Source organism: Bacillus sp. TH30, assembly GCF_016650875.1.
GTDB classification, from domain to species: Bacteria; Bacillota; Bacilli; order Bacillales; family Bacillaceae_G; genus Bacillus_A; species Bacillus_A mycoides.
The window spans coordinates 115,343-346,028 of record NZ_JAEKEY010000001.1 but is presented as its reverse complement, the minus strand read 5'-3'; the positions used below and the strand labels follow the sequence as shown (position 1 = coordinate 346,028).

Below are 230,686 nucleotides of genomic sequence, written 5' to 3'. Positions count from 1 at the left end.
TTTAAAATTTCTATGTATTGTCGTACCTTCTTTGCATTACGATTCAATTTATCCTTTAAAAAAGCCATTCTTCTTGTAATCTCGAACTCTTGAATCTGGTGCTTATAATGCTCCATACCAATTTTTCTCGAAAAAGTATTTATTAATTCTAATAGGAACATAATCCCTCTGTTATCACGAGCCTTTACAAGACTACTAAGTATAGTTGTTTGAATAAGATGAAATGGAATTCGGAAATATGATAGTGATATATCTGTAGTTTTTGCAGCAGTATGGTTATACAAGGCATAATCTACAACCTCATATACAGTACGATTTCCAACAGGTGTCTCTTTTACGAGCCTATGCTCCAAGCAAACTTGAAACCCCGTATAAATTGTTGTGTAGGGAATCCCACTTTTCTTAGCAAGATCCATGATTTGAAATTCACGTGGTAGCATACCAATATCATTACATTCAAAGTGAAGCAAGATATAAGTAGCTAAAGCTGAAGATGGTAATTCTTTTCGTTCATTTTCTAGTTTCACGATGTTTAATAATCCATCGAAAAACTTAACCCCATGAACCTTAAAGTTCTGTTGGGAAAAAGCCATTTGCGCATTCATAGTCTTCTTTTACTCCCCTCCCCAAAAACACAAAAAAGACACACCGCTGGCAGGTAATGCGCCTTCGGTGTGTCCGTTTAGCATTTTTTTATTTATTTATTTGTATATAACCATTAAACAATTGATATTCATGTATAGATTATCTTTATAAAATTAAAATGTCAATACATTTTCTCATTTAAATTTTATAAGAAATAAAACCTATAATTGATTTAATTAGAAGTTGTACCGTAGATATCTTCTTACTGTTAATAATATGCGTTCGACTTCCTATCATTTCCATTTGAATAGACTTTCCCCATAACAACCACACTTTTTTTAGCGTAACACTATCAGTATGTCCAAGTTTAGAAGATTACTTGCAAAAACTTTAGAGTTTTTGCACCAAAACCTTTCAACCTTTATATACAGCCGGATTTTCAAAACTACTTAGTACATAATTAACTCACATATTAATGTTATGTAAACAATTAAAATTTATTCCAGAGAATGCATTCACATTAACATATCAACTGACATTAACATGTAATCAAATTCCCGCTGTTAAATGTTGATTTCATATCAATATTTAACAGCGGAGAACAAGTATACACACACATTCATTTGAAATCATTAACAACCTTATAAGAAACATTTCTAAATGACTAGAATTATAAATACCTATAGAAACTGCCCAGGCTTGCACCATAGTTAAAAGCTAACAAAATATAATAAAACTTATAAACCAATACATACTTCAGTGTATTAATAACCTCTATAACAAATCTCAATTATTTTTTTGATATATTCCACCTAAATAAACACTACTTCGATGGAGCTTCAAAATTCACTCTTAACTCTATGAAACTAAACCCTTAACAAGTTGTCCTTTTAGTTGATACAAAATTAACAACAAGTATAGCATCGTATTCAAATATCAATCTCTTGTTAATAGCATTATAGTTTCATGTTAATGATAATAATATAGATATTCTTAACAATATCACTCAATAACCAATCAACATGTTAATTTCATTCTCTTTATTCACTTTGTTATTTGCATACATAATTAATCAATTAACACCGAAAAGGTATTGATCGACTTATTTAGATGATCAAAAGGAAACTTTAGCATATTTAACCTTCATATCAAAGTGTTCTATAAAATCCATCACTATATATTTATTTTATTTATATATTAATCAAAGCGATTATTGAACATTCTATGTTGAAAGCGCCCCTTTATGGAAGACCACCATAGATACAGCAGGCGCCTATGGTTATTTTAGTTGATAAGACATTAACATTGATAGGAGGCTGTTCTTGTGTAATTTTTTTTCATATCAATGTCACATTCTATGTTAATGTCAATACAAACCCAAGATTCGCCCCTGGATCGGATGATTTTCACCTTTATTAAAAAACAAGGCGTTTTATGTTAGATAAATAACGTCTTTAAGTTGTTTAAAAGCTACCAGTATTAAATTAACTATGCAAATCCAACCAAGTATCCTATACCATATTAAAATACTCGTACATTTCACATTAATGGCAGCGTAGAGTAGGAATTAACTCTTACAGTTTATTTATCTTGATTCTGCTCCTATATCGCTAAGTACATTTAAATTCACCAAATAATACTAATGTAGTAGTATTATTACCTTTTTCTCTAGTTTTTATACATTTTAATTTAAATTCCTTAGTTTAGTATGTTTGTTTTTCCATAGTATACTTTAATTATATCCTTATAACTTATTTACAAAACACCTATATTTCCTTATCATTAATATTAAGTGACATGATTTGTTAATCTCATGGCAACTATCATTAATCTTACTAACATAAAAGATAGGTATTTTCATCGATAGAACATTACCATTTAGACACTTAGAGTTAACAGTAATATCAACAAATCAAGCATATTACGTGTTAACAGTTAATGTTTTGTTAACAAACATTCGGTTACATGTTAATTTTATATTTCATGTCAATTACTGAACAGGTAGGGATTTACATGATTATTATCGAATTAATGCCTAACATGTCAATTTCGGTTTACATGTTAATTACAAATAGGGTGTTTATGAGTTGATTTTTAAGGAGGTAGTTACAGTGATTGACCAAAAAAACGAATCACAAGACCATCAAACTAATGATGATGACATATTAAATGATACTGTTTTTGAAAAAGCATGGCGAATAACTGAATTTTCTAAACTAGTCGGGCGTCATCATAATACTGTTTATAATTGGTTCAACATTCTAGAGGAAAAAGGGCTTCACGAAACTTTAAGAACCCAAAACACAAACGAAAAACTCTATAATACGTTAGATCTTGAAATTGCTCTATTTATAAAACAAAAAAGAGATGAAAAATGGTCTTTAGATGCCATTATTGACCTTTTACCACACCAGTTTGATTTAAGACCAGTTTCACCAGAGAATCAAACAAATGAAGTATCTACCGAATTAAACCTTCAAGCCGCTGCAGAAATTATCGAAAAAATGGTAACTAAGCAGTTAGAAGAAAAAATAAAACATATTGAATCTCATTATGAAGAAAGGGTTGAAAATATACTAAAACAGTTACCACAACCAGAAGATGTAGAAACCATAAAATTACGCCAACGCCAAGATAGACTGGATAATTTCATTATTGAGCATAGAGCACGTCAGGAATTAAGAAAACAAGCAGAAAGCCTGTGGAATAGTAAACCTGAAGAAGAGCGTACTAGAAAAGTAGGGTGGTTTAAAAAAGAGGAAGATTTGGGTAGAAAACAACTCTTCATTGAGCAGTACATACAGGATAATATTATTGATTATATAAAATCTCTTATGAATACTGTGGAATAACAAAAAAGTCTGGATCTTTATCCAGACTTTTTCTTTATTTTGTAGTACCGAACATCTTATCTGGATCTAGGAAATCCGCAAATTCATCATCTTCATTTGCTCCAGCATCTTTATTTTCTTCATCACTACCCATATCAATAAAATCTCCAAATGCAAAGCCTAAGTCGTCATCATCATCTACATTCTCTATTGTACTAATTTGAGACTTTGTGTACTGAATTTGGCTTTGTCTTTCTTTAAACTCATTAAATTCTTCAACTAAACCTTTAGATAACCTTGATGGTAATGCATCAGTTTTATAGAACGTATATACACTTCCTAAGAAATCATTCTTACTTACTAAATACCCGTTAAAAACGGTACCATTTATAGGTAGATTATTTGAAACTTCTACTTTAGCATCATCCATAAAGGAATCATCAATGTTTTTTTGCTCATCTAAGATAGCCAGCATGCCAAAATGATGTACTCTTGACGCTTCAACAGAACCATCGTTATTTTTCTTCATCAAATCAATTGGAGGATGGAATGAGCTTCCTCTTAATGACTCTTGGAACATCTCTATAATTGCATGGCTATTTTCTATCTGGTTCATATTGCGTGAAACCTTATTAATAACTAAACAGCCCGTTTTCTCAAGTAAAATACGTTTAAAGTCTTGAGAATCAAGTATTACAGATGTACCAGATCCATTGGCAGCAGTATTTAACTCATGAATAATCTCACTAATGCGTTGATTTGCATAGTCTCGTGAATTGGCAATACCTTTTTTCTCATTTTCATTTAATTTCTTAAATTCATCATAAAAGTGCTGGTTATCAGCAAATACTACAAATGCTACACCTTTTGATTTATCATTTGCTAATTTCCAAATCTCCTGTGAAAATTTATTTACTTGTCGTAATACATCTGGCCCATCTGCTCGGACAGGCAGTGTTACAACAATCCCCATTTTTATAAAGTCTTTGCGTTCAATAGCATTTTCAAAGGCGATTCTCGTAAACTTCGCTTGATTTGCTTTTATTTCAGCCATTGGGTATTGCTGTGCAACTTTTTGTAATTCTTGTCTAATTACTGGCTTATTATGAAAAGCCGAAAACTCTTCAATGGCCTTAATGATTGTAGAGGTTCCTGTGCCTCCACCAAGTCCTGCAAAAAACAAAACAAGTTCATCAGATGGTCTTACACGTTCAGTTATAAATTCTTTTAATTTTTCTTTTGCGTCATCATTTGAATCAAGAACCTTTACCGCACGCTCAGGGTTTTTACCTAAACCACCTAATTTAAGTGAAACTTGATTGCTTTTTGGTACATTTTTTAGTTCGGCTAGATCCCCATCATTACTATTTAGCGCTAAGCAGTTATATACTGCTGTTCCGTCTGTATGTTTATATTCCGCAAATTTATCTACCATTCTAGTACCAGCTTGACCAAAACCAATCATCGTCATTTTAACTGCTACTTCATTCTTCAAAAAGTTCTTTGCCATTATTTTATCTCTCCTTATTCACTTTTTTTTCTTTTTCCTAATTCAATAAGTACTTGTTGTCCTCTATAAGTTAAGATTAAAAATTTATATGGGTGCATAGTCTTTTCATAAATTAAAGACATTGATGATAATGTACTCACACTTATTTCAGCCGAACGCCTTGATATATTTGTACGTTCAACTTCTAATGAATAAGATTTTCCTTTTGTTTTCTTTACTCTCCTGTCTATAACTACATTTTCCACTATTTCATTAATGGATATGCCCCTCATATATGTTGTCTCTTGAAATTGTTTGTTTACTACGTTTCCTATGTATAGAAATACACTGTATAGTATCTCATCTTGTTCAAGAATATCAGCAAACATGTTTACTACTTCATCTGCAAACTTGATTGTTTGATATTTTTCACTTAAAACCTCGTTCAAGTTGTCCCCCCCTTAAAGCATTGGTTAATTATTCCTAGAAACATAGTACATCATTATACGTCGTATATCAAGTCATTCTATATAAAACTTATATATAGAACTTATAAGTCTCTTAATAAAAGAAATCCGTATTTTACATAGGTTCTTATATACGATGTATATATAAAGCGTATATATGATATATCAATCTCACACTTCATGTAATTCACATTTTAACAAGGATTGATTTACTATCATGACTACATGAAATGAACATATCAAAAAATAGCTCTATTTTATTAATATAAAACTTATAAATTATCAATCCAAAACCTTGTGCATTTTATATATACACTTTGTATATACAGCGTACATTAAACACTATATATATCAATAAATTCCATTCTTATATATATCAATTTCACATCAACACTACATAGTAAGCGGTACATGTAAGTTGTGTGTATAAGAATTATATGTACCGCTTATATAATAATGAGGGAAAAGTTCTGTATTTTAATAATTAACATTGCACTCATCTATTTATATTGATTAAAAGCTTCCATTAAGTTTCTATAAAAATTCATACTTCATTTTCCCTTCATTAACAATTTGCTTTTACATGATTCATCTCTTGTTAGAAAAGGGATTGTTAATGTTATGTTAATGCATTTCTTCACTTAACTTAACTCTTTTATTAATTCGCACAACTGTGTATGCAGTAAAAACAAGGGTGCTGCATGTGAATCCAATTTCTTATCAATTTCAGTCATTCCTAAAAATCTATTAGGGAAGATTGTTAATTTCATATCCACAAAATTACTCAATCATTTTAAACACTTTGTAGTTTAAAATGATTGAGTAGTTTACTTCGATCGTTCTGACATTTTCACTCCATTATTTTCATATGAACAAAAGACGGTATCTCAAAATTTATTATGTAGTTTTATGGTTTAGTGAATGGGGATCTAAATTAAGGTAAAGAGCCCATGGACGTATTTATACCATGCCGTTGATTCAGAAAGAAATAACATTAATTTTCATCTAAGTAAATTGATGATTCAACACAAAAGGAAAAGCCTACAAAAAATTGAATCTCGCACTGAACCAGTAATAGAAGTAGACACTCAATCACAAAAAAGAAATTAATAATCTAATAACGAGGAAAGAAAATCACTCTTTGTTATCAAAATCCTTTTTATAATTCTTGAATAATTTCAATCCATAAAAATCTTAATATTCCTATCTACGTCTTGTTAGGGCGGTATAACATCACTTTATTAGTAATTTTTCTTTTGAATGCTTGTTAGGTATCTAGCAGTACCCCGTCCTAACAATCAGAACAATCTCGTAAATCCCATTAAATCAATAATTTTCTACAGATTTATAAAGCAAGTTATCATCCCAACTTTGGAGTACAAGAGTAGGTATCTCTAGAAGGCAAATCCTCTCATTCATTTTTTCTTGTTTTACAACCAATATTTAGATGTACTAGTATATATAAAATGATACTTATTTAGTTTTAGTTTAATTTAAGATACGAGGTGTATATAATGTTCAAAAAACTGTATAAATATAAACGACCAGGTACCCAAAAATATTTTCATCTAAAAGAAGCAGACATATTTGTTTTTACAGTTTTATATTACAAAAGAGCCCTTACAACACGTCAAATCACTACGTTATATAGTGCATTTGAGGGGAGGGAATGTTCAGAAGCAAGCGTATTTACAAAACTCGACCGATACTCCCAATATGGTGCTATCCTAACTAAAAAAATAGATAAAAGGGATGACAGTATAACAAAACGCGCTTTATTTTCCTTGAAAGAGAAAATAATTGAATTCTTAAAAGAGATAGGGAAGCTCCCACCTGGCGCTTCAAAAAAAAGATATTCACGTATAAATTCACTTCACACTTTATGTTCACGTGAGGTTCTTGTTCGTACTCTACTAGCTACTACAGAGAAGACACAAAATAATGAGATTTTATATAAATTAGATATCCGCTCTTATTACCTGAAGAAAAATATGAAAATTGAGGATGGCCAGTTACCGGTGATACCTGATGAACACATTTCATATCAAGATAAAAATATCTATATTGAAATGGATATGTGTAAAGAAACCAATTCTACCTTAGTTGAAAAAGTAGGCAAGTATGTAGAATATGCTCAAAAAACGAAGGACAATGTTTCAGTTATTTTTGTCATGTACGACAAATCAATGTTCCTTGCAGAAGAAGCAGAACCACCATACGTACGTATGAAGAATCTATTATTTTCTATGAGGGAGTATCACGAACTTTTAATGACAATACCTAATCTAAATATGTACGTCTGCTCACTTAAAGATGCTGGAGACGTTATTTCAGATATCATTCTTGGAAAAGATGACAACCAAAATTTCGAACAAGATATTCTTGTGCCTTTATCTCAACGTACAGTAGGAGATGCTGAATGGCGTTATGCATTTGTTGAGAACGTACAAATATTTAAGGAGCCAATAGATGGCGGTCTACGTCGAACTTATAGGCGAGACAAAGACGTTATACAAGATTTCTTCTTTATTTTTGGGAACGAAAATGATTATCGAATGATCGCTAGATTAGATGACGTCGTGTTTTCAAGAAGAGAAGGGGATGACGGTGTTCCACTTGTAGTTATCTATCCTAAACGTGAAAAGCCCAGAGATATTCTTCTGATGGACACTTATGAAAATGTACGACTGCTATCAATCCAAAATAAAAGTATCCATATAGACATGGATGAACAGATCATGGTACGTACTGCAAATAACGTTCATCCGAAAAGACGTAAACTTGTTGAGTTATATTAATCTATTATTTTTTATATAACACTATATAATTTTATTGATTTTCATTATTTAAGGTGGTAGAATAACGTTTGAACATATAATTAAAACTACAATCAAATCAGAACATATGAATTAAGGCAAGCGACACACGCTGTTTTTACAGTGGGTGTCGCTTGCCTTTTTTTATTTGGAGAAAGGTGGAAAATGAAAATGAATTTGCAATTTACAACTGCATCAACAGCCAATGGGGGAGTGCTTTCTGTGAGAGAGGCATTAGCAAATCCAGAACTAGTACTTGAACATATTACAGAAGAAGGTGCGGAGTTCAGCGTTTCACTACAAGATATTCAAATACCTGGTAAGCCTAATTGTTATTGGTACGACGTATTGATTGAAACTGCAACTGCTAAGAAAATAGAAGTGAATATTGCTGTACTTTCTCAAGAAGAATATGACAAGCTTTGTGAAAAAGCTAGTATCGACCTATATTTAAAACAGACTGAAGATGCAGCAAAGTTCTTTCTAGAAAAGTCAAAAGAGCGATTTAATCCAGAGTTACAAGAACGTTTTACATTCCGCCATAAAGCTCAGCTGTTTCTGTAAGGAATAGGTGAGCCTTTATGAATACGTTTAAGCAAAGGTTGCCTTTATTTACAACTATTACACTAATTAGCGCATTTATTATTTCTTTTGGAGTCGGTTTAATAAACTATATAAAGTTACTATACTATGCATTTGAACTACCGTCTTATCCTATAGAAATTACATATGTACCACTTATCTTAATGTTCTTCTCTTTATTTCTAGGAGAATTTAGTTTTCGTTTCTACAGCCGTATTCCAGCTTTACATGTGAAAAATGGGAAACTTTTCATTCTAATTGCTTCACACATCGCAGTTGATATCCAATTCTTATGGTTTGCAACTGCTCCTATCCATGAAAAGGTTATCCCTTATTTCACGGATAAAGCAACGCATGTTAATTTTGGTGAATATCAGGCAGTAGGCCATGTATTAACGGGGAATTTCCACACATTAACCATGATATTTGTGTTTTTACCTACTGTATTTATGATCTTGTTTACTCTTTGGTATAGCGGGCATATTGTTCGTTACCGGGAAGAAATTTTAAAATGGGTACAAAAATATGAGTACAAAAACCACAAGTTACAAAAATGGTTTAATAGTCAGGAACAACAAATATATCCTGATGTAGAAATTGGTCCTCATATTGAGCATAAAGAAATGGTTCGTATCAAAGGGAAAGATAGAACATTAAATGGAATCATTATTGGTCCAATTGGTTCTGGTAAAACATCTAGTTTAATCATTCCAATGATTAATCAAGATTTACACTGGATGGTACGTTTCATTAATAAGTTCGAGAATGCTTATAAAAAAAATGATTATGATACGGAAGAAGTAAAAGGGACGTTTTTAAATGGTGTCACTGTTATTGAACCGAGTAATGATTTATGTCAAAAAGTATTTAAGTTAGTACAAGCACACAAAATTCCTGAAAGCTCTGTTTACTATATTGATCCAACTAACCCTGATACAAAAAACATAAACATTCTGCGTGGACCAGTTGATAAAGTAGCAGAGGTTTTCGCAATGGTTATTCAAGGTTTATCTGAATCCAATAATGCATTCTTTGAACAAGCACAGCGTAACCATCTTAAGCAACATATCTATTTATTAAAGCTGCACAACCCGCAAAAAGATGTAACCTTCGACGACTTGATAGAGATGTATGTGCGCCCATAAGGGTAGATTTAGAATTGATTAAATAGCACTAATCTAGGTTAGCTCACGAAAGACCTATTACCAATCACCTCACCTAGAAGGGAAACCTAAAGGGGAAAACAGCATGGTGATAAAGTCATAAGTTGGTCAACTACTAAGATCACGACTGAATGGCAAGGTAAAACTCATAAATAAGGATGAAGGCTACACTGCTTGAATGATAGACCAAGGGTGGTCAGCGATACGAGTAATGAAAGGTAGTTGATACATTACTAGGGAACAAGGTTATAAAGAGGATAGTTTAGGTCGTACATATAAGCTATCAGTGAGTCTCTCCCTCCCAGCCACAGTAAGTGGAAAAAGGTCGAACGTCACATCCGACATTATGAAAGCTATTCTTTATCTATCTAAATGGGGATTGCCTAAGTTGGGATGCCACCGGCATACATGCGAATTTGGCTATGAAGAATGACACCAAGTTACTAACAAGGTGTGTGACTTCTGAATACCCAATAAGGCAACGGAGCCTTCATAGTAGTCCGAGCTAGGGAAAGCCTAGTACATGGCGAAGGAGGGCAACTTATCCGGTCTAAAACAAAATTGGAAGGTGTGTGAGACACAATGAGAAATCCAAATGCAGTATTAGACAATCTGAATAAAAAAACAATTAACCCAGCTTATAAATTTGAACGTCTGTATCGAAATCTATATAACCAGGAGTTCTACTTTGCAGCATATCAAAAAATATATGCAAAAGAAGGGAACATGACTAGAGGAACAGATGGGCATACCATTGATGGTATGAGTTTGGAACGTATCGATAAAATTATTGAAAGAATTAAAAACCAAAGTTATCAACCAGCTCCATCTCGCAGAGTATATATCAGTAAGGGGCAAAATAGGGGAAAGAGGCCTTTAGGGATACCCTCTATAGATGATAAATTAGTTCAAGAAATCGTAAGAAACATCCTAGAAGCTGTTTTCGAACCGACCTTTTCTAACAATTCTCATGGATTTAGACGTAATCGCAGTTGTCATACAGCACTAACACAAGCAACTAAAATCTTCAAAGGAGTTAAGTGGTGGGTAGAAGGTGATATCAAAGGCTTCTTTGACAATATTGACCATCACATTTTGATTAAACTGCTAAAAAGAAAAATTAAAGATGAAAAATTCATTAATTTAATCTGGAAATTTCTTAGAGCGGGTTATTTAGAGGATTGGAAATTCAATAATACTTATAGTGGCACTCCACAGGGAGGAATAATCAGCCCAATTCTATCAAATATTTATCTAAATGAACTTGATAAGTATATCGAAGAGTATAAAACACTATTTGATAAAGGCACACGCCGACAAAACAACATAGTATATACCCAAAAATATAAGCGACTTTGGTATTTAAAAAAGAAATTCGCAGATAGAAAAGTACTGGTTCCACACAATGAATTAACTGAGATTACAAGTGAAGTGAAAAGGCTTCAAAAAGATATACGTACAATGAGTTCAGTAGAATTAATGGATTCTAGCTTTAAGAGAATTCAATATGTACGATATGCCGATGATTTCCTAATAGGGATAATTGGTTCAAAACAGGATGCAGAAGAAGTAAAGAAAGACCTTACGGCTTTTCTAAAGAATAAACTAAATCTTGAACTATCATCAGAGAAAACACTCATTACACACGGCAAAATGAAAGCGAGATTCCTTGGATACGATGTAACTATAAGTAACCTTCAGGCTGTATACAAAGGCTCAAACAGTAGAATAGCCAAAAGGTATGCATCAAACAAGTGCGAAATTTACATGCCTAAGGAAAAATGGATTGGAAAACTTAAGGAGCTCAAAGTTCTTAAAATCGAAAAAGATAGTAGTTGGAAGTCTATTCATAGGGCCGAATTAATAAACTCCGACAATTTAGAAATTCTAAGTATATACAATAGTGAAATTAGAGGTTTATATAATTATTATAAACTAGCAAAAAATGTACACAGCCTACAGAAGTTTCGCTACATTATGAAATTCAGCATGGTAAAAACTTTTGCAAACAAATACAAACTATCAGTCAGCAAAATAATAAAAAAGTTTAATCATGAAGGCAATTTTAGAATTTCTTACACGACTAAAACTGGTCAGAAGCATAGATATTTCTATAATGAACCTTTGAAAAGGGTTTATGAAAATCCAACTACTAATAAAGAAATAGATATCGTTCCAAATACTATGATATATGCAGGACGCAATAGTCTAATCAGACGCCTTCAGGCTAGTAAATGTGAGTGGTGTCAAACTGAAAACACCGCTATCGAAATGCATCATGTTAAAAAACTCAAAGAACTAAAAGGAAAACAACTTTGGGAAAGAATCATGATAGCTCGCAACCGCAAGACACTAGCATTGTGTAAAAAGTGTCATGTTGACCTGCACGCTGGAAGGTTAGATTGAAATTCAGAGGATAAGTGGAGAGCCGTATACATGGAAACATGTACGTACGGTTCGGAGGGGAGCGTTTGAAAACCTATCACAGTAATGTGAAAAGGCGTTGGGCGCTTACCCTACGATGATGTAGAACGTGTCCATCGTATGCATAAACTGTTAAAAGTACAGGTGGAAAGGTTATACGATTTTGTTCAAACTGGCACTGCTTCGCGGGACCAGAACAACGAATATAAAATTATAAAAGGGATAGATGAGTGGTTTGATAATACAATTCGAGAAAAAACAGATTCTCAAGGCGAACCTGCGGTTTATAAAAAAGGGAAATACCGCGGGCACCCCATGCATTATGATAGAGAAGAAGAATATGTAAAAGGATTACGTAATATTTTAAAAGACCTTGCTTCGAACGTACTAATACGACGAGTTTTATTTGGTAAATCCGATTTCGATTTTGATGTACATTTAGAACAAGGTGGAATTTTATTAGTAAATACGGCAAAAGGGGAATTGGCAGACCTTTCTAATGTATTAGGAAAATTCGTCTTACTTAGTATGCAGAATGCTGTATTCCGTAGAGAACCAAACGTTTCACCATACCACCATATAATTGTCGATGAATTCCCAGATTACGTTGTCCGCCCGTTTAAAGAATTCCCTGCACAATCTCGTAAATATAAAGTAATCCTGACAATTGCAAGCCAAACACTATCTCAATTAGCTCTCGATTTCACAGAGCAGTACATGTTTACCTTGCTGGGCTCATTCCGTAACAAAATGATATTTGGAGATGTTACGCCATATGATGCAAAGATTTTCTCTGACATGTTTGGCGAAAAAGAGGAATTTAAAGAATCTAAATCTGAACAAGGCATTTCTCCTATGCAAGAGAATCCCGTTAGTCGTTTAGGATCAACCTATCAAAAAACAAAAGAAGTGGTTATGTCGCCAGGGGATATTATGGCACAAGGTGCATTTATTTGTGCTGCTCGTATCGTACAAGATAATCATGTGCAGCCTGTACAACAAATCACAAGTAATTTTGTACCCAAAGAAGAGTTTGCTAAAGCAATTATTCAAGTTGACGAAAAACTAGGGCAATATTGGGGAAATGAGCGTCTCATTCTAATTAAGGAATCTATTACTAAAGCAAATCCAATGAAGCACGTAGATGCGGAGAATATGAAAACAAAAGAACCATTACCACCTATACAGATTGATACGATGGAGCAGAACAATTCTATAGGAACAGACGAGGGACAACAGCAAATTGTCTCATTGGATAATTATAAGGAGAATAAATCTGAACCTGAAACAAAAGAAGTCGAAGATATAGTTGTATCAAATACATCCATTGCTAATGAACAACAGACAAGCCACAACGAGAAAGATGAAGAGGACACTTCTCTATATGAAGAGATTAAAAGCTTCGTAATTGAATCACAGCAAGTCTCGCCATCCCTGCTGCAAAGAAAATTTAGGATTGGCTATATGAAGACAGCGCGATTAATTGAGAAGTTAGAACAAAATCTAGTTGTCAGCTCCTATACAGGAAAAGAACCTCGTAAAGTTCTAATTTCAAAAGACAATAGTAGTCCACTATCGCCAGAGGCGTCTGATATAAATTCTACCGTCTTGTACGAAACAAATTCCGATAAAAGTATTCCTCAAGAAGTAGCCATTCCAAGCGAAGACAAGGAGGCCGCGCTTGAAGAGACAAGCTTTTTTAAAGATATCTTATATGATGATGTTGTAATTTTTGTGAAGCAATCCAGGGCGGCTTCCCTATCGGCATTGCAGGATAAATTTAATATTGGTTCTACACGTGCCTCACGCTTACTAGATGCCTTACAACGTCATGGAGTCTTAAATGACATAGACACGCAACAAAAGTTGGAATGTGTAACACCTGAAATACATGAAGAGGTAGTTGAAGAAATAATCAAGGAAGTAATTGAGCTAAAGCCAGAGGATATAGTAGATTCCTATGAAATAGATATGGATGTGGCCGAACTTAACAAAGGTTTATCCATTTCTATAATGGAACAAGAGTGGAACACAGATGCTTCAATTGAGACGGCGCTTTCAATTAAAACCGAACCATTCCAAGAGGAGTTACAAGAAGAAATAAATACACTGCAAATAGCGGAAGAATCAGAAACAGATATTGGTGAAAAGCTCATTCCAGTTATAGAAGCAGTAGATTTTACAGAAGAAAACAAACTAGATGACGAAGTTGCAAAAGTTTACGAATCAATTAGTGCTACTGTTCATAAAAACTTAGAAAAAAACATGGTAGAAAACACAAAAAACACTGAAGAGCAACAAGAGTATAGCCGTATGACCTATAAAGAACGTCAAGAACGCCTCAAGGCTCAACAGAAAAATAAGTATAGTGGTGCACAGCCACTGTCATATAGAAATGAACAACCTAAGAAAAATACATCTAACGTGATGAGTAAGGAATTAAACGATATATTTGATTAATATAGCCTTTCAATTAGAACAATACTTTGAAATTAATGAGAGATGTTGACTTGTAATAAAATCACGATGTTATTAAAAAAGCTTTATTGCCGATTAATAAAAGAGTTGTTGCTAAAGATGGTGTGAATTGGAATTTCACTCCATCTTTTTTATCTTGTTATAATGAATATAATGATATTTATATTTCACAATCAAATAGGAGGAATAAATGATATGTTAGATAAATTAAAAAATCATTTTAAAGATGTAAATTTAGTGTGTTCACAATGTGATAAAACAATCGAACATGGTGAACGATTTGCAGTTTCTTTAGTATTACCTGAAGAAAAAATATGCCTGTTGGACAATTAGATAAAGTATTAGCTAAGAGAGCAAACGAAATTTTATGTAGTAAATGTAGATAATTTTATAAAAACACTATATGTAATAGAAGTTATTTTAATCAAATTTTTTACTGTAAAATAAGATTTTGGGTACATTATTTAATCAAACTTTAATTCAAAGCTACAAGAGATTTGCCAGAAAACATTTGAAGTTGAACCAAATAACACTTGCATAAATTTCTGAATACCATTATATTGAAATTAATAATTATATAAATAAAACATAACTTACGTGAAGGACACACCTTACGTACCATTCCAACGGTACAGGTGTGTCCTTTTTTACGTTCTAGGAGGAAAAATAGGATGACAGTAGAGAAAGAAACAACACACGTTGCAGAAGAACTAGGGATGGCTTTTGGACAAGAAATCACAGTAGGAGACACACAAGTAGAAACAAACTTTAATCAATTTGAGCGAGTACGTGAGCATGAATTAGAAGAGTTAGCTCGTATGAAACGTGAACGTATTATAGGTAAAGGCTTAATTACAGTAGTCTCTGAAAAGTTGTTCCCAACTAAAAATGGTAAATCAGAACGCATACCCGTACTTACGATGCAAATTGGTACCCATACAACTGCATACTGCCCAATTACAGAGGCAGGGATAACAATTCCTAAGAATCCTCAATGGCTAGTTGGTAGAACAAAACCTGTTATCATTGAGCATTTCCAAAAGACAGAGGAAGGGAACTTTGACGTTGTATCAATCACAGCAGGAGAGCTCGCATTACAAAAAAGATTATATGATGAAGTAACCTCACAAGGTGGGAATAAAGTATACACAGGAACAGTTTCAGGTCATATTCCAACTGCACAAACCGTTCTGGTTGAAGTCCATGGTGTAACTATAGGGGTAAGGTACTCACATTGGTCACATTCATTTGTACGTCCGGAGGATATTATTATTGGTGATGTTGTAGAGCTCATTATCGATAAAGTAGTAGAAAAGAACGGCCGCTATGAATTTAGAGGAAATAAAAAGAAACTAGAAACAGATCCAATGGAAAAGCTATTAGAGCTTAAGAAACGACGTGATCGTTTTGTAGGTAAAATTGTAGGTGTAGATGCCATTGCTAGTATTTTCGTAGAAGTTGCACCTGGTATTCAATTTAAAGGATTAAAGAGCCGTAATCTTGCTAATCCAACTCCAGAAGATGCAATTAACCAAACAATCGTTACATGTGAGCTGCTTAATATTGATCCAAAAAATCGCAGAGGAACTGTACGTATTTTAAATTATCCTCAAGGCCAAAGTAAAAAATCTAGTTCTGCAATCTTTCAATTTTAATGAATGACTATGCGTACAATAGAGAATCAAATGTCTCCATATCTCCCTTCCGTCCCACATTTATCAAATGAGGACGCACAGGGACTTCAGGTATATCGGATACATAGTCTGGATAAAACCTATGTATTCCATTCCTATGACGAATTAGTTACGTTTAAGCAGCGTTTAACAGAAGAACAGCATGCAATACTAACTTTCATCGGTATTCATACATCTGTTCGTTTTAATCATTTATTATATCTATTCAAAGATAAGTTTTCGCGTAAGAGAATTAATGATGCACTTCAAGGACTACTTTACTATCGTCTCATTGAAAAATGGCAAGTAGAGAATTTTGATATGGAAATTCTTGAGGAGGCTTATACGTTATCCGATAATGGGTTTAAGCTCTTAAAGTACTGGCAAGGAAATATGTTTTACTTTGCTCCGGAGCGCCTTGATAATCACGGCAAATACGTTCACCTACGTTATTGGCATGATATAGACTTACTCTGCCATCTACGCTATGATCCGTCCTTTGTGGGGCATATTATGCATCCATCTATAAGTAAAGGGGTTTTTACCCCTCCTTTAAGTTTTGTAGTAAGCGGTGGAGAAGATCGTAAATTTAATTTTGTTGTATACTCCACCTTATTATCAGATACAAAGGATCGATTAAAGCGGATTATCGCTAGATGGAAGACTTTTGTAGAGTCAGGGAAAGATGTTATTATGCAAGACTTAGGGAATAATCCTACAATCTTAGTTGTTTATGTTTCTACTGAAAAACAGGCAAAGCAAATTAATAATGATCTACTACTTGATTTAATTCCTGGTAAAGTATTGCTATGTATAGGAGAAACCTTACATTCTCAAGGATTACAACATGCTTTTTATCAGCCTCTTGCAGAAGGGGAGATTAAACAATTAAATACAAAGCTATTCGCAACAAACTAAGCCATCCTTACAAGCTATTGCTTTCTTTTAAAGGGTGGCTTGTTTACTTTTACAAATAGAGATGATTTGCGTGTTTTATCATTTGAAATCATCAAAAACCACGATGTTATCGGTATAGAAGATTTGCAAGTATCGAATATGCTAAAGAATCATAAGTTAGCAAAAGCAATTAGTGAGGTATCATGGTCACAGTTTTGAACCATGTTGGAATATAAAGCAAAATGGTATAGCAAACAAGTCATTGTCGTATCGAAAACATTTGCTTCAAGCCAATTATGCTCTTGTTGTGGATATCAAAACAAAGACGTTAAAAACCTAAACCTACGTAAATGGGACTGCCCTTCTTGTCGTAAACACCATGATAGGGATATTAACGCAAGTATCAATCTAAAGAATGAAGCAATACAGCTTCTAACCGCAAGGACTGCGGGGATAGCCTAATAAATTAGAGTTCGATAGAACTCTTTACTTAGGAATCCTCCACTTCTAAACGAAGTGAAAGTGGGGGTAGTTCAATGCTTTGTATTCGCTGCTTAAACTCTTTCGGTAAACAGTTATTTTCTTTTTTAAACAACTTATAAAACTGTGACATGTTTGCAATTCCAACTTCGCATCCGACATCTGTAATACTAAGGTCACTTGTTATTAATAAACTTTCAGCTTGTTTGATGCGCTTATAATTCACATAATCTAAAAAGGAAATACCCATAATTCTTTTAAAGTATTTGATGAAATAATGATAGCTTAAATTTATTAATGCACATGCTTTGGTTACAGTTATCTTTTCTCCTAAATGATCTTCTACATAATCAAGTACTGGTTTTAAACGAGCGAAGTCGTCTTGTTCACTATAATTTAATATGTTATGTGTGTCGTTTCTTACTAGTAATAAAAGTAATTTCTTAATGGCAGCACTAATTGCGATTTCATATCCGTTCATTTTCATTTTTGATTCTGTAAAGATTTCTGTAATAAGAACATAAGCCTCATGTTTCACCACTTCATTTTGTTCAAAAATATAGTTTAACTCATTTAAGGATTTTGTTTGTTCTGAAAAGCAATGTAAATATTGTATAATGCTTCGGTCAAAGTGTTGTTTTAAATTTACTTGAAACACAACGTAGTGTAACGAACCTGCAGAAGGTTTATGTGACCGATGCAACTCAGATTTCCCAAAAATAAAAACATCTCCAGGGCCAAGAACAATATACTTATCTTTATTTTGTATACCTAAATATCCTTCTATAATTGCTAGAAACTCAATCTCTTCATGATAATGCCAAGGGGCACTCTCAATTTGATTATTATAAGAGGTTTCCATAACAATGTCCCATACTTTTAAAAATAGTAATGGATTTTGATAAATAACCTTTTCTTCAATTGCTTCAGCAAGCTTATTACAAATTCCTTCTGACATAGACGTTTACACCTCCTTATTAGCAATATAACACCTTTATCAAAATGCGATAAGTAAGTTGCCTTATTTCTTATAGAAAAAGGCAACTTTTGATAAAAACATAACGATATATAGCATATTTTTTCAGTAAAAAAATTTCTATAATAATTTCAAATCAAGCAAAAGGAGGATATGATAGTGAATATTTTAAAAGTAGGTGTTATTGGCTGCGGAAGCATCGCGCAGTATCGTCATTTACCAGAATATGAAGCAAACCCATATGTACAGATTGTGGCTGTTTGTGACAGTAATAAAAAGCGCGCAAAAGAAGTTGCCAATAAGTATGGTGTAAATATGTACACTGACTATAACGAGCTTATCAATTGTGAAGAATTAGATGCAGTGAGTGTATGTACACCAAATGATTTACATGCATCAATTTCTATCGTTGCTTTACAATCAGGTATCCATGTACTATGTGAAAAGCCAATGGCGACGTCAAAAAAAGATGCGGAAATGATGATTGAAGCTGCTGAAAAAAACGGTAAAAAGTTAATGATTGGTCATAACCAGCGATTTGTTACTTCTCACCAAAAGGCAAAACAATTGATTGAAAATGGAGAAATCGGAAAAATATATAGCTTCCGTACAGCATTTGGTCATAGTGGTCCTGAAAATTGGAGTGTAGATGGAAAAGAGAGCTGGTTCTTTAAAAAAGATGAAGCGTTTCTTGGTGCAATGGGTGATTTAGGTGTACATAAAGCGGATTTAATTCGGTATATTCTTAATGAAGAAATTACAGAAGTTGGTGCCTTTGTTGAGACGAGCGCAAAAACATTTTCGAATGTAGATGATTGTGCTGTATGTATGTTGAAAAGCGAAAGTGGCATTATCGGAACACTTGCAGCAAGTTGGTCTTACGTTAGCAAAGAAGATAATTCAACAATTATTTATGGTGAAAAGGCCACTCTTCGACTAGAAGATGATCCGACTTACTCACTCATTCTTCAATATAAAAATGGTGAAGTTGTAAAATATGAGCTTGATAAAATTCAATCGAATGCTGCAGTTGGTCAAAGTAATTCACATGTAATTGAGCAGTTTGTAGAGTCTATCCTTTCTGATAAAGAGCCGTTAATTAATGGTGTAGAAGGAATGAAATCGTTAGAAGTCATTTTAGCAGCCATACAATCCAGTGAAACAAAACAAATTGTTACAATTCCATTATGAGAAAAGGTGAAGACATGAAGAAACTACGCATTGGAATAATAGGGGCCGGAGGAATTGCACAAGGTCGCCATATCCCTGCATTTGTAAAGTTACATCAATATTGTACGATTACGGCTATACATGATAGAAACATAGAACACGCAAAACAAATCGCTGAAACATATAACATTCCTTATGTATTTGAAACGTATGAAGAAGTCTTTAAAGAAGTTGATGCTGTTTGTATTTGTACACCTAATAAGTTTCATGCTGAGATTTCTATCGCAGCATTACAAGCAGGGAAACATGTATTATGCGAAAAACCGATGGCTTTAGCAGCGGCAGAATGCGAAAAAATGATAGAATCTGCAAAAAACAACGGTAAAAAACTTGCTATCGCTTATCATTATCGTTACATGAAAGAGTCGCAAGTTGCAAAACAAATGATGATAGGTGAGATTGGCACACCTCTTGTTGTTCGTGTAAAAGCACTCCGTCGCCGAAAAGTACCAGGCTGGGGCGTTTTCACAAATAAAGAATTACAAGGCGGAGGAAGTTTAATAGATTACGGTTGTCATCTTCTTGATTTAGCACTTTGGTTAATTGGAAATCCAAAACAAACAGAAGTCATTGGTAGTGTCTATAATGCCGTTAGTAAGCAACCAAATCAAGTAAATATGTGGGGAGAATATGATTATAAAACGTTTCAAGTTGATGATCATGTTACCGCATATATAAAGTTTGAAAATGGGGCATCATTGTTATTTGAAACTTCTTGGGCAGCAAATATTAAAAATGATGAAGAACATGTGAGTATTTCCGGAGTAAACGGTGGAATAAATGTTTTTCCAATTGAATTATATACAATAAAACATAATATGATATTAAATAGTGAACCAGTCTGGATAGCAAATAACGGCGATCCTGGAATTTTGCAAGCAGAAAACTTTGTAAAAGCTTGCTTATACGATGAAGAATTAATTGTAAAGCCTGAGGAATCGCTGCAAGTATCGCAAATTATTGATGCAATTTACGAAAGTAGTAACACACATGAAGAAGGGACGGGAAGATAAATGAAATTAGGAGTATTTACAACACTTTTCTCTCACATGGAATTTGAAGAAATGCTTGATTATGTACAAGCAGCCGGTTTGCATGCAGTAGAAATTGGTACAGGTTGTTATCCTGGAGGTTCGCACTGTAACTTAGATGTATTATTAGAAAGTGAACAAGCCAGAAGCGTATATATAGAACATGTACAAAAAAGAGACTTAATCATTAGCGCTTTTAGTTGTCACGGAAATCCATTATCCCCAGATGCTGCTTTTGCAACAGAATCTCATGAAACATTGTTAAAAACCATTCAACTAGCTTCACTACTAGACGTACCTGTTGTGAATTGTTTTTCAGGCGTAGCAGGTGACCATGAAAGCGCAAAATACCCGAATTGGCCTGTTGCACCATGGCCAAATGAATACAATGATATTTTAAAATGGCAATGGGAAGAAAAGCTCATTCCTTATTGGAAACAAGTTGGTGAATTTGCAAAAGAACATGGTGTAAAAATTGGTTTAGAACTTCACGGTGGTTTCTTAGTACATACGCCATATACATTACTAAAACTACGTGAAGAAACATGCAATGCGATAGGTGCTAACTTAGACCCTAGTCATTTATGGTGGCAAGGAATTGACCCTGTCGCTGCTATTAAGTTATTAATGAAAGAAAATGCAATTTATCACTTTCATGCAAAAGACACTTACATCGATCAAGATAATGTAAATATGTATGGTTTAACAGACATGCAGCCCTACGGTGAACTGAAAACAAGAGCTTGGACATTCCGTTCTGTTGGCTGTGGTCATAGCTTAGAAGAATGGTCGCAAATGATGAGTGCACTTCGTACATATGGATATGATTATGTTGTAAGTATCGAACACGAAGATCCACTCATGTCTATTCAAGAGGGATTTAAACGTGCCACAAAAAATCTTCAATCTATTTTAATTGAAGAAAACCCTTCACAGATGTGGTGGGTGTAACTTCGTTTAAAAAAGAAATAAGTAACATTTTTTTCAGAGAAGCCATTCGTAAAAGAATATTAGCTTCTCTTTTTTTAAAAGAAACGTTTAAAAAAGGACGAAATATTCAAAAATAAATTACGAAAACTAATTATCCTGTATCTACCTCTATACAAAGTATGGATTTTACGAAATAATATTGTTTGATGCCTGTTTCAACAATAATGATATATGCAGATGTAATTATTGTTGAAATAGAATATGTAAGAAAGGAGTAATACATTGCTACGTATACAAAGAGGGTACATGTACAATCCAGATGATAATAAGGTAATTGTTAATGAAATTTTCTACGATGCTACATCAGAACAAAAGCTAGGAAGCAAAATGGGTGTGTTCGATGCGGTTAAACTACCTACTGCTATTTTTCAAAAGGTCCAAGAAACTGAAAGTATGTCCTACATGGAGACTGTTGAAGTTGAAGCAGAAACCATTAAAGAAATACTTTGTTATTTAGACCAACATCAAAAGCCAGAAAAACTATATTTTGAAATGCAGTATATGAAGTAACACCAAGAAATGAAAATAAGAGGGGATTTATAGCAGGGGAAACAGGGGTATTATTATACAATACATATAACATCTGCATAATAAATTCCTTCTTATCTTCATTTCATTAAAAACAATTGAATATAATATAAAAATAGTTTAATATAAATTTATATTTATTGTTTAATTGATTCCGTTTATTCCCACACCTTATGTGTTGTGGTTGAGTTGTAGAAGCAAGTTGTGTTCTTGTTTCAATTATGAAAGGGCTTCTTTGAGCCGATTAGTGTATATATAGCTTATTTTGCTATGCACATTTTAATCGACTTGAAGAAGCCCTTTTTGTGTTGTCTTTAAGTTAGGAAGCACATGTAAATAGACCTTCGGGGCTAATAATATGCTAAATGAAAAAGCACTTATTTTGTAATTTTTTTGTTTAATTAAGAGGAGAGATAAAATGAAATTTTACAAGATAGGAAGTTCGAAAGAGTTTATGAGAGTAATTTATGCTCGAAATTCATATGAGGCAGCTGGGTACTATTTATTAGAAATAAATCACAATTGTACAGACTTAAATGAGTTATTCATTCAAATAACGGGCCTCTCAGAGCATATTCAGGTTCTGTACAATGGTTATCCTGTTACTAAATTTTTACAAGAAATCTCTAAAGAGAAGCGCTTTACAACATGTCCTTGTACTGTAAGAGATACTAAACTAAGCAAGAATGAGAAGGCTAGATATTTAGGTATTATAACTAAAAAATACTGTGAAGAAATAGCACATGATTTGTGCTTTTTTTATTTGGAAAAGGAGATATTTATGATGAAACATGAACATGCAATTACATTAGATGAACTAGCATTATCACTAGGGGAACTTATATTAACCTTTCAAAATAAAGAAATCACCGAACCCATTAAAAGTCGTTTCCTGCACACTTAGGTGTACAATTTTCTTATAAAAAAGAATCGCAGGAATTCTATTTCTATTATGGAGAAAAACACTTACCAGGTCTTTATCGTCTCTTACTATTGTTAAAGATTTTTGAATTTGACAGCAAAGAAAGAGATTAATTTCTAATTTATAGTAAACTAGATAAAGAATGGAATATAAAAATTAAGAACTAGAGTATTTATATACGTAAGATACTTGTTGCAATGCTAAAAGCACAAGGGATTAGAATGTGAAACTTGAGAGGAGTACTTTAATATGATTACAGTTAACCGAGGATATATGTATGATCCAGATGATAATGAGGTCTTAATTACCGAAATTTATTATGAGGCTGCTACAGATACTAAATTAGGAAGTAAAATGGATAGCTTATCTTACGCAGTTATTCCTAATGAAATTAAAGAAAAAATAGAAGCAGCTGCTTCTTTATCCTATATGGAAAGCATTGAGATGTCTCAGCAATTAGCTGTCGTATATCAAAATGAAATTAACATGTATGGAAAACCTGGAAAATTGTACTTTGAGTTAAAGAATATATAAGAGGGAAAAAGACATTGGACGAATTTGTTCAATGTCTTTTTTATTAATCTGCAGAGGAGCATATATAATGAATGTTGTAACTGAAATTGAAACGAGTCTTTGGACAATTTGTGTAGGGGATGTTTTTAGCAATGGCCGTATGCCGTACCATCTAAAAGTTGTAAACATTGAAGTAGAAATTCCATGTAATCAAGTAGAGGCATTTACATTGGCTTGTAATGTGGAATATCTGCTGCAAGCACTACAAACGATATCTTCTGAAAAAATCGCGATAAAAATGATTAGTAATCAGAGACCTATTGTGGTAGTGGGAGCAGAGGATACAATTCATTCTAATTTGCAGTTAATCCTACCGGTTCGTGTGTAAGGGCGCATTCAAATGATTATTAGGAAGGACTTCTTTGACTTATTACAGTCAAAAGAAGTCCTTCCTAATAATCAAGAACTTCTTTGACTTATTACAGTCAAAAGAAGTCCTTCCTAATAATCAAGAACTTCGTCAATCCTTTGAATTGCTTATCAACGGATTTATTGCAAACGAAATGCCTGATTTAGAAAACAGTGGTTATAACGGACAAGCAGTATGTGGAGGTGAACTACCCGCCACTTAACGTCCTAACGGACTGTTTGAAGTGGGGGTACTAAAAAATTTTAGCTTGATGGCTATGTGGTACCACCAGCATTTCGGAAAACCCCTATGCTAAGCAACAAATACAATAAGCCGCCCATATGGACAGCTCATTTACATAATTCCTGTTATCGAAATTCAATGTATCTAGAAATTCATAAAAATGCTTTCCAGATCACTTAGCTGGAGGGCATTTTTTGTTCACATGATTCTCGATATAGGAAATGAATAAATATGATCTACTTAACATTAGCTCCCGTTATCAGTAATTGGATAACTACTTAAAACCGAAAAGGAATTTGCCAATTTTTTTGCAAAACTCAATGGTGGTTCAACAGATTGGATATGAATATACATAATCAATGGTTTCATATATAACCAATGATTATGTAAGGCGCTAACAATAATCCCTTGTTGAACAATTGATTGCATAAATAAAGGGATTTCTTCTTGTAAAATAGCGATTTCTCCAAAGTTCAACGCATTGCCATTTTGATCTAACGATTCAAAAGATATCCCAACCGGTATCACTGAGGTGCTTGGTCGTCCTTGAACAAACACTTTAATATTACGACGCAAGGAGACAGAACAAACACCCTGATTTATGTTGCTTTTCCCATTAAGAATTTTAGCAAATTGTTCACAAAGGAAATTAAGGTTGTTCATAAATCTGATGCCCCTTTCTTATCAGATAAAAGTTACTTCATAAGTATTAATACTCGTCCATTAGCTTTTATATAAGTAATTTAAGAAACCCTTATTTAGATAATAAGAAAAAAATGCACATCATATTCACTTCTCATTTAATTTAAAAACACCAAAAATATATTTTAGGGACGTTCTTAAAATATTAATACCTGTCGGTACATGATTGTTTTTCCTCAAAGAAATCACCAGTTTAAAAAGTTATGATTTTCTGGATAGGTGAGAGTGATACATGATTTTGTAGGTAGAAAACATATCCCGGTAATTCAAATCAGTTCATATTTATCTAGTTAATACTCTTTAAGGGAATCCAATCTCTTTTTGATAATTATTATTTTATTTGATTTCAAAAAATGTACTCCTTATTAAAACATTCAACATCATTATATTTCCTCTTACATTCATGTCTCTTTTTATCTCTTGAGAAACTTGGCAACAGAACCGAGATTAATTCATCTACATGAACTATTTAATGCTATTGAACATAATAAATTCTTTTACAATGATACATACTATCCTTATATAAATTATTATAATACGAACATGCAATCCCAAAAGGAGGCGCTACTTGTGTCTGAACATATAGAGATTATTTTGAGAACACTGTTATCTTTCTCGATTTTATTTATCGGAGCTAAAATATTAGGAAAGCAAATTATCGCTGAAATGAATACCTTTGATTTTATTGGTGCTATCTCTATCGGAAGTATTATTGCAAATTTGGCATTTAATTTAAATGTAAAAACTCATCATGCAGTCATCGCTTTTCTTATTTTAGTATTTATCATTCTAATGGTTAGTTATATATCCATGAAAAGTCGGATAGGCAGAAAAATATTTGCTGGAAATCCGACAGTCATTATTGAAAATGGGAAAATTTTAGAAAATAATATGCGGAAAATGCGCTATTCTCTAGATTATTTAAACCAACAATTAAGAGAGAATGGTATTTTCAACATTGAAGAAGTTCTTTATGTCATAGTTGAAACAAATGGTAAGATATCTGTTTTGAAAAAACCTGAATATCGTAATGTTACAAAACAAGATTTAAATATACCGATAAAAAAAGAGTCTAAACTCCCCATCGAGCTAATTATGGATGGAGAAATTATGACAGAAAACCTAAGGCAAAACAATCAGACAGAGTTAGGGTTACAATGTGAACTAAAAAAACGTAACCTTCGCTACAAAGATGTTACGTATGCTGTACTTGCTGCAAATGGAAATATTTATATTGATACATATAAAGATAACATTACTTCTCCAATGGACCAAGAATAGGCTATTTCTTCTGAAAACACAGGTGCACATATCGTTGTAATCCTTCCGCAAATGGTTGTAGTTCATCTTGAATGATTCATAAGAAAACGTCATCCTTTCTAATCTAGCTTGTTAGAAAAAATAACATCTTTTGATGCTTGGGGGTATTAGAATCTCTTGAGTTGATGGACATGGGGGACCGCCACATGCCCATCAAGCTAACCAAGTAACTTACTAGATATGAAACGATCCTCGGTTCAAAACTAGCAATTGATAGAAAAGTAGGCATACTAAAGAAGCCTATTAAAACGTGATTTTTTCGCTAGGCAGCTTGTCTATGCTTCACCGTCGTTTTATACACAATCCCTAGAATATCAAAGACGGTCATCTTCTTATAACGATGACATTTACGACCGTAAAAATATATGGAGAAGTAACTCACTATGAGGGCAAAAATCGAAAATGGATGTAAAAACACTTTTGTCACAACAATGGGCAAGCTGCTTAGATGAAGAAGACTGGTTTCCGCCACTTGAAAAAGTGCTAAAGAATATTACTTTTGAAAAGGCAATTTGGAAACCGGAGGGGGAAATGAATTCCATTTGGGAATTAGTTTGTCATTTATTTTTCTATAAAAAGAGACTTCTGATGCGATTTCTTGGTAAAACAGCGAATGAACCCCAAGCAGAAGATAATGAATCTACATTTCGAAGACTATTTAACATCTTTTTATTGTAGTAAATGAACAAGAAAGAGGTTATTTACTACAGATTATCTAAACCATCAAATCAAAATGAGAGTTGTAAAGTGTTTAATTTACATGTAGAAAAATAAAAAACCACTTAGAGTGGTTTTTTAATCGCGCATTGCTCCTGCCTCACGGGAGGTCATTGCTCCTTGCCCTTGGCTAACATCTTTTTGAATTTCTTGTTTTACTTTTTGTGCATCAGTTCCCGCAAATTTTTGTTTCATATTAGAACCCAAATTTTCTTTGTCTTGTTGATTCTGTAGCATAAAAGTCCTCCTTTATTTATTGATTTAACAATCCTATTATTTACAAAAACACTTAGTATATTCCAAGGATTCGATTGAAATTCACTTAAAATAAAGGGACTTTCGTTTGAATAATAAACATATATTCGTTGTTCAACTAACGTATGCGTTAGTTGAATATGACAAATGCTTTAAAAGATAGCCTGTATCAATAATTACTTGGTAATCATCGATACAGGCTTTATATTTCAATAACTAATCGTCTTTCTATATATTTAATTTAATATCCTTACTATCTTTACTGTTAATATTCATGTGTCTTTAATCTATTGTATTGTTTTGAACGTGCTTGAGTGGAACTTGTTGTAAATATCGGAAATATCTTTTTAGAGATATCTTAGTTTTGAACCCCATTCTACTTACCAATTCATCTTCATTTATTCCTTGCTTAATAAGACGGAGAATAAATGTATTCCTCATCTGCTGTGCAGAAATACGCCTATTTCCCCCCGCACGTTTTACTTCAAGTCGTATCATTTTTTGCACAGCAACCTCAGACAAGGCCTTTGGCGCATCATTTTCGTACACCCAACGATAAGTACCCCGGTTAAAATCAAATACAACAAATAGGGGATTATCAGTATGTTTTCGAGGTCTTACGGGTTCTGGAATGATCGTATAATATTTATAAAGTTGCTTTGTATCTTCATCAGTTAAGAATACAGATCTAGTTACTCCATCCTCTCCTGGAACAATTAAACTATTTCTAGCAAACTGTATATGGCTCATATTAAGCGATACAAGCTCTTGCAAGGATAACCCATAGTTTACTACTAAATTTATTATACAAGCGTTTCTATCCATAATAAGAGGGCGATATTTAGCTTGTCTTTCTGTTAATCCCTTTGTTGAAAGTATCGTTTGTTTTAAATGCTTTTCTTCCGTTGCAGTAATAAAATCCTTATCACTTAGTGATTGATCAGGAATTAAGGAGAGGTGAAACTCATCTAATGGACTATCTATCCCTAAAAACATGTTCAATTTCTTTAAAACCACCCATATTCTGTGCCTTATTTTCTGGGAATATTTGCGCTTGCTTTCTAACTCAGAGAAATACCCCTGATAATCTTTTGGAGATAATTCACTCCACGATTTGATATGAAAAAGTATCTCATTTACTTCTAACCATTTAAAAAAATCCTTAATATCGTAAGAATAACGTTGTATCGTAGAATGTTTTCGACCTTTTTCAATTAAGTAATTAGAAAAAGCTTCTAATGTTTCTTCTAACCTAATTGTCTCGTTCATTATAATCACCTAATTTCTTTGGGTATATTATAACAAAAAATAGGTGAAAGACCTGCTACCGCCCTCTGCTATGCACGGTTGCTGGCATATCAAAAACGCAAACGGACAAACAACCCTTTGCATTTTTGATATGTTGATTATTATTTACAAAGCCAAATGAATAAGGCTATCATAATACTCCAAAAAGGGAGTACAAGTAATAATCCCCAAAAAACCCCTTTAAAAAATCTAATTTCGTTATATTCATTCATTGCTATATTAGTTGTATTATTTAGTACGACCATGTTTAATCCTCCAATTATTAATTGATTATAAAATGAAAAAAGGACAAACCTCGTCCTGGTAGGGATACGTAGGTTTGTCCTTTTGTATGTGGGTAATGATATGTTTAATTACCATTATTATAACTGAATTAACAAATATTTTCAATTAGGTCAGACTTCTTATTAACAATCATACTAGTAATAATAAAATCTATTATAAATATATATCTTATATATTAAAAAGAAATAAAGATAAAACTTTTATAGGTTATCAAAAATAGGGAAAAGACCTACTCCCACAAGGAAAAATTTGATGTTAGAACATAAAAAATCATAAATAGTAGAAAATGTATCCGTAGATTCAATGATTATTAGACTTTCAATTCTACAAAAAAGCAGAAAGAAAATCATATATTTCTACATGAAATCGGAAAGAAATTGATACAAATCACATTATATTTATTCAGCCATGGAAATAGGGTGTATTTTCTTTATTTTGTTAAATGGAGCAGTATGTAGCGTCCAATTATCCACATTTTGTTCAGATAATGTAGCTATTTGTTAACATTACTCAGTATTTACACATAACTCACATTATTATTGATGATTTTTATTAGATGAAATTAACGACAGTAGTATTATCAAGGATATTGGGAAAATATTATTCACATTTGATCATAATTGTCCTCATATCCACTGTTTTTATAAATATCCTTCTGATTTTTTGTAGATATAAAATCGGATGTTTTACTATACGTGAAGAATATTCAATATGTAGTGTGGAGATTCTTCTGTAGGTAGAAGAGGATTTGTATAGAATTGTATAAAAAAAGACTCCATTTTACATGAAGTCCTTCTGATTTGGTATTTATAAATAAAGTAGTGGAAAGGGGATCTTAATGAAACAAATACGAATAGCCCTCTACTTTCGATGTTTTCAAAAATAGAGAGCTTGTTGCTATTATTTTATTTCCATTGCGGTTAGCACCTGATCTGGAGCTGTTATTGTTACACCAGCACGTACTAAACGTTCGAAGGTACGCATAAACTCTAGTAAATTAAACTGCTTTGGCAGCTCAATAACACGAAGTTTTTCTTGTGGCAGCTTATCAATTGCCTCGATAAACCATTCACGTACATCACTTGGAATCGTGCGTTCTTTATGGCCACGAACTTTTAATTTTTCACGCATTTCAATTTCTAAAGCGATATATGCATGGAGATTCACTCCCTGATCATATGCATATTTTCTAAATAACGTTTCTTCCTGGTATTTTAGATAATTACGGTGATAAGATTCTTCCGTCACTGGTACCGCAAACTTCTGCTTCAGTAGTGCATGCACATTTTTAAACATCTTCTTAATGTTGCGAAGAGAGTACATGGAATAATGTAGACCGAAATTAAAGACAGCTTGTTCACGGTCACTATTTCTCTCTTTTGGTATATGTTGCGCAATAAGAGGGTAGATGCCTTCTTTCGCCGCAGTATCAAGAATTTGATATTGAGATGTTTGATGCAATAATTTTTTCAATGTATATACAATTTTCGTTGGGTATCCTTCTTTTCGATCAACCATGTCACGAAGTCCACGAATTACACCACGAATTTGACGATGACAAGTATGCTTTAAAACATGAATGAATTTATTCATGTCTGAAGACAGTTCACCGATATTCATTTCTTGTAGGACTGATTCAATAAATTTCGCTTTACGAGCATAGGTAGCTTTTGGTGTAAATGGATCCCTGTGTTGCTCTTCTCCAGATTCTTTCGTACATAAGAAGTCCGAATGGATAGATAGATATAAGGTTGTATATCGTTTTGTATGCCTTACACCTTTTTGCATTTTGCAAATTTTGAATAGGGGATTACCCGTACATGGTAAAGCAGTTGTTAATTCTTCGATAACCGCACGAATTTGGTGCGGATATTTTTTATGTAAGAAACGATACATCCCACCAAAGTGAGTTTTGTTGCCCCTTTCGTCCTGCTTGTCTAAAGAACGCTTTAACGTTGTTTCGGTATGTTGTTGCATAGCAATGTCTAAGAATAGTTTCTTAGCTGCTACAGATAGCTTAAAGAAAGCCTTTGTAAATACAACAGGACTAATATATACGTATGGATTAGCCTTTTCTTTTTCTTCATTCATAAAATGAGTCAATTTGATTGTATATCGACCATCTACGCCATTTTCGATAGAGATTATGTTATGTATACTTAATTTCTTTAGAGCAATATAGAACTGAGAATGCTGGATGTATGCAAATTCTTCTTTATATTGCTTGTAATCTTCCCACATCATATGTATCGTTACATTTGGAATGACACCATTAGTAAAGCATTTTTTATGTAGATATAAGAACACTTCAAGATCTGCATTCGTAATACCATATAACTTATGTTTTCTTCCTGTTTTTTCTGCAAGTGCAGACATTGCTCGACGTGAAAAAGATGGTTTCGCTTGTTCGACAAAGCCTTCTACATCCGCAATACGTTCTTCGTATGTCATGTGCTGCAGAATATCTTCTAAATATGTATCTTTATAGCTGTAGTACTTCTCCTCAAATGTTGCAACAAACTTCTGCCAAGATTTTAGTGTAACTAAAACAGCATTTGTTGTTTTTCCATTTAAGCTACGCTGATTTTGAATAATAAATGATTTCCCCATCTTTTTCACCTCCGTTCTGCAAATTCAGAAATATATGTCAAAATACTATAAAATGTACCAATTTTGATTATAGCAAATCGAAAATTGGCGAAAGGTGCTCCTTTAAGAAGAAAGATAGCAACTTGCAACAGCTTATAAAGCTAGGTGTATCAAGGGATATGAGAATTCTATTAATTTTTTTTGTGTTAAGGATACCGCAAACGTGTTGCAAGTTGAATTATATGTATAAGAATAAGTAAAAAGTCATCTCCCCACTTGATATATAAGGGATTAGATTGAAAATGACAAAAAAGTTAGGGTAAGGATACCGCAAACGTGTTGCAAGTTAAGAAGTACGCTTATTAATCATGAAATATAACGATTATCGTTGATGTGATAGGTTTAATTAGATTTGTATGGATTACGATAGGGTGAGGATACCGCAAACGGTGTTGCATCTTATGCGAAAAATAAGGGTAAGGATACCGCAAACGTGTTGCAAGTTGAATTATATGTATAAGAATAAGTAAAAGCACCTAATTCCTTGATATATAAGGGATTAGATTAAAAAAGACAAAAAAGTTAGGGTAAGGATACCGCAAACATGTTGCATTTTATTTGAGTAACTTGTTGTAAGTATAAAAAAATCACTCAAAAATTTAAAAATAGAACGATTTTTTGTGTAATCTATTAGGTTGAGAGAAAAATATACTGTTGCAAGTTAGACGAAATAGGGTAAGGATACCGCAAACATGTTGCAAGTTGAAGAGTAAAGGAAAGAAAAGCGCAAAAGGAATGCAAGTAAAGAGGAATAGGGAAAAGCAAGAGCAAACGTGTTGCAAGTTGAAGAGTAAAGGAAAGAAAAGCGCAAAAGGAATGCAAGTAAAGAGGAATAGGGAAAAGAAAGAGCAAACATGTTGCAAGTTGAAGAGTAAAGGAAAGAAAAGCGCAAAAGGAATGCAAGCAAAGAGGAATAGGGAAAAGCAAGAGCAAACGTGTTGCAAGTTGAAGAGTAAAGGAAAGAAAAGCGCAAAAGGAATGCAAGTAAAGAGGAATAGGGAAAAGAAAGAGCAAACGTGTTGCAAGTTGAAGAGTAAAGGAAAGAAAAGCGCAAAAGGAATCAAGCAAAGCGGAATAGGGAAAAGCAAGAGCAAACATGTTGCAAGTTGAAGAGTAAAGGAAAGAAAAGCGCAAAAGGAATGCAAGTAAAGAGGAATAGGGAAAAGCAAGAGCAAACATGTTGCAAGTTAAGGAATTAAGGAGAAGAAACCGCAAAATCTTGTAAATATCTGTTACAATAAATTAAATATAATAGTAGTAAAGATTTTTATGATGAAAACTACTTTGTTGTGATCCATGGTTTAGGGAGGAATATAAAGTGGATAACTTATTACAAATGTTCCGAGATGCATTGCTAATCTCTGAGCCAATTTATAAAACGAACGAGCTATTATGGAACAAGTGGAATGCGTACTTTAAAGATGTTGAAAATAATAATAACAAAGTACTAACCTCACACTATGCTTCTCCATCATTTACTGCATTAGTATCTTGGTTAGAGAAAAAGCAAGAATCCGGAATTACATTAGTACAAATTTATGCGAAGATTGATTCTTATAAGGAAGAAATATATAAGGAAATTGAAGAGTATATAGAAAAAGAATTTCAGAATGTAGCGCATTCAAATTCCATAATATTAGAAAATGATCAAAATATAGATAAGACAAATATAGTGAACCATGAGGATTATTACGAAGTAAATAATTCTGCTGTTTATTATAAACTAAGAGATGGAATTGCAAAGAATCAATTTGAAGAAGATGAAAAAAGTAAAGTCCTACAGTATCCCATTGAAACGAAGTCTTCTAATGGTGTAGCTCAACTTTCTTCACACAAAGACGAGGATTTAAGACTTACAAACAATGAAGAATCAGCTCGATGGAATACCCTTGTTGATGATGTAATGAGTAATATGGATGATTTGACGGCAGACTGTTTAGATGCAATTACAATACAGTGGATAAATGAGGCGAAATCTCCAGATGAATTCATTGATTTTTCATACGAGCAAGTTTTAGAGATGTGCAATATTCCAAAGACAGTCGTTAAAAATAAAGAATATTATCGAGCGGAAGATAAAATTAAAATAGCGAAGAGGATTGCGGCTTTAGCAAGCATTTTTATCTATTTAAATGATGATAATGAGGTCGTAGTACTAAACGATCGTGATGACGAAGGAGAACGAGTAGAATTAAAGCGTGAGGTTATTAAAAGGTTATTTGTTTTAGATTCGGTTGTATTGTGGAGACATAGTGTTACAAACGAATATATGGGGATTGAATCTTGTCGTATTAAGCCAGGTAGTTTTTTAACGAATTATTTATACGGATCAAATAATACAACAGCATTATTGTCTAAAAAGGCCCTTGAATACAATAGTTATAGACATAAATATCATAAAAGGTTAATTCGATACTTAACATGGCAATGGAGAATTAGACAAATGTATTCATCATTGAAAAAGCCCTATTCCATAGGAGGGGATAAGGGGCTACTAGCAGTAATGGATATTCCAAAAGATTGGAAGCCGAATCGTATTAGAGAACAGCTAGAGAATGTTTTAATGGATTTAGAAAATGAAAAAGTAATCTCTCATTGGGAGTATAGTGACCCGCTTGATGAACAACAAATTGGGAAACGTAACTGGTTTAAAAATTATTACGCTAACTTAGGGATAACTATTTTACCACCTGAGGAAATGCTACAGTCAATGGATAGTGGAATAGGAAAGAAATTTATAGAGGAACCACAAGAGCAATTACCTGTAGTAACAGTTGTTGAAGAGGTTAGGGAGACTGTGGAACCAGTCGAACAAAGAGAGAAGAAAATTCGGGATCAAATACTGAAAGTGCATAATGAAAAAAATGTAAGTATTCGTGAAATAGCAGATGAAGTTAGTATTTCGCCATCTACGCTGTCTAGATTTTGTAATTATAAAACAAAACGCTTGTCTAAAAAAGCATTAGAAAAGTTAACAAAATGGTGTGAAAGACAAGAAATATTAGAGAAGATGTAACGTAGCCTAAAAACTACTTTTTTATTAAGAAATAGCGAAAATGAAAATACACATACATTATGTATGTGTATTTTATTTAGAATAATAGATGATAGGAACCAACTACTGCATTTTAAAATAACTGTTGATATTGTTTTGTGAGAATGAATTCATTTAATATATTAGTTAAAAGGGGGAGTATTGAAAATGAAATTAAATAATTGGGATGAAATTAGTATTGAAAAAAGTACAAGCATTGGTAAAGAAGAAATGGAGTTATTATTACTAGCTGATCCTTCATCAGAAGTAGTTAATGGATACCTTAAACAAGGGGACTGTTTTGTTTTAAAAAAGGATACTATTACTGTGGGGATTATGATTTTAATTCCTACTCGTCCTGAAACAATTGAGATTATAAATATAGCAGTTTCTGAAAAAGAACAGGGAAAAGGATATGGGAAATATTTGCTTGGGTTTGCTATAGACTATGCTAAAAAAGAGAAATATAAAACCATAGAAATAGGGACGGGAAATTCTAGCTTAATGCAATTAGGCCTTTATCAAAAATGTGGGTTTAGAATAACAAATGTGGATAGGAATTTTTTCTTACGCAATTATGAAGATGAAATATATGAAAATGGTATTCAGTGTATAGATATGATTAGGTTAACGCAATATTTATAAAAAAATTAAAAAGTAATCATATATCAAAAATCGTAACTCTCAGTTGATTGATGAGATGTTACGATTTTTTTTTGAATAATGTAAACCTTAACGCTTCATTAAAAAATGAAGTATGTGAGAAGGCCTGAATTGAATTGTAAATTCTTTTATTGCAAAGTTATTTTTAGAAAAGGTATATCATTTATGGTTTGAATTTGAAAATATTTCAAAATGTTTTTTATTATTCAGATAGATGTTTCTCTATTAATTTCAATAAAAAGTAAAAACAGTAAAAAATATTACAGTTAATAATAATTGAATACTCTTATTAACAAATTGATGAGTTATATCTTTCGAATTAAAAGAAGGAAAATTCTTTCTTTTTTTCGGGGGGATTAAAAAAATGCAGCTATAACAAGTATCACGTCATTTTTATAATATAAAAATATAAGGTTTTATAGATTATTATTTTTATGATAACAAATTTTTTTCTATATTGAGAAAGTGAAAAAAAGAAAAAAATTGATTGAATCCCATAAAATAACATGTGAACATTATAGATATAAAAAAATACCTCGAAATTCTAGGGGTTTTTTTGTGAATTTAAATATGTATCTTATTAGGAGGAATGATAGTGTTAATAATTTAGTTTGTTCCATTGTTTAATAATTTACGTGCATCTATGGGCTTTCATAACGCGCAATTATCAATTACTGGTAAAAATTTTGATATTAAATTTCTGGGGAAGTGATAAGTAATGGTCACTGCATTAAATAATGAAATTAAAAAATCATTAGTTGAAAAAATTGTGAATAAAAGTGCGTGTATTGGATATATTGGTCTGGGATATGTTGGACTACCATCGGCTCTTAAATGTTTAGAAGCAGGTTATGAGGTAAGAGGATTCGATAAAAGCACAGCTAAAATAGAAAAATTAGAATGTGGAACAAGTTATATCAGTGATATACAGGATACCGAAATCCAAGATGCTTTACATACAAATAGGTTTTTTATTAGTACAGAAATGAAATATATAAATGGATGTGATGTTGTCGTTATATGTGTTCCTACTCCTTTAGAAAAAGATAGTAAACAACCAGATTTAACATATATTCATTCAGCAGCTAATGAAATAGTCAAGTACATTAGAAAGGGTACATTAGTCATTCTAGAAAGTACTACTTATCCAGGTACAACAAGAGAAGAGATTTTATATAAATTAGAACATGAAACCAATTTTGAAATTGGTACAGATATTTTTGTAGCGTACTCTCCAGAGAGGATTGACCCTGCGAATAAATCATTTTCAATCCAAGATATTATTAAAATTGTAGGTGGAGTTACGTCTAATTGTACAGATTGTGCTGCAGCCTTTTACAGTAACCTAATTAATGGGATCCATAAGGTCAGTAGTCCAGAAGTGGCAGAGACAGCGAAGTTATTAGAAAACACTTACCGTTTTATAAATATTGCATTTATTAATGAAATGACACAAATATGTAATGAATTAAACATTAATATTTGGGAAGTAATTGATGCCTCTGGGACTAAGCCGTTTGGATTTCAAAAATTCTATCCAGGTCCTGGTGTAGGAGGACATTGTATTCCAATTGATCCTATATATTTTAAGTGGATTGCAAATAATAAAGATTTGGCAACAAGAATGATTGATGTAGCACAAGAAATTAACGAAAACATGCCAAATTATATTATTAAAAGGGCATTACAGTTACTACAAGATGAAGATGGAAAGAATGTTCTTATGATTGGCGTAGCATATAAGAAAAATGTTAATGATGCTAGAGAATCGTCAGCTTTGGATATTATGAATGGTTTAATGCTAGAAGGGTATAACGTCGATTACCATGATCCATTTATTGAGGATCTAATTGTGGACAATCATAATTTAAAAAAATCTATCGATTTAACTATGAATGCATTAAATAAATACCATTTAATTATTGTTCATACGGATCATGATTGTATTAATTTTAATTTGTTCAATGAGGCAAATTGCTTAATTTTAGATACAAGAAACATATTTAAAGATGAATCAATATATAAAAAAATATTATATGTTTGTAGGTGATTATATGGTAGAATTTATTCCTTTTTATCGACCAGAAATAAATGATGAAGATGTTGAGGGAGTTATTCGTGCTCTTAAGTCTGGATGGCTTTCAAAGGGGCCAAAAGTGATAGAGTTTGAAGAGAATTTAAAAGAATATCTAAATACTGAACATGTAGTAAGTTGCAATTCAGGGACTGCGGCGTTACATTTAGCGTTATTGTCTTTGGGGGTTGGATTAGAAGATGAAGTAATAGTTCCAAGTTTTACTTTTTGTTCAAGTGTAAACGTTATTATGCATGTAGGTGCAAAACCAGTATTTGTAGACATAGATGAAGAGGATTTATGTCTTGACCTCCATGATGTTAAAAGAAAAATCACTAAAAAAACTAAAGCCATTATTGCAGTTCATTTTGCTGGATACCCAGCCAAATTAAAAGAACTTCAAAAGATATGTAAAGAACACGGGTTATTTCTGATAGAGGATGCGGCTCATGCATTAGGAACTAAGTATGATGATACTTTGATTGGTACACATGGAGATATTATTTGTTTTAGTTTTTATGCTACTAAAAATATAACAACAGGTGAAGGTGGAGCGTTAGTCACTAAAAATGAGGAGATTGCTGAAAAAGCTAGATTATATGGTTGGCATGGCATCACCAAGAATGCATGGAATCGTTATGGCGAAAAAGGAAGTTGGCGTTATGATGTTCTATTACCTGGATTTAAGTATAACATGATGGATCTACAAGCTAGCTTAGGTATTAGTCAGTTAAAAAGAGCTGATGAAATGATTGAAAAACGAAAGAGAATAGCGGAAATATACCAGGAAGAATTAAAAGAAATCCAAGAGTATATAACATTACCTAACTATGTAAACAATCCAAGTATAAAACATGCATGGCATTTATTTGTTATAAAGATTAATCCTAATTCTCCTATCAGTAGAGATCAGATGATTCAAGAAATGAAAAAGAGAAATATTGGGCTGAGTGTTCACTTTATTCCCGTTCATATGCATCCATATTATCAAGAGAGATTTAATGTACATTTACCCAAAACAGAAGAAGTATTTGATCAAATTATTTCATTACCATTGTATAGTGCACTTACAGAAAATGAGGTTGAACATATCGTTACATCTTTAAAAAGTTTATACCAATTAAAGGTAGGGAGGTAAATATTTATGAAGATAGGAGTTATTGGTGGCGGTGGATTTATTGGTAAACATGTTACAAAGGAGTTAATAGCAAGAGGTTATGAAGTAATTATATTTGATAAATTTAAACCAAGTATTGATGTTCCTTTTGAAGAAATTGATATCTTAGATATTGCGACATTAAGAGAAAAGCTTATTAATGTGGATGGGGTCATACATTTAGCTGCATTAGTAGGTGTTGATAATTGCCGTTCAAATGAAGAAGATGTAGTCAGGGTGAATTTTGAAGGCACGAAAAATATTGTAGAAGTTTGTATAGAAAATGGAATAGATAAGTTATTATTTTCTTCTAGTTCCGAGGTGTATGGGGATGGTGTGAGTGTTCCGTTTAAAGAAAATGATGTCAAAATTCCCAAATCAGCTTATGGAAAAGCCAAATTAATGTCAGAAGATTTTTTGAAAGAATATGCTAATAATAGTTTTAAAGTCAGAGTGGTACGTTATTTTAATGTATACGGTTCACAACAAAATGATAACTTTGTGATTTCTAAGTTTTTAAAACAAACTCATAACGGCGAAAATATTACTATTTATGGGGACGGACAGCAAATTAGATGCTTTAGTTATATTAGCGATATTGTTAACGGAACTATATTAGCATTTGAATATGAAGGAGAGAATTTTGCTGATTTTAATATAGGAAATAACAAGCCTATATCTATGGAGGAATTAGCGGGAAAAATCAATGAGTTAATGGGAAACAAAAGTGAAATTGAATTTCTTAATTTAGGAGATGAGGGAGTAAGAGATTCTAACATAGAAATATTCAGAAGAATCCCTTCGATAGAAAAAGCTCAATTATTATTAAACTATCAACCAGTTATTTCATTAAATAAAGGGTTAGAGATAATAATAGAGGAGAAATATGGAAACACAGTATCTATATCCTAAAAACCCAAAAAAATTAAGTATCCAATATATCCTTCTTTTTGGAGTATATTTGATCATATATATTTTTTGAAAAGTATATATAGATCCAATCATTCTAATCTAAAAGAGAGTTTACAAACTCTCTACCCTAATTCCGAAATTATATTAACTAATAGTGGTTCGTCGGCATTAGTAGCAGGGTTAAAGTATCTAAAGATAAAAAAAGAGGATGAAGTAATTTTATCAAATTTTAATTGTCCTAATGTAATAGAGGCTGTATTAACAGTAGGAGCAAAACCTGTATTAATTGATTTGACTACTGATTACTCACTTTCTCTTAATAAAATAAAAAAATACTCAAATGAAAATACAAGAGCAATTATTCTTACACATGTGTATGGATGTCATGAAGATTTAGAGGTTATTAATTGGGCCAGAGACAATGATATTTATATAATTGATGATGCAGCACAAGCAATGTTCTCTTATCAAAACGAAAAATTAATTGGTAGTTTAGGTGACATTGGAATTTTAAGTTTTGGGGGAACTAAACCCATCCCAAGTATAGGGGGAGGAGCATTACTTCTTAATCGTACGGTAAATGACTCGTGTGATATGGATGAAGAAAAGAAAGAAGAAGTGCTTTTAGATTATAAAAACCACCTGAAAACGCAATTAGCTTTAAGAATTAAGAAGAGTAGGCTACTGAGTTTATTTACTGATTATTGGGAAAAGTCAGGGATTCTTCCTTCTTATAATGATAGCAAATTGGATTCTTTGCCAGAGGAAACGGAAGTTATATATCCAAAAACAATGTCCACATTACGCTCATTGTTAATTGATAAACACTTAAAGAGAACGAAAAAGATTTTAGAAATTAATATATGTAATGCCAGTTTGTGTTATACGATGCTGCAATCAATTGAAGAAAAGTACGGGGTAAAGATTATATTTTCAGCTCAGAATGTTTATTTGAACTATTTCACTATTATTTTCAAAGAACCCTCTGATAGGTATGAGTGTTCCGTATATTTGGCGGAAAAAGGAATACAAACTTGTTGGAACTATCTACCTTTGAGTGAAATTCCTATTTTTTCGAAGTACGCTACCGAGTCAGAAAATATAGATTTTTTATGGCCAAGAGTATTATCAATACCTTTTAAATATCCTTTAGGGAATAAAGACCTTAAGTATATATGTAGTCAAATTCTAATATATTTAGAGAAAAAGAAATAAAAGGTGATTATATGGAAATTGAAATATGTACTGATGCCCAATATTGGGATGCCTGTATGGAAGAATACAATGGTTCTGTATTTCATTGTTATGAATGGGGAAAATTAATGGAATTATTACCTGGTGTTCAATTTTTTCCAGTACTAATAGAAACAAGAGATACAGTAGTTTTATCTCCTATGTATGTACAGGATGGTAGACTGCTAGGAAGTTTAATTGGTTATGGAGGCCCAATAATAATTGGCCAAGATAAAATAGATTTTTCATTTTATGAATCAATAATAAATAGAAAGTTTGAAAATAAAATTCAAAAACTTTTATTACCTATAACGATAAATCCTTTTCAAAGTTATAGTAATGAAAAGTGGGATTATAAAGAAACTTATATGTTAGACCTACCAAATAGGTTTGAGGATTTATGGACGTCGTGTTCTGGAAAAGCTAGGACAAGTGTAAGATATGCACGTAAACAAAATGTTGAAATTCGGCCTATAGCTTCTGAGGAATTAGATGAATTTTACAATTTATATCAGGAACATAATAACAGTATAGGGGCGAGTTACTCATTTAGTAGAGAGTTTTTTAATCATTTATTTCTTAACTTACAAGAAAAAATACTTTTCTTAGGGGCATTCTTAGAAGAAGAACTAATTAGTTCCAGCATTTTTATAATGGATAAACAAGTTTTATATTACTGGATCAATATTAATAATACCATAGGGAAAAATTCACAATCTTCATATTTGCTACTAAATGATGCGTTTGAATTAGCAATTCATAATAAATTAAAGTATGCGGATTTAGGATATTCGCATAATAAAGGAATTGCTAGACCAAAGATATACTGGGGAGCAGTTTTGAAAAAATGTTTTTGTTTAAAAGAGAGGATTTAAACTATGATTATTAGTGGCCACCAACCAAGTTATTTACCTTGGTATGGTTTTTTTGAAAAAATTCATAAATCGGATGTGTTTGTATTTCATGATATAGCACAATTTGAAAAGAAAGGTTTTTTAAATAGAAATCGTATTAAAACTTCCCAAGGAGTATCCTGGTTAACGGTTCCGATGCAAATGAAAAATTATAAAGAAATCCCATTGAATAAGTTAAAGATAGACAATACACAAGATTGGGAGCGAAAGCATTGGAAGACAATAAGAATTAATTACTCTAATGCGCCCTATTTCAATGTATACAAGGATTATCTAGAAAATTTTTATTCAGAAAAATGGGATAATCTAAATAGTATGAATATGAACTTTATTCATTTTATTATTCAAGAATTAAATATTGATACGGAATTATATTATGCATCAGAGCTAGAGGGGATTACAGGGAAAAAAAGTGATTTTGTATTAGAGCTTTGTCAAAAGTTTAATGCCAATACTTATTATTCTGGAAGTTTAGGTCAAGATTATTTAATAGAAAGTGATTTTGAGCATGAAAATATAGAAATCATATACCAAAGGATAAGAGAGTATTCTTACCCACAGTTATTTGGAGAGTTTATACCGCATTTATCTATGCTAGATGTTTTATTAAATTGTGGTCCAGAGGAAACAGAAAAATTTATTAAAGGAGTTTAAAATCATATGAATGTACTTGTATTTGCTGCACACCCGGATGATGAAATTATTGGTGTTGGTGGAACAATAGCAAAACACGTGAAACAAGGTGATGATGTACATGTTGTAATCCTTGCAGAGGGGAAATCTTCGAGATCTAAAGAATACAGAGAACTAGATTTAGAGGTTAAGAGCCTGTCTTATAAAGAAACGGAGGGGGCATGTACTACACTTGGTGTAACAAGTTTTGCGAGATTAGATTTTCCTGATAATCGTCTTGATACATTGCCATTACTCGATGTTGTAAAAGAAATTGAAGAGCACATTAATAAAATAAATCCTACGATTATTTATACTCAATATGGTGGAGATATAAATATCGATCATACTGTTGTTTATAGAGCAGTGATGACAGCTACACGACCTCTACCAAATAGTAATATTAAATGGGTGTTTGCATATGAAACCTTATCTTCTACTGAGTGGAATTATAATGAGAAAGATAAGTTTCTTCCTAATTATTTCGTAAATATTGAAGAACATTTGGAGGCAAAATTAAATGCAATGAAACATTATGAATCGGAGTTAAGGGAATTTCCTCACCCACGTTCAATAGAAGCAATGAAGCACAATGCTTTTGTATGGGGAGCAAAGTCAGGATATAAAGCGGCTGAAGCATTTATGTTAGTAAGAGGAACATGGTAGGTGAAGAGAATATGTTAATACCGCAGGTACCATTCTTTGGATTAGATAGCAAACAAATTGATTTAAAATGGGTTGAACAAGGTTATGGATTAGAAGCAAATATTTTTGATGGAGAATCTTTACATGATAAGTCATATACAACAAAGTTTTCAGATGTACTTTCTTTTGTTCAAACACTTAATCCATCTTTATTAACCTTGCATTTTCCAACTGATAATGCAGACTATTTAAATAGTGAATTTATAAAAAAACAGTTATATGAGTTTATTAATCTTGCTATAAAATATAACGCAGCAGGTATAACAGTTCATGCTAATCAATTTATGAACATAGCAGAATTTCAAAAGTATAATCTTATTGATAATAGAAAAAGAATTATAGAGTTCTTTAAAATGATAGATGAGGAAATAAAAGGAACCAATATATGGATAGGTGTTGAAAACTTACCCATCATTGGAAACTTAGGTGATGACTTTGATCCTATATTTGTATACCCAGAAGATTTTAATGACTTGGTAAATTTAGATTTATCTAATGTTGGAATAACGTGGGATATATGCCATTGGTCTATCACTTATCTTACACGTCTAGGTATTTCTAAATTATTAAGACAAGAGGAAATTGAGTATAAAGACTTTCATAAGTATATAAATTTAATGAATCATATCAAACATTTACATTTTAGTTCTTTTAAACATTTGACGATTCCTTATAGTGAGGTACGCTGCTTTGAGGGAGAAAGTCCGACTAATGGTTCTATTAATGAACATTTATTACATGAAACTTTATTAAAAGTAAAGAATCAAGTTTCACGTAGAAATATAGGAATTGTATTCGAAGTACAGGAGACTGATTATACAAATAGAGTGAAATCATGGGAGACTCTTAATTGGTTCCAAAAGAATATTACTGGCATACAAGCAAACTCGAATTTTCTAAAGATATAAAAAGAGTTACTGGTTTAATATCATATCAAGTAATTTAAGTTAGAGATGATTTTAGTAAACCTTTTCTTCTAAATAAGTATGTTAGAAGGGAAGGTTTTACTATTAATGTTTTCTAATAAAAGGGAGGACAAATGAAAAAATTAGCTATTACAAAAAAAATCATTGTAAGTTTTGGAATTCTATTGCTTTTCTTTTTTAGTAATCCATATGGAGAACCAGTAAAAGTAAATGCTATGGTTAATAATAATCTGTATTCTCCTGTGACAGAACAAGTTCGTGCAAGTCGTGCCATTGAACATATACGTTTTCTTTCTGAAAAAATTGGTCCACGGCCAAGTGGGACTATGCAAGAACATAGAGCAGCTAAATACATTGGAGATACATTGCAGAAATTAGGGTATGAGGTTGAATATCAAGCACTTCCTGTACCTGATCAATATATTGGAAGTATTTCTTTTAGTATGTATGGGGAAAAAGATTGGCAGGTTGGGGCAGCATCTAATGCATTTATATCTACAAATCCAGTGGTTGGCTCGGTAGTTTTTATAGGAAAAGAAACCAATATTAATAGTTTATCTGAGTCAATCCATGGGAAGATAGTATTATTAGAACAAGCCGATACTATTGAAAAATATAATGAACAGGTTGAGCATGTAGCGATAAAGGGAGCAAAGGGTGTGTTGTTATATAGTACGATTGGGGATAGAGGGAACTATGGAGAAGCTTTTAATCCAATTTTAAAAAAGGAACAATCGATACCTGTATTTGGACTTGCCTATAATCAGGGGATTAGAATGAAAGAAAAGTTATTACATAATCAAAATGTAGTCAGTTTAAAGGCAAAGCAAGAAGTAAATTTGCGCTCATTAAATGTTATTGCGAAAAAAAAGCCTAAACATACGACAGGTGATGAGGAAGTAACAATAATGAGTGCTCATTATGATAGTGTTATTGGGGCACCTGGAGCAAACGATAATGCTTCTGGAGTAGGGCTTTTATTAGAGTTGGCTTACAATTTTAAGGATATAGAGACTAATAAAGAAATTCAATTTATTGCTTTTGGAGCGGAAGAAAATGAATCTTTAGGAGCTTATCATTATGTTAATCAGTTATCAGCTAAAGACAAAACACGTATTCGAGGAGTGTTTAATGCAGATATGATTGCAACAAGTTATCATCAGGCTAAGAATTTATATGCAATGACGTTAGATGGCTCTCAAAATGAAGTAACAAATACTGCTGTAGCTACTAGTAAAGAATTGAGGAAATCGGTTGTGTTAACTGGAAAGTTTGATTCTAGTGATCATGTACCATTTAATCAAGCTGGAATTCCCTCTGCTTTATTTATATGGATGGATGTAGAGAGTTGGGATCCTCTTATTTATCATGTTGAAAGGGTTTTCCATACACCTCAAGATACCGTTTTAGAGAACATCTCGGCTCAACGTATGCAAGATGCACTGGAGATTATTGGTACGAGTTTATATTATTTTATCAAAAGATAAGTATTTTTATGAATTGGTAGCTTATTTTGCTAAATTTAGATTTTGGTAAAAGTGTTATAAAGCTCTTTACGTAATAAAAAATATACAGTGAGCATAGGTGAGATATATATGAGAAGTACATGGAAAGAGTTCAAGGGGATGGACCTTAATGTATGGATTCGCTTTATTGGAGAAGCTTTAAATGGTATTGCAATGATGATGTTAATGCCATTTTTCGCATTATATTTAAAGGATAAAGTAGATTCTTTGCTTGAGGTAGGTGTGATCATAGCTTTATCTCCAATTGCAGCAAGTATAGGCTCGTTAATTGGAGGACATATAGCAGATACTTATGGCCGGAAACCAACTATGGTACTCTCTATGGCTAGTAATGGGTTATTAATGCTGTTTTTTTTGTTCATAGATGGTTTTATAGCATATGCAATCTTATCTATCGGTTTAGGGTTATGTAACTCTTTTTTTGAACCAGCCGCATCTGCAATGGTTACGGATGTAACAGAACCAGAAAAAAGAACTGAGGCATATGGATTACTTAGAATGGCTCATAATATAGGAGCAGCGATAGGTCCTATAATTGGCGCAGCAGTTGTAGTTGTATCAAAAGATGTCATCTTTTTGATTACTTCTGGAACCATGCTGTTTTATACAATATTAATGGTACTGTTTTTAAAGGAAACAAAACCTAAAAATGTCATGATACATGAAGAAACACCTGGAAATTCAATAAGATCCACATTAAGAGTTGTTATAAGGGATAGGATATTACTTTTCTATATAGTTACAGGAATCATTATATTTATGGGATTCTCGCAATCGGAAGGTATGTTACCGCTTCATTTTAGTAATGAGAAGACAATGATTTTTGGAAATAGTAATCCATTCCCATATTTAATGACGTTAAATGGCCTATTAGTTGTTTTTTTTCAATTTCCCATTTCAAAATGGTTAACTCACAAATCGATTGGGAAATCAATGCTATATGGCGCAATTCTTTTTGGTATTGGTCTTTTGGCAATAGGATGGTTACCAAAGTGGTTTCAAGTAATAAACACAAACGATTTAGTTATTTTAGTTTCATTATTAATAGCTTATACAGTTTATACTTTAGGAGAAATGATTATGTCACCTGTCCAAATGACTTTCGTTGCTAATTTAGCTCCAGAACATTTGAGGGGTACTTATATGGGAGCCGCTAATCTGCAGTGGATTACAGGTAATATATTAGGGCCTCTTTTAGGCGGTTTATTACTGGAGCATCTTCTAGGGCATATATTATTTACAATCTTAGGTGTGGGATGTGTTATGTCTGGATTTGTTTACTTATTATTAGATAAACTTGTTGAGAATAGAAGTAAACAGATACCTATAAAACAAACATCTTAATTTTAAAAGTGTTATCAAGTTGAAAAAATTTCTATTTTATGAATTAAGTAAAGCGCACGTTTATTAACAATAAACGTGCGCTTTGCTTATTATCATTTATAATGTATTGAAATTAATTCATACATAGTAACTTTGACAGGCTACGGTTTTAATACGATAAAAATTAATTTGATTCTTCTTAGTCGACTACAATCAGATTTCTTGTCTTATCAATATGATTAAGTAGCATATGATACTCTTCTTCATACATAGTTAAACGTTGTAAAAGGGTTTGATTCTCTGCTTCTAAATATTCAATTTGCTTTTGTAAATTTGTCAATTCATTCACTTCTTTATAATTTTGTAGAAAGATAATAATGTCATCTAATGTAATAGATAAAGAGCTTGTTTCTTTTGTTTGTTGGATGGGGGACTTGTTATTTCCAGTTTTTTGATTTTGTTTAGCCTGTTGTATTTCTTCTTCGTATTGTTTTCGTACGCATGAGTTCCAACGAAATCCGCAAGCAGCAGGTGTCCTAGCTAATTGCTTAGCTACCTCTTTAAATGCAGCTAATTGTGTTCCACCGTCACGAATATTTTGAAGTACTATTGTTGCGAGAAGTGAATCGTTATCGTTAGTCCAGGAATCTTGTCTTGAAATTACCATTTTTCAATCCCCCTTATATGCCTTTAATTACATATATGCAATTACTTAAAATGATAGAAGCCCAACTTCTCTTAAAATGTAAAGGTTTTATACTTAAATAAGAGATCGGTTTAATATGAGGAGAATAAGACTCATATTAAAATAATTAGGAGTAAGTTGATAGAAGTATACACTCTGTGAACTACCCGCCACTTAACGTCCTAACGGACTGTTTGAAGTGGGGGATTCTCGGTTAGTCGTTACTTTTGATAGCTAACGAATTCGTCCTAAGACAGCCGAGCTAACTCCCTTGTTCCAAAGGTTATTTTATTGCTATTTACGCTAACACTAATAGACGTATTGCTTCATTTTTGATATTGATAGCTGCGTTATAATCTCTATCGAGATTATAACGCATATACAAGAATATACTCGTTCAGACAATGACATATTTTTTACATTTCCACAACTGCTACATGTTTTTGTGGAAGGAAACCATTTGTCTATTTTCATAAGTTGTTTTCCTTGTTCGTATAGTTTATAAGCTAAAAAAGAAGTGAACATTCTCCAACTATTGTCAGCGACACTTTTTCCAAAATGAAGTGCTTGCGACATTCCTTTCATGTTTAGGTCTTCAATAGCTACAACATCAAAATGAGTAGCCAACTCTTTAGACTCATGATGAAGGAAATTCTTACGTTGGTTAGCTACTTTCTCATGTAACTTAGCTACACGAATACGTTGTTTATTCCAACGCTCAGAACCTTTATTGCGTCTTGCTAATACTCGTTGTGCCTTTGCTAATCGGTCTAACATGTTACGATAGAACTTAGGATAATTGGCTTTCTCACCCTCAGAACTAACATATAATCCATCCATCGCAAAGTCTAATCCAACAACTGTTTTTACTTCTTTTTGTACAATCTCTTTTTCGTATTCAGTCAAGATGGACACATAGTATTTACCAGTAGGTGTCATAGAAATCGTACATGACTTGATCATATAATCTTGTGGTATCTCTCTATGCTGTTTGATACGTACCATTTTCAGTTTTGGCAATTTGATATGACCATTAAGCAACATAATATTTCCGTTTACTACATTCGTTGTATAAGACTTTCTGTCTTTTTTACTTTTGAATGTTGGGAAGTCATTTTGACCACTAAAGAAATTCTTATAGGCAGTTTGCAAGTTTAGTTGAGCATTTGCCAAAGCTAATGAATCAACTTCTTTTAACCACTCAAATTCTGCTTTATATTTCGCAGGAGTTGGAAGCTTTTGTTTCTTTAGTTGTTCCTTATCATCTTTGTATTTTTCGTACGCTTCTTTCCGTTCAGCTAACATTCTGTTATACACGAAACGTACACAACCGAAGGTTTTACGCATTAGATATGCTTGTTCTTCTGTTGGATACAAACGGAATTTATATGCCTTATTATGCTTTGTCATACCATTTCACCTCACTTTTCACCTTGATTTTCAATATATTTCTTTACTACGTCTATTGGCGAACCACCAGTAGTTAGTAAGCAAAAACTTTTTGACCAAAACATCTCTTTCCAAAGTTTCTTTTTCACTTGTGGAAAGTCTCTCTTGATTAGTCGAGAACTTGCACTTTTATAAGCATTAATAAATTTTGTCATTTCTGTATTCGGATGTGCCTTGAACAAAATATGAACATGGTCTACATCATGATTCCACTCTACCAGTGTTATGTTGTAATTCTCGGATAACCTGACAAACATGTCTTTTGCATAGTTTGACATATCATCATCAAACACATTTCTTCTGAATTTTACGACCAACACAAGATGGTAATACAACAAGAATACTGAATGGTTATTGCTGTCTAATTTCATTGATATACCAACCTTTGCGATTTATAAGACTGATTATATCAGAGGCAAAATAAAAAGCAAAGCCTTTTGGCTACGCCAAACCGAAATTCATCTCCCACCTACCGCTGGGCTACGCCCTTCATACGCTTGAGGAAGGAGAATTCTTTCGAGGAATTCGTTAAAATGCGAAATTGCATAAAAAATAAGGTTGACTATTTATCAAGGTTGTAACTATACTGGTTACATCTATGCGACTAAAGTAATAGATTTGATGGCATGAACTAGTTGTATTAATGATATATAAGTGAATATAAAAAAATGAATGGAGTTGAAAATATAACCCTAAATATAAGACGCTTGTATAAAAAAGAAGTTAGGTAATCTATAGTTTTTTATAATCATATATAAATTAAAAGAGGTGCACGATTTGAAAATTTTTAAGGGAATTCTAGTTTCTTCAATTGCATTAACAGCATTTAATGGGGTGGGCGGACTACTCCCAAGTGAAAAATCAGAAGTTGCCTACGCAGCTAGTTACGATTATTCAAATAAGCAATTGAATTCTATTGTACATAAGCAAGTTACTAAACAATTAATTTTGAAATTTAAAAATGAAGCAAATTTGCCATATCAGGATGGGATAGAAAAATTCATTAAAGAAGAAAAACAAGACCCTGAATTAAATGGAATTTTAGCCAAATATCAAAATGTAACTATAAATCGACTTTTTAGGTCTTTAAATCCTAAAGAAATTAAAAATCTAGGTAAAGAAATAAAAGACTCTGATCATATTTCTTCTAATTTGCTAAACTATTATATTGTAGAAACCCAAGGTGATATTGATGTACAAGCATTGCTTGTACAATTTGAGAAATCATCTCTTGTTGAAACGGCATATTTACAGGAAGAAGAAGCTCCACCTGAAGAGCGTTTATCCAATTTATCAGTTAATCCATATGATGAACCTAGACTTACAAGGCAAGGTTACCTTGAACCAGCACCATTAGGAATCAATGCACCTTATGCCTGGAGTATAAAAGGTGGAGATGGAAAAGGAACAACTTTTGTAGATATGGAGTATGGCTGGTTATTTAGTCATGAAGATTTAGTGAATCAGAAGATCGAATTGATGTCCGGACAGAACAAGAGTGAACACCATGATCATGGTACCTCAGTCTTAGGAATTGTTTCTGCAGAAGATAATAACATAGGTGGAATTGGGATTGCACCAAAAGCTAAGGTAAAGGTTGTATCTCAGATTAGAGACAACGGTATGTATAATACAGCTGATGCTATATTAAGTGCGGTTAACAATATGCAAGCTGGAGATATTCTTTTATTAGAAGCTCAAGCAACTTATGAAGGATATGGAGATAAGAACTATCTTCCTGTAGAAGTAAAACCGGATATATTTGATGCAATTCGTATGGGAGCAAATAAGGGAATTATTATTATTGAAGCAGGTGCAAACGGCGGAAATGACTTGGATCAATTTAGAGACCGTAATGGTAAACAAGTTTTAAATCGTAATAGTCCTGATTTCAAAGATTCAGGGGCGATTATGGTTGGAGCAGCTTCTGCAAGGGTCCCTCATAAACGTTCATATTTCTCTAATTATGGTAGTAGGGTAGATGTATATGGATGGGGGAATGCAGTGGATACAACAGATGCTAAACCACGTGAATTTATGATAAATCTATATACTTCTAGCTTTAGCGGAACATCTAGTGCATCACCTATCATTGCTGGTGCTGCTGCATCAATTCAAGGAATTACAAAAACTAATCTGGGAAAAGTATATACACCAAGCCAGCTTAGAGATATTTTAAGTGATCCTAGTACAGGAACGAAATCCAATGATCCAGCCTCTGATAAAATTGGTGTTTTACCTGATTTAAAAGCCATTGTATCTAAACTTGGCTTTTCACCAAACTTAAGCAATGATTCTTCCATTGTATTCCCAGAGGAACAAGAAATAAATAAAGGGAATGAAGGAACTACTATTACATTCCCGAAAGAGGATTCCGCTAATAGTGAAGGGAACTCTAACTTCATTTTCCCAGAATAATTGTAGAAATACCTTTTATTTAGTATGAAAGAATCTTATATAAGTAGTTGTTTATAATACTAGTGAGACAGGCTCTTATGTGTAATAGCATAAGAGCCTATCTGTTGTACTTTTAACTATATGAGGAAGGTACTTCTGGGGATATTTTAATTGCTTTAACAAATAAAGCGTTAAATTGAATTTATTTACAAAATATACAAGCCGTTTAAGAAGATTTAAGAAGGAGGGCAATTTAATATTCTTAATGTATTATACTGCGTAGCTGAAAAGGTTATATAATGGTTATGATATAATAAAATTCAAGTACAATAAGGAGGGGAAAATTAAATGATTTTTCAAAGCATGATTACAGCTATTATAGAAAAATTACAAGAGACTGTGAATCCCTATTGGATAATTGTATTTGGATCCATAGCAGAGGACAGAGAACGAGATGATAGTGACATTGATATAGCTTATTTAAGTGACATAAAATTAGGGAATTATGAACGTTTTTTATTAGCACAGGAGTTAGCGGATATTGTTCATAGAGATGTTGATTTAGTTGATTTATCAGAAGCTTCTACAGTTTTCCAAGCTCAAATTATACATACAGGAAAGACAATATTTTGTTCGGATGAAGAGCGAAAAACAATTTTTGAAATAAAAACTTTAAAAATGTATTCAAAATTGAATGAGGAACGCAAAATCGTATTTGAGGATATAAAGAAAAGAGGTTCTATATATGAAGAATGAAGTTATTTTGAATAAAATTTCTACAATAGAGCGTTGTATAAAAAGAATTCAAGAGGTATATGGAAATAACCCTGATAATTTAGAGGATTATACAAAGCAAGATTCTATAATATTAAATATTCAAAGAGCATGCGAAGCAAGTATTGATTTAGCAATGCATATTGTTGCAGGAAAGAAGTTGGGACTACCTCAATCTAGTAGAGAGGCATTTGATTTTTTGGTTGATGCAGATCTACTTAGTACCGAACTGGCAAGTAAGTTAAAAGCAATGGTTGGGTTTCGAAATATTGCTGTTCATGATTATCAAAGTGTAAACTTAGATATTGTTCGCCAAATTATTGAAAAACATCTAAAGGACTTTAAACTATTTACGAAAGAAGTTATGGGAATTCTAGAACTATAAAAGTACAAATCTTAGAACTATGATTAAAGTGGAGAACACTGTAGTAACTGTATATCATGAGGAGGAAAGTACTTCAGTGGGTTCTTTACTTGCTTTAACAAGTAAAAATAAATTAAGCGTTACATGGACATATTGAAAAAAGGCATCTTAAGGTGTCTTTTTTTGTTTTGGAAATTATTCGTATATTTTATTATAAACGGAACATAATATTACTAAAATCAGTGGAGGTGTGTATGAAATGCAAATTCGCGAAAATAATAATTCGAACGAAATCTTGATAGCAGCTGCAGCAAGTGCTATTGAGCAAATGAAATATGAAATTGCTCAGGAGTTTGGTGTTACACTTGGACCGGATTCAACAGCAAGAGCAAATGGTTCAGTAGGTGGGGAAATTACAAAACGCTTAGTGCGTATGGCGCAAGAACAGTTATCAGGACAATATAAAATTCACTAAGAGAAAATATGTGTTTGAGCCAAAAGATAGGGAAGGAGTGTGAAAGTATTATTCACACTCCTGTTTTATCGTGTATAGGTAAAGTGTTTAAATTAACTAAATGGCTAACGTTGCTCAGTTGATGGCAGTTAACTTTTTAGATGTATTCCCACAGTACAGCAGTTAATTCATTTAATGTTTTATATGGAGATAAATTAGCATTCATATGCTAATTTTCATGGAAAATAGAAAAACCACCCTTATAAAAGTGGTTTCTAATAATTATTTTGGATTATACATTTACAATTAGGCGATAAGATAATTGGGCAAAGTTAAATTAATAAGAGATACTTTATACATTTCTATTATTTTGGTTCTGGATAATGATTGTAGTACGAGATTCTAATAAATTCTTGGTAGACATTTGTTAATTTAGCATCTCTAAGAGCATCGTTGAATCTTTGCATACGTACACTACCTTGAGCGTATCCTCCACCAGGAGTATAAGGATTTCTAGCTTCAAAGTCATCCATAAATACTTTTAATTTTTTATAGTCTTGAGATTGATAGAAAGCAGCGGCTTCTTCAGGTGTAACATCAAAGTAAGAAGATGATGCTGAGTTATAAGTAGCTGCTTGAGCAGTAGGTGTCTCTAGCATAGTTGCAGCTCCACCAAACATAGTAAGTGCCATAGAAGACACAATGATTTTTTTAAACATAATAAAACCTCCACGTAGAATATTTGGATTAATAGCAATCTTGTAATCATTATAGTTACAATGAAAATGAATATCAAATGCAATGGTGCATAATTTATGATTTGAACGAGAAGTCCCTCCATCTCTATATGAAGGAATGTAATAGGAAATTAATAGATTGAAAGAGGGATATATACTATTGGTGTTAACAAGGAAATAAAAAGGCTTTTTTTAGTTGTAGGAATTTAAAAGGCCCCGTCATTACAGACAGGGCCTTTCAAAAGGGCATACATTTAACAACTGAAGGTACCATTATACTACCATTAATGGGATTTAAATTCCATTCTTTTGGTGTTGAGAAATAAAAAATATATGTTGTAGGAGGAGAGATGAAGAGATGTTTCTTATAGATTTTGAAATACGAGAAAGCAAATGCCGAATTTAAATCTGTCTTTAAACAAAGGCATAGAAGTATTACTTTTGCTTAGCAAAGCGTGTTAAGCCTCATTCAAAGTCAAGTAATTGACTACAAAATAATTCTCTCAACACAAAATATAGTCTGGTTAAAAAATTAGGGGGATCAAATCATTGAAGCAGTAAAAAAACTGTTTTCAGGATAGGTAACCTTTTTGTTTTAAAAAGAGAATATATTTTCTCAACAGGACAAATGGTAATCATCTATAAGTACTAATTATAAGGATAATAGGAAAATAGAAATTAATAATAAAGGAGAATGCGAAATGAAAACAGTAGTATCTGATAGAAATCTAGCTGAAATCTGCGAAGAAGATGTAGAAGTCTTAAAGGTAATGGCACATCCGGTTCGGTTACAAATTGTAAATGAATTAATGCACCATAAAAAGTGTAATGTTACGCAGTTAACGGAAATATTAAGACTCCCACAATCTACTGTTTCACAGCATCTATCAAAATTAAGGAGAACCGTACTCCGTGCAGAAAGAAGAGGGTTAGAGATGCATTATTATATAGATAATGCTAAGGCTCGTCAGATTGTAGGAATTTTAGGTTTGTGGGGAAGTGATAAGTAGCGGCTACATTACATTTTAAAATGAAACACATTTGACACTCCCACCCCTAAAGGGGCCAGCTGACTAACGTCAGTGGGATTCTTGCTACCAAAGGCGAAGTCCATTTCTGGTATCGCTGACGTGCAAGATTGCGGTGTGCCATCACCACTCCCACAACAGACCATATAGGTTCGTGGGCTACGGTACTGTGACCATACCGTACAGATTGTTGGTTCTCAAATTACAAAAACAATTAAATTGATACATTTAAGGTGCAAGTTATAAAAAATATTAAAGGGGGAATTTTTATGTTTAAGAAATTAGTAGTAGGGGCTTTAGCAACTGGGGTTATGCTGTCTGGTGCTACAGGAACATCCGCAGCTGTAGACACTGATAATAATTTGAATAACAGTAATAATTCAATTGCCGCAACATGTGATTATAAGGCTTTTCCTTATAATAGTAAAGATGATATGCCTATGGTAGTGATTAAAGGGGGAATAAAGCATTATTTAAAAGGAACTGTTATAAACGGTGGACAGTTATACGGGTTATATGAACCTGAATATTGTTAAAGAAAGGACACTCATTTGAGTGGCCTTTCTCCGACTTAAAAAATATAAAAATATAACAATCATCGAGTAAGCTTATTATAGCATCAATAAATAGGATTTTTATATGTAATATTGCATATATATAGATTTATTGAAGTTTTATCTATATAGTTTAATTGTCTGTTATTTGTTTTAATTCATTTACTTATATTATTTTTTGAGCGCTCCAGCAATGGAGCCTTTTTTTATGCAATAAAACATTTTCTTTACATTATTTAGTCGATGTATATTAGCTTTTCCTTCTTAAAAGTTACCTATATTTTACCAAAACATTGTATAGACGACCAGTCTTTTTATGAGAATTTAGTGAGTTAATAGTATTAAATTTGAAAATAGTTTTTATATCAAAAGTAGTAGATGGATTATTCTGTATGTCAATCGATATGCTAAATTGCATATCGAAAAAAGTAGAATTTGTTAACGTTTTCAAAATAAGGGATATTTTTATAAATTTCTGCTAATATCAAACTTGTACTTATTATAAAACAAGGGGATGTTTATATGTTTAAAAAAGTTACATTAGGGATATCATCATTAGCGGTGGCGGCGGTAGTTGGGTTAGGAATGGCATCGGAGGCATCAGCAGGACCAGCAGCACCTCTAACTTCTTTAAGTGTAGTAAAAGTAGAATCACAATTGGGTGGAGTTGAATACATTAATCCTAATAGTTTTAGTACAACTAAAGATCATGGGGGAAGTTACTTATATGTTTACACAAAAGAAATAGGATATGGCCAGTTTCCTTTTGCCAAAATGAATGGATTTGATGTGAAAAGTATTGGTTCACAAATAATTGGTGGTAATCCTATTGTAGGTTGGGAATATAAATGGGACGCATCAAATCATCAAGAAGGGACTTTTGAATATCAAAAGACTTCAATAAATTATCCAAGAGATACGTGGCGCACTTCATTATATATTAAATAATTAGTTTTATATATTCGTAGCATGAAAATTCCTGCACCTTGTGTGGAAATTTTCATAAAGAAAAGGCACCCTTATGTAGGTGCCTTTTCCAATAGTTTGTTTAGCAGAAGCAGCTAGCTCCAACTATGATTAATAAAATAAATAGTACAACTAATAAAGCAAAGCCTCCAGCAAAGCCGCCGCCACAACTACCGCAACTACCACCAAATCCCATTTTAATCTCTCCTTTGAGTAGGAGGGGAAAATTAAGGTCATTCATGTATTTTAACGGGTTCACTTTACCCTATGTTTTTACGGATTAATTGAGCAGGTCCTTTTGAAAATAAAAAAGACACCCTAAGGTGCCTTCCTCCGACTTGAACCACTTTACTTTTAATAATATGTATTGGACATTAAGTAAACACATCCTATAAAACAGAATCATTTATTTTTACCAGATTGTTAGTGTACAAATACAAGAGAATCGAGATCGTTTGTTTGGCTAGATTAAAGCAACGCCACATCTATATGGTTGAGATGTGTTACGCCTTCTAATCGGAGAATCTGCTTTATAGAACGTGTCCACAATTTATATTTTACTACATGTAATATTTATTTAGTGTAATTTTTTACAAATATGTATAATTGCATAAAGTTTACGGAAAAATGAGAGTATAATTTGGTATTGTGTAATAAAGATAAAGTCCACCTACGGAAATAGGTGGGCTTTTTAATGCATAAAGAAAAGACACCCATATAAGAGTGTCTTTTCCGATAGTTTGTTTAGCAGAAGCAGCTAGCTCCAACTATTATTAATAGAATAAATAATACAACTAGTAAAGCAAATCCTCCAGCGAAGCCGCCACCACCACCACCACAACTTCCACCAAAGCCCATAATAGTTCCTCCTTTAGATAAGAGGATAAAACAAGAGGTCACTCATGTATTTTAACGGATTCAATTTACTTTATGTTTTTATGCATTAATGGAGCAAGTTCTTTTGAAAAAAAGAGAAAGCCAATCTAAGGCACTTCTCCTGAATATTAATAAATCGCATATATTAATAAAAAACATAATATTTAATTATATAAATAATAAGATTATTTATATAATGTATTAATCCTAACAGAAGGGAGGAATAACCATGCAATTAGTTTGTTTCCAAGTAGTAAGTGGACAATACTTCTTAGTTGTAGAAGGTATCCAGATTCCTGTACCAATTCCAGCGTTTGCTGCAGCTCTATTAATTGGTTTAGGAGTAATCCCACTTTGTTCTTAATTTAAGGAATTGTAAGCAGTTTTACCTTTCAATCGATAAGCCCCTAAGTATATAAATGCTTGGGGGTTTTCTTATAAAAAAAAGACACCCTAAGGTGCCTTCCTGCGATTTGAACCAACGTAATATGGTATTGGATGCCAATCCAATTATTATTTTACCACGTTAGATAATTTCGAGTATTGAGAAATAGTAAAAGCACTCTTTCGAGTGCCGCTATTTACTTCACTACTTTATCCATAACTTCTTTATACTTATTAAACTCTTCATCTTTCATATCGCCATTCATCTGTAAAAGGAAATTCCCCTTAGCATATGTATGTGAGAAAAGCATTGGAGCTGAGTTTCCTAGCTCATCATAGTACTTCTTAGCTTTTTCTAAGTCTTCTTTCTTACTAAATTCAAACACACGGCCACCTTTATCCTCACCTAATTTAGGAATTAGGATTCGTTTACCATCTTTACGCATGTTACCGAACTCTTTTTGTGGTAGATCCGTAGCATTTTCAGCTTCTATACCAGCTTTCTTGAACTCGCTAATAAGTGAAGTTGTAGTAACCGGTTCAGGCTTTTTAGCTTCTTGTTTAGGTTTAGATTCAGTTGCAGTCTTCTCATTTGAACCACAAGCGGATAATCCCATAAGTAAGGCGCTACATGCTAATGCTGTAAGTAATCTGCGTTTCATTGTGTTACCCCCAGTATGTATTAGTTATATAAGCTGAAATGTAAGATTTCTTATCTCATGGTAGCAAACAAGTTATTTGTATTTTGTTATATTTTGTCGAATGAGAATAAAAAAAGCACTCACAAGAGTGCTTAACCATAAATCTAATGTTTTTTACTAGATTTTTTATGTCCTTTATTTCGTTCACAAGCCACGCCATCGCCATCGCGATCTAAATGTGAAGCATAAGCTGGGCTATCTGGAGTTATATCATAGTAACCGGCATTATTTGCATCTGTACAGTTTGCAAAGTGTACTTTCTCTTGTTTAGGTACAGCTTGTTGCTGAGGTGCTGTATTAGCAGTAGTTTTTTGTTGCTCCTGTTCTTTTGCCCGAGCTGCTTCTTGTTGTTTCTTTTGTTCTTCCTGTTGTCTTTGAGCCTCTTCTTGTTTTCGTTGTTCTTCTAATTTCTTTTGCTCTTCAGCCTTTTTCTGTTCTTCTAATCGTTTCTGCTCTTCAACTTCTTTTTGTTCTTCGGCTTTTTTCTGTTCTTCTATTTTCTTTTGTTCGTCTTCCTGTTTTTGCTCATCTAGTTTCTTTTGTTCATCTTCTTTTTTAGTTTCTTGTTTTGGTTCTTCTGATGTACTTGCTTTATCACTTGAACCACAAGCAGCCAATCCCATAAGTAACACGCTGCATGCTAAAGCCATTAATAATTTCTTGCTCATAATTTAATTCCTCCAAGATATATAAAATGTAATATTTCTGGACAATCTTATCAAAATAATTATCCGTATATTGTCATATTTTGTCGATTAGAAATAAAAAAAGAGAGCCGTAGCCCTCATTGGTTAATTTGGTACAATCTTCACATAATTTTATCCCTAGAAAATGGAAGGAAGTACATTCTCGTATTTTATGATACTGGTACTAGTTATCGGAATTGCAGGATTCATTTACCTGATGGATCGGATAGACAAACGGATTATGAAGGATGAAAAGTGATGGATAAACAGCAGAGTGACAAACAAGAAATAGCAAACATAATCAAAATGATACGAGATTTAAGAGCTAGAGGGGTACATAACAGCGCAGATAAGGTAGAGGATATTACTTTAGCTAAATAAAAAAGCCTCGCAGGGGGCAAGGCTTTAAACAGGGTAAAAGAATTGTCGAGTAAATAAGAATTACTTCTTGAGAATGGCTTAATTTTAACACGATAACTCGTATGCATGTGTTACGGAATTATGAACTATTCTGATGTGCGAAGCATCATAAAGGGTGAGAAAAATGCATCCGCTAACTAAAATTAGCATAGTAAAAGGCCTGTGCAGATGCACAGGCTGGTTGATACACATATCGGTAATTAAATGTTAACAGATTTATTGAATAATCGTTATTGAGAAAATAAAAACAGTCGATTACCCCTAATTAGCTATTTCATGAAACGACACAATATTTTGTCCCTCTATTATAACATGGCCGTTTCTTCTAATTAAACAAGGAGTGAAAGCCTATGTTAGATAAAAATCAATCAAAAGTCGTCCTTCCTTCATGGGTATGGAAGGAAGGACGAAATGAAAAAGAAGCAAAAGAAAAAGCGATTGAGTACATTACTCCCAATCGCTATCCAGGATACAAAATCATTGAAATAAGAGGCGATATATCGCTTTAGAAGGATTGGACCTAGTGTTTGATGAAAGCGAAGTGATTCAATTACGAGAAGTGTGGGATGAGGATAAAGATATTCTTGAAATAGCAAAAGGGCTAGGAAGGAATCAACTAGAAATCGCCACATTAATCATGGATCAGGCAGATAAGAACAAAATTAAATCTCGTCCAAGGGGGTTAGGGGCATGAAACAACTACCACGGGAGGGATATAGTCGGAATTTTTGATTATACTGCAACAAGTACAGCGGACAAATTTTTGAAGCGTAATAGCGTTATGACGTACTCAGTAGAGTTTTATGACAAAGACGAAAAGTGGAAGCGTCGTTGGCTTGAGGCGAAGTCCGAGAGAGAAGCTATAGAAATCATAGGATTACCAATACATTACCATAATAGGTAATGTATTTCCAAGTGTTAGATGTTGAGAAATCTTTTTATAAATCCTTCATTCGGCACAACAAAGCAATCAGCTTAATTAGCTAACTGCTTGTTGTACAAAAGAAAATTAGGCCCTGCAAGTTAGGATGTGTAATGTTAAGTTACAGTTATAGTGTTAGCAGGACCGGAAATGTTATACGGGGATTAATGTAATGAAAATTTCATTTTGTCGAACTCTATTTGAATAAAGTAACTAAAATTAATTGATTGTATCCAATGCAAGGGATATTTTTGAATAAAGTAACTTTAATCAAAGGGGAGATATATATAATGACTGGACAAAACAATCGTGGTGGGAAAATGAGAAGGAGCAGGACGTAAAGCGATCGGTGTAACAAGAAAAGTATCGTTAACTTTACCAACTGAGTTATGGAGTGAGATTGAGTTTCTGTGTGAATACGATGGGGGGAGTCAATCTAAAGTAATTCGAAAAATGTTAGAGACGCAGATACCGAAAACTCAAATGGTACGGGATATAAAAGAACTTCAGAATGCCAACATTGGTGCAAATATTACAAGTGATGAGGATGCCGTAGATTTTTGCGTGAAACTGGTTCACGAGATCTTTATACAGAAGAAGCATAAATATGAACCGGATTTACAATAAAAGAGCAGCTAGCAAAAGCTAACTGCTCAGTCTTGAAGGAGATCTCGATTAGTACGGTTACACATAAGAGATTTCCGGCTGCTTAAAAGCCTAGCTACAGTATTGACGTGATTTTTAGTTTTATTCAGGGAGGTAGAGGGAAATGAATAAATTTATGCTGTTCCAACTTGGTTTTGGTCTGCAACATCAGCATCAAATGTGTTTGTCGCACTAACACCACTAAAGGTATTAGCAACAAAAGCAACATTGGATGAGCCTGAACCATTATAAGCTTTTGTATTTTCCTTTGGAGAGACGTTATAAAAATCACCTAAGTTGAAAGAACCGTTACTATTTTGTACAACCATGTTTCCAACAATAGATGGCATCAGTTTCACCTGCTTTCTTAGGAAGCGTTTAAATTAGAATATGGTCTATGAGTCTAGATGTTCATCTGAATCTGAAAATTTTAAAATGAGGGATGTTAGAAAACCTAATAAAATAATCCTTTTGTGAGGAAAAAGAATTTATAAAATAGGTACAATTCACGTTTAGATCATTTTTGAATGTAATAAGGTATCAAAAGGAGTAAAACGCTCCAAAATGGAAATGAGAGACGTTTGCATGAAAGGGATGAGAGGAATGGCAAATGCAAAGAAAAAGAAAATAAGAAAAGCTATTGTTCGTCGTGCGATATCCGTTGATAAATACCAAGTTAACAAAGCTTGGAGAAACATCTTTGTGCAGGCTGGTATTATTAAATAAATGAAAACAGAATACAGTCCGGCTAGAAAACTAGAGGATACCAATTTTTAGAGCAGCAATAAAGCTGTTTTAAGAAATGGTGTCCTCTTTATTTTTGAAAGGGGATGTGGGAAATGAAGGTATTAAAAGATCAATTACATGAATGGAAAAAGCAATCCAAACAAGGAAAGAAGAAAAACAAAAAAAACAAAAAGAGAAATTAAGTACTCGTGAAATTGAGGATTTAATGGGGAAGCATAGACCTTGTTATGAACGTAGACGTGGAACGTTAAGACAAAAGTAATTTAAAAATAAAAAGGAGTGGTCTTACATGAATAAACAATTATCTTTCTTACCAAAAATTGATAGAACAGCAACGCAAGAGAAGTTAGAGGGTGTTCTTGAAAGTGTACGCATATATAGACAGTTCGGAATGATTCGTAAGGAAATGAAAGTCACTTCTTCTTATGAAATGAGAGAACACGGTCCGACACATACCGTTGGAAAGCCTTTAGAGGATGTGGCAATCGCTAATTTGCAACAAAGTGAGCATGAAGAGTGGTTGGAGTTAATGTCATTCCGTATTAATCAGTTTTTAATAGTAGATAAGAATAGAAGAAAGTTCAAAAACTGTGCACAATTTCAGTATAAGTTTAATGAATTATCATGTAATAATTTAATTATAAAGCTATTTGGATGTAAAGGAAGTTAAATGAATATTTAAGTATGAAGTTATGAGGTTTCGTTTTTATTTATTTAATCTTTGTAATCTATGTTTTATTATTCTTTTACATCAATGCTCTTAATATAGTAAGAAAATTAATAGGAGGGGACTATTAAAATGAATAAAAAAATTCTAAAGCAGTTGAGAAAAATGACTACAAATAAAAAGGGATTAAGTGCTGCTGTAGTAGCAGTAGGAATTATGAGTACAACTTTAATTCCTCAAAATGCCTATGCACATGGGTTCGTTGAAAAACCAGGTAGCCGTGCTGCTTTATGTAGCCAGAATTATGGAGCTTTGAATTTAAATTGTGGCAATGTAATGTATGAGCCGCAAAGCTTAGAAGCGCCTAAAGGATTCCCACAAGGTGGACCGGTTGATGGGAAAATTGCTTCAGCAGGAGGCCTGTTTGGTGGGATTCTTGATCAACAAACAGCTGATCGATGGTTTAAGAATACGATTAAGGGTGGAGAGAATACATTCACTTGGAAATACACTGCTCCTCATTTAACAAGTCAATGGCACTATTACATCACAAAAAAAGGATGGGATCCAAATAAACCTCTAACAAGAGCGGATTTTGAACCAATAGGAACTGTAAAACACGATGGTTCTGCAGCATCTAATAATTTATCACATAAAATTAATGTACCAACTGATCGTAGTGGATATCATGTCATTTTAGCGGTTTGGGATGTAGCTGATACCGTAAATGCTTTTTATAATGTGATTGATGTGAATCTAGTTAATAATGAAAAACCAGATACAGAAGCACCAACTCAGCCATCTGGACTACAAGTAGTAAAAGCCACTTCAAATAGCGTAGAACTTAATTGGAAGCCTGCAACAGATAATGTAGGGGTGAAAGAGTATCAAGTGTTACGTAATGGAGAAGTAATTAATACTGTAGCGGGTACTAGTTTAGTTGATAAAAAATTAAGCCCAAACACAGATTACACGTATACAGTAAAAGCAGTAGATGCTGTAGGGAATATATCTAAGGAAAGTGAAGCATTAGTTATTAAAACAACAGTGGAAAAACCAGATACAGAAGCGCCAACTCAACCTAAAGGGTTACACAGTATGGGAATCACTGCCAATACTGTTGACTTAATGTGGAGTCCGTCTGAAGATAACATAGATGTGGATCATTATATTGTATACAGAGAAATTGCAGGGGTTACGAAGGAAATAGGTACTGTTAATACCACATCATTTATAGACAAGAATTTGCAAGCAAATACAACATACAAGTATGCAGTTTCTGCAGTTGATACGGCTGGCAATGAATCAATGAAAAGTGATATCTTAACAGTTACTACGAAGGAACAAGAAAACGCTTATGAGAAATGGGATTCGTATAAAGCATATAAAAAAGGAGATAGAGTAGTTCACGAGGGTAAGGAATACGAGGCGGCCCAAAGCTATCAAGGGAATGGGGATCCGAATTGGATCTTTGCTTTATCTTTATGGAATGAAATAAAATAGTAATTTAATAGATCATCTTGATAATAATAACTAAATTATGTAATATATAGGTATATTGTTAGTTTAATTGATTCCGTTTATTCCCACACCTTATGTGTTGTGGTTGAGTTGTAGAAGCAAGTTGTGTTCTTGTTTCAATTTTGAAAGGGCTTCTTTGAGCCGATTAGTGTATATAGCTTATTTTGCTATGCACAATTAATCGACTTAAAGGAGTCCTTTTTTGTTTGTTTAAGTGGATATATAGAGTAGGTATTAAGTTAGAGAGAAATATGATTGTTTAGAAGGAATGTGTAATGATGAATTGAAAAATATAGCATCTAACTAAAAGAGCTATATGGAATCATAGTAAGAATGATCTCAAGTAGAGACGAGAAATCAAAGTTATAAGTACAGGGTTAGAGTAAGTACTCTAACTTTTGAAGGGAACCTAATAATTCATTTATAGAAGAGGAGAAGACGAATTGAGAACAACCCGAGAAAGATATGTAAACAATGGGGAGTATGTAATAGAACGTAAGGATCTACATAATGAGATTATTGAATCATTTTTAAATGAACATTCACAGCAAGAAAAAGAACCTGAAGCCATATTACTTGGTGGTGGTTCTGCTGCTGGAAAAAGCTCAATTGGAGAGTTAGTAAGTAAGGGGTATAAACGTAAGAAGAAACATATGATTTGGATAGATTCTGATAAGATCAAAGAAAAAATACCAGAATATCAACAATTAATGGAATCAGGGGACACAGAACTAATAAAACAAGCAGCCTTTTTGGTTCATGATGAAAGCAGTGATATTACCATGGAACTTTTAAAAATCTGTATGAAGAGAAAAATAAACTTTATGTATGATGGTACAATGAAAAATGTAGAGAAATATAAAAAATTGATTCAACAATTAAGACAAGCTGAATTCAGTATTAATGCAATCATTGTAGATGTTCCAATAAAGGTTGCTTTAGAACGATCAATCATGCGTTTTAAACTAACAGGAAGATTGGTTCCGGAACATATTATTGAAGAAAGCCATATGAAAGTAGCAACTACATTTTGTAAAATTAAAGATTTGATAGATTGTTATAGCTTATATGATAATACGGGTCAGCAACCAGAAATTTTTGCTTTTAAAGAATCAAAACAAGCAAAAGAAATTATTGTTGATGAATCTCGAAATAATCAATTTAACGAAAAATCAGCTCTTGTTTTTTAGGGAACATACATTTAATAAATTTTATAAAATGATAAATAGATTTAATTTCTATAATCTCCTGACAACTTATAATATTATTGATATAATAAGTATAGGAGGCGATATGAATGGAATTTAAAGAACTTATGAAGTATATAGAAGAAAACAAAGAAGAGCATTTTCATGATTTAATCGCTAAAAATGAACGGGAAATGGAAAAAAAGGAAGAAGAGAAATAAAGAATTTGAAGCAGAGGAGTTGACCTTTTAGGTCAACTCTTTTGTTTGCATAAATGAGTATTTAGTTAAAACTCTCCATTTATCACAAAAATCAATAATAGCGCATGTGCTGCTTTTGTAGATATTTGTGTGATATGTACTTTATATGTAAAACTACTAGATTATTTTCACATGTTAACACCATTGTGTGTGGGATTTAATTTATGTATTGCAACTAGCAAATTTCAAGAGAAAAAATCGTATGAAATAAAAAATGTATAATTAATTATTAGTAAAAACTTAAATAGGTTATTTGCTAATCGTAGGAGAGTTTTTTAGTATTAAATTAAATAGAAATCAGTGTAGTAAATATACGCTTTAGGAGAGAATATATGAACCATTTTATTGTTATGCAGGGACATACTTATCAAGAAGAAAAGGAATTAGGAATTATTTGGTCACCAAAAAAAGATAGAGGTGGTAATGTACCACATTCATGGAAAAGAATGATGGATGTAAAAAAAGGAGATCGAATCTTTCATTATGTAAAAGGGAATATTGTAGCGGTTAGTATTGCTGAAGAAGATTGTAAGGAATCGAATAAACCATCGATTATGAAAAGTCATGATCAATGGAATGATGAAGGCTATCTGGTGCCTTTAAAATATCATGAGTTAGAAAAAACAATTAATATACGTGAGAATTTTGAAGAGATATCGCAGCTTTTACCAATTAAATACTCGCCTTTTCAATCAGATGCAAATGGAAATCAAGGTTATTTATACCCATGTAATGAAGAATTAGCTCTTAAATTAATTGAATTAATTAGTGATTCAAACATCTATAAGAAGAAAAATGAGCAATTAGAATTATCAGTTGATGAGGTAAGAAGGACTGAAAATAACACATTAATTCCTGTTATATCTGAAACGGAATCAAAGGTAAAAGCTACAATCCGAATTGGGCAGCAAAAATTCAGGAAAGCATTAATGGAGCTGTGGAACGGGAAATGTGCATTATGCGGAATAAATTTACCAGAATTATTAAGAGCGAGTCATTCAAAGCCATGGAAAGATAGCACAAGTATGGAGCGTTTAAATTCTTATAATGGTGTGCTCCTTTGCTGTAATCATGATGCCCTGTATGATAAAGGGTTTATTACATTTGATGGCCAGGGGCGATTGCATATTTCTCCATTGATAGTAGAAACAGATTATTTGATATTTGGATTAACACCCAAAGCTAAGATAGAAATTCGCCCAGAAAATAAATTATACTTTAAGTGGCATAAGAGGAACATTTTTAAAACAAAATAGTATAATTTATAATTTCAAGAGTATGAAGAACATAAGAGAATTGAAGGAGATTGCTACATGTGTAACTGTAATCAATGTGGTTCAGAAATGATTATGCAATTAAAAGATAGATATAGAGAATATTGTCCAAGATGTCATGATCTCAGGCCAAGTAGCTTAGTATATTATAATTTACATGAGCTGCTAGAATATATGGAAGCAAATGAATACATGAGTCGGGAAAGTGTGCTACATAACTTTTTAAAATGGGAGTTTGAGTTAACGGAAGGAAGTGTATTCAAGTTATATTTAGATGTAGATAGATATGATCAAGTCGGTGATGAGAGCCTATCAAAGCAATTAGATGCATATATGAAGGGTATCCGATTAAAATTAAATGTTAAATATGAGGACGATTATATCTGGATTAAGGTGAATTAGTTGAGGCCCTATATAAAGTGCGTTTTATTTTGAAAAGATAGTACGAAAAAGAGAGGAGATTAATAGTGATGCAAGATTTACAAAAGGCAGTAATAAAATTTCGAGATGAGAGAAATTGGGGTCAGTTTCATAATGCAAAGGATTTGGCAATTTCATTAAATTTAGAGGCAGCAGAATTACTTGAGACTTTTCAATGGAAGTCTAGTGAAGAAGCAACAGAAACTAAAATGCAGGAAATGAAAGAAGAAATGGCTGATGTAATGATTTATTTGCTTATGTTAAGTGATAAATTGAATATTGATTTAGAAGAGGCAGTATATGCTAAATTACTCAAGAATGCAGAGAAATATCCAGTAGAAAAGGCATTTGGAAGTAATAAAAAATATGACGAACTGTAAAGCGATTATCGCTTTACAGTTTTTTGAAATAAATGTGTAAAAGAAGAGGGATGGGATTTTGAGTTGTATGTGTGTATTGAATTCAAACTGTATACAATATTCACTACTCTCAAATATTCTTTAACCAAAAAAGTGGGGGTTATTTAAATGATATCATTTGCAGCAAAATTATCTTTATTTGAAATAATTAAGAAGAAGCGAAAAGCGTTTGAGCAAGGCAGTACGAGAGACTTTGAAATTGATAAAGTACCAGTAGTCTATATTCAACGAGATAAGAAGAATTTATATGTAGGTAAGTCCACAGATATATATGAGCGTTTCGTTGCACATTTAAGTGATGAAAGTAAAACATTCAATGAAGTTATTGTAATAAAAAGCGAATTATTTAATGAAAGTTCGATTAAGCATATTGAAACATTGTTAATTGAATATTTATCTGCAGATGATAAATTTAACTTACTAAATAAAGTAAGGGGCCAAAAGATTCATTCTTATAACGGGATTGAAAATGTTCAGAGTATGTTTAAAGAAATTTGGAATCAGTTAATTGAAGAAGGGGTAGCTAGTGAGAATTTAGGTGAGATACATAATAAATTTATTTATAAATATTCACCATTTAAAGAGCTATCGGCTAATCAAATTGAGGTTTGTAAAGACATTTTCAATACGATGCTTACCACATCAAATAGTCGACATTTGATTACAGGGGACCCGGGTACCGGTAAAACAATTGTATTAACAAATATCTTATATGCGCTTGCTTACGACAATAAAACTGGTAAAGCGAGAGAGGCATTGAATTATGAAGATATAGCACTTGTTGTTCCACAAAATCACTCATTAAATTTATATAAGAGCTTAATGAACAAATTAGGTCTACAAGGTATTACAGTACTGTCACCTTCACAATTTATTAAGCAGGCAAAAAGTAGGGGTACTAAATATAAATATGTTTTTGTGGATGAAGCGCATCGTCTGAAACAATATTTTGGTAAACAAGCACGTGATTTAAAACATTTAGTCACTGATAATGGTTATACAACTGAGTTGGAGTTAATAGAAACATTCGCGTATCACCTAACTGTGGTTTATGATCCATACCAAACAATCCGACCTGCAGATATAGATACAGATGTATTCCAACAGTTGACAGTGAATTATAAGAGGCATCCCTTACATAAACAATTCCGTTTAAAATCTGGAGATCAATATTTAGCATGGCTGCGTAAATATCTACAAATAGCAAATAATGTTGGTGTTTATGAGGAAGGATTATTGCAGGGCTATGGCTTTAAAGTAATGGACTCTATTACAGAATTAAATGATTCTATGAAATCTTTAAATAAAGAACATGAATTATGTCGCGTAGTCGCAGGTTATTCTTGGAAATGGGCTACACAAAAGGATAAGAATCTATATGATATAAAAGATCTTGTTACAGGTGATACATTCAAATGGAACTCGAAGGTAAAAGGTTGGATTAACTTTGAGAATAGTGTAGAGGAAATAGGATGTATTCATACTACCCAGGGCGCTGATTTAAATTATGTTGGTGTGATATTAGGGGCCGAAATTGATTGTAATTACACGGGTGAAGAAAATGGAGACTATGATTTGAATAAAGCAAAGGTCATCGTCAATCCAAAAGAGTATAAAGATCGAAATGGTCTTCCGATTAAGGGAACTGATTTAAATAATGAAGAGTTAACATCCTATATTAAACGTATCTATTACGTATTATTATCTCGCGGGATAAATGGATGTTACGTCTATGCAGTAAATCAAAACATGCACAGATATCTAAAAGAAGTAGTGAGAATAAGTCAATAATTATGAAAAGAAGTTACTTGAATTAGAGTAGCTTCTTTTTATTTAATAAAAATGAAAGGGTATATAGGTATTAAGCGATAATACTAAAGTTATGTTTTATTGTTAACCAGATTTTTGAAAACGTTAGGGTAGAAATTTAATATTTTTTATAAAAAAAGAATTGACTTTCGTCTTTGTTGTAACTAATATAGTTACATAAAGTTGTAATCGTGTTAGTTACAACTAATACCTATTTTAAGTGGAAATACGATTTGTATATTTATTTAAGGATGGTGGTTCACACGTTGCCGTTAAGGGTAGATAGTTACTGATATATTAAAAGAAATGCATATTCCGTACTGTAGTATTTTCTACTTTGGGGCAATAATATACATCGTTGTCTTTTGCTAAAAATCTTAGTTGCTCTTTCTTTAAAAGGGTTAGTTTTTGAAAAATATAGTAAGGTGCCTCAAAAAAGAACAAGATACTAAAAAAGATGTACTTTTACAAACCAAAAAGTTGGCTGAGAATTTTAAGTGATAACTGGACTGGTAAATAAAAATAAAGGTAGGAGATTTAAATGGAAACGAAACAAGATAACTTTATATATGTATGGGACGCATATTGTGGATGGTGCTATGGCTTTTCAGAAAGTATTAAAGGATTTTACCAAAAACACACTGAAGTGCCGTTAACGGTTTTATGTGGAGGGCTATTTTTAGATGATTTACCAATAAAAAATTTCTCATATATAGAAGAGGGAAATAAAAGAATTAATCAACTTACAGGTGCAGAGTTTGGTCCTTCATATCAAAAGTTGGTGGAAGAAGGTACTTTTAAAATGAATTCGAAAGATGCTGCAATTGGCTTTTCCGCTTTACGTTCATTAGCGCCAGACCGTTTGTTAGAATTCACTTCGGCTATGCAAAAAGCGTTTTATTATGAGGGGGAAAGTCTAAGTGACCCTGAAACATATCGTAAGATTGCAATTGAGCATGGTTTGGATCCTGAACAAGTAATAGAGCGTTTAAATGCTCAAGAAACAATTGTAGATGTACAAAATGATTTCAATAAGGTTCGACAGCTTGGTGTTAATAGTTATCCTTCATTACTTTTACAAAAGGATAATCAAATTATCCCTATTGGTGGCGGGGTAATGACGCCAGATAAAATCGAAGCACGTTTCAAAAATTTATATTAAAAAACTTTAAGTTAAAGTATATAACATTTAACGTTTTAAAAAAGACTAGAAGTGGATGGACTTAAATCTTTCTGATAACAGTTATAGTTTCTATTTGTTATTAAAGAAGGTCCAATTATGATTTTACTATAGATCACAGTAGCAAACATGTTAGCTTACGCCAACCGACATACATCTCCTATCTATTTGCTGGTGCGATTAACTATGCAGGGGAATTGAGGAGGGGCCTTCTGTCGGAACAAGATAAAAATGTGTTATCTATTCAATAACTTTAACAAAAGGAGAATAACATTCTATGTTTAAAACAATCGATACAAATCTAAATGATGTAAAATTGACGGTGTTTAGTTCGGATGAAAAAAGTTTTATGGTAACTGCAACCTTAGTTGAGAAAGCAGGACATGCATTTTTAATAAACTCAAAATTTACTCAATCTGATTCGAAAGAAATTGTAGATTATCTGAAAAACAATAACTTATCCCTAGATAAAATCTTTATTATACATGGGGATCCTGATTATTACTTTGGGTTAGAAAGTATGAAAGCTGCTTACCCAGGAGCCATAGCGTATGCAACAGAGTCTACGGTTGAACATATTGTTCATTCTGTATTAGGGAAATTAAAAGTTTGGAAAGATGTACTAGGAGAAAATGCACCAAACAATGTGGTATTACCTCAAGTTATTAAAGAGAAAACAATTGATTTTCAAGGTCTAACATTTGAACTTGTAGGCTTAGATGATTACAGAACTAGCTTATTTAATAAAGAGCTAAAATTATTGATTGGAGGCATTGATGTATTTAACGAAATCCATCTATTCTTAGCAGATACTAGCTCAAAAGCAGCAATGGAGGCATGGATTGAGAACTTGAAAGTATTACAAGCGTTAAATGCTGACATTATTGTACCAAGCCATGGATCAATCGAAAAATCCTTAGATAATCAAGCGATTATTGCAACTATGGATTATCTAAGAACTGCAATTCAAGCTTCTGAAGAAAGTAACACTTCAAAAGATTTTGTGGCAAAGCTTGAAACAGCATATCCAGGCTATGCTAATAAAGGTGTATTGGAATTAAGTGCAAAAGTTGTAACAAAAGAAATGCCATGGGGTTAATGCTATGAATAAATATCAAAAACTATTACATGAAACGTATGTGTTAACTGGCGAGGGAAAAATGGATGCTTTCAAAACATATTTAAGTGAAAATGTATCTTGGACAGAAGCTGCTGGGTTTCCATATGCGGGCACTTATATAGGTCCTGATGAAGTAGTGAAAAATGTACATGAACGTCTTGGAACTGAATGGGATAACTATAGCGCTAAAGATGAAATTTATGCTTTTAATAACAATACTGTTATCGTGTATGGAAAATATAGTGGAACATATAAAGTAACAGGGAAATCATTCATAGCAGATTTTTGTCATCTTTATGAGTTTGATGAGAACGATAAGGTTAAGAAGTTTATTCAAATTGTGGACAGTGCAACTGTTAATGAGGTATTAAGTTAGAGTTACCAGTTTCAAATATGCCTCGTATAAGGAGTATTGTTAGGATAGATGGATTTTCCTAACAATATTTCTTACATCACATTCTGGGAAATGTTTTTCCTTTATTAAGCGTGTTATCGAAGGTGAATTATAAAATTAAAAGAGGTAGATATATATGAAATTAGAGAAAAATTTAATAATAATAATTATTTCTGTGTTTATTTTAGGAATTGTATCGACTTTGACATTTCAATCCTTCACTGGTAATGCCAAAGGTAACTCAATAAAGAGCGAGAATGTTGCACCAGTATCGAAAGATGATGTGGCAGAAAAAGAAAAGAATAAAAAGATGGTAGTTGATTTCTATAATGAAGTTTTTAACAAACATAATATCGATATCATCCCTAAATATGTAAGTGAAGATTATAAGCAACATAATCCTTTTGTGGCTGATGGACGAAAAGCTTTCATGGATTTCTTTAAGGAGGATTTTGTTAAAAACCCTAACTCCTCTGCAGAAATTAAACGTGTAGTAGCTGAAGGAGATACAGTTGCTCTTCATGTACATTCTCGTGCTAACTCTCAAGATAAGGGAGTTGCTATAGTGGATATATTTCGTATAAAGGATGGTAAGATTGTCGAACACTGGGATGTAATTCAAGAGATTCCAAATGAAACAGCTAATAATAATACTATGTTTTAGATAGGAGATATATCTAATTATTATTTAATTGATAGAGATGTATAGAATTTAGAAATTTAGAGAAGTTATGTATATATGATTAAAATGAAGGGGTGTCCTAGTAGATATGGTACTAGGACATCTTTTTTTGCTTGAACTAGATTTGTTTAAATTAAAGGTTTGTTATTAGATTAGTGAACTACTCGCCACTTAGCAAAGCTTGAAGTGGGAGCTTCTCAGTTCCACGACGAAAGTACCCTTTCGTCTCCCTGAGCGTTACTTCGGGGTGTTCCACCCCTAGATGTCCAACGCTTGGACGCTCTTTTGGTACGGTTGATATTTTACGCAGGAACCGAATGGCTTGGTTTTCGCACTCTATTTTCTTCCTGCAACCTCATATATCAAGTTATCAAAGAACTTCATATAGCTAGTTTATCAAAAGTTTTTGGCTATGCCAAACCGAAATTCATCTCCCACCTACCGTTGGGCTACGCCCTTCACACGCTTGAGGAAGGAGAATTCTTTCGGGGAATTAGTTAAATTAAAATCATATTGGCTAACGTAAAGAATACCAATCATTTACTTCTCCTATCAGCACAAGTAAATGATTGGTATTTCTCATTAATATTGCTAAAACTGAACTACGAGCAGAATACTTTATTTCATTCTTTTTTCCCTTACAGTTTGATCTTGTAATCGCTGTTGTTCTTTTATCAGTCATTCCTACATAAGCGTTGGATATTTTACAGGTTTGTCCAGACTGAAAAGAGCTTATTAAACCATCCATTATTCACGTTCTTCTTCATATATTTGTACCGCAATTTTTTTTGTATGTGGTTAAAACTAGTTTTTAAGAAGCATATGTTTTAGCAACTGCAGAAATTCTTTATCACTTTTATCATCTTTTATGTAATCCTGTTCGTAGTTAAAAATCATTCGTACTAACATAAAAGCTGTAAGTGGTAATGGTACCTTATGCAAAGCTCCTTGCTGATAACCTTTTTCGAGCAAATTACTTATCATTTTAATTGCTTCTTCTTCAGACTTTTTAAAACAAGCTGTAATTTCAGGTGAATGGTACTCTTTATATTCTTGAAAGAGTGTAGAAACAAACGGATCTTGATGATATTCTAGGCTGATATAATGAAGGATTTTTTGTATTCGAAGTAAAACATCTTTTTCCTCTTTATATAAATCAAATAATTGTGAACGTATAAGCTGAATATGACGCATATAGCAGTCACATAATATTTCAGTTTTATCTGTATAGTAATAATAAATAGTACCTTTACCAACTTTAGCTTTCTTTGCAATTTCATCAACCGTTGTGTTACGGACACCACCCATAGAGAACAGTATTGTGGCAGATTGAATGATTTTCATTTTTTTATTTTCTTTTTCTAATTTGATCATTGTCTACACCCTATCCTTGAAATATTTAGCGAAGTTTTCTTGCATTACATTCTGTATCAGTCCATTTGTAATTTTTTAACTCCTAATAGAAAGTCCTCTATTTGCTTCTTATAGAATAACATACACCATTCTCATTTCTAGTATATAACTATAATAGAATGCAACTTTATAACTTAGGATAAAAATGAAAGTTTAAGGTAATAACTTTTTAATCAGACGATGAGAATTCAAGTGAAAGGGGACAGTGATTTCTTTCTTGATTGAATTATTTGATTTTTTATTTAATTCGTTTTATTATATAAACATGACTAAAAGATGTTTTTAGTCGGATTTTTTACGGAAAACCGACTGATATTTAATTTTAGTCGGTTTCTATACTATTTGAGAGAAGGTAGACACTATGTGTGGAATTGCAGGGTGGATAGACTGGTCTAAAGACCTGTCTCATGAACAAGAAACGTTAAAAAAAATGACAGATGCTATCACTCACCGAGGGCCTGATGCAGAGGGGCATTGGCTTTCAAAACGAGCAGCATTAGGTCATCGACGTCTCATCGTCATTGATCCTGAAGGTGGCCTTCAACCTATGCTATATAAAGATGGAAATGATACGATTGGCCTTACGTTCAATGGAGAAATTTATAACTATCAAGAATTACGTAAAGAACTTGAGGGGAAAGGTCATGAATTTCAGACAAAGTCTGATACAGAGGTATTACTACATGCTTATTTAGAATGGCAAGAAGATTGTGTTCAACACTTAAATGGGATTTTTGCTTTTGGTATTTGGGATGAAAGATTTGGGAAATTGATGCTTGGTCGTGATCATCTAGGTGTGAAGCCTTTATTTTTCGCTCAAAGAGGAAGCGCAATTCTCTTTGGTTCAGAGTTAAAAGTTTTGCTTTCGCATCCGCTTGTAAATGCAGAAGTAGATAAAGAAGGACTTTCTGAGGTATTTTGTCTTGGACCAACACGTACTCCTGGTCATGCGATTTTTAAGGATATACATGAAGTACGTGCGGGTCATTATATGACGTTTACCTCTAATGGTTCAAATACGACACAGTATTGGAAACTTGAAAGTAAAAAACATATAGATGATATTGATACGACAGTGGAGACAATCCGCTCCATTTTACAAGATACTGTTAAACGCCAGTTAATTGCTGATAGACCAGTGGTATCTATGCTTTCCGGAGGTTTAGATTCAAGTGGTCTAACAGGTTTAGCAGGAAACGAATTTGGGAATAAAGGGGAACGTCTTCATACATATTCCTTGAATTTCATCAATGATGAAAAAGACTTTGAGCAAGACTTCCTTCGTTTTGATCGTGATGAACCTTGGGTGAAACGTGTGGCTGAATATGTAGGAACAAAGCATCACTCTATAGAGTTAGGATCAGATAGTTTAATAGAGCATTTATTAATTCCAATGCGAGCGCGTGATCTACCGGGAGTTGGGGAACTAGAAACGTCTCTTTATTTGCTATTTAAGGAAATGAAAAAAGACGCAACAGTTGCACTTTCAGGCGAATCCGCAGATGAAGTGTTCTCAGGATATCCATGGTTCCATCAAGAGAAGTTTTTAGATGCAGAGATATTCCCTTGGAGTGTTAATTTATGGTATAGTACAGAAATTTTATCAGAAGATTTTAAAGAAAAGATTAGCCCTGAAAAATATCAAAAACAAAAATTTGAAGATGCGGTTGCTGAGGTTCCTTTTTTAGAAGGTGAAAGTGATCTGCAAATGAAGCAACGTCAAATGTCTTACATGTTTATTACACGTTTCTTGCCATTTATGCTAGAACGAAAAGATCGTACAAGTATGATGAATGGCTTTGAAGTACGAGTTCCATTTTGCGATTACCGGCTTGTAGAATACTTATGGAATGTTCCATTCGAAATGAAAAGCATAGACAATATTGAAAAAGGTATTTTACGTCGAGCTTTTGAAAATATACTTCCAGAGGATGTACTTTATCGCAAAAAAAGTGCATATCCAAGCACAAAGGATGCTTCTTATCTACAAGGTATTAGTGATTGGATGTTACATGTGTTGAACGATCCTCAATCACCTATTTTACCATTAATAAATGTAGAAAAAGTTCGTGCTATTGCAGAAGGAAAAGACGAAGTAATTTCAGGTAATGATGCACGAGGTATAATAGATTATTTACTTCAAGTTAATAGTTGGCTTCAAGAATATAATATTAAATTAGTATGGTAGATGTACTTTTCAAATAAAGAGAATAGATGAATCATCAATGACCTAAGTGAACCGCATCTCCAATGTATTAGATAGTTATCTAACATTTGGAGATGCGGTTTTATTATCTTGATTTGCAATAACGCTAATCAGTTAGTAAATTAGAATTGAATAAGGGACATGGAAAGAACTAGGGGGAATAATATGAATTGGAGGTCCCACGTAAAGGAGAATACGATGAACCTTTTAAGACCAGTGCTATCAGATACTACAATTGTATTGGTCACGTTAATTATATCTCACTTGTAATAGCTTATAATAACAGGGGGAATTGTAGTGTTTTGATATGTATCTGTTTCTGTTTCACTATATTAACTATTATTTCATCGGGCTCCTTACTGAAATAATGAAGAATCATCATTTGTTTATTCTGATTTCTGGAAAAGTTTTAATAGATTCATGCTGAACAAATATACTTTTTAGGAAGAGGAGAGATTATTGATGGATAATCAATTACTATATCAACAGCCAAAAAGAGAAAAGGCACTCGTGATTGGAGCCGGTATTGCAGGTTTACTTACTGCACGCGTACTTTCCAGTTATTTTGAGACAGTGATAGTTGTTGAAAAAGATGAGTTACCTCAAAAACCATCTGAACGTCCAGGTACACCCCAAGACTTTCATCCTCATCGTGTATTACCACGCGGAGAAATAATTATGAACCGTTTCTTTCCTGGATATGTTGATGATTTATTAAATCTAGGGGCCCATAATGTCAAGAATGATAAAATGATTCGATTTTCTCCTTATGGGGCACTTGAACTAGTTATAGAACGAAAAGGTGCAGCGAGCAGTCGAGCGTTGTTAGAATGGACAATCCGCCAACGTGTACAAGAAATTCCTAATGTACATTTTCATTCAAAGCAAGCGGTGACAGGTCTTCTAACTTCGTCTGATCACAAGCGCGTTATTGGAATCAATATTCAAGAACGAGATGAATTAAAAACAAAGCGAACTGTGTTAACTGATTTGGTAATTGACACATGTGGTCGTCAATCTAAACTTAATAAATGGCTTACATCTATGGGATATGATGTTCCAGAACCAGAACGTTTAAAGGTGAATTTTGGATATAGCACGAGATATTATAAAGTACCTCCACATATCAAAGAGAAATTGAGTGCAATTTCTGAAGGAGATCCTGCTAAAAACGTTGGAGCTGTAGGGCTATTATATATTGAAGATAACATAGCTCAAGCGCTACTATTTGTTGCTGGAGGTACGCACTATCCGCCAACCAATTCAAAAGAATATGAAAAAGAACTGGATTCATTAGTTACCCCTATGATGAGGGAGTTAATCAAAGAGTTAGATCCAATTAGTGTCCCAAGAGGATTTAGAGCGCATGAATCAACTCGGCAACATTTTGAACAAATGGAAAATTGGCCATCTGGATTATTAGTGTTAGGTGATGCTTTTTGTAACTTTGATCCCATTTATGGACAGGGGATGACCGTGGCCGCCATTGAAGCTGAAATGTTAGATACTTGTTTAAAAGAACATTCTACTCATAAACCTGGATTCGAACGTAAGGTGCTGCAACGTATGCAACAAGCTGTTGAGCCGGCATGGTGGCTGAGTTCAATTGCGGATTTACGTTGGAAAGGTGTTGAATATGTAGGAGCTGTTCCACTAAAAGGTGTGAAATTTGCACAGAAATATTTTGATTTATATCTTAAACAAGCTTTAAAGCAAGCAAATGAGGGTAATTCATCCATGCTCCAAAAATATATAATGATGAATGGGCTAGTTCATTCGCCTCATGAAATCATTAACTCAGATATGTTAAGGATGTTAATCAATGGAGATGAGTCTTCAGAAGAGAATGAACTTTTGAACGAACTTGGAGAAGTAGATAAGAAACCAATGCAAGAAAGAATACATGAACTAATCCCTTCCTTTACATTAGCTTTTGAGAATAACATTACAAATCTGTTCTCTTCCATTTCAATTTCTAATGCCAAATGAGGAAAGGAAACATTACCCTGATTAGAGCAATGTTTCTTTTATTATATAATCAGTATTTAATCAACTACTTTTTAAATTGTTGGCATTATAGCGATTGGTGGTGCGTTCTGTAATGATTACGAGATAGAAAGAAATCAACAAGATTAGCTGTTAGTGTAAAAAAGTAGCGACTCCTAAAGAGTCGTTACTTTTTTATAATATCTTTTGTACTTTAGTTATGTTCAAAACTTAAAACATGGAATACATATGGTGTATATCCAGATGAATATGGAATTAAAATCCTGAAAAATTAACTATTATAAGTAAGTCGCTCTACAGTAGACAATTATTTATTATACTTGCAAGAGGGGGGATATAAATGAAAAAATATCTTTTAGATTACTTTCCGAATGTTAGTAAAGAGTGGCATCCAACAAAAAACGGGGAATTAAAACCTTCAGATGTTACCTATGGTTCAAAGAAAAGAGTGTGGTGGATTTGTTCCAAGGGACATGAATGGCAAACAACAATTTACGAACGATCAAAAGGAAGTAACTGCCCATATTGTATGGGAAGAAAACTTGCAAAGGAAAATAGCCTTTATGAAAAATATCCAGAAATAGTTAATCAGTGGCATCCAAATAAAAATGATAAATTACGACCACAGGATGTTTCAGCTAAATCATCTAAAAGAATATGGTGGTTATGTAAACGTGGACATGAATGGCAAACCGCAGTGTCAGAAAGGACGCGTGGTTACGGGTGTCCCTATTGTTCTGGTAAGTATATTTCTGAGGATAACAATCTTAAAGCTGTTTATCCTAAGATAGCAAAAGAGTGGAATTATACTAAAAATTTAGGTCTTTTGCCAGAAGAAGTATATTGCAATTCATCAAAAAGAGTTTGGTGGATTTGTGAAAAAGGACATGAATGGGAAATACCTGTTAGAAATCGAACAAAGTCTAAAACTAACTGTCCATATTGTGCAGGGAAAAAGGCTTCTGTTGACTATAACCTTCAAAAGTTTTATCCATTAATAGCAGCGGAGTGGGATTTTTGGAAAAACTCTGATTTAAAACCATCAGAATTTACGCCATCATCTGGGAGAAGAGTTTGGTGGATTGGACCTTGTGGTCACACTTACAAAAGCCAAATTGCGAGTAGAATAAGAGGTCGAGGATGCCCATATTGTGCGGGGAAAAAGGTACTGATTGAAGACTCTTTATTAATTAAGTTCCCTGAAGTTGCAAATGAATGGGATTATCAAAAAAATAAAGCCGAAAAACCAGAGCAGTTCCTCCCTGGATCGATGGAGATTGTGTGGTGGAAATGTAACAAATCCCATAGTTGGAGAGCATCAATTAATAATCGAACTTACAAAAGTTCCAAGTGCCCTAAATGCTTTGGAGCTACTTCATTCCCAGAACAAGCCATCTTTTTTTACATAAAACAATTATTTCCTGATGCTGTAAATCGTTATTTATTTGAAAAAAATTAGAAATAGATATTTTTATACCTTCTAGACGCGTAGCTATCGAATATGATGGACTTTACTTTCATAGTAAAGAGGAAAATGTAAAAAGAGATATTTTGAAAAATAGAAAACTGTGTGATGCGAGGATTCAATTAATTAGAATTAGAAATCCTGAAGCACCTAAAATAGAAAAATACAATTGCTTATTAATCGATATTGAAGATGATAGAGATATTTCAAATATTGAGGTCTCCCTCCATAAATTATTAAGGCATCTTAATGTTGAAAATAAAATAGAAATAAATCTTAATAAAGATTATGGCGCGATTGTTAAAAAAATGGGAAGTTTACCGATAGAAAAAACAGTAGCTTCAGAAATTGAGATAGTAATGGAATGGCATCCTTATAAAAATGGTGACTTGCTTCCACACATGATACTAAAAGGGTCAAAAAAGAAAGTATGGTGGAAATGTACAAAAGACCATGAATGGGAAGCGGCTGTGGGTGATAGAGTAAATAGAAAAACACGTTGCCCTTATTGTATAAATAAAAAAACAAGTACAGAAAACTCCTTAGTATTTACTCATCCAGGAATTGCTGCTGAGTGGGATTATGATAAAAATAGAAACTTAAGCCCTAAAGATGTTGTGGCAGGTTCATCACGTAGAATATGGTGGAAATGTAAAAAGGGGCATGAATGGAAAAATACACTTGTCCACAGAACAGCGAGAAATCAGAAATGCCCGTACTGTTCAGGTTTAAAAGCTAGTCCAGAAAATAATCTTTTTATCACACATCCGGATCTCATTAAAGAATGGAATTATAATAAAAACTTAAATATAACCCCTTACGAAATTACTTATGGAAGTATAAAGAAAGTATGGTGGAAGTGTGCGAAAGGACATGAATGGGAAACGTCTGTAAATAGTAGGACTAATCAAAAACAAGGTTGTCCATACTGTTCTAATCGAAAAGTTTGCTCAGATAATTGCCTAACAACAACTAAACCATTGCTTTCAAAAGAATGGCATCCTATAAAAAATTCGCCATTAACACCTAATAATGTTCTAGCAGGTTCAACAAAAAAGGTTTGGTGGGTGTGTCAAAAAGGTCACGAATGGGAAGCAACTATTAATTCCAGATCTAGAGGAAGTGGTTGCCCACATTGTTATAAATTGCGCAGAAAAAAAGGTCAACATAGATAGAAAAGATTGATGGATGTATTTTTGATGAATTATAGGAAGCAAGGTATTTGCTGTACGTTAAGACTATTTTTACTGTTAAATACGGACTATTTGGTAATGGAAAGTCGATATTTATTAGAAATTTAGCTGTCGTAACCCCTTCGCAAATAGGGAAAGTAAATTATCGTTTATAAAGGTATAACTTTACAGATATATAGAAAACTATAAAAAAACACGTCTACAAATGTAGACTTCCTAATTTATAGATATCTGTTTTCTCTCCAATCGCAAGATTATGAAAAAATATAATTCTAACAATGACTTGTTCATAACTTAAAGAATTAGAATATATTTTTTCAGTACTTATGGTAAAAAATGAGGAAACAGGTAAATACGTTCTTAATAAAGAAGAACTAGCGAAATCTTCATATAATAATGAAGAAAAAGCAGCTATTATTGCTTGGTTTTTCTATCAATCCAGTAGTACTATTTGGCTTTGCAGTAACTTGCGGACCAGCTCTGGCATATATTACACCTAATCCTCATGAATAATTAGCTTGGTATCGTATAAGTAAATTTCCTAAAATAAGAATCTCTTTTGTGAATCTATTAATGCAAAAGAGACTCTTTTATCTTTTTAAACAAGTATAGCTGTTAAATGTTAAAATATAAAGTATATTCTGTTAAAAAGTGGATTGAAGTAATTTAAACTTTCATATGTTATGCTTATTTTATACTAAATAACTTTCAGGTGAGGAGTTGACCAGTTATTATTATTATAGAGGATATATATAATGCTTCTATATTATTAATGTTTTTATCTATTTTTTGTTTTTATCTATATTTGAGAAAAATAAAGAGGGAAAGAAAGCTCACTGGTTTCGAACTTGAAATGTTCATCATAACACAAGTTGGTTACATTCTTTTGGTGCTCTATTTTATTTATATAGACTTTGCAAGATGTGTACTTAGAATAAAAACAAAAAGGATATTGAAAAGATCTTGATATTCATATCAAGATCTTTTCAATATGTAAAATTATTTCACTGCCTCTTTTAATTCTTTTCCAGCTTTAAAAGCAGGTGCTTTTGAAGCCGCGATTTGCATTTCTTCACCTGTTTGTGGGTTACGTCCTGTACGTGCAGATCTTTCACGTACTTCAAATGTACCAAAACCAAGAATCTGTACTTTATCTCCATTTGCTAACGCATTTGTGATTGTATCTAATAACGCTTGTGTTGCTGCAGCAGCATCTTTTTGTGTAAGTTCAGCTTTTTCTGCTACTACTTTTGTTAATTCTGTTTTATTCATTTTCTGCACCTCTTCATATGTAATTAGGTGACTATTATAACTTGTGTGTACTCATGATGCAATTATACTGTACATAGAAAAAGGCATAAGAAGGATATTAATTATCGCGCTAAACTCTGTTCATATTTCTTTACATCTTCCATAGTTTTAAATATTAACACATCAAAAACTCCTTTTTCATCCCCACATACAACAACAAAACCATCTGTTGCTTCCAGAACTCTACCGACGCCACCATCTGTAAGTGTAATACTGGTGAGATGTTTTACGTTCAGTTTTTCTTCTTTTCGAATGTAAGTAGTTATGGGTGTTCCTACAGGAAATGCGTCTGTGATCTCTTTTGTTGTATATGTGCCATCATCTATTGATTGAGTTTTAGCTGTAATAGAATCAGTTTGAGTGGCACATCCTGTTGAACATATTAAAAGAATTCCAGTAATAATACTTACACAAGCTGTTTTTACCATTCACAAAATCCTCCTATAACTGTTCGTATTGTCAACCCATTTAGGGTAACAAATTATATATACGAAGTTTGTTGGTTTATGTGAGTCGTAAATTAACAAAGATACAGGTATTTTGCCAGAATGTGTTTCAAAAAAAAGAAAAGACACCCAAAGGTGCCTTCCTGCGACTGGAACCATCGTAATATGGTATTGGGTGTCAACCCGATTATTATTTTATCAGATTAAGTAATTTGGGTTGTTGAGAAATATAATTCAAATCTATATTTTGTTTATTTTTGCTTCGTTAGCTTTTTTGTAGTGGATTCTTCAATCTGTTCAGATTTACATTTAATTTCATCGGTTATTGCTATCTTGCTACCCGGGCGCACACAATAACAGTATTTGTTGCACCAGAACCAAAAAAGTTAAAAGTCGAAACGTATGTTATTATTATATTGAGAATTATAAATTAAAGGTGGCATCTGGAAGGGAATAGTTATAAATGAAAACAATGAAGGGGAAGCTATTTTTTAGCATTGATATTATAGGTTGTATCCTTTGCATTATAATGCTTATTATAAGTCTTGTTAATTTTAGAACATGGGTACACCCTTGTTTATTTCTTGTCTGAGGACTAATTTTCCTCATTAATATAGTAAATACTCTTAAGGGAAAAGGACGTAATTCAAATTAAAATAAAATTGTATCCATATAACCAAAAAAAAGCTATTCTTTTTGTAGAAATATACAGAGAGGATGGCATTTTTTATAAATTTTTTGTTTTAAGATGAACTTCAATGATTTGCTGAGGGATTATATCAATATTTTCCTCCTTCACTTTTAGAACAGCTTGCTAGAGGGGGGGATTTTTTTAAAGAAAGGGAGCTTTTGCGATGTTACCTGATTATATAAAGATAGCTCATGAGATAGCTAAAAAAGCCCATGTTGGACAAGTAGATAAAGCAGGAATGGATTATATCAAACACCCTGAGACAGTTGCTAGCTTTGTAAATACGACCGAAGAGAAAGCTACTGCTTATTTGCATGATGTTCTGGAAGATACTGAAATAACTGCTGCTGATTTATTAAGTGCTGGTATACCTCATAACGTAGTGGAGGCAGTGCAGGTACTGACAAAAGAGAAATACATGCCTTATTTTGAGTATCTGAGCAGAGTGAAAGAAAATTTTCTTGCCCGTACTGTCAAACTTGCAGACTTAAAACATAATTCTGACCGCTCACGACTTGCTAGAATAACAGATAAAGACTTAAAACGATTGGAGAAGTACCGTAAAGCGATTCAATTTCTAGAGGAATAAAAGAAACAGCAACTTCTATAGTGGCAATCTCTTAGGGTACTATTTGTTTGAAGAAAATGCTTCTTGCAAAAGTTATAAGTCATGTAAGAACAATTCTCTGGTTGCTGTAAAATTAAAAAATAAGAGACGATATTCTAAAGGAGTCTAGAATATCGTCTCTTATTATAAGCCTTAAAACGTCAATTCAGGAATATGCAAATGATTTTTTAATAAGTTCCAAGTTTCATCTAGAATGGTTTTTGGTGGTATGTAAATAATTGTTCCATCTCGACCTCTGGTTAAAATAACTCTATATGCGTTGAGTTTAATTTGGAACGGATCTTCGACACCCCATTGATAGTGCTGCCCCTTCCAAGTCCCATTCTGTAGATATAAATCATCATCCCAATGAACGAGCGTCATATCTAGTTCAAGTCCCTGTGTTTGGAATTCAGTTGAGCTGTAGTTGAGCGCTCTACAATAGTATTGGGATTCAGGATAGTTAAAGTATTGAGCGATCTTACTAGGTCGTTCATATCGTTCATCTCTTGGTAGAACAGGGACTTCTTTTTGACGATCAGCGCCACCAGCACAGACAACACCAACTGTTTTTGTATCATCCTGATAAAGCTGATGTAAAGTGAGTTTGGCTTTGTCTAAATCACGCGTAATAAAAAGTTGATAATGTTCTTTCGGTAGATTACTAATAAGCTCTTTTGTTTTTTCAAAATTAGCATCCAATAAAGTCATAGTATTTTAAAGCTGCATGAGCACGGAAAGATGAGTTTAAATGTAGCTGAGAATGTGTTCTATAATGTGCTGCATTTGTAAATAAAGAATTAGAATGTTTAGAGTGAACAGTCACGTTTTTTCCCGCGATCGCAGTATTCCACAGAGAGAGACCGCCTTCTTCCCCAGAATAGATCTCCTGTCCGTCACCAATTAAGCCAATTGTTACACTCCACGGTTTATTGTTTGTTGTAATATTCATTATAATATCCGGTTCACTTAAGTTTTGGGCTTTTTGATTTCGTTTAGTGAGCGATTGATCGACTTTTTTTGTATCCCATGCTCGTTGGGCCTCATCAAAAATGATGATTTGTTCTTTTGGAATCATTCTCTTTTCAAGAAAATCCATTTTATAGCCATATAGACCTTGTACGAAGGTTCTATTTTTCAACGTATCTTGTAATACATCTACTAATGGGCCGTTACCAGATAAATAAACTGCATTTTTCATCTCATGTGCAATGGTTAGACCTAAATATGTTTTACCTGCCCCTGGCTCGCCAGATACTAAAATGAGATGATGGGTATTTGTATGTTGGGCTTCTTCAATAATTGAGCGTACAGTTTGTTGTACTTCTGGGAAATTACTGCTTGATACAGCTTTAATGTCAGGGAGTGGTTCATTATTTAAAATAGAACGAGCAGCTTCTAGCATAGAAGGTGAGGGTTCATAGACCCCATCGATTATTTCCTCTAGCGTCAAAGTTGGTACTTTTGTTTTATTGATGATTCGTTTAAGAATGCTTTCCAATCCATCAACTGTTGAAATGGTTACTTAATAATCTTTTTGGAAAACCCAGCGTTCACCTTCATAGTTTGTAAGCAGTAAAACACCTATGACTTGCATGTTAGATTGTTGAATAGCCGAATGATAATGTTCGAGATCACGCATATAAAGGGATGTTTGGATATATTCAGAAGGGGAAACGTTATTATAACTTTTACATTCGAGAACTATCAAATAACCATTAATCAATAAAAGTACATCTGTACGACGACCGCCTCCGCGTAAAATCTCATATTCAAAAATAAGTGATGCATCTAAATCAGAAAATCGATTAAATAAATCTTGTAGTTTATTATAACTATCAATCCATGCTCTCTTTTGAGAATCTATTTTGGGATCATTTGCATTGGTTTTATAAACATGATTAAGTAATTGTGTAACAAAGAATTGTACATCTAATTGCTTAAATTGTTCAATAGTTCCACCCCAGCCATAGTTCAAGATAAAGGCCTCCTTGTGATATGGTTTTATATATGTACATCCTTATTATACGAAATAGAATAAATAGTTTGGAATAAGAAAAGAGTTAATCCTTTTAATTGAGCATTTTCTTTCTCAATTTACCGATTAAGATGAAGAGGTTAAGAAGGGGAGATGAAGTGAGCTAAGATTAAGTTGTTTTAGTAAATTCACTTCATTTTACAGCAAGGATTATGGGAATAATATTTGTGATGTTATATCATAAAATACAATCTATTTTACTCGGTATTATTTTGCATATTACATGGAATTTAATTGTAGGTCTTCTAATAGTTTTATCGTGATGATTAGTTCTAGATAGTAAAATTCATATTGAATTTATATTTGATTTAAAAACTCTTTTAATAATAAATTAAGAGAGTTTTTGTTACTATCAGGGGATTGTTAATTATATTACTTGAAATAAAAAAGAAATACATCGTACTATAGCACATGAAGAGCTTAAAATTTAAAAGTGAAAGAGGGCGGTATGAAAGTTTTAAAGCTTACAAAATAAAAAGGCAGTTATTTCGATTTTTCTTTTTTGATTCTATTTGAGAAGGATTGGGGTTCAAAATAAACAATAAGAGTATAAATTGAAAAAATAAAAATACAGTTAAAAATTTTTATATGTAAATTAAGATAAGTAATGATCAAGTAATGATCAAGTAATGATCAAGTAATGATCAAGTAATGATCAAGTAATGATCAAGTAATGATCAAGTAATGATCAAGTGATGATCAAATAATGATCAAGTAATGATCACTTAATCGAATCTTTGTGTTATAATGTATACACAAAGATGTAATTTGTATTTACAAAATAAAAAAGAATAAGTGTTCCAGCACTTATTCTTTAAAGAAACAATAATAAAACGATTAACCAGCATACTTATTTTTTTAGACCGTTTTCTATAGTTCCAGCTACAGTAACGGTTTTTTTCTGTTGTTCCATAAATGCTTTCCTTTTAAAATAATAGTCTATGTATAATTTTCCAACACATTCAATACTATTAAATAACATCAAAACAATAGCACTTATTACGACATTCTCCATTTAAAACACACCCCCTTTCCACACACAGTAAAAGAGAGTTAAATCGTCTTATTATTGCTGATATATATAGCATACCATATAAAAAATACTTATCCTATAAAAAAATGACGGAAAATAATTTACCGTCATTTTTTTAAACTGCTATACAAATACTGTCTTTTGATAATATAAAAGTTAAACTTTTATATTATCAAAAAAATGAGAGTATCATAGCAAAAAATGTTTGTATGCTAATCTATACGGTATTACCTTATTTTATGTATATGATAATTTCTATTCTTCTTTTTTGGGCATCAGAATTTAAAATTCCGACTATTAGTCTTACACCAAGTAAATTCTTTTTTTCTTTATTTACCGTATAATCATCTAGTAAAATTCTAATACTTTCTTTAATATGTTTTTTCTTTTCAAATTCACCAAAGTACTTTGGGTTGTCTAAAGAAAATTTTATATTTTGTAATATCTCAATCAAATAAGAAATCCTTTGATCGCTCCACCTTAAAATTTCATCATAGTTATTTATTCAGGTTGCCTTTTAAAATTAAATATCTTCCTTGTCGGTCAAACCCTGAAAAGCTTGCATTAATCATCGAGCTGAGTTCTTCACGAATACTATCTTGCTTTTCTTTAATGAGTCTTTGCGCTTCACCATTCCTAGGCAATTTGATGCGGAAGATGACGGTATCTCTAAAAAGATTTACATATGATCGTGTTATGGCATTATTTACTTGATTTTGAGAAATTGCGACTAAATTTTCATTGTCAAAAATCCACATAAAATGATGAATTCGTCTAGTAAAAATAAAAGATAGAATAGTGTGCATTATATTATCTTTTAGTATGAAACGAATTAGCATGTCGATGAATGTAAACGCAATAATGGAGCCGACTATAAAATAGAAATACTTTTTTACGATCCATTCAAAAGAATCTGCTAAACCTAGTTTAGTAAGCTTTAAAGTAATAAGAAAAACAATACAAAGCAGCAAAATATAAATTGCGGTGAGATATACCTTTATTAGTAGATTTGAAAAGCGATACATATTATAGCCACTCCTTTACAGTAGGCATTAAGATCGGCATGACATTGTTACTATGGACGCCATCTATTAATTGGATGATACCGGTTGCGACGCCTTTTGGAATAACAATATCCTCGCTATTATCCAGATCAGGAAAAAGAAATTGTGTGGTCTTTTTGTTTATATTGCCTAATTGTAAGACCAAGTTGCACTGCTCCCGAACGCTAATAGGTAGGGCATTAACATCAAAGCGTTGACTGACTAAGATCAAATGGATTTTGGTGGAGCGACCAAGTAAGGCAATTTGACTTAAAAGCGAGAAAAAATCTGCTTGTATCTGTTTGAATACACCCGTGGTTAAAGCTAGTAATTCATCTATGACTATCGTTTGATGTCGGAAAATTACGGAGGGATTATCGAATAACTCCTGTTGTCTTTGTTGAATAAGAGAGACATATTCGCTCAGCATATCGCTAATTTGGTTTACAAAGTCATTTTGACTACGATTATTTTCGGGTTTAATCAATCTGATGCCATTTTGGTGTGCAAATTTACTAGGGCTGTCAAATTTGGGATCAACAATCACCATATCTGAAAAAGATTTGATGGCGGACATAAGATAAATCAGACTTTGGCTTTTCCCACTGCCGCTGTTACCAGCGATAGCTAGATGGTAGACTTTACTGTAATTGAAATCTAAATTTCCCATTAATGGAATCGATTTTTCTTTGACTTTGCTAGCTAGAAAAAAGGAAAGATCATCAATGATCATTCTTTCTGGAATTCCTTGATACCACGGGAAAAATAATCCTCTAGCAGTATGCATATCATTGTCAGATGTTTTAACAAAGTAGGTTCCACTTTGTTTTAATAGTGTGAATTTTGGATACAGGACGCCACTAGCTAATTGAAAGATACGATTATACAAATGGTTATTTAATATGAAAGTTGAAGGGACGGCGGGTTTGAAAATAAAGCCGTCCCTCAGAATTTCAACATCAAATGAATTTGTATAAGTAGATTCTCCTTCTCGGTTTGTATCAAGCTGGTCATATTATTTTATTTTTTCAATTGAAGATGCTCTGAAATATATGTTATTACGAACTTCGATAGCTTCTAAGTCGACCAGACTTACCTGATCAAGCTGGTTAGCAGAGACAGTTACTTGTGCTGGAAGTTTCACAGAAAACGGATTAACACCAGCTTGAAGTACCCAAATTTTTGATCCAATGGGGACACGTTTGTTATTCTCAAATGTATACATTTCCTCAGCTTCACTAGATAACAGTATAAAAGAAGAGGTTGGGTTTACATATTTATCAGCTATTTCTTTGCTATAACTATTTTGCTTAAAGTTGTTTTTTATTTTCATATTTTACACCTCAGTAGATTCTATTTTGATTAGTACTCGACGATTAATGAACTACTCACGCCTGTCATAAAATAGCGTTAATAAGTTTACTTATCTTTTCATCATAAGAATCTCTTCTTTCTGTGTTTGCCACTAGCAAACAAACACTATTAAGTATTTCAAGGGATTGCGAGTCTTTCTTGATACCTGTATTGTGTCATATATTTTAAATAGTGCTTACATCTGATTTTTTGTGGTACACTTTTCAAAAATACACCACCTTTTTAGGAAGGGGTCTTAATATGAAAAATATTTTTCCAATAACTACTAAATTCATATATGATTTAGCAGCAAGAAGAATTTATTTAAGAAAGAAGGATCTGAAGCTAACTTATTACATGGTAGCAGGATATAAAAACAAAATAGATTATGAAACTGCGGAAGACAAAACGGGCTATGACTATAAACTGATTAATAAAATAGCGACTGGAAATTTTAATGGTAGAAATAATCGATATTTGCTTACAGAAACATATACTGACTTACTTGTTAATGAGTTAAAGTTTCGTAATGTGCATGAGATGCTATGGGGAGGTGCTGATGAAATTCAAGTGTACTCAGTAAAGGTATTCGAGTGTTTGATCCGTGACTGTATAAATGAAGATTTTAAGGTCAAAGGTAATATTTTATCGTTACTATCATATTTTGGAAATGAATCCTCAGAAGTCACTCAAGATAAAATAGATAGACTTTTGAAAATGCACTATGATGACAAATATACTGTTAGAGATCAATTTATAAGATTATTTACAACTTTCACGTATAACAAATATAATTCAGAAAGTTATGTAGAGAATGAATGTATATTCGAAATTACTAAAGAAATAGAGCAAGTAACTAAATTTAATGACAATGCTTGTTTAACATTTAAGAGGCTCCCGGAAAGCATTGATAGATTTGTTCAGAATGAATTTTCTTCGTTGATAATGAATATTTTCTTAGAGCAATTAACAAATGGCTGAGTATGTAAAAATTTAATTTTAAAGCTATGAGAGGAACCATGGTAAGGGGCTGAGTAGAGGGAGAGTAGGGACGATAATCTATATACCGCCTATACAAAGTCACAAAGAAACTGTGAGATTCTTTTCTGAAATAGGTGTTAGATGTAAAGGATTATTCTTAAATGTACAGTTTCGCTTGTGTAAAGATGTACAGAAATGCTTTAAATATCGACAGAAATTGTTTGTTTCTAGATCTGTACTAACGCCTCAGTTGTTTTCATGCATGTAGTTGAAACGGTTTTGTTACACAAATCCCATTCAACTACATGCATGAAAAACTAAAAATACAATGTACAACAGACATCCTTCTACATATATTTTTGGCTAAAATGACTTAGTAGCAATAGTTTCCCTAGACTTCCTCAATCATTTTTGAACGTATTTATTCAATCAAAAGTGTACATTGGTAAACTAGCATTTATAGCTAGATGGATTTAAGAAAGGCATATACCAATAAAAACTTATTTTAAAGATGATAAAGTTAGACATAAGATCAGTAAATGGAATTTTAGATCATATCTGGTAAAGTTAGCTATTTAATTTATGTTGATTGAATTTATTTAATTGGTTTTTGAAATTGAGTAACAGCGAATCATAATCCGGAATATCAATGGATTGATAAACAATGGTTGTTAGCTGTTGGACTAAATTTTTTTCTAGTTGTGCTTCGGATTGATAGCTCAAAATATTGTACCTTCATAATTTTATAAGTTAATTATACTAAATAATTTTGAAATAATAATAAATAATCAAGGATAAACAAAATATGTAAAATACTTCTTGGTGATATTATAATAGATTTTGTTGAAACTTTTAATAATCATACAAAATAGGAGGTTAGAAATTTGAAGGTTCAAGAGAAGTTGGATATGTCCGATAGTGTTGGGATTTTTTATTCAGAAAACCTAGAAGGAGAATTAAAGGATAAATTAAATGTATTAGTTGAAAAAATAGAGAAATTTATTAAAGATAAAGCTCTTAAAGAAGGAACTGTTATTAATAATTCAGTTTATAAGTCAGTTATACCCTTTTCTTATAAATCTAGAGTGAAAAGTCAATTATCAATTGAAGAAAAGATTATAAGAAATGATATAGATATTAAATCAATTTCTGAGCAAAGTTTATTAAGTTGTTTTGATGACCTAATTGGGATAACTATTTTAACGACTACCATTGGCTTTCAAGATATTGCTTTTAAATATTTAAAAGATTTTTTAAAAGCTAACGAGGGCATTATAACAGTAATTAGTGGGTTGGAAAATAAAAAATCTATATTTAATAATGATAGAATACAGTACTATCACATTAAATTAAAATATTTTGATTACCCAGTAGAGATTCAAATAAAAAGTGTGTTTTTAAGTGCATTCGCGGATATTGAACATACATTATTTTATAAAGATCATGGAATACATGAATTGAAAAATTATAATAAAAAAATTATGCATTCTCTCGCTCCAATGTTAATAAACATTGAGGAAATATTACACGATATTTATACATATGATATTTCATATATGGAATCTGAAATGTTAAAGACTAAAATTTATACTTATATTGACGTTAAAAAGAACGACATTTTTGGCGTAACAAATGATAAAGGTAAATTAAGTTTTATAATTAATCAGACTGCCCAAATATTATGTTCTTACTTCATCGAAAAAAATATGGATTTTGATGAAAGTATATTTAATGAAGAGATGGATACATGTAAAGATATAAAAATTATCAACCATTTTTATAAAGATTATTTACCGTTCAATGCAATTAGTAAAATATTAAATGACGAATCAAATTTTTTAAAAACCTGTTTATTATTTGACCTGAAATTAGATGAGAAGTATAAAGAAAAAATTGAAGTTATTTCCGATAAAATTGATATCTTTTTTGAAGGTATGCTAAATATAAGTGATAGTGAAATTTTCAAAAACTTAGAGTTAAAGAAAAATATCCAGCTGAAGGAATTGTATCAGTATTTTGAAATAGAACAAGAGAATTTTATAGAAAGATTCCAGGATTATTTTGAGGAAGAATCCTTACAAGAAGAACTTAAAAAACTTGTAAATGCTAGTATAATAATATCAAATGCGATATCTAATAAAGAATTATTAACTTCTGATGTTAGTAAAAAAATAGAAAAGTGGTTTTCAACACAAGAGGATGAGAACAATATTAGTTATGAATTAAGTGAAAATATTTCGAATTATATTCTAGAAGGGTGGAATAAATAGTGGAAAAGAGAACTTTTAAATATATTCAGGGAAATCAAACTTTTTATTCGACTGTGATGACATTTAAAGAAATAATAGAAAATTCTTTTGTGTCCATTTATTCTAGAGATAATAGATTAGGCTATCAAAGGACATTAATAGAAAGGCACCTGAAAAAAATAGTAGTTTCCCTAAAAACAGATGATACTCCTATTTCTCCTACTTCCATTCTTCTTGGGATAGATGAAGATAATTTAATTGAATCTAGCATTGATAATATGATATCTCTACAATTTAATAGGGATGATGGTGGTCATATTTTTAGAATTGTAGATGGACAACATAGAATTATGGCCATGAAGAAGTATATCGATGAGTTAACTGATCGAGGCGATCTAAATAAATTAAATGAAATAAATTCCTATGAGTTTTCAGTAATTATAATGCCTATTAGTATTTATAAGCGAATCAAAGAAGTTGAGGTTTTCCAATCCATTAATGCAAAAGCTAAACCTTTAAAAACGGATTTGATAAGGTTAGCTTTGACTAGGTATCAAGAATTGGAAAAAATAAACCAATTAGACTATACGAACCATTTAGCTAATCGTATCATTTTCAGTCTAAATGATAATAAGCCATATAATGAAGAGCAGAATTTATTTACTGGAGATATAATTAATGTTTGGGAAAATGCAATTATAATCGATGTAAATAATGATGATGAAATAGGAGTAATTGGTTATAGTGCTTTTTATAAATCCATAGAACAGATTTGTAAATTTTATACTAGTAATATAGAGACAAATTTCAATGGAAATACTACATATGAGGAGTTAGATAAGCATTTAAATATGCTTTCTAATGAACTTACATTTGAATTATTTGTTCCTTGCTGGAAAATTATTATGGATAGATGGAAAAAATGTTTTTCTTATAAGAAGTTATCCTTTGACTTTGAAATTTATTACAATGAAGAATTTTATATTCAAAAAAATATGGGACTAAGATCATTGCATAATATTTTATATACCATAATTAAAAGTGAAGACGTTAACATAAAAGATTATAGTTATATTTTGAATCAATTCCGAGAAATAATATATTCTTCAAAGCTAATCGATGAAGATTGGGAAAAAGGTGGAAGGTTTAAAGGGTTGAGTTCAGAGGCTGGGTTTAAGCATATAGAAAATATTATTAAAAAGTAGAGTAAAATTAAATATAATAGTCAAAAACGTGATCAAAAAAATCAATTGCCCCCGCAGCTATTGATATAACAGTATTTTGAGACAGTTGGTTTGACTCCCACCGTCTTCACTAATACATATTTAATGAAATATATTTTGGTGTGATTTGAACCCTAACTTTGCCATTTTGGAAAGATTAGGGTTCTTTTTGTTTGCGGCAAAGTTATGCTTCATAAAAAAACGATAGATATTTCATAAATAACATGATCTCTCTTATGTCAATTTTAATGAAATATATTTTGGTTTGTTATAAAATAGTAAGTGGAAAGAAAAGGATATTATTTTGTTGTTAAAGTGATAAAAATTAAAGGTGGTAAATATGGAAATTAATACAAATGAACATCCTATTAATAGATTTATAAATTTAACATCTGAACAATTGAAAGAATCTATAGATGAAAAGAACCTACAAATATCTTTTTTTGTAGTAAAAAAACAAAAAAATGCAGATAATTATTACCATGCCAAAAAATTAGCATTAGCTAAGGAATTAGGTTTATGGTTAATAGAACATATTATTTCACAATTGAAATCTTTTAAAGGGGAGAATGATCAATTTATTATTAGCGAGTATAATTTTGAAATTCAAAAGAATGCTACCTTAGCAAAGCTTCATGTGCAAAATATTGAAAATTTGGTATCAAGATTTAATAATCTACATGAATCTTTGGATCATGATGAATTGTTACAGTGGCAACAATCGAATTTCCAATATATTAAGTTATCATTCGAAGGAAATACATTTTATTTTAATTTTTATCGGGCACCTAAAAAATCTAGTCAAAAGAGAAAATTTGCCTTTTTTAGTTCTAATGAATGGAATATAAAAGAGCAACCTGATTTAGAAGTAGGGGGAGCAATTAGCTTTTTTGTTGTTGGTGAAAATATTTACATTAATAACTTGAGAAACTTTGAATATGCATTTGATTATAGTGATCATATTAATGCTCGAAGAGATGAAAATCTAAATACCATTACTTCTTTAGATTTATTTCAAGGCGCAGATTCCAACAAGGAACAATTTATGGTTAAATGTAAGAAATATATATACTCAAGATCTTTAGCACAGATATCTCAACATACGCTGGGGGCTTTAGAAGAAAATTTTGAAGAGAGATGTGAAGATTTAAAACAAATAAAGCAAAGATTTGATGAATTGAGAGAAGAATCAGAAAAACAAGAGATGAAAGAGCAGTTTAAAGAGATATGGTCATTATATGATTTTATTGATTTGAATAACAAAAAGATAATCTATAATGAAGAACAAGAGCCCACAACATTGATTCACTTTTTTGCAGATAAGATTGTGCGTTCATTCTTAACCGATGAATTTAAAGTTGCCCTTGCTTATGAATAAATTTTTGATGATAAATTGGGAGGGTATTACTTGTGTGGTCAAAAAAAGAACAATTTCTCCTATGGATACTGGCTTATTTACCACTAATGGGAATATTTTTGTTAAAGTTTGCATTAGAAAATAAACTTATTCCTAGTTCTTTACAAGTTATATGGGGGAAAATTCCGCACACTTCAGAAAAAGTTACAGAATTAATCTATGCAATTATTATAGTAGTTTTGGGATCACTTTTAGGTATTTTAATAACGAGAGGTGCTTTGAAAAAAGCGAAAAATTCAACTAGTAGCATTAGTGAAGTATATATAAAAAAATATGCCAAACCGCGGGCGGAACACTATTCCTTTTTCTTAATAACAATGTTACTCCCTCTTTTTTCCCTAGATGTAAAATCAGTCACAAACTTATCTGGAGGTTTATTGATACTTGGAATTATTATTCTTATCTATGTAAAAACTGATTCAATTAGCACAAACCCCTTATTTTTTGTAACAGGTAGGAGTGTGTTTCAAGCCGAAATTACTAATACCTCTGGAAGTGAAAATCGAAGAAAAGTGTTTCTGATATCCGAAGATGAATTTTTAGACTTGAATGATAAGTTTATACTACAGCATCTTGTTGGTGATGTTTATTACATTGTTTCTAGAAGGTAAAATGATGACTCTCCTGTTAAGGTTAGAATTAAAAGTTTAAGCTAAATGCACCGATGTATATAAAGGGATATAATTCATATTTGTTACAGAGGATCTTTCAGGACAACGGAAGTTCCTTTTTTTATTTGAGATTTTATAATTAAAAAAGGATGCGTGCATTTATTATTTAAAAGTAGATGTAGTAACCATTGTAAAATTTTATATTTCGTATAATATAATGTTATTATGTTATTTTGTTTATTATTTTTTAGGAGATGACTAATTGTGGCTGTTTTTTGTTATTATTCAATTTTGTATTTCTGTACTGTAACGTTCGGAGTTCAAATTATTTATTTTGCAGAACCATTCTTTACAATGTTTATGGCTCCAGATTCAATAGAGATATTTATTTGTATGCTGATAATGTCTAGTGTACTGTCAATTATACTATCAATAATTTTACACTATATTTATATTTGGATTTATGATTCAGAAACATTTTTAAAACGATTTTATCAGGTTCACTTTTTTGCTACGTACATTTCAGGAGCATTTTCACTAGTAATGGTGGGAGAAACAACTTTAAAAGCATGGGGATTTAAAATTGTTACAGTTGATGGTAATACAAAAGTTACTTATCTTATATTACTTTTTATTGCGCTATCCAATAATGCTTTTTATAAAGCTTTTGAAAGTACTATTGTTGAAAAACTCGAATTCAGAAGGGGGAAAATGAAAAATAGAATCAACAAGATAAAGAATAAATTAGGTTATTTCAAAGGTGCATAAATTAAAGGGGGGAATATTAAATCTATAGATAGGTATGTCGTAAAAGGTACTTTATACAGAATTTCTAACTCTTTATAACTAATAGACTTTCACGGTATAAGCCCTTTATATTCATAAATGTTATTAATATCCAATATCCGATAGTCATCTGTATTTCTTCTATAATTTCTAAACCGATTTCTTTAAGTTGATATATTAAATTTAGCAATTCATTGTTTAAGGATGTAGTAAGTGTATTTCTAATTTTTAGGGAATGTGAATAAACCCGAAATAAAAGCGGCGTGATTGATAAGAAAAACTAAACTATATGGATGAAAATGGTACTGTTTGATAGAATAGATGTAAATATATTAAGAAAATGGTGCAAATATTTTTAGAATAAAATTAGAGCTGAATATAGAAAGGAGCGGTTGTATGGAGGGGAATTTGAAGCAATTAAAAGAAGCTTATCATGAAAACAAAGTAGTTCCTTTTATTGGGGCTGGATTATCAGTACCCTTCAATATCCCGACATGGGGAGATTTGATAAGAGATATTACTGATGAATATGCTAAAGGTAAAATCGAGGTACTGCTACGAAGCGTTGTTGATTGGCATTTAGAGAATAATGATTATTGGGGCGCGATTGATCAAATAAAGAAATTTGCACATCTAGTGGACCAAGATATTCAAAAAATGATTGTGAAATTAATCAAACAACATAAAACAAATGTAGAAGATGATAATTTACATAATTATTCAGATTTGGCTAAGATGAACTTTAAACTCCATTTAACAACAAATTATGAAAATCTATTATATGAACATATTAAGTGTGATAATCTTCCAATTCTACTCAAGGATTTAGATTTTAGTTCTCAAGATTTGTATGATGAAAAACGAATTTGCCATCTTCATGGATTTACATCTAATTTGGGATCAATTGTTATTAGTAAAAGCGGCTATGAGACACTTTACAGTAATGAAAAGTACGGGGAGTTATTAAAAGCAGTTACAAGTAGCAAAAATTTGTTATTCATGGGTTTTTCTTTTGATGATAAATTCGTAAGTGATTTAATTAAGGATTACAAGCAGTATCTTAATGGGACGCATTATATCCTTCTAGCTAATCCTACTCAGGAAAGAATAAAAGAATTAAGGGATAAATATGGTTTAATCACGATTCCATATGAAACACAAGGTTCTACACATGTGCTTGAGATAAGAAGGATACTGAATCAAATGGCTGAATCAAATTTGAGGAATACAGATGGAGATTCTAATGGTTCAAATGGCACTACTACCAGTTCTGTTGTTCTCGGAGCAAGATTAGCGGACTTTAAAAAAGATGTAAAAGGTAACTTGTTTTACAAAAAACTGAAAATAGAAAATATCGATGAGTCTCTTATTGAATTAAGTTCAATTTTCTATGTGGCATCAGAGCAATACATACGAGCATTGAAACAAGCAGGGATGTCTATAGATATTATTGATGCAATATTGGGTAAAGTATTCACAAAATATAAAGAAAAGTATGCGGATACATACAAGAAGTACGGGGATAGTGAACAACTTTTAACAGTTGTGCATGGAAGTTTAGAAGAGTTTAATTTTGGAAGATATGCTGTGTTTTTTGAAGATAATCAATCAGATGAAAACGAGAATAGAGGGTTAATTCATCTTTTGGCTGAGGATGAAACAATGGGTATTTGGTGGGGGGATGAGCGGTTAGATGAGCAATCTAATTAATAAAATCACAGTGGTCCCCCCGTCAATTGAGCTTTTATTTAATAACGAAAAGTTAGATTTAATGAAAGTACTATGTCTAATGTATGCTTTTACATTAAAGAGCAAGAAGCGTAGAAAAGTTTCGGAAATCATGTTCTATTATAGTCTTGTCAATTTTGATTTAATTAAACTATTTGAAGACAGTGAAGAAAATAAAATGGGTATAATACCATCTCCCAATTTATATTTTCGTTTCCAGACTAAAATTAATCAAATACTTTTGAATATGTCGCACCTAAAATTCATAAATCTGCAAGGGGACTTAACTAAAAAGTTAGGTGACATAACAGTGCAATTGAATTCACAAGGCGCAGCAGCTTTTGAAGAAGTTGATTCAGTATTCTTTTCTAATCTAAAAGTAGAGTATACAAAAGCCTTTGAAAAAGTGAAGTTTTCAGCTGGTAATATGCAAATAATAAGGGGGGTGCGAAAGTGAGCAGTATATTTATTAAAAAGTTAATTGTTCAAGGCACGTCATATAAGCGCACTATACGTTTTAACGAAGGTCTTACCATTATAAGTGGTGAGAAAACATCAGGAAAATCCTTAATTCTTAGCTTGATTGATTACTGTTTAGGTAAGAGTGAGAAAATCGATTTAAAAGTTCAAAAAGAATTGAATATACATTGCAATCAAATTTTTATTGAATTAAAAATTAATGATGAAATATTTACATTCAGCCGTTTGTTAAAAAAGAAACAAGGTAATATCAGCATATATTTCTGCGCCTTTGAGGATATAGAAGGGTATACGCCAAAGATCGTAACGATAAGTGAAGCGATGCATTTTCTTATGACAAAATTAAATGTTAATGAATATAAAATAATTAAACATCAAAAACATAGTACAAAAAAAGAACTACAAATCGTATCTTTCCGAGATATTTTTAGATATGTGTATATAAATCAGCATGCACTCGGAACAAAGGATTTTTTAGAAAATAAAACTACGTTTAAGAGAAATAAAAATCCGCATGCTTTTAAATTGATATTTGGCCTAGTGGAATCTGATAAAGATGCATTAAAGGAGAAATTAGTAGATACACAGAATAAAATTGAAGATGCATATAAGGTAATAGCTGGATTGAATTTATATTTAAAAGACAAGGATGCTGAAGATTTCAATGTTTTATCTGCTAAATACAATAGGATTAAGAAAGATATTGAAAAGCAGAAAAAAGAAAAGAAAACAATTATAGAAAGTAGCAAATTGAATAACAATAGTGAAAATGAACTGTATATTAAGCTGAAAAAGGATTTAGAAGAGATTGCTAACCAAATAGTTGAATATCAAAGGAATAAAAGACAATTGTTAATGTCTATAAACTCTAAAAAATTGTTAGTGGAAGAATATAGAGTTGAAGAAAAAGAAATAGATGCGACATTGGAAATAAATTATACGTTAGTGATACCGGATCAAAATATTGAATGTCCTCTATGCAATTCAACCGTTTTAATTCATGAGAAAGAAGAAGTAAATCAAAGTACGAATACAGAAAAAATGTTAAGGAAAGTAAAAAAAGAAATAACCGATAAAATAAATCTGGTCAAAAATTTAATTAATGATGACATGAAGAGTATTGAAGGTATCGATGTACAAATAGAGAGATTGTCGAGAAAACAAGATATTTTGAATGAAGCTATTGTTGAATTCGTTAAAGAGACAGATGTTCCGTTCCTCTCCCAAATCGATAGTATAAATAGCTTGTTAAATCGTTTAATTAAAGATCATGAAATAGTTAAAGAAGGGATACGAATTCATCGGAAAATTGATGAAAAACAAAAGGATATTACGAATCTGGAGACTACTGCGACACGACTAGAAGGTGAAATAGCAGCACTAAAAATAAGTGATAAGGATCGAGAAACTATTTTTGATTTTTTAAACACAGAGTATCAAAACTTTATGAAAAGACTAAAGTATGATACAAATGGTGAAACCTTTATCCACCCTGAACAATATATTCCATATTATGAAGGTGCAAGTGTTTATGCTCATGAAAGTGGAGGTCTGTTGGAGTGTATGCAGCTATCATACTTAGGAGCGATTTTAAACAGTAAATCCGAAGGATATGCTTCTGGACATCCTGGACTTTTATTGTTAGATTCAATTAGTAAATATGTAGGTACTTTGAAAAAAAGTGAGAAGAAAGAAGAACAGGATGGGAATCAACAGCAAAATCTGGTTCAGAAATCTGCTGAAGATCAAACTAAAATTGAAGAAAAGAATTTGATAAATGACCCAGAAGTATACGAAGAATTTTATAAAATACTGATTGAGTTAAGTACTTATCATCAAATCATCCTCGTAGAAAATACACCGCCAGAAAAATTTAATAAGTACATAAAGTATGTATTTTTAAAAGGGAAAAAGGGTTTAATTAATCCGGAAAAAATGAATTTACAGAGGGAGATGAAGGTTTGTGACCATAAACAGGTTAGGGCAATGGCACACATTCCTTTCTCTCTTAATATTATCATCCCTTTCAAGCTTTCTATAAGGATTTAGTTGATTATGCTTGAGTAACTACAAAATTTGATTTTACAATATTAATGTGAGTTTTATAACATTCAACCAATGCGCCCCTGTAAATAACCAACTGTTTTTTATTATTGGACGAGTGATGTTGAACTTGGTAAATGTTATTTTTATACTTAAAAATAAAAACACCTAATAATTTAAAGATGTTTAGGTGTTTTTATTTTGCCCTTAATATTTGAAAATTTATGTTTTGAGAATTAAGATGTGTGTGTAAATTTAAAATTGTGATATTTATAAAAAATATGCGATGATTTGAAGAAATTATAGCCGTTCTAATGGTATCAAAATAAAGTTATATAAACTATCATTTCTAATTTTATTTAAATTTTTTATATAAATGAGTTATTAAACATAACGAGGAAAATATATTTTGATTCAGTTTTGTTTAAAATGAAAGTTGTCCAGTTGATTGTTAGGGCAAGGCATTGTTTTATTAATGGCTAATCAAAAATAAGATCTGAAGTAGCTATTACAACTAATAAGAAGAGAATTTTGTTAGAAAGAAGAGTGGAAAAGTGTTTGATTATACAAATTTAAGTGCTAATGAGTTTGAAATTCTATGTTCAGATATTTTAAGTAGAGAACTGGGTGTAGAGCTAAGGTATTTTAGTCCAGGAAGGGATGGAGGAGTGGATTTAACTGAAAGCCCTACAAAAAAAAGAATTGTAGTTCAAGTCAAACATTATACAAAAAGTAGCTTTAGTAGTCTAAAGAATTCTTTAGAGAAAGAACTTGAAAAGTTAAATGAGATGGTCCCAAGACCTGAAACATATTATATTTGTACTTCTAAAGATCTTGTAGCAGGAAATATAAAACAAATACGAGAAATTTTTAGTGATTATATGGATAGTGATGAATATATATTTACCAAAAATGAATTAGACAAATTTCTCATTAAAGAAAGTAATCAGGATATCTTAAGGAAAAACTTTAAACTCTGGTTAGTGGCAGATAAAGTATTAACTCAGGTTATTAATAGAGATGTTTTTATAGACGGAGAAGTCTCTTGTTTGTTCCTACATATTAAGCACAATGTTAAGTAAAATTGAAGAGAAAAAAATGAGGAATTATTAATCAACATGAGATTTAATGATTTTATTACTTTTGTTTTTTTTGTTTATTCAACAAATATTAATTATGCATCAACTCAAAAAATAATAAGGATAATTTCTCTTTTAATTGATAAACAGCAATTAGACATTAAAGAATTAATTGAAAATAGTATTGAAAGATTTGAGGAAGATATATTTACGAAGTTCTCTAATGACTGGATTGATTTACTCTTGTTTTTTGCGACTTATCAAATAAATCTTCCATATAAGTTAGTTGAAAAGATTACGGATATTTTTATTAAAGAAGAAAGCCCTGTAAACTTGGCTGCTTTATGCATATTTGCTGAATCTGAATTTGTAGATTCAACAAGAATAGTTAAAACTGTTAATAAGCTTATTAAGCAGAAAATAGCAAAGATAAACCAGGAGGAGTTCTTCCAAGACGAACTTGGATGGTGGGTATATATTTTTTTATCGTACCCTAAACTGAATAAGAAATTAAAAAATGAAATGATAGATTATTTAAATCAAGTTAAGTCTAAGTTGAGACCTGATAATGTTGATAATGCAAAACTAATTGTTTTAAATTTTCTTTTGGATAATAATAAACATTTTATTGAGTGGAATTTTACAAAAGATAATTATTACAAAAATTATTATTTTTATACAAAAGATAGAACTGTTTTTAATCCTGACATTATTGATCAAATAAGTATTTCTAGATAAATAATAAAATATCAATTTTATATTATTTTCATTAGTCTTTTGGATAGTTACGCGAATGAAAAATATCCTTGATAAGGAGTGAAATTATGGACCAGAGACAAATTGATAAACAAGATACTTACAATTCAATAGATAGGCTAATTGATAAGTATGGAGAAGAAATGCTAGCTGTTCTAAACGAAGAAGGAGTTCTTGTTGAAGGACAATTTTACATGGGTAGTGGTATCTTTAAAAGAGAGCTATCCTATTTGGAGAAAAAGTTATCACAAATGGGTTTGTCCGCATTGATAGAATCAGATGAGGAAGAGCTTGAGTATCAATCTCTATTGGTGTGCAGGTACTATCCAGGCACTGAAACTGAAGGTAATTATTTTTATTATGCAATTTACTATGGACATTCAAAGACAATGGATAAAAATAAAGCAGAGCAGGTGGCCATTCAAATTTTTAGGGATAAGGTATTGAATAAATAATAAGATGCTCTATATTCTATATAAATCTACGGGGAGTCTGGCCACCTTGAAATAAGGTGGCTGATTTCTTGTTAAATTCTTTACAGATAATTATACTTCATATCTTAATTTTCGTACTTTAATTATGTTTTGTTTGATTCCATCCATATACTTATTGACACATTTTTTCTATAATTTTCTAATTTGCTAGTATTATAGTATAAAAGCTTTAGAATATAAAAATATAAGGAGGAGTAATTTTATGTTTTTTTCAATAAATGCTTATAAATTTTTACTTGGTATGGATGATACTTTTCGCCTAAAAGAGGATGGGAGTTGGAAAAAACAAAATGATTTTACAGCTTTTGATCCAGAGACTGATATGCTGTTTGAGTCATATCAAAATGCTCAGTTTTGATTAACAAAAAATGATAATCAAACAATAAATGGTGAAGTAGTAAGTACTAAAAAGAAAGAATCTTATAGTTTAATGGATAGGGACTTTGAATTTGAGATTATTTGTCATAGAACATCTAAACCAGCTATACCGTATCCGTCTAAGGGTGAAGTAAAACAGGTTTTATTATCGGGTGATGATAATTATAATAATTCCCTTGTGATTAATTATGATGGTTATGTTCAGTTAATCAAAGTACAAGGTTTTGTACCAGCTGCAATGAGAGGATATGCGGTAAGGTTTGAAACATTCATGGCTGGCAATGGTTATGTTGGTAAACAAGATGAGCTGAATCATTTGAATGGGACTTATCTTGCACTTCTTGAAGGGTGGCTTTCTCATCTAAAGGGTGGAAAAGAAGTCTATCGAGATTATATTAGTGGAGAAAACACGATTAATGAATTTATTGCATTAATTGATGCAGAACTTAAAGAAATAAAATAGTGTTAGTGAGCCTCTTTAGTGCAATAAAGGTAGGGAATCAAAAAATTCGGTTTCTTACCTTTTAATTTTTAATCTATTATTGTTAAAGAATAAATTAGCTGTAATTAGATTAGAGATGAATAATAGTATTTAAAACTACTTATTTTTAGAAATGGTTAGACAAGTGATATAAATATTATTGGTATAGGATTAGAGTTTCTGCCCCAAAAGTACTGTTTTACTAATTGAACAAACTGTTATACATAAGAAAACCCCTTGAATACCAAGGGATTTTAGTATGAACCTGGAGAGGCTCGAACTCAAGACCTCCACCCTGTCAAGGTGGAGGTTTATTTGATTACTCTTCTTCTTGCATTAAAAATTTCCAAAAACGCTTTAATTCTTCACGCTTTTGGGAAGGTGCAAATTTTATATCTTTTAGCCATTGATCTAGTTCTATTTTGTTTCGGTCTTCTGTAACATTAAAATCTCGCCCTAGAAGAAAATCGGTAGATACATTAAAGTAATCTGCTATACGTATCAAGGTATTGTAATCAGGTTGACGTTCATTCCGTTCGTACATACCAATTGTACTTTCACTTAACTGAAGCGAGTGAGCAAGTTCTTTTTGCGTAATTCCTCTTTGTTTTCTTAAATCACGAATTATATTTCCAAACGTTTTCATTCTATCACCTGATAATATATTAACACAATATGTGTTAATATATTAAAATTTTTAAAAGTTAATAATTAGAATCTATTGACAACACAAAGTGTGCAGTTTATATTTTAAATAACAACACGAAATGTGGTTTTAGGGGGAGAAGACATGAATTATGAAAGAGTGGCCAAAAATCTAATTAATTTAAGAAATGAAAAATCTAGAGAAGAAGTGGCAAGGGCTGTGGGAATTAGTGTTAGTACATTGCAAATGTATGAAAATGGTCAGAGAATTCCACGGGATAATATAAAAATAAAATTAGCGAATTTTTATGGTGTTACAGTCCAAATAATTTTTTTGATTCGGAACAACACGAAGTGTGTTGAATAATATTAGATTTTTAAGATTATGTAGTTATTTTTTAGAAATGTAAGTTTAGAAAGTGTTTTAGGAAATTTTACATATAAAAACAATATTTTTATCATTATATATAAATAATAGGAGTGTATTTGCATGAATATGAAAACATTTGAAAGGCGTGAAAAGCGATTAGCAGAACTACTAGGTGCAAAAGTACTATGGGAATTTATAAGTGCAGTAACAGAGGAAATTGAAAAGCAGGAATTAGAATCTACACCAGGTTTATTAGAAGATCTATTCATACATGTAAAAGAGACTATTCAAATCCAGAATATGAATCAACGCATAACAAAAGCCCCTGTAAAAACAGAGGCTGATGGTATAAATAAGGATACATTATTTATGGAAGCATATGTAGAATTAATCAATCATAAGTTTGTTATTTCTGAATTAGCTGTAGAGCTTTCATCTGTTCTAAAAGAATTAAATTGTTTTGTTCAATCATCTTTGCCACAGCTTCAAAGTGAGCTTGATTCTCAAGAACCTCAATCTGCTTCTCTTTAGGAAGTGATTGAAGTATTTCTTTTATTTCTTTACACTCGTATATGTTATTCTCCGAGTCTTCGATTTAATTTATTGCGACGATTGGTGTATTCAAGTGCACCTAAGGTCGCTAATGCGCGAGGATCTAATCCTAGAATTTCCATGTATTCCTCTCCTTCCCTCTACAATAATTCGATAGGGGGAAGGAGATTCCTTTAATGATTTGGTAAAATTTTAATATAACCATATAATATGATATTGAATAGTGGAATGTTATGTAGCAGGAATGCAATAGAATTAGACTTGAGAGAACTTTTAAAAAAGAAGAGAAAAAGGGGAAATCCAGTAATTTTCACTCTTATCCCTTATATAATCTACATATGATACGTTTGATTCCTTTTATCATAAATTTTACATTGGATTCTTTAGGGAAGATTAAGTAGATATAGGATATGGGGGATGAATGAATAGATAAACAAAATGAAAGAGAATTGCAAGAATTACAGAGAATGTTAAGGGGATATTAGGTAATAAATTTTAAAGTATTTAAGTGTGGGAAGGTGTGTATCAATCGTTACTTAAAAAGTAAAAGATTAGTCATTAAATAGGGAGAAGTGTCTAAGTTACTTGTATAGATGAAATAATGGAGCATATGAAATTAAAACATGATGAAACATGTTGAAATAAATAGAAGGGGATCTTGAGGTAGGCTAAGCAGTGAAATAATACATGCTGAGAAAGTGTCTATTGAATACGAAGAAGTTAAAATGTGAAAGGTGTCACTTATGTAAGAATATCTATTACTAATTTACTCTATATAAAAAAGCAGCTGCACAAAAGTACAGCTAGTCTTCTACACAAATTTATATGGCCTTGATGACGAATTGGGATTGAGGTATATATAGTAATTGAGCTGCTAAGGAAGTTGTTGTGTTAGCAAATGGGTATGCTTCCTTATAAAGAAATTTACTATACACTATTTCATTCATTTCAAAGGTCGTATACAGTTTTTTAAGGATTTTTTGAGAAATTTTATTTGTACAAGCAGCAATAAAATCATAATCTCTTTTACTTATTTCTTGAATGGCATGTGAAAGAAGGGTAGTGACTATACCACTTCCCATCCAATCTGGATGACAAGCGCCCATATCTAGATAGACCAATTTTTCTTTATCTAAATGAGAAAACTCAATAGATTCTGTCTCTAATGTATCTAAAAGTTGAAAAATAGGTTCCATTTGCGGGCATAGTTCAATTGCTTTCTCTGTATCTATTAGTGGCTGGGTTAATTTTTTTGTTAAAAGAACTCCAACAATTTGAAAATTTTCTATTGCTACAAATGACATAGCTTGAGATACAGCTTGCTTTATCATTTCTTCGCACATTTTGTGAAAAGGAGCAAAGGGAATTTGTAAACTGCTTACAAGAGGTTCGTTATTCACAAAAGAATGTGCAAGTAAATGTGCTGCATCTTTCACGTGGTGTGTATCTAGTAGCTCTATATTCATATGTTTTTCCTCTTTTCCTGATATAGTTAATAGTGATTAAAAGAATAAAAAGTTTTATTTAATTTAGTTAAATTTAATTATTAAAGCGCTAACAAATATGGTTATTAAACATATGAATAAATCTGTTTAGTAGCAATCGAAATATGTTTATAAAGAAATTCTACGATCTCATCTATACATTCAACAGTTGTATATGGAGAGATTGAAAAGAATTTTAATGTAGAAATCGGATTTCTATCATAACTGTTTATTACATCTACTACACAAGAACGAGTTGTATCACCAAAAAATACTTGATCGCGATTTTTTCCTAGGTAATTAAATAGTTCTATATTTAATCGGTTTGTACCCTCAATCTCTTCCTTTGTTGCAAGGCCTATTCGTTCTTTTTCCCAATTTTCTTGGCCATCTCCATTCATATAAAAACGGAAAGTTGTAATTGGTCCATATGTAAAATCATTTGTGATTGCGACTTGAGGCAGGGCCTTGCGCAACTTTTCTCTAAATAATAGATTTACACGAATATAATTTGCTAATAATTTTTGATATCCTTCAATTCCAAAGGCTAATAGATTGATATACATCGGAATAGCACTACCAGCTCGTGAACATTCTAAAGTATAGCCTGTATGATAACTCCCATATGATCTATTACCAAGATAAGGTGTATCATCTTGTTCAATGTCCATCAGTTGTAAATCAGTATGATTTTTTACGATTAAAATACTTGAAGCATAAGGTGTTTGTCCTAATTTATGAAAATCAAAACATACACTATCAGCAAGTGCCATGTATTGCATTTTATCTTGTACGTATTGTAAAGCATTTTTTAAGCTAGGTTCAAATGAAAGTGGATTTTCTTCGAAACTATAATTATTAAAGAAACTATAGAATCCGCCCATTGCAGAATCAGCATGGATATAAATAGGTTTTAAGTTATATTTTTTCTGTATTGTTTCAGCGCTCTCTTTAATTTTTTTATATCATCAATGGTAAATGTATCTGTTGACCCCATAGTAGCTAGAATATAAAGAGGGATACCGTCATTTTTAATAACTTGTATCATTTTATTCTCTAAATCTTCTATATCCATAGAGTTTGTATAAGGATCAGTTTTCACTTTTATTAAGTGATTTGTCCCAATGCCAGTTGCTTCAGCTGACTTTAATAAACTATAATGTGCATTTTCAGAAGCAAAGCAATATACATTTTGTGGAGCGCCATGTTCTTTTGCTAATGGGAAATGTTTAGAAATTGCTAAGCGCAGGCTAGAAAACACGCATCCTTGTCCACCCCATGTTGTATAGCCGCCGCTATTATGTGGATTATAACCTATTAGTTTTGAAAGCATGGATACAACTTTTACTTCTGCTTCTGCTGCCCCTGGACCATATACATCCCAAACACCATTACCATTTAAAAGGGCCATGGTTATTACACCTAATAGTGAAGGTATACTTGGTAGTGGTACAGCGTTAGACAAGTAATATTTATTTGGATAAGGATGTCCATTCATAAATTGGTTTAGCTCTTCTATAACCTCAGACATAGTGATTCCAGCTAGTGGAATATGACTTTGGTGAATTAAGCCATTGTAGTATCCTTCTGATTTTTCCTCACATTTACCTAAAGTAGCTCGCTCTTCATTTTTTAATTGGTCAAGATTTTTAATTATTTTCTGCATAGATTCTAATAAAAGTTGTTGTTTTTCTTCATTTCCGTCAACGCTCGGAAATAGTTTTAAAATATCTTGCATGCAGTCACTTCTCCTTGTGAAAAACTGGATTTTTATTTTACTTGGTTAAACATAAGGGTATAATAATTTGTAATTGCCCTTTTGAATACTTAGAAATGAGGAGCTATTTAGAAAAAAATGTAATTCCATAGAAGATTATATGAACTATGGAATTTAAAGTAAAGAAAAAATTTTTTGATTAATTTTAAAAAAAGTAATTGTGAGATAATGGAGTTTCTAAAAATATATCTGAATTAATTGTTTATTTAATTTGTATGTTGTCCTAATATGTATTTAACTAGTGTAGTAGATATCTTAATATAATGTAGAACTATTATAAGTTAGTTGAATATAAGGGCTCAACTACCTTATAGACTGTAGATATTGTTAGGAAAAGATAAAAAATAAGGTGGAAGTGTTAAAGATATGTTCTAGTGGAGAAGAAGTAGTGGTATGGATTTGATAGTAAAATTAGCATGAATTTTTATGGAAGAATAATTATTGGATCAAAGTTTTTTAATGAATTTAATTTCATTATTTAATAATAATGGACGGGTTAAGTGTAAAGAATTTTCTTCAACCTGAGTAGAATTTTTTGCACCAGGAATAGCAACTGAAACGGCTGGGTGACTTAAAACATAACGTAAGGCGATTTGCGCGAGACTTCGATTTAATCGTATAAGTGAACGTAATTTCTCTACTTTATTTAAGCTATCTTTAAACCAATTTTCTTTTGGCAAATCTTTTCTTAAATCGTCTTCTGGAAATTGAGTTTCATGATTGAATTTCCCAGTTAAAATACCCATCTTAAGTGGACCTCTAATCACAGCACCTAAATTATGTTTTTCAATATAAGGAAGGATGTCTTTTTCAGGTTCTTTATTTTCGGGATATAAATTAGAGTTTATATTTTAATAAATATATGAGATTACTTTATAAAAAGTAATTAGAATTATTAGTGAAATGATTTTTTATGCTTGAATTGAATAAAAGTATGAACTTTTACGGTATAAATATGAATTTTATTCATCATTTTAATAACTATGCAATAAGCGAAATAAATGTTGAATTTAGTCGAAAAAAATACATTTACAAATCGTAGAATATGTACATATAGTTGTAACTGTAAATATTATCCGTTTTGAAATATTTATAAAAGGAGAAATTCAAATGAAAGAAATACAAAAGCAATATGAAATTGTAGAAGAATTGGATGCAACAGTAGGGCAAGAAGCATTATGGATAGCTCATCAAATGGAATTAGAAAAAGGAATGAACAATGAGGCTACCCTAATAAAGCTAAAAGGAAATCTTCAAATAGAGACCGCTAAGAAAGCGCTTACTTTAATGGTGCAATCTCATCCAGCGCTACGTACATTATTTATTAAAAGGGACGAAAAAATTAAACAATTCATTCAAAAGGGTATAGATTTTGATATACCAATTAAGGATTTAACTGCTTTTAAAAACACAGAACAAAAATTTATTTTAAAAAAATTCTTAGACTCTATAGTGAATGAGAAATTTAATTTAGAAGAAGGGCCTTTGTTTAAATTCCACATCATTAAATTGTGTGAAGATGAATTTATTTTACATATGATTTTTCATCACATTATTTATGATGGATGTAGTTTAGGGATTTTTATCCAACAATTGTCTCATACGTATTGTGAATTACTTCAAGAAAATACGGGTTTAGTATTAGAATCTCCTTATAAGAGCCTTGTAGAATTTGAGGAAGGTTTTATTGACAGTGCAATATATAGAGAAGGATCATCCTATTGGAAAGATTATTTACAAGGTGAATTACCTCCTACAGAGTTTCCTGCTACTATTAATAAAATGAATGAACCGATATATACGAATAAAAATATAAGTAAGAATATTGATGCCGATCTATTTTATCAAATACAATGTTTTGCTAAAAGAAATAACATAAGTGTCTATCGGGTTATGTTAAGTACTTATTGTGCCTTGCTTCATCAAATGACAAACGCTGAAGAAATTATTGTAGGTATTCCAATTAATACTAGACCACACACGGAAGAAGGGAATGCTTTTGGTTATTTTGTTAATACATTACCTATACGTATAACAATAGAAAAGGGGGATACATTTAAGGGGATACTTAACAAGGTGAACAAATCTGTTCATTTGGCTATTAAGTATAAACATAATCCATATTCACATATAGTAAAAGATTTAAATCTAAATAATAATACACATCATAATATGATATATTCAACAGCATTTAATACGGTAAGGATACCTCAATTAAAAATTCCAGATATTGAGTCCACAGTTTTAACAGATTGTAAAAGAGTAAATCCTTTTAACATGACCTGGAGAATAATGAGATATGAAGGGGAAACAGAGAATAAAATTGAGGTTGACTATAATTCAGCGTTATATAAACCAGAGAGTATGAATGATTTAGTTGAAAGATATATATATTTGTTACAAAAACTAATGAAGAATGTAAATGAGCCTATCCATTCATTGGATTTACTTTTCAAAAAGGATCATCGTTTATACAAAGATATAAACTCAAATACTCTTGCATATCCTAATTCAAAAACACTAGATCAATTAATCGATCTACAAGCATTAAAATCGCCAAATCAAATAGCGATTTCAATGGGGGATAAATCGATTACCTATTATGACTTGCAGCAAAGGTCAAATCAAATAGCGAATTATTTACGTGAAAATGATATAAAAAAGGGACAGCGTGTAAGTATTACTATGGTGAGAGAGATTGATACAATTGTGTGGATTCTAGGCATACTAAAATCAGGTGGAGTTTATGTACCAATCGATCCAAAGTTTCCTGAAAAAAGAATAGAATATATATTAAAAGATAGTGAAAGTCAAATGATTATTACAAAGAAAGAATTCAGGGGATTAATTGAAAGTTTTGCGATTCATACAATTTATCTAGAGGATTTTCATTACGCTAATTCTATAGAAAATATTGTACCTACACATACCATAGAAGATACAGCGTATATTATCTACACGTCAGGTTCGACAGGTTTACCAAAAGGAGTAGGTGTACCACATAAAGGAGTAATTAATTTATCATATTCATTAATGAATCAATTTAATTTAGACAAAAATGATGTATTTTTACAATTTGCAACGATGATTTTTGATGCCTCCATTTTGGAAATATTTCCGGTTTTGTTATGCGGAGGGAGAATGCATTTAATTTCTGAAATGGAAAAACGTTCTGCAGAAGAATTTATAAATGTAATTAACAAGAATGGTATTACATATGTTCTTTTACCAACTGCATTTTTTAAATTAATAGCTGATATGCCAAAAGAAATGTTACTTACATTAAATTCTTTAAAATGTGTATTTGTGGGAGGGGAAACCCTACCTGCTGAATCAGTTCGTAAATGGCAAAGTAAATTAGGGTTACAGATTCCAGTTCTTAACGCATATGGTCCTACTGAAGCTACTGTATGTACAACCATTTATGAAGTAAATCATGAGATAAAAGAAGAAAGTTCTAGTATCCCAATAGGTAAACCAATTGCTAATAGTAAAGTTTTCGTGGTCAGTCCGTTCAACACGTTATGTCCGTCAGGAGTAGTAGGTGAGTTATTCATTGGTGGTGATGGGGTTGCTAAAGGATATATAAATCAAAAGAAAAAAACAGAAGAGGCATTTATTTCTTTCGAAAAATCCTATAATCGCGATGAAAAAATATATCGTACTGGGGACTTAGTACGTCTTTTACCAAATGGAAACTTAGAATTTATCGGAAGGAAAGATAATCAAGTAAAACTACGTGGGTATCGAATTGAGCTTGATGAAATAGAAAGAGCATTATTTAAACACCCAGAGGTAAAAGATGCAGTAGTAGTAGCTTATCAAAATGACAAAATTGCTAGCTTTTATGTATCAAAAGACAATACAGAGATAAAACAAGAGAACTTAAAAACATTCTTAAGTGAAAGATTACCAGATTTTATGATGCCAAATTATATGTTTCATCTTAAAACATTTCCATTATCACCAAGTGGTAAGATTGATAGAAAAAAATTAGAATTACAAATCCCATCTTTACTTGAAAATATGCAAAATCAATATATACCACCAATAAGTGGCACAGAAAAAAGGTTGGCAAAAACATGGTCAGAGATTTTAAATTTAGGGAAATATAGAATCAGTAGAGATGACGACTTTTTTAAACTTGGGGGACATTCATTAATTGCTGTGCAAGTGTTAAATCAAATTCAAAAAGAGTTTCATTTGAAAATAGAAATTAGAGATATTTTTGAGCATACAACAATTGCTAGTCTATCTGCTTACATTGATAAATTAATGGAAGTAAATACGGATAGAGAAGAACATGATATGCAAGTATTAAAGGTTGCAGATAAGGAATGTTATAAGTTATCCAGTGCTCAAAAAAGAATCTGGTTTTTAAATAAGTATAACGCTATTAATAGAGTATATGATACACCACTACACATATATATTGAGCCAAGTTTAAAAAAGAATATTTTACAAGACGCCATAAGATTTTTAGTTGAACGACACGAGATGCTACGAACAGTGTTTATTGAAAAAAACGGGGAGCCTAGACAGGTCATATTAAAATCAATATCTATTGACCTTATTCACGATGATATTGAACACATAACTAAAAAGGAACAACAAGAATATATACGTAGAACAATAAATCAAACGGATCATACACCATTTGATTTGGAAAATGGACCACTTTTCCGGATTAGAATTTTTAATCTTGATAAGAAAAGATCCTATTTATATATCAATTTACACCATATTATTACCGATGAGTGGAGTGTAAGGAATTTATTAGATGAATTAATGAAGGTATATAATGCCTTTGCTAATCGAAGAAATCCTGATTTACCAACTATCCCCAATCGATATGTGGATTATGTTGAGTGGGAACACAAGCAGCTAAAATTAGGCCGGTGGGATACAGAAAAATCTTATTGGATGACCGAGCTTGCGGCGCCTCTTCCCATACTAAATCTTCCGTTAGATTTTAGTAGGGATCGTCAAAGTACAAATAAAGGTAAAGTCTTTGAAATGAAGTTAGATAATAAAATGAAAGAGTCTTTGAAACAAGTATGTGAACAAGAGAATGTGTCTATGTATATGCTATTTTTGGCAGCATATATACAATTGTTACACTATCTAACGGATCAAAAAGATATTATTGTAGGTACACCTGTTGCTGGAAGGAATTATCAGGGATTTGAACAAATACAAGGATTTTTTGTAAATACTTTAGCTATTAGAACACAATTAAATGATGTGAAAAATTTAAAACAACTAGTACAAGTCGTTAAAGAAAAATGTTTGAATTCTTTCCAAAACCAATCGTACCCATTTGATAAAGTAATTGAGCAAATAAATCCTGATAGAAGTTTTGGAAATAACCCTATCTTTTCTACAATGTTTAGTTATCAGAAAGATATTTTGCAGCAACATGATGCGTACAAGCTTCAATTGTTACCTAATAAACAAGATATTAGTAAGTTTGACATTTCTTTAGCTGTTGAAGAAGGATTGAATTATGTAGGGATTTCATTCGAGTATGATATTAACCTTTTCAAGGAAGAATCAATTAATAGGTTTACTCAAAATTTACTTACTATACTGGACGCATTTATTCATCAAAGAACAGTAGCATATGAAAATCTTTCATTCCTATCACAGGAAGAAGAATCTTTATATAAAAAGGTAAATCATACAGAAAGACCATATCCTTATTTTCAAAATATACAAGAGCAATTCTATATGCAAGTAGATAGACAATCCAATCGGATTGCTATAGCGACTGAAACAGAGTCTTTAACATATAGGCAATTAAATATGAGCTCTAATCAAGTAGCTCAACATTTGCTTGAAAAAGGTATAAAAAAAGGTGACAAGGTAGCTATATTTTTAGATAGAAGTATCAATAGTATTGTTTCTATGATTGGAATATTAAAAGCCGGTGCTGCCTATATACCAATCGATGTAAAATACCCCGAGGATAGAATTAATTATATAGTAAGTGACAGCGAGGCATGTAGAATTATAACGAATTACAAATACAAAAATCATTTGAATTCAAGTAATTATAACGTTTCAATAATAGAGGATATATATCGTACGACAATAAATGATGATGTTAAAATTTTAAATAAACCAGATGACTTGGCATATGTAATTTATACTTCAGGGTCAACAGGCAAACCAAAAGGTACATTATTAACTCATAAAGGAGTATTAAATTTAGCTGAATGGAGAAATGAAGTATTTCATATTTCCCCAAATGATAAAGTAACACAGTTTTATTCCCATAGTTTTGATTCTTCTGTATCGGAAATTTTTTCTACCTTGTTAAATGGGGCGGAACTATATTTATTAAGTGATGAACAGCGCTATTCAACTGTCGCATATGCTCAAGCTATCCAAGAAATACAAGCAACTATTTCTGACGTGCCAACAGTATTTTTTAATGAATTATCGACTTCATTAACTAAATTGGATAGTGATAAGATACGTTCTTTAAGATTTATGATAATGGGAGGGGAAGCTGCATCAACAAATGCTATTAGGAGTTGGCAAAATACTTTTAAAAACCAAGTGCAACTGGTAAATGAGTATGGACCTACTGAAGCAACTGTTTCAGCGATGTATTATTTCATACCAGACTTAGAATGCGAAAATAACATTTTAGGTAGTATACCGATTGGTATTCCAATTTCTAATACAAAGGTTCATATTTTGAACTCATATATGCAACATTGTCCGGTAGGGGGCATGGGCGAATTATATATTGAGAGTTTAGGATTGGCCCAAGGGTATTATAAACAGGAAGAGAAAACAAAACAGGCATTTATTTCAAATCCATTTTCAGAAGATAATAGTAAAAGGTTATACCGAACAGGTGATTTAGCAAAGTGGTTACCAAATGGAAATATAGAATTTATGGGAAGAAAAGATAAGCAGGTTAAGATTAGAGGGCATAGAATTGAATTAGGGGAAATAGAAGATGCCATATTACAATTTGAGGGGATAAGTCAGGCTGTGGTAACACAAACGAAAGATGGAATGCTATTGCAAGCTTATTATAAAACAGTGGACGGTATAGAAATAGAGAAAAATAAGTTAGCTTTACATTTATCAAATGTATTGCCAGAATATATGATCCCTAAATATTACTCTCATGTGTTAAAAATACCAATAACGGCTAATGGGAAAATTGATTTCGGAAAACTGTCAGAAATAGAGTTTGATAATGAGCAAAAAGATGGTTGTATACTTAAGCCGCAAACTAAAGTGCAAAAAAACATTGCAAAAGTATGGTCTGAAGTTTTAAACATAAAATCTATTGGTTTAAAAGATGATTTCTTTAATTTGGGTGGGCATTCTTTAAAAGTTATGCCAGCATTAGTTAAATTAAAACCGTTATATCCTAACTTGAAAATTCAAGATTTCTTTAAGTATAGAACAATAGAAAATTTAGCCTCTCATATTGAAGAGATGGAAAATATGTCGTTAAAAAAAGAGAAAAATATTAATGTAGCGTGTATTGAAAATGAAACGAAAACGACTCCTGATTATAAAAGAAATAGTATAGAAGAATGTGAGACAGATATGGTGAATTATCCAAAAGCAGTTTTCCTTACAGGAGCAACAGGATATTTAGGAGCGCATATTTTAGAACAGTTATTGCAGTTGCCATCTACGACTATTTACTGTCTAGTAAGAAAAAATAAGAATCAAGTAATTGGTGCAAAGTTAAAAGAAAGAATGAGGTTTTATTTCGGTAAAGAAATTCTTAAAAAGTTGGAGGAGAGAGTAGAATTAATTGAAGGAGATTTATCTTTGATAAATCTAGGTCTTGATTCAAAGAAAGTGAATCATTTAAAGAGTAACGTAGAGTCAATAATACATTGTGGTGGAGAAGTTAGACACTATGGAGAACGTGAGCATTTTCAAAAGGTAAATGTTCAGTCTACAAAATGTTTATTGGAATTAGCTAAGAGTACAAATGCACGCTTCCATTATATATCGACTTTAAGTGTAGTAGGGCAGTCTGAAAGCGATCCAAAAGAATTTAAATTCTTTGAGTCTAATTTTGATAGAGGGCAAAATTTAGATAATGTGTACTTAGAAAGTAAGTTTCAAGGCGAGAAAATGGTCAGAGAGGCAATGGAAAAAGGAGTTCGTGCTACGATATACCGTGTGGGAAATTTAGTGGGTAACTCTAAAACGGGTAAATTTCAATTCAATATTAATGAGAACGCTTTTTATAGATTATTGAAAGGTATATGCCTATCTAACATAGCACCTGAAATCAGTACGTATGTAGATTTAACGCCTGTGGACTATGGAAGCTTAGCCATTACTGAATTATCTTATAAGGCTAACACAGTAAATAAAACCATGCATATTTGTAATCCAATTCAGCTTAAATGGGACCAATTTATTAATAGTTTACAAGATTTTGGATACGATTTAATGTTAATGAAGCCAGAAAAGTATATAGAGAAGTTTTTTAATACTAATCTAACTATTGATGAACAGAAAGCTTTAGAGCTCATAATGCCTTTATTAGAATCTGTAGAAGAGCTATCAGTAGCTATACCATCTTGTTCGTATACGCAAGGATATTTGAAGAATGTACATTGTTTAGAACCAAATCAAGAGTATATCAATTTGTTATTAAATTATGCTATGAGTATCGAGTTTTTACCAACCATTAAAGAACCAATATTGTTATAGAATATACTATCGATTTTGAACAGATTGATCTATAAATATGAAGTTTTGAATGTTCGTTTACTTCCGCTTATTGTTTTGAAAATGAAGAAAATCAAAGAGGTTATCTTATTTTTATGAGAGGATGTCGAGGAGAAACGTAAGGAACTTGAAGCTTTACGGGAGAAGTATTAATCGTATAATAATGTAGCGAAGGAAGACGAAAATGGCTACCAGAAATGGTGGCCATTTTTACGTAGATTGATATTAATGCTCAGGATAAATTCTTCTACATGCCATGCGACCTAATTCTGGAGAAGAAGCAATCATTGCGGCAGAAGCCACGGCAGTCATCCCAGAACTTCCAACAGCAGCAGAGGCTCCAATGGTTGCAATAGTAATTAAATATATCAAAATAATTTTGTATTAAACTTTTTTGGTGAAGCCTTAGAAAACAAAAGAAATCGAGTTAATTAATCCCTTTTTATGGTAAAATTAATTTAAATGATATCTTCTATAAATCTGATTATACGAAAATCGATACTTAATTTTATGCGGGGATGAGAGAGAGGGACAAAATGAAATTAGCAATTCAAACTAAAAATTTAACAAAGTCTTTTGCAAATCAATCCATTGTAAGGGATATAAACTTATCTGTTCCTGAAGGAAGTTTATATGCTTTTATTGGACCAAATGGTGCAGGAAAAACAACAACTATGCGAATGTTATTAGGATTAATTCCATTAGATAGAGGAACGATATTATTTAATAATAAAGATATAAAAGAATGGAAAGAAGAATTATTTGAAAATGTGGGTTGTTTTATTGATTCGCCTACCTATTATCCTAATTTAACAGCATATGAAAATTTAGCCTATGTACAAAAAATGATTAATAAACCTTTAGATGAAATAGATAGAGTATTAAAAACTACAGGAATATATAAAGCAAAAGATAAAAAAGTTAAAGATTTTTCTTTAGGAATGAAACAAAGGCTAGGTATTTCCTTTGCTATTCTTAATAACCCTAAAATACTAATTCTTGACGAGCCAACAAATGGATTAGATCCAGAGGGAGTACACGAGATAAGGCGTTTATTACTTCATTTGGTAAAAAATGAGGGGAAGACTATATTTATTTCTAGTCATAATTTAGCTGAAATTGAAATGATAGCAGATCACATAGCATTACTACATAAGGGTAGCTTACTCTATGAAGGGGAATTAGAAGGTATTATTACTTCTGGAGAATATATCATTCATATTAATAATACTGCTGCTACAGAAAGGATTTTAAGTAAAGAAGGTATACCTTATAGTATTGAAAAAGAAGGGGTATTCAAAATAATAATAGATCAAGATAGTGTTCCTAATTTAACCAGAATATTAATTAAAAATGATATAGATATTTTTGAAGTTAGCCCTAAAAAGCCAACATTAGAGGAAGTATTTTTATCTTTAACTAAACAAAAGGAGTTACTATAATAATGCAATTTATCTTTAAAAGTGTAAATAGTGAGATGAGGAAAATTGGTGGGAGAAAATTATTATTAATTTCTTTGTTTTTTTCATTATTATCAAGCTTTTTATGTATAAGTTATTTTATTTTTAACAAGAATCATCCTGACATGTTTCAATCTACAAATCTTATAGCAATTACAGTAAACTTTAATACACTAACGTTAAGTATTTTTTCTGCTTGTATGTGGTATTTTATCATTTCTTCGGAAAATAAATATGGTACTTGGGCCATTATTTATACACAGCCCATTTCGAAATTTAAGTTATTGGTAGCTAAAAATTTATTGTTTATACTTTTTTATTTGGTCTTTAATATTTTGAATTTTTCGGTTATGGGTATCTATACTTTTATAAATGGATATGAAATATCAATATTTTATTTTTTAAAAATGTTGATACTTTGTACGATTTTATCTTTAGCAATACCTTATTCTCAATTGCTTTTTCATTTAATTATAAAAAAGGGAATTCTTGCGGCATCCTTGTCAGTTATTTGGATTTTTTTCTTCCTAACATATGGATTATTCCCTTTAATATTTACAAAGACATTTCCAATCTTTTATGCATTGAATATAGTAAGTGATGTAGCTTTTAAAGAGACAACTATTTTATTATATCTTGCAAGTTCTTCAATATATATTTTAGGAATTATGTTATTGTCTGTGAGCTTTAAATATTATACATATGAATAATAAAGGGTGAAACAAGTGGGTATTTTAGGTGAATATAAAAAAAGTCTTCATAATGGATTGTATATCCTGTTACTAGTATTTCTGTTGATTCCAATTAGTTTTCAAGTTTTACTAACTGTATCGTCTCAATTAAAAGATGGCGTTTTCATGCATATAGCGATTCTGAGCCTTTTTTGTAGGTTATTTTTACCTATTGCGATAGGTCTATTAGTGTCATTTTCTTTTGTAAACGAATTCAGAAGAAAAGGATATATGTCTGCTATTTATCACGGGATCACTTTAAAAACTATATTAAGTAATAAGTTTTTATTTTGCTTAATAATTACTTTTGGTTATTTACTATGTGCTTTAATCATAACGAGTATACCTATAGTATTAACGGTTGATAATCTCGGGACTGTTTATCAAAGTTTAAGTTTTTCTATACTTTTTATGGTAATTAGCTCTTTAATTATTGTGAATCTACATTTTTTAATAAATATAATATTTTATAAAATCCCGTTACTTTCATTATTAGTAGGGGTTATAGGTGGACTTGGTAGCTTTTTTATCTCTCATACAAACTATTGGATACTATTCCCTTGGTCATATCCAATTATGAGTCTTTATATTGATAGCATTGAAACAAAACAATTGTATATTATTCTACTTGTATATCTATTATCATTACTAAGTTGTATATTGATGTTGTCTACTTTATATAATAAAAAATCAATGAGATGGAATTAAGGTTACAATGAGGAGTGTAACATTAGTAATAATAAAACATGTTGTAGTTACTACAATATGGATCTCGATACGTTAAGCCAATTAATAAGACATGCGGATCAAATATTATTGAATTTGAAGAAGCTAAAGTATGATAGATGTCACTTATGGTCACTCGAATATCTATTACTAATTTACTCTATTTAAAAAAAGTAGCTGTACAAAAGCGCAGCTACTTTTTTTCATACAAACATTATTATGCAAATAAAAACCTTAACGTAAACTTGCGCTTAATGGTACTTGAGAATAAACTTTGAAATTACTACCATAAGTACCGTGTTGAGAAAATGAGGAAGAAATTGAGCTGTTCCAACTTTTGTAGGTAGATCCAGATGTATCTGCTCTTAGAAGTACGTTTGAAAAGCTAGCTTGGCTAAAAGAATTACTTCCAGTATCTTCAACGCCCTGAACCATTTTTACTGGTTCATATTGAGAAAACGTACCATATACAGGTTGATTTACATATTTAGGACTTCCATTTACATACATAGTAACCGTACCATTTCCGTTATTAACTAGTTTAAGGTTTACTCGATCACCATCTTTAATTGATGTATCATACTGTGTGTTCCAATACTTACTGTTTTGACCTGATTCATTATATCCTGAATTAAGAAATACTTTATATCCACTTGATGTTTTTGAAATACCACCCTCAACTTTAGATGCTCCAATACCTAAATACCAATTCACATATCCATCCTTAACAACAACTGATTTTGGTAGATTTATATCAGCTGCAATCCCGGTATAGTTACTATTTGTAACACTTTTTACAGCACCTTCTGTAGCTGCAAAACTTGTAGTTGCAAACATTGATAGAGCAATTAGAAGTGAACCAACTAGATATATCATTTTTCTCTTACTTTTCCTTAATACTTGTTTCATTTTAGGTCCCCCTTAATTTTTATTATTAAATTGCATGGAAAGTTGGCCAACTAACCACGACTTACAAATCAAAGATACATTAGGTTTCATTTAATGTATATATTTTCCTGTTATAAGCCATTGAAATGTCAAGCAAATTGAATATTTCATATTTATCAATATAGGGGGAGTTGACAGAATAAAATAGTCCTTCTATTTGAATTTAGGAAGGTTTTGTAATTAATATTATTAAAATCTATAAACTGGTTGGGTATAATACGCAATACCATTCATTTGTGAGAGATAGAAATGGAATTAATGCAGGGGATTTTCAAAAGGGGATATCAGAAATTTTTAGAAATGGAATAACAACAAATGAAATAAATTAAAGGCTGTTGTAAAGGCATCTATGTATGAGAAGGTAGTAGGAATGAGAAGTAAACTTTGTAGTTACTTTGCCTTGGATGAAAGAAGATTTAATAATTGTTTAATAGGGTTCGTTTCCTAGTTAATACGTAGTTCCTGGGGGGAGGGGAGAATGCCTAAAATAGAGAATAGATTTGTTTTAACCAATCCTTTTCAAAATAAAAATAGTAACGCGAATAGTCCGAAACACATTTGTTTCGGACTAGGGATTCACAATTTCTCTCATTTTGATTAAACAATTTTGTGGATTAAAAGTTGGATATTTTGACTATTTAAGCAGGACAAATGATATTACGTTAATCAATAGATACTTCAACAGAGACACTCGGTATTGTGGGTGATGGTGTATCTCCACCATTAAAGGAAGAAGGTTGTGATACATGTAAACTAATCATGCTACATGCTAATGCACTTACTACTACCATACTTAATACAATTTTTTTTATTTTTTTCATTACTTTAACGCTCCTTTTCTCAAATGATTCTTATTGGCATTATTGCTAATGTAGAAATATTTGCTCGCCTTAACATGATTACCTGCCTGGTAAAATTGGAGTGCTAAAATCTCTGCATGTTCTTTTACACAATCCCACATGCCCTCTTTTTCAAAATAAGAAATTGCATCAGTAACTACTTTTTCTAGTTTAATTCTAGGCAGTTCTGTGATTAGTTCATTTAAAACTGCGAAACGGTGCTTATATTCCTCATTTCCGGATTCATTTGTATATTTCATTCCCTGTTCGATATATGATTTTGCTGTTTCAACGCCTTCTAATTTATAATATGCTCTTGCTAAGACAAATAATGCTTTAAAATGGTTCGGTATTTTATTTATAATTTCAGAACTCTGTCGGATCGCCAATGGATATAAATCTTGAATATTATATAACCAGCCCAAATTGTAACGTACTCTTAATAATAAATGTTCTTTATCATACTTCTTAAAAACATCAATAACCGTATTGAGACATTCTTCAGCTCTTTCAAACTCTCTTAGATCTATACAAGCTAAACCATATACATTGTCGCATAAAGCAATATTGATTTCATATCCTACATGATTCAGGTATATTTCTTTCGCTTTTACTACATGTTGAATCGCTTCAAATGGTTGATAAGACTGATAAAAGTAAGTTGAAATTCTATACTTAAACTCGGCTTTTTCTACTTCATCAGGTATATCAATTAAAAGTTCTTCCGCCTTTTCAAAATGTGTTCTCGCTTCAGTATAATTTGCTATAATTGTAGAGTGGATTGCCTTAAAGAAATGATAGTAGTAAGCTAAAAATGAAAATTCATCTTTGATATTAGGGAGCTCTTCTATTTTATTAAAAGAATCTTTAGTAATACTCATTCCATCTACCAAGACCTTATATCTAAAATTCAGTAGTGAATAATAGAATGATAAATATTGGTCTGTTTCTATTCCTTTTAAATTTTCTTGTACTTTTAGATATGTTTGTTTTGCTTCTTTTACATGATATGAACGGATTTCTTCATACCATTCATTTAATATTTTCATCAATTGCTCATTGCTTTTTTCTTGAACAGTCATAATATCCCCCTTTTCTCCGTATAGGCTTATTCTGATAATAACAGGAATTAGATACTTTAAATTTCACTATGAGTTTTTTTCATAAATATACAGAATATTCTGAATCAATCGAGTGTCCATACTTTATTTAATGCGACAAAATATAAGAAAGTATGAGTTTCGTCGATGGATTTTTTAGATGTTTAAACCGTTCCTACTGAATTTTTCTTATAGGAGGTGGCGTAGAATTATGACAGAAACGGAGATGGTATACACCGCTAGTGTATTGAGAAATATATAGCGATATTAAACTTCAAGGGATTCCACGAAGATAAATAGAAGTATACCTATATCTATTTATAATGAAAAAGGGGCGTTGGTTAGTATGATAAGTTTTGGGATTAATTTACGCACTATCATTAGTTATACACAAGAGAGTAGGAATCGTAATAATATAAAGATTATAAGTCAGTTAGGAATAAAGTTGTTTGATATATACGGAGAACCGTTACCAGTATCAGATGTTAATCGAGAGTTAGTGACGGCTTTAAAACGTCAAGACATAAATAAGCAGCGATATATAATAAGTCATTTAGAAGGATAAAAAAACTGATATTATGGGGCGTTTCTTTACAGGAGGCGTTTTTATTTTGCGTAGAAATGAGGATGTAGCCTTTGCTTCAAATAGAAAAATGATAAAATACTGCAAAAATAGTAAAGGAGAAGGATGGCGAATGAAAGGAATCGTTATTTTAGGCAAGGAGAGGGGGACTTAATACTATTTGTTTGACAGAAAAAGATTATTTACAGGAGAGCACCGACAAGTGAAGAGAAGAGGCATCATAATTCATTGTAGGTCGTTTTTTCTGGTTTGAAATATATTATTTGTGACAATTAAATCGTACATTGATATTGCAATTTTTATGTGGACAGGCATTACCTGACCACAATTGTCGTACTAAATGCGAGTACGTACACGTATGTTGAACAAAACTTACATGCACAGAGATAATAAGGTTGTTTAATTTACAATAAAGTCGTTTAAAACAAAATAAGGTTCTTTAAAAAACGCCAGTCATGTTATTCAACAATCGGGCCATATAACGGAATGGAATGTTGTGAAAATTTAAAATGTTTGAAATAATTATTATTAAGTTAAAGGACAGTGATTGTAGAAAAAGGTGATACGATTTTCTCTTACTTAAGAATTGTGGAAGGGTAAAAAATCCGAGTAATTATATTCCGAAAGGTGTGTTTAATATACTATCAACTAACGTTTTTACTTATAAATCTAAGGACGGAAAAACAGTAACAATTAGAGAAGCTAAAGAACAGGATGCAGAAAGAATGTTAAATTCTGCTTCAAGAGCTTTAATAAACGCTCCATACATGCTAAGTACGGTTGAGGATGTAAAGCAGATGAGTGTTGATGCTATTCAAAAAACGTTAAAAGCTTATTATGAAAATCCAAATTTTGTACAGTTTATTGCTGAAGTGGATGGTAAGTTAGTCGGTGCAATAGATTTTAAGAACGGAAACAAAGAAAAAATTAGTCATCAAGGGTTTTTTGCGATGACCATACTACCTGAATATCGAAATTATGGTATTGGAAGAGCTCTTCTAGAAACGTTAATCAATTGGGCTAAAAATAACTGTAAGATTGAAAAAGTTTGTCTTGAGGTAATGGAAGATAATTTAGGTGCAATCAAGTTATATAAGAATCAAGGCTTTTTTGAAGAGGATAGAAAAGCAAAGGGTGTAAAATTGGATGGAGGCTATCAAGATTTAATATTAATGGCTTTATTCGTTTGAAATTGAACATTATTCAAGAACAGGGTGCTATTTTTGCACCAGAACCGTATCACGTGTATGGAATCATTAATATCAAAAAAGCCATCACGCAATGATGATTGCATGATGGCTTTTGTTGTTTTCTTATTTCTTTGTCTCATTGACCCATGTAGCGATGTCCTTGATGACATACGCAGGAACATTGGAAGGGACTTCGTATTCACTAGGGTGACTTAATTCCCCGTCGCCCTCCGTGAAGAAGTGATTCAATTTCGGATATTCTTTGAAATGAACATTACTGCGGCTTGAAAGCCCTTCTTGCCATTTCGTAAACTCGTCTTTTACTGTTACTTGATAATCACGTGCGCCTTGCAGAATCAGTAATGGTTCTTTTCGTGATTTCGCTTCCTCAACTGGACGCCAACGAGTCACATCATACATGAAATGTGGAGGAAGATAATTATAACCAGCTGGTGGGTGATCTGGATCAAAAGTAGGGTCCTCAATGTAAGCGAATTGTTTTTTTATTTCATCAATATATTCCTTAGGTGCTCCGAGGTACTGATACTGATCAAGGAGCATGTCAGTAAACGGACGTGCAGGTGGTGCCATTAAAATACTTCCTCTTACAAGTGATGAAGGTGCTTTGCTTAGTATGCGCGGCATGGTGCCAGCACCTTGGCTATGTCCGAGAATGAAAATGTTATCTGGGTCAATGCCTTCCTGCTGCGCTGCTGATTTTGCTGCATATATGGCATCATCTGTAGTATCTCGGTCTAACGTTACAGGTTCTGCACTCATTTTAAAACCGTGTTCTAAGGAACGTTTCTCGTAACGTAACACTGCGATACCGCTTGATGAAAGACCAGCTGCAAGGTCTCTAAAGATTTTAGCTCCCATAAATGTACTGTCACGATCATGCGGCCCAGAACCGTGAACAAGAACAACAACAGGTACTTTTTCGCCAGGTTTATGTTTTGGAACCGTTAATGTGGCTGGTAACGGGTATGTAGCATTTCCAATGACGATTTCTCGTTCTTGGTAGGAATCAGGTTGGTCATAGCTAGGATGCGGGATGGTATAAGATTTCTCTGGCGCCGTCCTTACGCCAACCTCATCAACTTTGCCGCCAGGCGTGAATTTAAGGAGTAGTGGAATAGTAGTTCCTTCGATAGCTCCTGGAATTTCAACCGTTTGATGGACCAAGTTTCGTTCTTTTATAACAGGTGTTCCCATGCTTGTAATTCTGCTCCCGCCACTTTGTGTCCACCAGCTTTGTAATATGTTTGCCGTAAACTTGGACTGAAAAGCTGCAGACGTCAACTGGAGTGCCTCTGCATATTTACCTTGTTGGAGATATGCAAAAAATAAAGACGTACGCTCCGTTAATGAGACTTGTTTCTTTTCTGCAGTTTGTGCCCCTTGTGTATCCCCATGAATAGCTGTTGTAAGCGGAAAAGAAGAAACACCTAAAGAAAAGAGTAGGGTAAAAGAAAGTGCTGATTTTTGTAACTTCTTTGTTTTCATCCTGTTTAACCCCCAAAATGTAATGGTATGAAATAGGTATGGTAATTAGTGGAATGTTTCCCTATTGGGGTTTCGTTACTTGTAAGGGGGAATCCTGCATACATATCATAAAAAGCCCGTTTGAAAGAGTGGAGGAGTTAAGCAATGGATTTATACATAATTCGTTGCTAAATCATAGAAATCGATCGTTTTTCCAACAATGATTCCAATCCCGTTATGATGTAGGGGAAGAAAAACAAGAAGAGAGGGAGGCATACGATGAAGAAATTTTTATGGTTCATTTCTACATTGTGCATGTTTGATTGGTAACAGGGTGTAGTAGCAAAGATGACACTGGAATTTCCATTACCCCATACCGAAAAAAAGGGTATAGGTATACTTTCCTGTTTAAAATGTTGTTCGTATAGGAAGCGAATAAGCTTCCTATACGAACAACATTACATATTAATAATTTAGAGGGTTTTAAAAATAAAGAGGTGGTTTTTAAATGTATAATGATTCAATATATTTTCCTTATATAAATTATGATCAATGCTTCGATCGTCAATTCCCTGGTCCTCAGATTCCAGGTATACCTGGAATGCCAGGTTTTCCGGGTGTACCAAGTTTTCCAGGACAGCAAAGTTCACAAGCTCCAACATCTCCTCCCCCATCATTTATTCCTCAACAATCAACTGCTTCACCATTTGCTGTTGATCCAGGAGCAATTTCATTATGTTTATTTCGAAATACTTATATATGGCTTAGTAATGGTGAACAGTTTTGGTATTTCCCAATTTTTGTAGGACCAAGGTCTGTTGCTGGTTTTAGATGGAACGGTAGGTTTTGGGTTATTTTTGGAATTGATACGAGAAGGATTATTTCATTTACATGTTTTTAAAAATTATAGAGTAACGATAGAGGTTTAATTATATAAACAAAAGAGGTATTTGAATGAAAAAATTTCAATCATTTGATGGTACAATAACTATGATTAACGATTTTGTAACAGGGTCAAACGAAGATATAGGATGTAATAAATTAATGTCCGTAGATAATGGTTATGGGAATCTAATAAAATTTGTAGTGAAACCAAATACGTATTTTATCGACTATGCAACGGTAGTAGTAGGAGATAAAGTAACTGGGTTTTACGATGCTAACGCTCCTGCTCTTCTCATTTTTCCACCACAATTTCAAGCGATTGTTATGGCAAAATATACACCGTATCAAAATGTAAAAGTAGACTATTTTAATGAACAGTTGGAGAGTAGTGATGGAAAATTAAAATTAAATATTTCTCCTTCTACTCAAATTTTATTAACAAATGGTCAATTCTTTACAGGTAATCTTGTAAATCGAAATTTAATAGCTATTTATAGTTTTACAACAATGAGTATACCAGCTCAAACTACACCATATAAAATCATTGTTTTGTGTCAAAAGTGATTTCTATTCTAAAGGGTCTCTCGGTTTATCAAACTACAATCCATTGTAGAATCAAAAATTTTAGCCATCTTATTGACCAGGATCATAGGCATGTCAAGAGACGTTTTGCTAAATCTGCAGGATTTCAAAATCTTCGTCATGCTTCACGTACGATAAAAGGTATCGAGACCATTCATGCCCTATATAAACAACGGCGAAGTCTTCAAAGAGACTCCGCCTTTTCAACGTACAATAGTATTCCTTTCTAAATATGAAGATAAAAGTATCATAAATACATCAATATCATGAAGATACAGGAACCTAATATGTAATATTGCATATTAATGAATTTATATGAGTATATATAACATGAAAATCACTATAACGAACATGCAGGTTTCCTTTTTTATTTGTTATTTTTATCAGTAAAGTAGACCACATATCAGCTTCAGATACTTGTTTTATGATACAAGTAATCAAACAAAAGGAGGGCCATAGAACATAATTACACCATTATTAACAGGGCACTCTTTTAAGTACAGGAGATTATTAGCGGGTGGAGAAAATGTTGAAGATATACAGACAGATAAACATATTCCATATGAAAAAAATGAATTGCAGCAAACTCTAGAAAAGTACGATTCGAAGGAGTTTGAGTTATAAAAAGAAAATAGATAAATTGACAAGAGAAAAGCACTTTGTGTATATCACAGGTGTTTTTTATTTTCATTTTGATATAGGGCTTGAATTAAATTCCCATGTTTTTTTGCGGCCATCCAATACTACATATGTACATATTCATTATTGAAATTAGTAATAATAAAATGTATTATTGAAAAGCACTATTTATAATTCAAGTAATCAAGGCTATGTATCCATAATAATTTGAACATTCAGAAATTATAATATTATCAAAAAATGAGGTGAGGTTAATAGAAACAGTACATATTAAATGGTATGGATTGTATAGTTTAAATGATTTTTATAATAGAGAAGAAGCTTTTAAGAAGGGAATATTTGCAATCTCTAGAGTATATGCTAAGAATGAAACATTGATCTATATAGGAAAAACCAAAAGAAGCTTTATACAAAAGATAAGGGAACTTAATAAAGATTGGATTTTTGATGAAAGCGAATTAAAGATTACATTAGGAATAATAGAGTCTCCTAGTGGTGAAAGTTACTCTGAAAAAAAGGTAAAAGAGATAAAATCCCTTTTGATTTTACGACATACCCCAGTAGAAAACAACACATCTTTATTGTACCATAGAGGGCAGTTTAATTTGAAAATTATAAATAAGGGAAGAAGGGGCTTAATTGTTAAAAAGATTTCTACAGGAGATCTAATGTGGACGTAATTGGAATCACCTTTGAATAAAATGGAAGGTTTCTTACGAACAGATGCTTATCAATTTATAATGTATTAAAATATTTTTGAATAACATATGTCAGATGCTTGAAACAACACAAATTTTATTATGATATGAAATCTTGTATGGGAATTGTAATTCATTTCCATTGTTTAATGAAAATATTAAGAATTATAAGGATAATGCATAAAGATTAGAAGGGAAAATAAACTCGGAGGTTTAAAAAATGGGACAAGGAAGCAGGTTTCAAGAAAAACAACAAAATCGTCGTAAAAAAGTGATTTTTAATATTGCATTTACTTTGGTATTAGTGACAGTTGGTATAGTGACATACCAGTTGTTTTCCCCTTCTGATACATCAAAGAAAGCAATTGCTCAAGAAAAGAAAGCAACAAAGATAGAAGAGAAGAAACATAAAGAGAAAGAAGCAGCGCAGTTAGAAGAGAAGAAACGTGAAGTGAAAGAAGCAGCGCAGTTAGAAGAGAAGGAACGTGAGGAGAGAGAAGCAGTACTGTTAGAAGAGAAGAAACGTGAAGAGAGAGAAGCAGCACTGTTAGAAGAGAAACAAAAAGCAGAAAAATCGGTAAAAACGAGCGGAAATGAAAATAAAGAGGGAGAAAAAACGGCATCTCAAGAAAAGGGTTCTCAAACTAATCCTTCTTGGAAGCCAATTGGTACAGAGCAAGGAGCAAAACCTGCAATGAAATTTAAAGAAGGAACAGTAGATTGGAATGAGATGAAAAAAGCAATTTCTTATGCTGTTGATGTTCCAGAGGGTCAATTGATTTTTGATTTTATTGGAAATAATGGTGAAAATAAAGCCTACGGTAATGTACGAGATAAGCAAAGTAATAAAAAATATAAGGTTGATATTGATTGGGTAGAGAATCAGGGCTGGAAACCAGTATCTGTTCAAGTGGTAAAATAAATAAGCAAAATGTAAATGCTATCCTCTCTTGTTGTGAGCGACTAAGCTATTAAGTGATGATATAGAAGTTCATATAGTAGAGATTCCAAAGTTGATGCAGCAATGGCGCGAAGAGAAAGTCAATCCGGGGGAAGATTCGTTTGTTCGTTGGTTATTATTATTACCTGCGAATGAAGATGAACATCTCACACAAACATTGGAGGGTATTGCCATGAACCGAGATCCGATTTTACAAAAAGCAATGAATAAATGGGAACGTCTGAGTCAAGATTCTTCTTTCCGTCAAGCATATGAAGCAAGAGAAAAGGCCTTAATGGATGAGGCAGTAAAATTTGCTCATGCAGAAAAACAAGGAATTAAAAAGGGAATCGAACAAGGGGTTGAGCAAGGAAAGATGCAACTCATTCGAGGCATGCATAAAAATGGTGTGTCTGTAGAAGACATTGCAAAGCTTACAGGATTACCAGAAATAGAAATACAGCGATTTTTGCAGAGCTAGTTCTTAGAGAAAGCATTTTATCCAATAAAATGCTTTCTCTAACTCTGCCTGAAAAGAAGATGAGATGTCTCAATCTTTTTTTTCTATTTTTAGGGGATACGGAAACATCACTATCAAGCTAATGAAAACGAAATAATCCAAGACCGAAAACTCCTTCCTCAAAAATATAAAGGTGTGAAACACTAATTTTAGGTGGGAGATGAATATCAGTAGGCGTAAGCCTACGTTTTTTATATACTGTAGATATCCTATAAAAAGGTGAGGTGCACCCTATGTTAGTAAGTAAAGCATATAAATTTCATATCTATCTAAATAAGAATCAAGAAATATTAATTGCTAAAACCATTGGTTGCAATCGCTTTGTATTCAAAACATGAAATTAATTAGCTAAATTCTTCTCTAAATAAAAGACCACTGATTTTTTAAGGGTGACAACACTGCATACAACTGAATATTAAATTAGCAAAACATTGTTGGAAAAAAGATAAAAAGAGAAGGCACTCAAAATAAGGATACACTGTTTTGCTAATAGATTAGCGCTGAACTAGGATGACGGTGGTCATGCATAGCGTCCCATCCCATATAGCAGTGGTGGTTCTTTATATTTTATAATTAAGAAATAACGATATGAATATTTGCATTTGATTTAATACTTAGTTTTTTAAATAATAAAAATATAGAGATGAAAAATTATGCTAATACAAGGTAATATTTTACCTTTTTAACGAATTCCTCGAAAGAATTCTCCTTCCTCAAGCGCATGAAGGGCGTAGCCCAGCGGTAGGTGGGAGATGAATTTCGGTTTGGCGTAGCCAAAAGGATTTGCTTTTTATTTTGCCTCTGATATAATCAGTCTTATAAAGTTCGAAGGTTGGTATATAAATGAAATTAGACAGCAATAACCATTCAGTATTCTTGTTGTATTACCATCTTGTGTTGGTCGTAAAATTCAGAAGAAATGTGTTTGATGATGATATGTCAAACTATGCAAAAGACATGTTTGTCAGGTTATCCGAGAATTACAACATAACACTGGTAGAGTGGAATCATGATGTAGACCATGTTCATATTTTGTTCAAGGCACATCCGAATACAGAAATGACAAAATTTATTAATGCTTATAAAAGTGCAAGTTCTCGACTAATCAAGAGAGACTTTCCACAAGTGAAAACGAAACTTTGGAAAGAGATGTTTTGGTCAAGAAGTTTTTGCTTACTAACTACTGGTGGTTCGCCAATAGATGTAGTAAAGAAATATATTGAAAACCAAGGTGAAAAGTGAGGTGAAATGATATGACAAAGCATAATAAAGCATATAAATTCCGTTTGTATCCAACAGAAGAACAAGCATATCTTATGCGTAAAACCTTCGGTTGTGTACGTTTCGTGTATAACAGAATGTTAGCTGAACGGAAAGAAGCGTACGAAAAATACAAAGATGATAAGGAACAACTAAAGAAACAAAAGCTTCCAACTCCTGCGAAATATAAAGCAGAATTTGAGTGGTTAAAAGAAGTTGATTCATTAGCTTTGGCAAATGCTCAACTAAACTTGCAAACTGCCTATAAGAATTTCTTTAGTGGTCAAAATGACTTCCCAACATTCAAAAGTAAAAAAGACAGAAAGTCTTATACAACGAATGTAGTAAACGGAAATATTATGTTGCTTACTGGTCATATCAAATTGCCAAAACTGAAAATGGTACGTATCAAACAGCATAGAGAGATACCACAAGATTATATGATCAAGTCATGTACGATTTCTATGACACCTACTGGTAAATACTATGTGTCCATCTTGACTGAATACGAAAAAGAGATTGTACAAAAAGAAGTAGAAACAGTTGTTGGATTAGACTTTGCGATGGATGGATTATACGTTAGTTCTGAGGATGAGAAAGCCAATTATCCTAAGTTCTATCGTGAAATGTTAGACCGATTAGCAAAGGCACAACGAGTATTATCAAGAAGAACCAAAGGTTCTATTCGTCGGAATAAACAATGTATCCGTGTAGCTAAGTTACATGAAAAAGTAGCGAACCAACGTAAGAACTTCCTTCATCATAAGTCTAAAGAGTTAGCTACTCATTTTGATGTTGTGGCTATTGAAGACCTAAACATGAAAGGAATGTCACGAGCACTTCATTTTGGAAAAAGTGTTGCTGATAATGGGTGGGGTATGTTCACTTCTTTCTTAGCTTATAAACTAAACGAACAAGGAAAACAACTTGTGAAAATAGACAAATGGTTTCCTTCCACAAAAGCATGTAGTAGTTGTGGAAATGTAAAAAATATGACATTGTCTGAACGAGTATATTCTTGCATATGCGGTGTAAATCTCGATAGAGATTATAACGCAGCTATCAATATCAAAAATGAAGCAATACGCCTATTAGCGTTAGCATAAATAGCAATAAAATAACCTTTGGAACAAGGGGGTTAGCTCGGCTGTCTTAGGACGAATTCGTTAGCTATCAAAAGTAACGACTAACCGAGAAGCCCCCACTTCAAACAGTCCGTTAGGACGTTAAGTGGCGGGTAGTTCACAATATCAATTCTCGTCTTTATATGCGTATTTTTATACAGAAGGATTAATAGATGTTATTTGCAAAAATTCATTTGAATGATACATCTTACATTTTGGAGGAGACAAGAAAAAATGGGGAATAAAGAGAAAAAGCCTAGCGATTCAGAATAAAAAACTAATTAAAATAAAATTTCATACAATTCGAAAAAAATTGCAAAAATTCTCTAATATGGTTTATACTGTAATAGGAGTTATTAATAACCAAATAGTTAATGTTGTGTATTAATTTAACAAGTTATATTTAAGGTTATTAAACATATTACTCCTCAACCCATGCTTCATTCTGAATATACAGTGGGAAAAATATAATTTGAAAGTTTGAGGTGCTCTTATGCTAACAACAGTTTCTAATAAGACAAGCAGTTTTGACGTAGAACAAAATGTACATGAATTCGAATCAAATGGATACATTCAAATCTCTAATGATATTTTTTTACAAGATCAAGAAGATCAGGCATTACTAACGAAAGCACAGTTAGACTACTACAGCTTACAAAACGACGCATATGGCGAATGTCGCGCTAGAGCCTATTCAAGATATATAAAATACGCTGGTTCTTCAGATTATGTTCTAGATACAGACAATGGATATTTCCAATCTGAAGAATATAATTATGACGATGGTGGGAAAATTAGAAATTTCAACAGTATAACAGATGAATTTTTACATAATTCATTAATTGAGAAAATTGTTCGCTTTGATAGTGAATTTGCATTTAATACAAACATACTTGATACAAGTAAGGATATAATTATAGGTTTACATCAAGTAAGATATAAGGCAACGAGAGAAAACCCTTCTTTTAGCTCTCCAATTTGGCTACATAAGGATGATGAGCCGATTGTCTTTTTACATCTCATGAATTTAAGTAATACAGCTCTTGGCGGAGACAATCTAATTGCAAACAGCCCTAGGGAAATTAACAAGTTTATAAGTTTGGAGGATCCCCTAGAAACTTTAGTATTTGGACAAAAGGTATTCCACGCTGTAACACCACTAGGAACAGAGTGTAATACAGAAGCCGTACGTGACATTTTATTAGTAACGTTTTCTTATAAGGAGCCAAAATGATAAAAAATAAAACTATTATGATTTCAGGCGCCAACAGTGGTATAGGAAATGCTTGTATTGAATATTTTTTAGAAAAATCATTCAATGTAATAGCTCTTGATATTAATACAAATAAATTAGTAGACTATACAAAAACACATACGTCTTTTAAGTTAGTACAAATAGATTTAAGTAACAGCAATGAGATTAATAATCTTTTTATACAATTGGATACAGATACCCTTTGTCCCGACATACTTATAAACGCCGCTGGTATCAGGGAAATAACACCTGTATTAGAACTTTCTGATGATCTATTTAAAAAAGTAATAGATGTTAATTTAGTAGCACCCTTTATTCTTTCAAGGGAAGCTGCTAAGCGTTGGTACAAGTTTAAAACAAAAGGTTGCATAGTAAATATAGCATCTGTTTCAGGATTAATGGCTGAACCTGAAAGAGCGGCTTATGTTGCATCAAAACATGCTCTAATTGGACTTACTAAACAGATGGCTATGGAGTTTGGTAAGCAAAACATACGAGTGAACAGTATTTCTCCGGGTGTCATTAGGACAGAGCTTACAGAAGAATATTTTAGTGATGAACGTTTGGTATCCCTTATAAAAAGCAATCAATCCTTAGATACGTGGGGAATACCGCAGGATATTGTTTCGTGTATTGAATATTTAATTTCTGATCAGGCTCGCTTTGTTACAGGTTCCAACTTTGTCATAGATGGTGGTTGGACAGCTGGGAAGAATTTATAATTAAGTGTTTTTTGTAGATAAATTAAAAGCACCTGCCCTTTATAGAAGGACGGTGCTTTTCTTACTAAAAATTAGATATTTAACGGGGGGATTAAATTGATTCAACAAAATTCTATTGAGAGAAAATCATTACCGGCTTTGAAGATGATAATATCAATGGTTATTTTCGGTTCAGTCGGCTTTTTTTCCGTACAAACAAATTTACCTTCATTTGAGTTGGTATTTGTACGATGCATTTTTGCTACAATATTTTTAAGTCTATGCTGGCTAATTACTGGACAGTACAAACATGATAAATGGGAACGAAAAGAAGTTATTCAAGTCTTGATATGTGGATTTTTCCTTGTATTTAATTGGGTATTTTTATTTAAAGCGTTTGAAAATATGTCAGTCACAGTTGCAATATCAGTCTATCACCTTGCTCCAATAATTGTACTTATCATTGGAAGTATTGTTTTTAAAGAAAAATTAACAGTATTATCTGTTATCTCTATCATTATCTGCTTTGTAGGAGCGTTATTAATCGCTGGTATAAACAAAAACTTCTCTTTCGACTCGTTAATGTCTTCTGGCATGGTTTGGGGACTTCTCGCAGCTCTGTTTTATGCATTTACAACTTTATTTGGGAAAGGTATTAAGAACATGAGTGCTTATGCAATGACCTTTTTGCAAACATTTTTAGGGATTTTTCTTCTAATACCCTTTATAGATTTTGATGCATTCCATGGACTGACTCAAAGTAATTGGACGTATATTATAGCAACCGGCCTTATCCATACAGGATTGGTATACTACTTATTCTTTGATAGCTTACGTGATTTATCAACAAAATTAATCTCGATATTAGTTTTTTTAGATCCAGCTGTAGCAATTTTATTGGACACGGTGCTTACAGGATTCCGACCAACTTTAATGCAAGTATCAGGGATTACTCTAATTTTTGTTGGTATGGCTCTAACTTTCAAAAAATCTAAAAATAAGACCCAAAAATTTAAAAAACAAACTATAGAAGACGACGCTCGTGTATTGTAAAACAATCAAATCATAAAAAAACACTTGCGACATAATTGGGGTAGCAGGACATGCCCATCAATCTAGTGAAAAGAAACACCCCCAAAACAGTAAAAATTTTCTTTTTCTACAGGTGATTTCTTTGGAAATTCATCTTATTTTTTCTTAAGTTTATGAAGTATCTAACTATTTAGATATCCAATTAGGTATATTCTATTTATTTTAATTTTTACTGTGATAATATAAAGAGTGGGAATGATTAATGAAGAAACAGTCTCAATATATGTATCATTTAATTATTAGCATACTATCACTTTTAGCTATACTATTTTTGTTTTTTGGAAACTATAAAAGTACTATTTTCAAGTACTCATTTATCTTTATATGTTTAATTAATATGATAATAAATTTCTTTTCTTATTATAAAAAAAGAAATAATTAGTTCTCCATAAAATTAAAAATACGCTATTCTTTCTTTAAATCATAGGAAAGGATGGCGTTTTTGTATGTCTATTTCTGTATCTGATGAATTACTACTATTTGCTCAAGAAATTCAAAGGTTCTTATCCCAAAATATCTTACGAGATCTTGCTAGAGATGTTGGTTTTGTGCAGCGAACCAGTCAGTACCAAGCAAAAGATTTAGTCGCTTTGCTTTATGTGTATGGATGAGCCAAAATGTCGCTACTACTTCTTTAATTCAGTTATCTAGCTGTTTAGAAGCATCGTGTTGATTTTGTCGCACCTCTTCTTGTAGGTGCGCGTATTGAAATTTGTTATAATAATTCATGATGATTTGACTGGTCATGTCCGGCCTCTTTTAGGCGTAGGGATTGGAATAAAGGTAGCCAGAACAATCCTAACCTTATCGGTCGTCGCATTTCTAGTAGATGCGTGGGTTAAGACTGGTAAGATACTTGATAGTAATTTATTATGAGTTTACGCATTACCCGAAATTCAACTCTCACTTACCTTTGGATTTTCGTCCTTCACAAGCTTGAGGAAGAAGGATTCTTTTAGGTAATGCGTTAAATTTAATTAAAACTTCTTGAAATGCATAACGATATTATATAATATATAGGTATATTGTTAGTTTATTTGATTCCGTTTATTCCCACACCTTTTTGTGTTGTGGTTGAGTTGTAGAAGCAAGTTGCGTCTTGTTTCAATTGTGAAAGGGCTTCTTTGAGCCGATTAGTGTATATATAGCTTATTTTGCTATGCACATTTTTAATCGACTTGAAGAAGCCCTTTTTGTGTTGTTTTCAAGTTTGCAGGCGGGGTTATGAACCATAATAAATTACAAAATAGAGGAGATAGTAAAATGAAAAAAGATTGTAGACACTTACGACTAGTATCAACAGTAGAGGAACATAAAGCACGAATAGAAAAAAATCAGAAGTCATATGCTGCATCAGCAATGTTAACCGAACCTAAATCGAGAATTAATCAATTATGAGGTTGTTTAGAGGCAGAAATTATATTACCTGATGGTAAAATGCAATATTTTAAACCAAACTCTATTCATGAAAAAGAAGCTATACAAGAAATTGCATTATTTATTGAGGGCATCCAGGAAGTAAAAGAAGGCTATGTAATCTTATGGCGCTTTGTCGGTCAACAAAGTTTTTACAATGGCACAAAGATTGTAGCTGAACCAAAGTTTCGTAAAGTCATGCGTAAAGTAAAAGATTTCTTTTTTATGATGATGACAGTGTTTATGAAACAGAAAAGTAAAAGGAATAGGGGATAAAATGATGAAAAAAGATATTTGGCGCGTGTTAAATGACCCAAAGGAGAAGGAAGCGAAAGAACCATCCGATGAACAAGATGATATTTTTGCTAGTTTGGATGAGATTCCGGAGATTACAGATGAACAACTACCATTTTAAAAGATATATGAAACAAGTCGAGGTAGTGTATAGAGGGTAAAAGGAAGAACTAAGTGATGTATATACTTGGATCTTCCTTTTTTTATTGCAAAATAGAACTTGGAGGGAAAGATTATGCGTATAGGAAATGATTTAGCGGCGGGATTTTATCCAACACCACTAACAGAAGGGAAACACTTAATACAACTATTACAAATGGAACCAGGGCGAGCTTATGCTTGCTTTGATCCATGTTGTGGAGAAGGAACAATTTTACGAAGTTTTGCAGACGAGGTGAAGCAAGTTGGCATACAACTTGATACATATGTTGTAGAAATAGATGCAAATCGATATGGCAAAGCAAAAGAGCAATTAGATGTAGTGGTACGCTCGGGCTTTGAAAGTATGAAGATTAGTCATGACTATTTTCCGCTTATTTTTTTAAATCCTCCTTATAATACGGAGCTTCGTACAGAAAATGCAAAACCAGAGAAAATGGAGTTCAACTTCTTAAAGCGTGCACACCATTATTTACAAGATGGTGGGATTATGGTGTATGTCATTCCTTACGACAGATTTGCTAGAGACGACATTAGTTATTTCTTAGCAAAAAATTATGAGGAAATAGGCTTAATGCGTTTTGGTGATGAAAATAAGGAGTTCGATGCATTTAAACAGTGTGTCTTCGTTGGACGTAAGCGTGCTGCTACGAAAAATGACACGTACTTCAACGATCGGTTCGCTAATTTCTGTGAAAACATGTCTGACCTTACTTTCGTCAAAAAACATGTGAATACATTAGCAGAAATGGTAAATCGTAAGGATTGGGCTATACCTGCATTGCGTCATCAAAACAAACTAATTTTTACATCAAGAGTGGATTATAAAAGTGCTTATGAAGGTGTGGGGAAATCGGAAGGTATCTCGACATTTAAGAAGCGTTTAAATAGAGGGAATGGTTACTCACTTCAAAATGAGAAAACAGATGCTGAAAGAGCAAAGATGCCAATTGCTTCCGGACAATTAGGACTATTGCTGATAACAGGCGTGGCAGACGGTTTGCTTGGTGAAGGAAATACGCTCCATGCTGTTCGTGGATCTGAAAATATGTTTTTTGAAACTTCATTTGAGCAACTGGAAAAAACAACGAAAGAAGTTGTATTACAAAAACGCCGTGCGAAATTTATCATTGCAACACCAACTGGTGAAGTCAAAGAACTTGTCTAGGAAAGGAAGAAGGCTATGTCTGTACTATTAGGAATAGGAGCATTATATATTGCTTGGGAGTTTAGTAATCGTGTGCTCCGAATCGCTATTGTTCTAACGGTAGTTTGCCTTTGTGCATCTCAGATCAGTACAGGTACGCATTTGGGAGTGTTAGAACATTTTTCACTATTCCAAGGTGTAGACGATATTCTACATGCGGCTGAGCATTCATTAACAGAGTGGAAACAGTTTATAGATTTTTAAACAATAAATTAAATGAGTAGGACATGAAACGTATCGATTATGATGGGTTTTTTATTTTTAGGAGGGAACGAATATTATGATAAACGAAATAATTCAACAACATACATTTGACCAGGAACAAACACCAGCGATGTTGCAATTGGAGACGGCTACTGCTTCACATACTGCTTTTTGCTTTGCTATGGCAGTAAATCGTCATCATCAAATCCAATTTGCAGTATTAGGTGCGAATGAGAGTACATTAAAGTCATTCCGTGCTGCAATATCAATGGGTACACGTCGTTTGTATTTTGGAGAGGGACAAAAAGAAGAATTACATTATACGTTAGGAAAAAAAATGAATGTAATTTCGACAGGACAATTTGAGTTTATTAATACACAAACAGCAAATAGAAAAAAGGCAATTATTGCGTTTTCTAAGGAAATAGAAGAAAAGTATATTGTTGCAATTGATGAAGCACCAGAAATGCAAGTAAGAGATTTCTTAATGGCTCCCCCGTATGGTCTACCAATCTTAGAAGAATGGGCGAAGCCGATTTATGAAGAGATGCTAACAAGAAATTTGTTACAACCATTAGAAGTGTATTTCGATAAGAATGAGTTTTCTTCTCTAACGATTGCACAAGTCGTATTAAAAGCAGAGGATTGTAAAGAGTTTTTATCAGAAATGATCCGGTCTGGGAAATGTCAATTCCCGCAAGAGGGTACAGGTGAAAAAATCAATGAAGTAAATGATTTAAATGAATACCTATTGGAATATTCGCCTGTCATGCTTGATAAGGTAACAAAATTGGATGAGCCATTACATCAACCGATGTCAGACCAAGCATTATCCCATTTTGATACGTATGAAAGACCATTATTCCCTGTACAAGCACATGTAGCAACAGGTGCAGCAAAAGCATTACAAGTACAAAAAGGAATTATTATACAGGGTGAAATGTCCGTGGGGAAAAGTGCAATCATGACAGCTGCAGTAGATGGCTATTTTCATTTAAAAGGACAAAAAGGGTATCGTACCTGCGTATTTGTTTCACCAACTCTTACGGAGAAGTGGGCAAAAGAAGAAATACGACACTTATTACCAGACGCAGAGATACATCTTATTAAACGCACAGAGGATCTGATTCGAATTCATCAATCTTGGATTCAGGCTGGAAGACCAAAACCACAAAAACCAACCTTCTTTGTCGTTAGTTTTACTACAATGCGAGGAGATTCTATTAAACAGATGCCATTACCTTATAAGCAGACCGCTTTTTCTAAAAAAACGGAAGAAGAGGTGCAAAGATATTATAAGAAGGGCTATTACTGTCCAGATTGTGGTGCTAGGTTACGTAAAAAAGTGTCTTCTATTATGGTTCAACAAGCCAATGGTGAACAGAACGAAGTCTGTCAGTATAAAGAATTTACAGCAAGTGACTTAGATTCTAAAACAAATAAAAACAGTGTATGTGCCGATTGTAATTCAAATATTTGGAGTCCGAAGGTAAAAACAAGATATGCAAGCTTTAAAGACTGGACGAAATATGAGAATAAATTAGTGCAGGCAATTAAAGAGGGAAATAAACCTTTACAGAAACAACTAGAGTTAGAAAATCGTAACAAACCTTATAGTGCAAAACACTCAGGAAGAGCGTATCGAAAAGTAGCTACAGTTGAGTATATTCGTAGGAAAATGAAGCATTTCTTTGATGCTCTTATCGCTGACGAAATACATGAGCTGAAAAGCGAAACTGCACAAGGAACTGCTCTAGGAAGTTTAGTTAAAGTTTGTAAAAAATTCGTAGGTGGAACAGGAACTCTTTTTGGAGGTAAGGCGAGCGATGTATTTTATACGTTATGGCGCTTGTATCCTTCCAAGATGGTGAAGAGTGGGTTTGAATATAGCTCTTTAATGGATTGGAATGAGACTTACGGAAACATCGAGAGAACGTACTACCATGATGGTGAGGTTGTATCTAATGTAGCTTCACGTGGTGCACAAAGAATGCTAGATAAAACTAAAGTAGTACCTGGTATTTCACCATATGTGTTTACCCAATTTTTAATGGATACAACAATAAATGTACGTTTAAAAGATGTATGGCCAAATCCAGTTGAGCTAATCAATATACCTACGATTCTTGTTGATATGTCTGAAGAGCAAAAACAAGCCTATGAGCATATGAAAGAGTCATTTGAAAAATCAATTGAGGCAGCGAAAGGTACACCAGATGTCGGCAAATTGTGGCTTTCTTATATTCGTACAGGAAATGCATACCCAGATAACATGAATCGTTATCCTAACTATTACTTAGATGGGAATGAAAAAAATGTTGTTTGGTCTAATGCAGAATATAGATTCGATGAGGATTGTATGCAGCCGAAGGAGAAGAAATTGCAAGAAATATTGCATACTGAAATCTCTGAAGGTCGTCCAACTATCATTTATGTATCTGATACAGGATCTACAGTGAAAGAACGAGACATTCAGCCTCGTTTGCAGAAGGTTGCAGAGCAAGTACCTGGTGCGAAAGTAGCCATTCTCCGTACCAATACAGTTACTCCGCCAAAACGTAGTGAATGGCTAAAAGAGCAAGTGAAAAACGGTGTGAATGTAATCATTTGTTCGCAAGAACTTGTGAAGGTGGGCCTCGATTTATTGGCAACACCGACCCTGATTTTTTATCAATTATCATTCAGCTTATTCACATTAAATCAGGCAGCAAGAAGACATTGGCGTATTGGTCAAACCAATCAATGTAGAACATTCTACCTTGGATATCGAGAGACTTTCCAAGCGCAAATGGCACAGTTGATAGCTCAGAAGAATAAAGCTTCTGAAGCAATGAATGGTGATGCGACAAGTGATGGTTTAAATGCAATGCTCGGTGATACAGGGGATTTACAGACTTTATTAATTCAAAACATTAAGAGTGGGAACCAATTAAAAGGCTCAACAGAAGAATGGACAAAAGCGGCATCAGAAGAATCGAAACGAGTTCTTGCAAATATCGGTAATGTGATTACACCTGTGTTTGAATCGATTGAAATTCAATTTACGAACTGGGTGGAAAAATTACCAGGAACAATGGATGTTGCATTTATGAAAGATGCCCAATTTGTACAAAAGGCTGTTGAATTTATTCAACAAGGGAAAGTACCTGGTGTTCAAGTGAAGAAACGTGAACTTGAAATAGATGGGGAAGTAGAAGGTATCATTCGTACATTAACAACGCTGAATACAGATAAGTGTATGCTGGTTCAAAAGCAAGATATTGCATTCTGGGACGAAGTGATTGTTGAAGTGGATACCGCTAAAAAGAAAGGGAAACGAAAAAGCAAAGTAATCGAAGGACAGTTTGAGTTCGATTTATTTGCATAACCGAGAGGAGAAAATCATGTTTACAATGATTTTTATCGCTTTATTTTGTTATGTGTTTTTTGTAGTTCGCAAAGTCAGAAAAAATATGCTAATAGAAGAAGCAAAGAAAAAAGAAAAGGAACAGGCACCGGTGGAACGTCCCGTTTATTGGTGCCCGCGAGAAAGCAGACCAATTGGTAGGGAACAAGAGCGTATTACTGTTCCAACAAAAGAAATCACCTTAGAAAAGGATGTAGCAACTATATACGATTTAGTTGCTTCGTCGGTTCAAATGAATTTAGGTGAAGAAGAAAAAACGTTAGAACAGGACAAGGAAGTTGCAAAAGAAGTGGAGTATGCTGAGGATTTTCACCATGCTCCTGCTTCTGAAGCAGTATACGATATCCTTTTTCCTAGCGATGAGGATATACCAGAGGAATTATTAGAATATGAGGAGACATTTCTCGAACTAGAACAGTTGCCGATCCCACTAGAAACAGAGCATATCGTTCCTATTCAACAAGGAGTATCAGGGGGAGAGGATATGAATTTGGTAAAGTGGACTGTAAAAGTAATAGGACGAGAACAAGGACTGACACGTGTGATGAATATGTCTAATAGGAAGCGCTATTGGATACATACAGAGGGAGAGATATTACCAGAAAATAAACTAATGTATATAGAATTAGAGGTTGATTCACCTTATTCCTATACATTAGTTGGGTGGAGTGATAGACAACTAGGGAGTATATAAATCTATTTCCTAGTTGGTATTTTCTTAGTTATATAGCATTAAACACACTAGGTTCTCACTCATTTGTACAAGGACAAAATTTTTTTGTTTTTGTACAAATGAGTGGGACAGAACGATTCACCATATAAGGATATTCGACTATAATGAGAAATTGTACGTCATTGTAATATTAAAATATTCTAAGATTAAAGTGATTATTAATCTTAAAATATGCGATTTGAGAACTCGTTGTAATATTACAATGCTTCATATACATGAGATTGTATTTAAGATTATTATATTAAAATTACTGGAGGCTGATGAAATATGATAATAGATCATATGAGCAACAATGTAGTGGAAAAATTAGAACAGACGGTGCGCTACGAAAAGAAACAAGTAAAGGTATTGCGTGTAAGTAAAAGTAGTTCAAATATACACGCTTACATGATTTTCCCGGAATTCTCAGAGGTTAAAATTTCAAATACCGAACTAGATGAGTATATAGAAAACCTATCAATAAGCGTGAAATATGTCATTGATCGCAAGTTGAGTCAACAAGAAATTGAAAAACAAAATCATTCTTTCATTATGAAGTGTGCAGTTGAGGAAGATGGTGTGATAGATGATGAAACTCTTCATTTTAATACGACTTATGTCAAACCACCAACGATTGCAAATAAAGTATTTAAGTTAGTGTGTGGATTAGGAAATCGTTTAGATAGCTTAAAAGAGTTATATATTACAGTATTAAATAATAATATTAATCGAATTGAAATTGAATTTTATAATGAAAATGAAACATACATGGCAGTAGAGAAGGAAGAAATCGCGAATGCAATTATGGGAGCATATACAAAAGCAAATATCTATTACTCAGCAGATCTCTATTATGTTGCAGAAGGAAATCAAATCAAATTAAAGAGCGTTAAACCAAAATTAGCGGGTGATGTGTGATGAAACAAGAAAAAGGGATGATAGGAGTCTTATGTACGCTTGTTTTGATGGTTTTACTTCTTATCCCCTTACAAGCAGCTCATGCATCTGTAAAAGTGGACTTTAATGAATTAAAAGGGAATGATGTTTCGTCATCCTTTAAAGAGGGATTAAACAATCGAACCAAAACACCAGAGAAGGATGATTCATTCGGTTCATCATTAATACAAAAAATTGAGGGTATGTATGCACCTGCCTTTAAAGTAGGGGTAAATATCTTTTCTATCTCTTTCGTATTAGGCGTTATTGTCATGGTTATGGCATTAATTACGAAGAATGGTCAATGGATGAAGTGGGCGACAGGGAGTATGATCTTTTCATTCGTTAGTATGATGGCGATGAGACTAAGTGTGTACTTCTTATTCAGTTCCGATGTAGTTTCGTTTATGAACATCTTTACGGATTTTTTAGACCTGTTTAAATCAACAGCACTTATTTTTACACCATTTATGTTAATTGCAGGTATTCGTTTACGAAAAATTCATGAGAGTACGAAACAACCTGAGTATTATCGTTGGTCCAATCGTGTCATAACGGGATCGTGTTTACTTTGTATGTTAGCCGTACTCGCTCCATGGCTATTTGCGAATATGTAAAGAAACACATATAAGAGGAATGAAAAAGGTACTGAATCTATATTCAGTACCTTTTATCTACCCATATGATTTCTTCGTTCGTATTCTTCAAATACCTCCGGTGATATAGGGGATAATATGCCACTTAGATATACAGCTGTATATAAAAAGTATTGTTCATCTTTTGTTTGAGCTGTAAGAGTGCCGTGTTCCTCGTTATTGGGAATAATTCGTTCAATTTTCAGTTGTTTTTTGTCGTAAATAATTGCCTTGATTTTATAGACGTTATGTATTGGTAATCTTTCGATATACAGACAACTACGCTCTAACAGGTAGAAAATGAGTGCCATTTGTAGAATGAACACAATTTGTAGTAGAGCTGGTATGCCTGCAAAACAGACAAGGAAAATAGAAACTAAAATAATATTTAACTTCGAAAACCATTTCTCGTATTGCTTCATAGAAAGAATACTTTTTTTCGTTTGAAAGACTTGGAATCTCGTTATGAGGAACAGGATGGTAAAGATTCCTTCATAAATAAGCCAAGTATGCCATTCCGACTTAGAAAGCTCTAGTACTAAGTATATGATGCCGGTAAAGATGAGGATTGGCACCAGATGTACCAGGCTAAATAATATCGTATGTTCTAACATTCTTTTCTTGTAGATGTGATTAGTAATTGAATCCAAGTTTCTTAACTCCTTCTGCAATTTTCATGATGACACCACCAATAAGTAGATGGTATTCGCCTATTCCTTTTTCGTTTACATACCAGCACATATAGTGCCTAATACCTTCTTTTGCTCCATGATCATGTAAAGGGAAAGGAGATGCGTATTTTTTAGATGACATATTATTATCACCGAAAGGAACCTGTCCTGCAAGAGCAAAACGTTTCTTTGCATCATTTACAATCCAACAACCATAATCTGCTGCTCCATACCATAATGCTTCTTTATGAATCGGATCAATAGAAGGTTGTGCTGGATAATTTTCAGCTAGTATTTGTGCTTTTTCTTCACGAAGTTGTTGATGAATATGTGAATTCAATGGATCTTCCGTTCCAATTTCATAGGTTTCCTCAAAATTCCCACACTCATAAGGGATAAGGGGGTTATTTGAATCAGCTGCTAATTGTAGACTGCAAGAATCCGATTTTGAAAGATAGTATACACAGTCTTTGCAGGTGAAAAGGTTTGAAAAAGCTGAATCTGTTTCTTGTTCTGTTACGGTATTATCTACTACAAGTTTTAACATGTCTATCACAATCCTTTTTAGGCTATTTCTGAAATTAATATAGATGTATCATATCATGCTTATTTTAAAATGTAAATATTTTCCATTTTAAAATGTGCTAATTTATTTTGAAAGGACTGTTTGTTTTGAAAAGAAATCGAGAATATATCGCTTTACGAAATTCCATTTTGATAGGTTGGTTACTCACACTTATTGTTATGGGCCTATCTGTCTATTTTTCTTCCATTGTATATTTATTAATCGGATGTTTCATTTTGTCGCTTAAATATGGATTAATGGGCACCATAAAGAATGTGGAAAAACGTTTACCAACCTGGGCTAACTTTGGTGTCATTGAAAAGCCAGTGAATCGAAGGGTGACAAGACCCTTTCAATTTCGGGGTGGGCTTATTGTTTCATTAGCATTGGGATTTGTAGAAATGGTGATAAAAGGCCTATGTATCTCATATTTTATTTTAGGATTAGAAACTCATGTGTATCGTTTAATGCGCAGAAACGCAAGAGTGTGAAAGGGAGGCTTATATTATGAAAGTATTAATATTTGAATTAGTTCTCATTGCGATTCTGATTCCGTTTAATATCATGGTAAAAAAACATGTACCAAAATGGAAAGGAAAAGCCGGAGAAAAAATGGTGACACGCATCTTAAGCAAATTAAATCCCGAAAGTTATTATGTGTTACATGATGTGACAGTTAATACGGAGTATAGTGATACAACGCAAATTGACCATATTGTTATCGCGGAAACAGGTGTATTTGTCATAGAGACGAAGAACTACGAGGGCTGGATCTATGGGAATGAGAAAGCAGCAAGATGGACAAAAGGTATCTTTAGAAAGAAACAATCTTTTCAAAATCCATTACGACAAAATTATAAACATATGAAAGCAATTGAATGGGTGATGGAGCAACAGCTGCCTTGTATCTCTATTGCTACATTTCATCCAAAATGCAGTCTAAAAAGGGTAAATGTTCATGCTAAAGATAAACATGTTCTGTATTATAACGATCTACAAAAATGTATTGAATCATATAATGACGTGCAACTAACAAATGACGAGGTCCTGCATATCTATCAAACAGTATTGCGAGCGAACATTACGGATAAAGATATTGAAAAGAAGCATGTGAAGTATTTACAGAATAAGTTGGCCAAACAATAAGAAATGGAGAAAGGAACAATGTTATATGTAATAGGATTTTTAGTAATATCTGTAGTAGCTATTCGTCTTAACATGAAGTATTACAAGCTTAGAGGGAATCCGAGGGATTTTGTAATGAAAAAAAAAGAGTAGAAGGTTTCTGATAAAATGTTTTAAAGTCCATTTCAATTGAAATGGACTTTAGTATTCGCATAAGGGGATACCACCACATCGCTATCAAGCTAAGAAATGTAAATACCCCCAAAACGAGAAAATTTACATTTTATTGTATTGGGAAGTTTTTCGACAAAATAACATCAAAAACCTCTCGATATTTGATTGTCCCCAAAATAATCGGTTTTGGGATACTAATTTAAAATGATTCAAAAGGTCTATGTATTTATGAAGTACTGCAAAATGTTATCTCGAACTTTTTGACACATTGTTTTTCATAGAAATCACACCACTACAAATAAGTGGCAAGGATCAAAAAAAGATTTTTGATTTTTTAAACGATGAATACAAAGATTTTATGACAAGATTGAAGTATGATACAAATGATGAAACCTTTATTCATCCTGATCAGTATATTCCATACTATGAAGGTGCAAGTGTTTACGCTCATGAAAGCGGTGGCCTCTTAGAGTGTATGCAGTTATCGTATTTAGGAGCAATCTTAAAAAGTAAAACTGAAGGATATGCTCCTGGACACCCAGGATTTTTATTATTAGACTCAATTAGTAAGTATGTAGGTACACTAAAAAAGAATGAACAGAAAAGCAAAGAGCCTGATGGAAATTCAGATCTTCAACAAGTTCAGAAACCTGTGGAAGGTCTAACTGAAATCGAAGAAAAAACTTGATAAATGACCCAGAAGTATACGAAGAATTTTATAAAATCTTGATTGAGTTAAGTGCTAATCATCAAATTATCCTCGTAGAAAATACACCGCCTGAAAAGTTTAACAAATATCTAAAATATGTATTTCTAAAGGGTAAAAAGGGTTTTATTAATGAAGAAAAAAATGAGTTTAAAGAAAATGATGAACCACAATGAACATAAACAGGTTAAGTAAATGATGTGTAAAAACATACCTTTCAATTATTATTTATGAGGTGTCACTATAACATTTTAAGATTTTATAAAAGTCGTAACATTATTTTAAATCCACGTCAGATTTCATTTCATTTTTGAGTAGGACAATATAAAAATGTTGCTATCCCAGAAAGCAAAAAGAACTTGTAGGAATCCCTACAAGTTCTTTTTAGTTTCAGGTGAATATACGGGACAAACAAACTATCTTACAGATTCATCATAGAAACTACAGGGGTAATGCTTTGACAAGTATATTATATAACAAATATTAACATCCACAGACTTTGATTTTGAAAATTATGTTAATTATTAAAATTTTAAGGTGTATTTTGTTTCCGAAGAAAAATCCATTTGTTTATTTCATACAAAATACTTTAACCAAATATCGATATCATAATAAATTATTAAAAATTTAAGTATAGGTAAATAGAGAAGAATATAGTGTTCTTACAGAAAAACATATAATTATATTTAGGATTAATTAACTATAAGAAAATGAATTTTATGTTATAACTAACTATAATTCTTGAATATATGTAAATGGGGTATTCTTATCTTTTTTATTTATGTGATGAAGAAATTAGGTATAGGAGAATTAAATAAACGTTTGTTTAAAATGTTTTAGTTATGAAAGATGAGTTCCGTGTTTAATTGTCCGATTAGTTAATTTCCTCATTTATTATATAAATTTTATATAGCAAAGAAAAAAGAAGCCGCTATGGATGCTTCCTCTAAAAATTTATCGCTACAGGTTCTTCTTAAGGTTTTTTCTTCATGAGAAGTAATTACCTTTTAAACTTTTTCTAATATTCAAAACCACTATTTGTAATCCAATCCATATTTTATTGATACCAATATAGTTACAGGTATGCTAAAATTCATTTGAAACATTGCTTTTGGGAATACAATTGCTATCATAATCGCAATTTATTTTCTACAAACTGATTGGATTTTAACCCAAATTGCGGTTTTATTCCGCCGTCCTTAACAAATTGTTAAGGACCTTTTTTTATTTGTCCTTTAGTTGCGAAAAAATAAAATTTTCATAATCGGGGTTGTTAAAAATCTTAGCTTGATGGGCATGGGGTCCCGCCACATCGCCATCAACCTAGAGAATCAAAATCTCCCAATAATGAAATTTCTATTCATTATTGACTACTGATAATGAGACGTTATGTTAACCTTACATGAATACGATATACATTTTACTTTTATATCTTTAAATATGCTAAAATGGAATAAAAAGGATGGGAAAATATGACACAGTTATGGAGATCTTTTGGATATGCAATTCCCCTGTTTTTAATTGCAACCATTATTGTATGTGGAATTGCAATTGTATTAGTAAAAAAGAAGGGGAATGAAACAGTTGTACATAAAAACACAATCATTATGAACATAATTTTCCCTCTCTCGATAATTGCCATTTTACTGATTACTGTTACACCAAGACATATAGGGATGGAACAAATTAGAGTAGTAAACTTAATCCCTTTTATTGGTATGTATAAGTTAATGACCAATTATGTCGATATTATGGTTCCTATCAAAAATATATTGTTTAACATAATCCTATTTATGCCATTTGGCTTCACCTTATTATGGAAAAATCACACAAAACTTTCTATTTATCAAGTGACAATGATAGGCTTTATATTTTCTCTGTTAATTGAATTTATCCAATATGTCTTTCCGTCAGGACGTTCATCAGATATAGACGATGTAATATTGAACACCGTTGGAACATTATTGGGATGTTTATTTTGGAACCTGATTTATACACTATTTCCAAAGTTTTTAAAAACATCGAACAAGAATACTAATATACAAAATAACTTCCGATAACGGATTTTATGTAAACATACCTCAATGATAAAGGAGTTGGTATGTTGTTTAGAAAGTTTATAAGAAGATATGTCTGTTTAGTTTGTGGCTATAATTGTTTACCAGGACCATTCTATATTAGAGAAGGAATCCCAAACGTAAGTTTAATATGTGCCTGTTGCGCTTTTCAACCAGGATATGATGATGAAGAACTCGGGTGGACTATTGAAGCATATCGTGAGAATTGGCTTCAAGAAGGAGCTATATGGTTTGATCCAAAAAAGAGGCCAAAGTATTGGGATTTAAAGCAACAGCTAGCTAACATTAATATAAAAGATTAACTACCGATAAGTGGGGTTATGTTAACTGAACATGTATATGTTGTACATTATGAATCTTCATATTTTGAGATAAACATAGATGTGATAGGATGGTTAATATAGGGAAATGTGGAGGGAAAGAATATGGATTTAGTTAAAGAAGTTACCTTATTAAAATATCAATTTGAACTTATGAAACGTATGATTCAATCAGATGAATATCCTTTTTTCATGTTTGTTATAGATCATGAATTTGAGGAAGAACAAGTAAACGCCTTGTTAAAAGTCTTATTTACGTTTAATGATCGATTAACTGATGGAAAAGTGTCGATTTTTGCTCAAAGTGATCATTTATTTTCTCAGTTTAATCTTCCTTTAGATGTATTATATAGCTCAGAAGAGCCTGATTTAAATGAGTTTAAACGATATATTACTAAGATTTTTTACCAGGAGTTTAAATTAGAATATCTGTTACTAAGTCTGAAAAAACAACATATTTTTGTAAATGTTTGTGATTATCTTTTAGAACAATTATAAATTTTACTAACAGGTATTATGTAAAAAAAGTTAGCATGGATCTAGCTTTTTCTTTTTTGTTTATGGATGTTCAAACTTTTTTATTTACAGTGTTTTGAATGTATACTTTCCTTGTTAATTTAGAGGGTATCAGGGGAATTGGGATGAAGTCAATGTTTAAGAGGAAATGAATGTAAACTAATATTTAAAAGTTTACTTTCATGAAAAAAGTGAAAAATAAGTTAAACTCCCAAGTTTCATATTAATCTTGGGAGTTTAACTTATTTTTGAATAAATCGAGGTTTACTAAAAAATATAGCAAGTACAAAAAATAAACTTGCAAATAAAATTGCTAATGATGTTTTATTTAGCAAAGGTAATATTATTACTGAGAGAGCTGATAAAATAAAGAAAAATTTCATCAAGTGTATCAACCTCCTAAAGTATTTTAATTATTTCATTAAAAATCAGTAATGTAAATATTCGAATGTAAATTATTATCTATTAGTTTACTTTCGTAGTAATAGAGGCATTATCCAATACAGCAACCAACATTGTTAATCAGCATCAACAATCAATACTTACTATCGTTCATTTACTTTTACATCAATCATGTGGGACGACTACACCTAGGTATGAGCATACAACATAGTTATCCTATACTTCTAAGCCATCTACACAAGTATGTAAGCATCGTCACTCTCCCATTAATAAACGGATGTAATTTTATGTTTCCAGCTAAAATTAAAGGTAAGAAATTATCGGATAGTCAGATTAAGAAGCTATTAAATAGTAATGTAACAGACTTCATTAATGGTTTTAGTGGGGAAAAAGGAGAATTCACAGCTGCCATTCGATTAAAGCCAGACTTTAGTATTTGTTTTGAATTTCCAACTGCAGAGGATCGTACGGTAGGTAAATGTCCATTATGCCAGGGGAGAGTTATTATAGGGAAAACAAACTATCTATGCGAACAATACAAAAAGGGTTGTGATTTCATCGTTTCAGGTATGATACTTGAAAAAAGAATTACAGCAAGCCAGATTAAGAAATTATTAGAAAAGAATATGACAGATACAATCCAAGGATTTATATCGAAAAAAACGGGGAAATCGTTTGGTGCAAAATTAACATATGACTCTGCACAGAAGAGAATAACCTTTGTATATGAGAAGAAATAATATTATAAAATCCTAAATTTCATATATAAAATTAATAAGAATTATGATATGATGAAAGTAACAAAATACTTCTAAATCTACCTGCAAAAGGACACACCTACGCATACATATGCCATAGGTGTGTCCTTTTTTCGTTGTCTATAAATCCCTAAAAAAGGGAGAGGGGGAAGATATATTGCTTACGAGTGAAATACCATCTACAGATGTATCTTTTGAGAATGTGGAGAGTCATAAGCGTAATAAGGGGAATGAAATATCAGTATGTCCCAAATGTAAAAAGCAATCATTCAGGGCTACGTTTAACGAACATCCAAAGTGGGTTCGTTTTTGCTTGTGTTGTGATTATAAAGAAGTTAATCCAGCATATAGTCCATTTGTATATTAAGTAGAGTGATACTAATAGGAAAGGATACTACGGTATGAAACCATGGATTAAGATTGCTTGTATAACATCATTAGTCTTTCAAATTACAGCATGTAGCAGTTCAACACAAACAAATGATTCAAAACCTGCCCAAACGGCCCAGGAAGCAATCCAGCAGAATGTAGAAGGAAAGAGTAATGTTGATATTCCGGAAGCATACAGGGACAAATTAAAAGGATTAGAAACGGGTAAAGGAAAAGTAATACATGTAAAAGACGGAGATACAGTAGATGTAAAAGTAAACGGGAAGAAGCAGACGGTAAGGTTACTATTATTAGACACCCCTGAATCTGTTTCTCGAAAGATTCCGCCACAAAAGATGGGTAAAGAAGCATCTTCTTTTCTAAAGAAACAAATAAAAGGAAAAGATGTAACCCTGGTATATGATCATGGACAAAAAGAAGACAAGTATGGCAGAAAATTAGCGTACATATTTTGCGAGGGAATACATGTAAATGAATTAATGGTCAAATTAGGATACGGGATTGTAGCTTATATTACTAAACCGAACACTACACTGCTTCCACAAATGTTAGATGCAGAAAAGAAAGCAAAATCAACTAAAAGTGGAGTGTGGAGTATCAAAGGCTTTGTGGATGAAAAGAAACATCATTATAACCGAAATGATGCCGCTTAACGCATATCACTCAAGCATAGTAAGAATACTAATGCTTTGAGATTAAAATAAGGAGGTTTTTAAGTGTGAAAGAGAATAAAAGAAACATGATCTTATCGTTTGTTATTTCGATTGTCTTTATATTTTCGAGCATGATGCCTTTCAGTAATAACGAATACATCTATGTTATTTCAAAAATTGGAGCTGCAGCTGGTGTAATAAACATTGTGATGATGAGTGTTTTTTTGTATGTTCAAAGCAAAAAAATGAGATATTCATTGAATTAAACTGTAAGAGAGAAAGTTTTCCTTACTCACATTAAAAAGAGAGTGGTAAGGAAAACCGTGAAGGAGATGGAATAGATGAGTCAGGTAGCGGGATTCTTGAAATTCGTTTTAGCGAAAGAAAAACGATACGTATATTTGGCTGTATCAGAAAAGAGAAACAAACGTGTAAACACGCACATTTTTTATAAATTTGGTCAAATGGAAAAAGCATTGGAAAGTATGTACGAAATGCGGGATGATTTCGAGAATAAGTTCCCGATAGAACTAAAAGAAAAAGGATATGACTGGGAAGATATCAACGATTGGATACTTTCCATTGAGACAGGATTCTCAAAGCATGGAAATAAGCTAATCACATACGGACGCTAAGTAGAGCAGAACATTAAATGAGGTGAATGAAGAATGGCGTTAATTCGAAAGTATCATATTGCAATTGCTTGGACGATAGCTACTAGTGCAATGTTAATTAGTTTGTTTTTCAGTGAATGGATGAAGCTGCCGCCATGTGATTTGTGCTGGTACCAAAGAATGGCCATGTATCCATTAGTATTAATATTGGGTATAGGCATGTATAGAAAAGATCCATACGTAAGTACATATGCATTTCCATTTGCATGTATTGGCTTATTAATAGCCGTTTATCAAATAACGATTCAGGCTTTTCCTGTTAGTGAGATGAAGATTTGTTCAGTAGGAGTTTCTTGTACAGAAGATTACTTAAATTTATTCGGTTTCATCTCGATACCTATGCTATCATTTGTTGGATTTTTAGCTATTATAGTATTTTTATATATAAAACCAGATAGTAAGTAGTAGTCAAACAGAACGATAAGTATGAACTCTACAAATTTAGATACAAACAAATTTATTCAAAATAAAATAAAAAATATTAAGGAGATAACAAAAATGACAACAATGCAACTAAATAAAGAAATGAACAAAATTCCAGAGGCAGATGTAGAATTACTTAAGATCATGGCTCACCCAGTTAGGCTACAAATTGTAAAAGAGTTAGAACATCGTAAGATTTGCAATGTAACACAGTTAACGGAGCTATTAAATATACCTCAATCTACCGTATCTCAGCATCTATCTAAAATGCGCGGGAAAATTCTTCGTGCAGAAAGAAAAGGATTGGAGATGTACTACCATGTTGCGAATGCTAAAGCATGCCAGATTGTCGGAGTATTAGGTCTGTAATTCTAACTCAAAATAGAGTGATAGAAAGAGTATTGTTAAATATAGCTGCAACAGCTGATGTACTGCAGAATGATAAATTCACAAGCTTAGAGTGTAGTCCTTCTAATAATGGAGGAGCTGACTGTGGTGAAAAATTGATATAAGAGAGTTAATAAAAAAGAGTGCAGAACATGTCTGCATTCTTTTTTATTGTGCCCTAGATACAATAGATAAAGTATTTTGTTGTGTACGACTATGAATAGGGGGTACCGTGTTTTGCTATGCAAAAACGATACTTTCGACTTTTCAAGCAAAGGAAATATCGAGTTTATTGATGTGTATAATGAAGATTAAAGTTTAGAATATTCTGTGTCAACATTATCAATTTACTATAGTTTACAATTATGTAAAAATAGAACTGATTATAATTTTCCGTAAATATTAGATTAAAAGCTATCAAAGGGGTAATGTGAGCATTTATAGCCTGCTTATAAACGGTGACTGGGGATACAAACAAGAGTGTGATCAAGTACTGGTAGAATTTATCAAACAAAATGAGGTGACTGTAACTTGAGAGAAATTGCGAAAAAAGTACAAATGATACGTTTACAAGAGGAGCATTTTGGTCGTATGGCAGACGCAGAACAGTATTCTGCCAAGCAATGTAAAATAGAAAGAGAGAGTATTAAATTAGAAAAAAATATAGTTAAAAAACGAACTCAAAAATTTCAAACGACAGAAGAAAAATGGGACACGAAATGTAAAAAAGCAGTACAATTATTTAATAAAGGAGAGGAATATCCAACTATTGCAAAAATACTGAGGTGCAATGTGAGTAGTTTGTATAGAGAACTTAAGAAACGGGGCGCATTACAAATACCAAAGCAGGTAGCAGCATCTAAATCATTAAAATCACCCATAACATCAACACAAACAAAAAAAACGAATTTCGAACGATATAAAGAATATTATATGTACAAATAGAAGAATTCATGGCTATAAATCTATACCTGATTCTTTAGTATTAATAAGCTCAGATTATACAGGATACAATGAAAAAATGCATATTTAGCAGCAAATCTTCTTACAGTATTTATAGAACATCTGCAAATGTTAAAATAAGAATAATTTGTCTAAAGTAAAAGAATCCCCATGTCATAAAGGATTCTTTTAGAAGGGTTAGAGAGCTGTCGTTACTTGTCTCATATCTATTTTACGTACAATAGTAAGAAAATTCAATCTTATTTTATGTTTCTCAATATATTTTGTTCATTTTTATATTCTAATATAGATAATTCTTTTTACTTATGTATTTCTCTCTACATATCTTCTTGGAGTGAATCCTTATACTAAGGATTCTTTTTTTATTGCTTCATATATTAATATAATTTAAATAAAGTTCTAAAATGTAGTATATTAATAATGAAATACTGGGGTTCATGATAGTTTATACAGCAACTGTTGAAATCGCCTGCTTATAAAGGAATTGTTGTTTTCCATTGCTGGAGATCAGCACTGAAAATTTATCCACTGCAATAATGATTCCAGGTATTCTAACTCCGTTGATTAGAAAAATATTTACTACTCTTTTTTCTTCAATTAATTTTTTATAAAAATTTTCTTGTGAATACATTAATAGCCTCCTCATCTCTATAAATATTCTAATTTTTTAAAGTTCTTTTTAGGAATGTAATGGTGTAATTATAACATTTTTATGGAGATTCTTATAAAATATAAAAGCCCTCACAATGAAGTGAAGACCTTCGTTTATTTATCATCCGCCAGTATGGCCGTGAGCATATTGTACGATTTTATCCTCGCTAAGAGCTTTCTGTGTATCAGTTACATTGCTAGCGTTAAACATAAACGTGAATACAGCTGTTAATCCAATTAAGCTAAATATTATTTTTTTCATTTTAAAGCCTCCTTTTCAAAGTTTTGTTCTTCTGCTTGATGGCTAAGATAAAAATAATCACTTGCTTTTGAGCGGTTATTTTCTTGATGGAATAAAACTGCTAATTTTTTAGCGTATTCTTGCAGATATTCATGTAGCTCTTCTCTATTAAAATAAGAAATTCCTGCTTTAATTGTCTTTTCTAATTCGTCAGCAGTGACTTGTTGATTTAATTTTTCTAAAATTAAAAAGTGATGTTCATACTCTTCATTTTTAAGTTCTCTACAAATTTCCAATCCTCTATCTATAAGGTTAGAAGTTTCTTCGTATTCGCCAATTTTCATATGCTCCCTAGCTTTGATAAAGATCGCTTTATAATCTTTAGGGAGTTCTTGTGTAACTTCAGATAGATAGCGTATTGCTAATTCCGATAAATTTTGGCTAGAATACATTAAACCTAAGTTGTGACGTACAAACGTAATGTATTTTTCTTCGCCAGATTTTTTAAATGTATTAATAGCTGTAATAAAGTGTTCTTCAGCTTCCTCAAATTGTTTTAAATTCGTACAAGCCAATCCAATTAAATTATCACATAATCCAATAGTAGTCTCATATCCTGCATGCTTTTTGAAGATCTCCTTTGCTTTGGTAGATTCTTTGATTGCTGCAAGAGGCTTATAGATATGGTAATGAAAAGTTGACAGTTTGAAATAAAATTCAGCGTGTTCAATTTCATCCGGAATATGGTTTAATAGTACTTCGGCCTTGTTATAATGTTCCCTTGCACTTGTGAAATTACCTGTAATATTCGAATGAATAGCTTTAAAGAAATAGTAGTAGTATTGTAAAAACTGATCTGCAGGTACTTCCAATGAATCCACTTTATCAAAGCTTTCTTTCCCGATACTTAAACTATCAATCATATATTGATGACGAAAATCTAGTAGAGAATAGTATAAAAGTAGATTTTGGTCTTCCTCAATGCTATGTATTTTTTGGTCAATCTCAAGTTTTAATTTATGCGCCTCTCCTATGTGTCTGGCACGAATCTCTATATACCAGTCATTTAACATTTTGGTAACTTGCTCATTCCCCTTTACTGAAACAATCATTATATATTCCCCCATCCTATAGAAGTAACTTAATGCTATTTATTACCATCATAGCAAACTAGAAGCATTATTTGAGTGATTTTAAACTATTTTTCAACAAAATTCAGAAAAAATAGTTAACTTATAGCGATTTTCTTTATATTAATACTTTCATCTATACCAATTCACGTTTGCGTGAAAGGAGAGTGCTTAGAAATGAAAGCAGAACGAATTTTTGAGGGTACTAGTGAAGATGGAGTATGGAATAAGGCTATATTCAAGGTGAAAGAAGGTATCTATTATTATGTATCTGAGAATAGTACGATTGAGGTAACTGGACATGAATTTCTAGATGTATGCACATTAGAAGAAGTACACCAGGGAGATGATCATAATTTGGTTGCTGTAAAAGGGGATGAAAGAGACCTTTTACAACAGTTAGAGCTGGATGGTTTTAATTGTGAAGACGTTGAATGGGGAGACCTTAATCTATTGGATAACGAAATTCTAAGTAGTAAGGATGCAATAGAAGAATGGGAAATTGAAGCATCTACATTACGCAAAAGAATAAATGATTTTCCAAAAGGTTCAATTCGTAAAATTGGTACAACATTTGCTGTGACTAGATTTGGGATGCGCTGTGTCTTCGGTTCAAATAATCGATAAGAAAAATAAGATAAGGGAGTGGCTATCAATGAAGAATCACATCAGGAGTTCTAATGGGCAATTACTGCAAACCAATAAGACATGATCGCACCTAAAACAAAAGCAGCGTGAAATCATATTTCACTGATGATGTCCGCTAATACTTAATGTAAGTTTTGGTTCCATTGCTACACATACCCCCTGCTTCTCAAGAAACTGAGAAATTGAAAATTCAAGCTGAGAATGAGAAGTTAAAAGCGGAAAATAAGAAGATCGAAGCTGAAGGTAATGCTGAAAAAGCTCGTATCGAGGCTCAAGGTCAAGCTGATGCAAACCATAAAGTTCAACAATCACTAACTCCTGAAGTACTTGAAAAGATGGAGAAAGAAGCTAGAATCAAACATGGCTGGGTTGAAGTTGATGGTGGCTCGGTAATCACACAAAAATAATAGAAAGAAGACACTCAAACGAGTGTCTTCTTTCTTATTTATAAACATCCACGTATAAATCAAATCCAACTCTAACCCCATTAGAAGATTTATTTTCTGCTAGAATTTTATAGTATTTAGGTATTGTTACCCCAGACATGTCAAATTGAACATTATACCAAGTGCCATGCTGCTTATATTCTGAACTTAATCTTATAGTTTTTACAGTTTTATTAGTTGCTGTATCTACTAAATGTTATGCAATATCTGGAGAACCACCATTAGCTGTAGACTCTTGCCATCCATGTATCGTAACTTTCTTATTACTCTCTAAATAGAATTTTCCTATTGCTTCATAAGGTTGAGATCCACTAGCGATATACTTGTCCACCGGTCCATTGAAAGTTTGAAGAGTGTTTACTGCCATAGTTTGTACGTTGTATGTTTTATCTAATGCTGGTTGAGATTGATTTGAAGTTTCTTGGGCGCTTGCTAGAGTGCCTTCGCCTAATAGCTGCGAGTACAGACATGATAGTTTTTTTTATTATTTCATTCCTCCTGATACGGTTTTTTGATAGTTCTTATGAACTTCATATTTACTGTACATTAATACTGTATATTTGTATACACGGTTAAAGATATGTTAAAAAAAGTCATAATATTTAGATTTTAAATATTTCTCAACTTTTTTCTTATTGACATAAATTAAATAGAATCTAAATGTGAGTTAAATTAACTACTTAATCGGAGGTAATTTAATGTTAGAAATCACAAAAGTACAATTAGGGGTACAGACACACCGCTATCAAGCTAAGAAAAGGAAATACCCCCAAGTATCGAACTTTCTAAACAAGCTAAACAGAAAGGTTCACCAAAGTAATATACAAAAAAGGGACTAAGAAATATTTCTTAGTCCTTTTTTTTGTATATTACTTATTGAACCATAGCAGATACGATTACAGTAAATTCAGACGTAGCATTTTTAGGGTTGGCAATATAAAGAGATCTTTTAGATACGACACTTGTTCGATTGCCACTTAATACACCAGAGAAATGAGTAGGATCTGTTGCAGCGGACTTATCTTCCATTACATTAAAACTAATAAAATCCGGATCTCCCCCACCTTCAATCTCCCATTTTAAATATTTTGTTCCTGCAGGAAGATTTTCAGTACTAAAGTTGCCACTGGAACGATTTTTCTGTCCTGGTTGTGGTCCTTTACTCGATCTTACTCTTGCAATCTCTACTGTCGCTTTTGTTTCCATATCCATTCCCCTTTTCATAATAAAGATATATTTTAGTCAGGTTACTACAGCAACCTAACTAAAATATACAATTTGTAGAAAAAAATGGGTATTGAGAAATATTGAGACTTCTTTATTAATTCAAATTCTTTATTCATAAATTAAAGCATATATTTTTATTCCAACTAATGATGTAGCATTCCTAACATTATCAATGTACATTTCTTTTTTTTGTACTACTTCAGTTCGATTTTCGTGTAAAATATCGCTAAAAATAAGGTCATCCATGTCCCGAAATTTATCTTCCATTACATCAAAAAGAATATGATCTAAATCCCCACCACCAGCTAGTTCCCATTTCAAAAACCTTGTGCCTTCGGGTAAAATTGCAGTGCTAAATAACTGACCTGGATATGTAATTGTTATTAATTGTTTCCTTTTTATCTTCATTTCCATACCCCCTTTTTCATTAAGCATCATTTACTAAAATATATATTTTTTAGAGGTAATTAGGTATTGATAAATTTTACATAATAGCCGTTATCGACAATCAAAAACATTCGAATTCTATTATGTTGCCTTCAGGATTTAGCTAATGACTTGTAACTTTCTTAAATAGAGGTAATACCAGTACACCCACATATAAGGGATGATATAGGAGAAAAATGTCCAAACAATATTCCAGCCGTTACCATATACGACTTTCCCGCTTAAAACTAATGTCATTTCAAGAAGAGTAGTAAATAGCGATATGAAAAAGACCATCAAGTAAGGTCTTTTGGTTTTCTTTATAAAGAATATCAAGTAACTTGCCAAAATCGGATAAACTCCTATATTGAAAGATAAGCCAGACAAAGTTTTTTGATTAAGGAAAGGAGCAATTCTCCAAAAACCACAATAAAAGCCGAATTCATTTACAACAAAAGCAACAACACAAAAAAATGAACCAATCAGAGGTATAATCCTTCTCTCTTTTTTGTAAAGATGAAAAATTCCAACAGCCCAAGGTAACATAAATGCAATTAGAATATTAAATAGCATTTTGACTCTACCTTCCTTTCCTTATAACCATCTTCACCTTACTCCTTATAATTTAAACTAAAAAAGTTTTCCGAACCAACGCAATATGATAATTACAATCCACTGAGGTATGATTAAATTATAAGACTGCTTAATTCTAATTTTGTTTTCAAAAATATATCCCATATACAAATCTAATTTACATAACCAATCATTATCGGTATCCAATATATTTAGGAATCTAAAAGAATCCCTTCAGAAAACCCTTAGATGTTTCACAGTTCCAAAAGGTTATACTTATGGGTTTTTTTATTTTTATATATCTAAAGATAAAAAGAATCCTTGATACGTCTGTAAAGTGTTTCAAAAGGTTTAAAAACATATTTTTGAAGTACTAAATAATTAATGAGACCTTTTGAAGTATTTTTTTTATAATTTCAATAGAAACAATTTTGAAGGGATGTCTATTTTTTGAATACAAGAAAATTCGGATATATAAGAGTCAGTAGCAAAGATCAAAATGAAGATCGCCAGATTGAAGCAATGAAACAACTCATCACTGACGAACGAGATATTTTTGTCGATAAGCAGAGCGGAAGAGACTTTAACCGTGAACAATACCAACTTGTAAAACGCATGTTAAGAAAAGATGATATTTTATATATTCACTCCTTAGATCGTTTCGGAAGAAATAAAGAAGCTATCCTTCAGGAATGGAAAGATATTACCCAAAATATACAAGCTCATATTGTCGTATTAGATATGCCACTTTTAGATACAACTCAATATAAAGATAGTTTAGGAACTCTTATTACTGATTTGGTACTTCAAATCTTATCGTGGCTTGCTGAAGAAGAACGGACAAAAATAAAAACTCGCCAACGTGAAGGCATTGAAGCTGCAAAGAAAAAGGGAAAGAATTTAGGGAGACCCACAACCGAGATAACCCAAGAATTCATTGATTCTTATAATCAATGGAAAGAAGGGAAGGTCACAGCGCTATACGCCATGAAAAGATGCAATATGACTAGTCCTACATTTTACAGAGTGGTCAAAAGATATGAAAATAGGGAGGTATAAAAATCAATATCTTTACAAGAGAACTCCAAAATACAATACAAGGATTTTCAGCTTATTTATTTAACAAAGGAAGAAAACCCTCTACAATCAAGCGCTATATATACGATGTTGAAAGTTTTATTCAATGGCTGCACCAATCAAAAAGGTTTACTGAAAATAATCTTTTTGAATCACTCCATAAAAAAGATTTCGAAGCTTTTTTTAATTATTTAAAAGAAGTTCGTCCATACTCTGATAAAACTATACACGGCATATATATTGTCTTAAATAGATTGTACGAATACTTAGATTTACCAAGTCCAATTGAAGGAATTATTCATATAAATCCACCTGATCGGGCATTACGCAGTCAGGATTTTGTTTCTTTCCAAGAAGAGAATCGTCTAAAAGAAGTTATCTCCTTCATTAGAAGGACTGACTGAAAAACAACGATCAACACGCCCAATGATCTTAGAACGGAACATTTCTATCGTTAAGTTGCTTCTGGACTATGGATTATCTTTAAAAGAGCTTGTGTCTTTACGAATGTACCACGTTCATTTCGAAAGTAATACGTTATCTATTGCTGAAGACTCAAAAATAAATCGTACAATCCATTTGAAAGAAGAGGACAAATTACATTTATATAATTACTATAAAACTATTCCTGAACCTGTTCGCCCAAAATACCACAGCAGCGATCCATTATTTATTGCTTTTGACTTTACTCGTGGGACATACCATTGGAGCTATGACGATAATGCACCAAAGTTTCTAACTGAAATCTCGGTACAAAAAATGATCCGTTTAGAAGTGAAACGTGCTAATCTTCGAAAGGGAATTTCTGCCCAACACTTTCGGAACTTCTTTGTTTTAAGGGAAATCAAACAGAAAAACACCCCTGAACAAATCATGCAGCAGATTGGATTTAAATCTCACTTATCCTTAAAAAGATATTACAATTACTATAAGAAAACTACAGCGAATACAGATTAGAAACAATCTCTTAATATGTAATTTATATATATCTACAGATTTACAATGAAAAAGATAAGAATTAAGCTTTTTTTACTACCGTTAACGGTGATTATGTGAACTTCACATCAGATTGGTATTTAATTTTTATAAGTTGATTGAACATCTAAAAGGAGTATGGGGTATTTTGAGAAAAACTAAACTGAGAAACTATGTGAAATTATTCTTTCTCTACTTAATTATAATTTTAATATATTTCCTATTGTTTGATTACAGTAAAGTGTATATTAAGGCAAAAATAAATAACGAATTTTTATATCAATTGTATATATTAATAGGACGTATTAGTATGGGTTTGGGAATATATTTTATTCCAGATAAGCTAGGTATTAAGATTAAATTCAGATTTAAATTTCTTATAGCAGTTATCGCAATGATAACTACTATAATTTCTCTTGGTATAGTCGGTTTAATGGAATAGCTTTGATAACTTCATATTTTATTATTAAGTGGCTTGATAAAAAGTTAACGTTTAGCAAAATCTATATTTCTACAAATAATTGCACTTCTGCTAGGTGGGGTTATATTAACTGATGTAGACATCCTCACTTGAATTCCACAATATGGTATAATTTAGTTGTGAAGTTAAAAGGGGTGTGGTATGGAAGACGTATATGGGGTCACTATATCAAAAAAAGAAAATTGTAAGTTTAGGCGCAATTTAGACATAAATTAATCTAGTAAACCTTCCAAACCAAAAAACATTCATCAAGTCGGGAGCATAAAAACATTAAGTAGCTAGGGTGATAATATGCATATTTGGACACTGACGAATTGGCAGAAACATTATAATCTTGAAGAGAAGAGTCACCGTACTGGATTACAGTTGAAATTTGATAAAGATGTTGATCCTGAAATAAGAAGAGCAATTAAAGAATTTTGTAAATGGTTGCGACAAGAATATTTTTCCCAATTAGAGTGCCTATATATACATTGAATCTGTATATAAAATTAAAACAATGTAAGGAGAGTTAGTTTATGGAATATTCTTCGAGCCATTTGATCGAAATGATGAACCGTATATTCGCATTTCAACAGGGGATTATTATGATACGTTAGAGAAAAATGGAAAAGATAACGCATTAGGATTTTATCTGGTTACTATTGCGCATGAGTTGACGCATTATTTCCAATGGATTAATGTTATAAATTTAACCGCAATTGGATATGAAAGGCAATCTACTACCTATTCAGAATATATTATTGATGAATATAAAGAAACGAGAGAGCACCCTTAATAATCTCCTTAATTAATAAAATCGGTTTTGATGCAAAAATTTAGGATGAAAACATAGATTTAATGTATTACACAAAAGGTTAAAAACCAGTAAAAATCTGTCCAAACTGTGTCTAAACGTACAATTTTCTTTTTTTGATATGGTTACCCCTAATATGTGAGCACCTATTGGAATTGTAGCTGGGCTTGCTGGTCTAGTCGTAACCGGAGCCTTTACATACGTAACATATCTAAATAGACAAGCGCAAAAGAAAATAAATCAAGCCGCTACAATTATTGAGCGATCTCAATCCATTACTACCATAGCTCAAGAAAAAATCGATGAATTATTAGAAAAACAAATAGAACTTAATGAATTATCTACCTCACTTGCTACAAATCAAAAAGCAGATATAACTCTTAAAAATATAAATATCAAATTAGATTTTATCAAAAAAGGTCTGTTAACTTTACATTCTGAAATACACGGGACGTTTTTAAACGAACCTACAGAACTTCAAGAAAAATATGACATGTTTAAAAATAGCTATAATCGTTTAGGTAATCCCCATACAAAGTTATCCTTAAAATGTAATACAAAGATAATAAAAGGTAGGGTTATAAACATACAAGATATAGAAAATAGTAAAACTTTAGAACATGAATGCACAGAACTAAGACTAGAAATCAATGATTATCTAGAAAAACTTCCCGAAAATGACTAATTAACAAAATATAGATTTGAATCATATTTCTCAATGGACAATATAAATTAATGTGGTAAAATATTATTCGGATGAAAATCCAAATGCATATTATTAAAATTAAAGTGGTTATCAAGTCGGAGGAAGGCACCTTAGGGTGTCTTTTCTTTATGCAATTTAGAAGCTTGGAAAAGGGTATGTAATAATGCATATTAAGTCGATTGGATATTATGATATACTTTCAAAGTGTGATACATAATTTCTTTAGATTGGAAAACTAAACCTTATCTACCCAATTGTGGGGGACGCCTTATGGCGTCTTTTTTTTTTCAAAAGGACCTGCTCAATTAATCCCTAAAAACATAAAGTAAAATGAATCCGTTAAAATACATAAGTGACCCCTTCTAGGGGGCATTTCTTTTTATTAGCTTGATAGCGATGTGGCAAGCACCCTATAAAAGGATAAGATGGGGCGCTGTATGCGATGAAAGTCGCACGTACAGTGCTAAGCGGGGGAAAAGATGGAGATAACTTCAAAGTCTTACCTATCGCAACTAGTTTAGCTGTAGTTTGACAAAAAAGGACCTGCTATAAATAGCAGGCCCTTTCCTAAAATGGCAAAGAGTAACTCTTACCTTACTCTTCTCTAAATATAATATATCACTTTAATTAATAACGCGATATATTGATTTAAAATTTTTTATGTATTTAAAAAATGAGAATATGCCCTAGTGCGGCGCACGACTAGGGCATAAAAGTTAGTTGGTAAATATCTTCATAATTAATACTAACACATTATTTATATGCAATATAAATAAATTATAATATTTAAATACATTGCGATGAATTTTTATGAAACCTTCATTTTGGACTAAAGGAGGATGAATATGCGTATCAAATAGTAATCACCGTTAGTATTTTAAATAAAGCTGAATTAGAAAATAGTGTTCTTAAGATAAATATCTTGAGAACACTATTTTTTTAGAGCTACTATTGTCATCACTATAAAGTAGTATACAATCTTTAAAACAAAAAGGGCTTAATCAAACATAGAAATTTCATTTTGGGGGCAACTTGTTCTGTTAGGTTGATGGGCATGTATGGTGACCCCTAATAGATAAATAAGGTGGTAAGGCAATGGATAAACAGCAGCGAGATAAAGAAGAACGAGAAAACATCATCAAAATGATACGAGATTTAAAGGCTAGAGGAGTACATAACAGCGCAGAAGCTATTGTAAATCATCATGGATACATCGTTTTAGCGGAGTTAATTAAATAGAAGAGCCCCGAGCAAAGGGATGTTGAGGGATTCGGGGCTCTCTAATATGAGTTGTACCGAGAATGAAGGGACTCGGTAAAGTTATATTATCATAATTTTCAAAAATAAAAAGTGGTAAATGTGTCCAATTGAAAAGCCCTTAGAAGAGTATATCACTCTAGCTAAATAGAGAGGGGAATGGGAATTGAATCTAGAGAGTTTTGGTCAACAGCTAATAATTACTGGTCTTGCGAGATTAGTTGAGGAAGAAGATTATACGCCACATGAAGCATTTCAACTGTTAGAAACGATTAAAAGAAATACGTTCCATACGCTTTTAGAACTAAAAAAAGAGTCTAAAGCTAAATAAAAAATGAGCCATGAGTGTGAAACTCAACGGCTCATTTTATAAGGGTAAGGTCGAATTGGCGACCTTACAAACTTACAATACCACAAATTCACAAATATAGATAAGTCTTCTCTCGTCTGAATATTCAGTAATCTAACGGTGTCTCCCACCTAGCAAATGGGTTCCTGGATATTCCGATGCGCGAAGCATCAGAAAAGAGTGAGAATAATGTATCCCCTAGCTAAAAACTAGCATAATAAAAAGCCTGTACAGAAGCACAGGCCGGTTGTAACACAACGGTAATTATATTTTAACAGAATAGTTAGAAATTATCAAAACAAAATAAAAAAACGACTTACCCCTAAGACGGTTTGGATATTAAAAATGAAAAAACGCCCAGTTGGGAGACAGGGCGTTTCTCGAAAAGTCGAAAGATTAAGATGCCTTCATTATATCACATCGACTTTTCGTAGTAAATAAGGAGGAATGTGGAAATGAAAGTTTTAACAAATCAAACCTTGTATCAACGTGATCATTGCGGAAAACGCCTACTTACAAAACACGGCGCAAAAGTCCATATTACTAAAATAAATTGGTGGTAGAAGTTGATTTTCTAACATGTGATATCCACCATGACTTCCCTTTTCAGAATAAAGAGGAACACCTAGTTCTTCTAAGGAAGAAATGTCTCGTAAGGCGGTACTTCTAGAAATATCGAATTCTCCAATCAAGTCGTTAAGGTTAAAATTCTTTTTTGAATTGATATAGATCATTTCTTGAATGAGTCGCTCGTCTTTTTTCATAAAAAGCTCCTAATGGTATCATGTTTTGATACTATTCTATCATATACTGAAGGTATCAAAAATAAAGGTGTGAAAGTATTATGAAACAGTACTCTAATGCTGAAGAATTAATTGAATCAATCGATAAAGCCTATAAGAAATTTATTGAAGAATTTAAGGTGATTCCTGAAGAGTTGAGAGATAAACATATCTCTGAAGTGGATAAATCTCCTTCTGAAATACTTTCTTATCAATTGGGGTGGATCAACTTGTTGTTATCGTGGGAAAAAGACGAACAATGTGGACTTGACGTACAAACGCCCACTCCAGACTACAAATGGAATAACTTAGGTAAACTTTATCAATCTTTTTATGAGCAGTACGGTGTTTTAACCTTAAAACAGCAGGAGGAAGAATTGACAAAGTTAGTTCGAAAGTTAGTCGATTGGATAAATGATCTTTCTGAAAAAGAATTATTCCAATCAGAACAAAGAAAATGGGCCACAACAAAAGCAATGTGGCCTGTTTGGAAATGGGTGCATATCAATACAGTTGCTCCATTTATGAATTTCAGAACTAAAATTCGCAAATGGAAAAAAATAGTTTTATAAGTAATTTAAGAAAAGTAAGTATCCAGAAAGTTAGACAAAAGACAATAAAGTCCATTTCTTATACACTAAAAGAAATGGACTTTATTTATTTGAATTTTCTTAGTGTACGAAATTCGCGCTTTGTTGAAGGAACCTCATCGCTATCAAGCTAATACAAAGAAAGAGAAATGATTATATGAAAACATCACTTCTCTTTCTTTGTATTTACGAGTGGCTCCAAAAAGAAGGAATGGTTGACGTACCCCATAAATGATTACTTTTTCATCCATGTATCTACTAATTTTTTATTCTTTTTTATCCATTTTTCAGCGGCCTGTTCAGGGTCATTCGATTCATTAATCATGGTCATCAACGTTCCGAGTTGCTCATCGGTCATGTTCCAGTTATCAAAATACTTTATAAGCTCTGGATAATCTTTTTCAAATCCTTTACGAACAGAGTAATAAATATCATCTTTTTCTCCATACACCTTTTTAGGATCTTTTAAATATTTAAGATCAAACTCTGAAAAAGCCCAATGTGGATTCCATAATGTTACTGCAATGGGTTTCTTTTGACTATATGCTTTTTTTAATTCACTCATCATAGCGGCTTCTGAAGATTGAACAAGATTTAGCTCTATCCCATATTTGTGTATCGCTTTATCTGTTAAGCCCATTAAACTGCTACCAGGTTCAATACCAATGATTTTATTGTTAAATTTATCCTTATTCGCATTCAGATCCTCAATACTATTGATATCTGTCATGTATGAAGGAACAACTAAACCAAGACCAGTACCTTTATACCACGCTGACTTTATTACAACATCATCCTTATATTTTTCATATAATGGCTTATCAGTAATTGGTAGCCAGACCTCTAAGTTGGCGTCCACATCTCCTCGTGCTACCCCGGTCCAAACGGCTGCCTTTTCTAAATATAACAATTCAACTTTATAACCTTTTTCCTCAAGTAATACTTTCCACATATTTGCGGTAGCTATGTTTTCTTTCCAACTCGTTACACCAATTTTAATTTTTCCCTTTGCATTACTGTTCACGCCACTACAAGAAGTAGTAATTATGCTAATTAATAATAGTATGCACAGAAGCCATATTTTTTTCTTCATCAAGCTCCTCCTAGTCTCTATGATTAGATATTTCTTCTTTAACTAACGCAGAAAATTATTTCGGTAAAGCTAAATACTTTATAATTATAAATAAATATTTTATAATTATAACTATGAATAATATAAACTAACTATTAATAGCTTAACAAAAAAATAAAAAAAGTCTTTGATGAACTATTGTAATGTACTATTTGGTTTAGAAATAGTTACAGTATTTGTATAGAGTCAAAGAAAAGGAGTGAAAGAATGAAAGAAACGAAATTACGTGTTGAAAACGTTACAAAAGTATTTGGAAAGAATCCTTCTAAAGGAATCGCTTTACTAGAAGAGGGAAAAAGCAAAGCTGCTATATTAAAAGAAACTGGTATGAATATTGGCGTGAACCAGGCAAAATTCGATGTTTATGCTGGTGAAATATTTGTCATTATGGGATTATCCGGTAGTGGGAAATCTACACTTGTTCGTATGTTAAATCAGTTAATCAAACCGACTTCTGGCCATATATATATTGATGGTGAAGATATCGCAACAATGGGAAAAGAATCTCTTCGAAAAGTAAGAAGAAACAAAATGAGTATGGTATTTCAAAAATTCGCCTTATTCCCTCATCGAACGGTTTTACAAAATGTTGCATATGGTTTAGAAATACAAAAAGTATCAAAAGAAGAACGAGAAACAAAAGCGTTAGAATCTCTAAAATTAGTAGGTTTAGAAAACAATAAAGATAGTTATCCGGAACAACTTAGTGGTGGTATGCAGCAGCGTGTTGGTATCGCAAGAGCACTGACAAATAATCCAGATGTCCTACTGATGGATGAATCATTTAGTGCGTTAGATCCGATTATTCGAAAAGAAATGCAAAATGAATTATTAGAACTGCAAGATAAAATGAAAAAAACGATTATTTTTATTACACACGATCTAGATGAAGCACTCCGAATTGGTGATCGTATTGCTTTAATGAAAGACGGAGAAATTGTTCAAATTGGAACACCAGAAGAAATTATGGTGAGCCCTGCAAATGAATTTGTAGAGCAATTTGTTGCTGATGTAAATTTAGGAAAAGTTTTAACCTCTGAATCCATTATGAAAAGACCGGAAACCTTATTAATTGATCGCGGTCCACGTGTTGCACTCCAAATCATGAAAAATGCTAGTGTTTCTAGCGTATATGTAGTGAATAAGAAACATGAGTTTTTAGGTGTCTTAACTGCTGATAATGCTAGTAAAGCTGTTAAAAGACAGGTTCCGATAGCGGATTTATTAGTAACAGACATTCCTCCTGTTTATTTAGATACTCTATTAGAAGAAATGTATATAAAAATGGTTAAGGCAAAGTTACCTCTTCCTGTTCTAGATGATAAACATAGATTACGAGGGATAATAAAGCGTGAAAGTATTATTCAAGCTTTAGCAGGAAATATAGAGGAAGAGGTGAATGATAATGAATAGTATTCCACGGATTCCTTTAGGAGAATGGGTTGATACACTTGTTACAAGTTTGTATCAGCATTTTGAAGGGTTTTTCAAAGGATTTTCTTTTATTATCGGAGGATTTGTTGATTTATTAACAAATCTATTAATATTTATCCCAGCCATTATTTTTATTACAATCACATGCCTATTAGTTTGGTACACCTCCCGTAAAACTTCACTGATAGTATTTTCTTTAATTGGATTTCTGTTTATCCTTAACGTTAACTATTGGGAACAGACCATGCAAACACTAGCGCTTGTCTTGACGTCTGTTATTATCTCTATCATTATAGGTATACCAATTGGGATTTTGGCATCTCAGAACGAAAGGTTTTCCAAATTTTTAAAACCAACTCTTGATTTTATGCAAACAATGCCTGCATTTGTTTATCTTATTCCGGCAATTACATTCTTTGGTGTTGGAGTAGTACCAGGTATTATTGCATCTGTTATTTTTGCAATGCCACCTACTATTCGCTTTACTGAGTTAGGGATTAGGCAAGTACCAGAAGATTTAATTGAAGCAGCTAATGCCTTTGGTTCAACATCGTCACAGAAACTATTCAAAGTACAGCTTCCACTTGCAACTGGAACAATCATGGCTGGTGTAAATCAGAGTATTATGCTTTCTCTATCAATGGTTGTCACTGCATCTCTTGTCGGTGCACCAGGTCTTGGCGTAGACGTTTATCGGTCGGTTACACAAGTTAATATAGGTATGGGCTTTGAAGCAGGCCTTGCTATTGTAGTAATTGCAATTATTTTAGATCGAATTACACAAGGTTTTCATAAAAAATAATTATAATGTACATACTAAAAGTTATCATTTGAAACCGCTAGAAATTTATTGCTTAAAGCTGGTGTAAGTAAGGTAATATTAGTTGGTATTATCCCTTTTAAGTAGACAGTGTAAAAAGACTACATTCTTAATGTGGAATGTTACACTATACTTGAAGGGATATTTTAATGCCAAAAAAAGAACAACATTTCAAAAATATGCAGAGACATTTAAATTGAAAGCTGTACATTTGTATAAAAATGATGGACGGAGCTATGATGCAATTGCTAAAGAACTAAGAATGCCAATTGCTACTCTATTGAAAATGTGGGTAAAACAAATTCCCAATGGTAACTCACTTTCTCCATATTCACTTATCCAATGATAAAGAGCATTCGAATGGATAGATAATTCTTTTGAAACCTCTTTCACAAATATATTCTCTTCCAATAGTAATTGGACTACAGCCAATTTAAATTGACGATTATAGACTTTTCTACTCATAAACTGAATCACCTTTTTCTTTTAACTTAGTGTGCAATTTATTATAGCATCTCCAATCCTTTTTAATTCTAGTGATATCTATAATGATTAAGGTATGTCATATATCTCTTTATCTCTTGTTTCAACTCAGTAAAACACTCGTAAGGTTTTATATATGCTTTATCTTTCAGATAGCCCAAAAACGATTCTTGTGGTGCTTTATCCCAACAGTTTCCTCTTTTTTACTAATTTCTGGTGGGTAGGACTTGTGTAGTGAGAATCTTAATCAGATTACCATATTCATGAACAGATACATCCAATTATTAATATCTTAATGAATACGAGATAGACGAAGAGTAATTTCTATTAATGTTTCATGAAGTACTGGATATCTAACTACATTAGTATGGCGAGGATTTAGTTTTTTAAAAATTAAGAACAGTCAGTCTTAATTCTATAAATTTACTATATATTACATTTGTGTAAGTATTATTATAAGAGCGTTTTTCAAAACTTTCCCCTAATAAAGTTTTGAAAGAGTTGTCTCAGTATTCTCCATGTTGTAAATATGCCAAGAAAAGAGAATCCATTTGGGTTCTCTTTTTCTTTTAAATTTGAGTCCTTAACCTCAAATTTAAAAGACGCATTAATAATTGTGATAATTTAACAAAAAAATCACCTTAATATACAGCAAATACAAAAAAGACCGGATATAATATCCGGTCTTTACTTATTATTGATTAACTGGATTTTCACAATATTTCTTTGCAATTGCACTTGCCATATCAATTGCCCTTTGTAGAGTAGCGTGTTTAGAACTAAAATCATAAGGCTCAAATCCAAATTCTTCATAAATTTCAAAGGAGATGCTTGTTACAAGTCTATACTTTGAAGGGATAGCTTCATTATCAATTGTTAAATGGAAATCATAACGATCATCAAAACATAATAGTTCAACTTTGAATGTATTATGTGTGCTTGCTTGGCGAAATTGATAATACTCAACTGGATATAAATAATCACCTTCATTTTTGTAGTTAAAGTCTTTAAAAAAAATCTTAATCAACGCCCCTCGTGTGTTTTTTGGGATATTTCCTATTTTTATCATAAACTCTTACCTATTACAAAGTACATAATTATTAGATTTATTATTTATAAGTGTTTCAAAAACGATGGTTTTTGATAAATGTAAAGTGAGAGAAATTTAACCCTTCTAAATCGCTTAACTACGTTATCAAAACTATTGTCAAAATCAAATTAACTTTAACGACCCTTTATGATAAAATCATCGTATAAAGGGTTGGTGAGAACAGTATTATATATATCGAGAAAAAATAAAAGACAACTCTAATTAAGAGCTGTCTTTTTGTGTAATAAATTTCACAAAATCTGAAGATATACAAACGAATATAATACGTTATGGTTATTATTATAACAAAAACGAATAGTATTTTGAATAAAAAATATTTGAATGAGTTTTTGAGCTTTTTTGTTAACAATGTTCAAAAATAAACTTTTTGTAAAGGTTTTCTTTGAATATAATTATTTATTTTAAAAATATAATCATTTTTATTGTATTTCAATGGTTTTCTTATAAACCTTAGCTATATATTTAATAAAATCAATGACGGGATAGTGTATGAGTGAACGGTGCTGCGCAAATATAACCCCTTCTTTTTCCATTTCAAAAATGAGTTGTTCCATTTTCAACTCTTTTTGTTGTATCTTATTAAAATTTTGGTATACAATGTTTTTCCATTGATAGGAGGAACCATGAAAATAACTCTCTCCTTTTACCCTGTGACTAAATATTATTTCTATTTTTTCTCTACGTTGTTTTTCCTTCATATGAGCTTCCGTTGACTGCATGTTTATCGCCTCTTCCCTTTGAGCTGTATACTGTTTCCAAAAATAAGGTCTAATTCATCATAGCTAATGTACAGTAATCTTGTTGGGAATTGTCGTTTAAGGCTATCTCATCAACTGTATTTGTTTTTTAAGCGCTTAATCTAATAAATTGGATCTTACGTCTAAATAAGTTGATAATGTGTATAAAATACTATCAATTTTTATTTAACAATAAATAGAAAAACTCCATTTTGAAAAAAGATTGATCAAAATGGAGTTTCTTTTATAGCTAGGTACGAGTTTTTTATAAAAAAGTTTGATTATTTTAATACTCCTTATTGTACTAACGCACCTGTAATAAATAGTTTCTCAACACATTAATGCTCCTTATGTCTTTTCAATGAAAATTCATAGCGCATTGTATGTCTTACATCTTTGAATCCTTGCTTTTCATATAAAGTAATAGCGCCAATATTTTCAGACAGTACATTTAACTCTAAGTAATCTAAATTTCGATTTTCAGCCCATTTTTTTTGCTTCTAATAACAAAGCGGAACCAATTCCTTGATTTTGATATTTGGTTCCAACAATTATATCAGTAATAAAAGCGTATTTATGTTCAACCAAACACTTATAGGATGGTGTGATTAGTTCTTGATTAAGTAAAAACCCTACTGTACCGTTATCGATTTCAGCTATTAAAATATCCGAATCCTTTTCATTGATTGTCTTCCTGATAAACTCTACATCCTACTTAGCAGGCTTTATATATTTCGGCTGAAAGTTTGACATTTTTAAAAAAAGTTCTTGATATAAAATTTCTATTTGATTAACTTCATCTAGCGTAGCTAACTTTATTTTCATATTATTCCTCCAAATAATTTTTAAAATTAGATAAGCTATATATACTCTTGGACTACATTATAACATGTTTCAAAATATTAAATTAACTATTCGGAATCTGATATTTAATGAGCTAATCTGTACCGTTAGTGAAATAAGAAATCCTATTAATTCTTAAAGCTAATAGGATTTCTTATCAATCTTTTTAAAATTATCAAGCTTCATTTTAAAACCACAATAAAACGATTCTTTATAGGCATGCACCTTTTTACACTCACCAAGATTTAAAACATGACGAGTATCTTCATCCATGAATGTTATCCTCAGTATCCCTTTTTATATGAAAAAATCCTATAAAAACATAGCGCTCTTAAGGAGTTTTGTTACAAAATTATTATGTTGGACTTAAAAAAAGGAAAGTAATATTTATTTGTAGAAAATTTTTAAGGATAAAAATGAATGTAAAAATAGGATGATTATTTATGATAAGAAAAGGGGGCACTTATATATGCTAACAAATGATTTAGATTTCCGATTAGAACCACGTTTAAAAGAACTGTATGAACAACATAAAACAAGAGCGCAGAAGATAGACTGGGGTTATCATGAGTTTTTACCATGGGATAAGGGAATGGACTTTAAAAGAGTTCCTTGGGATGAAAGTCAAGTTACTCTTCCTTCTGGTGTAATTACGGCCATTGAAACAGCTTTATTAACAGAAGTGAATTTACCATGGTTTACAACGTATTTATCTGCGACTTTTAAAGGGTCCCTTTCTGTTATTACAGACTTTATTCATACTTGGACTTCAGAAGAGGATCAACATTCGAATTTATTGGAGACATATTTACTACTCACTCGAAGTGTGAACCCTAAACGATTACATGAATTAAGAAAGTCAGTCGTTGAGGGTGGATTTGAGCCCGATTTTCACACACCAATCGAAGCAATGACGTATACGACGCTACAAGAACTTGCAACGATGGTGTTTTACAATAATGTAGCTAAGGTTGCAAGTAAGCACGATCCAGATCTTGCTACATTATTACGCCGTCTTGCAAAAGATGAAACTCTTCATTATGCGTTTTATCGAGACGTCATTCGAACACATTTGGAATTAGAACCTAATTATTGCTATCATATTGCCAATGTGATTAAGAATTTTAAAATGCCAGGTGCCGTCATGCCTGATTTTGAAAATAGAATGACTGTAATTGCAAAAGAAGCGAATTATGGACCACTACAATATTTTGATCAAGTACTTGATGTAGTGGTTGATTATTGGGGGTTAAAAGACTTACGACCCATTGCACCTCTAGCTGAAAAAGCAAGAATTGAGATTTTGGAATACCACACAAGATTGAAAAAAATACGGGATCGATTTGGTCGTTTTCAAGGGAAAACTGATCTACGTTAATGAGTAGAGATTTCAGAATATAAGCGGGGAAATTCCCCTTCCCTTTATGGGAAATCTGACACACTCCCTATTGTTTTGGGGGTGTTTTTATTTGATTTAATTTTTAAAGAAAAAAGTAGTTGACACTAAAAATAATTTTATGATATTATAAAATATTTGATAAAAAATCACATATATGTTAAGGTTAAGAAGGTTACCATATATGGAGGTGGATTATATGTTTCAAATTGGCGATAACATTGTTTATCCAATGCACGGAGCAGGTATAATTGAAGCCATAGAAGAAAAAGAATTCTCAGGGAAAAAACAACAGTATTTTGTTATAAAAATGTCAATCAGTAATATGCAAGTCATGATTCCTATGGGTAAAATATTAAGTTCGAGTATACGCCCAGTTACTGATATACTTGCATTAAAACACATTATACACATTTTTCAGCATGGAGAATCAGATGAATTACTGCCGTGGAAACAAAGGTATAAAGTGAACACGGACAAAATAAAAACGGGTGAAATACAAGAAGGTGCTGAAGTTGTACGTGATCTAATGCGTATGAAAAAAGAAAAAGCACTGAATACAAGCGAAAAAAAAATGTTGGATAACGCACATGAATTTTTGATTAGTGAACTGGGATTAATTAAAGGGATCACTGAAAATCAATTAAAAAGTTTCTGTTAAGGTTCATTATAGATAATGTATTACATCCCCCGAAAATATCCTGAATTTTTCGGGAATATGATGATTATTAAAAGTAAATCATTTCAAAGACATTCAACTTCTTCAACTCACTTTTAGAGTAGGAACCTCTTTTGTTATTACTTCAATCTAATCCATTTTTATTTTTACATTTCTTTTACGAACGTTCGAAGTTTCATCAAATAACTCGATCAAATAGTCACTTGATTTTTGCAATCCTGATTCACACTGGCACGGACAAGGATCCGTAAGGATGAAAGAGAGGTAGGGCTTTCATTGTTTTAGGTAATATATTATCTAAGTCATTATTTCTAGAAGAAAAAACAATCGATCTCACCGCTATCTCTTTAAGAGTTCCTTACATCTACTGAGACAGTGAATAGGTAATTGTTTATCTCTTCTTTACGTAAAATTGATAAACGAACTGGTAACACCATATGGTCAACTACAAAAAATGGTTTCCAGACCAGGAAACCATTTTTAATTTCATTTACATAACAATAATAAATTAAGCAGGAAGAAGGAGTGCACACATGAAAAAAATGTTAACAAAAGAATTAAGTAATGAATTAAAGAAGCGGGAAGGGGTCATTTCTATTACAGTTGAGCCTTATGAAAAAATCGAAGTTGGTGGAATTCGTGTAGATGGACCAGCTGTTATTCTAATTAATCAAGAATAGTTGAATGCATGAAGAAAAGGATCAGCCTTTAAAAGAAGGGAGGATCCTTTTTGTTTGCTACTTTTATCTGATGTGTTGGAATTAAAAAGGAAGGAGAGGGTCGGGATTATCATGGTGGAAAGCTTAATATTGGTAGGATTTCTTTTTACGTTATATAAATTAGTTGATAAAAAACAAGCTAATTATTTAAAAAGATATATTGTTTCCCTTTTAAGGACGAGATTTATTTGATAGTGAAATGGATAATGTAAAGGAGGAATTTAGATGGATGCAAGGAAAGAACGCATAAAATACGAGAAGATGTCAAAGAACTATGAACATATTTATTTAGTTTCGTTCCTCCTACTAATTGTACTTGTTTGTAGTAGTGTGGTTATCATAGGAGCTACAGGGGGAACATATGGAGTGTTTTTGTTGTTAGCAATTTTACTTAACGCACGTATTACGAAAGAATCTCAAAAAAAGTATGAGCACTATTCTAATAAAGGGCGTATTTAAAATGATACATAGCCTGAAAGGAACAACCTAGATGTACATGCAAAGTATCCCTATATCATTACCTATTAACTAGCAAAAGGAACCTTATTAAAATGTTAGTTTCGTTCCTATAATGAATTATCCTTCTAGCATATTTATAGGATTTATATCATATAGTGAGAGAAAGAATGTAAATTAGAAAGGAGTCTTATAGAATGAGTTGTTTGGAGGGAAATGACTTTAGTGAACAAAATATGGTAAGTGTACCTAATCCCTTAATTTGATTTATAATAGATTGGCGTCATAGACGACCAAATAAAAACACAGGGTTTTATCTCTGTGTTTCTTCAAATTTTCGTTTTTGAATATATGCTTGCGCATGAATAATTTCTTCCTGAAGCTCTTTTAATTCTTTCATAGATTCTGATTCAATAGCCATGTAAGTAGTAACTAAACTGATCATCATATCCATCTTCTCTACTATATTTTGAATGACCTGTTCAGATTGCTCTTTTTTAGGGTGTTGTATTGCCTTTAATACATTTTCCATATAATTGTTTTTTCTTTGCTGGATATCATAAATAAACTGTTTTGTGTTTGAGTTCATTTGTTGTTCCTCCGTTTTGGATATACTTCTATTCTATCATATTTGAATAGAAAATATTGGATTCCCCTAAATTCACACCTGTCTCGTACATCTCCTCAAACAAACTTAGCTTGATGGCCATGGGGTACCGCCACATCGCTATCAAGCTAAGATTATACAACGTCAATTATAGTAGAGGTTGTTTCTTTTTTCTAAAGGCTACGTGTAGGGAATTTAAAGATTTGCATACGAAATAAACCCTAACGGGTTTCATTTTTTTGAATTAAGCCGCTTGATTATCAGACATGGCACAATTGTAAACGACACCTAATATATCAAAGACTGTTTTCTTCTCATATCGATGAGATTTTCGCCCGTTTTTCTGTAGGAGGATAAACAAGAAAAGCAGGATCACTTGAGTTGGAAGCTTTTGATACAATCCGATAGAGTCTTCGTGAATTTCGTGGGTTTGTCCTGGTTGTAGCTGGAATGAATTTGGAAATTGTTACAGAAAAAAGACCCGCCATTCTTAAAAATCTGGAAAATCAAAAATGGCTGTTTATGAAACTTTCTATATTTATACTTAAAGTTGGTGCTACTTCTTTATTGCATTAGATAGTAATGTAATTTATAATACGTTTAAATGATTAAATTCTTAAACGGAAGGTAATGTTAGCGAAATGAACTGTAATGATAAAGTAATGCATATTTTAGAAAATTTAAGACCATGTTTTCAAGGGTTGGGAGATCCAACTCGTCAGCAAATTGTATCGCTTTTAATTGATAAAGATAGCTTGAATGTGACGCAAATTGCGGAGCATATTCCCATGTCAAGACCTACTGTATCTCATCATTTGAAAATATTGAAACAATCAGGGTTACTTCGAGTTCAGAAAAAAGGCACTGAAATGTATTATTGTCTTGAATTTAATGAAACAATAAATCTTTTAAAAGAACTTGTTTCTTTAGTTGAAGATGAATGTAAGAATTAGGTACTCATTTATAGTTTAGGGACACCTTTTGTCCCTTTTTTTAGCGGCATTACGTTAAAAGGTTTAAGTTTTTAATCATTTAAACTTATAATCTCGTACTAATTAAAATGGAGGTTTCAGATGAATAAGAAAACAGTATTAATTGTTGGTGGGTATGGTGTTGTTGGTAGTCAAATTGCTCAAATTTTACATGATCGACATCCTGATTTGGAAATTAGATTAGGAGGAAGAACCTTAGGGAAAGCGTTACCTTTTGAATCAGAGAGAGTAAAAATAGTCACTGTAGACAACACAACAGATGATCCTTTAAGAAATTTGGATGATAATTTCACATTAGTTGTTAATGCGGTTAATGACCCGCAAGATAGACTACTTCTATCTGCAGTTCGAAAAAAAATTCCATTGGTTGACATTACTCGTTGGACTGAACGTTTTAAGAGTTCTATTGATCGATTAAAAAATGTTGAGGTCCAATCCCCTGTTGTATTAGCTTCGGGGTGGATGGGAGGGACAGCAGCCCTTTTTGCTAAAATGTATTCAAAAGATCTTCAAGAGGTTACGGTTGATATCAACGCACTATATTCTCTTCAAGACAAAGCAGGACCAAATTCGACAGCATATATGGACCGGTTAACGATTCCATTTGAAGTCAAAGCTCGAGAGGGAATGCGACAGGCTTATCCAATGACTGATCCAATCAAAGTCCGCTTTCCCAACGGTTATATAACCAAATGTTATCGTTTGGATACTCCTGATCACGTAACCCTGCCAGAATCAATTCATGCTGTTTCGGCTAACTTTCGTATTGCTTTTGATAGTAAAATATCTACATATGGACTGGTTTCTCTGGTGAATACAGGGATTTGGAAAATGATTAGCGGAGAAAAATTTACCGATTTACGGAAAAATATTCTCTATAAACCCGGAAGGGGAAGTGCACATAACATAGTTATTCACCTTAAAGGTTATGATGCTACTGGTGTATTGCATAGACGATGTGTGAATATATCAGATCCGTTAGGACAGACACATCTTACTGCTTTAGGAGCAGCTGTCCAAGCAGAGAACATTTTACAAACATCTGATATTGTGGTTCCGGATTCTAAAATTTACTTTCCGGAAAATTTATTAGATTTGGGTATGAATGCATCTGTAATTTTAGATTTTTATAGGGAATATGGGGTTAATATTACGAAACAAAATATATAAAAGGTATCGTTATATTCGTGGTAGTACACATATGGCTATCAAGCAAAGAAGAGCAAATACCCCAAATAACTTAATGGCAGTTTAGTTTAATAAGAATCAATGGTAAAATGATGAGAATTAATTATGCTATGGGGCTGGTCAGTTGTAATTTTATAAAGGAGTTGTGAAAATTTGAAATATCGCAAAGCAAATATCGATGATATTGATAAATTGGTCGAGTTAAGAAAAAAGCAATTAGTTGATGAGGGGATAGAACCTAATATAGATATTGGTAGAGAACTATATGCTTTCTTTAAAAATAAACTAAGTGAAGGTACTTTAATTCAATGGCTAGTGGAAGATAATGAAGAAACTATAGCTTGTGGTGCAGTTATTTTTTATGAATTTCCACCTTGTTACACCAATAAGACTGGAAAAAAGGCTTATATCACAAATATGTATACTAATGAAAATTATCGTGGGCAAGGAATCGCAACAAAGCTGTTAACTAAATTAGTTGATGAAGTTAAGATTTCAGGTATCTCACAAATATGGCTTGGGGCTTCAAAAATGGGTAGACCAGTGTATAAGAAGTTTGGTTTTATGGAAACTGATGAATTTCTAGAATTAGGGTGTTTTTGCCCATCCACCGAAAAAGGGGAATAAGACAAGATATTCCAATGTGGAAAAGTAACTCTAAAATCAACCTTTATTGTATATTTTGGAGTTACTTGACGTTAACTTTTCTACGGAAAGTTGACACTTTTATCCTATGCCTAAAGGCGGACTGAATTCCTGCATAGGCTTTCCAATATCACTGAATTTGTAATGAAAAGTTGTGAACAATTGAAAAAATAATGGTTGAAATAATGAAAGGTAAGAAGGAGTTTATTTCTAATAAGCGAAATATTATATTGTATTGTTTTATCCTAAATTATTTGTAAAGGTGGATACATAATGACAGTAAAGAAGCTTTATTTCCTCCCAGCAGGTCGTTGTATGTTGGATCATTCTTCAGTTAATAGTACACTTACACCGGGTAAACTACTAAACTTACCTGTTTGGTGTTATCTTTTGGAGACAGAAGAGGGACTTATTTTAGTAGATACAGGTATGCCAGAAAGTGCTCTTAATAATGAGAATCTTTTTAAAGGTACAATTGTTGAAGGACAAGTTTTACCTAAAATGAATGAGAACGATAGGATCGCAAATATTTTAAAGCGTGCCGGATATGAGCCAGAAGATCTTCTTTATATCATTAGTTCTCACTTGCATTTTGATCATGCAGGAGGAAATGGCGTTTTTACAAATACACCAATTATTGTACAGCGTGCTGAATATGAGGTAGCACTCCACAGAGAGGAATATTTGAAAGAATGTATATTGCCGAATTTAAACTATAAAATCATTGAAGGGGATTATGAAGTAGTGCCAGGTGTGCAATTAATATATACACCGGGACATACGCCAGGGCATCAGTCATTATTAATTGAGACGGAAAAATCAGGTCCAGTGTTGTTAACTATTGATGCATCATATACGAAAGAAAACTTTGAAGATGAAGTACCGTTTGCTGGATTTGATTCGGATTTAGCTTTATCTTCAATAAAACGTTTAAAAGATGTTGTTAGGAAAGAAAATCCAATTATTTTCTTTGGACATGATATGGAGCAAGAAAAGGGCTGTAAAGTGTTCCCAGCTTATTTGTAATATAGCATATAAAAAGTGGTTCTGTTGCAAAGTTTTCTATATAAAGCTACACTCTAGAAAACAGGATTTAGGAGAATCAGACATGAGATATTTTAAAGGAAAACAATTCAAGAAAGATATTATTTTAGTAGCTGTCGGCTACTGCTGCCGTTTTTCTTTAAGTTATCGCGATGTATCATCCTGAAAGAACGTGGTATTTCAGTTCACCCAACAACCATCATGCGATGGGTTCATGAATATGGAAGCCTCATCTATCAAATTTGGAAAGCGAAAAATAAATCTGCATACTTATCTTGGCATTTGGATGAGACTTATATCAAAGTTAAGGGAGAATGGTGTTATCTCTATCGTGCAATTGATAAAGATGGACATACATTGGATATTCAACTTCGTAAAAAACGGGATCATTAGGCTGCCTATGCCTTCATGAAAAAATTAGTAAAGCATTTTGGAGAACCAACGGTTCTCACTACAGACAAAGCGCCAGCATTACTTTGCGCATTTAACAAATTAAGAAAACAAAGATTTTATCAAACTACAATCCATTGTACAATCAAACATTTAAACAATCTTATTGAACAGGATCATAGGCATGTAAAGAGACGTTTTGCTAAATCTGCAGGATTTCAAAATCTTCGTCATGCTTCACGTACGATAAAAGGTATCGAGACCATTCATGCCCTATATAAACAAAGGCGAAGTCTTCAAAGAGACTCCGCCTTTTCAACGTGCAATGAACTTCAACAATTACTAGCTACTCCCTAAACATTGTTCCTCATTTACCAACCTGTTTATGCTTTTTTCAAACTTTGCAACAGAACCCAAAGAATATGGAGAGGTTAGGATTGAAATATCTGGAGAACAAAATACATCCTTTTGCGGACAGTCCCAGGGAATTTGCAATGAAGTTTAGAAGAGAAATATAAACAATAAAAGGCATAATTGCGTCTATCGATATAGGAAAAACATGCTTATGGCAAAAGGAGCACTGAGATTACTAAAAGTTACTCTATACAAATGAAGATTTTGAAGCGTATCATTATCTTAAAATGGATATTTCTACAATATGAATAAGTTTCAGAGTACTTGAATGAGTCATATGTATAATCCTTTGCTTTTAAATTGTAAAAAGTAAAAGAATACATGTCAGTAATAAACAAGGGAGAATTACATTTCTCCCCTGTTTATTACTGTTTTAGTGATGGCGAAATTATCGGTAGATACACATAAAAAGTCGTTCCTTCTCCAAACTTACTTTTTACAGATACTGTTCCTCTATGTGCTTGAGTAATAGTCTGAGTAATTGCAAGCCCTAGACCAGATCCACCATGCTGTCTTGTTCTGGAATCATCAATTCTATAAAAACGATCGAATACATAAGGAAGGTTTTCTAATTTTATGCCTGATCCATTGTCCTTTAGGGATATTTCTACTTGGTTTTCTAAGACCATTAAAGAAATTGTTATTTTGCCTGTAGTAGAATCAGTATGTTGGACGGCATTATGAAATAGGTTTAAAATAATTTGTTTGATTTTATCAGCATCATAAGTACCTTTTACTCCTTCTGTTAGATCATATGATATCTGTCGATGTCCACCTAAAACGCTTAATTGTGGTTTCATCTGCCAGATAAGTTTGGTGAGATTGGTTTCCGATAAATGTAGTCCAGGCTCACGATCCATTTTTGCAAGAAAAAATAAATCTTCTACTAACTTTATAATGCGTTTTGATTCGCCGTGCATACTGTTTAAAGCATTATAAAGCTGTTCAGGACGATCAGCTGCGCCTCGTAATAATACTTCTAAGAAACCATGAATAGATGTAAGTGGTGTTCTTAGTTCATGAGAAGCATCGGCAATGAAACGTTTCATTTTCTCTTTTGTTTCTCTTTCATATTGAAAGGATGCCTCTAATCGCTTCAACATGTTATTATATGCTAAAGCTAATTGATCAACTTCTTCTTGTCCTTGGTGTGTAGGTAGTCGATCAGCCAAATTATCCGCATTCGTATTTTTTACTGCATTTACAATGTTAGAAAGAGGAATCAATGTGTTTTTTAGAACTGGTAAATATAGCGCTAAACCGATAAGTAGAGCTAGTACAGATAGAACAACGAATGTTAGTAATTGCTGAAATAGAACATCACGTAAAGGAGCAGTATCTGTTCCAATTTGAAGAATTTGATTAGGAACTTGATTAAAATCTCCATCGGAACCGTTTGGAAGACTCCGAATAGGTTTAAAAACAATTAATTGTTCAATCCCTTCTTTATTACGTACTACTTTATAGGTTACTTGTTTACGATTCGAGAACTGTTCTAATATTTTTGCATACTCTTTGCTTGATAACTTTGGAGAGGACATTCCAGTACTCTCTGCGAAGTCCTTATAACCACTAGCTGGTCCGATAATTGCAAGTGAAATATCTTGTGAAAACAGAAATCTTGGTCGATTAGGATCAGGATGTTTTTTTTCATTATTTTCCGAGTTAAAAGGAAGTAAATCTATTTCTGGTGGTAACGACATCATCTTCGCTCGTAATGTCTCGGCTTCATTTTTATACAGGAAGTCTTTCATTACCCAAAATTGTAAAAGACCAATACTCAAAAGAATAAGAGATAAAATAAATAATGTTCGAGTTAAAAGTTGCTTTCGTAGGGAGTGAGGCAGTAGCCTTTTGTTTTTTAAGAACTGGATTCTTTTAATCATGGTAAATCCACACGATACCCCGCTCCCCTAATTGTGCGAATGAGTCGGTGTTCTTTATCTTTTAATTTTTCCCTGAGTGAACGAATATACACTTCCACAATATTTTCATCACCTTGAAAATCATATCCCCATACTTTATCAAGTATCACACCTTTACTTAGTACAATCCCGTGGTTAATTACAATATATTTAAGTAGCTCGTATTCAGTAGGAGAAAGTTCCAAAATATCATCTTTAAATCGCAGTTCTTTTCTACGGTCATCCACTTTAAAAGGACCATAAATAATCTCGTTGAATAAATTAGGAAACTGATTACGAAGACGTGCGTGTATACGAGCAAGTAATTCATCAAAACTGAAAGGTTTAATTACATAATCGTCTGCACCTAATGTTAATCCTTTCACTCGATCATCTACTTCGTCTTTTGCAGTAAGCATAATTACGGAAGTGAGAGCGCCACTTTTTTTAATCATTCGACATACTTCAAACCCATCTGTACCAGGCATCATTACATCTAAGATGGCTATATGAGGCTGAAATTCTTGTACTAAGTTAATGGCACTTATTCCATCTGTCGCTTTTTTTACTACATACCCTTCGTTCATTAACCCGATCTCTAAAAACTGTAAAATATGGGGTTCATCATCTACTATTAATATTTTAACCCCTTTAAGAGAGTTCATGTTCTATGCCTCCTTTTTCTTCATTATTGTTAGTATCTACGATTATGCTTAAAATTTGCTGAAAGTCATTCAAATACCTGGTAGTTTTTTATTTTTTTGTCATTTTCTCTTTTAATACGAAAGATATTTCATGTATTCAGGAAACTTTCAGCTTATTTTCAAGTCCACTTCAGATAGAAGAAAGATAATACATTCAGGGCCTAGTTAACTTTATAAAATGATTAAGGAGTTGTAATTCTATGTTTTTACAATTGAAAAAACGATTTGATGTTCCTCTAATATTCATAATCTTGTTAGCACTTTTTTTAAATGGCTATAATATTTGGACGGATCACTATGTGAATACTTATTATACGACTGCAGTAGCAAGTATGCTGCAAAACTTTCATAATTTCTTTTTTGGTTCCCTTGATTCAGCCGGGTCAGTAACGGTAGATAAACCACCTGTTGCATTTTGGATTCAAACGATTAGTGCCTATATTTTGGGGTTGCACGGTTGGAGTGTAATTTTACCGCAAGCATTGGCTGGGATAGGATCCGTATTGTTGATTTATTTTTTAATTAAACCTTCTTTTGGTGTAGTTGCTGCACGTCTTAGTGCCTTAGCCTTTGCATGCACACCAATTGCAGCTGCAGTGAGCCGAACAAATAATATTGATAGCATGCTTGTATTTACTCTTTTGTTAGCTACTTGGCTCTTGTTTAAAAGTGTGAAGCGTGAAAGTGTTTGGAGTCTTTTAGGATCTTTCGCGGTAATTGGGATAGCTTTTAATATGAAGATGCTACAGGCATATATGATACTGCCCGCTTTTTATCTCTTTTATCTTTTAGCTGCGAAAATAAACTGGAAAAAAAAGATTGGTTTCCTTACTGGGGCCACAGCTATCATGCTCGTTATTTCTCTTTCTTGGGCGGTAATTGTAGACAGTATTCCTGAAAATAAACGTCCGTATATCGGAAGTAGTGAAACAAATTCAGTTTTAGAATTAGCATTTGGTTACAATGGCATATCACGTCTTACTGGGAATCAGGGAGTACCTGGTGCGAAGGAACATCAACAATCGCCTCAAAATAATATGTGGGGAATGCCAAATGATGGCGCTGAGAATGGCAAACAGGAAGTTCCAGCAGATAAAGGAATGCCTAATGCAAATGATCAATCTCAACCACCTCAAGGTAACAATAAAGTAGTGCAGAAAGATAATCATCAAAATGGAGCTAATTTACCACAAGGAAATGGTGATAATGGTCAAGGATTCCAAATAAACAAAGGGGATGGTCCACCGACAGGTAAAAATGGTGGTCCAGGTGGCATGGCAGGCGGTATGTTTGGAACTGGAGAAAAAGGGCCGTTCCGTCTATTCCAGTCTGAATTATCCGGTCAGGCTAGTTGGCTGTTACCGTTTATTGCTATTGCTAGTATTAGTTTATTGGCTAGTGTAAGAAGAAATAATATAACCTTAAAACATAAAGAAGCTGTCTTTTGGCTCGCATGGTTAATTCCAGTTATGGTATTTTTCAGTATTGCTGGATTTTTCCATCACTATTATTTAATAATGCTTGCGGCTCCTATTGCAGCTCTATTTGGAGCTGGTTCGGCACAGCTTTTTGAGGATTATAAAAATAATACTGGTTGGAAGTCTTGGTTATTGCCAATTGCAGTTGTAGGAACAGCAGGTTTCCAATGGTATATAATGCATCCTTACAGTGATGTCATTGGAGCTGAGTGGCCACTTTGTATAGCAGTAGCCGGAATTATCATGACTTTCGTACTTGTTTTGTTCAAGGGTAAGAAGATTGTATTGCCTTTTACGCTGCATATTGCAGGATTACTTATATTATTAATCGGACCATTGTATTGGGCTGCTACGCCGATTACATATGGTGGAAATAGTATGCTCCCACAAGCGGGCCCAAGTTCAGCTGATGGTAAAGGGGCTTTTCCAGGAGCAATGCCTGGATTTTCTGGACAAGGAGGACCGGGTGATAACGGACTTCCAACTGAACGAGAATATATTGAAAAAGATTATGCTTCACCAGAAGATCACATGCAAATTCCAAACCCTAGTAGAAAATCTTCAGGATTACCAGGAAGCAAGCCAGGAGGTATGGATAACGAGAGTTTAGATGATAAAACTTTTTCATATTTAAAGAAAAACAATACTGGTGAACAATACTTATTTGCTACAACAAGTTATCAAACCGCAGCTCCTTACATTATAGATGAAGGAGAATCTGTAATAACGATGGGTGGATTTTCTGGTTCTGATCCAGTGTATTCTGTTGAAAAATTAAAAGAGTTGGTAGTAAGCGGGAAAGTAAAGTACTTCCTCATTTCAAATGAAGGAATGAGGGGCGGGAGTTCTGAAGTAACGAAATGGATTCAAGAAAATGGTGAGAAAATACCTTCTGATGAGTGGCAGACAAAACAAAATGGTGGAAAAGAAGGTATGAATATGGGTGGTCCTGGGCGCTCAAATACTTTATATAAAATAACTTTGTAAAGGAGTGGTTAGAGTGGAAAGCAATATATGTTATTCAATAATCATCCCCATGTATAACGAAGAAGCTGTTATTGAAGAAACGTATCGAAGATTGAAAAGGGTCATGAAAGATGCAAATGGTACGTATGAATTACTATTTATTAACGATGGAAGCCAAGACAAATGTGCGGATATTATAAAGCAATTTATGATAGGTGATAAGACAGTGAAACTCATCGATTTTTCACGGAATTTTGGTCACCAAATTGCAATTACAGCTGGTATGGATTATGCAAATGGGGATGCAGTTATCATTATTGATGCTGATTTGCAAGACCCACCAGAGCTAATTTTACAAATGATTGAAAAATGGAAAGAGGGGTATGAAGTAGTCTACGCAAAACGAATGAAGCGTAAGGGTGAAACATGGTTTAAAAAGTGGTCAGCAAGCACGTTTTATCGCGTGCTTCGCGCCTCCACAGATATTGATATACCAGTAGATACGGGAGATTTTCGCCTTATGGATCAAAAGGTATGTAAAGAAATGAGAAAGATAAACGAAAATAATAGATTTGTTAGAGGATTAGTTAGTTGGATCGGATTTCGTCAAATAGCAATTGAATATGTTCGAGATGAAAGAGTAGCAGGTGAAACCAAGTATCCCCTTAAACGAATGGTAAAGCTATGCCTAGATGGGATTCTGTCTTTCTCTTATAAACCTTTGAAGTTAGCAATTTATTCAGGTTTACTTCTTTCTAGCTCAGGCTTTCTATACTTTATATATGTGCTATATCTTACTTTATTTACTGAAGTAACTATGAAAGGGTGGCCTTCCATCATTAGTATTATGTTAATTTTTAATGGGTTTATGCTATTTATGTTAGGCGTTATCGGTGAATATATTGGGCGAATTTATGATGAAACAAAAGGGCGACCTTTATATATTGTTCGAGAATTTTATGGGGAACAGGAAAGTGAAAAATTAGCCATCCAACATGAGACAGCGTATGAATAAAGACTTAATACGAATTTTTAAGTTTTTAATAGTAGGTATACTGAATACGGGCATAGATATAGTAATCTTTTCATTACTTGTCATGGGGGACGTGCCCATATTACTGGCGCAATCAGTCTCCTATTGTTGTGGTGTAGCTAACAGTTACTTACTGAATAGGGTTTGGACATTTGAACAAAAAAGAAGTCAAGTTGCAGCATTTAAATTTATGTGTGTTAATCTTTTAAGTCTTATTGTAGTATCTCTAATACTAAGAAGTATGTATGATACCTTGGAGCAGTCGTTGATTGTCTCTAAAGTGACTGCAACTTTGATTGGTAGCTTAATAAACTATGTAGGATCGAGGTATTGGGTGTTTCATACTTCCCACACTAAACAAGTGAATTAAGATGCGATGTAATGAAATGAATTGTTTTCTATTATTATATAGATGTAACATATGGAATTGGCAAGAACTATATAAACTTTTGCAGTGAAATCGTGTGGCTAATTTTTTGTTTTTTTATTGCAAAAAACTTTCGTAAGAGATTTTACATGTAAGGTTGAACTTTTAAGAAAAAGTTAAGGAATGAAAGTCACAATGGGCTTATCAAAAAATATACGAGGTGGAATAAAAAATGGAACAAACGAAACAAAAGTTAATACAAATTTTACTCATAGTAAATTTAGGGATTAGTGCGTGTGCAGCTATCGGAGTAGGCTATGTAGCTTACAAACAAAGTAAAAGTCCGGATTTTTCAGAGATGGGCTCAAGAGGGCGCGATAAGATGTTCCCGGGTAATGGTAATGGTCAATTCCAGCCGGGGCAAGAACAATCGGGGCAAACTCAACAATGGGAAGGAGAATAGAATTTTGAAAAAGTGGATTATCATTTCAACCATTATTGTTGTAATAGGAGGAGCAAGCACTTGGTTCTTTTTACATAAAACAGATAAAACACAAGGTGTTGTGGCTGCATCTCAAACAACGACAGTGCAACAAGGGAAACTGGAAGTAGCAGTTAGTGGATCGGGTTCGGTTACAGCAAATACAGATCAAGATGTAACAGCGAAAGATACAATCCTTATTGTGGATAGTATAAGTGTAGCGGCTGGAGATACAGTAAAAAAAGGTGACACACTTGTAATATTTAAAAATGGTGCTGTTGTTACGGCTCCATATGATGGGGAAATTAAATCAGTTAGTGCGAAAAAAGGCGGCAAAGCGTCACAAGGAACAATTCTTCTTCGTATGGAAGATGCAAATGGATATACATCACCTGTAACGAGAGGGAATAATAGTGCAGGTTCGGATAAAGCAAGTGGTGGAAGTGGCTTGACAGCTGATAGTGTTAGTGTGAAGGAAGGTGATGTTGTAGAGGCAGGTGCAACACTCGTAACCTTTACAGATGGAAGTATTTTGCAAGTTCCAGTAACTGGGACAATTACAAGTCTTTCTGTTGCAAGCGGTGATTCTGTACAGGCTGCGGATCCAATTGCACACATAACAAATTACAACGCTTTGCAAACAACGCTTAGTGTTGATGAATTAGATGTACCGAAAGTAAAAGAAGGTCAAGCGGTAACAATAACAGCAAGTGCATTCGGAGAGGAAACATTTAGCGGAAAGGTAACAAATGTAGCAACAAAAGGAACAGCTGAAAAAGGCGTTTCTACATTTGACGTAACTGTACAAATTGAAGATCCGAAAAATATGAAAATTGGTATGTCGACTGAGGCAAGTATCTCAATAGAAAGTAAAGAAGACGCATTATACGTTCCAGTAGAAGCGGTGCATACAAACGGAAATGAAAAATATGTACTAGTTCCTACATCTTCAGACGATGCGACACAGTCAACAAAAAAAGTGACAGTAGAAACTGGTATTTCAAATGATACGCATGTAGAAATTACAAAAGGGTTAGCAAAAGGAGATACGGTGCAAATACCGAGAATTCAATCTAAAGGGAATTCTTCTCAAGGACCTATGATGATGCCTGGCGGAAACTCTCAAGAGGGATTTGGTGGCGGCAATTTCCAAGGAAGACCTGGTGGTGAGTTTGGAGGAAGATCTAACGGCGGAGCTCCAGCTGGCGGCGGACAAGGAGGGCGTTAATATTATGGTAGAGCCAATTATTCAAATAAAGAACATGAAGAAAGTCTACGAACTTGGCGGCGAAACAGTAATGGCTCTAAAAAGTGTTTCCCTCGATATTCAAAAGGGGGATTTTATCTCTATCATAGGACCATCAGGCTCTGGAAAATCAACATTTATGAACATGATCGGATGCTTAGATCGACCGGATTCAGGTGAATACTTACTAGATAATGAAGAGATAGGGAAAATGAAAAGCTCTCAACTTGCAACTATTCGAAATGAAAAAATCGGTTTCATTTTTCAAAATTTCAACCTTATAGCGAAGCTTACAGCAGTTGAGAATGTCGAGCTTCCACTCATTTACCGAGGCATGAAAGCGGGAGAACGAAGAGAAACGGCATTAGAAGCATTACGAAAAGTAGGATTGGCAGATAGAGCGAATCATTTGCCTTCTCAATTGTCGGGTGGGCAACAGCAACGTGTTGCAATAGCACGTGCGTTGGCTGGACAGCCTCCTATTCTACTAGCAGATGAACCGACTGGAGCACTTGATAGTAAAACGAGTAAAGAAATATTAGGAATTATGAATTCATTAAATGAGCAAGGGCATACCATTATTCTTATTACGCATGATTTAGATGTTGCAAAGAAAGCAAGCCGTGTCGTTCGGATTCACGATGGACAGCTCTATGAGAATGGAGGTGAATGGTTTGCAGACACTCAAAATGGCACTGAAAAGCATTAGAGCAAATAAAGTTAGAGCATTCTTAACGATGCTAGGGATTATTATCGGTGTATCCTCTGTTATAGTCATGGTTGCGATAGGACAAGGATCGACAAAAGAGGTACAAGATCAAATTGGCAGCTTAGGTACAAATGTATTGACTGTAACAGTTACGGATTCAGATGCTACATTTAAAGAAACGGACGCAAAACAAATTCAGGATATCGATGGTATTAAAGCAATTGCACCAACAGTGTCAGGAAGAGTAACAGTGAAACATGAAAAAACGAATACACAAGTATCAATGATTGGAACAACTTCTTCTTACTTAGAGGTCCGCGATTTAAAGCTGCAATCTGGTCGTTTCATTGCAGACTTAGATCAGGGGAATCATTCAAAAATTGCAGTACTTGGTTCAGACACAGCACAAACATTATTCGGTTTAGGAGACCCGGTCGGTAAATCAGTAAAAGTGAACGGAACATCCTATAAAGTTGTTGGGGTTCTTGAATCAGTGGGAAGTTCATTAGGAACAAGCGGAGATAGTACAATTATTGTCCCTCTTAGCACCGGACAGCGTTTAGCTGCTACTACGAATGTTGGGACAACATATGTGAAGGTGAAAAATGAAGATATGATTAATTTCATATCGACCCGCATTGAAAGAACGATGCATTCAATCTTAGGTGATACTGATAGTTATAGTGTATCAAGTCCAAAAGATTTAATGGAAACTGCGTCATCAGTCAATGATACTATGACATTAATGCTAGGCGGAAGTGCAGCAATCTCTCTTATCGTAGGCGGGATTGGTATCATGAATATTATGCTCGTATCAGTTTCAGAACGTACGAAAGAAATAGGCATTAGAAAAGCAATTGGAGCAAAGCGTAAAAATATTCTGCTTCAATTCCTTATCGAAGCAGTTGTGTTAAGTTCGTTCGGTGGAATAATTGGAATAGGGATTGGGGTAATCAGTGCTCAAATATTTACACTAGCCACAGGTACAACAATAGCGTACTCTATACCGGTTATGCTGTTATCATTTGTTTTCTCTTTATTAGTTGGAGTTGTATTCGGTGTATTTCCGGCGAATAAAGCGTCTAAACTTGACCCAATTCAAGCACTACGATATGAATAGAAAAAACAAAGCGATCGTGTCCAGCGATTGCTTTGTTTTTTACTATATAAGAAAACAGGATTCTAAAAATGTAATTATATAAAAAGATACTGATTCATAAAGGAGTAGTAATAAATACATCGAAGTTGATATTATCTTATGTGAACTACTCGCCACTTAGCAAAGCTTGAAGTGGGAGCTTCTCAGTTCCACGACGAAAGTACCCTTTCGTCTCCCTGAGCGTTACTTCGGGGTGTTCCACCCCTAGATGTCCAACGCTTGGACGCTCTTTTGGTACGGTTGATATTTTACGCAGGAACCGAATGGCTTGGTTTTCGCACTCTATTTTCTTCCTGCAACCTCATATATCAAGTTATCAAAGAACTTCATATAGCTAGTTTATCAAAAGTTTTTGGCTATGCCAAACCGAAATTCATCTCCCACCTACCGTTGGGCTACGCCCTTTACACGCTTGAGGAAGGAGAATTCTTTTGGGGAATTCGTTAAAATAGATAAAAGTATATAAAGGAAGATTCGATATTTTAGGTTATTTTGGGCTGGGAAAATTATTTATCATTAATATTTCGTAAGCCATAAGGTACGTTTTACAACTTACAGGTAAAAGAATACTCTTTTATAGATGAAGGTACTTTTTATGTCAGGTATTGTAATTGTTAAAAAAATATGAAGCATAAAAATCCAAAAGAAAAAAGTTCTTTACTCAAGTTAAACTTTAGACCTAATTTTCTCTTGAAATAATGAGTAAAAAAATTCTTTATTTAGTCAGGAAATATAGAATTTCAATAATTATTAGTAAAGAACTTTTTTACTTGGGGACAAAACGAAGACAGAAGGGCGTTATCAAACCTCATGTTATTGTACTATGAACACCATAAGATTACAGATAACACCGAAGTTTATGTTAGAGCATTTACCTTTAATTTATCAGTCAGCTTATAAGGTGAAACAAGAAAATGCTGAACAATTACAAATACTTGTTAAACTGCTGCAACGACATGATGTTGACCATGCGGTTAACATATGTGACGCGGACCGCGAAGGAGAGTTAATCTATAGGGAAGTATACGAATATGCAGGAGTGAATAAAAAGCAATCTCGTGTATATAAATCCTCTTATGAAGCGGCAGAACTAGAGGTAGCTCTCAATCGATTAGAAAGCGCATCAAAATACGATGGACTGGCGTATTCTGCTAAAGCAAGACAGTACTTGGACTATCTATTAGGTATGAACATAACGAGGGGATGTACAACGAAATTAGCACAGAATAAGTTCTTGCTATCCTCTGGACGTGTACAGATGTGTTTATTAAATGAGATACGACAACGTGAGGTAGCGATTGAAAATTATAGAGAGCAATCTTATTATCATCTGCAACTAGTAACAGATTTAGGACTTACTCCGGTTATGAAAACAGAAAACCAGGTGTTAAACCCATCGCCATTAAGAAGTTTGGGAGAAAACTTGAAAGGTCAATATCTCGTGGTGGAAGAATTTAAAGAAGGAAATCGAAAGAAGAACCCTAAATTATTATATAACTTAACGGATTTATACAAAGATGCTCATGCTCATCTGCAGATTAATGCAGAAACCGCAAGAAAACATATTCAGAACTTGTATGAAGAAGGATTTATTACCTATCCACATTCTTCTTCTAGGCATTTACCTACAGAACAAGTAGAGCGTGTGAAAGGTGTTATGCACTCATTAGCAACGAGTCACTATTCGTCATTGGTACAACTAGTAGATATCGAGGCAATTAATACAAAACATAAAACATTCAATGATGAGCTTGTATCAAGCCATTTTGCTATCATTCCGACAACAAAACAATATAACGGGGGAGACCGTCCAGACATTGAAAAACAGCTATATGATCTTGTAGTAAAACGCTTTGTGGGTAATTTCATGAGTCCTGCAGTGTATCTAGTAAGAGACGTATCGCTTATTGACTCGATGGGTGATATCTATCAAACAAAAGAAAGTGTACTTAGGGAAAAAGGGTTTCTAGAAGTATTTCAAGAGGAAAAAGAAGAAGAAAGTGTGGAAGCATTTAAAATTCCTATTCTGCAGAAAGGACATGAACTTCAAATCTGCGATTTTGAGTTACTTGAATCCAAAACAAAGAAACCCGCGCTACACACAGAAAGCTCAATTCTGACTTTCATGGAAACAGCTGGACGCAAAATTGATGACGAACATTTAAAAGAACTGATGAAAGGAAAGCGAATTGGAACCGTTGCAACCGAAGCGACTTTTATCCCAGCTTTAAATGAGAAGAACTATATAGCCATTGAAAAAAGGAAAATTACTACAACTCCAATTGGTCGTGCTTTTATTGAACAATTTCCTGTCCAACAAGTCAAAGATCCAATACACAGCTGAAATGGAAGGGATGATATACCGTATTGAAAAGAATGAAATGAGTTATGAAGACTTCATTTTACATACAAATGCGTTTGTACAAAAAATAACGCAAGAGATTATAAAAATTCCTGATACCATTTCGTACAATCTAATAGAGACCTGGAAGCAACAAATAGAGGTTTGCCAATGTCCTTGTAGAAATGGAATTATTTTAGATAGGGGGGAATTTTTCGGTTGCAGCAATCACCCGAACTGTAATATTGTCTTGCCAAAAAATAAAAGAAAAAGCGATTCCTGCAGCACAAGTTAAAAAACTGTTTGAAGAGAATAAAACGTACATTATAAAAGGATTTAAATCTAATGGCAAAGAGTTTTCTGCTTATCTAGCATTTATTAACGGTGAAATCAGCTTTAGTTTGCCTACAGTTGAAGAATTATCGCTAGGTCAGTGTCCAAAGTGTCAGAAGGGACAAATTCTAAACCGCAAAACGTTTTTTGGGTGCTCAGAACATCAAAACGGATGCGATTTTATGTTGCCAGCCAAAATTAAAGGCAAGAAATTATCCGATAGCCAGATTAAAAAACTAGTGAATAATAATGTAACAGACTTCATTAATGGTTTTAGTGGGGAAAAAGGAGAATTCACAGCTGCAATTAGATTAAAGCCGGACCTTAGCATTTGTTTTGAATTCCCAAACACAGATGATCGTACGGTAGGTAAATGTCCTTTATGCCAAGAGAGAGTAATAATAGGTAAAACGAACTATTTGTGTGAACGTTATAAAAAAGGTTGTGATTTCATTATTTCAGGTACGATACTTGAAAAAAGAATCACAACAAGTCAGATCAAGAAGTTGTGTGCCTTGTTATGACAGGGATGGTTTCCTATAAAGAATTAAATGTACCTGAAGCAATGGCTTATGTAATGGAAGTAGTAGGACAAGGTAAGGTCGCTGGTGTAATTGCTGTAGGAGCTGTCATTGGTCTTATGGCTGTTATTTTCTCTTCTATGTATGCAGCAACACGAGTATTCTTTGCAATGGGTCGTGATGGACTGTTACCCAAATCACTCGCGAAAATTAATAAGAATACTGGAGAACCGACTTTTACAATAGGCTTGGTGGGAATAGGAAGTTCTTTTATAGCTGGGTTTATTGATTTAAAAGAATTAGCGAATTTAGTTAATATTAGTGGTTTGGTAACGTATTCAATGGTGGGAGTATCAGTTATTATCCTTCGCAAAACTCATCCGAATTTTAAGCGCGGCTTTAGGGTACCATTTGTACCTATATTGCCAATCATTTCAATTGCAAGTTGTGTATTTTTGATGTTAAATTTACCATTAAGAACATGGTTGTACTTCTGCATTTGGATAACTATTGGAGTAATAATATATTTCGTTTATTCAATAAAACATAGTAATTTAAATGAGAAACCAATTTCAAGAGAAATTAAATAACTGTAGTCCTTTTGAATTTAGAGCCAAGATTGTTTAAGGAAAAGGTATCTAAGGTACTTGTAAGTATGAATGCTAATAACCACAAAAGCAAAGGTTATAGTGTCAATAAAAGTGAACGTTTTGTAATTAATTTATTTAAAAACTCCTCTAACATATTAGATATGTTAGAGGAGTTTATTTTAAACATTTTTTAGTAATTAGGTCTTGATAACGAATGGAAAGTCGTAACGTTTATAAAAAAGTTTGATCAAAAATCCTGCTTGAAATGCAGGATTGTTCTTGTTTAATAAACGGGTCATTATATGGAATAAGCAGAATGATCAACCAGAAATAAATGGGCTGAATTTATAATAAGATTAGGTAAGATAGCAGAAATTAAATGTCTTTTTTAAAATATAAAATTGGAGAACTTTTTAAAATACTTTTTTAGAAATGGACTTATTTTGGTTTGAAAGGAAGACGTAAATTCCGATCAAACCAAGTCATCATTCAAAATGGATTCCTATTAAAGCATTTATAGTAATGTGAATCTCCAATAATAAATTAGAGTAAAATTATGAAAGACTATAAACCTCGGTTGCTACTTTTAAAAAGGATTGAACTGCCGGGGGTGTGTCCTGTTTTGACATACAAGCTAATGCTATTTTCCTTAAACTTGCTAATTGTAACCTTTTTGTGTAAATATTTGGCTGAGTTTTAAGAAATAGCTCTGAACCAACTGTAACCCCAAGACCTTCATTAACCATGTTTGCAATCGTATTACAATCCTGCACTTCAAAGCGTACATTAGGCTGTACCTTCGCTTTCTTAAAAATTGCCTCTATATATAATTGATACATTCCTTTTGGCATAATCAACGGTTCGTTATTCAAATCCTCAATTTGAATAACGTCTTTCCCTAAGAATCTTCCGTTATCCGGGAATGCTACAGCTATTGTATCTTCAATAAGTGGAACGGTATCAAATTCACAATCTAAATCATGTTCAATTATAAATCCGACATCAATTACCCCCGTTTTAAGCCATTCAATAATTTCTTCATAGGATCCTTCAAATAATTTCAATTCAATTTTGGGATATTTCCTATGAAACTTTGAAATGATTTTCGGTAAAAGACATGCTGATGCACTTGTAAAACTTCCAATGCGAATCGTTCCTATTTCTAAATTCGCTTGTAAGGCTATTTCCTGATTAATATGTTCCATTCTGTTTAAAATTTCACGGACCTGAATTAAAATTTTAGTTCCAATTTCAGTAAGAGCTAAATCTTTTCCTTTTTCTCTGATTAAAAGATTAACTGCCCATTCACTTTCAAGACTAGCGATGGCATGGCTGACAGCCGACTGTGTTATGTGCAGGGCTTTGGCTGCTTTCGTAAAACTGCTAAGCTCGACAACTTTAGAAAAAACTTCGAAACGCGCAATTGTCATGAGTTTTTACTCATCTCCTATATTAAAAATATCAATTTTACTCATGATAACATGTGTTTTAAACTAGGGAAAGAAAAAGAAATTAGTGGGAGATGAATTTATGAATAAATTAATGATATATCTTTTAGCGTTAGGGGCATTCTTAACTGGAACCGCAGAATTTGTTGTTTCTGGTGTTCTAGAAATTATTGCTAAAGATTTAGATGTTTCAATATCAGCGGCAGGACAATTAATTTCAATATATTCCATTTTCTATGCATTAGGAGCGTTCTTTTTAGTGTTATTAACAGCTAAATGGGATAGAAAAAAGGTTCTTTCAATTTCTTTGTTCATCTTTTTCATTGGAAATCTAATTGCATTTTTAAGTTCCAACTTTATTCTGGCGATGCTATCACGGATTATATTGGCGATGAGTGGCGGATTGTTCACGGTTGTCGCAACAAACTATGCTGCTCACCTAGCATCTCCTGACAAAAAAGGTAAAGCGATGGCCACAGTTACTACAGGTTTTACTATATCACTAGCATTTGGGGTACCTATTGGGACTCTAACTGCTGCGTATATAGACTGGCATTATATTTATCTCATTATTGGAGGATTAACGCTTATAAATTTGCTCTTGTTAAACAGGTTAGTTCCCAAATTAGAAGCAGAAAACTCAATTCCACTGAAAAAACAATTATTGGTAATAAAAGACAAGAAGGTTATAGCAGGACTTTTAACAACTGTATTTTGGATATTGGGATATACCTTGGTCTTTGCATATATTTCGCCAATCTTGAGTCAGGGGGCAAATTTTACAATTGAGTTGATTAGTATATCATTATTTTCATTGGGTATTTTTGCTTTTATAGGTACTCAAGTTGGTGGAGTAATGGCAGACAATTGGGGATCGGTTAAAGTCATTACCTGTAGTTTAATCGTTAATGCCATATCTTTATTTTTAATGAGGCCATTTTTAAACTCAACAATTGCTATTTTGCTTATCATTATAATTTGGGCGTTAGCTACTTGGACAACAACACCTGCAATGCATGTTTATATGATTTCATTGAAACCACAGACCTCAGAAATTTTGTTGAGCTTTAATATAACGGTGATGAATATTGGTATGTCCATAGCAGCTGGTATAGGAGGAATGGTAATTAAATACACATCAACTTTAAATCTAAGCTGGATTGGTGGAGTGATGGTTATAATAGCATTGGCATTATCTTATTATTCGTTTGCAATAGATAAAAAACAACATAAAGAGAAAGAACAAATTTGTATCAATAGTTGACTTTTAAAAACGGGGAGCAGTAACATGAAAAAGTTCCAATTCTTACAATAGATATTTTCTCCCGTGGATTTGATGCTTATGTAGCGGGTTTTCTTCTCGAAGTTAGTGCATCTTATCAGTTTGTAGTTGCTGCATCTTTAAGAACAAAATTAAACAGCGTTATTATATATACACACAATGAGGTTAGATTATAAAACAATTGTGCATATAGAAAAAGTTAAACTTAAAAAAGAGTCTGCGGACTTTGTCGAAATTGAAGAAGAAGAAAAAAACTATGGCTGAATAAAAGTCGATTTTTGAGGTGTTTAAGTATCCTGTCATAGATACGGATGAAGTTGTGAATGGAGGCATGAAAAATTACATCGTTCAAAAATAATTTTTATTTTAGGAGAAAATGACATGGAAGTTTTCACAAAATATTTAGCGCATATTGATAACCCGCAACATCGGGACCGAACGGGAGAAGTTTTGGTTTGGGTAACCAAGAAATTTCCAAATTCAATGCCGAAAATTGCGTGGAATCAGCCTATGTTTACCGATCACGGTACATTCATTATTGGTTTTAGCGTAGCCAAACATCATTTGGCTTTTGCACCTGAAAAGGCAGGGATTAATCAATTTTCTGAGGGGATTGTGCAGGCTGGCTATGATCACACCAAGCAGTTGGTACGTATCCAGTGAGATAGTCCGATTGATTTCTCATTACTTGAGAAAATAATCGAATTTAATATTTTGGATAAGGCAGCCTGTTCAACTTTTTGGCGGAAATAAAAAATCGGATTATCGAGGGTTCGGTTCGATTAATTTTAATCAAACTTTTTTCCAAAGTTACACCCAAAAACAAAAAAATGAGCTAATTTCTCAAGATAACTAACTGTAGAGAAAGAGAATTTTCATTTTGGGGGTACTTCAAAACCTTAGCTTGATGGCGATGGGACGTTATCCTATTAAGGAGTTTTTTATCTTGAAAGCAACGAATATATTTTCATACATGTCAATCAATATGCTAAATTACATATCTAAAAAAGTATAATTTGTTAACATTTTCAAAATAATGATTATCCTTATAAAATTCTGTTAATATCAAACTTGTACCTATATAAAAGAAGGGGATGTTTATATATTTAAAAAAGTTATATTAGGGATATCATCATTAGCAATGGCAGCGGTAGTTGGTTTAGGAATGGCATCGGAGGCATCTGCAGGGCCAGCGGCACCTCTAACTTCTTTAAGTGTAGTAAAAGTAGAGTCACAATTGGGTGGAGTTGAATACATTAATCCTAATAGTTTTAGTACAACTAAAGATCATGGGGGAAGTTACTTATATGTTTACACAAAAGAAATAGGGTATGGCCAGTTTCCTTTTGCGAAAATGAATGGATTTGATGTGAAAAGTATTGGTTCACAAATAATTGGTGGTAATCCTATTGTAGGTTGGGAATATAAATGGGATGCATCAAATCATCAAGAAGGGACTTTTGAATATCAAAAGACTTCAATAAACTATCCAAGAGATACGTGGCGTACTTCACTATATATTAAATAGTCAGTTTTATATATTCGTAGCATAAAAATCCCTGCACCTTGTGTGGGGATTTTTTCATAAAGAAAAGACACCTTAAGGTGCCTTCCTCCGACTTAAACCACTTTACTTTTAATAATATGTATTGGACTTCTATCCAAATACAATTTTATCATATTTCCCGAAAAATGAAAGCGAATTCATTAACCTACTTAATGGTTTTATCCATAACTTCTTTATATTTATTAAACTCTTTATTTTTTATATCACCATTTATCTGTGAAAGGAAATCTCCTTTAGCCTATATATGAAGCATAGTATTGGAGCTGAGTTTCCTAACTCATCATAGTACTTTTTAGCTTTCTCTAAATCTTCTTTCTTACTAAATGGGGTAGTGACAGGGTAGTTGTCATAGACCGCAAAATAAGTAAGGTTGAACCAACAGTAGCATTAAAACCATCTATTATCATAATTAATATAGAAGAAACTTATTCTAAATGGAAAAGTGGGGAAATAACAGCTATTATATTTATGGAAATGTTAGAGCGAAAGAAAAATGCGTTTTATAAAATAATGAAGGAATATGAGAGGTCCTACTTTTTCTCCAGGTGTAAGAATCTTGGAGTTTTTGCACCAGAACAGTATTATGTATATCGAGAAAAAATAAAAGACAACTCTAATTAAGAGTTGTCTTTTTGTGTAATAAATTTTACAAAATCTGAAGATATACAAACGACTAGAATACGTTATGGTTGTTATTATAACAAAAACGAATAGTATTTTGAATAAAAAATATTTGAATGAGTTTTTGAGCTTTTTGTTAACAATGTTCAAAAATAAACTTTTTGTAAAGGTTTTCTTTGAATATAATTATTTATTTTAAAAATATAATCATGGTTATTGTATTTCAATGGTTTCCTTATAAACCTTAGCTATATATTTAATAAAATCAATGACGGGATAGTGTATGAGTGAACGGTGCTGCGCAAAACGAACCCCTTCTTATTCCATTTTCGAAATAATTTGTTCAATTTCCAACTCTTTTTGTTATATTCTATTATAATTTTGATATACAATGTTTTTCCATTTATAAGAAGAACCGTGAAAATAACTCTCTCCTTTTACCGTGTGGCTGAATATTATTTCTATTTTTTCTCTACGTTGTTTTTCCTTCATATGCGCTTCCGTTGACTGCATGTTTATCGCCTCTTCCCTTGGAGCTGTATACTGTTTCCAAAAATAAGGTCTAACCCATCATAGCTAATGTACAGTAATCTTGTTGGGGATTGTCGTTTACGGCTATCTCATCAACTATATATTTTTTTCAAGTACTTAATCTAACATCTTAGATCTTACATCTAAATACGTTGTTAGTCTGTATAACATACCATTCATCTTTTAAGTTTTTTCTCTCAATAACAAAATTAAAAAGTAGTGAAAACGTATGAAAGATTAATTGTTTATCAATCTTTATTATAAAACGATTCTTTATGGGCATGCACCTTTTTACAATCACTAAGATTTACAACATGACGAGTATCTTTATCCATAAATATTCGTCTCAATTTGCGAGATACACGCAACCAAAACGCCGTAAGAACTCTTGAGAGTGTGCTTACGTTAGAAGAGAAGTATGCTCAAGCCGAACGGAACGTACTAAAGGCAGAAAGTGAATTGTTAAAAAAGATCAAACAAATGGAAGGGAGGATGGGAAGGAAATAACGTTGCCACCTAGTTAGAAATATATCCTGTTTCGTTCTTTCATCATAAAATATAACTTACGAAATATGGTGAGTTACTTGTGTAAAGTAGCTGCTGAATCCAGTTCGGAATACTATAATTATTTTTTCATTTCACCTCAAGAACAACGGAAACAAAAGAAAGATCAAGATGAAATCGTGAAACAAATTATATTAAAAGCACTTCGATTTAGAAATCGAAAGAAAGAGGCTCGTCAAATAAAAATGACATTGGCGGGTCATTTTCAAGTTGTCCACAATTTAAAGCGTATCCGTATAATCATGAAGAAATATGAGATTGTCTGTCTGATGTGGATAGCAAATCCTTATAAAAGAATGCTGAAAGAAACAAAAGAACATCGAGTAATGATGAATCAATTAGATCGAGAATTTTAACAAAACACCTCAGGAAAAACGCTTCTTACAGATATCACTTATTTAGTTTACGGTAAGAATAAAAGAGCTTATTTATCTACAATTTCAGATGGCTCAGCCAATGAAATTTTAGCTTGCCATGTTTCAGAACAGATAACATTAAACCTCGGACAATCTATGTCAAGATGAGGAAAGTGTTGGGATAACGCTCCACAAGAATCATTTTTTGGTCATCTGAAAGGTGAAGCACATATAAAACCTTGCGAGTCTTTTACTGAGTTGAAACAAGAGATTAAGAGCTATATGACGTACTATAAACACTATAGATATCAATAGAATTTAAAGAAGATGACACCTGTTGGATACAAAAATCATTTTCTTGATGTTGCCTAACTTTTTTTAAAAATGTCCTTTACAAAGGGGACAGTCTAGTATGCATATTGATTTTTCGTTAGAAAGGTTTGAACTAAACAAAGAATGTGATGCTATTGTTTTGGAGGATAAAACATACACATATGATTGGTTACTAAATCAAACAATGATTTATATAAGTGAATTAAAGGAACATGGAAAGATGTAGTATAAAATTATCTCTTTAGAAGCGGACTATTCTCCATACTCCATAGCAATGTTTTTAGCACTTATTGAGTTAGGTTGTACAGTAGTACCAATCTTAAATTCTTTGGTTGACAGCAAGAAGAAAGAATACTATGAAATTGTTGAATTAGAAAATGTAATTAAAGTTGAAAGTGGAAATTTTGAAATAATCAATATGCAAAGAGATTACATTCAAAATGAATTGTTATTACAACTGAAAAAGTTAAAACATCCCGGATTAGTATTGTTTTCATCTGGCACAACAGGACACAGTAAAGCAATTGTACATGATTTTACATTACTTCAAAAGAAGTACAGCGTTGCAAGAAGTGCAAAACGGGTTATACCATTTATGTTATTTGATCATATTGGGGGAGTTAATACGCTTTTCCAAATTCTTTCTAGCCTAGGGTGTTTGGTAATTATTGATGATCGTACCCCTAATCGAGTATGTAATATGATTGAGAAACATCAAGTACAAGCATTACCTGCATCTCCAACCTTTATAAATTTACTTATACTGAGTAAGGTTTATAAAAAATATAATTTAAATAGTTCGCAGACTATTTCTTATGGATCAGAAGTTATGCTTGAGACTACGCTAGGTAAAATAAACGAAATATTCCCTTGTGTTAAAATTATACAAATGTATGGGTTGTCAGAATTAGGAGGTTTATATTCACAATTTAAATCGAATGATTCTTTGTAGATTAAACTAAGCGATAAAAAATATGGAGTCAAGAGTTGTGAAGGGAATGTTACAAATTTAATCAATGTCTACAATGATTGGCTATATTAATGCTCCAAGTTCATTTACCATAGATGGCTGGCTTATGACAGGAGATATAGTGGAATATGAAAGTGAATTTATAATTATTATTTTACTTTTATTTCCTTTTCTTGGTTTTATTGAAATTATATCCATTCACCCGTTTTCTCAAAATCACTATTAAAAGTATACATTCCAAACATTATAAATAAAGAGATTAGAACATCCATTAACAAAAAACTAGCATAGATTTAGTTTTTTACATAGTTTCCGTTAGCAGAAATTACTATATCTAAAAAAATACAAAAATCCCTTCAAAAAAATTAAAGGGACTTTTATATTTTTTTCCTTAAATTGATGGCTATAGCCTACAACCTATTCTATTCTTCGCTTTTATCTAAGTCGCGTAATAATAAGATGTGCTGAAACAGACTGTGTTCCTCCAGCCAAAGGAGTAATGGTTAGTGCTGTGAATTCGCTAGCAGGATTTCGTACAGTAAGTATTGAATTGATGACTGATGTTTGCACAAGGGCCATTCCTACTATCTGAGAAGTACCAGTTGCTCGACCAGCTACCGTATAAGCTAATTCAACAGCTCCTGCTCCGGAATTAAGAGTTAAAACTAGTTGACCCGATTCGGTCACACTCACCTGAAATAAGACCTGATAACTACCGATTGCAGCCAAATTAAATGTGTCAGCACCAGTACGTGTAATCCCCGCTCCACTAAAAGGTCCGTCTCTTGGAAAATCAACGTCACCACCGACTGCAACTGTTGCAGCATTATCAGGGGGCATCAATGCATAAAAATCCGCAAAATCTAATACTCCACCTGTCGCGCCTGATGGACCTGTTGCTCCCGTTGGACCTGGTGGACCACCTGATGGGCCTGTCGCGCCTGATGGACCTGTTGCTCCCGTTGGACCTGGTGGACCACCTGATGGGCCTGTCGCGCCTGATGGACCTGTTGCTCCCGTTGGACCTGGTGGACCACCTGATGGGCCTGTCGCGCCTGATGGACCTGTTGCTCCCGTTGGACCTGGTGGACCACCTGATGGGCCTGTCGCGCCTGATGGACCTGTTACTCCCGTTGGACCTGGTGGACCGCCTGATGGGCCTGTCGCGCCTGATGGACCTGTTGCTCCCGTTGGACCTGGTGGACCACCTGATGGGCCTGTCGCGCCTGATGGACCTGTTGCTCCCGTTGAACCTGTTGCTCCCGTTGGACCTGTCGAGCCTGATGGACCGATTTCAGGTAAAGGGAAACAACATTGAAACGGTATACAACTATTCTTTTTAAATTTGCTCATGGTTCTCACCTACCTTATATAAAAAACAACTTTTCTAAATAATTACACTACAGTATATGAGCTTTCCAAATGTAAGTATAAGAAAAGCACCTATGAAAACCAAAGTAGAATCATACAGTTAAGCCCTATTTCACATTTTCAAATATATATTATATAAATTATGGTCAACATGTATACAGCATTCATTGTTCTTTATTTAGCTAACAGGCAGTTTTATATGTACGAAAAAATAAGCAAACCGAAAAAAGCGAATAAATTAAAGAACAAACAGCCACTATTCATATATCGTTACGTGTGGAAAACAACAATAAATTTGTACAAAGAAAGGGGAAAGCTCGAAAGAATATCGAATCCTTTTCACATGACAATACAATATGGAACAACGTTCAGGAGAATATATATTTTATGTTCCTTACAACAAAATTTCAGATTTAGAAAAAAAGGTAGATAGCATAATTCATAAAATCGATTTTGAAGCGGATTTACAAAATTGTTTTACGGAGTTAGATGTATACTGTAATGAATTGGAGCTATAATGGTAAAAGTAGTATTTGCTTATATAAAGAATTACAGTATAAAATAATAAGAATAACTGAAGACAGGAAGAGGAAACCCATGACCACAAAATTAGTAAATTTACGGATTGATTTCGCTTTTAAACAGTTATTTAGAACGAAGGGAAACGAATAAATGGATTTCTAAACCCTATCCTAGAAGAATCTTTAAATGCTCCTATTGTATCTCTACAACTAGAAGATCCACATCTTCATAAATCTTATGGAGATGATAAGTTATCCATATTAGACTTATTAGCAACATTGGACAATGGAACGCAAGTGAATATAGAGATACAGGCGCGACAAGAAGTCGCTTCATAATAGTGCGTATCCATAGGGATACGCTATTCTAGTTGTCAAGAATATTTCCACCCGAAACAGCGTTGCTAGTAATGGCAGGGTTGGTTGCATGAGGGGATGCATAAGGAAGCGATGAACGTACATTCAATCCGTTCTAGGGAAAGATGAGAAAGGTAAACGACAGTGAATTTTCTTAAGCTTCGTTACTATGAACCTAATGAAAGACGTTGATACATTGGGATTGCGGATGAGAAAAGTGGACTTTGTATGCCGCTGAGGGACAACCTACATATCCGCCGGAGTAGTAGAAGATACCTTCCCTCATCGTATCTATTAGAAGTGGAACTTGGTAAGCCCTATATAATCTGTACGTTGTACAGTAAGGATGTCGTAAGGCAGAATGACGTTATAGAGGGTATGGGATGTTGGAAAAAGCGAAAGTCGCAAAGTCGAAAGATAACAGGAACTCATAACTGTGCGAATAGCATTCAAGGAAAAAAACCTTAATGATGCAACCCGAAAGGGTGCAGACTTCCAACAGGTCTTCAACACGAAAAAAAGCGGAAAGAAACTTTTGCGGAAAGGAAGGAATCTAGTTATGGATACAGCTCACAAGGCGTCGGCTATTCCTTCACTTACAGATTGTTTTACAATCCAGTGGAAAGAAATCGAAAGGTATGTAAGGAAGTTACGACAACGAATTTTTCGTGCCAAACACCAAAATCAAAGTAGAAGAGTGAGAAAATTACAACGCCTTATACTTCGAAGCAAAGCGAATCTATTGTTATCAATTAAAAGAGTTACACAAATAAACCGTGGGAAGCGCACAGCGGGTATCGATGGAGAACGTATATTGACACCTAGGTCTAGGATGGCATTGTTTCAGAAAATGAGCCACCAAAATATTTCATCACATTTACTTAGTTTCTTAAGCAGGTTTCCAAGAACGCCCCTCCAAACCGTACGTACTCCTCTCAGAGTATACGGCTTTCCATTTATCAATCTAACTTCCCATTGTGTAAGTCATGGTGCATTTCTAATGGAACATTATCTATACCACACCATTCACATTTTTCAGCTAAAAGGCGTTCAATGAGACTTGTTTTGCCACCAAATTGAACTGTAATCGGTTCTATATCAACCTCTTCATAATTAGTCTTTGTATTATTCTCCATTTTTTGTTCTATGAAGTATGCAATACGTTGCCCATCTTTCGTCTTGTAGCGAATACCAAAGTTTCCGTTTATAGAAAATTTATTGATTTTCTTGCTAACGGTACTTTTATATTTATTAGCATAAGTTTTTATCATGCTGTATTTCATGGTTTGACGGAAAGAGTGCAGAACATGCACATTACTAGCTAGTCGATAATAATTGTACAGTCCTCTTATTTCGGCATTGTATTGTCTTATGATTTCTATGTCATCATTATGGAGTAAATACGGTCTATGAATCGGTTTCCATTGATTATTTTTCCCGAGGCTTAATGCACTAAGGTCAATGAGTTTTTTGATGTATTTTTCGTGAGGAACAAAGAGTTTGGCTTGAAAATTAAATTTCCTTTTTTGTGTGCCGTTAGGCATTTTCATTGTTTGCCAATCCCTAGCTACTCTTATGTCATACCCAAGAAATCTCGCATTCTTTTTGCTATGTGTAATCAGCGTCTTTTCCGCACTTAGTTCAAGTTTTAGTTTATCAGCTAGAAAAATCGTTAAATCCTTCTTGATTTCTTCTACCTCTTCTTTGCTTGCTATAACACCAATAAGAAAATCATCTGCATATCTCACATATTTCATTCTACGATAATTCGGATCAAACAGATCCTTACTGTCATGTTTGATTAACTTTTTGTAGAGTTCTTTCAATTCATTGGCTCTTACAGCTCTAGTTTCTTTGTTTAAATTTGACCATTCACGTTTATTCTTATGTTTATGATAAGTTATTTTCGATGCTAGATTATGGTAGGTTAGATTATGTCTGCGTTTATCACCTTTATTGAATATCGATGTATATTCTTCAATGTATTTATCCAATTCATTAAGGTAAATATTAGAGAGAGTTGGGCTAATAATACCACCTTGTGGAGTTCCACTGAATGTTTTATGAAATACCCAGTCTTCCACATAACCAGCACGTAGAAATTTCCAAATCAAGTTGATAAATTTTTCATCCTCGATTCCTCTACTCAAGATGTTGATAAGAGTGTGATGGTCAATAATATCAAAGAATCCCTTTATGTCACCTTCGATAAACCAGCGAGTGCCAGTAAAGGTATGTTTAATTTGCTTAAGTGCCGTCATGCCTGATTTTGAAAATAGAATGGCTGTAATTGCAAAAGAAGCGAATTATGGACCACTACAATATTTTGATCAAGTACTTGATGTAGTGGTTGATTATTGGGGGTTAAAAGACTTACGACCCATTGCACCTCTAGCTGAAAAAGCAAGAATTGAGATTTTGGAATACCACACAAGATTGAAAAAAATACGGGATCGATTTGGTCGTTTTCAAGGGAAAACTGATCTACGTTAATGAGTAGAGATTTCAGAATATAAGCGGGGAAATTCCCCTTCCCTTTATGGGAAATCTGACACACTCCCTATTGTTTTGGGGGTGTTTTTATTTGATTTAATTTTTAAAGAAAAAAGTAGTTGACACTAAAAATAATTTTATGATATTATAAAATATTTGATAAAAAATCACATATATGTTAAGGTTAAGAAGGTTACCATATATGGAGGTGGATTATATGTTTCAAATTGGCGATAACATTGTTTATCCAATGCACGGAGCAGGTATAATTGAAGCCATAGAAGAAAAAGAATTCTCAGGGAAAAAACAACAGTATTTTGTTATAAAAATGTCAATCAGTAATATGCAAGTCATGATTCCTATGGGTAAAATATTAAGTTCGAGTATACGCCCAGTTACTGATATACTTGCATTAAAACACATTATACACATTTTTCAGCATGGAGAATCAGATGAATTACTGCCGTGGAAACAAAGGTATAAAGTGAACACGGACAAAATAAAAACGGGTGAAATACAAGAAGGTGCTGAAGTTGTACGTGATCTAATGCGTATGAAAAAAGAAAAAGCACTGAATACAAGCGAAAAAAAAATGTTGGATAACGCACATGAATTTTTGATTAGTGAACTGGGATTAATTAAAGGGATCACTGAAAATCAATTAAAAAGTTTCTGTTAAGGTTCATTATAGATAATGTATTACATCCCCCGAAAATATCCTGAATTTTTCGGGAATATGATGATTATTAAAAGTAAATCATTTCAAAGACATTCAACTTCTTCAACTCACTTTTAGAGTAGGAACCTCTTTTGTTATTACTTCAATCTAATCCATTTTTATTTTTACATTTCTTTTACGAACGTTCGAAGTTTCATCAAATAACTCGATCAAATAGTCACTTGATTTTTGCAATCCTGATTCACACTGGCACGGACAAGGAGCCGTAAGGATGAAAGAGAGGTAGGGCTTTCATTGTTTTAGGTATATATATCTAAGTCATTATTTCTAGAAGAAAAAATAATCAATCTCATCTCTATCTTTAAGAATTTTCTACATTTACTGAGACAGTGAATAGTAATTGTTTATCTTCTTTTCATAAAAGAGATGCGCGAGTTGGTAACATCTAAATATATGGTCAACGATACAAATTGATGGGATTTCTAGAACTAGAACCCATTGTTACAATTTATTTAACATAATAAGATGAAATGAAACAATAAGAAGGAGTGAAGATATGAAACGCATGCCAACGCAAGAATTAAGTAACGAGTTAAAGAAGCGGAAAGGGATTACTTCTATTAAGATTGAGTCTTATGAAAAAATTGAAGTTGGTAGAATTGTTGTAGATGGACCGGCTGTTATTTTAATTAATCAAGAATACCTAAAAATTGTTGAATGAAGAAAAGGATGATCCTTTACGAAAAGGGATAATCCTTTTTGTTTTCTGTTGATAATAATAGGATATACATATCATCGGATGCGATGGGATTAAAAGAAAGGAGAGGGTCTGGATTATCATAGCGGAAAGCTTAATATTGGTAGTATTTCTTTTTACGTTATATAAATTAGTTGCTTAAAAAAATTAATTATTTGAACCGATAGATTGTTTTCTTTTTAAGGGCGAGATTTATTTTATAGGAAAATTGATAATTTTAAGGAGGAATTTAGATGTATGCAAGGAAACAACGCATAAAATACGAGAAGATGTCAAAGAACTATGAACGTATTTCTTTAGTTTCGTTTCTCCTATTAATTGTACTTGTTTGTAGTAGTGTGATTATCATAGGAGCTACAGGGGGGGAATATGGAGTGTTTTTGTTGGTAGCGATTTTACTTAACGCACGTATTACGAAAGAATCTCAAAAAAAGTATGAGCAGTATGCTAATAAAGGGCATATTTAAAATAATACATATTTTGAAAAGAACAACCTGAATGTACATTCAAAATATCCCTATATCATCACCTATTAACTAGCAAAAGGAACCTTATTAAAATGTTAGTTTCGTTCCTATAATGAATTATCCTTCTAGCATATTTATAAGATTTATATCATATATTAGGAGAAAGAATGCAAGTTAGAAAGGAGTCTTATAGAATGAGTTATTCGGAAGGAAATGACTTGAATGAACAACATATGGTAAGTACACCCAATCCCTACGTATATCAGACATTACAATCAGTAATTGGTAAACATGTGGTTATTGAAACTGTAAGAGGTAATGTAAGAGGAAAGTTAAAAGATGTGAAACCAGATCATTTGCTCATTGAAGATACGGTGCCATATATTGTACGCATTCAACAAATTGTATGGATTATGCCAAAACAATAATCAAATTACATCTAATTTAATTTATAACAGATTGGCGTCATAGACGACCAAATAAAAACACAGGGTTTTATCTCTGTGTTTCTTCAAATTTTCGTTTTTGAATGTATGCTTGAGCATGAATAATTTCTTCCTGAAGTTCTTTTAATTCTTCCATAGATCCTGATTCAATAGCCATGTAAGTAGTAACTAAACTAATCATCATATCCATCTTCTCTACTATATTTTGAATGACCTGTTCAGATTGCTCTTTTTTAGGGTGTTGTATGGCTATTAATACATTTTCCATATAATTGTTCTTTCTTTGCTGGATATCATAAATAAATTGTTTTGTGTTTGAGTTCATTTGTTGTTCCTCCTTTTGGATATATTTCCATTCTATCATATATGAATAGAAAATATTGGATTCCCCTAAATTCACACCTGTCTCGTACATCTCCTCAAATATACAAACTAATTCCTTAATGTACAGAGAATCGAAATGTGTCAATTTTATGTCTAAATGTGCATTTTTCTTTTTGGAGCATGGTATGGTGACCTCCAATAGGTATATCAAATAGCTATAATGCGTAAACAAATTATATGATCTATAGCCCTACTAGCATATAAAAAAAGGAGATAACACTATATGGATAACAGCTTAGCAATAAGAAAGCCTAAACAATGGCATGAAACTAAAAATGGGAAATTAACTCCTTTTGATGTTACATATAGTTCCGATAAAAAGGAATTGTGAGAAAGGGCATGAATGAGAAACATCTCCAACCGACATAAAGGAAATGGCTGTCCTTATTGCTCAAGGGAAAATAAGTTAAGAAAATAATATAGTTTTAAAATATGGTTTAGACACGAATTTATCCTTTTTCTGTACGCTGTATACAATATATGTACCTGAAACAGATAATTACAGAACTCAGTAATAAATGAACTAATTAACCAATTCCAAGTATATAAGCATTTCTTAAAAAGAAAATTTTTATTACGCACATAATCTATTTAGGTTATGTGCTTTTTTGTCGAAATTAACAGAAATAATTTTCAGAAATATTATTGATTAATCACGAAAACTTGATAGTATAGAAATACAGAAAATCACGTTTTCGTGATTGAAGAGGGGGAATATAATGACAGATAAGAAGAATTCTGTAGAAAAAGTTTTTTAAACTCCCCACTTTTCAATGTTTTTACAGCAAGTGAAGCCGAACAGAAGTGGTGATTGGAAAAAGGTACCGTGAGATCGTCTTGTGTACGCGGTAAATTAAAAAATTACGTAGAATTAGGGATCTATAAACCACAAGAAATACCCATTAAAAATAGACACGAAAAAGCCCCCACCACCGCCAAGTAAGTAAGGGCTTTTCCAGATACATTATAAAAGAAAGGCTGATTCTAGAAGATAAATATATACCTAAAAACTCATCACAGCAAGAATATTTTATCATATTTAACTAAAAAGAAAATTATTATAAAAACCAATTTAAATAAGCGATATAATGTCACTTGTAAATGGTTTATAGATAATTGTATTACCTCACAAATTTGCTTCTTCGGTACATTTGAAATATCTATTTTTATGGTTGTAGCTACATATATAATCTCTGGAATATATTTTGGGTTTTAATTCTAATATCTTTCAACCTATATAATTGAGGAGGAACTATTTGATGAATAAAAAATCTGTAAATGTAAAAATTGGTGATTCTGTACAATTCCGTTATCGTCATGATTCGTCAGTAATACTAATTGGTTCGGTAGTTAATGTATTAACTAATACCATTATTGTGGATGTCTCAGATTCTTCAAATAAGATCCCTGGACTAGAAAATCGGCAACTAGTAAAGTTGGGTCAGTTTAAAAAAAATTGTAAACAAGATTTGTTCTTAGCGCAATAATTTTCCCTTATAACTAATTCCTTTCAAAAATACAATTTATCTACATCTAACATATGTCAATACGATTGTAGAAGATTTAAAATGCATATTTTAAAGTTGGATTTCTTTGTCCATCCCTTCGAGGGGATGGGCAAAAAACCCTTCTTCGACAATGTTTAAGATGAGAGAACTCCTGTTAGGGGTACGGAAACATCGCCATCAAGCTAAGGAAAACATAATACAGAAATATGTAAAATTTTCTTTGTAACACTTCAAGAAAAAGAGATATATAGAAAAAATGGCATGCTAAATAACCCTTACGGGCTAAGTTTTTTTAAACTATTTCATTTTTATTTTGATAGATGTTGTACGTATGCAATACCTAAGATATCAAACACCGTTTTCTTTCGATATCGATGTGACTTCTGTCCATTTTTATCAAGTAAATGAAATACGCGAAGAAAACTTTTTGCTAACTGATTCGATTGATCTTGTATTTATTGATATAGTACTCGAAAGGGTTCTGGTGCAAAAATAAAAGAGAATACAGCGCATATATTCCTAACGGAATCGTATCTTATGCTGCAAGTCCAAACAATTGATGGATGAATTCTTTCTGATTTTGGACAGACTGGTCCCGTAAAGCAATCTGTTCTTTTTTAATCATATGCATGGCTTCTACTCCAGAAAGAATGGATGTAGCTGTGGCGAAAGATTTAAGACCTAGCATAGAACGGATTCGCTTCTTTATAAAACGATGATCTTGTTCTACTATGTTATTCAAGTACTTTTGTTGTCTAAGTCGCATACCGTTAGGTATGCTTTTTTCTTTTTTCAACTGTTCAATTGCTATAGGATAAGCTGGATTCTTATCAACTGTTATCACACGTGGCTTTGAAACATGAAAAGACCGCAAAGCTTTCTTGAAAAAGCGCTTTGCAGCCTTATGATCTCTTGTTTTGCTTAGGCAAAAATCGATTGTGTTTCCGTTCGAATCAACAGCACGATACAGGTACATCCATTGACCTTTTACTTTGATATATGTTTCATCGACTCTCCAAGAGCCATTTATTTGTTTGAGGTAACGTCGGATCCGCTTGTCCAATTCAGGACCATACTGATGAACCCAACGCATAATCGTTGTATGAGAAATGGATAAACCCCGTTCCTCCATCATTTCCACCAAATCGCGAAAACTTAGGTTGTACCGTAGGTACCAACGTACAGTTAATAAGATGATGTCTGGTTGATAATGTTTCCACTTAAATAAATTCTCCTTTTCCATACTGATCACACACCTTTTATAGAGTAGTACTATCATTATTTCCAAGTTTGATAGACCATTTTCATATACTTCAAAGTTTTTGCACCAGAACCCAAGTATATAACTCTAGCTAAATAAGAAAAAACCCTACAGGGGATGCAGGGTATTACTAAGGGTATTGAGTTGTCGATTCCATAAGGACTTCTTGGAATGTACAAAGTGTAACACATAATTTATAAGAACTTTATATATAGATGTTACGAAAATATGAACAAAGGGGAATGAAAAATTAGTAAAGACGAATTAAATCTAGATAGTTTTGGCCAACAACTAATAATTACTGGTCTTACAAGATTAGTTGAAGAAGAAGGTTATACAGCTCACGAAGCTTTTCGATTGTTGGAAACAATTAAAAGAAATACGTTCCATGCTCTTTTAGAAATCCAAAAAGAGTCGAGAGAAAACAAAAAGCCCTAGCAGGGGAGCTAGGGCAGGGGATGGGGTATTAAGAATTGTTGATTCTATTAATAACGAATGACTTCTTCGAATGACCTTAGTCTAACATAGGAACTCATGTATATGTGTTACGGAATTATGAACAATGGACAAGCCTGTGCTTGTCATCATGATCAGGAGCGGACACCTTTTCCCCTCCACCTTGTTTCTGGTCATGATGATGCTCATAGCATCAGAAAGGAGTGATAACAATGTATCCGCTAGTTAAAAACTAGCATAATAAAAAGCCCGTACAGAAGCACAGGCTGGTTGTTACACATATCGGTAACTATATTTTAACGGAATTATTAGTTAGTTTCTATAACAAAATAAAAAACCGCCTTACCCCTAAGACGGTTTGGAGAAAACACATGTAATGACTCTAATTGCATTATACCAAATGTTTTCTCCTAAAAACAAGGAGGAGTTAAATATGAAAGCAGATGTTTTAGTAATTACAAAAGAAATGGCTCATGAGCAATGGTTAGCAGCAAGAAAGGCTGGTATTGGCGGTTCTGATGCATCCGCTATTGCAGGGCTAAACAAATGGAAATCACCAATTTCGGTTTATATGGATAAAGTTGGTGAATCACCAGAAGAGGATATTCAAAGTGAAGCGGCTCACTTCGGAAATGTTCTTGAGGAAGTCGTAGCACAAGAATTTAGTTCACGAACAGGATTGAAAGTACGTAAACGGAATGCGATCCTACAACATCCTGATTACCCTTGGATGCTAGCTAATGTGGACAGACTCATTATTGGCGAAAAAGTAGGTCTTGAATGTAAAACAGCATCTGAATACTTAAAGAAAGAATGGGAAGGCGAAGAAATCCCAACGTCTTATCTTATCCAGTGTCAACACTATATGGCCGTAACGGGTTATGAAGCATGGTGGATTGCAGTGTTAATCGGTGGGAATAAATTCATCTATAAAAAGATTGAACGTGATGAAGAAGTTATTCAGTACTTAATCGATATTGAAAAAGACTTTTGGCAAAACCATGTTGAGAAGCTTGCGCCACCGATGTTTGACGGGAGCGATGCTTCTACAAACTTACTAAAGCAAATGTATCCAGAAGGATATGACGGTTCAGAAGTGGACTTACCAAGTGAAGCGCAAGATGAAATGTCACTTGGTGGGATTGGATAGTGAGAAGCGGAAGACAAAGCGGACACTGGAAGAATTGCAGGATAGAAAAGAGAAATTAAACAGTTACTTATAAGGAGCGGGGCGGAATGAATTTACGAGTGAAGATTAAGAGATTGAAAGATGTGGAATTGCCTAAATACGCTAAACCGGGCGATAGTGGTTTTGATCTAGTTGCAGCGGAGGATGTGGTTATAAAGCCAGGGGAAACAAAGGTAATACCTACAGGTCTTGCGTTTGAAATACCACCAGGATTTGAAATGCAAATAAGACCACGTAGCGGTATGTCTCGTAAAACAAAGTTACGAGTAGTCTTAGGAACTATCGATAGTGGATATAGAGGAGAAGTTGGTGTGATTGCGGATAACGTTTCAATGGTTGAATATGCATCACAGACAAGGTTATTAAAGGGAGCGTTTGTTGGGGATAACGACTTCAATGTTACGAAAGTGACTAAATACGAGGTAATAAAAATTAGCAAAGGCGAAAGAATCGCTCAAGGCGTCATAGCGCCAGTGGAAACAGCTAATTTTGTTGAGGTAGACGAGCTATCGGTTAGTCAAAGGGGTAAAAACGGGTTTGGATCTACAGGCGTGAAGTAAGACCAAATTTGAATTTTATTAAGAAATGGGGAATGAGAAATGCCAAGTTTAACACCTTTTATGTATAAACCACATTATAGTGAGTCAGCCGAACCGTATCTAGTTTATTCGGTTGGTTGTGATAAACCAGAGACAACTAGTGGGTTTATGCAAGGATATTGGGAATGTACTAATTGCGGAGAAGGAAATCAGTTCCGATTTTATGATGAGGACTATCATCCGAATTATGTAGCTACATGTCCTGATTGTAAAAGAGATTTTATTGCAGTAGATGATACAGATTATGATGATTAATTTTTTAACAAAAGCGTTATTTAGTCATAAAAAAGAACACTGTTTAACAGTGTTCAATATGTAATACGAGCCTTATGAGGATGAATAGAACCGGTGGATTCAGTTCTTAATACAGTATATATCTTTTTAGGGAGAGAAATGCCAACAAATAAAAAAAGCACATAAATATAAGTGTGCTCTGAGAGATGAAAGGTAGATTCCTATGAATGGAGAGTCTCCATACAATAATATATGCTTGTCCAGTTAAAAGGTGAAAAGTTTTTTACAAAATAGTTATTGTATAGATAAAAATAAACAGAACCCGATAGTTATAATGGGTTCTGCGTACAAGGAATCCAAGGAATACAAGGTAACTGGTCCAGAGAAACCTGTGTATTCCTTGGATTGGCAATAAAGTATTCAAAGCAATAAAAAAGGTTAATAAAAATCAAACATAATCCTTATTTTAAAATTAAAGAGCGCTTTCCAAGGCGCTCTTCTACCCAAACTTACATTGAAAAAGAATACACGACATTGTATGCCTATTTCTTTCGCTTTGTGTAGTTTTAAAACAAAATCTTTATTGTATAAAAAAAGGCTAGGATTTCTCCTAGCACTCAATAAAAGGTTATGTCGCATGGGAAATAAGATAATAAGCGAATTTGATCGCTCATTTCAAATGTAGTATATAACGTTTTTAAGGAAGAAAGTAAGGAAAACAGTAATATTTACAAATGTTTTACGTAGCAATAAAGATATTAATAAATAATAAGATTTTTATTTAAAATGGTTCAGCCCCTTGGGGTGCGCTCCAAGGGGCTGAGATTCGAGAACTCTTAAACTCTTGTTTAATTACATGATAACTCCCTAAGGAACATCTATAATATTGCAACATATCACCAATCTGGTCGGCAATTTAGATATTTAGATTTAAATTTAAATCTATCTGTTTTAAAAAGACATTCTAAATGTAACGTATGAATATTTCGAAAATGTAACAAAAAGTTAACAAAATCGTTATTTGAATGTAAAAAGCCCTAGAGGGGACTAGGGCCTTTTACATAATAAATCTTTCTGTTTTTAAAAGGACTTAATGAAGATAACACATGAATGTTTCAAAAATGTAACAAAAAAGTGAACGAAATCTTTATTTGGGAGAAAGGGAGATTGAGAATGAAAGTTTATGGAACAGCAATAGTTATCTATAGCGTGGATATTAATGTGAAAAGTATACATCCGCAAGATATTAGCATAAAGGAATCAAATGAGCTAATTAAAAAAGCGATTGAAGATAAATATGGAGTACATGTTAAAAGTGATATTTGTGTAGAAGGCTTTAGATCTTAATAAAAACGCTATTTGCGCGACACGTTTCCTTATAAGTGTGCAAACACGAAATAGGAGGGTTATCAATTCGATAACAACAACTGATTGACTGAAAGTAGGAATGAAAGCCGTCAGGTTGAGCTGAAACTACTTATCTGATACTCCTACATGCAAGGCATGATAGTAGTCACAAATTGTATGAAGCTAGGTGAAGTCGGCTGAACAAAACCTAAGTGAGAAATCATATGGTGATGGATAAGTCGGGATGCTACAAAATATCTATGGTGAGAATGTCCGACAAAGGACTGGCCAACTTGTGAATGTACGGGTCTAAACGTTTAATACATCAGAAATGTGTATGTCGTCAACGACGACGTTATCTACCGAAAAGTAAGAGTAAATAGTATGAAATTCGGAACATCCAACGATGAGGGTGTAAAGATAACAGGCTTAAAGCAAGCGCCTAAGGATATATGTATAGCTAAGTCAATCGGAACGTGGTAAGCAAGAAACTGTCACCAACGCCTACTAGCGGACAGATGCATATAAGGTTCTAATGAACCAAAATTGCTTCATTCTTGTGAAGGTGGGGACATAGTGCCGACGAAGCATGTAATAAATGTGGAGGGATAGTCCTTAGTCTTATTCTTTGAAAACTAAATCAATTAGATGTAACTCACAGGATCGAGTAAGATGATGTGACCTTTCGTAAGAAAGGGGAATTAATACGTTGGTGAGTACAACATTGTTTGTAATCTGGTTGCTTTAGTATAGAAGAATAAGATGGGGCGCTGTATGCGATGAAAGTCGCACGTACAGTGCTAAGCGGGGGAAAAGATGGAGATAACTTCAAAGTTTTAACTATCGCAACTATAAAAAAAGAGAAGCACTTGAACAGGGTGCTCCTCTTAATGCCAATACACAATACCTATCCAATTATAATGCATATGCATTAGATATTTAACAATTACTTTTATGGTAAAAACTTCATTTTAATAGAAAGCAAGGTGGATTGAGTGAGAGTTGATAAAACCTTATCAGAATTGTAGCACCTTAGGGGAAATACAGATGGCCCAATAACCTGCGAAGAGTTCAAAAAAGAAGCTAAGGATACAGTGTATATGGCCATAAGCACGATACAAAAGTTACAAAGAAGAATAAGTGAACTTGAATTAGAAAACGATCAACTGAAAGGTATAAATAAGTCTTCTTAATAAAAATTTCATTTTGTAGAAAAACACCAAAGTAAAACGAGCACTTGTTCCAGAGTGCTCGCATAAAAACATTCCATGTATTGGGGTTATGTTTGTAAGTCATGAACCAGTGAATGACTGAAAAGTAAGGTTCAAGATAGTTTACTCATTTTAAAGCAAATAGGAACTTGTACGGCAAAAAGAGCAGCTAGTAAAAGCTAACTGCTCCATTACCAAAAAAGGCTTCAGGCTGCAATCACTGTTAAGAAAGCAGCTTACAGATAGTATGTACAGAATTGTAATGATTATTCGGATGAATAAAAAAGAGCACCTTCGAAAAGTGCTCTTTCATGAAGGTTATGCGGAAATACAATGACGAGATCCCCTAGTAGAAAGGAAGACACAAAATAATATATGAACGTTTATCTAATGGGTGACAGTGAAATAAAAAGAGCAGCTAGCTTTTGCTAACTGCTCAGGTTAAGAAATGGGTTGTCTACAGTATTGACGGAATATTGAGTTTTATTTAGGGAGGTAGAGGAAAATGAGTAGTGCATGTACATGTCACATAGATAAAGATAAGTGTTTATGGTGCAAAACAGGAGTTTATTGCAGTACGTTCGAATCAGAAAAATCTCAAGGAGTTTCAATGAATTTTCCTGACGGTAAGGTAATTAGGTTCCATACATCAAACATAGAAGAAGTTAATAACTTGGCGGATATATTAGATGGAGTTGTAGTAGGAATCGGGGTGGAGGAAAAGAATGATGAAAATTAGACTTGGTATAGAAAAGGATGCATGGGGCGTTATGTTAGGTTATTACGCTCCAGAAAGAACGTTAGGAATTCATATATTGTGCTTCTATTGCAACATTAGTTTTGAATAAAATAATTTTTTGAATAGAAAGTGAGGTTAAAAGAATGGAAGCTAACGTAAAGCTATTAGGTGCAGATGGAATGTGTGGAATGGAGTTCGCAGGAAATAAGGTCAATGTTTATAACGACGAAGGATACGTGATGGAGAGTATGACAACAAGGGAGCATGTTCAGGAAGTTATTGATTTTCTCGAAGAGTGCAAAGAGCGAATGGAATAGAAAGTGAGGTTACTAGTTGATTAAGAAAAGAAAACAGCAGAAACGAAAGAAAGCAGCGAAACCGAAGATTAGAAGTAAAGAAGTTATATATGATGATATAAAATTCGATAGCAAAACAGAATGTGACTATTATAAGTACCTAAAAACAAGGGATGACGTCTTGCGAATAGATGTTCATCCCGAATATGAACTAATTCCAACATTCACGATTAAAAGCAGCATAACAAAGAGTGGGAAGTCGAAAAAGGCAGCTATGAAGTTTACACCGGACTTTAAAGTAACGTACTTAGATGGGCGTGTAGAGGTCTGTGATGTTAAAGGCAGTAAACGAGCAATCAATGAGGGATTTCCGTTACGCAAGAAGTTATGGGAGTACTTAAATAAACAGGAGTTAATCGTTGTGATATGGGACAAGAAGTTAGGTGAATGGATAAGATCATAAAGGGGTGAGTGTCATTAGAAGATACGAAGGTACACGAGAATATATGTTATTCCGAAAAGAACCAGGGTTTGGAGATAATCAGTACGTTACGATATTCGATGTATTTAAGTATCAGGAGTTAATAGACCATTTTAATGATGGTTGGAGAATTCATGATGAGGATAAGAAGAAAGCGGCTTTACAGAGAATAATAGCTTAAGGAGGATGAGAAGAATGTATATTGCTACATTACGAGAAAAGTTAAAAGAAGTTTGTGAAAATAAGGTAAGGGTTAGGATTGCGGGTTGTGGTCACTTTTACATTTACTTAGCACATTCAGGAGATATCTCAACAGTTAAAAAAGTTATATCAGATCTTAACGAAGAGTATGGAAGTGATGTTAAATTCAATAGCAGCGTAGGTAGTGTGGATGGTAAAGTGTACAAATGGTATTTAAGTTGTTGGGGATTAGAAGGAGAGTAAATGGATAGTGGAACCATGACTAACAGTGTGGTGGGGGCTGTATTGTAGTCATCGTTCCCTTATTCAATAATGAGATAGTAAAATTTCACGTACCTTATGTGATGTTAAAAACACAAATTCGAAATAGGGGGATTATGACTTGGGACAAAAACAATTAGTTACTGAAGATGATATTAGAGAAATGGTTATTGAGGAATTACAAAAGTATCGTGTACTTAAAGTTCGATTTCATAATCAACAAGAAAGAACAGCATTCGGTGCAGAGTTATTGTTTCCCGAATTAAAACCAAAGCCGGATGATCAAGGGAAAAAGTACATCAGATACATTCAAATAAAAAGAGCGTTGGAAGAGGCACTTGATGAGAACGAAAGAAAAATCCTTGAAATGAAATACATGAATACAAAAGTGTTGAATGACGATTACATTTATACGGTTATTGGTATCAAAAGAAGAACATTCTACAGAAAGAAAAAGTCAGCTGTAATCAACTTCGCAGATGCATTAGGGATGATATAAAATGGCACTTTCGGGCTACCATATCGGGTACCTTTTAACAATTGAATAAACGGTAAAGTTAGTATCAGAAGGGGAACACAATCCCTTCCGGTGCTAGCATTCCACGGACGAATGCTCTCGAGGATTTCCGTAAAGTGTTATTGCGCTGAAAGGTAAGTAAGCGGATGACATGACGCACTTAGTTTGCGGTGGATTTCCTGTTGCGGGGCAAGGAGGTAAGAGTCCTCTATCAGACGAAAAGACCAATGAAGTTATAACAATGACATACTCCAGTGTGGCGGGTGTGATATACTTGCATTCGTCATACTGTTTCTATTATGTTTAGTGCTCAGCTCAGAGACCGCCATGTCCTCTGGGTTGATGGTGAACATAATAACGTTCTATTCTTTGTTAACGTCGTTTCTTGAAAATGGAAATGGGGTGGTCGTTCTGATCGAATGAACATCGCGTTTTTAAAAAGAAAAACAAGAATAAAGGGCTTCTTCATCAATTTTGACAGGGCATTACACTTATAGCGATCACTCACGAATTTTCGCTATGCAGAGAGCTTCCGCTCTTTGTTTGAGCCAATACAGCTGAACATTCCCCTCAGTCTTGTGTGTTGGTTCAAACAAGGCGTAGGAAGAAACATATGCGTCTGGATATAATCACATTGTGCAAACGTAAATGGTGAAAATGACATTAAGTAGCCGACTCCACGGAGTATAAACGAGAAGATTCTTATTCTTCTCCCATCCACTTTAGAGCTGTCACTTCGGTGATGGCTTTTTGTTTATTCGAATGAAAGGATTATGATGATTCTTGTTGAATAATAGGTATAGAAAAGAAAGGGGAGAGGAAGAATGCAACTAACAAAAAAAGAAAGATTAGCATTAGTGAATCAATATTTAATTTTGGAGAAACTTTATCCGGATGATGAAGAGTATTATAAAAAGATGCGAATAGCTTTAGAAAAAGGATATACAAGACACTATTCAGAGAATATCAGATTTATTGAAAATGAAATGACAGAAGCTCAGTGCGAAGAAGCTATTGAAGTATTAAGGATGCATAGGGAACTTAATTGGTCTTATGATGATTTAGAAGCTAAAGAAAATGTAGAAAAAGATGACCTTAAATTTTCTGGTTATGATTTAAATGATGATTTAGAAGCTAAATATGCTGATTATGCAAAGTACTATATGCATGAATTAAATCTGTATGAAGACTTAAGAGCAGAAAACGATTATGAAACTTACAACACTCATCGTCTTATGTTAAATAAATATAGACGAATGTTAGTGATCTGGAGAGGGACAGAAAATCCAGATAGACTAACATTACAAGAAATTAAAGATATCTTAAGTGCGTAATTATGAAAAGCATCCAATGAGGGTGCTTTTTTCTTTGTTATATAGAAATTACACATTAAACCAGTAAAACTTTGAATGAGACAAGCTATACTAATAACTGAACACGACGTATTCATTCTTTATAATCGTATCGGACGAGCACCTTATAGGGCTCTTTTTTTATTGCACATAAGGAATTCCCAAACATACAATATCGAGTCAATGCCAACCAACTTATTCCTTTTCCGAGAGCTATATATATTCCGCTATAAAGCTCTTTTATGTTGCGCCATTAGAACGGGCAAGGCATTGTCGTATATTTTATACTCAGAAGCTTAGGGCACTTTATAGTGCTCTTTTTTTATTGAACAAAATGGACATTTGATTAGGAGGATGAATGATGGAAGAAGTAAAAGAACCTAGAAGTACATTAGAAATTGGAACTACTGTTGATACTGACGAAGCAGAATTAAGACTCGAACGATTAAAGAAAGCCACTGAAGGTTGTACGAAATCATTTGAAGAATTAGGAGATGCAATTGCTAATTTAGGTGCGTTGATACAAGTTCCTGAATCTAAAGACATCATTGAATTATTGAATAAAGACATGATTAAATAATTAAACCAATAGCAATTATAGTAGGTACTGCCTTGATCTGGGTGGCGCATGGTTACTCTTTTTAATTATGCAAATCATATCCATGTAAGAATGATAAAAGCAAAGATAATAATTAGAGTGTCATGTATACGGAAGACTCATTGCCATTTTTATATGTTTTTCTACAATGTTTAAAATGCGTCAACTTCTGTTACAAAAGAACAAAAGAGAACTAAGTGAATATAAAGCCATTGGGATGATTCAAGATCATGTATCGCTGTTATACCAAACGTTAAAGAAAAACACCCAAGACATAACAAAGATTTTGATCCGTCTTTTCGCCCTCCTACAGAAGAATGGACGGAAATCTCACCGATATGAGAAGAAAACTATCTTTGATATTATGGGTGTTGTCTATGAGTATAATGGATTGAAAAAACAAAAGAAAGCTGCATAATTTTAAAAATGAAACTTGTTAGAGTTTATTTGGTATGCGTATTTTTAAAAATCAAAAGTATGTTACGAGTTTTTTAGTTGATTTGAACGAAAGCTCATTTTATTTTCGTTCTTAAGTTGATGGGCATGTATGGTGACCCCTTTTAGCTTTTTTCAGTTCCACCATTCTTAGCAACGATAGATTGTCTGTTAGTGGCTGTTACTGCATTTCTTCTTATCATTTATTCATTCCGCTTATCTAAAGTAGCTGGATGGCTTCTAATCCCTTATCTGTTATGGACTACCTTTGCTACATATTTATCTTGGGCAATTTATAGTATGAATTAAGCATAAAAACAAAAAACTTGAGTATACTTCGCACACACTCAAGTTTTTTGTTTTTATTTATTGTGTAAAGATAGCAACACATGAGCTCGATAAATATATTCCTCAATTCATGATGATAGTTCTATTACTGCTTTAACTCTTGTATACACTCTTGTACAAGCGTTACTGCCTGACTCATAGTAGCACCACCACCAAATGCAGCTGTCACTCCCACCGTCTCAAAGATCTCCTGTTCTGAAGCTCCTTGATCTAGACATCCTTTAATGTGATAAATGATACAATATTCATCCTGAGAATAAAGGCTAATACCTAAAGCAATTAACTGTTTTTGTTTTTTGGATAAGGTGCCTTCTTTAAAGCATTCCTCTGTAAAGGAATTAAATTGTTCAGCTAGTTTAGGCATCTTCTCAGTAAATAAACCCAGACCATATTTATAATGAAGAAGTGAAGATTCAGTAGAATTTCTACCTTCAAATTCCATATTTAATCCAACTCCATTTCTCATATTTTTTAAACAAAAGTTAGTATGAACCTAATGGGAAGTGATTAAACATAAATGATATTTATTTCAAAGTGAGTGAAAGAGGAGAAAGGATTTAGAGGCACGATATAACAAAAAATTAACTAATAGTATTGCACACACGTATGGATAATCGATCGACTTCTGTAAAAGGATAACGTAAAAAGGAAGTGATGATATGGAAAAACAGAGTGTAGTCAATACATTAAATGCCTTTCTAAAAGGGCAGTACATGGGTATTCATGCCTATGAGCATTATATAGAGAAGCTAAAAGATCCAGAAATAAAAAAGGAATTTCAAAAAATACAACAAGATCACAAACAACATGCCTTGAAAGTAGCAGAAAGAATACAAAATCTTGGAGGAGTACCGGTTGATAATGAAGGAATCGTTGGGTCTGTTCAAGGCTTGATAAGTCAATTTACAGTACCAGATACAACAGAAGGAATTGTAAGCAGCGCGTTAAAGGGGGAAGGTTATTATGGCATTCAAATATCAGAAGAAATTGTACATGGTGATTTGGATCCAGAAAGTCATATGTTAATACATGATATTTTAAATAAAGATAGGGAACATGTAAATGTATTAAAACAACTTACGCATTAACATTTTTAGTTACGCTGTATCATAATGAAAAAAAGATATTTAAAATAACTCCACATATTTTCACAAGACAGGAAAATACTAATACTTGTTTTAGTACTTTAATTTCAAAGTATTAAACCAGGATTACTAACTGCGATACTAGGAGGACGTTACTATGAATATTCGTGAAGGATTAATTCCAACTACATTAGGTACAGCAGTTACAGCTGCGGGCTATGCTTTGAAGCAAACTCGTGGATCCAATAAGATGATTGCAAATACAGTATTTGGATTTGGTTTAGCTCACGTTGTTTTAGGTGTAATTGATCTTGTGGAACATCGTCGTTAGAAGAAAAGGCAAGCACATTTTGATGCTTGCCTTTTTAATATCTTCAGTATGTATTATTATTTTGATTTATTAAAGTAATTCATAAATTAAGAACTATGAAAAGGCGGTTACATGCTCAATATGTATACAAGAAGGATTTTGTTATCCAGGCTAAAGAAATGGGCTCATGCCTATCAAAAATTACCGACTGCCAAAGAAATATTAAAAGATCCTAATATGCCTGCCTTATCCACATATGTAAGGTATTTTGGCAGTTGGAATGAGTCTCTAAGGCAAACTGGTTTCCAACCAAGAAAAAAGGCAGATAAAATATAAAAAATAAACAAAGCAGTCAGTTCAATAAACTGTCTGCTTTGCCCACTTGTTATGAAACGTTAGCCATTTATATGAGCTTTTTAACGGCTCATATCTAGTATGAACGTACTGCTGTATATTATGCAAAATAGAAGAAGCAAGCCGTTTTAGGAAAGGTTAATTTCTGTAATATAAAGAAGCCTTGTAGAAATAAAAATAATAAATTCCGTATGTATTAGATATTTTGTGTATGAAACCATAGTTAATTTCTAATGATAAGATTGAATCCTAGCAACTAACATGATAGCTAATATGATGCGAAAAATACCCATAGGGTTAATTATTGCAGTACAGATAACCGTAATATCATCTAGTCTTATGGCAGTACTAAATAATAAAAACATTAAAATATTAGTCAAAGTTTATATTATGGCATTTGAATGTACTTATGTTGAATTATGGGCTATCACTTTAAATGAAAATTAAAGCTAACGATTCAAGCAGGAATAATACATAGTATTCCTGTACATAGTTTTAAAAGTTGAGACAGAAGGAGGTGTTATATCAATGAGAACTATACAGCGAATTGCCTTAGCTTTAGTTATTATTGGTGCTATTAATTGGGGGCTAATTGGTTTCTTTAAGTTTGATTTCGTAGGGGCAATATTTGGTGGACAGAACGCCTTTTTGGCAAGAGTAATCTTTGCTCTTGTTGGACTAAGTGGATTAATGTGCTTAACACAGTTGTTTCAACCGATGAAAGATGCGAATCAAGAAATGAATCGTAAAGAATATGGAAAACCTAATTATAGTACAGAATTTGGTGAGGAAACACATATAACAAATTTAAACAGAACTTCTACGGACGTTTATAAGAATAACCATAATACATTAGATGAAGATGAAGATTAATACAATAAAAAAGTCAAAGCCATGTATACCACATGGCTTTGACTTTTTTATTTTGGATAATTCATGGGAGTACCTGCTTACTTACTAATAGGAGTAAAGTAGCAATTCTTATAAGATAGACGTTACGTTGCTTCTCCATGTTCTTTCATTATTTTATAAAGTGTGTTTTTCTTTAGTTCTAACTTTTCCATAAAGATAACAGCTGTTATTTCTTCACTCTTCCATAGCAAGAGTAATCTTTGCTCTTGTTGGACTAAGTGGATTAATGTGCTTAACGCAGTTGTTTCAACCGATGAAGGATGCGAATCAAGAGATGAATCGTAAAGATTACGGAAAACCTAATTATAGTACTGAATTTGGTAAGGAAACAGATATAGTAGATCTAACAAAAAATTCGAGGGGTGCGTATAAGCACAAACAAAATACATGGGATAAAGAGGAATAAGATATTTTCTTTAAAGTTATGTATTATGTATGCATCGTTTCAGAATTTATTCATTTTTATTAGACCAATTAAGTCAATCTTAATCTAAGGGATTAGGTTTAGAAGTCGATAATTTGTATTTATTAATATTGTATGAGTTTTAAAAAAGTGTATAATATATGTTCATTATATAATTATTATTTTCGTCAGGTCTGAGAGAAGACTCCCAGCGCTACTGTTTCACGGAAGAATCAAAGCTTTGGAGATACTGATTATTTCAGTTTTTCTCTTAGGCTTTTTTATTTTGCCAAAAAATAAAAGTAGAACAAAATAAATTTAAAGCTCTGCAACTTGCTATTAAAGAATCGGGTGGCGCAATTATTATGAGTGCTCTTACAGTGGTAGTTGGATTAGGTACCCTTTTACTTGCTCATATTGGTTCTTTCCATAGATTTGCAGTGCCATTTAGTGTAGCTGTGTTCCTTATGGTTGACGCTTTTACCAGCATTACTAGCTTATTTTGGGGAGAGTAGCATTTTTCCCGTTCATACCAAGAACAAATGAGATGAATGAAGAACGTGCTAGGAAAAAAAGAAAGCGATTAAGGTAAAGGAATCGAAAGGACTTCTGAGCAAAAAACTTGGAGACCTTGTGATACGTAAACCTTGGGCCATTATCCTGCTGACACTATTGCTATTGGGTGGCTTGGCATCATTTGTTCCACGAATTCATTTTACGTACGATTTATTAGAATCATTTCCTAAAGATATGCCATCACGTGAGGGATTTAATATCAGATCATTTTTCACCTGGAGAGTTAGCGCCCGTACAACTTGTTGTTGATACAAAAGGGAAAGACATACCTGTAACAACAGAGTTGAAAAAACTTTCTTTCGTAGATCAAGTAACGGAACCTATAAAAGGGAAACAGAATAGTAAATTACAAATGTATGAAGTTTCCTTACGAGAAAATCCATATTCAATTGAGGGCATGAATAAAATCCCTGAGTTAAGAAAAAGTTTGAAACAAATAATGAAAAAATCTGAAATAAATGATGCTGAGAACCATATATGGATTAGGGGAGAAACAGCTTCATTATATGATACAAAACAAACTACCGAGCGTGATCAAGATGTAATTATCCCTGTCATGATTGGTATTATCGCATTATTATTGCTTGTTTATCTTCGTTCTATTGTTGCGATGATTTATTTAATTTTAACAGTTGTATTATCTTTCTTCTCTGCATTAGGGGCTGGTTATTACTTCACTATGGTATGGATGCTCCCGCAATTCAAGGGGCAATTCCTTTGTATGCTTTTGTATTCCTAGTCGCCTTAGGAGAAGACTATAATACATTTATGGTTTCTGAAATATGGAAGAATAAAAGAACCCAAACACATCTTGAAGCAGTAAAAAATGGAGTAGTTCAAACAGGAAGTGTTATTACGTCTTCTGGTTTAATCTTAGCAGGTACATTTGCAGTATTAGCTACTTTACCAATCCAAGTACTTGTTCAATTTGGTCTTGTTACAGCAATAGGTGTACTATTAGATACGTTTATTGTAAGGCCACTTCTTGTCCCTGCCATTACAGTGGTTCTAGGACGATTTGCATTTTGGCCAGGAAAGCTTTGGAAGAAGAAAGAAACAAAAAAATTAGATGCTTGATAATATAAAAAACAAGGGAACTTTGATTTCCCTTGTTTTTATCAAAATTGAAATATGTATGGACAATAAAGGTGATATTGAAATGCTAAG

General features: G+C 32.7%; 226 protein-coding genes and 34 pseudogenes (1 of these 260 only partly in view). 196 read left to right on the top strand and 64 right to left on the bottom strand.

Annotated elements, in window-relative coordinates; genetic code table 11:
• Positions 1 to 605: the 5' portion of a hypothetical protein gene (locus tag JFU20_RS01765; RefSeq protein WP_201038245.1), read on the bottom strand. 529 nt of this gene lie to the left of the window's left edge; the window shows 605 of its 1,134 coding nt (coding positions 1-605); it begins with the start codon at positions 603 to 605; its stop codon lies beyond the left edge, outside the window.
• Between the two features lie 2,091 nt (positions 606 to 2,696).
• Between JFU20_RS01765 and JFU20_RS01760 the strand changes: the two genes are divergently transcribed.
• Entirely contained in the window at positions 2,697 to 3,437 is a 741-nt protein-coding gene (locus JFU20_RS01760) for a MerR family transcriptional regulator (RefSeq protein WP_002069459.1), read from the top strand.
• Positions 3,438 to 3,471: 34 nt separating this feature from the next.
• Here JFU20_RS01760 and JFU20_RS01755 read toward each other — a convergent pair whose 3' ends face one another.
• The gene (locus JFU20_RS01755; RefSeq protein ID WP_002069458.1) at positions 3,472 to 4,926 is read right to left on the bottom strand and encodes an FtsZ/tubulin family protein; all 1,455 of its coding nucleotides are present in this window, start codon (positions 4,924 to 4,926) and stop codon (positions 3,472 to 3,474) included.
• 14 nt (positions 4,927 to 4,940) lie between these two features.
• Positions 4,941 to 5,354, bottom strand: coding sequence for a hypothetical protein (locus tag JFU20_RS01750; protein WP_078205620.1), 414 nt, complete (start codon positions 5,352 to 5,354; stop codon positions 4,941 to 4,943).
• Between the two features lie 1,532 nt (positions 5,355 to 6,886).
• Here JFU20_RS01750 and JFU20_RS01745 point away from each other — a divergent pair.
• The 9 genes and pseudogenes from JFU20_RS01745 to JFU20_RS01705 form a co-directional block, all read left to right on the top strand.
• The gene (locus tag JFU20_RS01745; RefSeq protein ID WP_078205621.1) at positions 6,887 to 8,170 is read left to right on the top strand and encodes a replication-relaxation family protein; all 1,284 of its coding nucleotides are present in this window, start codon (positions 6,887 to 6,889) and stop codon (positions 8,168 to 8,170) included.
• Positions 8,171 to 8,359: 189 nt separating this feature from the next.
• Positions 8,360 to 8,752, top strand: coding sequence for a hypothetical protein (locus JFU20_RS01740; protein ID WP_151304166.1), 393 nt, complete (start codon positions 8,360 to 8,362; stop codon positions 8,750 to 8,752).
• Between the two features lie 17 nt (positions 8,753 to 8,769).
• A pseudogene (locus tag JFU20_RS01735) lies at positions 8,770 to 9,903 on the top strand (DNA translocase FtsK); the annotation flags it as partial.
• A 612-nt stretch (positions 9,904 to 10,515) separates the two neighbouring features.
• Positions 10,516 to 12,339 (top strand): reverse transcriptase/maturase family protein, encoded by a 1,824-nt coding sequence (locus JFU20_RS01730; protein WP_002166829.1) that lies wholly within the window; start codon positions 10,516 to 10,518, stop codon positions 12,337 to 12,339.
• A gap of 111 nt (positions 12,340 to 12,450) precedes the next feature.
• Positions 12,451 to 14,817 (top strand): annotated as a pseudogene (locus JFU20_RS01725) (DNA translocase FtsK); the annotation flags it as partial.
• Between the two features lie 213 nt (positions 14,818 to 15,030).
• Complete coding sequence (locus JFU20_RS01720) at positions 15,031 to 15,168, top strand: hypothetical protein (protein ID WP_242488133.1); 138 nt, start codon at positions 15,031 to 15,033, stop codon at positions 15,166 to 15,168.
• A 338-nt stretch (positions 15,169 to 15,506) separates the two neighbouring features.
• On the top strand, positions 15,507 to 16,490 hold the full coding sequence (locus JFU20_RS01715; RefSeq protein WP_201038243.1) for an RNA-binding protein: 984 nt from the start codon (positions 15,507 to 15,509) through the stop codon (positions 16,488 to 16,490).
• Between the two features lie 9 nt (positions 16,491 to 16,499).
• The gene (locus tag JFU20_RS01710) at positions 16,500 to 17,426 is read left to right on the top strand and encodes a hypothetical protein (protein ID WP_151304168.1); all 927 of its coding nucleotides are present in this window, start codon (positions 16,500 to 16,502) and stop codon (positions 17,424 to 17,426) included.
• A 75-nt stretch (positions 17,427 to 17,501) separates the two neighbouring features.
• Positions 17,502 to 17,867 (top strand): annotated as a pseudogene (locus JFU20_RS01705) (RNA-guided endonuclease TnpB family protein); the annotation flags it as partial.
• Between the two features lie 28 nt (positions 17,868 to 17,895).
• Here the strand turns inward: JFU20_RS01705 and JFU20_RS01700 are convergent.
• Positions 17,896 to 18,843 carry a helix-turn-helix domain-containing protein gene (locus JFU20_RS01700; RefSeq protein ID WP_151304169.1) on the bottom strand — a complete coding sequence of 316 codons (948 nt, stop codon included), beginning with the start codon at positions 18,841 to 18,843 and terminating at the stop codon, positions 17,896 to 17,898.
• A gap of 177 nt (positions 18,844 to 19,020) precedes the next feature.
• Here JFU20_RS01700 and JFU20_RS01695 point away from each other — a divergent pair, with 177 nt between their 5' ends.
• From JFU20_RS01695 to JFU20_RS01660, 8 genes are all read left to right on the top strand, one after another.
• The gene (locus JFU20_RS01695) at positions 19,021 to 20,052 is read left to right on the top strand and encodes a Gfo/Idh/MocA family protein (protein WP_151304170.1); all 1,032 of its coding nucleotides are present in this window, start codon (positions 19,021 to 19,023) and stop codon (positions 20,050 to 20,052) included.
• 14 nt (positions 20,053 to 20,066) lie between these two features.
• Positions 20,067 to 21,104: a Gfo/Idh/MocA family protein gene (locus JFU20_RS01690; protein ID WP_434088125.1), complete on the top strand. Its 1,038-nt coding sequence runs from the start codon at positions 20,067 to 20,069 to the stop codon at positions 21,102 to 21,104.
• On the top strand, positions 21,105 to 22,073 hold the full coding sequence (locus tag JFU20_RS01685; RefSeq protein ID WP_078205631.1) for a sugar phosphate isomerase/epimerase family protein: 969 nt from the start codon (positions 21,105 to 21,107) through the stop codon (positions 22,071 to 22,073). It abuts the gene before it with no gap.
• Positions 22,074 to 22,334: 261 nt separating this feature from the next.
• On the top strand, positions 22,335 to 22,622 hold the full coding sequence (locus JFU20_RS01680; RefSeq protein ID WP_016096929.1) for a hypothetical protein: 288 nt from the start codon (positions 22,335 to 22,337) through the stop codon (positions 22,620 to 22,622).
• Positions 22,623 to 23,058: 436 nt separating this feature from the next.
• On the top strand, positions 23,059 to 23,544 hold the full coding sequence (locus JFU20_RS01675; RefSeq protein WP_201038290.1) for a hypothetical protein: 486 nt from the start codon (positions 23,059 to 23,061) through the stop codon (positions 23,542 to 23,544).
• Between the two features lie 267 nt (positions 23,545 to 23,811).
• Positions 23,812 to 24,096 carry a hypothetical protein gene (locus tag JFU20_RS01670; RefSeq protein ID WP_078205634.1) on the top strand — a complete coding sequence of 95 codons (285 nt, stop codon included), beginning with the start codon at positions 23,812 to 23,814 and terminating at the stop codon, positions 24,094 to 24,096.
• A gap of 67 nt (positions 24,097 to 24,163) precedes the next feature.
• Positions 24,164 to 24,463, top strand: a complete 300-nt coding sequence (locus JFU20_RS01665) for a hypothetical protein (protein WP_078205823.1) — start codon at positions 24,164 to 24,166, stop codon at positions 24,461 to 24,463.
• Between the two features lie 34 nt (positions 24,464 to 24,497).
• Positions 24,498 to 24,707, top strand: coding sequence for a hypothetical protein (locus JFU20_RS01660; RefSeq protein ID WP_201038289.1), 210 nt, complete (start codon positions 24,498 to 24,500; stop codon positions 24,705 to 24,707).
• 266 nt (positions 24,708 to 24,973) lie between these two features.
• On the opposite strand, the gene JFU20_RS01655 is transcribed toward JFU20_RS01660, so the two are convergent.
• Positions 24,974 to 25,390, bottom strand: coding sequence for a DUF1259 domain-containing protein (locus JFU20_RS01655; protein ID WP_078205821.1), 417 nt, complete (start codon positions 25,388 to 25,390; stop codon positions 24,974 to 24,976).
• Positions 25,391 to 25,999: 609 nt separating this feature from the next.
• Between JFU20_RS01655 and JFU20_RS01650 the strand changes: the two genes are divergently transcribed.
• Together JFU20_RS01650 and JFU20_RS01645 are read left to right on the top strand one after the other, a co-directional pair.
• On the top strand, positions 26,000 to 26,710 hold the full coding sequence (locus JFU20_RS01650; protein WP_151304175.1) for a DUF421 domain-containing protein: 711 nt from the start codon (positions 26,000 to 26,002) through the stop codon (positions 26,708 to 26,710).
• A gap of 441 nt (positions 26,711 to 27,151) precedes the next feature.
• On the top strand, positions 27,152 to 27,427 hold the full coding sequence (locus JFU20_RS01645; RefSeq protein ID WP_242312071.1) for a DinB family protein: 276 nt from the start codon (positions 27,152 to 27,154) through the stop codon (positions 27,425 to 27,427).
• 117 nt (positions 27,428 to 27,544) lie between these two features.
• On the opposite strand, the gene JFU20_RS01640 is transcribed toward JFU20_RS01645, so the two are convergent.
• From JFU20_RS01640 to JFU20_RS01625, 4 genes are all read right to left on the bottom strand, one after another.
• Positions 27,545 to 27,703 (bottom strand): hypothetical protein, encoded by a 159-nt coding sequence (locus tag JFU20_RS01640; protein WP_172805467.1) that lies wholly within the window; start codon positions 27,701 to 27,703, stop codon positions 27,545 to 27,547.
• A gap of 300 nt (positions 27,704 to 28,003) precedes the next feature.
• Positions 28,004 to 28,990 carry a tyrosine-type recombinase/integrase gene (locus tag JFU20_RS01635; RefSeq protein WP_201038241.1) on the bottom strand — a complete coding sequence of 329 codons (987 nt, stop codon included), beginning with the start codon at positions 28,988 to 28,990 and terminating at the stop codon, positions 28,004 to 28,006.
• Positions 28,991 to 29,130: 140 nt separating this feature from the next.
• Positions 29,131 to 29,274 carry a hypothetical protein gene (locus JFU20_RS01630; RefSeq protein ID WP_201038240.1) on the bottom strand — a complete coding sequence of 48 codons (144 nt, stop codon included), beginning with the start codon at positions 29,272 to 29,274 and terminating at the stop codon, positions 29,131 to 29,133.
• A 940-nt stretch (positions 29,275 to 30,214) separates the two neighbouring features.
• Positions 30,215 to 31,924, bottom strand: coding sequence for a hypothetical protein (locus JFU20_RS01625; protein WP_151304176.1), 1,710 nt, complete (start codon positions 31,922 to 31,924; stop codon positions 30,215 to 30,217).
• 741 nt (positions 31,925 to 32,665) lie between these two features.
• On the opposite strand from JFU20_RS01625, the gene JFU20_RS01620 reads away from it, so the two are divergent.
• From JFU20_RS01620 to JFU20_RS01560, 13 genes are all read left to right on the top strand, one after another.
• Positions 32,666 to 33,073, top strand: a complete 408-nt coding sequence (locus JFU20_RS01620) for a hypothetical protein (RefSeq protein ID WP_201038239.1) — start codon at positions 32,666 to 32,668, stop codon at positions 33,071 to 33,073.
• A 208-nt stretch (positions 33,074 to 33,281) separates the two neighbouring features.
• Entirely contained in the window at positions 33,282 to 34,979 is a 1,698-nt protein-coding gene (locus JFU20_RS01615) for a helix-turn-helix domain-containing protein (protein ID WP_078205758.1), read from the top strand.
• Positions 34,980 to 35,165: 186 nt separating this feature from the next.
• Positions 35,166 to 35,642, top strand: a complete 477-nt coding sequence (locus JFU20_RS01610) for a GNAT family N-acetyltransferase (protein WP_078205759.1) — start codon at positions 35,166 to 35,168, stop codon at positions 35,640 to 35,642.
• A gap of 736 nt (positions 35,643 to 36,378) precedes the next feature.
• Complete coding sequence (locus JFU20_RS01605; protein ID WP_151304179.1) at positions 36,379 to 37,710, top strand: nucleotide sugar dehydrogenase; 1,332 nt, start codon at positions 36,379 to 36,381, stop codon at positions 37,708 to 37,710.
• A 4-nt stretch (positions 37,711 to 37,714) separates the two neighbouring features.
• Positions 37,715 to 38,872 (top strand): DegT/DnrJ/EryC1/StrS family aminotransferase, encoded by a 1,158-nt coding sequence (locus tag JFU20_RS01600; protein WP_151304180.1) that lies wholly within the window; start codon positions 37,715 to 37,717, stop codon positions 38,870 to 38,872.
• 6 nt (positions 38,873 to 38,878) lie between these two features.
• The gene (locus JFU20_RS01595) at positions 38,879 to 39,802 is read left to right on the top strand and encodes an NAD-dependent epimerase/dehydratase family protein (protein WP_016096897.1); all 924 of its coding nucleotides are present in this window, start codon (positions 38,879 to 38,881) and stop codon (positions 39,800 to 39,802) included.
• A gap of 66 nt (positions 39,803 to 39,868) precedes the next feature.
• The gene (locus tag JFU20_RS01590; RefSeq protein WP_201038238.1) at positions 39,869 to 41,017 is read left to right on the top strand and encodes an aminotransferase class V-fold PLP-dependent enzyme; all 1,149 of its coding nucleotides are present in this window, start codon (positions 39,869 to 39,871) and stop codon (positions 41,015 to 41,017) included.
• An 11-nt stretch (positions 41,018 to 41,028) separates the two neighbouring features.
• The gene (locus JFU20_RS01585; RefSeq protein ID WP_078205763.1) at positions 41,029 to 41,910 is read left to right on the top strand and encodes a GNAT family N-acetyltransferase; all 882 of its coding nucleotides are present in this window, start codon (positions 41,029 to 41,031) and stop codon (positions 41,908 to 41,910) included.
• Positions 41,911 to 41,913: 3 nt separating this feature from the next.
• Positions 41,914 to 42,603 carry a WbqC family protein gene (locus JFU20_RS01580; protein WP_002204149.1) on the top strand — a complete coding sequence of 230 codons (690 nt, stop codon included), beginning with the start codon at positions 41,914 to 41,916 and terminating at the stop codon, positions 42,601 to 42,603.
• Positions 42,604 to 42,609: 6 nt separating this feature from the next.
• The gene (locus tag JFU20_RS01575; RefSeq protein WP_078205764.1) at positions 42,610 to 43,287 is read left to right on the top strand and encodes a PIG-L deacetylase family protein; all 678 of its coding nucleotides are present in this window, start codon (positions 42,610 to 42,612) and stop codon (positions 43,285 to 43,287) included.
• Between the two features lie 11 nt (positions 43,288 to 43,298).
• Positions 43,299 to 44,234, top strand: coding sequence for an apurinic/apyrimidinic endonuclease family protein (locus JFU20_RS01570; protein WP_078205766.1), 936 nt, complete (start codon positions 43,299 to 43,301; stop codon positions 44,232 to 44,234).
• 131 nt (positions 44,235 to 44,365) lie between these two features.
• The gene (locus JFU20_RS01565; protein WP_078205765.1) at positions 44,366 to 45,739 is read left to right on the top strand and encodes a M28 family metallopeptidase; all 1,374 of its coding nucleotides are present in this window, start codon (positions 44,366 to 44,368) and stop codon (positions 45,737 to 45,739) included.
• A gap of 108 nt (positions 45,740 to 45,847) precedes the next feature.
• Positions 45,848 to 47,122: an MDR family MFS transporter gene (locus JFU20_RS01560; RefSeq protein WP_085313271.1), complete on the top strand. Its 1,275-nt coding sequence runs from the start codon at positions 45,848 to 45,850 to the stop codon at positions 47,120 to 47,122.
• Positions 47,123 to 47,300: 178 nt separating this feature from the next.
• Here the strand turns inward: JFU20_RS01560 and JFU20_RS01555 are convergent, their stop codons facing one another.
• The 3 genes and pseudogenes from JFU20_RS01555 to tnpA (JFU20_RS01545) form a co-directional block, all read right to left on the bottom strand.
• Positions 47,301 to 47,768: an RsfA family transcriptional regulator gene (locus JFU20_RS01555; protein WP_002144287.1), complete on the bottom strand. Its 468-nt coding sequence runs from the start codon at positions 47,766 to 47,768 to the stop codon at positions 47,301 to 47,303.
• A gap of 316 nt (positions 47,769 to 48,084) precedes the next feature.
• Positions 48,085 to 49,196 (bottom strand): annotated as a pseudogene (locus tag JFU20_RS01550) (RNA-guided endonuclease TnpB family protein).
• A gap of 11 nt (positions 49,197 to 49,207) precedes the next feature.
• Entirely contained in the window at positions 49,208 to 49,606 is a 399-nt protein-coding gene (gene tnpA / locus JFU20_RS01545) for an IS200/IS605 family transposase (RefSeq protein WP_201038237.1), read from the bottom strand.
• A gap of 406 nt (positions 49,607 to 50,012) precedes the next feature.
• On the opposite strand from tnpA (JFU20_RS01545), the gene JFU20_RS01540 reads away from it, so the two are divergent.
• From JFU20_RS01540 to JFU20_RS01525, 4 genes are all read left to right on the top strand, one after another.
• Positions 50,013 to 51,653 carry a S8 family peptidase gene (locus tag JFU20_RS01540; RefSeq protein ID WP_201038236.1) on the top strand — a complete coding sequence of 547 codons (1,641 nt, stop codon included), beginning with the start codon at positions 50,013 to 50,015 and terminating at the stop codon, positions 51,651 to 51,653.
• 327 nt (positions 51,654 to 51,980) lie between these two features.
• A complete protein-coding gene (mntA, locus tag JFU20_RS01535; protein ID WP_002204144.1) occupies positions 51,981 to 52,388 on the top strand; it encodes a type VII toxin-antitoxin system MntA family adenylyltransferase antitoxin in 408 nt (135 codons plus the stop codon).
• Complete coding sequence (gene hepT / locus JFU20_RS01530; protein WP_078205919.1) at positions 52,378 to 52,791, top strand: type VII toxin-antitoxin system HepT family RNase toxin; 414 nt, start codon at positions 52,378 to 52,380, stop codon at positions 52,789 to 52,791. Before mntA ends, hepT begins: the two co-directional genes overlap by 11 nt.
• 238 nt (positions 52,792 to 53,029) lie before the next feature.
• Positions 53,030 to 53,245 carry an alpha/beta-type small acid-soluble spore protein gene (locus JFU20_RS01525; RefSeq protein WP_001167047.1) on the top strand — a complete coding sequence of 72 codons (216 nt, stop codon included), beginning with the start codon at positions 53,030 to 53,032 and terminating at the stop codon, positions 53,243 to 53,245.
• Between the two features lie 344 nt (positions 53,246 to 53,589).
• Here the strand turns inward: JFU20_RS01525 and JFU20_RS01520 are convergent, their stop codons facing one another.
• Positions 53,590 to 53,943, bottom strand: a complete 354-nt coding sequence (locus JFU20_RS01520; RefSeq protein WP_002090455.1) for a hypothetical protein — start codon at positions 53,941 to 53,943, stop codon at positions 53,590 to 53,592.
• Between the two features lie 719 nt (positions 53,944 to 54,662).
• Between JFU20_RS01520 and JFU20_RS01515 the strand changes: the two genes are divergently transcribed.
• The 3 genes from JFU20_RS01515 to JFU20_RS01505 all read left to right on the top strand — a co-directional run bounded on the left by JFU20_RS01515 (position 54,663) and on the right by JFU20_RS01505 (position 56,491).
• Entirely contained in the window at positions 54,663 to 54,971 is a 309-nt protein-coding gene (locus JFU20_RS01515) for an ArsR/SmtB family transcription factor (RefSeq protein WP_201038235.1), read from the top strand.
• 287 nt (positions 54,972 to 55,258) lie between these two features.
• Entirely contained in the window at positions 55,259 to 55,525 is a 267-nt protein-coding gene (locus JFU20_RS01510; protein WP_201038234.1) for a hypothetical protein, read from the top strand.
• Positions 55,526 to 56,065: 540 nt separating this feature from the next.
• The gene (locus JFU20_RS01505; protein WP_002017095.1) at positions 56,066 to 56,491 is read left to right on the top strand and encodes a DUF4879 domain-containing protein; all 426 of its coding nucleotides are present in this window, start codon (positions 56,066 to 56,068) and stop codon (positions 56,489 to 56,491) included.
• Positions 56,492 to 56,591: 100 nt separating this feature from the next.
• On the opposite strand, the gene JFU20_RS01500 is transcribed toward JFU20_RS01505, so the two are convergent.
• Together JFU20_RS01500 and JFU20_RS01495 are read right to left on the bottom strand one after the other, a co-directional pair.
• Entirely contained in the window at positions 56,592 to 56,705 is a 114-nt protein-coding gene (locus JFU20_RS01500; RefSeq protein WP_113937363.1) for a YjcZ family sporulation protein, read from the bottom strand.
• A gap of 548 nt (positions 56,706 to 57,253) precedes the next feature.
• Positions 57,254 to 57,367, bottom strand: a complete 114-nt coding sequence (locus JFU20_RS01495) for a YjcZ family sporulation protein (RefSeq protein WP_078205657.1) — start codon at positions 57,365 to 57,367, stop codon at positions 57,254 to 57,256.
• Between the two features lie 247 nt (positions 57,368 to 57,614).
• On the opposite strand from JFU20_RS01495, the gene JFU20_RS30365 reads away from it, so the two are divergent.
• A complete protein-coding gene (locus JFU20_RS30365) occupies positions 57,615 to 57,749 on the top strand; it encodes a hypothetical protein (RefSeq protein ID WP_002016520.1) in 135 nt (44 codons plus the stop codon).
• A gap of 217 nt (positions 57,750 to 57,966) precedes the next feature.
• Here the strand turns inward: JFU20_RS30365 and JFU20_RS01490 are convergent, their stop codons facing one another.
• Both JFU20_RS01490 and JFU20_RS01485 read right to left on the bottom strand, forming a co-directional pair.
• Positions 57,967 to 58,431, bottom strand: a complete 465-nt coding sequence (locus JFU20_RS01490; protein WP_016093847.1) for a hypothetical protein — start codon at positions 58,429 to 58,431, stop codon at positions 57,967 to 57,969.
• A 143-nt stretch (positions 58,432 to 58,574) separates the two neighbouring features.
• Positions 58,575 to 59,138, bottom strand: coding sequence for an excalibur calcium-binding domain-containing protein (locus tag JFU20_RS01485; RefSeq protein WP_078205658.1), 564 nt, complete (start codon positions 59,136 to 59,138; stop codon positions 58,575 to 58,577).
• Positions 59,139 to 59,414: 276 nt separating this feature from the next.
• Between JFU20_RS01485 and JFU20_RS30360 the strand changes: the two genes are divergently transcribed.
• From JFU20_RS30360 to JFU20_RS29990, 5 genes and pseudogenes are all read left to right on the top strand, one after another.
• Entirely contained in the window at positions 59,415 to 59,537 is a 123-nt protein-coding gene (locus tag JFU20_RS30360; protein WP_274606585.1) for a hypothetical protein, read from the top strand.
• A gap of 389 nt (positions 59,538 to 59,926) precedes the next feature.
• Positions 59,927 to 60,085, top strand: coding sequence for a hypothetical protein (locus tag JFU20_RS01480; RefSeq protein ID WP_002069381.1), 159 nt, complete (start codon positions 59,927 to 59,929; stop codon positions 60,083 to 60,085).
• Positions 60,076 to 60,270 carry a hypothetical protein gene (locus tag JFU20_RS01475; RefSeq protein WP_078205659.1) on the top strand — a complete coding sequence of 65 codons (195 nt, stop codon included), beginning with the start codon at positions 60,076 to 60,078 and terminating at the stop codon, positions 60,268 to 60,270. Before JFU20_RS01480 ends, JFU20_RS01475 begins: the two co-directional genes overlap by 10 nt.
• A pseudogene (locus JFU20_RS29995) lies at positions 60,267 to 60,447 on the top strand (hypothetical protein); the annotation flags it as partial. The gene JFU20_RS01475 and the pseudogene JFU20_RS29995, both read left to right, overlap by 4 nt.
• 504 nt (positions 60,448 to 60,951) lie before the next feature.
• A complete protein-coding gene (locus JFU20_RS29990; RefSeq protein WP_242488132.1) occupies positions 60,952 to 61,125 on the top strand; it encodes a hypothetical protein in 174 nt (57 codons plus the stop codon).
• A 152-nt stretch (positions 61,126 to 61,277) separates the two neighbouring features.
• Here JFU20_RS29990 and JFU20_RS01465 read toward each other — a convergent pair whose 3' ends face one another.
• Positions 61,278 to 61,493, bottom strand: coding sequence for a spore germination protein (locus JFU20_RS01465; protein ID WP_078205660.1), 216 nt, complete (start codon positions 61,491 to 61,493; stop codon positions 61,278 to 61,280).
• 253 nt (positions 61,494 to 61,746) lie between these two features.
• On the opposite strand from JFU20_RS01465, the gene JFU20_RS01460 reads away from it, so the two are divergent.
• The 13 genes and pseudogenes from JFU20_RS01460 (at position 61,747) to JFU20_RS01400 (ending at position 72,805) form a co-directional block, all read left to right on the top strand.
• On the top strand, positions 61,747 to 61,869 hold the full coding sequence (locus tag JFU20_RS01460; protein WP_087943100.1) for a DUF3983 domain-containing protein: 123 nt from the start codon (positions 61,747 to 61,749) through the stop codon (positions 61,867 to 61,869).
• A gap of 142 nt (positions 61,870 to 62,011) precedes the next feature.
• Positions 62,012 to 62,152: a hypothetical protein gene (locus tag JFU20_RS01455; protein WP_201038288.1), complete on the top strand. Its 141-nt coding sequence runs from the start codon at positions 62,012 to 62,014 to the stop codon at positions 62,150 to 62,152.
• A 27-nt stretch (positions 62,153 to 62,179) separates the two neighbouring features.
• Positions 62,180 to 62,446: pseudogene (locus JFU20_RS29985) on the top strand (ArpU family transcriptional regulator); the annotation flags it as partial.
• Positions 62,447 to 62,689: 243 nt separating this feature from the next.
• Positions 62,690 to 64,060 (top strand): lytic polysaccharide monooxygenase, encoded by a 1,371-nt coding sequence (locus tag JFU20_RS01445; RefSeq protein ID WP_078205661.1) that lies wholly within the window; start codon positions 62,690 to 62,692, stop codon positions 64,058 to 64,060.
• A gap of 461 nt (positions 64,061 to 64,521) precedes the next feature.
• Complete coding sequence (locus JFU20_RS01440) at positions 64,522 to 65,268, top strand: zeta toxin family protein (protein ID WP_016093841.1); 747 nt, start codon at positions 64,522 to 64,524, stop codon at positions 65,266 to 65,268.
• A 589-nt stretch (positions 65,269 to 65,857) separates the two neighbouring features.
• Positions 65,858 to 66,781, top strand: a complete 924-nt coding sequence (locus JFU20_RS01435) for an HNH endonuclease (protein ID WP_078205662.1) — start codon at positions 65,858 to 65,860, stop codon at positions 66,779 to 66,781.
• A 57-nt stretch (positions 66,782 to 66,838) separates the two neighbouring features.
• Positions 66,839 to 67,201 (top strand): hypothetical protein, encoded by a 363-nt coding sequence (locus tag JFU20_RS01430; RefSeq protein ID WP_078205663.1) that lies wholly within the window; start codon positions 66,839 to 66,841, stop codon positions 67,199 to 67,201.
• Between the two features lie 68 nt (positions 67,202 to 67,269).
• A complete protein-coding gene (locus JFU20_RS01425; RefSeq protein ID WP_078205664.1) occupies positions 67,270 to 67,599 on the top strand; it encodes a nucleotide pyrophosphohydrolase in 330 nt (109 codons plus the stop codon).
• Between the two features lie 147 nt (positions 67,600 to 67,746).
• Complete coding sequence (locus tag JFU20_RS01420; protein ID WP_201038233.1) at positions 67,747 to 69,429, top strand: DUF2075 domain-containing protein; 1,683 nt, start codon at positions 67,747 to 67,749, stop codon at positions 69,427 to 69,429.
• 559 nt (positions 69,430 to 69,988) lie between these two features.
• Positions 69,989 to 70,609 carry a DsbA family protein gene (locus JFU20_RS01415; protein WP_078205665.1) on the top strand — a complete coding sequence of 207 codons (621 nt, stop codon included), beginning with the start codon at positions 69,989 to 69,991 and terminating at the stop codon, positions 70,607 to 70,609.
• Positions 70,610 to 70,904: 295 nt separating this feature from the next.
• Complete coding sequence (locus JFU20_RS01410; protein WP_201038232.1) at positions 70,905 to 71,726, top strand: MBL fold metallo-hydrolase; 822 nt, start codon at positions 70,905 to 70,907, stop codon at positions 71,724 to 71,726.
• Positions 71,727 to 71,730: 4 nt separating this feature from the next.
• Positions 71,731 to 72,123: a nuclear transport factor 2 family protein gene (locus tag JFU20_RS01405; protein WP_042889832.1), complete on the top strand. Its 393-nt coding sequence runs from the start codon at positions 71,731 to 71,733 to the stop codon at positions 72,121 to 72,123.
• Between the two features lie 154 nt (positions 72,124 to 72,277).
• Positions 72,278 to 72,805: a nuclear transport factor 2 family protein gene (locus JFU20_RS01400; protein WP_137076830.1), complete on the top strand. Its 528-nt coding sequence runs from the start codon at positions 72,278 to 72,280 to the stop codon at positions 72,803 to 72,805.
• Between the two features lie 538 nt (positions 72,806 to 73,343).
• On the opposite strand, the pseudogene JFU20_RS01395 reads toward JFU20_RS01400, so the two are convergent.
• Together JFU20_RS01395 and JFU20_RS01390 are read right to left on the bottom strand one after the other, a co-directional pair.
• Positions 73,344 to 73,571: pseudogene (locus JFU20_RS01395) on the bottom strand (IS4 family transposase); the annotation flags it as partial.
• Positions 73,572 to 73,627: 56 nt separating this feature from the next.
• Positions 73,628 to 74,197 carry a TetR/AcrR family transcriptional regulator gene (locus JFU20_RS01390; protein WP_002016934.1) on the bottom strand — a complete coding sequence of 190 codons (570 nt, stop codon included), beginning with the start codon at positions 74,195 to 74,197 and terminating at the stop codon, positions 73,628 to 73,630.
• A gap of 400 nt (positions 74,198 to 74,597) precedes the next feature.
• Here JFU20_RS01390 and asnB point away from each other — a divergent pair, with 400 nt between their 5' ends.
• The 5 genes from asnB (at position 74,598) to JFU20_RS29975 (ending at position 82,074) form a co-directional block, all read left to right on the top strand.
• Positions 74,598 to 76,424 (top strand): asparagine synthase (glutamine-hydrolyzing), encoded by a 1,827-nt coding sequence (gene asnB / locus JFU20_RS01385; RefSeq protein WP_002144203.1) that lies wholly within the window; start codon positions 74,598 to 74,600, stop codon positions 76,422 to 76,424.
• A gap of 480 nt (positions 76,425 to 76,904) precedes the next feature.
• Positions 76,905 to 78,431 (top strand): FAD-dependent oxidoreductase, encoded by a 1,527-nt coding sequence (locus JFU20_RS01380; RefSeq protein ID WP_201038231.1) that lies wholly within the window; start codon positions 76,905 to 76,907, stop codon positions 78,429 to 78,431.
• A 358-nt stretch (positions 78,432 to 78,789) separates the two neighbouring features.
• The gene (locus tag JFU20_RS01375; RefSeq protein WP_201038230.1) at positions 78,790 to 79,908 is read left to right on the top strand and encodes a zinc-ribbon domain-containing protein; all 1,119 of its coding nucleotides are present in this window, start codon (positions 78,790 to 78,792) and stop codon (positions 79,906 to 79,908) included.
• A gap of 92 nt (positions 79,909 to 80,000) precedes the next feature.
• Positions 80,001 to 81,089 carry a zinc-ribbon domain-containing protein gene (locus tag JFU20_RS29980; RefSeq protein WP_242488131.1) on the top strand — a complete coding sequence of 363 codons (1,089 nt, stop codon included), beginning with the start codon at positions 80,001 to 80,003 and terminating at the stop codon, positions 81,087 to 81,089.
• A 790-nt stretch (positions 81,090 to 81,879) separates the two neighbouring features.
• On the top strand, positions 81,880 to 82,074 hold the full coding sequence (locus JFU20_RS29975) for a hypothetical protein (RefSeq protein ID WP_242488130.1): 195 nt from the start codon (positions 81,880 to 81,882) through the stop codon (positions 82,072 to 82,074).
• Positions 82,075 to 82,106: 32 nt separating this feature from the next.
• Here the strand turns inward: JFU20_RS29975 and JFU20_RS01355 are convergent, their stop codons facing one another.
• On the bottom strand, positions 82,107 to 82,379 hold the full coding sequence (locus tag JFU20_RS01355; RefSeq protein ID WP_001043940.1) for an HU family DNA-binding protein: 273 nt from the start codon (positions 82,377 to 82,379) through the stop codon (positions 82,107 to 82,109).
• 101 nt (positions 82,380 to 82,480) lie between these two features.
• Entirely contained in the window at positions 82,481 to 82,846 is a 366-nt protein-coding gene (locus JFU20_RS01350) for a hypothetical protein (RefSeq protein ID WP_002144197.1), read from the bottom strand.
• 872 nt (positions 82,847 to 83,718) lie between these two features.
• On the opposite strand from JFU20_RS01350, the gene JFU20_RS01345 reads away from it, so the two are divergent.
• Positions 83,719 to 84,144, top strand: a complete 426-nt coding sequence (locus JFU20_RS01345; RefSeq protein WP_201038229.1) for an HD domain-containing protein — start codon at positions 83,719 to 83,721, stop codon at positions 84,142 to 84,144.
• Between the two features lie 171 nt (positions 84,145 to 84,315).
• Here the strand turns inward: JFU20_RS01345 and JFU20_RS30505 are convergent.
• Positions 84,316 to 86,140: pseudogene (locus JFU20_RS30505) on the bottom strand (DNA/RNA helicase domain-containing protein).
• A gap of 212 nt (positions 86,141 to 86,352) precedes the next feature.
• Between JFU20_RS30505 and JFU20_RS30640 the strand changes: the two are divergent.
• Positions 86,353 to 86,463, top strand: a complete 111-nt coding sequence (locus JFU20_RS30640; protein WP_374222316.1) for a hypothetical protein — start codon at positions 86,353 to 86,355, stop codon at positions 86,461 to 86,463.
• Positions 86,464 to 87,050: 587 nt separating this feature from the next.
• Here the strand turns inward: JFU20_RS30640 and JFU20_RS01335 are convergent.
• The 5 genes from JFU20_RS01335 to JFU20_RS01315 all read right to left on the bottom strand — a co-directional run bounded on the left by JFU20_RS01335 (position 87,051) and on the right by JFU20_RS01315 (position 89,609).
• The gene (locus tag JFU20_RS01335; RefSeq protein ID WP_201038287.1) at positions 87,051 to 87,215 is read right to left on the bottom strand and encodes a hypothetical protein; all 165 of its coding nucleotides are present in this window, start codon (positions 87,213 to 87,215) and stop codon (positions 87,051 to 87,053) included.
• A 250-nt stretch (positions 87,216 to 87,465) separates the two neighbouring features.
• Positions 87,466 to 87,687, bottom strand: coding sequence for a hypothetical protein (locus JFU20_RS01330; protein ID WP_201038228.1), 222 nt, complete (start codon positions 87,685 to 87,687; stop codon positions 87,466 to 87,468).
• A gap of 43 nt (positions 87,688 to 87,730) precedes the next feature.
• Positions 87,731 to 88,258 carry a hypothetical protein gene (locus JFU20_RS01325; RefSeq protein WP_201038227.1) on the bottom strand — a complete coding sequence of 176 codons (528 nt, stop codon included), beginning with the start codon at positions 88,256 to 88,258 and terminating at the stop codon, positions 87,731 to 87,733.
• Position 88,259: 1 nt separating this feature from the next.
• Complete coding sequence (locus JFU20_RS01320) at positions 88,260 to 89,165, bottom strand: type IV secretory system conjugative DNA transfer family protein (protein ID WP_201038226.1); 906 nt, start codon at positions 89,163 to 89,165, stop codon at positions 88,260 to 88,262.
• 126 nt (positions 89,166 to 89,291) lie between these two features.
• A complete protein-coding gene (locus tag JFU20_RS01315; protein WP_201038225.1) occupies positions 89,292 to 89,609 on the bottom strand; it encodes a hypothetical protein in 318 nt (105 codons plus the stop codon).
• A gap of 281 nt (positions 89,610 to 89,890) precedes the next feature.
• On the opposite strand from JFU20_RS01315, the gene JFU20_RS01310 reads away from it, so the two are divergent.
• The 14 genes from JFU20_RS01310 (at position 89,891) to JFU20_RS01245 (ending at position 104,317) form a co-directional block, all read left to right on the top strand.
• On the top strand, positions 89,891 to 90,610 hold the full coding sequence (locus JFU20_RS01310) for a hypothetical protein (protein WP_201038224.1): 720 nt from the start codon (positions 89,891 to 89,893) through the stop codon (positions 90,608 to 90,610).
• An 884-nt stretch (positions 90,611 to 91,494) separates the two neighbouring features.
• Complete coding sequence (locus JFU20_RS01305) at positions 91,495 to 92,880, top strand: hypothetical protein (protein ID WP_201038223.1); 1,386 nt, start codon at positions 91,495 to 91,497, stop codon at positions 92,878 to 92,880.
• Complete coding sequence (locus tag JFU20_RS01300) at positions 92,880 to 94,064, top strand: DGQHR domain-containing protein (protein ID WP_201038222.1); 1,185 nt, start codon at positions 92,880 to 92,882, stop codon at positions 94,062 to 94,064. The genes JFU20_RS01305 and JFU20_RS01300 overlap by 1 nt, the downstream gene beginning before the upstream one ends.
• A 358-nt stretch (positions 94,065 to 94,422) precedes the next feature.
• Complete coding sequence (locus tag JFU20_RS01295) at positions 94,423 to 95,460, top strand: Kiwa anti-phage protein KwaB-like domain-containing protein (RefSeq protein WP_201038221.1); 1,038 nt, start codon at positions 94,423 to 94,425, stop codon at positions 95,458 to 95,460.
• 32 nt (positions 95,461 to 95,492) lie between these two features.
• Positions 95,493 to 96,110 carry a hypothetical protein gene (locus JFU20_RS01290; RefSeq protein ID WP_201038220.1) on the top strand — a complete coding sequence of 206 codons (618 nt, stop codon included), beginning with the start codon at positions 95,493 to 95,495 and terminating at the stop codon, positions 96,108 to 96,110.
• Between the two features lie 264 nt (positions 96,111 to 96,374).
• Positions 96,375 to 96,878: a hypothetical protein gene (locus tag JFU20_RS01285; RefSeq protein WP_201038219.1), complete on the top strand. Its 504-nt coding sequence runs from the start codon at positions 96,375 to 96,377 to the stop codon at positions 96,876 to 96,878.
• 426 nt (positions 96,879 to 97,304) lie between these two features.
• Positions 97,305 to 98,606: an SIR2 family NAD-dependent protein deacylase gene (locus tag JFU20_RS01280; RefSeq protein WP_242488128.1), complete on the top strand. Its 1,302-nt coding sequence runs from the start codon at positions 97,305 to 97,307 to the stop codon at positions 98,604 to 98,606.
• Positions 98,590 to 99,081, top strand: a complete 492-nt coding sequence (locus JFU20_RS01275) for a hypothetical protein (protein ID WP_201038217.1) — start codon at positions 98,590 to 98,592, stop codon at positions 99,079 to 99,081. The genes JFU20_RS01280 and JFU20_RS01275 overlap by 17 nt, the downstream gene beginning before the upstream one ends.
• On the top strand, positions 99,078 to 101,153 hold the full coding sequence (locus JFU20_RS01270; RefSeq protein WP_307838382.1) for a hypothetical protein: 2,076 nt from the start codon (positions 99,078 to 99,080) through the stop codon (positions 101,151 to 101,153). The genes JFU20_RS01275 and JFU20_RS01270 overlap by 4 nt, the downstream gene beginning before the upstream one ends.
• 548 nt (positions 101,154 to 101,701) lie before the next feature.
• Positions 101,702 to 102,229, top strand: a complete 528-nt coding sequence (locus JFU20_RS01265) for a restriction endonuclease (RefSeq protein ID WP_201038216.1) — start codon at positions 101,702 to 101,704, stop codon at positions 102,227 to 102,229.
• 36 nt (positions 102,230 to 102,265) lie between these two features.
• The gene (locus JFU20_RS01260; protein WP_242488127.1) at positions 102,266 to 102,964 is read left to right on the top strand and encodes a hypothetical protein; all 699 of its coding nucleotides are present in this window, start codon (positions 102,266 to 102,268) and stop codon (positions 102,962 to 102,964) included.
• An 86-nt stretch (positions 102,965 to 103,050) separates the two neighbouring features.
• Positions 103,051 to 103,437, top strand: a complete 387-nt coding sequence (locus JFU20_RS01255) for a hypothetical protein (protein WP_201038215.1) — start codon at positions 103,051 to 103,053, stop codon at positions 103,435 to 103,437.
• Between the two features lie 241 nt (positions 103,438 to 103,678).
• Entirely contained in the window at positions 103,679 to 103,834 is a 156-nt protein-coding gene (locus JFU20_RS01250; protein ID WP_201038214.1) for a hypothetical protein, read from the top strand.
• A 72-nt stretch (positions 103,835 to 103,906) separates the two neighbouring features.
• Positions 103,907 to 104,317 (top strand): protein kinase, encoded by a 411-nt coding sequence (locus JFU20_RS01245; RefSeq protein WP_201038213.1) that lies wholly within the window; start codon positions 103,907 to 103,909, stop codon positions 104,315 to 104,317.
• A gap of 337 nt (positions 104,318 to 104,654) precedes the next feature.
• Here the strand turns inward: JFU20_RS01245 and JFU20_RS01240 are convergent, their stop codons facing one another.
• A complete protein-coding gene (locus JFU20_RS01240; protein WP_097816031.1) occupies positions 104,655 to 104,981 on the bottom strand; it encodes a helix-turn-helix domain-containing protein in 327 nt (108 codons plus the stop codon).
• 144 nt (positions 104,982 to 105,125) lie between these two features.
• On the opposite strand from JFU20_RS01240, the gene JFU20_RS01235 reads away from it, so the two are divergent.
• Both JFU20_RS01235 and JFU20_RS01230 read left to right on the top strand, forming a co-directional pair.
• Positions 105,126 to 105,347 carry a helix-turn-helix domain-containing protein gene (locus JFU20_RS01235; RefSeq protein ID WP_201038212.1) on the top strand — a complete coding sequence of 74 codons (222 nt, stop codon included), beginning with the start codon at positions 105,126 to 105,128 and terminating at the stop codon, positions 105,345 to 105,347.
• A gap of 123 nt (positions 105,348 to 105,470) precedes the next feature.
• Positions 105,471 to 105,881, top strand: a complete 411-nt coding sequence (locus JFU20_RS01230) for a hypothetical protein (RefSeq protein ID WP_201038211.1) — start codon at positions 105,471 to 105,473, stop codon at positions 105,879 to 105,881.
• An 842-nt stretch (positions 105,882 to 106,723) separates the two neighbouring features.
• Here the strand turns inward: JFU20_RS01230 and JFU20_RS01225 are convergent.
• The 3 genes and pseudogenes from JFU20_RS01225 to JFU20_RS01215 all read right to left on the bottom strand — a co-directional run bounded on the left by JFU20_RS01225 (position 106,724) and on the right by JFU20_RS01215 (position 110,011).
• Positions 106,724 to 107,368 (bottom strand): GNAT family N-acetyltransferase, encoded by a 645-nt coding sequence (locus JFU20_RS01225; RefSeq protein WP_201038210.1) that lies wholly within the window; start codon positions 107,366 to 107,368, stop codon positions 106,724 to 106,726.
• A gap of 104 nt (positions 107,369 to 107,472) precedes the next feature.
• Positions 107,473 to 109,124: pseudogene (locus JFU20_RS01220) on the bottom strand (pyridoxal phosphate-dependent decarboxylase family protein).
• A 485-nt stretch (positions 109,125 to 109,609) separates the two neighbouring features.
• Entirely contained in the window at positions 109,610 to 110,011 is a 402-nt protein-coding gene (locus JFU20_RS01215; protein ID WP_374222318.1) for an aldo/keto reductase, read from the bottom strand.
• Positions 110,012 to 110,273: 262 nt separating this feature from the next.
• Between JFU20_RS01215 and JFU20_RS01210 the strand changes: the two genes are divergently transcribed.
• The 5 genes from JFU20_RS01210 to JFU20_RS01195 all read left to right on the top strand — a co-directional run bounded on the left by JFU20_RS01210 (position 110,274) and on the right by JFU20_RS01195 (position 120,789).
• Positions 110,274 to 117,872, top strand: a complete 7,599-nt coding sequence (locus tag JFU20_RS01210; RefSeq protein ID WP_201038209.1) for a non-ribosomal peptide synthetase — start codon at positions 110,274 to 110,276, stop codon at positions 117,870 to 117,872.
• Positions 117,873 to 118,146: 274 nt separating this feature from the next.
• Positions 118,147 to 118,278 (top strand): hypothetical protein, encoded by a 132-nt coding sequence (locus JFU20_RS30345; protein ID WP_274606579.1) that lies wholly within the window; start codon positions 118,147 to 118,149, stop codon positions 118,276 to 118,278.
• Between the two features lie 148 nt (positions 118,279 to 118,426).
• On the top strand, positions 118,427 to 119,332 hold the full coding sequence (locus JFU20_RS01205) for an ABC transporter ATP-binding protein (RefSeq protein ID WP_033729676.1): 906 nt from the start codon (positions 118,427 to 118,429) through the stop codon (positions 119,330 to 119,332).
• 2 nt (positions 119,333 to 119,334) lie between these two features.
• Positions 119,335 to 120,060, top strand: coding sequence for an ABC transporter permease (locus tag JFU20_RS01200; RefSeq protein ID WP_201038208.1), 726 nt, complete (start codon positions 119,335 to 119,337; stop codon positions 120,058 to 120,060).
• Positions 120,061 to 120,075: 15 nt separating this feature from the next.
• Positions 120,076 to 120,789, top strand: a complete 714-nt coding sequence (locus tag JFU20_RS01195) for an ABC-2 family transporter permease (protein WP_201038207.1) — start codon at positions 120,076 to 120,078, stop codon at positions 120,787 to 120,789.
• A gap of 252 nt (positions 120,790 to 121,041) precedes the next feature.
• Here JFU20_RS01195 and JFU20_RS01190 read toward each other — a convergent pair whose 3' ends face one another.
• Complete coding sequence (locus JFU20_RS01190; protein WP_012259820.1) at positions 121,042 to 121,716, bottom strand: hypothetical protein; 675 nt, start codon at positions 121,714 to 121,716, stop codon at positions 121,042 to 121,044.
• A 517-nt stretch (positions 121,717 to 122,233) separates the two neighbouring features.
• Here JFU20_RS01190 and JFU20_RS30340 point away from each other — a divergent pair.
• Complete coding sequence (locus JFU20_RS30340; protein WP_256508295.1) at positions 122,234 to 122,356, top strand: hypothetical protein; 123 nt, start codon at positions 122,234 to 122,236, stop codon at positions 122,354 to 122,356.
• 61 nt (positions 122,357 to 122,417) lie between these two features.
• On the opposite strand, the gene JFU20_RS01185 is transcribed toward JFU20_RS30340, so the two are convergent.
• Positions 122,418 to 122,576 (bottom strand): Phr family secreted Rap phosphatase inhibitor, encoded by a 159-nt coding sequence (locus tag JFU20_RS01185; protein ID WP_002144187.1) that lies wholly within the window; start codon positions 122,574 to 122,576, stop codon positions 122,418 to 122,420.
• The gene (locus JFU20_RS01180) at positions 122,576 to 123,676 is read right to left on the bottom strand and encodes a response regulator aspartate phosphatase (RefSeq protein ID WP_201038206.1); all 1,101 of its coding nucleotides are present in this window, start codon (positions 123,674 to 123,676) and stop codon (positions 122,576 to 122,578) included. Before JFU20_RS01180 ends, JFU20_RS01185 begins: the two co-directional genes overlap by 1 nt.
• A gap of 364 nt (positions 123,677 to 124,040) precedes the next feature.
• Between JFU20_RS01180 and JFU20_RS01175 the strand changes: the two genes are divergently transcribed.
• The 3 genes from JFU20_RS01175 to JFU20_RS01170 all read left to right on the top strand — a co-directional run bounded on the left by JFU20_RS01175 (position 124,041) and on the right by JFU20_RS01170 (position 125,467).
• Entirely contained in the window at positions 124,041 to 124,259 is a 219-nt protein-coding gene (locus tag JFU20_RS01175; protein WP_002144183.1) for a hypothetical protein, read from the top strand.
• 46 nt (positions 124,260 to 124,305) lie between these two features.
• Positions 124,306 to 124,431 carry a hypothetical protein gene (locus JFU20_RS30335; RefSeq protein WP_256508296.1) on the top strand — a complete coding sequence of 42 codons (126 nt, stop codon included), beginning with the start codon at positions 124,306 to 124,308 and terminating at the stop codon, positions 124,429 to 124,431.
• A gap of 475 nt (positions 124,432 to 124,906) precedes the next feature.
• A complete protein-coding gene (locus JFU20_RS01170) occupies positions 124,907 to 125,467 on the top strand; it encodes a GNAT family N-acetyltransferase (RefSeq protein WP_201038205.1) in 561 nt (186 codons plus the stop codon).
• 123 nt (positions 125,468 to 125,590) lie between these two features.
• Here the strand turns inward: JFU20_RS01170 and JFU20_RS01165 are convergent, their stop codons facing one another.
• Positions 125,591 to 126,973, bottom strand: a complete 1,383-nt coding sequence (locus JFU20_RS01165; RefSeq protein WP_201038204.1) for an alpha/beta hydrolase family protein — start codon at positions 126,971 to 126,973, stop codon at positions 125,591 to 125,593.
• Between the two features lie 487 nt (positions 126,974 to 127,460).
• On the opposite strand from JFU20_RS01165, the gene JFU20_RS01160 reads away from it, so the two are divergent.
• The 21 genes and pseudogenes from JFU20_RS01160 (at position 127,461) to JFU20_RS01065 (ending at position 145,599) form a co-directional block, all read left to right on the top strand.
• Positions 127,461 to 127,853: a transporter gene (locus JFU20_RS01160; RefSeq protein ID WP_002187379.1), complete on the top strand. Its 393-nt coding sequence runs from the start codon at positions 127,461 to 127,463 to the stop codon at positions 127,851 to 127,853.
• Between the two features lie 53 nt (positions 127,854 to 127,906).
• On the top strand, positions 127,907 to 128,401 hold the full coding sequence (locus JFU20_RS01155) for a hypothetical protein (RefSeq protein WP_201038203.1): 495 nt from the start codon (positions 127,907 to 127,909) through the stop codon (positions 128,399 to 128,401).
• A gap of 23 nt (positions 128,402 to 128,424) precedes the next feature.
• Positions 128,425 to 128,649: pseudogene (locus JFU20_RS01150) on the top strand (DDE-type integrase/transposase/recombinase); the annotation flags it as partial.
• A gap of 654 nt (positions 128,650 to 129,303) precedes the next feature.
• Positions 129,304 to 129,738, top strand: a complete 435-nt coding sequence (locus JFU20_RS01145) for a hypothetical protein (protein WP_002013690.1) — start codon at positions 129,304 to 129,306, stop codon at positions 129,736 to 129,738.
• 238 nt (positions 129,739 to 129,976) lie between these two features.
• Positions 129,977 to 130,678: a YrrS family protein gene (locus JFU20_RS01140; protein WP_201038202.1), complete on the top strand. Its 702-nt coding sequence runs from the start codon at positions 129,977 to 129,979 to the stop codon at positions 130,676 to 130,678.
• A gap of 43 nt (positions 130,679 to 130,721) precedes the next feature.
• A pseudogene (locus tag JFU20_RS01135) lies at positions 130,722 to 131,177 on the top strand (Rpn family recombination-promoting nuclease/putative transposase); the annotation flags it as partial.
• Between the two features lie 272 nt (positions 131,178 to 131,449).
• Positions 131,450 to 131,545: pseudogene (locus JFU20_RS01130) on the top strand (helix-turn-helix domain-containing protein); the annotation flags it as partial.
• Between the two features lie 514 nt (positions 131,546 to 132,059).
• The gene (gene tnpA / locus JFU20_RS01125; RefSeq protein ID WP_201038201.1) at positions 132,060 to 132,458 is read left to right on the top strand and encodes an IS200/IS605 family transposase; all 399 of its coding nucleotides are present in this window, start codon (positions 132,060 to 132,062) and stop codon (positions 132,456 to 132,458) included.
• A gap of 11 nt (positions 132,459 to 132,469) precedes the next feature.
• Positions 132,470 to 133,582 carry an RNA-guided endonuclease TnpB family protein gene (locus JFU20_RS01120; protein WP_201038200.1) on the top strand — a complete coding sequence of 371 codons (1,113 nt, stop codon included), beginning with the start codon at positions 132,470 to 132,472 and terminating at the stop codon, positions 133,580 to 133,582.
• 511 nt (positions 133,583 to 134,093) lie between these two features.
• Positions 134,094 to 134,834, top strand: coding sequence for a 2OG-Fe dioxygenase family protein (locus JFU20_RS01115; protein ID WP_002065477.1), 741 nt, complete (start codon positions 134,094 to 134,096; stop codon positions 134,832 to 134,834).
• Positions 134,831 to 135,577 (top strand): SDR family NAD(P)-dependent oxidoreductase, encoded by a 747-nt coding sequence (locus tag JFU20_RS01110; RefSeq protein WP_201038199.1) that lies wholly within the window; start codon positions 134,831 to 134,833, stop codon positions 135,575 to 135,577. The genes JFU20_RS01115 and JFU20_RS01110 overlap by 4 nt, the downstream gene beginning before the upstream one ends.
• A 144-nt stretch (positions 135,578 to 135,721) precedes the next feature.
• Entirely contained in the window at positions 135,722 to 136,609 is an 888-nt protein-coding gene (locus JFU20_RS01105; protein WP_002065479.1) for a DMT family transporter, read from the top strand.
• A 485-nt stretch (positions 136,610 to 137,094) separates the two neighbouring features.
• A pseudogene (locus JFU20_RS01100) lies at positions 137,095 to 137,315 on the top strand (IS4 family transposase); the annotation flags it as partial.
• A gap of 596 nt (positions 137,316 to 137,911) precedes the next feature.
• Positions 137,912 to 138,324, top strand: a pseudogene (locus JFU20_RS01095) (DUF6018 family natural product bioysynthesis protein).
• 20 nt (positions 138,325 to 138,344) lie between these two features.
• Positions 138,345 to 138,479 (top strand): hypothetical protein, encoded by a 135-nt coding sequence (locus JFU20_RS30330; RefSeq protein WP_274606576.1) that lies wholly within the window; start codon positions 138,345 to 138,347, stop codon positions 138,477 to 138,479.
• A 114-nt stretch (positions 138,480 to 138,593) separates the two neighbouring features.
• Positions 138,594 to 139,685, top strand: a complete 1,092-nt coding sequence (locus JFU20_RS01090) for a DUF6094 domain-containing protein (protein WP_201038198.1) — start codon at positions 138,594 to 138,596, stop codon at positions 139,683 to 139,685.
• Positions 139,686 to 139,700: 15 nt separating this feature from the next.
• Entirely contained in the window at positions 139,701 to 139,928 is a 228-nt protein-coding gene (locus JFU20_RS01085; RefSeq protein WP_078205207.1) for a hypothetical protein, read from the top strand.
• Positions 139,929 to 140,004: 76 nt separating this feature from the next.
• Positions 140,005 to 143,295, top strand: a complete 3,291-nt coding sequence (locus JFU20_RS01080) for a DEAD/DEAH box helicase (RefSeq protein WP_201038197.1) — start codon at positions 140,005 to 140,007, stop codon at positions 143,293 to 143,295.
• 16 nt (positions 143,296 to 143,311) lie between these two features.
• Complete coding sequence (locus JFU20_RS01075; RefSeq protein ID WP_201038196.1) at positions 143,312 to 144,028, top strand: transposase; 717 nt, start codon at positions 143,312 to 143,314, stop codon at positions 144,026 to 144,028.
• A 306-nt stretch (positions 144,029 to 144,334) separates the two neighbouring features.
• On the top strand, positions 144,335 to 144,964 hold the full coding sequence (locus JFU20_RS01070) for a hypothetical protein (protein WP_078205203.1): 630 nt from the start codon (positions 144,335 to 144,337) through the stop codon (positions 144,962 to 144,964).
• Positions 144,964 to 145,599 (top strand): hypothetical protein, encoded by a 636-nt coding sequence (locus tag JFU20_RS01065; protein WP_002069133.1) that lies wholly within the window; start codon positions 144,964 to 144,966, stop codon positions 145,597 to 145,599. Before JFU20_RS01070 ends, JFU20_RS01065 begins: the two co-directional genes overlap by 1 nt.
• Positions 145,600 to 145,652: 53 nt before the next feature.
• On the opposite strand, the gene JFU20_RS01060 is transcribed toward JFU20_RS01065, so the two are convergent.
• Both JFU20_RS01060 and JFU20_RS01055 read right to left on the bottom strand, forming a co-directional pair.
• Positions 145,653 to 146,267, bottom strand: a complete 615-nt coding sequence (locus JFU20_RS01060) for a hypothetical protein (protein ID WP_201038195.1) — start codon at positions 146,265 to 146,267, stop codon at positions 145,653 to 145,655.
• Positions 146,251 to 146,835 carry a hypothetical protein gene (locus JFU20_RS01055; RefSeq protein WP_151304200.1) on the bottom strand — a complete coding sequence of 195 codons (585 nt, stop codon included), beginning with the start codon at positions 146,833 to 146,835 and terminating at the stop codon, positions 146,251 to 146,253. The genes JFU20_RS01060 and JFU20_RS01055 overlap by 17 nt, the downstream gene beginning before the upstream one ends.
• A gap of 125 nt (positions 146,836 to 146,960) precedes the next feature.
• Here JFU20_RS01055 and JFU20_RS01050 point away from each other — a divergent pair, with 125 nt between their 5' ends.
• The 15 genes and pseudogenes from JFU20_RS01050 (at position 146,961) to JFU20_RS00985 (ending at position 156,404) form a co-directional block, all read left to right on the top strand.
• Entirely contained in the window at positions 146,961 to 147,344 is a 384-nt protein-coding gene (locus tag JFU20_RS01050; RefSeq protein ID WP_078205200.1) for a hypothetical protein, read from the top strand.
• A 16-nt stretch (positions 147,345 to 147,360) separates the two neighbouring features.
• A complete protein-coding gene (locus tag JFU20_RS01045; RefSeq protein ID WP_078205199.1) occupies positions 147,361 to 147,999 on the top strand; it encodes a nuclease-related domain-containing protein in 639 nt (212 codons plus the stop codon).
• A 421-nt stretch (positions 148,000 to 148,420) separates the two neighbouring features.
• Positions 148,421 to 148,840, top strand: coding sequence for a hypothetical protein (locus JFU20_RS29965; protein WP_242488126.1), 420 nt, complete (start codon positions 148,421 to 148,423; stop codon positions 148,838 to 148,840).
• Positions 148,837 to 149,034 carry a hypothetical protein gene (locus JFU20_RS29960; RefSeq protein ID WP_242488125.1) on the top strand — a complete coding sequence of 66 codons (198 nt, stop codon included), beginning with the start codon at positions 148,837 to 148,839 and terminating at the stop codon, positions 149,032 to 149,034. Before JFU20_RS29965 ends, JFU20_RS29960 begins: the two co-directional genes overlap by 4 nt.
• 1,296 nt (positions 149,035 to 150,330) lie before the next feature.
• The gene (locus tag JFU20_RS01035) at positions 150,331 to 150,918 is read left to right on the top strand and encodes a VanZ family protein (RefSeq protein ID WP_242488124.1); all 588 of its coding nucleotides are present in this window, start codon (positions 150,331 to 150,333) and stop codon (positions 150,916 to 150,918) included.
• Positions 150,919 to 150,959: 41 nt separating this feature from the next.
• Positions 150,960 to 151,238, top strand: a complete 279-nt coding sequence (locus JFU20_RS01030) for a hypothetical protein (RefSeq protein WP_113709166.1) — start codon at positions 150,960 to 150,962, stop codon at positions 151,236 to 151,238.
• A gap of 123 nt (positions 151,239 to 151,361) precedes the next feature.
• Entirely contained in the window at positions 151,362 to 151,754 is a 393-nt protein-coding gene (locus JFU20_RS01025; protein WP_201038194.1) for a DUF1878 family protein, read from the top strand.
• 692 nt (positions 151,755 to 152,446) lie between these two features.
• A pseudogene (locus JFU20_RS01020) lies at positions 152,447 to 152,914 on the top strand (topoisomerase C-terminal repeat-containing protein); the annotation flags it as partial.
• Positions 152,915 to 153,089: 175 nt separating this feature from the next.
• A complete protein-coding gene (locus JFU20_RS01015) occupies positions 153,090 to 153,299 on the top strand; it encodes a hypothetical protein (protein ID WP_078205197.1) in 210 nt (69 codons plus the stop codon).
• Between the two features lie 34 nt (positions 153,300 to 153,333).
• Entirely contained in the window at positions 153,334 to 153,975 is a 642-nt protein-coding gene (locus tag JFU20_RS01010; RefSeq protein WP_201038193.1) for a thermonuclease family protein, read from the top strand.
• 65 nt (positions 153,976 to 154,040) lie between these two features.
• Complete coding sequence (locus JFU20_RS01005; protein ID WP_078205195.1) at positions 154,041 to 154,241, top strand: hypothetical protein; 201 nt, start codon at positions 154,041 to 154,043, stop codon at positions 154,239 to 154,241.
• A 75-nt stretch (positions 154,242 to 154,316) separates the two neighbouring features.
• Positions 154,317 to 154,610, top strand: coding sequence for a hypothetical protein (locus JFU20_RS01000; RefSeq protein WP_002139809.1), 294 nt, complete (start codon positions 154,317 to 154,319; stop codon positions 154,608 to 154,610).
• Between the two features lie 33 nt (positions 154,611 to 154,643).
• Positions 154,644 to 155,054 (top strand): disulfide oxidoreductase, encoded by a 411-nt coding sequence (locus JFU20_RS00995; RefSeq protein WP_078205194.1) that lies wholly within the window; start codon positions 154,644 to 154,646, stop codon positions 155,052 to 155,054.
• Positions 155,055 to 155,147: 93 nt separating this feature from the next.
• Positions 155,148 to 155,441 (top strand): ArsR/SmtB family transcription factor, encoded by a 294-nt coding sequence (locus tag JFU20_RS00990; protein ID WP_151304208.1) that lies wholly within the window; start codon positions 155,148 to 155,150, stop codon positions 155,439 to 155,441.
• A 549-nt stretch (positions 155,442 to 155,990) separates the two neighbouring features.
• Positions 155,991 to 156,404, top strand: a complete 414-nt coding sequence (locus JFU20_RS00985) for a hypothetical protein (RefSeq protein ID WP_201038192.1) — start codon at positions 155,991 to 155,993, stop codon at positions 156,402 to 156,404.
• Between the two features lie 463 nt (positions 156,405 to 156,867).
• Here JFU20_RS00985 and hfq read toward each other — a convergent pair whose 3' ends face one another.
• The 3 genes from hfq to JFU20_RS00970 form a co-directional block, all read right to left on the bottom strand.
• A complete protein-coding gene (hfq, locus tag JFU20_RS00980; RefSeq protein ID WP_078205191.1) occupies positions 156,868 to 157,053 on the bottom strand; it encodes an RNA chaperone Hfq in 186 nt (61 codons plus the stop codon).
• A gap of 141 nt (positions 157,054 to 157,194) precedes the next feature.
• On the bottom strand, positions 157,195 to 157,335 hold the full coding sequence (locus JFU20_RS00975) for a hypothetical protein (protein ID WP_170972660.1): 141 nt from the start codon (positions 157,333 to 157,335) through the stop codon (positions 157,195 to 157,197).
• Positions 157,332 to 158,426: a response regulator aspartate phosphatase gene (locus tag JFU20_RS00970; RefSeq protein ID WP_201038191.1), complete on the bottom strand. Its 1,095-nt coding sequence runs from the start codon at positions 158,424 to 158,426 to the stop codon at positions 157,332 to 157,334. Before JFU20_RS00970 ends, JFU20_RS00975 begins: the two co-directional genes overlap by 4 nt.
• 195 nt (positions 158,427 to 158,621) lie before the next feature.
• On the opposite strand from JFU20_RS00970, the gene JFU20_RS00965 reads away from it, so the two are divergent.
• Together JFU20_RS00965 and JFU20_RS00960 are read left to right on the top strand one after the other, a co-directional pair.
• On the top strand, positions 158,622 to 159,071 hold the full coding sequence (locus JFU20_RS00965; protein WP_078205189.1) for a helix-turn-helix domain-containing protein: 450 nt from the start codon (positions 158,622 to 158,624) through the stop codon (positions 159,069 to 159,071).
• 164 nt (positions 159,072 to 159,235) lie between these two features.
• A complete protein-coding gene (locus tag JFU20_RS00960; RefSeq protein WP_201038190.1) occupies positions 159,236 to 159,499 on the top strand; it encodes a hypothetical protein in 264 nt (87 codons plus the stop codon).
• A 235-nt stretch (positions 159,500 to 159,734) separates the two neighbouring features.
• On the opposite strand, the gene JFU20_RS00955 is transcribed toward JFU20_RS00960, so the two are convergent.
• The 4 genes from JFU20_RS00955 to JFU20_RS00940 form a co-directional block, all read right to left on the bottom strand.
• On the bottom strand, positions 159,735 to 159,905 hold the full coding sequence (locus JFU20_RS00955) for a hypothetical protein (protein WP_176126989.1): 171 nt from the start codon (positions 159,903 to 159,905) through the stop codon (positions 159,735 to 159,737).
• A 506-nt stretch (positions 159,906 to 160,411) separates the two neighbouring features.
• Complete coding sequence (locus tag JFU20_RS00950) at positions 160,412 to 160,744, bottom strand: hypothetical protein (RefSeq protein WP_016097133.1); 333 nt, start codon at positions 160,742 to 160,744, stop codon at positions 160,412 to 160,414.
• 129 nt (positions 160,745 to 160,873) lie between these two features.
• Positions 160,874 to 161,173: a hypothetical protein gene (locus JFU20_RS00945; protein WP_078205187.1), complete on the bottom strand. Its 300-nt coding sequence runs from the start codon at positions 161,171 to 161,173 to the stop codon at positions 160,874 to 160,876.
• Between the two features lie 138 nt (positions 161,174 to 161,311).
• Positions 161,312 to 161,764: a CBO0543 family protein gene (locus JFU20_RS00940; protein WP_078205186.1), complete on the bottom strand. Its 453-nt coding sequence runs from the start codon at positions 161,762 to 161,764 to the stop codon at positions 161,312 to 161,314.
• 450 nt (positions 161,765 to 162,214) lie between these two features.
• Here JFU20_RS00940 and JFU20_RS00935 point away from each other — a divergent pair, with 450 nt between their 5' ends.
• The 6 genes and pseudogenes from JFU20_RS00935 (at position 162,215) to JFU20_RS00910 (ending at position 167,387) form a co-directional block, all read left to right on the top strand.
• The gene (locus JFU20_RS00935; RefSeq protein WP_201038189.1) at positions 162,215 to 162,823 is read left to right on the top strand and encodes a recombinase family protein; all 609 of its coding nucleotides are present in this window, start codon (positions 162,215 to 162,217) and stop codon (positions 162,821 to 162,823) included.
• 8 nt (positions 162,824 to 162,831) lie between these two features.
• A pseudogene (locus JFU20_RS00930) lies at positions 162,832 to 163,798 on the top strand (tyrosine-type recombinase/integrase).
• 166 nt (positions 163,799 to 163,964) lie between these two features.
• A complete protein-coding gene (locus tag JFU20_RS30500; RefSeq protein ID WP_078205184.1) occupies positions 163,965 to 164,258 on the top strand; it encodes a hypothetical protein in 294 nt (97 codons plus the stop codon).
• Positions 164,259 to 164,588: 330 nt separating this feature from the next.
• Positions 164,589 to 164,774: a hypothetical protein gene (locus JFU20_RS29955; protein WP_242488123.1), complete on the top strand. Its 186-nt coding sequence runs from the start codon at positions 164,589 to 164,591 to the stop codon at positions 164,772 to 164,774.
• A gap of 2,120 nt (positions 164,775 to 166,894) precedes the next feature.
• On the top strand, positions 166,895 to 167,038 hold the full coding sequence (locus JFU20_RS00915; protein WP_002144241.1) for a hypothetical protein: 144 nt from the start codon (positions 166,895 to 166,897) through the stop codon (positions 167,036 to 167,038).
• Positions 167,039 to 167,222: 184 nt separating this feature from the next.
• On the top strand, positions 167,223 to 167,387 hold the full coding sequence (locus JFU20_RS00910; RefSeq protein WP_002187337.1) for a hypothetical protein: 165 nt from the start codon (positions 167,223 to 167,225) through the stop codon (positions 167,385 to 167,387).
• 527 nt (positions 167,388 to 167,914) lie between these two features.
• Here JFU20_RS00910 and JFU20_RS00905 read toward each other — a convergent pair.
• Positions 167,915 to 168,169, bottom strand: a complete 255-nt coding sequence (locus tag JFU20_RS00905) for a helix-turn-helix transcriptional regulator (protein ID WP_078205180.1) — start codon at positions 168,167 to 168,169, stop codon at positions 167,915 to 167,917.
• A gap of 80 nt (positions 168,170 to 168,249) precedes the next feature.
• Between JFU20_RS00905 and JFU20_RS00900 the strand changes: the two genes are divergently transcribed.
• Positions 168,250 to 168,759 (top strand): ClbS/DfsB family four-helix bundle protein, encoded by a 510-nt coding sequence (locus JFU20_RS00900; protein ID WP_002144233.1) that lies wholly within the window; start codon positions 168,250 to 168,252, stop codon positions 168,757 to 168,759.
• Positions 168,760 to 169,012: 253 nt separating this feature from the next.
• Here the strand turns inward: JFU20_RS00900 and JFU20_RS00895 are convergent, their stop codons facing one another.
• Positions 169,013 to 169,870, bottom strand: coding sequence for a glycine betaine ABC transporter substrate-binding protein (locus tag JFU20_RS00895; RefSeq protein WP_078205179.1), 858 nt, complete (start codon positions 169,868 to 169,870; stop codon positions 169,013 to 169,015).
• Positions 169,871 to 170,116: 246 nt separating this feature from the next.
• Between JFU20_RS00895 and JFU20_RS00890 the strand changes: the two genes are divergently transcribed.
• Together JFU20_RS00890 and JFU20_RS00885 are read left to right on the top strand one after the other, a co-directional pair.
• Entirely contained in the window at positions 170,117 to 171,322 is a 1,206-nt protein-coding gene (locus tag JFU20_RS00890) for a quaternary amine ABC transporter ATP-binding protein (protein WP_078205178.1), read from the top strand.
• Positions 171,315 to 172,145 carry an ABC transporter permease gene (locus tag JFU20_RS00885; protein WP_002169659.1) on the top strand — a complete coding sequence of 277 codons (831 nt, stop codon included), beginning with the start codon at positions 171,315 to 171,317 and terminating at the stop codon, positions 172,143 to 172,145. The genes JFU20_RS00890 and JFU20_RS00885 overlap by 8 nt, the downstream gene beginning before the upstream one ends.
• 252 nt (positions 172,146 to 172,397) lie before the next feature.
• Here the strand turns inward: JFU20_RS00885 and JFU20_RS00880 are convergent, their stop codons facing one another.
• The 5 genes and pseudogenes from JFU20_RS00880 to JFU20_RS29950 all read right to left on the bottom strand — a co-directional run bounded on the left by JFU20_RS00880 (position 172,398) and on the right by JFU20_RS29950 (position 175,145).
• Positions 172,398 to 172,628, bottom strand: coding sequence for a transposase (locus tag JFU20_RS00880; RefSeq protein WP_201038188.1), 231 nt, complete (start codon positions 172,626 to 172,628; stop codon positions 172,398 to 172,400).
• A gap of 68 nt (positions 172,629 to 172,696) precedes the next feature.
• Positions 172,697 to 172,886, bottom strand: a pseudogene (locus tag JFU20_RS00875) (IS3 family transposase); the annotation flags it as partial.
• A gap of 454 nt (positions 172,887 to 173,340) precedes the next feature.
• On the bottom strand, positions 173,341 to 173,715 hold the full coding sequence (locus JFU20_RS00870) for a hypothetical protein (RefSeq protein WP_002187324.1): 375 nt from the start codon (positions 173,713 to 173,715) through the stop codon (positions 173,341 to 173,343).
• A gap of 461 nt (positions 173,716 to 174,176) precedes the next feature.
• Complete coding sequence (locus tag JFU20_RS00865; protein WP_201038187.1) at positions 174,177 to 174,476, bottom strand: hypothetical protein; 300 nt, start codon at positions 174,474 to 174,476, stop codon at positions 174,177 to 174,179.
• A gap of 498 nt (positions 174,477 to 174,974) precedes the next feature.
• A complete protein-coding gene (locus JFU20_RS29950) occupies positions 174,975 to 175,145 on the bottom strand; it encodes a GNAT family N-acetyltransferase (protein ID WP_374222317.1) in 171 nt (56 codons plus the stop codon).
• A 661-nt stretch (positions 175,146 to 175,806) separates the two neighbouring features.
• Here JFU20_RS29950 and JFU20_RS00855 point away from each other — a divergent pair.
• From JFU20_RS00855 to JFU20_RS00840, 4 genes are all read left to right on the top strand, one after another.
• Positions 175,807 to 176,715, top strand: coding sequence for an acyl-ACP desaturase (locus JFU20_RS00855; protein ID WP_201038186.1), 909 nt, complete (start codon positions 175,807 to 175,809; stop codon positions 176,713 to 176,715).
• Between the two features lie 217 nt (positions 176,716 to 176,932).
• Positions 176,933 to 177,394: a CarD family transcriptional regulator gene (locus JFU20_RS00850; RefSeq protein ID WP_002169666.1), complete on the top strand. Its 462-nt coding sequence runs from the start codon at positions 176,933 to 176,935 to the stop codon at positions 177,392 to 177,394.
• A 551-nt stretch (positions 177,395 to 177,945) separates the two neighbouring features.
• Positions 177,946 to 178,092, top strand: coding sequence for a BC1881 family protein (locus JFU20_RS00845; protein ID WP_000738549.1), 147 nt, complete (start codon positions 177,946 to 177,948; stop codon positions 178,090 to 178,092).
• Between the two features lie 264 nt (positions 178,093 to 178,356).
• Positions 178,357 to 178,590, top strand: coding sequence for a hypothetical protein (locus JFU20_RS00840; RefSeq protein WP_201038185.1), 234 nt, complete (start codon positions 178,357 to 178,359; stop codon positions 178,588 to 178,590).
• Between the two features lie 310 nt (positions 178,591 to 178,900).
• On the opposite strand, the gene JFU20_RS00835 is transcribed toward JFU20_RS00840, so the two are convergent.
• Complete coding sequence (locus JFU20_RS00835; RefSeq protein WP_002144215.1) at positions 178,901 to 179,176, bottom strand: hypothetical protein; 276 nt, start codon at positions 179,174 to 179,176, stop codon at positions 178,901 to 178,903.
• Positions 179,177 to 179,835: 659 nt separating this feature from the next.
• On the opposite strand from JFU20_RS00835, the gene JFU20_RS00830 reads away from it, so the two are divergent.
• From JFU20_RS00830 to JFU20_RS00810, 5 genes and pseudogenes are all read left to right on the top strand, one after another.
• Entirely contained in the window at positions 179,836 to 180,147 is a 312-nt protein-coding gene (locus JFU20_RS00830) for an ArsR/SmtB family transcription factor (RefSeq protein ID WP_000995770.1), read from the top strand.
• A 120-nt stretch (positions 180,148 to 180,267) separates the two neighbouring features.
• Positions 180,268 to 181,356, top strand: a complete 1,089-nt coding sequence (locus JFU20_RS00825) for a saccharopine dehydrogenase NADP-binding domain-containing protein (RefSeq protein ID WP_002068948.1) — start codon at positions 180,268 to 180,270, stop codon at positions 181,354 to 181,356.
• Positions 181,357 to 181,527: 171 nt separating this feature from the next.
• On the top strand, positions 181,528 to 182,001 hold the full coding sequence (locus tag JFU20_RS00820; protein ID WP_003193530.1) for a GNAT family N-acetyltransferase: 474 nt from the start codon (positions 181,528 to 181,530) through the stop codon (positions 181,999 to 182,001).
• 291 nt (positions 182,002 to 182,292) lie between these two features.
• Positions 182,293 to 183,045, top strand: coding sequence for a quorum-quenching N-acyl homoserine lactonase AiiA (aiiA, locus tag JFU20_RS00815; protein ID WP_078205170.1), 753 nt, complete (start codon positions 182,293 to 182,295; stop codon positions 183,043 to 183,045).
• 82 nt (positions 183,046 to 183,127) lie between these two features.
• Positions 183,128 to 183,810, top strand: a pseudogene (locus tag JFU20_RS00810) (IS6 family transposase).
• Between the two features lie 422 nt (positions 183,811 to 184,232).
• Here JFU20_RS00810 and JFU20_RS00805 read toward each other — a convergent pair.
• A complete protein-coding gene (locus JFU20_RS00805; protein WP_201038184.1) occupies positions 184,233 to 185,753 on the bottom strand; it encodes a sensor histidine kinase in 1,521 nt (506 codons plus the stop codon).
• Positions 185,750 to 186,436 (bottom strand): response regulator transcription factor, encoded by a 687-nt coding sequence (locus JFU20_RS00800; protein WP_078205168.1) that lies wholly within the window; start codon positions 186,434 to 186,436, stop codon positions 185,750 to 185,752. Before JFU20_RS00800 ends, JFU20_RS00805 begins: the two co-directional genes overlap by 4 nt.
• Positions 186,437 to 186,675: 239 nt before the next feature.
• Between JFU20_RS00800 and JFU20_RS00795 the strand changes: the two genes are divergently transcribed.
• The 9 genes and pseudogenes from JFU20_RS00795 to JFU20_RS00750 form a co-directional block, all read left to right on the top strand.
• Entirely contained in the window at positions 186,676 to 188,940 is a 2,265-nt protein-coding gene (locus JFU20_RS00795; RefSeq protein ID WP_201038183.1) for an ArnT family glycosyltransferase, read from the top strand.
• Between the two features lie 13 nt (positions 188,941 to 188,953).
• Complete coding sequence (locus tag JFU20_RS00790) at positions 188,954 to 189,934, top strand: glycosyltransferase family 2 protein (protein ID WP_139359389.1); 981 nt, start codon at positions 188,954 to 188,956, stop codon at positions 189,932 to 189,934.
• Positions 189,915 to 190,322, top strand: a complete 408-nt coding sequence (locus JFU20_RS30635) for a GtrA family protein (RefSeq protein ID WP_078205166.1) — start codon at positions 189,915 to 189,917, stop codon at positions 190,320 to 190,322. Before JFU20_RS00790 ends, JFU20_RS30635 begins: the two co-directional genes overlap by 20 nt.
• Positions 190,323 to 190,551: 229 nt before the next feature.
• The gene (locus JFU20_RS00780; RefSeq protein ID WP_151304135.1) at positions 190,552 to 190,782 is read left to right on the top strand and encodes a hypothetical protein; all 231 of its coding nucleotides are present in this window, start codon (positions 190,552 to 190,554) and stop codon (positions 190,780 to 190,782) included.
• 4 nt (positions 190,783 to 190,786) lie between these two features.
• On the top strand, positions 190,787 to 192,028 hold the full coding sequence (locus tag JFU20_RS00775) for an efflux RND transporter periplasmic adaptor subunit (protein ID WP_201038182.1): 1,242 nt from the start codon (positions 190,787 to 190,789) through the stop codon (positions 192,026 to 192,028).
• Positions 192,029 to 192,032: 4 nt separating this feature from the next.
• Entirely contained in the window at positions 192,033 to 192,755 is a 723-nt protein-coding gene (locus JFU20_RS00770; protein ID WP_078205163.1) for an ABC transporter ATP-binding protein, read from the top strand.
• A complete protein-coding gene (locus tag JFU20_RS00765; RefSeq protein ID WP_373696015.1) occupies positions 192,721 to 193,875 on the top strand; it encodes an ABC transporter permease in 1,155 nt (384 codons plus the stop codon). Before JFU20_RS00770 ends, JFU20_RS00765 begins: the two co-directional genes overlap by 35 nt.
• 895 nt (positions 193,876 to 194,770) lie before the next feature.
• Positions 194,771 to 197,112 (top strand): annotated as a pseudogene (locus JFU20_RS29810) (type IA DNA topoisomerase); the annotation flags it as partial.
• Positions 197,094 to 197,699: pseudogene (locus tag JFU20_RS00750) on the top strand (APC family permease); the annotation flags it as partial. The pseudogenes JFU20_RS29810 and JFU20_RS00750, both read left to right, overlap by 19 nt.
• Positions 197,700 to 198,253: 554 nt before the next feature.
• On the opposite strand, the gene JFU20_RS00745 reads toward JFU20_RS00750, so the two are convergent.
• Positions 198,254 to 199,129, bottom strand: a complete 876-nt coding sequence (locus tag JFU20_RS00745; RefSeq protein WP_078205159.1) for a LysR family transcriptional regulator — start codon at positions 199,127 to 199,129, stop codon at positions 198,254 to 198,256.
• A gap of 100 nt (positions 199,130 to 199,229) precedes the next feature.
• On the opposite strand from JFU20_RS00745, the gene JFU20_RS00740 reads away from it, so the two are divergent.
• The 3 genes and pseudogenes from JFU20_RS00740 to JFU20_RS00730 all read left to right on the top strand — a co-directional run bounded on the left by JFU20_RS00740 (position 199,230) and on the right by JFU20_RS00730 (position 201,957).
• Positions 199,230 to 200,411: an MFS transporter gene (locus JFU20_RS00740; RefSeq protein ID WP_078205158.1), complete on the top strand. Its 1,182-nt coding sequence runs from the start codon at positions 199,230 to 199,232 to the stop codon at positions 200,409 to 200,411.
• Between the two features lie 399 nt (positions 200,412 to 200,810).
• A pseudogene (locus tag JFU20_RS00735) lies at positions 200,811 to 201,182 on the top strand (iron chaperone).
• A gap of 349 nt (positions 201,183 to 201,531) precedes the next feature.
• Entirely contained in the window at positions 201,532 to 201,957 is a 426-nt protein-coding gene (locus JFU20_RS00730; RefSeq protein WP_151304133.1) for a DUF4879 domain-containing protein, read from the top strand.
• A 184-nt stretch (positions 201,958 to 202,141) separates the two neighbouring features.
• On the opposite strand, the pseudogene JFU20_RS29945 reads toward JFU20_RS00730, so the two are convergent.
• A pseudogene (locus tag JFU20_RS29945) lies at positions 202,142 to 202,320 on the bottom strand (stress protein); the annotation flags it as partial.
• A gap of 90 nt (positions 202,321 to 202,410) precedes the next feature.
• Between JFU20_RS29945 and JFU20_RS29940 the strand changes: the two are divergent.
• Positions 202,411 to 202,527: pseudogene (locus JFU20_RS29940) on the top strand (recombinase family protein); the annotation flags it as partial.
• A 303-nt stretch (positions 202,528 to 202,830) separates the two neighbouring features.
• On the opposite strand, the pseudogene JFU20_RS00725 reads toward JFU20_RS29940, so the two are convergent.
• A pseudogene (locus JFU20_RS00725) lies at positions 202,831 to 203,130 on the bottom strand (hypothetical protein).
• Positions 203,131 to 203,493: 363 nt separating this feature from the next.
• Here JFU20_RS00725 and JFU20_RS00720 point away from each other — a divergent pair.
• The 4 genes and pseudogenes from JFU20_RS00720 to JFU20_RS29930 all read left to right on the top strand — a co-directional run.
• Positions 203,494 to 204,383: pseudogene (locus JFU20_RS00720) on the top strand (IS3 family transposase); the annotation flags it as partial.
• A 97-nt stretch (positions 204,384 to 204,480) separates the two neighbouring features.
• Positions 204,481 to 204,627 carry a hypothetical protein gene (locus JFU20_RS29935; protein ID WP_242488122.1) on the top strand — a complete coding sequence of 49 codons (147 nt, stop codon included), beginning with the start codon at positions 204,481 to 204,483 and terminating at the stop codon, positions 204,625 to 204,627.
• Positions 204,628 to 204,675: 48 nt separating this feature from the next.
• Positions 204,676 to 205,353, top strand: coding sequence for an AMP-binding protein (locus JFU20_RS00715; RefSeq protein ID WP_242488121.1), 678 nt, complete (start codon positions 204,676 to 204,678; stop codon positions 205,351 to 205,353).
• 64 nt (positions 205,354 to 205,417) lie between these two features.
• Positions 205,418 to 205,597: a hypothetical protein gene (locus tag JFU20_RS29930; protein ID WP_242488120.1), complete on the top strand. Its 180-nt coding sequence runs from the start codon at positions 205,418 to 205,420 to the stop codon at positions 205,595 to 205,597.
• Between the two features lie 209 nt (positions 205,598 to 205,806).
• Here the strand turns inward: JFU20_RS29930 and JFU20_RS00710 are convergent, their stop codons facing one another.
• Positions 205,807 to 206,724: a collagen-like protein gene (locus JFU20_RS00710; RefSeq protein ID WP_201038181.1), complete on the bottom strand. Its 918-nt coding sequence runs from the start codon at positions 206,722 to 206,724 to the stop codon at positions 205,807 to 205,809.
• A gap of 216 nt (positions 206,725 to 206,940) precedes the next feature.
• Here JFU20_RS00710 and JFU20_RS30495 point away from each other — a divergent pair.
• The 3 pseudogenes from JFU20_RS30495 to JFU20_RS30490 all read left to right on the top strand — a co-directional run.
• Positions 206,941 to 207,260 (top strand): annotated as a pseudogene (locus JFU20_RS30495) (recombinase family protein); the annotation flags it as partial.
• A gap of 79 nt (positions 207,261 to 207,339) precedes the next feature.
• A pseudogene (locus JFU20_RS00700) lies at positions 207,340 to 207,584 on the top strand (PD-(D/E)XK nuclease family transposase); the annotation flags it as partial.
• A gap of 595 nt (positions 207,585 to 208,179) precedes the next feature.
• Positions 208,180 to 208,497 (top strand): annotated as a pseudogene (locus JFU20_RS30490) (reverse transcriptase N-terminal domain-containing protein); the annotation flags it as partial.
• An 82-nt stretch (positions 208,498 to 208,579) separates the two neighbouring features.
• Here JFU20_RS30490 and JFU20_RS00690 read toward each other — a convergent pair.
• Complete coding sequence (locus JFU20_RS00690; RefSeq protein WP_201038180.1) at positions 208,580 to 209,881, bottom strand: reverse transcriptase/maturase family protein; 1,302 nt, start codon at positions 209,879 to 209,881, stop codon at positions 208,580 to 208,582.
• On the opposite strand from JFU20_RS00690, the pseudogene JFU20_RS00685 reads away from it, so the two are divergent.
• From JFU20_RS00685 to JFU20_RS00665, 5 genes and pseudogenes are all read left to right on the top strand, one after another.
• A pseudogene (locus tag JFU20_RS00685) lies at positions 209,874 to 210,113 on the top strand (acyl-ACP desaturase); the annotation flags it as partial. The gene JFU20_RS00690 and the pseudogene JFU20_RS00685 overlap by 8 nt on opposite strands.
• Before the next feature lie 217 nt (positions 210,114 to 210,330).
• Positions 210,331 to 210,792, top strand: coding sequence for a CarD family transcriptional regulator (locus tag JFU20_RS00680; protein ID WP_002169666.1), 462 nt, complete (start codon positions 210,331 to 210,333; stop codon positions 210,790 to 210,792).
• A gap of 556 nt (positions 210,793 to 211,348) precedes the next feature.
• Positions 211,349 to 211,513: a BC1881 family protein gene (locus JFU20_RS00675; RefSeq protein ID WP_201038179.1), complete on the top strand. Its 165-nt coding sequence runs from the start codon at positions 211,349 to 211,351 to the stop codon at positions 211,511 to 211,513.
• A 269-nt stretch (positions 211,514 to 211,782) separates the two neighbouring features.
• Positions 211,783 to 212,016 (top strand): hypothetical protein, encoded by a 234-nt coding sequence (locus JFU20_RS00670; RefSeq protein ID WP_078205946.1) that lies wholly within the window; start codon positions 211,783 to 211,785, stop codon positions 212,014 to 212,016.
• 194 nt (positions 212,017 to 212,210) lie between these two features.
• Positions 212,211 to 212,444, top strand: coding sequence for a YuzF family protein (locus JFU20_RS00665; RefSeq protein ID WP_078205944.1), 234 nt, complete (start codon positions 212,211 to 212,213; stop codon positions 212,442 to 212,444).
• Positions 212,445 to 212,511: 67 nt separating this feature from the next.
• Here the strand turns inward: JFU20_RS00665 and JFU20_RS00660 are convergent, their stop codons facing one another.
• A complete protein-coding gene (locus JFU20_RS00660; RefSeq protein WP_002187306.1) occupies positions 212,512 to 212,787 on the bottom strand; it encodes a hypothetical protein in 276 nt (91 codons plus the stop codon).
• A gap of 282 nt (positions 212,788 to 213,069) precedes the next feature.
• Between JFU20_RS00660 and JFU20_RS30835 the strand changes: the two genes are divergently transcribed.
• Together JFU20_RS30835 and JFU20_RS00650 are read left to right on the top strand one after the other, a co-directional pair.
• Positions 213,070 to 213,177: a zinc-ribbon domain-containing protein gene (locus JFU20_RS30835; RefSeq protein ID WP_176127039.1), complete on the top strand. Its 108-nt coding sequence runs from the start codon at positions 213,070 to 213,072 to the stop codon at positions 213,175 to 213,177.
• Between the two features lie 928 nt (positions 213,178 to 214,105).
• Entirely contained in the window at positions 214,106 to 214,333 is a 228-nt protein-coding gene (locus JFU20_RS00650; protein ID WP_078205942.1) for a methyltransferase, read from the top strand.
• A gap of 556 nt (positions 214,334 to 214,889) precedes the next feature.
• On the opposite strand, the gene JFU20_RS00645 is transcribed toward JFU20_RS00650, so the two are convergent.
• Positions 214,890 to 215,597 (bottom strand): IS6 family transposase, encoded by a 708-nt coding sequence (locus JFU20_RS00645; protein WP_002192093.1) that lies wholly within the window; start codon positions 215,595 to 215,597, stop codon positions 214,890 to 214,892.
• A 267-nt stretch (positions 215,598 to 215,864) separates the two neighbouring features.
• Here JFU20_RS00645 and JFU20_RS29915 point away from each other — a divergent pair, with 267 nt between their 5' ends.
• The 16 genes and pseudogenes from JFU20_RS29915 to JFU20_RS00575 all read left to right on the top strand — a co-directional run.
• Positions 215,865 to 216,053: a hypothetical protein gene (locus JFU20_RS29915; RefSeq protein ID WP_078205591.1), complete on the top strand. Its 189-nt coding sequence runs from the start codon at positions 215,865 to 215,867 to the stop codon at positions 216,051 to 216,053.
• A 451-nt stretch (positions 216,054 to 216,504) separates the two neighbouring features.
• Positions 216,505 to 217,191, top strand: a pseudogene (locus JFU20_RS00640) (YqaJ viral recombinase family nuclease); the annotation flags it as partial.
• A 116-nt stretch (positions 217,192 to 217,307) separates the two neighbouring features.
• A complete protein-coding gene (locus JFU20_RS00635; protein WP_085313211.1) occupies positions 217,308 to 217,820 on the top strand; it encodes a dUTP diphosphatase in 513 nt (170 codons plus the stop codon).
• A 39-nt stretch (positions 217,821 to 217,859) separates the two neighbouring features.
• Positions 217,860 to 218,114 (top strand): hypothetical protein, encoded by a 255-nt coding sequence (locus JFU20_RS00630; RefSeq protein ID WP_078205592.1) that lies wholly within the window; start codon positions 217,860 to 217,862, stop codon positions 218,112 to 218,114.
• 1,152 nt (positions 218,115 to 219,266) lie between these two features.
• Positions 219,267 to 219,440, top strand: a complete 174-nt coding sequence (locus tag JFU20_RS00625) for a hypothetical protein (protein ID WP_157404947.1) — start codon at positions 219,267 to 219,269, stop codon at positions 219,438 to 219,440.
• A 1,716-nt stretch (positions 219,441 to 221,156) separates the two neighbouring features.
• Entirely contained in the window at positions 221,157 to 221,390 is a 234-nt protein-coding gene (locus JFU20_RS00620) for a hypothetical protein (RefSeq protein WP_078205593.1), read from the top strand.
• Complete coding sequence (locus tag JFU20_RS30325; RefSeq protein ID WP_265324191.1) at positions 221,377 to 221,499, top strand: hypothetical protein; 123 nt, start codon at positions 221,377 to 221,379, stop codon at positions 221,497 to 221,499. The genes JFU20_RS00620 and JFU20_RS30325 overlap by 14 nt, the downstream gene beginning before the upstream one ends.
• Positions 221,500 to 221,533: 34 nt before the next feature.
• Positions 221,534 to 221,707 carry a hypothetical protein gene (locus JFU20_RS00615; protein ID WP_201038178.1) on the top strand — a complete coding sequence of 58 codons (174 nt, stop codon included), beginning with the start codon at positions 221,534 to 221,536 and terminating at the stop codon, positions 221,705 to 221,707.
• A gap of 16 nt (positions 221,708 to 221,723) precedes the next feature.
• Positions 221,724 to 222,149 (top strand): DUF1064 domain-containing protein, encoded by a 426-nt coding sequence (locus JFU20_RS00610; protein ID WP_085313209.1) that lies wholly within the window; start codon positions 221,724 to 221,726, stop codon positions 222,147 to 222,149.
• Between the two features lie 4 nt (positions 222,150 to 222,153).
• A complete protein-coding gene (locus JFU20_RS00605; RefSeq protein ID WP_085313208.1) occupies positions 222,154 to 222,348 on the top strand; it encodes a hypothetical protein in 195 nt (64 codons plus the stop codon).
• A gap of 14 nt (positions 222,349 to 222,362) precedes the next feature.
• Complete coding sequence (locus tag JFU20_RS00600; RefSeq protein ID WP_078205595.1) at positions 222,363 to 222,611, top strand: hypothetical protein; 249 nt, start codon at positions 222,363 to 222,365, stop codon at positions 222,609 to 222,611.
• A 139-nt stretch (positions 222,612 to 222,750) separates the two neighbouring features.
• Positions 222,751 to 223,128 (top strand): ArpU family phage packaging/lysis transcriptional regulator, encoded by a 378-nt coding sequence (locus JFU20_RS00595; protein WP_078205596.1) that lies wholly within the window; start codon positions 222,751 to 222,753, stop codon positions 223,126 to 223,128.
• 842 nt (positions 223,129 to 223,970) lie between these two features.
• The gene (locus JFU20_RS00590; RefSeq protein WP_201038177.1) at positions 223,971 to 224,480 is read left to right on the top strand and encodes a YfbU family protein; all 510 of its coding nucleotides are present in this window, start codon (positions 223,971 to 223,973) and stop codon (positions 224,478 to 224,480) included.
• A 379-nt stretch (positions 224,481 to 224,859) separates the two neighbouring features.
• Positions 224,860 to 225,078, top strand: coding sequence for a hypothetical protein (locus JFU20_RS00585; protein WP_201038176.1), 219 nt, complete (start codon positions 224,860 to 224,862; stop codon positions 225,076 to 225,078).
• A 112-nt stretch (positions 225,079 to 225,190) separates the two neighbouring features.
• Positions 225,191 to 225,514: pseudogene (locus tag JFU20_RS00580) on the top strand (IS4 family transposase); the annotation flags it as partial.
• A gap of 164 nt (positions 225,515 to 225,678) precedes the next feature.
• Positions 225,679 to 225,840: pseudogene (locus JFU20_RS00575) on the top strand (tryptophan-rich sensory protein); the annotation flags it as partial.
• A 124-nt stretch (positions 225,841 to 225,964) separates the two neighbouring features.
• Here the strand turns inward: JFU20_RS00575 and JFU20_RS00570 are convergent.
• The gene (locus tag JFU20_RS00570) at positions 225,965 to 226,321 is read right to left on the bottom strand and encodes a carboxymuconolactone decarboxylase family protein (protein ID WP_078205599.1); all 357 of its coding nucleotides are present in this window, start codon (positions 226,319 to 226,321) and stop codon (positions 225,965 to 225,967) included.
• A 217-nt stretch (positions 226,322 to 226,538) separates the two neighbouring features.
• Between JFU20_RS00570 and JFU20_RS00565 the strand changes: the two genes are divergently transcribed.
• The 4 genes from JFU20_RS00565 to JFU20_RS00555 all read left to right on the top strand — a co-directional run bounded on the left by JFU20_RS00565 (position 226,539) and on the right by JFU20_RS00555 (position 228,501).
• Positions 226,539 to 226,967, top strand: a complete 429-nt coding sequence (locus JFU20_RS00565; RefSeq protein WP_078205600.1) for a ferritin-like domain-containing protein — start codon at positions 226,539 to 226,541, stop codon at positions 226,965 to 226,967.
• A gap of 154 nt (positions 226,968 to 227,121) precedes the next feature.
• A complete protein-coding gene (locus JFU20_RS00560) occupies positions 227,122 to 227,295 on the top strand; it encodes a hypothetical protein (protein WP_001025956.1) in 174 nt (57 codons plus the stop codon).
• Between the two features lie 111 nt (positions 227,296 to 227,406).
• Positions 227,407 to 227,610, top strand: a complete 204-nt coding sequence (locus tag JFU20_RS29910; RefSeq protein WP_078205601.1) for a homing endonuclease associated repeat-containing protein — start codon at positions 227,407 to 227,409, stop codon at positions 227,608 to 227,610.
• Positions 227,611 to 228,156: 546 nt separating this feature from the next.
• Positions 228,157 to 228,501 carry a DUF378 domain-containing protein gene (locus JFU20_RS00555; protein ID WP_078205603.1) on the top strand — a complete coding sequence of 115 codons (345 nt, stop codon included), beginning with the start codon at positions 228,157 to 228,159 and terminating at the stop codon, positions 228,499 to 228,501.
• A 122-nt stretch (positions 228,502 to 228,623) separates the two neighbouring features.
• Here JFU20_RS00555 and JFU20_RS29905 read toward each other — a convergent pair.
• A pseudogene (locus tag JFU20_RS29905) lies at positions 228,624 to 228,725 on the bottom strand (recombinase family protein); the annotation flags it as partial.
• Between the two features lie 41 nt (positions 228,726 to 228,766).
• Between JFU20_RS29905 and JFU20_RS00550 the strand changes: the two are divergent.
• On the top strand, positions 228,767 to 228,946 hold the full coding sequence (locus tag JFU20_RS00550) for a hypothetical protein (RefSeq protein ID WP_242488118.1): 180 nt from the start codon (positions 228,767 to 228,769) through the stop codon (positions 228,944 to 228,946).
• A gap of 302 nt (positions 228,947 to 229,248) precedes the next feature.
• A pseudogene (locus JFU20_RS00545) lies at positions 229,249 to 230,596 on the top strand (MMPL family transporter); the annotation flags it as partial.
• Positions 230,597 to 230,686: the final 90 nt, after the last annotated feature.

Coding starts and splice junctions, on each gene's coding strand:
- JFU20_RS01755 (WP_002069458.1), bottom strand. CDS start 4,926: ATGGCAAAGAACTTTTTGAAGAATGAAGTAGCAGTTAAAATGACGATG.
- JFU20_RS01745 (WP_078205621.1), top strand. CDS start 6,887: ATGTTCAAAAAACTGTATAAATATAAACGACCAGGTACCCAAAAATAT.
- JFU20_RS01740 (WP_151304166.1), top strand. CDS start 8,360: ATGAATTTGCAATTTACAACTGCATCAACAGCCAATGGGGGAGTGCTT.
- JFU20_RS01730 (WP_002166829.1), top strand. CDS start 10,516: ATGAGAAATCCAAATGCAGTATTAGACAATCTGAATAAAAAAACAATT.
- JFU20_RS01720 (WP_242488133.1), top strand. CDS start 15,031: ATGTTAGATAAATTAAAAAATCATTTTAAAGATGTAAATTTAGTGTGT.
- JFU20_RS01715 (WP_201038243.1), top strand. CDS start 15,507: ATGACAGTAGAGAAAGAAACAACACACGTTGCAGAAGAACTAGGGATG.
- JFU20_RS01710 (WP_151304168.1), top strand. CDS start 16,500: ATGCGTACAATAGAGAATCAAATGTCTCCATATCTCCCTTCCGTCCCA.
- JFU20_RS01700 (WP_151304169.1), bottom strand. CDS start 18,843: ATGTCAGAAGGAATTTGTAATAAGCTTGCTGAAGCAATTGAAGAAAAG.
- JFU20_RS01690 (WP_434088125.1), top strand. CDS start 20,067: ATGAAGAAACTACGCATTGGAATAATAGGGGCCGGAGGAATTGCACAA.
- JFU20_RS01685 (WP_078205631.1), top strand. CDS start 21,105: ATGAAATTAGGAGTATTTACAACACTTTTCTCTCACATGGAATTTGAA.
- JFU20_RS01675 (WP_201038290.1), top strand. CDS start 23,059: ATGAAATTTTACAAGATAGGAAGTTCGAAAGAGTTTATGAGAGTAATT.
- JFU20_RS01670 (WP_078205634.1), top strand. CDS start 23,812: ATGATTACAGTTAACCGAGGATATATGTATGATCCAGATGATAATGAG.
- JFU20_RS01665 (WP_078205823.1), top strand. CDS start 24,164: ATGAATGTTGTAACTGAAATTGAAACGAGTCTTTGGACAATTTGTGTA.
- JFU20_RS01655 (WP_078205821.1), bottom strand. CDS start 25,390: ATGAACAACCTTAATTTCCTTTGTGAACAATTTGCTAAAATTCTTAAT.
- JFU20_RS01645 (WP_242312071.1), top strand. CDS start 27,152: ATGGATGTAAAAACACTTTTGTCACAACAATGGGCAAGCTGCTTAGAT.
- JFU20_RS01640 (WP_172805467.1), bottom strand. CDS start 27,703: ATGCTACAGAATCAACAAGACAAAGAAAATTTGGGTTCTAATATGAAA.
- JFU20_RS01635 (WP_201038241.1), bottom strand. CDS start 28,990: ATGAACGAGACAATTAGGTTAGAAGAAACATTAGAAGCTTTTTCTAAT.
- JFU20_RS01630 (WP_201038240.1), bottom strand. CDS start 29,274: ATGGTCGTACTAAATAATACAACTAATATAGCAATGAATGAATATAAC.
- JFU20_RS01625 (WP_151304176.1), bottom strand. CDS start 31,924: ATGGGGAAATCATTTATTATTCAAAATCAGCGTAGCTTAAATGGAAAA.
- JFU20_RS01610 (WP_078205759.1), top strand. CDS start 35,166: ATGAAATTAAATAATTGGGATGAAATTAGTATTGAAAAAAGTACAAGC.
- JFU20_RS01605 (WP_151304179.1), top strand. CDS start 36,379: ATGGTCACTGCATTAAATAATGAAATTAAAAAATCATTAGTTGAAAAA.
- JFU20_RS01600 (WP_151304180.1), top strand. CDS start 37,715: ATGGTAGAATTTATTCCTTTTTATCGACCAGAAATAAATGATGAAGAT.
- JFU20_RS01595 (WP_016096897.1), top strand. CDS start 38,879: ATGAAGATAGGAGTTATTGGTGGCGGTGGATTTATTGGTAAACATGTT.
- JFU20_RS01585 (WP_078205763.1), top strand. CDS start 41,029: ATGGAAATTGAAATATGTACTGATGCCCAATATTGGGATGCCTGTATG.
- JFU20_RS01580 (WP_002204149.1), top strand. CDS start 41,914: ATGATTATTAGTGGCCACCAACCAAGTTATTTACCTTGGTATGGTTTT.
- JFU20_RS01575 (WP_078205764.1), top strand. CDS start 42,610: ATGAATGTACTTGTATTTGCTGCACACCCGGATGATGAAATTATTGGT.
- JFU20_RS01570 (WP_078205766.1), top strand. CDS start 43,299: ATGTTAATACCGCAGGTACCATTCTTTGGATTAGATAGCAAACAAATT.
- JFU20_RS01565 (WP_078205765.1), top strand. CDS start 44,366: ATGAAAAAATTAGCTATTACAAAAAAAATCATTGTAAGTTTTGGAATT.
- JFU20_RS01560 (WP_085313271.1), top strand. CDS start 45,848: ATGAGAAGTACATGGAAAGAGTTCAAGGGGATGGACCTTAATGTATGG.
- JFU20_RS01555 (WP_002144287.1), bottom strand. CDS start 47,768: ATGGTAATTTCAAGACAAGATTCCTGGACTAACGATAACGATTCACTT.
- tnpA (WP_201038237.1), bottom strand. CDS start 49,606: ATGAAATTAGACAGCAATAACCATTCAGTATTCTTGTTGTATTACCAT.
- mntA (WP_002204144.1), top strand. CDS start 51,981: ATGATTTTTCAAAGCATGATTACAGCTATTATAGAAAAATTACAAGAG.
- hepT (WP_078205919.1), top strand. CDS start 52,378: ATGAAGAATGAAGTTATTTTGAATAAAATTTCTACAATAGAGCGTTGT.
- JFU20_RS01525 (WP_001167047.1), top strand. CDS start 53,030: ATGCAAATTCGCGAAAATAATAATTCGAACGAAATCTTGATAGCAGCT.
- JFU20_RS01520 (WP_002090455.1), bottom strand. CDS start 53,943: ATGTTTAAAAAAATCATTGTGTCTTCTATGGCACTTACTATGTTTGGT.
- JFU20_RS01515 (WP_201038235.1), top strand. CDS start 54,663: ATGAAAACAGTAGTATCTGATAGAAATCTAGCTGAAATCTGCGAAGAA.
- JFU20_RS01510 (WP_201038234.1), top strand. CDS start 55,259: ATGTTTAAGAAATTAGTAGTAGGGGCTTTAGCAACTGGGGTTATGCTG.
- JFU20_RS01505 (WP_002017095.1), top strand. CDS start 56,066: ATGTTTAAAAAAGTTACATTAGGGATATCATCATTAGCGGTGGCGGCG.
- JFU20_RS01500 (WP_113937363.1), bottom strand. CDS start 56,705: ATGGGATTTGGTGGTAGTTGCGGTAGTTGTGGCGGCGGCTTTGCTGGA.
- JFU20_RS01495 (WP_078205657.1), bottom strand. CDS start 57,367: ATGGGCTTTGGTGGAAGTTGTGGTGGTGGTGGTGGCGGCTTCGCTGGA.
- JFU20_RS30365 (WP_002016520.1), top strand. CDS start 57,615: ATGCAATTAGTTTGTTTCCAAGTAGTAAGTGGACAATACTTCTTAGTT.
- JFU20_RS01490 (WP_016093847.1), bottom strand. CDS start 58,431: ATGAAACGCAGATTACTTACAGCATTAGCATGTAGCGCCTTACTTATG.
- JFU20_RS01485 (WP_078205658.1), bottom strand. CDS start 59,138: ATGAGCAAGAAATTATTAATGGCTTTAGCATGCAGCGTGTTACTTATG.
- JFU20_RS30360 (WP_274606585.1), top strand. CDS start 59,415: ATGGATAAACAGCAGAGTGACAAACAAGAAATAGCAAACATAATCAAA.
- JFU20_RS01480 (WP_002069381.1), top strand. CDS start 59,927: ATGTTAGATAAAAATCAATCAAAAGTCGTCCTTCCTTCATGGGTATGG.
- JFU20_RS29990 (WP_242488132.1), top strand. CDS start 60,952: ATGTTAGAGACGCAGATACCGAAAACTCAAATGGTACGGGATATAAAA.
- JFU20_RS01465 (WP_078205660.1), bottom strand. CDS start 61,493: ATGCCATCTATTGTTGGAAACATGGTTGTACAAAATAGTAACGGTTCT.
- JFU20_RS01460 (WP_087943100.1), top strand. CDS start 61,747: ATGGCAAATGCAAAGAAAAAGAAAATAAGAAAAGCTATTGTTCGTCGT.
- JFU20_RS01455 (WP_201038288.1), top strand. CDS start 62,012: ATGGAAAAAGCAATCCAAACAAGGAAAGAAGAAAAACAAAAAAAACAA.
- JFU20_RS01445 (WP_078205661.1), top strand. CDS start 62,690: ATGAATAAAAAAATTCTAAAGCAGTTGAGAAAAATGACTACAAATAAA.
- JFU20_RS01435 (WP_078205662.1), top strand. CDS start 65,858: ATGAACCATTTTATTGTTATGCAGGGACATACTTATCAAGAAGAAAAG.
- JFU20_RS01430 (WP_078205663.1), top strand. CDS start 66,839: ATGTGTAACTGTAATCAATGTGGTTCAGAAATGATTATGCAATTAAAA.
- JFU20_RS01425 (WP_078205664.1), top strand. CDS start 67,270: ATGCAAGATTTACAAAAGGCAGTAATAAAATTTCGAGATGAGAGAAAT.
- JFU20_RS01420 (WP_201038233.1), top strand. CDS start 67,747: ATGATATCATTTGCAGCAAAATTATCTTTATTTGAAATAATTAAGAAG.
- JFU20_RS01415 (WP_078205665.1), top strand. CDS start 69,989: ATGGAAACGAAACAAGATAACTTTATATATGTATGGGACGCATATTGT.
- JFU20_RS01410 (WP_201038232.1), top strand. CDS start 70,905: ATGTTTAAAACAATCGATACAAATCTAAATGATGTAAAATTGACGGTG.
- JFU20_RS01405 (WP_042889832.1), top strand. CDS start 71,731: ATGAATAAATATCAAAAACTATTACATGAAACGTATGTGTTAACTGGC.
- JFU20_RS01400 (WP_137076830.1), top strand. CDS start 72,278: ATGAAATTAGAGAAAAATTTAATAATAATAATTATTTCTGTGTTTATT.
- JFU20_RS01390 (WP_002016934.1), bottom strand. CDS start 74,197: ATGATCAAATTAGAAAAAGAAAATAAAAAAATGAAAATCATTCAATCT.
- asnB (WP_002144203.1), top strand. CDS start 74,598: ATGTGTGGAATTGCAGGGTGGATAGACTGGTCTAAAGACCTGTCTCAT.
- JFU20_RS01380 (WP_201038231.1), top strand. CDS start 76,905: ATGGATAATCAATTACTATATCAACAGCCAAAAAGAGAAAAGGCACTC.
- JFU20_RS01375 (WP_201038230.1), top strand. CDS start 78,790: ATGAAAAAATATCTTTTAGATTACTTTCCGAATGTTAGTAAAGAGTGG.
- JFU20_RS29975 (WP_242488130.1), top strand. CDS start 81,880: ATGTTTTTATCTATTTTTTGTTTTTATCTATATTTGAGAAAAATAAAG.
- JFU20_RS01355 (WP_001043940.1), bottom strand. CDS start 82,379: ATGAATAAAACAGAATTAACAAAAGTAGTAGCAGAAAAAGCTGAACTT.
- JFU20_RS01350 (WP_002144197.1), bottom strand. CDS start 82,846: ATGGTAAAAACAGCTTGTGTAAGTATTATTACTGGAATTCTTTTAATA.
- JFU20_RS01345 (WP_201038229.1), top strand. CDS start 83,719: ATGTTACCTGATTATATAAAGATAGCTCATGAGATAGCTAAAAAAGCC.
- JFU20_RS30640 (WP_374222316.1), top strand. CDS start 86,353: ATGGGAATAATATTTGTGATGTTATATCATAAAATACAATCTATTTTA.
- JFU20_RS01335 (WP_201038287.1), bottom strand. CDS start 87,215: ATGGAGAATGTCGTAATAAGTGCTATTGTTTTGATGTTATTTAATAGT.
- JFU20_RS01325 (WP_201038227.1), bottom strand. CDS start 88,258: ATGTATCGCTTTTCAAATCTACTAATAAAGGTATATCTCACCGCAATT.
- JFU20_RS01315 (WP_201038225.1), bottom strand. CDS start 89,609: ATGAAAATAAAAAACAACTTTAAGCAAAATAGTTATAGCAAAGAAATA.
- JFU20_RS01310 (WP_201038224.1), top strand. CDS start 89,891: ATGAAAAATATTTTTCCAATAACTACTAAATTCATATATGATTTAGCA.
- JFU20_RS01295 (WP_201038221.1), top strand. CDS start 94,423: ATGGAAATTAATACAAATGAACATCCTATTAATAGATTTATAAATTTA.
- JFU20_RS01275 (WP_201038217.1), top strand. CDS start 98,590: ATGAGCAATCTAATTAATAAAATCACAGTGGTCCCCCCGTCAATTGAG.
- JFU20_RS01260 (WP_242488127.1), top strand. CDS start 102,266: ATGAGATTTAATGATTTTATTACTTTTGTTTTTTTTGTTTATTCAACA.
- JFU20_RS01255 (WP_201038215.1), top strand. CDS start 103,051: ATGGACCAGAGACAAATTGATAAACAAGATACTTACAATTCAATAGAT.
- JFU20_RS01250 (WP_201038214.1), top strand. CDS start 103,679: ATGTTTTTTTCAATAAATGCTTATAAATTTTTACTTGGTATGGATGAT.
- JFU20_RS01245 (WP_201038213.1), top strand. CDS start 103,907: ATGGATAGGGACTTTGAATTTGAGATTATTTGTCATAGAACATCTAAA.
- JFU20_RS01240 (WP_097816031.1), bottom strand. CDS start 104,981: ATGAAAACGTTTGGAAATATAATTCGTGATTTAAGAAAACAAAGAGGA.
- JFU20_RS01235 (WP_201038212.1), top strand. CDS start 105,126: ATGAATTATGAAAGAGTGGCCAAAAATCTAATTAATTTAAGAAATGAA.
- JFU20_RS01230 (WP_201038211.1), top strand. CDS start 105,471: ATGAATATGAAAACATTTGAAAGGCGTGAAAAGCGATTAGCAGAACTA.
- JFU20_RS01225 (WP_201038210.1), bottom strand. CDS start 107,368: ATGAATATAGAGCTACTAGATACACACCACGTGAAAGATGCAGCACAT.
- JFU20_RS01210 (WP_201038209.1), top strand. CDS start 110,274: ATGAAAGAAATACAAAAGCAATATGAAATTGTAGAAGAATTGGATGCA.
- JFU20_RS30345 (WP_274606579.1), top strand. CDS start 118,147: ATGCGACCTAATTCTGGAGAAGAAGCAATCATTGCGGCAGAAGCCACG.
- JFU20_RS01205 (WP_033729676.1), top strand. CDS start 118,427: ATGAAATTAGCAATTCAAACTAAAAATTTAACAAAGTCTTTTGCAAAT.
- JFU20_RS01200 (WP_201038208.1), top strand. CDS start 119,335: ATGCAATTTATCTTTAAAAGTGTAAATAGTGAGATGAGGAAAATTGGT.
- JFU20_RS01190 (WP_012259820.1), bottom strand. CDS start 121,716: ATGAAACAAGTATTAAGGAAAAGTAAGAGAAAAATGATATATCTAGTT.
- JFU20_RS30340 (WP_256508295.1), top strand. CDS start 122,234: ATGCCTAAAATAGAGAATAGATTTGTTTTAACCAATCCTTTTCAAAAT.
- JFU20_RS01185 (WP_002144187.1), bottom strand. CDS start 122,576: ATGAAAAAAATAAAAAAAATTGTATTAAGTATGGTAGTAGTAAGTGCA.
- JFU20_RS01180 (WP_201038206.1), bottom strand. CDS start 123,676: ATGACTGTTCAAGAAAAAAGCAATGAGCAATTGATGAAAATATTAAAT.
- JFU20_RS01175 (WP_002144183.1), top strand. CDS start 124,041: ATGATAAGTTTTGGGATTAATTTACGCACTATCATTAGTTATACACAA.
- JFU20_RS01165 (WP_201038204.1), bottom strand. CDS start 126,973: ATGAAAACAAAGAAGTTACAAAAATCAGCACTTTCTTTTACCCTACTC.
- JFU20_RS01160 (WP_002187379.1), top strand. CDS start 127,461: ATGTATAATGATTCAATATATTTTCCTTATATAAATTATGATCAATGC.
- JFU20_RS01155 (WP_201038203.1), top strand. CDS start 127,907: ATGAAAAAATTTCAATCATTTGATGGTACAATAACTATGATTAACGAT.
- JFU20_RS01140 (WP_201038202.1), top strand. CDS start 129,977: ATGGGACAAGGAAGCAGGTTTCAAGAAAAACAACAAAATCGTCGTAAA.
- tnpA (WP_201038201.1), top strand. CDS start 132,060: ATGAAATTAGACAGCAATAACCATTCAGTATTCTTGTTGTATTACCAT.
- JFU20_RS01120 (WP_201038200.1), top strand. CDS start 132,470: ATGACAAAGCATAATAAAGCATATAAATTCCGTTTGTATCCAACAGAA.
- JFU20_RS01115 (WP_002065477.1), top strand. CDS start 134,094: ATGCTAACAACAGTTTCTAATAAGACAAGCAGTTTTGACGTAGAACAA.
- JFU20_RS01110 (WP_201038199.1), top strand. CDS start 134,831: ATGATAAAAAATAAAACTATTATGATTTCAGGCGCCAACAGTGGTATA.
- JFU20_RS01105 (WP_002065479.1), top strand. CDS start 135,722: ATGATAATATCAATGGTTATTTTCGGTTCAGTCGGCTTTTTTTCCGTA.
- JFU20_RS30330 (WP_274606576.1), top strand. CDS start 138,345: ATGAAAAAAGATATTTGGCGCGTGTTAAATGACCCAAAGGAGAAGGAA.
- JFU20_RS01090 (WP_201038198.1), top strand. CDS start 138,594: ATGCGTATAGGAAATGATTTAGCGGCGGGATTTTATCCAACACCACTA.
- JFU20_RS01085 (WP_078205207.1), top strand. CDS start 139,701: ATGTCTGTACTATTAGGAATAGGAGCATTATATATTGCTTGGGAGTTT.
- JFU20_RS01080 (WP_201038197.1), top strand. CDS start 140,005: ATGATAAACGAAATAATTCAACAACATACATTTGACCAGGAACAAACA.
- JFU20_RS01075 (WP_201038196.1), top strand. CDS start 143,312: ATGTTTACAATGATTTTTATCGCTTTATTTTGTTATGTGTTTTTTGTA.
- JFU20_RS01070 (WP_078205203.1), top strand. CDS start 144,335: ATGATAATAGATCATATGAGCAACAATGTAGTGGAAAAATTAGAACAG.
- JFU20_RS01065 (WP_002069133.1), top strand. CDS start 144,964: ATGAAACAAGAAAAAGGGATGATAGGAGTCTTATGTACGCTTGTTTTG.
- JFU20_RS01055 (WP_151304200.1), bottom strand. CDS start 146,835: ATGTTAAAACTTGTAGTAGATAATACCGTAACAGAACAAGAAACAGAT.
- JFU20_RS01045 (WP_078205199.1), top strand. CDS start 147,361: ATGAAAGTATTAATATTTGAATTAGTTCTCATTGCGATTCTGATTCCG.
- JFU20_RS01035 (WP_242488124.1), top strand. CDS start 150,331: ATGACACAGTTATGGAGATCTTTTGGATATGCAATTCCCCTGTTTTTA.
- JFU20_RS01030 (WP_113709166.1), top strand. CDS start 150,960: ATGTTGTTTAGAAAGTTTATAAGAAGATATGTCTGTTTAGTTTGTGGC.
- JFU20_RS01025 (WP_201038194.1), top strand. CDS start 151,362: ATGGATTTAGTTAAAGAAGTTACCTTATTAAAATATCAATTTGAACTT.
- JFU20_RS01010 (WP_201038193.1), top strand. CDS start 153,334: ATGAAACCATGGATTAAGATTGCTTGTATAACATCATTAGTCTTTCAA.
- JFU20_RS01000 (WP_002139809.1), top strand. CDS start 154,317: ATGAGTCAGGTAGCGGGATTCTTGAAATTCGTTTTAGCGAAAGAAAAA.
- JFU20_RS00995 (WP_078205194.1), top strand. CDS start 154,644: ATGGCGTTAATTCGAAAGTATCATATTGCAATTGCTTGGACGATAGCT.
- JFU20_RS00990 (WP_151304208.1), top strand. CDS start 155,148: ATGACAACAATGCAACTAAATAAAGAAATGAACAAAATTCCAGAGGCA.
- hfq (WP_078205191.1), bottom strand. CDS start 157,053: ATGTATTCACAAGAAAATTTTTATAAAAAATTAATTGAAGAAAAAAGA.
- JFU20_RS00975 (WP_170972660.1), bottom strand. CDS start 157,335: ATGAAAAAAATAATATTTAGCTTAATTGGATTAACAGCTGTATTCACG.
- JFU20_RS00970 (WP_201038191.1), bottom strand. CDS start 158,426: ATGATTGTTTCAGTAAAGGGGAATGAGCAAGTTACCAAAATGTTAAAT.
- JFU20_RS00965 (WP_078205189.1), top strand. CDS start 158,622: ATGAAAGCAGAACGAATTTTTGAGGGTACTAGTGAAGATGGAGTATGG.
- JFU20_RS00955 (WP_176126989.1), bottom strand. CDS start 159,905: ATGGCAGTAAACACTCTTCAAACTTTCAATGGACCGGTGGACAAGTAT.
- JFU20_RS00950 (WP_016097133.1), bottom strand. CDS start 160,744: ATGGAAACAAAAGCGACAGTAGAGATTGCAAGAGTAAGATCGAGTAAA.
- JFU20_RS00945 (WP_078205187.1), bottom strand. CDS start 161,173: ATGAAGATAAAAAGGAAACAATTAATAACAATTACATATCCAGGTCAG.
- JFU20_RS00940 (WP_078205186.1), bottom strand. CDS start 161,764: ATGCTATTTAATATTCTAATTGCATTTATGTTACCTTGGGCTGTTGGA.
- JFU20_RS29955 (WP_242488123.1), top strand. CDS start 164,589: ATGCATATTTGGACACTGACGAATTGGCAGAAACATTATAATCTTGAA.
- JFU20_RS00915 (WP_002144241.1), top strand. CDS start 166,895: ATGGATAAACAGCAGCGAGATAAAGAAGAACGAGAAAACATCATCAAA.
- JFU20_RS00905 (WP_078205180.1), bottom strand. CDS start 168,169: ATGAAAAAAGACGAGCGACTCATTCAAGAAATGATCTATATCAATTCA.
- JFU20_RS00900 (WP_002144233.1), top strand. CDS start 168,250: ATGAAACAGTACTCTAATGCTGAAGAATTAATTGAATCAATCGATAAA.
- JFU20_RS00895 (WP_078205179.1), bottom strand. CDS start 169,870: ATGAAGAAAAAAATATGGCTTCTGTGCATACTATTATTAATTAGCATA.
- JFU20_RS00890 (WP_078205178.1), top strand. CDS start 170,117: ATGAAAGAAACGAAATTACGTGTTGAAAACGTTACAAAAGTATTTGGA.
- JFU20_RS00885 (WP_002169659.1), top strand. CDS start 171,315: ATGAATAGTATTCCACGGATTCCTTTAGGAGAATGGGTTGATACACTT.
- JFU20_RS00880 (WP_201038188.1), bottom strand. CDS start 172,628: ATGAGTAGAAAAGTCTATAATCGTCAATTTAAATTGGCTGTAGTCCAA.
- JFU20_RS00870 (WP_002187324.1), bottom strand. CDS start 173,715: ATGATAAAAATAGGAAATATCCCAAAAAACACACGAGGGGCGTTGATT.
- JFU20_RS00865 (WP_201038187.1), bottom strand. CDS start 174,476: ATGCAGTCAACGGAAGCTCATATGAAGGAAAAACAACGTAGAGAAAAA.
- JFU20_RS00855 (WP_201038186.1), top strand. CDS start 175,807: ATGCTAACAAATGATTTAGATTTCCGATTAGAACCACGTTTAAAAGAA.
- JFU20_RS00850 (WP_002169666.1), top strand. CDS start 176,933: ATGTTTCAAATTGGCGATAACATTGTTTATCCAATGCACGGAGCAGGT.
- JFU20_RS00845 (WP_000738549.1), top strand. CDS start 177,946: ATGAAAAAAATGTTAACAAAAGAATTAAGTAATGAATTAAAGAAGCGG.
- JFU20_RS00840 (WP_201038185.1), top strand. CDS start 178,357: ATGGATGCAAGGAAAGAACGCATAAAATACGAGAAGATGTCAAAGAAC.
- JFU20_RS00835 (WP_002144215.1), bottom strand. CDS start 179,176: ATGAACTCAAACACAAAACAGTTTATTTATGATATCCAGCAAAGAAAA.
- JFU20_RS00830 (WP_000995770.1), top strand. CDS start 179,836: ATGAACTGTAATGATAAAGTAATGCATATTTTAGAAAATTTAAGACCA.
- JFU20_RS00825 (WP_002068948.1), top strand. CDS start 180,268: ATGAATAAGAAAACAGTATTAATTGTTGGTGGGTATGGTGTTGTTGGT.
- aiiA (WP_078205170.1), top strand. CDS start 182,293: ATGACAGTAAAGAAGCTTTATTTCCTCCCAGCAGGTCGTTGTATGTTG.
- JFU20_RS00805 (WP_201038184.1), bottom strand. CDS start 185,753: ATGATTAAAAGAATCCAGTTCTTAAAAAACAAAAGGCTACTGCCTCAC.
- JFU20_RS00800 (WP_078205168.1), bottom strand. CDS start 186,436: ATGAACTCTCTTAAAGGGGTTAAAATATTAATAGTAGATGATGAACCC.
- JFU20_RS00795 (WP_201038183.1), top strand. CDS start 186,676: ATGTTTTTACAATTGAAAAAACGATTTGATGTTCCTCTAATATTCATA.
- JFU20_RS30635 (WP_078205166.1), top strand. CDS start 189,915: ATGAGACAGCGTATGAATAAAGACTTAATACGAATTTTTAAGTTTTTA.
- JFU20_RS00780 (WP_151304135.1), top strand. CDS start 190,552: ATGGAACAAACGAAACAAAAGTTAATACAAATTTTACTCATAGTAAAT.
- JFU20_RS00770 (WP_078205163.1), top strand. CDS start 192,033: ATGGTAGAGCCAATTATTCAAATAAAGAACATGAAGAAAGTCTACGAA.
- JFU20_RS00745 (WP_078205159.1), bottom strand. CDS start 199,129: ATGACAATTGCGCGTTTCGAAGTTTTTTCTAAAGTTGTCGAGCTTAGC.
- JFU20_RS00740 (WP_078205158.1), top strand. CDS start 199,230: ATGAATAAATTAATGATATATCTTTTAGCGTTAGGGGCATTCTTAACT.
- JFU20_RS29935 (WP_242488122.1), top strand. CDS start 204,481: ATGCATATTGATTTTTCGTTAGAAAGGTTTGAACTAAACAAAGAATGT.
- JFU20_RS00715 (WP_242488121.1), top strand. CDS start 204,676: ATGTTTTTAGCACTTATTGAGTTAGGTTGTACAGTAGTACCAATCTTA.
- JFU20_RS29930 (WP_242488120.1), top strand. CDS start 205,418: ATGTCTACAATGATTGGCTATATTAATGCTCCAAGTTCATTTACCATA.
- JFU20_RS00710 (WP_201038181.1), bottom strand. CDS start 206,724: ATGAGCAAATTTAAAAAGAATAGTTGTATACCGTTTCAATGTTGTTTC.
- JFU20_RS00690 (WP_201038180.1), bottom strand. CDS start 209,881: ATGACGGCACTTAAGCAAATTAAACATACCTTTACTGGCACTCGCTGG.
- JFU20_RS00680 (WP_002169666.1), top strand. CDS start 210,331: ATGTTTCAAATTGGCGATAACATTGTTTATCCAATGCACGGAGCAGGT.
- JFU20_RS00675 (WP_201038179.1), top strand. CDS start 211,349: ATGAAACGCATGCCAACGCAAGAATTAAGTAACGAGTTAAAGAAGCGG.
- JFU20_RS00670 (WP_078205946.1), top strand. CDS start 211,783: ATGTATGCAAGGAAACAACGCATAAAATACGAGAAGATGTCAAAGAAC.
- JFU20_RS00665 (WP_078205944.1), top strand. CDS start 212,211: ATGAGTTATTCGGAAGGAAATGACTTGAATGAACAACATATGGTAAGT.
- JFU20_RS00660 (WP_002187306.1), bottom strand. CDS start 212,787: ATGAACTCAAACACAAAACAATTTATTTATGATATCCAGCAAAGAAAG.
- JFU20_RS30835 (WP_176127039.1), top strand. CDS start 213,070: ATGGATAACAGCTTAGCAATAAGAAAGCCTAAACAATGGCATGAAACT.
- JFU20_RS00650 (WP_078205942.1), top strand. CDS start 214,106: ATGAATAAAAAATCTGTAAATGTAAAAATTGGTGATTCTGTACAATTC.
- JFU20_RS00645 (WP_002192093.1), bottom strand. CDS start 215,597: ATGGAAAAGGAGAATTTATTTAAGTGGAAACATTATCAACCAGACATC.
- JFU20_RS00635 (WP_085313211.1), top strand. CDS start 217,308: ATGAATTTACGAGTGAAGATTAAGAGATTGAAAGATGTGGAATTGCCT.
- JFU20_RS00630 (WP_078205592.1), top strand. CDS start 217,860: ATGCCAAGTTTAACACCTTTTATGTATAAACCACATTATAGTGAGTCA.
- JFU20_RS00625 (WP_157404947.1), top strand. CDS start 219,267: ATGAAAGTTTATGGAACAGCAATAGTTATCTATAGCGTGGATATTAAT.
- JFU20_RS00620 (WP_078205593.1), top strand. CDS start 221,157: ATGAGTAGTGCATGTACATGTCACATAGATAAAGATAAGTGTTTATGG.
- JFU20_RS30325 (WP_265324191.1), top strand. CDS start 221,377: ATGATGAAAATTAGACTTGGTATAGAAAAGGATGCATGGGGCGTTATG.
- JFU20_RS00615 (WP_201038178.1), top strand. CDS start 221,534: ATGGAAGCTAACGTAAAGCTATTAGGTGCAGATGGAATGTGTGGAATG.
- JFU20_RS00600 (WP_078205595.1), top strand. CDS start 222,363: ATGTATATTGCTACATTACGAGAAAAGTTAAAAGAAGTTTGTGAAAAT.
- JFU20_RS00590 (WP_201038177.1), top strand. CDS start 223,971: ATGCAACTAACAAAAAAAGAAAGATTAGCATTAGTGAATCAATATTTA.
- JFU20_RS00585 (WP_201038176.1), top strand. CDS start 224,860: ATGGAAGAAGTAAAAGAACCTAGAAGTACATTAGAAATTGGAACTACT.
- JFU20_RS00570 (WP_078205599.1), bottom strand. CDS start 226,321: ATGGAATTTGAAGGTAGAAATTCTACTGAATCTTCACTTCTTCATTAT.
- JFU20_RS00565 (WP_078205600.1), top strand. CDS start 226,539: ATGGAAAAACAGAGTGTAGTCAATACATTAAATGCCTTTCTAAAAGGG.
- JFU20_RS00560 (WP_001025956.1), top strand. CDS start 227,122: ATGAATATTCGTGAAGGATTAATTCCAACTACATTAGGTACAGCAGTT.
- JFU20_RS29910 (WP_078205601.1), top strand. CDS start 227,407: ATGCTCAATATGTATACAAGAAGGATTTTGTTATCCAGGCTAAAGAAA.
- JFU20_RS00555 (WP_078205603.1), top strand. CDS start 228,157: ATGAGAACTATACAGCGAATTGCCTTAGCTTTAGTTATTATTGGTGCT.
- JFU20_RS00550 (WP_242488118.1), top strand. CDS start 228,767: ATGTGCTTAACGCAGTTGTTTCAACCGATGAAGGATGCGAATCAAGAG.